The sequence below is a fragment of the Stenotrophomonas sp. STEN018 genome (assembly GCF_056760235.1).
This window is the reverse complement of sequence record NZ_JBRREK010000002.1, coordinates 1-165081: the sequence shown is the minus strand read 5'-3', so window position 1 is coordinate 165081 and position 165081 is coordinate 1. Positions and strand designations below refer to the sequence as shown.

The 165081-nt window shown below is 61.8% G+C and carries 119 protein-coding genes, 1 tRNA gene and 2 pseudogenes; 38 read left to right on the top strand and 84 right to left on the bottom strand.

The genetic code is table 11. The annotated features are described in order from the left end of the window. The first annotated feature begins 267 nt into the window (after nt 1–267). Entirely contained in the window at nt 268–1293 is a 1026-nt protein-coding gene (locus ACVOMB_RS01710) for an integron integrase (protein ID WP_481529662.1), read from the top strand. Nucleotides 1294–1302: 9 nt separating this feature from the next. Here ACVOMB_RS01710 and ilvD read toward each other — a convergent pair whose 3' ends face one another. Then, complete coding sequence (ilvD, locus tag ACVOMB_RS01705; protein ID WP_481529661.1) at nt 1303–3141, bottom strand: dihydroxy-acid dehydratase; 1839 nt, start codon at nt 3139–3141, stop codon at nt 1303–1305. A gap of 549 nt (nt 3142–3690) precedes the next feature. Between ilvD and ACVOMB_RS01700 the strand changes: the two genes are divergently transcribed. Beyond that, the gene (locus ACVOMB_RS01700) at nt 3691–4257 is read left to right on the top strand and encodes a DUF1190 domain-containing protein (RefSeq protein WP_481529660.1); all 567 of its coding nucleotides are present in this window, start codon (nt 3691–3693) and stop codon (nt 4255–4257) included. 4 nt (nt 4258–4261) lie between these two features. Then, nucleotides 4262–5449 carry a glutathionylspermidine synthase family protein gene (locus ACVOMB_RS01695; RefSeq protein WP_481529659.1) on the top strand — a complete coding sequence of 396 codons (1188 nt, stop codon included), beginning with the start codon at nt 4262–4264 and terminating at the stop codon, nt 5447–5449. Nucleotides 5450–5666: 217 nt separating this feature from the next. Here the strand turns inward: ACVOMB_RS01695 and ACVOMB_RS01690 are convergent, their stop codons facing one another. The 11 genes from ACVOMB_RS01690 to ACVOMB_RS01640 all read right to left on the bottom strand — a co-directional run bounded on the left by ACVOMB_RS01690 (nt 5667) and on the right by ACVOMB_RS01640 (nt 18515). After that, nucleotides 5667–6965 (bottom strand): DUF58 domain-containing protein, encoded by a 1299-nt coding sequence (locus ACVOMB_RS01690; protein ID WP_481529658.1) that lies wholly within the window; start codon nt 6963–6965, stop codon nt 5667–5669. A 280-nt stretch (nt 6966–7245) separates the two neighbouring features. Further along, on the bottom strand, nt 7246–8271 hold the full coding sequence (locus ACVOMB_RS01685; protein WP_481529657.1) for an AAA family ATPase: 1026 nt from the start codon (nt 8269–8271) through the stop codon (nt 7246–7248). Then, the gene (locus ACVOMB_RS01680; protein ID WP_481529656.1) at nt 8268–9416 is read right to left on the bottom strand and encodes a DUF4350 domain-containing protein; all 1149 of its coding nucleotides are present in this window, start codon (nt 9414–9416) and stop codon (nt 8268–8270) included. The genes ACVOMB_RS01685 and ACVOMB_RS01680 overlap by 4 nt, the downstream gene beginning before the upstream one ends. Beyond that, on the bottom strand, nt 9413–11005 hold the full coding sequence (locus ACVOMB_RS01675; protein WP_481529655.1) for a DUF4129 domain-containing protein: 1593 nt from the start codon (nt 11003–11005) through the stop codon (nt 9413–9415). Before ACVOMB_RS01675 ends, ACVOMB_RS01680 begins: the two co-directional genes overlap by 4 nt. Then, entirely contained in the window at nt 10995–11987 is a 993-nt protein-coding gene (locus tag ACVOMB_RS01670) for a stage II sporulation protein M (protein ID WP_481529654.1), read from the bottom strand. The genes ACVOMB_RS01675 and ACVOMB_RS01670 overlap by 11 nt, the downstream gene beginning before the upstream one ends. Then, nucleotides 11984–12679 carry an RDD family protein gene (locus ACVOMB_RS01665; protein WP_481529653.1) on the bottom strand — a complete coding sequence of 232 codons (696 nt, stop codon included), beginning with the start codon at nt 12677–12679 and terminating at the stop codon, nt 11984–11986. Before ACVOMB_RS01665 ends, ACVOMB_RS01670 begins: the two co-directional genes overlap by 4 nt. 183 nt (nt 12680–12862) lie before the next feature. Next, a complete protein-coding gene (locus ACVOMB_RS01660) occupies nt 12863–13783 on the bottom strand; it encodes a DUF2167 domain-containing protein (protein ID WP_481529652.1) in 921 nt (306 codons plus the stop codon). 77 nt (nt 13784–13860) lie between these two features. Continuing rightward, nucleotides 13861–14400: a gamma carbonic anhydrase family protein gene (locus tag ACVOMB_RS01655; protein WP_481529651.1), complete on the bottom strand. Its 540-nt coding sequence runs from the start codon at nt 14398–14400 to the stop codon at nt 13861–13863. Between the two features lie 65 nt (nt 14401–14465). Beyond that, nucleotides 14466–15284 carry a nucleotidyltransferase domain-containing protein gene (locus tag ACVOMB_RS01650; RefSeq protein ID WP_481529650.1) on the bottom strand — a complete coding sequence of 273 codons (819 nt, stop codon included), beginning with the start codon at nt 15282–15284 and terminating at the stop codon, nt 14466–14468. A gap of 224 nt (nt 15285–15508) precedes the next feature. Further along, nucleotides 15509–17398: a tRNA uridine-5-carboxymethylaminomethyl(34) synthesis enzyme MnmG gene (gene mnmG / locus ACVOMB_RS01645; RefSeq protein WP_481529649.1), complete on the bottom strand. Its 1890-nt coding sequence runs from the start codon at nt 17396–17398 to the stop codon at nt 15509–15511. Nucleotides 17399–17888: 490 nt separating this feature from the next. Further along, on the bottom strand, nt 17889–18515 hold the full coding sequence (locus ACVOMB_RS01640) for a hypothetical protein (RefSeq protein WP_481529648.1): 627 nt from the start codon (nt 18513–18515) through the stop codon (nt 17889–17891). A 144-nt stretch (nt 18516–18659) separates the two neighbouring features. On the opposite strand from ACVOMB_RS01640, the gene ACVOMB_RS01635 reads away from it, so the two are divergent. Beyond that, entirely contained in the window at nt 18660–19622 is a 963-nt protein-coding gene (locus ACVOMB_RS01635) for a pyridoxal-phosphate dependent enzyme (RefSeq protein ID WP_481529647.1), read from the top strand. Next, the gene (locus ACVOMB_RS01630; protein WP_481529646.1) at nt 19619–20227 is read left to right on the top strand and encodes a YdcF family protein; all 609 of its coding nucleotides are present in this window, start codon (nt 19619–19621) and stop codon (nt 20225–20227) included. Before ACVOMB_RS01635 ends, ACVOMB_RS01630 begins: the two co-directional genes overlap by 4 nt. Before the next feature lie 645 nt (nt 20228–20872). Here ACVOMB_RS01630 and bioC read toward each other — a convergent pair. From bioC to bioB, 4 genes are all read right to left on the bottom strand, one after another. Next, nucleotides 20873–21760: a malonyl-ACP O-methyltransferase BioC gene (gene bioC, locus ACVOMB_RS01625; RefSeq protein WP_481529645.1), complete on the bottom strand. Its 888-nt coding sequence runs from the start codon at nt 21758–21760 to the stop codon at nt 20873–20875. A gap of 98 nt (nt 21761–21858) precedes the next feature. Then, nucleotides 21859–22626 (bottom strand): pimeloyl-ACP methyl ester esterase BioH, encoded by a 768-nt coding sequence (gene bioH, locus ACVOMB_RS01620; RefSeq protein ID WP_481529644.1) that lies wholly within the window; start codon nt 22624–22626, stop codon nt 21859–21861. Between the two features lie 17 nt (nt 22627–22643). Next, nucleotides 22644–23852 carry an 8-amino-7-oxononanoate synthase gene (bioF, locus tag ACVOMB_RS01615; RefSeq protein WP_481529643.1) on the bottom strand — a complete coding sequence of 403 codons (1209 nt, stop codon included), beginning with the start codon at nt 23850–23852 and terminating at the stop codon, nt 22644–22646. Between the two features lie 90 nt (nt 23853–23942). Beyond that, entirely contained in the window at nt 23943–24971 is a 1029-nt protein-coding gene (gene bioB / locus ACVOMB_RS01610; protein WP_481529642.1) for a biotin synthase BioB, read from the bottom strand. A gap of 73 nt (nt 24972–25044) precedes the next feature. On the opposite strand from bioB, the gene ACVOMB_RS01605 reads away from it, so the two are divergent. Further along, on the top strand, nt 25045–25746 hold the full coding sequence (locus ACVOMB_RS01605; protein WP_481529641.1) for a ComF family protein: 702 nt from the start codon (nt 25045–25047) through the stop codon (nt 25744–25746). Between the two features lie 144 nt (nt 25747–25890). Then, nucleotides 25891–26472, top strand: coding sequence for an HdeD family acid-resistance protein (locus ACVOMB_RS01600; RefSeq protein ID WP_481529640.1), 582 nt, complete (start codon nt 25891–25893; stop codon nt 26470–26472). 163 nt (nt 26473–26635) lie between these two features. On the opposite strand, the gene ubiA is transcribed toward ACVOMB_RS01600, so the two are convergent. Beyond that, entirely contained in the window at nt 26636–27529 is an 894-nt protein-coding gene (gene ubiA, locus ACVOMB_RS01595) for a 4-hydroxybenzoate octaprenyltransferase (RefSeq protein ID WP_481529639.1), read from the bottom strand. Between the two features lie 127 nt (nt 27530–27656). Between ubiA and ACVOMB_RS01590 the strand changes: the two genes are divergently transcribed. The 5 genes from ACVOMB_RS01590 (at nt 27657) to ACVOMB_RS01570 (ending at nt 32885) form a co-directional block, all read left to right on the top strand. Next, nucleotides 27657–27733, top strand: a tRNA-Arg gene (locus ACVOMB_RS01590). 162 nt (nt 27734–27895) lie between these two features. Further along, nucleotides 27896–29074 carry a tyrosine-type recombinase/integrase gene (locus ACVOMB_RS01585; RefSeq protein ID WP_481529638.1) on the top strand — a complete coding sequence of 393 codons (1179 nt, stop codon included), beginning with the start codon at nt 27896–27898 and terminating at the stop codon, nt 29072–29074. A 71-nt stretch (nt 29075–29145) separates the two neighbouring features. Beyond that, nucleotides 29146–29373, top strand: a complete 228-nt coding sequence (locus tag ACVOMB_RS01580) for a hypothetical protein (RefSeq protein ID WP_481529637.1) — start codon at nt 29146–29148, stop codon at nt 29371–29373. Between the two features lie 373 nt (nt 29374–29746). Then, nucleotides 29747–31453, top strand: coding sequence for an ATP-dependent nuclease (locus ACVOMB_RS01575; protein WP_449368399.1), 1707 nt, complete (start codon nt 29747–29749; stop codon nt 31451–31453). Next, a complete protein-coding gene (locus ACVOMB_RS01570; protein WP_481529636.1) occupies nt 31446–32885 on the top strand; it encodes a UvrD-helicase domain-containing protein in 1440 nt (479 codons plus the stop codon). Before ACVOMB_RS01575 ends, ACVOMB_RS01570 begins: the two co-directional genes overlap by 8 nt. A 150-nt stretch (nt 32886–33035) precedes the next feature. On the opposite strand, the gene ACVOMB_RS01565 is transcribed toward ACVOMB_RS01570, so the two are convergent. The 6 genes from ACVOMB_RS01565 to ACVOMB_RS01540 all read right to left on the bottom strand — a co-directional run bounded on the left by ACVOMB_RS01565 (nt 33036) and on the right by ACVOMB_RS01540 (nt 40719). Beyond that, the gene (locus tag ACVOMB_RS01565) at nt 33036–34523 is read right to left on the bottom strand and encodes a hypothetical protein (RefSeq protein WP_481529635.1); all 1488 of its coding nucleotides are present in this window, start codon (nt 34521–34523) and stop codon (nt 33036–33038) included. After that, nucleotides 34520–34858 (bottom strand): hypothetical protein, encoded by a 339-nt coding sequence (locus tag ACVOMB_RS01560; protein ID WP_481529634.1) that lies wholly within the window; start codon nt 34856–34858, stop codon nt 34520–34522. Before ACVOMB_RS01560 ends, ACVOMB_RS01565 begins: the two co-directional genes overlap by 4 nt. Nucleotides 34859–35445: 587 nt before the next feature. After that, the gene (locus ACVOMB_RS01555) at nt 35446–36996 is read right to left on the bottom strand and encodes a hypothetical protein (protein WP_481529633.1); all 1551 of its coding nucleotides are present in this window, start codon (nt 36994–36996) and stop codon (nt 35446–35448) included. Between the two features lie 17 nt (nt 36997–37013). Continuing rightward, nucleotides 37014–38978 (bottom strand): DUF3732 domain-containing protein, encoded by a 1965-nt coding sequence (locus ACVOMB_RS01550; RefSeq protein ID WP_481529632.1) that lies wholly within the window; start codon nt 38976–38978, stop codon nt 37014–37016. Then, the gene (locus ACVOMB_RS01545; RefSeq protein WP_481529631.1) at nt 38975–39499 is read right to left on the bottom strand and encodes a three component ABC system middle component; all 525 of its coding nucleotides are present in this window, start codon (nt 39497–39499) and stop codon (nt 38975–38977) included. Before ACVOMB_RS01545 ends, ACVOMB_RS01550 begins: the two co-directional genes overlap by 4 nt. Further along, nucleotides 39496–40719, bottom strand: a complete 1224-nt coding sequence (locus tag ACVOMB_RS01540; protein ID WP_481529630.1) for an ABC-three component system protein — start codon at nt 40717–40719, stop codon at nt 39496–39498. The genes ACVOMB_RS01545 and ACVOMB_RS01540 overlap by 4 nt, the downstream gene beginning before the upstream one ends. A gap of 807 nt (nt 40720–41526) precedes the next feature. Between ACVOMB_RS01540 and ACVOMB_RS01535 the strand changes: the two genes are divergently transcribed. Beyond that, nucleotides 41527–42483 carry a DUF932 domain-containing protein gene (locus ACVOMB_RS01535; RefSeq protein WP_481529629.1) on the top strand — a complete coding sequence of 319 codons (957 nt, stop codon included), beginning with the start codon at nt 41527–41529 and terminating at the stop codon, nt 42481–42483. Then, nucleotides 42480–42974: a JAB domain-containing protein gene (locus ACVOMB_RS01530; RefSeq protein ID WP_303748448.1), complete on the top strand. Its 495-nt coding sequence runs from the start codon at nt 42480–42482 to the stop codon at nt 42972–42974. Before ACVOMB_RS01535 ends, ACVOMB_RS01530 begins: the two co-directional genes overlap by 4 nt. 248 nt (nt 42975–43222) lie before the next feature. On the opposite strand, the gene ACVOMB_RS01525 is transcribed toward ACVOMB_RS01530, so the two are convergent. Continuing rightward, nucleotides 43223–43570 carry a helix-turn-helix domain-containing protein gene (locus ACVOMB_RS01525; protein ID WP_082746590.1) on the bottom strand — a complete coding sequence of 116 codons (348 nt, stop codon included), beginning with the start codon at nt 43568–43570 and terminating at the stop codon, nt 43223–43225. A 165-nt stretch (nt 43571–43735) separates the two neighbouring features. Between ACVOMB_RS01525 and ACVOMB_RS01520 the strand changes: the two genes are divergently transcribed. The 5 genes from ACVOMB_RS01520 to ACVOMB_RS01500 all read left to right on the top strand — a co-directional run bounded on the left by ACVOMB_RS01520 (nt 43736) and on the right by ACVOMB_RS01500 (nt 46682). Further along, nucleotides 43736–44422 carry a J domain-containing protein gene (locus ACVOMB_RS01520; protein ID WP_481529628.1) on the top strand — a complete coding sequence of 229 codons (687 nt, stop codon included), beginning with the start codon at nt 43736–43738 and terminating at the stop codon, nt 44420–44422. A 21-nt stretch (nt 44423–44443) separates the two neighbouring features. After that, a complete protein-coding gene (locus tag ACVOMB_RS01515) occupies nt 44444–44659 on the top strand; it encodes a hypothetical protein (protein ID WP_481529627.1) in 216 nt (71 codons plus the stop codon). Between the two features lie 2 nt (nt 44660–44661). Beyond that, nucleotides 44662–44916, top strand: a complete 255-nt coding sequence (locus tag ACVOMB_RS01510; RefSeq protein ID WP_481529626.1) for a hypothetical protein — start codon at nt 44662–44664, stop codon at nt 44914–44916. A 155-nt stretch (nt 44917–45071) separates the two neighbouring features. Then, nucleotides 45072–45707 carry a hypothetical protein gene (locus ACVOMB_RS01505; RefSeq protein ID WP_481529625.1) on the top strand — a complete coding sequence of 212 codons (636 nt, stop codon included), beginning with the start codon at nt 45072–45074 and terminating at the stop codon, nt 45705–45707. Between the two features lie 249 nt (nt 45708–45956). Further along, nucleotides 45957–46682: a MobA/MobL family protein gene (locus tag ACVOMB_RS01500; RefSeq protein WP_481529624.1), complete on the top strand. Its 726-nt coding sequence runs from the start codon at nt 45957–45959 to the stop codon at nt 46680–46682. Nucleotides 46683–46887: 205 nt separating this feature from the next. Here ACVOMB_RS01500 and ACVOMB_RS01495 read toward each other — a convergent pair whose 3' ends face one another. The 19 genes and pseudogenes from ACVOMB_RS01495 to ACVOMB_RS01405 form a co-directional block, all read right to left on the bottom strand. Beyond that, the gene (locus tag ACVOMB_RS01495; protein ID WP_481529623.1) at nt 46888–48348 is read right to left on the bottom strand and encodes a YfjI family protein; all 1461 of its coding nucleotides are present in this window, start codon (nt 48346–48348) and stop codon (nt 46888–46890) included. Continuing rightward, nucleotides 48345–48641 carry a hypothetical protein gene (locus tag ACVOMB_RS01490; RefSeq protein ID WP_481529622.1) on the bottom strand — a complete coding sequence of 99 codons (297 nt, stop codon included), beginning with the start codon at nt 48639–48641 and terminating at the stop codon, nt 48345–48347. The genes ACVOMB_RS01495 and ACVOMB_RS01490 overlap by 4 nt, the downstream gene beginning before the upstream one ends. A gap of 11 nt (nt 48642–48652) precedes the next feature. Further along, the gene (locus tag ACVOMB_RS01485; protein ID WP_481529621.1) at nt 48653–49036 is read right to left on the bottom strand and encodes a helix-turn-helix transcriptional regulator; all 384 of its coding nucleotides are present in this window, start codon (nt 49034–49036) and stop codon (nt 48653–48655) included. A gap of 97 nt (nt 49037–49133) precedes the next feature. Continuing rightward, complete coding sequence (locus ACVOMB_RS01480; protein WP_481529620.1) at nt 49134–50258, bottom strand: hypothetical protein; 1125 nt, start codon at nt 50256–50258, stop codon at nt 49134–49136. Between the two features lie 244 nt (nt 50259–50502). Next, entirely contained in the window at nt 50503–53139 is a 2637-nt protein-coding gene (locus ACVOMB_RS01475) for a helicase-related protein (protein ID WP_481529619.1), read from the bottom strand. Next, nucleotides 53136–55157, bottom strand: coding sequence for a hypothetical protein (locus tag ACVOMB_RS01470; protein ID WP_481529618.1), 2022 nt, complete (start codon nt 55155–55157; stop codon nt 53136–53138). The genes ACVOMB_RS01475 and ACVOMB_RS01470 overlap by 4 nt, the downstream gene beginning before the upstream one ends. Next, the gene (locus ACVOMB_RS01465; RefSeq protein WP_481529617.1) at nt 55154–56464 is read right to left on the bottom strand and encodes a serine/threonine-protein kinase; all 1311 of its coding nucleotides are present in this window, start codon (nt 56462–56464) and stop codon (nt 55154–55156) included. Before ACVOMB_RS01465 ends, ACVOMB_RS01470 begins: the two co-directional genes overlap by 4 nt. A 460-nt stretch (nt 56465–56924) precedes the next feature. Beyond that, on the bottom strand, nt 56925–57353 hold the full coding sequence (locus ACVOMB_RS01460) for an SMI1/KNR4 family protein (protein WP_481529616.1): 429 nt from the start codon (nt 57351–57353) through the stop codon (nt 56925–56927). Between the two features lie 2 nt (nt 57354–57355). Further along, nucleotides 57356–57946, bottom strand: a complete 591-nt coding sequence (locus ACVOMB_RS01455; protein ID WP_481529615.1) for an HNH/ENDO VII family nuclease — start codon at nt 57944–57946, stop codon at nt 57356–57358. Continuing rightward, entirely contained in the window at nt 57943–61131 is a 3189-nt protein-coding gene (locus ACVOMB_RS01450) for an ATP-binding protein (protein WP_481529614.1), read from the bottom strand. Before ACVOMB_RS01450 ends, ACVOMB_RS01455 begins: the two co-directional genes overlap by 4 nt. Nucleotides 61132–61211: 80 nt before the next feature. After that, on the bottom strand, nt 61212–62105 hold the full coding sequence (locus ACVOMB_RS01445) for a hypothetical protein (protein WP_481529613.1): 894 nt from the start codon (nt 62103–62105) through the stop codon (nt 61212–61214). Further along, on the bottom strand, nt 62102–64369 hold the full coding sequence (locus ACVOMB_RS01440) for a dynamin family protein (protein ID WP_481529664.1): 2268 nt from the start codon (nt 64367–64369) through the stop codon (nt 62102–62104). Before ACVOMB_RS01440 ends, ACVOMB_RS01445 begins: the two co-directional genes overlap by 4 nt. 5 nt (nt 64370–64374) lie before the next feature. Beyond that, nucleotides 64375–65352 carry a dynamin family protein gene (locus ACVOMB_RS01435; protein ID WP_481529612.1) on the bottom strand — a complete coding sequence of 326 codons (978 nt, stop codon included), beginning with the start codon at nt 65350–65352 and terminating at the stop codon, nt 64375–64377. Between the two features lie 538 nt (nt 65353–65890). Further along, the gene (locus tag ACVOMB_RS01430; protein WP_481529611.1) at nt 65891–67045 is read right to left on the bottom strand and encodes a hypothetical protein; all 1155 of its coding nucleotides are present in this window, start codon (nt 67043–67045) and stop codon (nt 65891–65893) included. Between the two features lie 713 nt (nt 67046–67758). Beyond that, on the bottom strand, nt 67759–68934 hold the full coding sequence (locus ACVOMB_RS01425) for a Wadjet anti-phage system protein JetD domain-containing protein (RefSeq protein WP_481529610.1): 1176 nt from the start codon (nt 68932–68934) through the stop codon (nt 67759–67761). After that, entirely contained in the window at nt 68931–72335 is a 3405-nt protein-coding gene (locus tag ACVOMB_RS01420; RefSeq protein ID WP_481529609.1) for an ATP-binding protein, read from the bottom strand. Before ACVOMB_RS01420 ends, ACVOMB_RS01425 begins: the two co-directional genes overlap by 4 nt. Further along, nucleotides 72322–72963: a DUF4194 domain-containing protein gene (locus ACVOMB_RS01415; protein ID WP_481529608.1), complete on the bottom strand. Its 642-nt coding sequence runs from the start codon at nt 72961–72963 to the stop codon at nt 72322–72324. The genes ACVOMB_RS01420 and ACVOMB_RS01415 overlap by 14 nt, the downstream gene beginning before the upstream one ends. Then, entirely contained in the window at nt 72963–74423 is a 1461-nt protein-coding gene (locus ACVOMB_RS01410) for a DUF3375 domain-containing protein (RefSeq protein WP_481529607.1), read from the bottom strand. The genes ACVOMB_RS01415 and ACVOMB_RS01410 overlap by 1 nt, the downstream gene beginning before the upstream one ends. 432 nt (nt 74424–74855) lie before the next feature. Then, nucleotides 74856–75533, bottom strand: a pseudogene (locus ACVOMB_RS01405) (IS5 family transposase); the annotation flags it as partial. Between the two features lie 68 nt (nt 75534–75601). On the opposite strand from ACVOMB_RS01405, the gene ACVOMB_RS01400 reads away from it, so the two are divergent. Then, nucleotides 75602–76828, top strand: a complete 1227-nt coding sequence (locus ACVOMB_RS01400; RefSeq protein ID WP_481529606.1) for an IS256 family transposase — start codon at nt 75602–75604, stop codon at nt 76826–76828. Between the two features lie 494 nt (nt 76829–77322). Here ACVOMB_RS01400 and ACVOMB_RS01395 read toward each other — a convergent pair whose 3' ends face one another. The 7 genes from ACVOMB_RS01395 to ACVOMB_RS01365 form a co-directional block, all read right to left on the bottom strand. Then, a complete protein-coding gene (locus ACVOMB_RS01395) occupies nt 77323–78846 on the bottom strand; it encodes an SAVED domain-containing protein (protein ID WP_481529605.1) in 1524 nt (507 codons plus the stop codon). A 9-nt stretch (nt 78847–78855) separates the two neighbouring features. Beyond that, a complete protein-coding gene (locus tag ACVOMB_RS01390) occupies nt 78856–79788 on the bottom strand; it encodes an AAA family ATPase (RefSeq protein ID WP_481529604.1) in 933 nt (310 codons plus the stop codon). Continuing rightward, nucleotides 79788–80300, bottom strand: a complete 513-nt coding sequence (locus tag ACVOMB_RS01385) for an HORMA-1 domain-containing protein (protein ID WP_481529603.1) — start codon at nt 80298–80300, stop codon at nt 79788–79790. The genes ACVOMB_RS01390 and ACVOMB_RS01385 overlap by 1 nt, the downstream gene beginning before the upstream one ends. 7 nt (nt 80301–80307) lie before the next feature. Continuing rightward, nucleotides 80308–81273, bottom strand: a complete 966-nt coding sequence (locus ACVOMB_RS01380) for a CBASS oligonucleotide cyclase (protein WP_481529602.1) — start codon at nt 81271–81273, stop codon at nt 80308–80310. A 1358-nt stretch (nt 81274–82631) separates the two neighbouring features. After that, nucleotides 82632–85361, bottom strand: coding sequence for a fimbria/pilus outer membrane usher protein (locus ACVOMB_RS01375; protein WP_481529601.1), 2730 nt, complete (start codon nt 85359–85361; stop codon nt 82632–82634). Nucleotides 85362–85474: 113 nt separating this feature from the next. Then, on the bottom strand, nt 85475–86230 hold the full coding sequence (locus ACVOMB_RS01370; protein WP_481529600.1) for a fimbrial biogenesis chaperone: 756 nt from the start codon (nt 86228–86230) through the stop codon (nt 85475–85477). A gap of 62 nt (nt 86231–86292) precedes the next feature. Then, nucleotides 86293–86850 carry a fimbrial protein gene (locus ACVOMB_RS01365; protein WP_481529599.1) on the bottom strand — a complete coding sequence of 186 codons (558 nt, stop codon included), beginning with the start codon at nt 86848–86850 and terminating at the stop codon, nt 86293–86295. Between the two features lie 224 nt (nt 86851–87074). On the opposite strand from ACVOMB_RS01365, the gene ACVOMB_RS01360 reads away from it, so the two are divergent. From ACVOMB_RS01360 to ACVOMB_RS01345, 4 genes are read left to right on the top strand one after another with little or no spacing between them, the layout of a single operon-like run. After that, nucleotides 87075–89879, top strand: a complete 2805-nt coding sequence (locus ACVOMB_RS01360; RefSeq protein ID WP_481529598.1) for an ATP-binding protein — start codon at nt 87075–87077, stop codon at nt 89877–89879. Between the two features lie 4 nt (nt 89880–89883). Further along, nucleotides 89884–91059 (top strand): EAL domain-containing response regulator, encoded by a 1176-nt coding sequence (locus ACVOMB_RS01355; protein WP_481529597.1) that lies wholly within the window; start codon nt 89884–89886, stop codon nt 91057–91059. A 54-nt stretch (nt 91060–91113) separates the two neighbouring features. Then, the gene (locus tag ACVOMB_RS01350; protein WP_481529596.1) at nt 91114–94284 is read left to right on the top strand and encodes a hybrid sensor histidine kinase/response regulator; all 3171 of its coding nucleotides are present in this window, start codon (nt 91114–91116) and stop codon (nt 94282–94284) included. 49 nt (nt 94285–94333) lie between these two features. Further along, nucleotides 94334–94984 carry a response regulator gene (locus tag ACVOMB_RS01345; protein WP_481529595.1) on the top strand — a complete coding sequence of 217 codons (651 nt, stop codon included), beginning with the start codon at nt 94334–94336 and terminating at the stop codon, nt 94982–94984. Nucleotides 94985–95055: 71 nt separating this feature from the next. Here ACVOMB_RS01345 and ACVOMB_RS01340 read toward each other — a convergent pair whose 3' ends face one another. Together ACVOMB_RS01340 and ACVOMB_RS01335 are read right to left on the bottom strand one after the other, a co-directional pair. Then, nucleotides 95056–96165, bottom strand: coding sequence for a hypothetical protein (locus tag ACVOMB_RS01340; protein ID WP_481529594.1), 1110 nt, complete (start codon nt 96163–96165; stop codon nt 95056–95058). Between the two features lie 475 nt (nt 96166–96640). Then, entirely contained in the window at nt 96641–98971 is a 2331-nt protein-coding gene (locus tag ACVOMB_RS01335) for a TonB-dependent receptor (protein WP_481529593.1), read from the bottom strand. Between the two features lie 427 nt (nt 98972–99398). Here ACVOMB_RS01335 and ACVOMB_RS01330 point away from each other — a divergent pair, with 427 nt between their 5' ends. The 3 genes from ACVOMB_RS01330 (at nt 99399) to ACVOMB_RS01320 (ending at nt 104124) form a co-directional block, all read left to right on the top strand. Continuing rightward, complete coding sequence (locus ACVOMB_RS01330; protein ID WP_481529592.1) at nt 99399–99908, top strand: sigma-70 family RNA polymerase sigma factor; 510 nt, start codon at nt 99399–99401, stop codon at nt 99906–99908. Nucleotides 99909–99913: 5 nt separating this feature from the next. Next, a complete protein-coding gene (locus tag ACVOMB_RS01325) occupies nt 99914–100897 on the top strand; it encodes a FecR domain-containing protein (protein WP_481529591.1) in 984 nt (327 codons plus the stop codon). A 77-nt stretch (nt 100898–100974) separates the two neighbouring features. Beyond that, on the top strand, nt 100975–104124 hold the full coding sequence (locus tag ACVOMB_RS01320; RefSeq protein WP_481529590.1) for a TonB-dependent receptor: 3150 nt from the start codon (nt 100975–100977) through the stop codon (nt 104122–104124). Nucleotides 104125–104286: 162 nt separating this feature from the next. Here the strand turns inward: ACVOMB_RS01320 and ACVOMB_RS01315 are convergent, their stop codons facing one another. The 13 genes from ACVOMB_RS01315 to ACVOMB_RS01255 all read right to left on the bottom strand — a co-directional run bounded on the left by ACVOMB_RS01315 (nt 104287) and on the right by ACVOMB_RS01255 (nt 117521). After that, the gene (locus ACVOMB_RS01315; protein ID WP_481529589.1) at nt 104287–105042 is read right to left on the bottom strand and encodes an energy transducer TonB family protein; all 756 of its coding nucleotides are present in this window, start codon (nt 105040–105042) and stop codon (nt 104287–104289) included. Beyond that, nucleotides 105039–105461, bottom strand: a complete 423-nt coding sequence (exbD, locus tag ACVOMB_RS01310) for a TonB system transport protein ExbD (RefSeq protein WP_481529588.1) — start codon at nt 105459–105461, stop codon at nt 105039–105041. Before exbD ends, ACVOMB_RS01315 begins: the two co-directional genes overlap by 4 nt. 1 nt (nt 105462) lies before the next feature. Then, complete coding sequence (gene exbB, locus ACVOMB_RS01305) at nt 105463–106161, bottom strand: tonB-system energizer ExbB (protein ID WP_481529587.1); 699 nt, start codon at nt 106159–106161, stop codon at nt 105463–105465. Then, nucleotides 106158–106475, bottom strand: a complete 318-nt coding sequence (locus tag ACVOMB_RS01300; RefSeq protein ID WP_481529586.1) for a hypothetical protein — start codon at nt 106473–106475, stop codon at nt 106158–106160. Before ACVOMB_RS01300 ends, exbB begins: the two co-directional genes overlap by 4 nt. A gap of 11 nt (nt 106476–106486) precedes the next feature. Beyond that, nucleotides 106487–106858, bottom strand: coding sequence for a YbaN family protein (locus tag ACVOMB_RS01295; protein ID WP_481529585.1), 372 nt, complete (start codon nt 106856–106858; stop codon nt 106487–106489). Further along, nucleotides 106858–107466: a biliverdin-producing heme oxygenase gene (locus ACVOMB_RS01290; protein ID WP_481529584.1), complete on the bottom strand. Its 609-nt coding sequence runs from the start codon at nt 107464–107466 to the stop codon at nt 106858–106860. Before ACVOMB_RS01290 ends, ACVOMB_RS01295 begins: the two co-directional genes overlap by 1 nt. 34 nt (nt 107467–107500) lie before the next feature. Next, entirely contained in the window at nt 107501–109012 is a 1512-nt protein-coding gene (locus tag ACVOMB_RS01285) for a surface lipoprotein assembly modifier (RefSeq protein WP_481529583.1), read from the bottom strand. Between the two features lie 94 nt (nt 109013–109106). Then, a complete protein-coding gene (locus tag ACVOMB_RS01280) occupies nt 109107–109934 on the bottom strand; it encodes a HupA family protein (protein ID WP_481529582.1) in 828 nt (275 codons plus the stop codon). 90 nt (nt 109935–110024) lie between these two features. After that, a complete protein-coding gene (locus tag ACVOMB_RS01275) occupies nt 110025–113111 on the bottom strand; it encodes a TonB-dependent receptor (protein ID WP_481529581.1) in 3087 nt (1028 codons plus the stop codon). Between the two features lie 210 nt (nt 113112–113321). Next, nucleotides 113322–114278, bottom strand: coding sequence for a FecR family protein (locus ACVOMB_RS01270; RefSeq protein ID WP_481529580.1), 957 nt, complete (start codon nt 114276–114278; stop codon nt 113322–113324). 108 nt (nt 114279–114386) lie between these two features. Next, nucleotides 114387–114893 (bottom strand): RNA polymerase sigma factor, encoded by a 507-nt coding sequence (locus ACVOMB_RS01265; protein WP_481529579.1) that lies wholly within the window; start codon nt 114891–114893, stop codon nt 114387–114389. 379 nt (nt 114894–115272) lie between these two features. Then, nucleotides 115273–116229 carry a hydroxymethylglutaryl-CoA lyase gene (locus ACVOMB_RS01260; RefSeq protein ID WP_481529578.1) on the bottom strand — a complete coding sequence of 319 codons (957 nt, stop codon included), beginning with the start codon at nt 116227–116229 and terminating at the stop codon, nt 115273–115275. Next, nucleotides 116229–117521: a hypothetical protein gene (locus ACVOMB_RS01255; protein WP_481529577.1), complete on the bottom strand. Its 1293-nt coding sequence runs from the start codon at nt 117519–117521 to the stop codon at nt 116229–116231. The genes ACVOMB_RS01260 and ACVOMB_RS01255 overlap by 1 nt, the downstream gene beginning before the upstream one ends. Before the next feature lie 217 nt (nt 117522–117738). Here ACVOMB_RS01255 and ACVOMB_RS01250 point away from each other — a divergent pair, with 217 nt between their 5' ends. Continuing rightward, nucleotides 117739–119154, top strand: coding sequence for an aminotransferase-like domain-containing protein (locus tag ACVOMB_RS01250; RefSeq protein WP_481529576.1), 1416 nt, complete (start codon nt 117739–117741; stop codon nt 119152–119154). A gap of 66 nt (nt 119155–119220) precedes the next feature. On the opposite strand, the gene ACVOMB_RS01245 is transcribed toward ACVOMB_RS01250, so the two are convergent. Next, complete coding sequence (locus ACVOMB_RS01245) at nt 119221–120747, bottom strand: esterase/lipase family protein (protein ID WP_481529575.1); 1527 nt, start codon at nt 120745–120747, stop codon at nt 119221–119223. 791 nt (nt 120748–121538) lie between these two features. Between ACVOMB_RS01245 and ACVOMB_RS01240 the strand changes: the two are divergent. Next, nucleotides 121539–131654 (top strand): annotated as a pseudogene (locus ACVOMB_RS01240) (autotransporter-associated beta strand repeat-containing protein); the annotation flags it as partial. A gap of 296 nt (nt 131655–131950) precedes the next feature. On the opposite strand, the gene ACVOMB_RS01235 reads toward ACVOMB_RS01240, so the two are convergent. Both ACVOMB_RS01235 and ubiK read right to left on the bottom strand, forming a co-directional pair. After that, a complete protein-coding gene (locus ACVOMB_RS01235; protein WP_481529574.1) occupies nt 131951–133462 on the bottom strand; it encodes a YifB family Mg chelatase-like AAA ATPase in 1512 nt (503 codons plus the stop codon). Nucleotides 133463–133472: 10 nt separating this feature from the next. Further along, a complete protein-coding gene (gene ubiK / locus ACVOMB_RS01230) occupies nt 133473–133730 on the bottom strand; it encodes a ubiquinone biosynthesis accessory factor UbiK (RefSeq protein WP_481529573.1) in 258 nt (85 codons plus the stop codon). Between the two features lie 155 nt (nt 133731–133885). Between ubiK and ACVOMB_RS01225 the strand changes: the two genes are divergently transcribed. After that, nucleotides 133886–134224, top strand: a complete 339-nt coding sequence (locus tag ACVOMB_RS01225; RefSeq protein ID WP_057628415.1) for a P-II family nitrogen regulator — start codon at nt 133886–133888, stop codon at nt 134222–134224. A gap of 150 nt (nt 134225–134374) precedes the next feature. Here the strand turns inward: ACVOMB_RS01225 and ACVOMB_RS01220 are convergent, their stop codons facing one another. Continuing rightward, a complete protein-coding gene (locus tag ACVOMB_RS01220; RefSeq protein ID WP_481529572.1) occupies nt 134375–135031 on the bottom strand; it encodes an RIO1 family regulatory kinase/ATPase domain-containing protein in 657 nt (218 codons plus the stop codon). A gap of 270 nt (nt 135032–135301) precedes the next feature. After that, nucleotides 135302–136159 carry a polyamine aminopropyltransferase gene (gene speE, locus ACVOMB_RS01215; protein WP_481529571.1) on the bottom strand — a complete coding sequence of 286 codons (858 nt, stop codon included), beginning with the start codon at nt 136157–136159 and terminating at the stop codon, nt 135302–135304. A 251-nt stretch (nt 136160–136410) separates the two neighbouring features. Between speE and speA the strand changes: the two genes are divergently transcribed. After that, nucleotides 136411–138300, top strand: coding sequence for an arginine decarboxylase (speA, locus tag ACVOMB_RS01210; RefSeq protein WP_481529570.1), 1890 nt, complete (start codon nt 136411–136413; stop codon nt 138298–138300). 82 nt (nt 138301–138382) lie between these two features. Here the strand turns inward: speA and ACVOMB_RS01205 are convergent, their stop codons facing one another. The 4 genes from ACVOMB_RS01205 to radC all read right to left on the bottom strand — a co-directional run bounded on the left by ACVOMB_RS01205 (nt 138383) and on the right by radC (nt 143232). After that, nucleotides 138383–139132: an SDR family NAD(P)-dependent oxidoreductase gene (locus ACVOMB_RS01205; RefSeq protein ID WP_481529569.1), complete on the bottom strand. Its 750-nt coding sequence runs from the start codon at nt 139130–139132 to the stop codon at nt 138383–138385. Between the two features lie 638 nt (nt 139133–139770). Beyond that, entirely contained in the window at nt 139771–140652 is an 882-nt protein-coding gene (locus ACVOMB_RS01200) for an SPOR domain-containing protein (RefSeq protein ID WP_481529568.1), read from the bottom strand. Nucleotides 140653–140673: 21 nt separating this feature from the next. Further along, a complete protein-coding gene (gene argS, locus ACVOMB_RS01195) occupies nt 140674–142362 on the bottom strand; it encodes an arginine--tRNA ligase (RefSeq protein ID WP_481529567.1) in 1689 nt (562 codons plus the stop codon). Nucleotides 142363–142557: 195 nt separating this feature from the next. Continuing rightward, complete coding sequence (gene radC, locus ACVOMB_RS01190) at nt 142558–143232, bottom strand: RadC family protein (protein ID WP_481529663.1); 675 nt, start codon at nt 143230–143232, stop codon at nt 142558–142560. A gap of 97 nt (nt 143233–143329) precedes the next feature. On the opposite strand from radC, the gene coaBC reads away from it, so the two are divergent. The 3 genes from coaBC to ACVOMB_RS01175 are packed head-to-tail and all read left to right on the top strand — an operon-like array spanning nt 143330 to nt 147403. Beyond that, complete coding sequence (gene coaBC / locus ACVOMB_RS01185) at nt 143330–144571, top strand: bifunctional phosphopantothenoylcysteine decarboxylase/phosphopantothenate--cysteine ligase CoaBC (RefSeq protein ID WP_481529566.1); 1242 nt, start codon at nt 143330–143332, stop codon at nt 144569–144571. Next, nucleotides 144568–145035, top strand: a complete 468-nt coding sequence (dut, locus tag ACVOMB_RS01180; protein WP_296253083.1) for a dUTP diphosphatase — start codon at nt 144568–144570, stop codon at nt 145033–145035. The genes coaBC and dut overlap by 4 nt, the downstream gene beginning before the upstream one ends. Before the next feature lie 16 nt (nt 145036–145051). Then, nucleotides 145052–147403 (top strand): phosphomannomutase/phosphoglucomutase, encoded by a 2352-nt coding sequence (locus ACVOMB_RS01175; protein ID WP_481529565.1) that lies wholly within the window; start codon nt 145052–145054, stop codon nt 147401–147403. 203 nt (nt 147404–147606) lie between these two features. Here the strand turns inward: ACVOMB_RS01175 and ACVOMB_RS01170 are convergent, their stop codons facing one another. The 8 genes from ACVOMB_RS01170 to pyrE all read right to left on the bottom strand — a co-directional run bounded on the left by ACVOMB_RS01170 (nt 147607) and on the right by pyrE (nt 157706). Beyond that, entirely contained in the window at nt 147607–148317 is a 711-nt protein-coding gene (locus tag ACVOMB_RS01170; protein ID WP_481529564.1) for a response regulator transcription factor, read from the bottom strand. Beyond that, on the bottom strand, nt 148307–150967 hold the full coding sequence (locus ACVOMB_RS01165; RefSeq protein WP_481529563.1) for an ATP-binding protein: 2661 nt from the start codon (nt 150965–150967) through the stop codon (nt 148307–148309). The genes ACVOMB_RS01170 and ACVOMB_RS01165 overlap by 11 nt, the downstream gene beginning before the upstream one ends. Nucleotides 150968–151003: 36 nt before the next feature. Further along, nucleotides 151004–151600, bottom strand: a complete 597-nt coding sequence (kdpC, locus tag ACVOMB_RS01160) for a potassium-transporting ATPase subunit KdpC (protein ID WP_481529562.1) — start codon at nt 151598–151600, stop codon at nt 151004–151006. An 8-nt stretch (nt 151601–151608) separates the two neighbouring features. After that, a complete protein-coding gene (gene kdpB / locus ACVOMB_RS01155) occupies nt 151609–153705 on the bottom strand; it encodes a potassium-transporting ATPase subunit KdpB (RefSeq protein WP_481529561.1) in 2097 nt (698 codons plus the stop codon). Between the two features lie 8 nt (nt 153706–153713). Next, a complete protein-coding gene (gene kdpA / locus ACVOMB_RS01150) occupies nt 153714–155432 on the bottom strand; it encodes a potassium-transporting ATPase subunit KdpA (RefSeq protein WP_481529560.1) in 1719 nt (572 codons plus the stop codon). An 11-nt stretch (nt 155433–155443) separates the two neighbouring features. Beyond that, a complete protein-coding gene (locus tag ACVOMB_RS01145) occupies nt 155444–155536 on the bottom strand; it encodes a potassium-transporting ATPase subunit F (RefSeq protein ID WP_054660392.1) in 93 nt (30 codons plus the stop codon). Between the two features lie 796 nt (nt 155537–156332). Beyond that, a complete protein-coding gene (locus tag ACVOMB_RS01140; protein ID WP_481529559.1) occupies nt 156333–157031 on the bottom strand; it encodes a hypothetical protein in 699 nt (232 codons plus the stop codon). A gap of 15 nt (nt 157032–157046) precedes the next feature. Beyond that, nucleotides 157047–157706 carry an orotate phosphoribosyltransferase gene (gene pyrE, locus ACVOMB_RS01135; RefSeq protein WP_481529558.1) on the bottom strand — a complete coding sequence of 220 codons (660 nt, stop codon included), beginning with the start codon at nt 157704–157706 and terminating at the stop codon, nt 157047–157049. A gap of 197 nt (nt 157707–157903) precedes the next feature. On the opposite strand from pyrE, the gene ACVOMB_RS01130 reads away from it, so the two are divergent. From ACVOMB_RS01130 to ACVOMB_RS01120, 3 genes are all read left to right on the top strand, one after another. Then, entirely contained in the window at nt 157904–158704 is an 801-nt protein-coding gene (locus ACVOMB_RS01130) for an exodeoxyribonuclease III (RefSeq protein ID WP_481529557.1), read from the top strand. After that, on the top strand, nt 158701–160068 hold the full coding sequence (locus ACVOMB_RS01125) for an AmpG family muropeptide MFS transporter (RefSeq protein ID WP_481529556.1): 1368 nt from the start codon (nt 158701–158703) through the stop codon (nt 160066–160068). Before ACVOMB_RS01130 ends, ACVOMB_RS01125 begins: the two co-directional genes overlap by 4 nt. Nucleotides 160069–160149: 81 nt before the next feature. Beyond that, nucleotides 160150–160377 (top strand): hypothetical protein, encoded by a 228-nt coding sequence (locus ACVOMB_RS01120; protein ID WP_481529555.1) that lies wholly within the window; start codon nt 160150–160152, stop codon nt 160375–160377. A gap of 173 nt (nt 160378–160550) precedes the next feature. On the opposite strand, the gene ACVOMB_RS01115 is transcribed toward ACVOMB_RS01120, so the two are convergent. Both ACVOMB_RS01115 and ACVOMB_RS01110 read right to left on the bottom strand, forming a co-directional pair. After that, nucleotides 160551–161675, bottom strand: a complete 1125-nt coding sequence (locus ACVOMB_RS01115) for an anhydro-N-acetylmuramic acid kinase (protein WP_481529554.1) — start codon at nt 161673–161675, stop codon at nt 160551–160553. A gap of 73 nt (nt 161676–161748) precedes the next feature. After that, on the bottom strand, nt 161749–163206 hold the full coding sequence (locus ACVOMB_RS01110) for a peptidoglycan DD-metalloendopeptidase family protein (RefSeq protein ID WP_481529553.1): 1458 nt from the start codon (nt 163204–163206) through the stop codon (nt 161749–161751). Nucleotides 163207–163373: 167 nt separating this feature from the next. Here ACVOMB_RS01110 and tyrS point away from each other — a divergent pair, with 167 nt between their 5' ends. Then, the gene (gene tyrS / locus ACVOMB_RS01105; RefSeq protein ID WP_481529552.1) at nt 163374–164588 is read left to right on the top strand and encodes a tyrosine--tRNA ligase; all 1215 of its coding nucleotides are present in this window, start codon (nt 163374–163376) and stop codon (nt 164586–164588) included. Nucleotides 164589–165081 lie beyond the last annotated feature (493 nt).

Here is a 165081-nt window from a genome sequence, read left to right as displayed (position 1 = left end):
TAGCCGATGCCAGGAACAGTTGGAACTGCTACCCGGAGCCGACCGGTGAATTGCTGATGTTGCTGCCGACAGAAGAATGGCCAGCCAACCCGCACACTGCCGCCTAACTCTTAGTAGACCGCCTAAAAGCGGTGTAAAACCGAGTATGCCGACTTCCGCTTCGGTTTTAAACCGGAAAATTCTCACAGAGAAACAACGACTTACGAGATTCTCCAGCCCGTATCGCCATATCAAACTCCAAGCTTATTGCCGTTTGGAAGCAGTGATATGGAATACACCCCTGTCTCAGCAGGCGTAAAAGCAGCTAAACCGCAACGATTGCTGGATCGGGTCAGGGAACATATCCGGGTCCGGCACTACAGCTTGCGAACCGAGCAGGCGTATGTGGGCTGGATCCGACGCTTCATCCTTGCCAACGGCAAGCGCCATCCGCAGGAGCTTGGTGCTGCTGAAGTGGGAGACTTCCTTACCCGACTCGCGACGGTGAAAAACGTGTCGGCTTCTACCCAGAACCAGGCGTTGTCGGCGTTGCTGTTTCTCTATCGCGTGGTGCTGGGCATGGAACTGCCGCGCCTGGATCAGGTGGTGCGTGCCAAGCGGCCGCGTGGTCTTCCGGTTGTTTTGTCACAGGAGGAGGTTGCGCGATTGCTGCAGGCCATTCCTGAGGGTCAGACGGCCATGATGGCCCAACTGCTGTACGGCACCGGAATGCGCGTGATGGAGTGTGTTCGGCTTCGTATCAAGGACGTGGATTTCGGGCGCAACGAGATCTGTGTGCGTAGTGGCAAGGGCAACAAGGATCGACGTGTGCCGCTGCCCATCTCGCTCTGTGAGCGACTGCTGCGGCAGCGCGAGCGGGCGCTGCTGACACACCGCGCGGATCTCGACGAAGGAAGGGGCCGGGTACAGTTGCCCTATGCGTTGGCACGCAAGTATCCGAATGCAAACGCAGAGCCGGGTTGGCAGTACCTGTTCCCTTCTGCGCGGCTGTCCACCGATCCGCGAACCAGGGCAATCGGGCGGCATCACGTCAGCGAAGAGCCGCTGCAGCATGCGGTGAAATCTGCGCGGGCCCTTGCAGGCATCGCAAAGCCCGCAACCTGCCACTCCTTGCGTCACTCCTTTGCGACGCACCTATTGGAAACCGGTCACGACATCCGCACTGTGCAGGAGCTACTGGGGCACAAGGATGTCGCTACCACCCAGATCTATACGCACGTGCTTGGGCGGGGCGCAGGAGGTCTGCTCAGCCCTTTGGACCGGCTACCGGGAGTGTTGCCACTCCCGGTGTGATGGCAGAAATCAGCCGTCCAGCAGCGCCTTGTCGCGCACGGCACCCTTGTCGGCGCTGGTGGCGAGCAGGGCGTATGCCTTCAACGCCGTGGTGACCTTGCGTGGGCGTGCTTCGGCCGGCTTCCAGCCCTTGCCATCCTGTTCGCTGCGACGACGTGCGAGTTCCGCATCGTCCACCAGCAGGTTGATGCCACGCTGCGGGATGTCGATCAGGATGCGGTCGCCGTCGCGGACCAGGCCGATGGTGCCGCCTGCGGCGGCTTCCGGGGAGCAGTGGCCGATGCTCAGGCCAGACGTGCCACCGGAGAAGCGGCCGTCGGTGAGCAGGGCGCAGGCCTTGCCCATGCCCTTGGATTTCAGGTAGCTGGTTGGGTACAGCATTTCCTGCATGCCCGGGCCGCCCTTGGGGCCTTCGTAGCGGATGACCACCACGTCGCCGGCCTGCACTTCATTGCCGAGAATGCCCTTTACTGCGGCGTCCTGGCTTTCGTAGACGCGGGCGTTACCTTCGAATACGTGGATGGATTCGTCCACACCGGCGGTCTTCACCACGCAGCCATCGGCGGCGAGGTTGCCGTACAGCACGGCCAAGCCGCCTTCGCTGGAGAATGCATGGGCCACGTCGCGGATGCAGCCTTCGGCACGGTCAACGTCCAGCGAGGGCCAACGCGTGGACTGGCTGAAAGCCACCTGCGTCGGAATACCGGCGGGGCCTGCCTTGTAGAACTGGTGAACGGCCTGATCCAGCGTCTGGGTGACATCCCACTTTGCGATTGCGTCACCCAAGCTGCGACTGTGCACGGTGGAGGCATCGGTATGCAGCAGGCCGCCGCGTGCCAACTCGCCGAGGATGGCCATGATGCCGCCAGCGCGGTGCACGTCTTCGATGTGGTACTTCTGCGTGTTCGGTGCCACTTTGCACAGCTGCGGCACGCGCCGTGACAGGCGGTCGATATCGCGCTGGTCGAAGGCCACTTCGGCCTCCTGTGCGGCGGCCAGCAGATGCAGGATGGTGTTGGTGGAACCGCCCATGGCGATATCCAGCGTCATCGCGTTCTCGAAGGCTTCGAAGGTGGCGATGCCGCGTGGCAACACGCTGGCTTCTTCGCCGCCGTACCAGCGATGGCAGAGCTCGACGATCAAACGGCCAGCGCGCTTGAACAGGGCTTCGCGGTCGCTGTGTGTGGCCACTACGGTGCCGTTGCCCGGCAGCGACAGGCCCAGGGCTTCGGTCAGGCAGTTCATCGAGTTGGCGGTGAACATGCCTGAGCACGAGCCGCAGGTGGGGCAGGCGCTACGCTCGATCACCGCGACCTCTTCGTCGCTGATCTTGTCATCGCCAGCGGCAACCATCGCATCGATCAGGTCGAGCTTGTGGTCGGCCAGCTTGGTCTTGCCGGCTTCCATCGGGCCGCCGGAGACGAATACGGCGGGGATGTTCAGGCGCAACGCAGCCATCAACATGCCCGGAGTGATCTTGTCGCAGTTGGAAATGCACACCAGCGCATCAGCGCAGTGGGCATTGGCCATGTACTCGACCGAGTCGGCGATGATCTCGCGGCTGGGCAACGAGTACAGCATGCCGTCGTGGCCCATCGCGATGCCGTCATCGACGGCGATGGTGTTGAATTCCTTGGCCACGCCGCCGGCTGCTTCAATCTCGCGCGCCACGAGCTGGCCAAGGTCCTTCAGGTGCACGTGGCCGGGCACGAACTGGGTGAAGGAGTTGACCACTGCGACGATCGGCTTGTGGAAGTCACCATCGGTCATGCCGGTGGCACGCCACAGGGCGCGGGCGCCAGCCATGTTGCGGCCGGCGGTGGAGGTTTTAGAGCGGTAATCAGGCATGGCGAGCGAGCGGGGCGGTCGTGCAGAAGTGCAGTGCGATTGATTCTGCATGAAGTTCCCGGTTGCAGCTGCAACCATTGGTTTGCGGTGGTTTGAGGGTGGAATGGGGCGGTTGGTTGGGGCTGGAGGTTGCTCGGTCTGGTTGGTGGAAGGGCCGGAGCGAAGCGAAGCCAAAAGTCAAAGCCAAAGCCAAAGCCAAAGCCAAAGCCAAAGCCAAAAGCACCCCTCCCCAACCCTCCCCTGCGCTGCGCGCAAGGGAGGGGGCGGTTTGCTGCGCTCGTTCAGACCGCGCGGGAGCCGCCTTTACCCCCTCCCTTGCGCGCAGCGCAGGGGAGGGTTGGGGAGGGGTGCTCTGGATTTTGATCTTCCAACGCACCAACAGCGCCCACGCGCTGAATAGCAACGCAAGCACAGAAATACCGAAACCCCAGCCACCCCAAGCCTTTACAAGCACCAGCTGAAATCCGATTCAGTTTCAAGAGTTTTCCGGTTTCCGTCTTGCAGGCTTCATCGGGCATTATTGGGAATCAAATTGACGGGGAACCGACCATGAAGCGATCCAAGGCCACCGCGCTGGTGCTGATGAGCGCCGTGCCGCTGCTGCTCACCGCCTGCCAGAAGGAAGAGTCCGTGCAGACGAAGGAGGGGCTGTACACCTCGGTGGAAGCCTGCAGCGAAGCGACCGGCGATCCGTCCAGCTGCCGCGAGGCGTTTGCCACCGCGCAGAAGCAATCCGCCGATGCCGCGCCCAAGTACGCCAGCAAGGAAGAGTGCGCCAAGGAATACCCGGCCGAGCAATGCGTGCAGCAGCAGACCAGCGCCGGCACTTCGTTCATCGGCCCGATGATGATGGGCTTCTTCATGTCGCAGATGCTCAACGGCAGCCGCGGTGCCGTGGCCGCACCACCAGCATCGCAGCCAGCGTTCAAGGACAATGCCAACGGTTGGGCAAAGCCGGCCGCACCGGGCGGTAGCGGTGGTTTGAACACTGGCAGCGGTATTGGTGCAGGCAAGGCCGGCCTGGCCCCGGTCAACGCCACTCCCAATCGCGCCGTAACTGCCAGTCGTGGTGGTTTCGGTTCGAGTAGCGGCGGCCGCAGCAGCGTCGGCGGTTGATGCAGTGAAGCGCGTTGCAATCGCCGAACGCGGCAACTGGAAGGCCCGTGCCGCAGAAGCGGGCTTCCGATTCCACACCATTGACGGTGCGCCGTATTGGGATGAAAGCGCGTACTACGCTTTCACTCTGCGCCAGATCGAAAACGATATCGAAGATCCCAGCGCCGAGCTGCATGCGATGGCGATGGATCTGGTTGGCGAGGTGGTGGGTAGCGATGCGCTGATGGCGCAGCTGGCCATCCCTGAGCCGTTCCGCGATTGGATCGCCGAGAGCTGGCGCCGGCGTGATCCGCATCTGTACGGTCGTCTGGATTTCGCCTACGACGGCAATGGCCCGGCCAAACTATACGAACTGAATTACGACACGCCGACGTCGTTGTACGAGGCGTCGTTCTTCCAATGGCAGTGGTTGGAAGACCAGCGCAACCGTGGCGCATTGCCGCAGCAGGCCGATCAGTTCAACTCCATCCACGAGACCTTGGTCGAGCGCTTTGCCGAGTTGACCTCACGCCTGCCGCCGCCGCTGTATTTCAGTGCGGTTGGGGAGTCCGAGGAAGATCAGGGCACAGTGGCCTATCTGCGTGATTGCGCGGCACAGGCCGGGCTGCACGCGGCGGCGATTGCCATCGAAGATATTGGTTTGTCGGCCGATGGTCGCTTCACCGATCTGGATGACGTGGTAATCGGCAGCCTGTTCAAGCTGTACCCGCTGGAAGACCTGATGCGCGAAGAGTTCGGTGCAGCCTTGCCGCGTTCGGGCGTGCAGCTGCTGGAGCCAGCGTGGAAGGCGGTGCTGAGCAACAAGGGCATCCTGCCGTTGTTGTGGGATCGCCATCGTGGCCACCCGAATCTGCTGGAGTCCTATTTCGACGATGGCAGTGCCTTGCCGGCCGGCTGGGTGCGCAAGCCACTGCATTCACGCGAAGGTGCCAATGTTGCCATGCACATGAGCGACGGTAGCTGGCAGGAGAGCGAGGGGCCGTACAACGGGCCGAGCATCCGCCAGGCGTTCCATGCCTTGCCGGTGTTTGATGGCAACTATCCGTTGGTTGGCAGTTGGGTGGTGGGTGACCGCGCCTGTGGTATTGGCATCCGCGAAGACAATAGCCGCATCACCCGTGACAGCGCCCGATTCCTGCCGCACGCCATCATCGATGATGCACCGCAGGGCACGACGCGGATCTATCTGTAAGCGGTTGTGTTTTTGTAGGAGCGGCGTAAGCCGCGAAGCTGGTGATGTCTGAAGTCCAATTGTAGGGCCGAACCATGCTCGGCTGGGACTTTACCGGTAAGGCCCCTGCCGAGCATGGCTCGGCACTACATCGGCCTTGTCGGTAAGGCCTCTGCCGAGCATGGCTCGGCACTACAGGACCCGGCTTTTGTAGGAGCGGCGTGAGCCGCGAAGCCGGTTACAGCAGCCCGTCGCGCTTCACTGCCAGGTAGCGTTCAACCAACGCTGCCGGCAACTCTTCTGCAGTGACATCCAACACCATCACCCGATGGCTGCGTAGCGCTTCATGCGCATCGCTTCGCTGCTGCAGGTAAGCGGCAATGGCACCAGCCTGTATCGCCTCGGGCACGGTTTCCACGTCGCGTGCCAAAGCCTGGTCCAGCTCGCGCTCGCGCAGGCTGGCCACGCACACCAGGTGCCGCTTCTGCAGCAGGCGCACGGCGGCGAGCAGGTCCTCGATATCTTCGTCACGCACGTTGGTAACCAACATCACCAGGCTGCGTCGCGATTGCCGCAGCGTCAACTCGGTGGCCGCAGCAAGATAGTCGGTAGCCACCGGCTTGGGCTGCAGGTCGTAACTGGCACGCAGCAGGCTGTCGATCGCGCCCATGCCACGCTTCGGTGCCACCCAGCGATTGTCACCACCACTGGCGAACAGGCCGACGCCGTCACCTTGGCGCAATGCGAGGTACGACACCACCAGCGAAGCATTGAGCACGTGGTCGAAATGCGACAGACCGCCTTCGTCGGCCATCATCCGCCGGCCGGTATCGATCATCATTACCAGCTGCTGGTTCTTTTCGTCCTGGTATTCGCGTGAGATCAGCTTGCGCGCGCGCGAGGTTGCCTTCCAGTCGATCTGACGCAGGCTGTCGCCGACGCGGTATTCGCGCATCTGATGGAAATCAGTGCCTTCACCACGGCGACGCTTCAGATGTGCGCCCACCAGTCGTGATGCCATCTCGGCGCTGAGCAGGGCGAAGCGGGTGAGTGGGGCGAAGTTGGGATAAACGCGCACGGTTTGCAGCGTGCCGACCGTGCGTTGTTGCCGCCACAGGCGTAGCGGTGAGTGCAGGCGCAGGTGCACACCATCAAATACGAAGGTGCCGCGGTTGGCCGGGGTGAAGCGGTAGCTGAAACGGGTTTCGCTGGCTTTGCCCAGTTTCAACCGGCGCGGCAGGCCGTCGCTGTTCCAGCCATCGGGCAGCAGGTCGAATACGTCGACGCGTTGCTTGCCGTAGGAATCCAGCTGCAGCCAGGTTTCGCGCTCGACGCCCAATGCAAGCGAGTCGGGCAGTTCGCGCCGCACCTGCGGGCTGGGCTTGCGCCACAGCATTACGAGGTCGATCAGCGCTAGCAGGGCGATTGCCGCAGCGGTGATGGTCCATGCCTGCATGGGCAGGTAGTGCAGGGCCACTGGCAGGCCGAGCAGGCTCCACAAAACCAGCAGGGTGATCAGAAGGGGGGCGGGTCTCACTGCGTGGCCCTGGTTGTTTGGTTTGTTGGTGCTGATGAAGAAATAGCTGCAGCAAAAGCAGAAGCACCCCTCCCCAACCCTCCCCTCCGCGCTGCTCGCGCAAGGGAGGGGGCAGGAGCAGCAGCACCCCTCCCCAACCCTCCCCTCCGCGCTGCGCACGCAAGGGAGGGGGCAGGAGCTACGGCACCCATCCCCAACCCTCCCCTCCGCACTGCGCGCGCAAGGGAGGGGGCTGAGGCAAGGGCCTCGTTTGAGATGCTGGCGCTTCTTGCCGCTTTGCTCACTTGCGCGGTGCCTCCACCTTGGCGAGCAGGGCGGTCAGGGCATCGTCGGCGGATTGGCCTTCTATCTGCAGTTCCGGGGCCAGCGCGATGCGGTGACGCAGCGCTGGCTTGGCGATCTCGCGCACGTCATCCGGGGTAACGAAGTCGCGGCCGGATAGCACCGCCTGTGCGCGGGCGGCGCGCACCAGCGCGATGCTGCCGCGTGGGCCAGCGCCGAGCGCGATACCCGGCCACTTGCGGGTCGCCGCGACAATGCGCACGGCGTAATCAATCACCTGCGGGTCAACGGTGATTGCGGCCACTGCTTTCTGCAGCTCCACCACATCGGCGCCGCTGAGTACGCGCGGTACCTGGGTGAGGTTGAAGTCGCTGGCGGTGCGGCCAGTGGTGATGGCCTGCACCATCTGCTTCTCGTCTTCCAGTTGCGGGTAGTCGATCAATACCTTCAGCAGGAAACGATCCAGCTGGGCTTCCGGCAGCGGGTAGGTGCCTTCCTGCTCGACCGGGTTCTGCGTGGCCATGGTCAGGAAGGGCGGCGTCAGTGCGAAGGCCTTGCCTTCAATGGTGACCTGGCCTTCCTGCATCACTTCCAGCAGCGCGGACTGGGTCTTGGCCGGGGCGCGGTTGATTTCGTCGGCCAGCAGCAGGTTGGTGAACACCGGGCCGCGACGGATCTTGAAGCTTTCGGTCTTGGGGTCGTAGACGGCGTGGCCGCTGACGTCGCTGGGCATCAGGTCCGGGGTGAACTGCACGCGTGCGTAGTCCAGTTCCAGCGCCTGTGCCAGGGCGCGGACCAACAGCGTCTTGCCCAGCCCCGGTACGCCTTCAATCAGTACGTGGCCGCCGGCCAGCAGGGCGATCAGGATCTGGTCGAGCACATCGCTCTGGCCGATGAAGGCATGGCCCACCGCTTCGCGGATGCGCTCGACGCGTTCAATCAGGTCCGTGTTGACCGGCGCGGGAGCAGGCGTCGGCGCGGGTGCATCGCCGGGGAGGGCAGGCGGAGTGAACTCGTCGGTCATAGCTGGTTTCTCATCTGGATGAGCAAGCGGATGCGGTCACGCAGGGCGATGTCGTCCTGCGACGGGGGAATCTGCAATGCGGTCTGCACGCGGCTGATCGGCCACTGCAGGTGATCGGCAATGGCTTGCGCCTGGGCATCACCGCTCAACGCGGCAGCCACCGGCGCACGGCGGCGCAGTCGGGCGAGGAAGGCCTGGCGTACCGCGTCATACAACAGCGGTGACTTGCGGTAGCGATGCAGGTGCTCGCCGCTGGCGCGCACGTGTTCCAGTAGCGAGCGACGGTCTTCGCGCGGCGAGGGCAGTAGCGCGCCGAAGCGCTGGCAGCGCATCCACAGCCACGCCAGCAGCGCGAGCAACAACGGCACCCACACCGGCCAGCCGCGTTGGAACAGCGTCTTCCATAGCGATGGCAGTTCCATCGCGTAGATCAGGTGGGTGGTGCCCTTGCCGTAATTGGGTGCCAGCACCAGCCGGGTCAGGTCACGGTGGGGGATGTCGCGCAGGCCGGTATCGCGCTCGCCGCCGCCATTGAGCAGGAAGTCCATGCTGCCGAGCACATCGACCCGCCCCAGGCCGTAACGCAGGCGGGCATAGGCCAGCGTTTCGTCGCCACCGGTATCGGCCCAGCGACGCTCGGCACGGGCTTTTTCGGTGAGACTGAAGCGGTTGCCGCTGCAGAACTCATCATGCGATTCCTGGCCTTGCACCTGCCAGACCTGGCAGCGCGCCGGTACCTCGCTGGTGACTACGCCCAAGCGCTCCAGCAAGCCCTGTTCGTCGCTGTCCAGGTCTTCGTCGGCATCGGGTGCGCGCAGCAGCAGATGGCCGCCGAACTGCACCCAGTCCAACAGGCTCTCGACCTGTGCCGGAGTGAGCAGGCGCGGGTCGTCGAGCATCAGCACGGTATCGCCGGGCTGCAGCTGCATGGCGGGCAGGTCGAGCTGGCGCCGGGTTTCGGCCTTGCTGCCGTCGCGGATCAGGGTTTCGCGCAGCGCATACAGCGCGTTATAGGTGGGCTCGCCATAAGCGGGCAGGGTGATCTCTTCGCTGGTTTTCTCGAAGTTGCGCACGAACCAGAACGCGATCAGGCCGATCAGCAACAGCAGTACGATGACCAGCGAATTGCGCAGGGCGGTGTTCATGCCGGCCACCCGTACTGCTGGTGCAGCTCCTTGGTCAACGCGTCGAACTCTTCATCGCTGGGCAGGCGGCCGGCATAGGCGGCGTACTGCCAGGTGCGCACCATGCGTGCGAACAGGCTGCGATCGGCTTCCTGCGGCATCTTGCGCGAGGCACGCAGGCACTGTGCTTCGGTGGCGCCGGGCGGCAGCACGACGTTGCCGCGTTCGACCAGCACTTCCACCGAAGCACGGTATAGCAGCGCCAGTGCATGCCGTGGCTTTCCCTCGCGCCACAGCCGACGCGCGCTACCGAGGATGTCCGGCGGCAGCACTTCCGGCAATTGCAGGGCTTCCTGCAGCGCGGGTGCCTGCGCGTCGCGGCTGCGACGGCCGTCGCCACGGAACCACGGCAGCCACCAGCGTGCGGTCAGGGCGAGCACCACCAACAGCACGCCAAGCAGAATCCACAGGATGCTTTCGCCGATCAGCGCGGCGAACTTGGCGATGGCAGCGAAGATCGGGCCGGCATCGGGATGGTTGCTGTCGTCGGTATCGGGCTTCTTGTCCGATGCCTTCTTCACCCAGCGGGTGACGCTGCGCTTGGCACCGAGTTGTGGGTCTTCATACGCGCGTGCAGCGGCCTGACGGAAGCCGGCGGTGTCGGCCGGTACAGCGCCAAACAGCTGCTGGGGCGTGGTCGCAGTAGCTGCAGCCGAGTCTGTTCCTGCTTCTGCAACGTCTTTGTGATTGCTGTGGCTGCTGGCGCTGTGGGTATCCGCGCTGTCCTGTGCCCGCGCCTGCAGCGACGGCAACGCGAACACCGCCAGCAGCAACACCAGCATCGGCGCCAGCCCAGTCAGTCGCTCGCGCAGGCGACGGAAGGCGATTTCCACATCCCAGGCTTCCAGTTGGGTGCGGCGGTTGAGGTAGAGGCCAAAGCCAGCACCGCTATAGAACGGGCTGATCAAGCTCATCGCCAGCCACGCCAACAGGTTGAAGCCTATCCACGCCCACGCGGGGGTGTCTTCACCGATCAGCTCCCAGGTGGCGCGTAGCGATTCGGACAGCAGTTCCACCGGCACGAACATGAAGACCAGGGCGACGCCGGCAAGCTGCAGCATGACCTCGAAATGCCAGCACACCCAGGTGAGCAGGGTGGCGTGACCATAGGCTGCACCGCCAAGCGCATGCCGGCGCCCGCGCCGCTGGCTGGCGTCGCCACCTTCCAGTAGATCGACGGGCATCAACAGCGAGCGGGCAGGGCTGAGGCGGCGCCAGCCGAGGTAGGCGCCGAGGCCGCGCCAGCCCCAGTTCCACTGCGCGCGCAGGGTTTGGCCGGTAGTGGGCTCGGCACCAAACGCGCCGCGCGAAATCACATACAGCGGGATGCGTTCGAACGCGGGCTTGAGCCACCACAGGATCAAGCTGGACAGCCAGAAGTTGTCCAGCCACCAGCCCAGCAGATTGAGCAGCGCAAATACCGGCAACGTCAGCAATACCCATGGCTTCCAGATCGCAGCGGCATGACGGCGGACCAAGGCGGTGCCCAGCTCCATCGCTTCCCATTGCGAACGCGCACGCAACGCGACATCGAGCTGATCAATCCGCATGATCACCTCCACGCCCACCGCGCCACAGCCACAGCAGCACTACCGTCCATAGCACGGCAGACACACTGAGCTTGCCCCACATCGGCACCCACGCGATCGAGGACCAGAACGCCTCGATGAAGGCCGCGACCAGTAGCATGAAGGCCACGCCCAGGCACAGCCGTGCACCAATCACGCCGCCCTCTATGAGCGCATCAATGCGGCGCTTGCGGCCCGGCGCCAGCAGCCGCAGACCAAGCTGCAGGCCCGCACCGCCGGCAATCACAATCGCAGTCAATTCGAATGGCGCGTGGCCGACTACAAAGCGCCAGAACGGATCACCCGAGCCTATCTGCTGCAGATGACCGGCTACCGCACCAATGGTGATGCCGTTGAACAGCAATACCAAGATCGTGCCGATGCCCGCCAGCAATCCGCTGGCAAAGGTGCGCAGGCCGATGCTGATGTTGTTCATGATGTAGTGGCCGAACATCGCCCAGTCGGTGCCGCTGTCGCGGCCCAGGTTGTCGGCGGCCGGGTCGTACATCTTTTCCATCTGTGCCAGCTCGCGTGGATCCATCAGCATGTGGATCAGCTCAGGCTTGTACTGCAGCAGCACGAAGATGCCGACCAGCGGAATCACGAACAGCGCACAGGCCACCCACATCGCCCCGGCCTGGCTGCGCACCGTGGTGGGGAAATCGGCGAACAGGAATTCAAGCGCACGCTGCCAGCGCGGTGCCGGTGTGCGGTACAGCAGGTTGTGGCCGCGCTGCATCAGCTGCTGCAGTTGTTCCACCAGCTGCGGGCTGTAACCCCGGCGACGTGCCAGGGCCAGTTGCTGGCACAGGCGGCGGTAGCGCTGCGGGATGGTTTCATCGCCGAGAAGATCGGGGTCGGTGCTGCGCCGATCTTTGCGCGAGCGCTCGCCACGGCGTTGCAGCCAGTCCTCGAACTGCTGCCATTCATGCTGATAGCGGGTGACGAACTGTTCCTGTCTCATCGCCGCCCCAGCAACCAGTTGGCCATTGCATACAGGCGTACTACGCCAGCCTGGCCATGCTCCTGGCTCAGCCCGCTGACGATGTCGGCCAGCTCACGCTGGCGCCCGGGCGACAGCGCCGGTGCGCGGTCGGCGAAGGCGATCAAGGCCGCCTGTTCGTTGGGTTGCAGGGGTAGCGGCGGTGCCAGCGCGGTATCGATGCGCGCTGGCGGCATTGCCGGGCGCGGTGCGGTATGAATTACCAGGGAACCGGCAACCAGATCGCCCAGGCGACGGCCATGCGTATCAAACAGGCAGGTGACCAGGCCCAGCGCGTAACCAAACGGCAGCGCGTCGACGGTGCGCAGCAGGTTGCGCACGATCGCCGCCATCCAGCCCAGCGGTGCGCCATCGCGTGCAACCACGCGCAGGCCCAATACCTTCTTGCCCAAGGTGCGACCGAACCAGACCTCCAGTACGATCGGGTAGGCCCAGAACATCAGGAACATCAGTCCCAGATAGAGGCCTTGGCCCAGCTCGCCCAGTGCGACCAGCAATGGGCTCATCAGCGCCAGCACGCCAAAGCGTACGCACAGGTCGATCAGCCAGGCCAGGGCACGCGGCACCGGCCCGGCGGCGGGCAGTTGCAGTGGCACGCCTTCGGGTGTGATGACCTCGCGATAGGTGTCCAGCATCGGCCGCGCTGTGTTCATTGCAGTGGCTCCAGCAGCAAGTGCCGGCGCTGCATGCGGCGGATGGAAGCCCGGAGTCCGGCCCGGACGGATGCCTGTGGCATTCGTGTCTCTGCTACGTCCCTATCAGAACGCTGACTTTAGCTGGCGGCAGCCTGAAAACCCAGCCCACCGCAGACAGCGGTGGGCTGGGCGAGGCGAGTTTCAGCGCACGGTGCGGTTGTCGTCACCGCGCACGAACAGCTTCTTGATCGCGCCGCCGAGGAACAGTACGCCGATCAACAGCAGCTTCCAGAACTTGGCCAACAACAGCCCGAGCTTGGCAAAAAGGCCGGCTTTGGCCGCTAAACCACCGCCAATCAGGGTTGCCACGCCATAGGCAGCGACCTTGTCGGTGTTGGGGTTGTGGTCGGCGTAGCGTGCGCCTTGGTCGAATTCGGCCATAGGCAGCAGCTTGTCCATGCCCTCGCGTACCAGCGTCAATTCAGACATTCCTGAAACTGCATTCAAGCTCAGGTAGCCATGCCGTCCAAGCACGCGGATGTCGTAGTTGAGGGTGTGATCGGGCTGGTCGTTGAAGGCCAGCTCGCGTGCCCAATAGAGCTTCTTGCTGCCGGCCTCATAGCGTGGCGGCACCGCCCAGCCCACCAGATCCAGCGAGCCATAGCCGGCCTTTTCACGTTCCGGGTTGCTCTGGCGGGTATCGGCCTGCATGGTCTTGAGTAGATCGTCGTAGTCGATCTTGCTGGCATCTTCGTCGGACACGTAGCCATCGTCGGACCAGGTAACCACCACCGCCCAGCTACCCTGTTCGCTCAGGCCGGGGCTGCGCGGCACGATCATGCCCAGCACGCTGTCATCGGGTGGGTTGCCCCACATGTCTTCCAGCACCCGCCGCGCGTCGGCCTTGTCCAGATAGCGGAACTCGCCATCCAGATTGAAGTGGGCCTTGGCCTCGGGCACCTCGATCTGCCCTGTACGGAAATGCAGTGACTGCTCGAACTGCTCCGCGCTCATACCCTGTTCTTCCTGGGCAGCCTCCTGGGCGGAGGCGGTAAAGCAAACCACACACAGCAGTGCCACCGCCGCCAACAGGCGCTGCGCCACGATTCGCATCGACTTCATGTCAAACCCTCAAAGGCGTCCCCACGCCAGGGCCGGCAGTGTGCACCGGCAAGGCGGGTGCCGACAATGCCCGCAGCTCAGCCTTGCATGCCGCGGTACTGGTCCTTGACCTTGACGTAGTGGTCGGCCGAATAGCGCAGGCCTTCGATGTCCTTCTCGCTGAGCTGGCGCATCAATCGCGCCGGATTACCGGCCCACAACTCGCCGCTGCGCACCACCTTGCCCGGCCCAACCACGGCGCCGGCGGCGATGAAGGCATTGGCCTCGATCACCGCGCCATCGAGGATGCAGGCACCCATGCCGATCAGGCAGTAATCGCCGATGGTGCAGGCGTGGAGGATGCAGCCATGGCCGACGGTAACGCCTTCGCCGATCAGGGTCGGGTAGCCGCCCTTGTTGTAGGGGCTGTCGTGGCTGACATGGATGATGGTGCCATCCTGCACATTGGTACGTGCACCAATGCGTACGTAGTTCACATCACCACGAATCACCGTACCCGGCCACACCGACGCATCATCGCCAATCTGCACATCGCCAATGATGGTGCAGGCCTCGTCGATATAGACACGCTCGCCGATGGTGGGGGTTTTATCGAGGAAGGGGCGCAGTGCGGGCATGGTGGGGGCCTTGAGGGACGAATTTGGCGGGCAACATCATAGTCGCAGTTGTACTTCTGGCGATCTCAACGCGGTGCGTGCGCAGTGAGCATTTGTCTGAAAAGTTCGTCCAACGCGTTGGCATCGCCTACGCCTGCAGCGAGCAGAGGTGGGGCGCTGCTACGCCGCTCAAGTTCGACATCGATGTAGTCGCTGATGGTGGTGATGCGTGGGCCGTCATCGACCTCCGCGCTGCGCCGCTTTACTGCCAGCAATTGATCGATGGCAACGCGTACATCGCCTTCGGGAAGCAGGCGATCAAGCAGGTTTTCGAAGGCCATGGGCGGCGGCGTGGGCTCATTTTCGATCCACTGACAGGCTAGCAAGGGGCGTAGCACGTACAGGTACTTCTTGGTGCGGACGCGTTCGCTCTTTAGATAGCCACGGTGATTGGCGCTGGCCATGTTGTAGTAGTGCCACCAGCTGCCCAGCGGTGAGTGGAACTGCTGCACTGCTGTTTGAAGTCCGGAAATGGCCTGCGCATCGCCGCGATAGTGGATGGGCGAGCGCAGCCATTCGGACAAAGTGGGGTTGGACTTTGAGACCAGGCGTAGTGCCTTGCGCAGGTCCCAGCCGCTGATGTCCAACTCGTCGTCGATGGGGAGCTCGATCACATCGCGTTGCGCTTCACTGGGGCCGGTGCGTTCGTTGACGCTCAGGTACCACGGCTGGCGATGGACGTAGATGAAGCGGGCGTCGTAGTCGCTATCCGGTGAGGAAAAGCCCCAGCCGCGGCTGCCAGACTCGCAGGCCATCAGCACGCGGACATCGTGTTGGCGTTCGATCTGTTCCAGTGCGGCAAGTACGGCCTGGCGTTTTTCCGGTTCGATTGGATGGATGTCCATATCCTGCGCTCTTTTTAGTGGGAGACGCAGTCTAGTCAGGGTGCGCGCAAAAGGCACCCCTCCCCAACCCTCCCCTGCGCTATGCGCAAGGGAGGGGGTAGAAGCAGCGCTTCGCCATCTGAAAGAACATGCGAAACAGCTCCCTCCCTTGCGCGCAGCGCAGGGGAGGGTTGGGGAGGGGTAACGCTCTCAAGCTTCCGCCACCAACAACTGCAATCAGAACCTCAAGCCACCTTGCCGCGTCGCGCCCGCTCCAGATGCACCAGCAGCAGGGAAATCGCTGCCGGCGTCATGCCGGGAATGCGCTGTGCCTGACCGATGGTCTGCGGGCGTACGCGCTCCAGCTTCTGCAGTGCTTCGGCAGACAATCCACGCACCGAGCCGAAGTCGAAACCTTCGGCAATCGCGGTGTTCTCATGCCGCTGCTGGCGCTCGATCTCGTCGCGCTGGCGGTCCAGATAGCCGGCGTACTTGACGCTGATTTCCACCTGCTCGGCCACGCGAGCATCATCAACGCCCGGTCCGAGTGAGGGCACCTGCATCAACTTGGCGTAGTCCAGTTCCGGGCGCTTGATCAGGTCCAGCACATTGGTTTCGCGGCTGACTGCCACGCCGGTGGCTTCGGCGACTTCGCGGCCCAGTGCATTGCCTGGTGTTGCCCAGATGCCACGCAGGCGGGCGCTTTCGTTGGCGACGGCGGTCTGCTTGGTTTCAAACGCTGACCAACGGCGATCATCGACCAAGCCCAGCTTGCGACCGGTCGGGGTCAGACGGGTATCGGCATTGTCTTCGCGTAGCTGCAGCCGGTATTCGGCGCGGCTGGTGAACATGCGGTATGGCTCGGTGGTGCCATGAGTGATCAGGTCGTCGACCAGCACGCCGATGTAGGCTTCATCGCGACGCGGGCACCAACCGTCCTTGCCCTGCACGAACAGTGCGGCATTGATGCCAGCCAACAGGCCCTGCGCGCCAGCCTCTTCATAACCGGTGGTACCGTTGATCTGGCCGGCGAAGAACAGGCCGTTGACCTGGCGGGTTTCCAACGTGTTTTTCAAACCGCGCGGATCGAAGAAGTCGTATTCGATCGCGTAGCCGGGGCGGGTGATGTGCGCCTGCTCGAACCCACGGATGCTGCGCACCAGTTCCAGCTGCACGTCGAACGGCAGCGAGGTGGAAATACCGTTGGGGTAGATCTCAACCACGTCCAGGCCTTCCGGCTCGACGAAGATCTGGTGGCTGTTCTTCTCGGCGAAGCGCACCACCTTGTCTTCGATTGACGGGCAGTAACGCGGGCCGATGCCTTCGATCTGCCCGCTGTACAGCGGCGAGCGGTGCAGGGCGCCACGGATGATGTCGTGGGTGCGCTCGCTGGTATGGGTGATCCAGCAACTTACCTGTTGCGGATGCTCGTTGACGTCGCCCAGGTAGGACATCACCGGCAGCGGATCGTCGCCGGGCTGTTCGTCCATCACGCTGTAGTCCAACGAGCGGCCATCGATGCGCGGTGGCGTGCCGGTCTTCAAACGGTCGATGACGAACGGGCGCTCGCGCAGGCGTGCGGCCAGCGTGGTGGCCGGTGGGTCGCCCATGCGGCCAGCGGTGTATTGGGTTTCGCCGATGTGGATCTTGCCGGCCAGGAAAGTGCCTGCGGTCAACACCACGGCAGCGGCGTGGAAGGTCAGGCCGGTCTGGGTGATGGCGCCACGCACGGCGTCGCCTTCAATCACCAGGTCATCGACGGCTGCCTGGAACACGGTCAGGTTCGGCTGCGACTCGACAATGCCACGGATCGCCATGCGGTACAGGTTGCGGTCGGCCTGGCAGCGGGTGGCGCGAACGGCCGGGCCCTTGGAGGCATTGAGCGTGCGCCACTGGATGCCGGCGCGGTCGGCGGCATGCGCCATGGCGCCGCCGAGCGCATCGATCTCCTTGACCAGATGGCCCTTGCCGATGCCGCCGATGGCCGGGTTGCAGCTCATCGCGCCGACGGTTTCGACGTTGTGGGTCAGCAGCAGGGTGCGGGCACCGCCACGCGCTGCAGCCAGGGCAGCTTCGGTGCCAGCGTGGCCGCCGCCAATGACGATGACGTCGTAACGGTAGAAGGAGTCGCTCATGGGCGTGAGATCGGTAAGGAAGTGTGAAGTCCGTCGGAGGGGTATTCCCACGATGTGACGGCGTGTGTGGTCATTTTACTGCCAAGCGCAATCAGGTACGCATTAACCCTAAAGTTGGCACGCAACCTGCAGTTAATACATTGCACCCAACGTGGCATGCGACATAGGCGCAACAAGGTCGGAATTGGAACAGGGGCCGACCGAAGCGTACGTTGGGGAAGCCGGGGGCCGGTAGTCGGGGGACTACCGGCCTTGCTATGAAGCAGGGCCCGCCTTGGCGGGAAAGCGTTAAAAGACAAAGCCCCGGCCTAGGCCGGGGCTTTGTCTTTTTAGGCGCCGATGTCCGACAGGGCCGGAACAGGGGGGATCCAGATTTCCTGACGGACATCGACATTGAACTGTCTGGGCGAGACCGGTTTAGGTCACTATGCGACGTAAGCGGTCACCCTTGGGACCAAGAATGCCTGCATTTACGGCAAATGCAACCTTTTTATGGTTCCTGGGTCTGGACTCCACGCGGCTGCCGGGATTGTGACGCCTGTCGGGCCTGCATCGGCCTTGCCTGAATAGATGGCCGGTCTGCCGCCTGCGGCCGCTGCATCGCCTGCTGCATGGGCTGTGCGCGTTGCATCGGCTGGTTGCTGGCGCGCGGCTGTGGGCGGGTCAGATTGTCCAGGTTACGCCACGGCGATTTGTTGCCGCCACCATTCACCGGCGGTGGCGGCCGGGTCGGGCGACCGTCGTTGCCACCATTGCCGTTGCCCGGCGGACGCGGACGGTTGCCGCCGTGGTTGTGATCGCCGTCACCGCCCGGATGCGGCCGATTGCCATTGCCATGCCCAGGCGGACGCTGGCCGTTGCCGTAATAAGGCGGGCGCGGGCGGTTGTAGTTGGGTCGGTAGACCGGATAGCCATAGTTGCCGTAGCCGTAATAGCCGCTGCCATAGCCATAACCGCCGTAGCCGTAGCCACTGTTCGGGTAGCCATAGGGATAGCTGTACTGCACCGAGGGGGAGCCGTGGTAATAGCCGCCCGAGCCGCCGCCTACGTAGTCATACGTGGCACAGCCAGACAGGCCCAGCAGCAGGCCGGTGGAAATAAGCAGGCGCTTGATCATAAAAAATCCCCCCCTCGTGGGTATGGCATCCAGCTTCGGGCCACAGCGTTGAATCGGCCCTTAATTCGCGTCTACATGGCTGAACATACAACGTGTGCGCAGATGAGATGGTCGCAGGCCCGGGGCCTGGGCTAACCTTTCACCATGAATGAACTCCCTTTGCCCGGATTTGCCGAGGTTCTGGCAGCAGCGGCGCGGATTGCCGCCCATGCAACGGTCACCCCGGTGCTGCGCTCACGTGCGCTGGATGCGCTGGCCGGCGCCAGTCTGCATTTCAAGGCTGAACACCTGCAGCGCAGTGGTGCATTCAAGTTCCGCGGGGCCTGCAATGCGGTGTGGTCGCTGGATGTGGAGCACGCCAGCCACGGGGTGGTGACGCATTCTTCCGGCAACCATGGCGCCGCGCTGGCGTTGGCGGCGCGCTCGCGCGGCATTCCCTGTCACGTGGTGGTGCCCGAGGGCGCGGTGGCGGCCAAGCTGGCCAATATCGAGCGCAACCAGGCCACCCTCTGGCGCTGTGCGCCCACCCAGGCCGCGCGCGAAGCTGAATGCCTGCGTGTGCAGCGTGAAACCGGGGCAACGCTGGTTCATCCCTACACCGACCCGCGGGTAATCGCTGGGCAAGGCACCGCCGCGCTGGAACTGATCCGTCAGGCTGGGGCCCAGTTGGATGTGCTGGTAGTACCGGTTGGCGGCGGTGGCCTAGCGGCCGGCAGCCTGCTGGCGATGCAGCAGCTACTGCCGAACTGCGAGCTGGTGCTGGCCGAACCGGCTGGTGCTGCCGATACCGCGCGTTCGCTGGCTGCGGGTGAACGGCTGATCGATTTCGTGCCCGACACGCTGTGCGACGGCCTGCGTGGTGCGCTGGGTGCGCCCAACTTCGCGTTGCTGCACGGCGCGGCACAGGTAATCAGCGTGGACGATGCCGATAGCGTGGCCGCGATGCGACTGATCTGGCAGGTAATGAAGCAGACCGTCGAGCCGTCCTCGGCGATCACCTTGGCGGCGGTGCTGGCCCAGCCACAGCGCTTTGCCGGACGCACGGTGGGTCTGGTGTTGTCTGGTGGCAACGTGGATCTGGATGCCTTGCCCTGGGTGCAGGCATGAAGTCAGCTGTTCGGCGCACGGGGTTGATGGGCTGGGTGTGGCGCTTATGTGTGTTGCTGCTGTTGTGGCTGCTGGGCGTGGCGGCGTGGATCATCTGGGTCGGTGACCGCGACCAGGCTGCGCCTGCTGACGCCATCATCGTGCTAGGCGCTGCGGCCTATGACGCCAAGCCTTCGCCGGTATTTGAAGAGCGCATTCGCCATGGGCTGGATCTGTACCGGCAGGGCTATGCACCGAAATTGATTTTTACCGGTGGCTTTGGTGGCACCGGCGCGCGCTTTTCCGAATCGCAGGTGGCACGGCGTTATGCGCTGAAGCAGAAGATTCCGAGCAACGACATCCTGATCGAAACCCGCTCGCGCACCACCCGGCAGAATCTGGTTGAAGCCAAGCAGGTCATGGCCAAGCACGACATGCACAAGGTGATCGTGGTCAGTGATCCTTTGCACATGGCGCGCGCGCTGCGTTTATCCAATGAGTTGGGTATTGATGCGTTGGCATCGTCCACACCGAGCACGCGCTTCCGCAGTTTCCACACCAGCTGGCGTTTTCTGCTGCAGGAAGTGTATTTCTTCCACCGCGACCTGTTTGTAAAAGGGGCTTGAGCGGTTGGGCATCCGCTCCCCCGTTCTTGTGGGAGCGGCGTGAGCCGCGAAGCTGATGCACTGTCCGCTGGATCGTCTGCAAGGCCCCTGCCGAGCATGGCTCGGCACTACGGCTTTGCATTTGCCCTTGTAGGAGCGGCGTGAGCCGCGAAGCTGATGCGCTGTCCGCTGGATCGTCTGCAAGGCCCCTGCCGAGCATGGCTCGGCACTACGGATTTGCATTTGCCCTTGTGGGAGCGGCGTGAGCCGCGAAGCTGATGCGCTGTCCGCTGGATCGTCTGCAAGGCCCCTGCCGAGCATGGCTCGGCACTACGGATTTGCATTTGCCCTTGTAGGAGCGGCGTAAGCCGCGAAGCTGACGCGCTGTCCGCTGGATTGTCTGCAAGGCTCCTGCCGAGCATGGCTCGGCACTACGGCTTTGCATTTGCCCTTGTAGGAGCGGCGTAAGCCGCGAAGCTGATGCACTGTCCGCTGGATTGTCTGCAAGGCCCCTGCCGAGCATGGCTCGGCACTACGGATTTGCATTTGCCCTTGTGGGAGCGGCGTGAGCCGCGAAGCTGATGCACTGTCCGCTGGATCGTCTGCAAGGCCCCTGCCGAGCATGGCTCGGCACTACGGAGCAGCATCTGCCCCTGTCACTAATCCCTATTCCTGCGTCTTCCGTCGAATAGGAATCGCCGACAGCGGCACGCTCGCCACATCCTGGCCCTGCTCACGAATCGGTGCGCCCGGTGCTGGTGCCCAGGCATGCGCGTACACAACTTCCCAGCTGCTCGGCAGTTTGCCGTCAGCGCGTCGCATTGGCTCGTAGGCATCGCGTGCTGCCGCAAAACGGCTGCGGCCCGTCAGCGTATGACGGCGGTTGTGCATGGCGTTGGTAGCGCCAATCGCCTTGAGCTCGCGCATCAGCGTCGGCAGGTCGTCATAGGTCAGGGTGAACATGTCGCGGTCCAGTACCGGATCGCGGAAGCCGGCCATCATCAAGGCATCGCCGAACTGGGCGATCTGTACGAAGTGGCTCACATGCGAGGTGTCATCGGCCTGCGCAAAGGCCTGGCGCAGTTCCACCAGCGTGTCGTGGGCAAAGGTCGAACAGACCAGCAGGCCGTTGGGCTTGAGCACGCGGCGGAAGCCGGCAAATACTGCTGGCAGGTCTTCCAGCCACTGCAGGCACAGGTTGCTGTAGATCACGTCCACGCTGTTGTCGGCCAGCGGCAGTGCGCGGGCGTCGGCGCAGACGCGCGAGAACGGGCGCCACCAGCCGGCTTGCTTCTTGGCTTCGGCCAGCATCGGCAGGGCCAGGTCCAGCGCGATCACCTGCGCCTTGGGCCAGCGCTTCTTCATCGCCGCGGTGGCATGGGCCGGGCCGCTGCCTACGTCCAACACCACCTGTGGTTGCCGGTCTTCCAGATAGTCCAGTGACTCCAGCAGGCGCTTGGCGACTTCCTGCTGCAGCACGGCGGCGGCGCGGTAGCTGCTGGCGGCGCGCGAGAAGGCGCGGCGGACGTGTTTGGGATCGAACAGAGAAGACATGGCGGTGATTCGGTTTCGTAATTCAGGATGGGGAGCGTGCGGTGCTCAGGCGGCCAGCGACATCATCGGCCAGCCAGCGCGAATGGCCGCGTAACCGCTCACGCGCAGCCAGCAACAAACTGTTGCAGCAGCCCGGCAACGTGATCGGCATGGCCAAGGAACGGCGCGTGGCCGCCGCCTTCAATCGTGTGGGCGCTGTGCAGGCCTGCGGGCGCCAGTGCTGCGGCCTGATGCAGGGCCTTGGACGGCACCAGCCGGTCGCGCTGCCCGCCTATCCACAGGCCGGGCTTGTGCAGGCTGGGCAGGCTGCCGCGCAGGTCGCTGCGCTCCAGCAGGGCCAGACCTTCGTGCAGGGCGCGTGGGGCCGGTTCGCCGCGCTCCACCAGCGCATCGCGCAGGGTGCGCAGTTCGCTGCGGGCGTGCTGCGAGCCCATCACGTCCAGGGCCAGGAAACGCTCCAGGGTGCCGCGGTAATCCTGTTCCAGATCGCGGCCGAACTGCTCGAACACCGCCGGCTCCACCGCATCGGGCCAATCCGCATCGCGGACGAAGCGCGGGGTGGCCGCCAGCATTGCCAGCCCGCGTACCTGCGGCAGCGTGGCCGCGCCGTGCAAGGCAACCAGCCCGCCCAGCGACCAGCCGCACCACACCGCCGCCGGGGTGGCATTGGCGATGGCGTTGACCAGATACGGCAGGCGCAAGGGCGTGGCGTCATCGCGGCTGTGGCCATGCCCGGGCAGGTCGACCACATGCAGTTCGAAGTGCGGCGCCAGCCGTTCCACCAGTGGCGCGAAGATGCCGCCATGCAGTGCCCAGCCGTGGATCAGGACCAATGCCGGTCCGCTGCCGGTGACGTGGATATGCATGGCGTTACAACCGGTTCTCAGGCAACAGTGTTCAGGGACTTCTGGTATAGCACCACATCGCGGGCCTTGGCGATGGCGTCGACCAATGCTTTGACCTGCTCCACCGTATGCAGCGCCGACATGGTCACGCGCAGGCGCGCCTTGCCCTCGGGCACGGTCGGCGGACGGATCGCGCTGACCAGGAAGCCGGATTGCTCCAGCGTCGCCGACAAGGCCATCACCGTGGCTTCGTCGCCGCACAGCAGCGGCTGGATCGGGGTTTCCGAGGCCATCAGTTCCAGCCCATTGCGGCGTGCGCCCTCACGGAAGCTGGCGATCAGTTCGGTGAGCTTGTCGCGGCGCCAATGGTCCCGGCGCGCCAGCTTCACCGCGGCCAGCGAGGCGGCAGCTTGCGCCGGCGGCAGGGCGGTGGTGTAGATGTAAGGACGTGCGGTTTCGGCCAGATGCTGGATCAGCGCATCCTCGCCAACCACCACCGCGCCGTGGCCGCCGAGTGCCTTGCTCAGTGTCAGCAGCTGCAGCGGAACTTCATTCACGCCCAGCCCGGCATCGGCCACGCAGCCACGGCCGTGTTCGCCGATCACGCCGATGCCGTGGGCGTCGTCCACATAGAAAAGCGCCTCCTGCATGCGTGCCACCAGTGCCAGCGAGCGCAGCGGGGCGATATCGCCATCCATGCTGAAGATACCGTCGGTGACCAGCATGGCGGCGCCGTCGCCGGCGTTTTTGAGCTGGCGCATGGCGCCTTCGCTGTCCAGATGCGGATAGCGGCGCAGGCGGCAGCCGGCCAGGCGGCTGGCATCGAGCAGGCTGGCGTGGTTGAGCCGGTCCTGCACGCAGATATCGGTTTCTTCGCTTAGCAAGGCCTGCTGCACGGCCAGGTTGGCCATGAAGCCGCTGTCGAACAGCAGGGCGCGTGGATAGCCGAGCCAGTCGGCCATTTCGCGTTCCAGCTGCTCGTGCAGGCTGTGGTGGCCACAGACCAGGTGCGAGGCGGTGCTGCCGGCGCCTTCGCGGCCAGCGGCGTCCTGCAGTGCGGCGATCACCTCGAACTGTTGCGACAGGCCGAGGTAGTCGTTGCTGCAGAAGCCGGTCAACCAGCGGCCGTCCAGCTCCAGTCGCACGCCATCGCGACGGCTGATGCTGCGTCGGGTGCGGATGCGGCCTTGGGCAAGCCGCAGCTTGCGCTGGGCGTTGATGCGGTCGTGGATATCAGGACGTGCCATGGCAAGGTTCATGGTCAAGCGGGCGGCTAGCGTACCCGGTTGCCTGTAAGAATGCCCAAGCGGCGCCCCGGGGGCGGGGCGCCACCCGGATCAGGCGCTGCGGGCGCAGACCGGGGCGATATCCAGGTGCACCGTGCCGGGGTGGTCGTGGTCGTCGGCGTCCACATTCACCTGCATCGGGCTGATGCCGAGGCGGGCGAACAGGGCCTGGTCGCGCTCGGTGTCCGGGTTGCCGGTGGTCAGCAGCTTTTCGCCGTAGAAGATGGAGTTGGCGCCGGCCAGGAAGCACAGTGCCTGCAGCTCGTCGCTCATGCTCTCGCGGCCAGCCGACAGCCGCACCATCGAACGCGGCATCACGATGCGGGCCACCGCGATCATGCGTACGAACTCGAACGGGTCCAGCTCGGCGCTGCCATGCAGGGGAGTACCGGCGACCTGCACCAGGCGGTTGATCGGCACCGAGTCCGGGTGCGCCGGCAGGTTGGCCAGCGCCTGCAGCAGGCCGGCGCGGTGTTCGCGGGTCTCGCCCATGCCGACGATGCCGCCGCAGCAGGTCTTCATGCCGGCGTTGCGCACGTGTTCCAACGTATCCAGACGGTCCTGGTACTGGCGGGTGTGGATGATGGAGTCGTAATAATCCGGCGCGGTGTCCAGATTGTGGTTGTAGTAGTCCAGCCCGGCGTCCTTCAGCGCCTGCGCCTGGTGGCCTTCGAGCATGCCCAGGGTGGCGCAGGTCTCCAGACCCAGCGACTTCACCTCGCGGATCATCGCCGCGACCTTGGGGATGTCACGGTCCTTGGGCGAGCGCCAGGCCGCACCCATGCAGAAGCGCGAGGCGCCGGCCTGCTTGGCGGCGCGGGCACGGGCCACCACGCTGTCGGTGTCCATCAGCTTCTGCGCGTCCACGCCGGTGTCGTAGCGCTGTGCCTGCGGGCAGTAGGCGCAGTCTTCCGGGCAACCGCCGGTCTTGACCGAGAGCAGGGTGGAAACCTGTACCTGCGCCGGGTCGAAGTGCTGGCGATGCACGCTGGCTGCGCGATGCAGCAGCTCGGGGAAGGGCAGTTCGAGCAGGGACAGCAGCTCTTCGCGCTTCCAGTCGTGGCGGATGACGGTGGACATCGGTGTTACCTGACAGATGGGGCGATGGAAGCGGCGCAGTCTGGTCAGCATACACATTGCTGTCAACTATCTAATGAAAGGTCTGGTTTACAGGATAGGGGGCCAGCTGTCGGCGCTGCTGTTCCCGCCGCGCTGCCTGGTATGCGGCGAGGATGGCTTGCCGGGGCGGGATCTGTGCCTGGCCTGCAGTGCTGGATTGCCGTGGCAGCAGGCCGCTTGTTGGCGCTGCGCCTTGCCCTTGCCGGGTGCTGATGCGAATGGGTTGTGCGGTGCCTGCCAGCGCTCGAGCTCGCCCCTGCAGTCGACGCTGGCGGCCTTTACGTATAGCGCGCCGGTTGACGGCTTGCTACTGCGGTTCAAATTTCACCATGACCTCAGCGCCGGGCGGCTGTTGTCGGCCCTGTTGCTGGATGCGGTGCGCGACGCCGAGCGCCCGCAGGCGATCGTGCCGGTGCCGCTGCATCTGTCGCGGCTGCGTCAGCGCGGCTATGACCAGGCCTGGGAGCTGGCCAAGCCGGTGGCGCGCGCGCTGCAGCTGCCACTGTGCCGGGGCTTGCACCGGCGGCGTTCAACCCAGCCGCAATCGGAGCTGGATGCGGTAGAACGCAAACGCAATCTGCGAGGGGCTTTCATCGCAGTGGGGCAGTTGCCGGCGCATGTGGTGCTGCTCGATGACGTGATGACCACCGGCGCCACCTTGCATGCGGCGGCGCTCACCCTGCACCGCGCCGGTGTGCAACGGGTGGATGCCTGGGTATGCGCGCGGGTGCCGTGATTGCCGCCTGTGTGATTGCAAGCTTGGGCTTGCGCCGCAGCTGGCTTGAAATCTCGGGTGTCATCTCTACATGTCATTACTACAGCTATGGGCCTAGACTGGCTTGGAGAGGCCTTTACACCTGTTCAACATGAGGAGACAGACATGGGTGCTTCCCCGGGATTTCCTGCTGGATCGCTGTTTGGCACATTGACGCGCAACTGGTGGGTGCTGCTGCTGTTCGGCCTGTTTGCAGTGATATTCGGCGTGCTGGCGGTGATGGCACCGGTGCGTACCGCCGCCGTTCTGGCGTGGTGGCTGGGCATCATGGCCATTGTTGAAGGCGTGGTGGTGCTGATTTCGGCCTTCAATGGCTCGGCACCGGTATCGCGTGGCTGGGCGCTGTTCTATGCGCTGGCATCGATTGCCTTTGGCGTGTTGGCGGTGATCAATCCGCTGGCAACGGCGAGCGTGCTGCTGCTGTTCCTGGCTGCATGGCTGGTGGTTGGCGGCATCTACCGCATCGTGTTCGCCATCCGCGTGCGCAAGCAGATCAGCGGCGAGTGGATGCTGATTGTCAGCGGCCTGTTGGCAGTGGCATTGGGCGTGATGTTCGCACTCAACCCGATTGCCGGCCTGGCGGTGACTTCGCTGTGGATCGGCGTGCTGGCCTTGATCTACGGCGTGCTGCAGATAGTTGCAGCGTTCCGCCTGCGTTCGCTGGGCAAGTCCATCGGCGCGATGTGACGTCGCATTTTGTAGGAGCGGCGTAAGCCGCGAAGCAGATAGCCCATCAGATCTAGAGAGGGCTGTGCCATCCGACATTGTGGGCTTCGCGGCTTACGCCGCTCCTACAAAGGGATAACGGCACGGCAACAACGAAACGGCCCGCATTGCGGGCCGTTTCGTTTCAATCCAGATACTGGCTGGCGACAATGCCGGCAAACAACACCGCACCAACCCAATTGTTGTGCAGAAAGGCCTTGAAGCAAGGCTCTCGCTCGCGATCACGGCACAGCCAGAACTCATACACCACCAAAGCCATCGCCACGCCGATGCCGGCCCAATATGCCCAGCCCAACCCCGCGCGCTGCCCGACCAGCGCCATCGCGGCGAAGAACAGCGCATACAGGATGCCCTGGATGACCAGGTCCAGATCGCCGAACAGGATGGCGGTGGAATGCGAGCCGACCTTCAGGTCATCGTCGCGGTCGACCATGGCGTACCAGGTGTCATAGGCGGTGGACCAGAGAATGTTGGCGGCGTACAGCACCCAGCCCAGCGGCGGGACCTCGCCCTGGATGGCGGCGAAGGCCATCGGGATGCCCCAGCCAAAGGCCATGCCCAGATACACCTGCGGCAGATGTGTGTAGCGCTTCAGGTAGGGATAGCTGGCGGCCAGGAACACGCCGATGAAGCTCAGCCCGATGGTCAAAGCGTTCAGGGTCAACACCAGCGCGAACGCGACCAGCATCAAGCCGGCGAACAGCATCAGCGCCGCGCGGCCGGAGATTGCGCCGGTGGCCAGCGGACGGTCCTTGGTGCGCTTGACGTGCGGGTCCAGCCAGCGGTCGGCGTAGTCATTGATGACGCAGCCGGCCGAGCGGGTCAGCCAGACGCCGGCGCTGAACACGAACAGTATCCACAGCGGCGGCAGGCCATCGGCAGCCAGCCACAGTGCCCACCAGGTGGGCCACAGCAGCAGCAAGGTACCGATCGGGCGGTCGGCGCGCATCAATTTCCAGTAGTGCCCGAACCGCGAAGTGCCAGCTGCGGTGGACGGTGTAGTTGGGAGACGGCTCATGCGTAAAGGTTACCAGCTGGGCCGGTTTTTCCAGCCCAACTGCAGCGATCCATGGGTGGGGGCAGACCTGCGGCCACTTTTGCCGTTAGAATGCGCGTCCGCCCGGCTCAGCCGGTCGGAGCACAATGCGCCCGTAGCTCAGCCGGATAGAGTAGTGGCTTCCGAAGCCATTGGTCGGGGGTTCGAATCCCTCCGGGCGCGCCAGATTGAAGTCCGAGCATGTTTCAGGATGTCCAAAACCCCGGAGAAATCTGGGGTTTTTCTTTGTCCGTGGTCCAGTCAGGTCCGGGGGCATCTATTGCAATCCGGGGCATCCGGGGGCAAGTTCGGGGGCATCCAGACCCCCGAAATGCGGACATGCCCCCAATGGCCCTGACTGACATCCAAGTACGTAAAGCCAAGCCTGTTGAGAAACCCCAGCGACTCTTCGATGGGGGAGGGCTCTACCTTGAGGTCACCCCAGCGGGTGGCAAGCTTTGGCGGTGGAAGTATCGCGTTGCTGGAAAGGAAAAGCGGCTGGCCTTAGGTTCATACCCGGAGGTGAGCTTGGCTGAAGCCCGTGAGAAGCACATGGCGGCGCGAAAGACTTTGGCTAACGGCATTGACCCTGGTGAGCAGCGGAAGCTCGAAAAGCTGGTTCGCAGCGGAGGCTCTGAGAACAGCTTTGGGGCGATCGCGTTGGAGCTTCTTGCTATGCGAGCCAAGAAGAACGCTAAATCCACGGCTGTAAGGAACGGAAGGATCATTGAGAAGGATCTCAATCCTTACATTGGTGATAGGCCGATCAATGAGATTTCCGCTGTCGAACTGCTTGCAGTGCTGCGAAAGATGGAGAAGAGGGGGGCGGTGGAGACGGCGCATCGAGCGCGTGGTATTGCAGGAATGGTTTTCCGGTACGCCATCGCTACAGGCAGGGCAGAGCGAAATCCTGCTGTTGACCTGATCGGCGCGTTGGAAGCGCCTCAAACGAAGCACTTCGCCAGCTTGACGGAGCCATCCGCGGTTGCGCCGCTTCTACGTGCCATTTGGGGTTACGAAGGTAGTGCCATAGTAACCGCCGCGTTGAAGCTCTCGCCGTTGCTATTTCCCCGCCCAGGCGAGCTGCGTAGCGCACGCTGGGCTGATATTGACCTTGATGCGGCGGAGTGGCGCTATGTCGCTACCAAGACCGACACACCGCACATTGTTCCGTTGTCCAAGCAAGCAATTGAAGTTCTCACTGAGCTGCGCCCTCTCTCCGGCCGGGGCCAGTACGTTTTCCCGAGCCTTCATGGGAAAGGACGTCCGATGAGCGAGAACACGATAAATGCGGCCATACGCCGGATGGGGTTTGACTCAAAAACCATGACGGGGCATGGGTTCCGTGCAATGGCGCGGACTATTCTTGATGAGGTATTAGGGTTCCGTCCCGACTACATCGAGCATCAGCTTGCTCATGCGGTTCGTGACCCCAATGGACGCGCCTACAACCGCACTGCTCACTTGGGTGAGCGTCGCAAGATGATGCAGGAATGGGCAGACTATTTGGACAAGCTGCGAGCTTAAAAGATTGCCTTGTGCCCAATGTCGCGTTGCCGCGTGGCGCAATTCGAACAGCGGTCTGCCGGAGTTTTTAGATGATTGTTTTTGTTCGGTTAGTCAATGAAGGCGTCGAAGTGTTCCGCCCGGTGGATGCTAAGCGAGTTTCCGATCACGTGTTTGAAATCATTGATGAGTGGCAGGGTCTGGACGAGGTTTGGGAATTCAATCATGGTGATAGTGTGCTCTGTGTTGAACATACCTTCCAGGATGGCTCGCAAGGTCTCCTTGCGGTTTCAGCTGTTCCATCTGGCATCACCAATTGATGTGTCTGTTTCTCGATACGCCCTGTTGAAGCGCTGTGAGCATCTTCTCCTGCTCCTACGACTTCATGCGACCCGTTGCGGCCATTCGTGGCTCGGTGGCCAATGTCTGCTGCGCAGAGATTGCAGTCAGCCTGTAGTCTTGCGTCAGCGCCCGCTATCGGTCGCACTTCGGTCATTCCGCTAGCACCAAAGATTTTGCCGCTCGCTCTTCAAAAATCAGTAGAATTCGCTTGCATTCCCCCTGCGGATACTCGGCGTGACGAGATGTATCTATGATGGGGCATAGGGCGAAGAGACGTTCCGTGCTGTGCTTGGGGAAGCATTGATCGGGAGTAGCCCAGTTCATAGGTGATGTTCTGGAGGACCTTGCTCGGTGAAGATCAGAAAAGTAAAAATCCAGAACTTTCGAGGAGTGAAAGAACTTGACTGGAGCCTCCCCAATGCCGACATCTTCTGCCTGATTGGTAAAGGTGATTCTTCCAAGTCCACGATCTTGGAGGCCATCAGATATGCCTTCCATCCCCAGTGGAACCTGACCCTCAGCGACTCTGATTTTCACCAGTGCAAGGTCGCCGACTCAATCGTCATTGAAGTCACCATCGGGGCCTTAACCGAAGCGTTCTGCTCGTTGGACAAGTACGGTCTGTACCTCCGTGGCTGGGATTCAGCGACGCTCAAACTCACTGACGAGCCTGAAGATCACTTGGAGGGTGTCTTGACCGTGCGGCTGACGGTCGACAAGGATCTTGAGCCCAAGTGGGTGGTTGTCTGTGATCGACACCCTGACGGTGTTCCGTTCAAGCAGGGCGACAGGAACAAGGTTAGCGTTGGTCTCATCGGTGCCTACAGCGAGAAGCAGCTTTCGTGGGCTACAGGCACGGCGTTGGCAAAGCTCACTGAGGCACAGAGTCTGAACGAGCTGCTGGCAACTGCCTCTCGCACGGCCAGAGCCTCCTTGGATGCCAATCGGCCTGTCACCCTCAAGAACTTCGATACTGCGGCTGAGAAATCGCAGGAGATTGCGAAGCTGTTGGGGGTGCCGGTGTCAGACGCCTACAAGGCTCACCTCGATCTGGCTTCTATCAACCTGAAAGTTGGTGGGTTAGCGCTCCATGACGGTGACATCCCTCTTCGTCAACTAGGTCTGGGGTCTCGGCGAATGCTGCTGTGCGGTATTCAAAAGATGGGTTTGGAAGAGGGCCACATCACGTTGTTTGACGAGGTGGAGTTTGGCTTGGAGCCGCACAGAATCACCCGTCTTATCAAGCACGTCCGAGAGGACAAGCGAGGTCAATACTTCCTCACCACGCACTCGCCCACGGTCCTGCGAGAACTGACTGTCAAAGAGCTATACGTAGTGCATAGCAAGGGTGGGGTAGTGCAGATCACTTCCGCAGCGAAGGACGGTCTGGAACAGCTTGAAGTGCAAGGAAAGATTCGGTCCAGCACTGAAGCGTTCTTGGCGAAAAAGGTGGTGGTCTGTGAGGGCGCTACCGAAGTTGGATTCGTGCGAGGATTTGACGATCACCAAGTCGGCAAGGGCAAGGACCCTCTGTCCTATCACGGCGTTGCCCTTCTGGACGCGAAGGGTGCCAGCAAGATCAAGGGCTTAGCAAAGGCGTTCAAGTCGCTCGGCTATGATGTTTCAGTGCTTGCAGATGCAGACGCTGAAGATCAGTTCTCTATGGCGGACGCTGCCGCGCTTGTGAAATTGGGTGTCTCGGTCCACATGTGGAGCGACAAGCTCTCCTTGGAAGAACGAGCACTCCAAGATTTGCCTTGGGACAGCGTACTGTTCAGCTTGAGGCTTGCTCAAGATGAGTTGGGCTTTGCTGTCTATGATCAGGTGCGCTCCAAGTTTCAAGAGGCGCTTGACCAGGACATCGCTAAGTGGGCTGATGGTGCGAAGCTGCGGACCGTGATTGGGGTTGCAGCTAAGAAGGGCGGCTGGTTCAAAGACACCACGCGGGGCGATCAGTGGTTCAAAGTCGTGAGCCCTGCGTTCAACGACGCCGCATTCTCAAGGAGGGACTTGGCAGTCAAACTGGGGGCGCTTTGGACTTGGGCAGAGCATGTCTGAGGAATTGGCCCTCAAGCTCAACGACTTCACTACCAAGGGGTATGTGATCGCGCCGGCCGGCTACGGCAAGACGCACCTCATTGCCATGGCAGTGAAAGCTGCCAGCAAGAAGCAACTGATCTTGACCCACACCTTCGCGGGTGTGAACTCCATCAAGGCCAAGATGACGGCTCTTGGCGTGCCGTCTTCCAAGTACCAGATTGACACGATTGCGAGCTGGTCGCTGCGGCTCTGTTTGGCCTATCCGAAGAATTCCGGTTGGAAGGTAGAGCACCCCACAAGCAAGCAGTGGAAGAAGCTCTACGAGTGCTGTTCTGGGCTACTGGGGAAGCAGTTCCTTCGCCGCGTCGTCGCTGCCACCTACGCCGGCGTCTACGTGGATGAGTACCAGGACTGCTCGGATATGCAGCATGGCCTTGTCTGTGTCTTTGCTGAGTTCATGCCCTGCCGAATCTTGGGCGATCCGATGCAGGCCATCTTCGACTTTGGTGGTGACGAAGGCAAACCCGTTGATTGGACGGTAAGTGTCTATCCGACGTTTACCTGCCTCGGTCAGCTAGATACTCCGTGGCGCTGGAAGACAACAGGTGACCCGAAGCTTGGGGATTGGCTCAAGAAGGCGAGAGAGGCCCTGGAAAAGGGTCAAAAGATCGATCTTTCAAATGGCCTGCCTGCATGTGTGAAACGTGCCCATACGCCCCCAGAATTCCTGGCGTCAAAGCAGTACTCCTCTCTCATGGACTTACTTGGGAATCACGATAGTGTGATTGCTCTGCATGGTGGCGATCAGCAGTCCAAGAACAAGACCCATCTGTTAGCAAGAACCATGGGTGGAAAGTTTTCTTCCATTGAAGAGGTTGAGGGCAAGGATCTTCACTCGTTCATCAAGAAGCTTGTTGCAGCCCAAACAACCCAGCAGGGCTTCCTCCTAGCTTTGGCTTTTTCCAAGAAGTGCTTCACTGGTATAGGGGACATTTTGACGGCCGGGACGAAGAAAGGTGAGGTCGCAAAGCAGAGCAAAGTCACCAAGTACCCGTTGGTCCTTCATGCTGCCAATGCCTATCTGAACAGCCCAACAAGTGCTCACCTTAGAGCATTCTTCTTGGCGTTAAAGGACAACCCTAAAACGTCAGCCTACCGTCGTGACCTGCTGTATCGCTTTCTCAACGTTCTGAAGATTCACATTGACGGTGGCGGTGCGACACTGGTTGACGCGGCAAACCTGTACCAACGTGAAATGAGGCGCACGGGAAGGCCCATCAGCCACCGTAAGCTCATCGGTACAACGTTACTGGTGAAAGGGCTTGAGTATGACCATGCAGTCATTCTCGATGCAGACACTCTGGACGCGAAGGATCTGTATGTTGCAATAACCCGTGGCGCCAAGACCCTGACGATAATTGGCGAGAAGCGGTACCTGCCGGTATGGTGAATCGGCTAAGTTTTCCTAGATAACCCAAGGTAGCGTTAGGTCATGCTCAGAATTCTGCAGAAGCCTCAGCGCAATGACTGCTCTGGGTATATCTCAGCAGTCATTGGTTTTTGCTGATTTGAACGACAGCATCCGGCCAAAAGCGGTCTTTCAACAACTTGGTGGCAGGTATAGAGGCAGGGGCACGGCGGCTAGCTCTTGCCGATTTACTGTGTCCTTGGTGGTAAGCCCGAGCCACTGTGCCGGAAGAGCGCTACGATCCGGCCCGAATCGCACGATCACGATCTCGGCATGCAATGTCATGCCATTCGAAAAAGTCAGCGTCTGCATGGCACTGTTATTCTGCGCGGAAGTGAGCGTCACGTTCCGGGTTACCTCCAGAAAAGGGGATACGCCCGCACCGACTGCCTTCTTCGTGCATTGCTCTAGCAGGTGCACCAGGAAGCGGTTGAGCGCATAAGCCTTGGAAAAGCACGCATCCTTGATGCACAGGTGCACGCTGCTCACGTCCTTGCGCAAGCTGGAAAGCACAGCCAGCTTGACGTACTGATCTCCCGCGAGCGATGTGGCCAGTTTTTGATAGGCGGCGTCGAGGATGGGTAGCTCCTGGTTACGGAAAGGATCCGTCGCCGTCCAGATAGCGTTGAGCCCATGCTGTGCCTCCATGGCTTGGATATCAGCCAGCGCCTCGGGCAATACCTTGTTCGTGTCCTTGGCCAAGAGCCGATCCCAAGTGGCGAGAGGATGGTCGTCAATCGTCGCCGCTCGAAGCGCATCTTGCAGGCCACCATCGCCACCGCCGATCACTACCACTCGCGGCGGTGAGGACAGGCCACAATAAGGTTTTCGAATGTCGTCATTCGCCCAGAAGGCGTTTCCCTGCAGCAAGACGTTACCGCTGCTGTCAGTGACGATGTTGTTCTCCGCTCCCATGCCCGCAGCCAGTAGCACGAAACGTGGTATCAGCGGGGTGTATGGCTTATGGCTTCCACCCCAAGGAGTGCCGCCATAAATGGTGACCGCACGCGTGTGCTTGCGTGGATGTCGCTTTTCCGCGATACACCGTTCGGTTTCGAGCCAATGCTTGACGTCTCGATTGGTTGCGAGGCTGTTGATCCCTACCTGTAGCCTAAGTCGGCCGCCCGAATTGGCGATGGCCTGCTTGAGGATCGGCTCCCAATCCTTGACAAGATCATCTGGATTGGCCGGGAAGCTGGTGCTGAATGGCAACGCCGTCGGTTTGCCAGCAGCCCAAGGAAACAGCGCCTCATTCACTGGCGGAGGCATTTCTTGGCAGCCATGTACTGCCAGTGGCCATTCGTACATGTACGGACCCACGTATCGCGTGGCAACACCGCGCTGCAACCGGAAAGGCGCATCTACCGAAGCATCGACGATTTGGACCTCCACACGGTGGCGCGCAAGCACCATGCCCGCCACGACGCCAGCAACCCCGGCACCGACGATCAGCGCCTGTTGGCCGGGCTGGAATTGGTTGCCCGCCACAAGTGCTTCCGCAAGCGCCACGGCGCGATGGATCTGATCGCGCATGCTGACGTGATGCAAATTGCTCGACAGGTCAAAGAGGTTCGGTCCGACCTTGTAGGCCAACAGCGGTAGCGCTGAGACACTGATCATCCGTGAGCTCCTTCTTCCGGAAGTCCGGCGCTGAATGCAGCGTCAAGTAAGGCATCCTGCGCGTCATCGGATAGGCAGAACAGTACGCTGTGCCCAAGGATCTCGGACAATCCCGCCCCGCCGCCGTCACCGGACTGCGGTCCGGTGGGTCCTCCAGGTGTACCACCTTCATCGCCACCACCGTCAAAGCTTGGCGAGGGCAAATCGTTGTCAGGCAAGATGCGACCGTCGCTCCCAATTGACAGCACGCCGATTTCCGCGAGGCCGGCGAGCACTTCTTCCATTTGCTCAAGTCTCTCTGGGCCTACTAAGTTCTTCCCTTCCTTCGACCGCATGTTCTCGCGCTCCACCTCAAGCAGTCGGAGCAGGTCGCGAGCCGTTCGGGCCTGTCCGTTCCTGACGAATTTCAGGACGTGGTAGACGTAGCTGTGTCGAAGAGCCAATGCGTTCCCCTGGGTCGTAGGTTGCCCCCTGACGGGGGCCGTAAATCAAATACTAGTCGGAAAGACGCCATAGCGCTTTCAATGGCCGATGCATGCTTCGTCCCGCCCAGTACTAATTTGGCGCCTATGAGCTAACCATGATCCGTGGGGGTGCATCGCAAATATGCAAGCGGGGCAACATAAGCGAAGCCCTTCGAGCATGTCTCATCTCGAATGGCTGTTACGGGTCGCATGACGCCCTGCGGCCAGGATGAGTCGCTCGTGATCGACGTGCTGGACCTCCGCTTCGGGTCGGCAGCTGCCGTCAGCACCTATCAATGCCAAATGACTTCACGTGCTGGAGCGGGTTCAAGGTCATGGCACCGAAGGTTCCGGTCCCGATAGCCTTGTCCCGCTGCGGCTGGGGCTTCTCCTTGTATAGGGGGTTTCAGCCACCATCTCGCTGGGCGGCTTACAGGCATGAAGCCCACTGCGCGCAACTAGGCAAATCGCGCACCGAACTCATTGATCTCGCGATATGCCATGACGCGAGGGTTCTTGGTTGCCAAGGGGAACTTGCTGACCACGACGTGCTTCACGGAGCTTAGGCCAAACTTGTCCAAGAGGAGATGTTGACGGGCCTCATCCTTCTCTAGGGCTTTGGCGTAGGATCTATCCAAGCTCCTGTTGTAGCGTAGGAACAGCTTCTGATTCTGCTCCATGCGAGCCAGATCTAGAAGATTGTTCTTGCATTGTACGTTGTAGATGATGCCATCCTTGAGTGCGATCACATCGAACTCCTGGCACTGAATCCGCTTGACCTGCTGAATATTGAAGTCCTGATCGGCCAATGCATTCCTCACCAGCGTCTCGAAGTTGAAGCCAGCGCGTATCTGAAAGCGCTTGACTCGGTTGAGGCAGACGGTCGCCCACTTCAACGCAAACCTCGAAAGCAAGGTCACCGTGGTTACTGCATTTCCGCCCACGATAATGAAGGGAGCGAACGAGTTTACGGCCTCTTCGAAGCTGTCACCTGCGTACACGAGCTCTCGCCGCGCGGTTGTCGAAAGCGCACAAAGACTCATGAGGGAGTTGAGCTCAGACTGGCTGATCCGGATGTGATAGTTGTCCTGAGCACGCTCGCTGCACGCGACGATGAACCTGGCCATTGGGCTGAACTCCGTCGTTCCTAACGCAAACTCGGCGTACATGGCCTCCATTGTCATGAGGTCATTACATAACTCCGCTGCGGAGAAGATCTGACCCTTGGGAACGGAAAGGCGACCCTGAAGTTTGCCAGAGTCGATCTTGTCGCGTTGCACCTCGGTCATGGACAGCCTGTCGGGCTCCAGGTAAATCTCATCGAGCGTGTCGAAGGAGTAGTTTCCATGACACATGGTGGGTCCTGCCGTCAGCACAAAGTCATCGTGCATCTTCGCGAGAAGTAGTTTGCGATACAGAGTGGTCAGCCCGACACAACTCATCTCGACGATGGGGAGAAACTGATTCAACGCATCTAACGGCTGCACCCTCTGCGCACCCTTGCAGTAGCTGGGCATGCAATACAGGAACGCTAACATCTGACGGCGACGGGATTGAAGATAATCAAGCGCCCCATCGACACTGCGGAGTTTCTCTCCGCACGGAAATCCCCGCTTGCGAATGCCATCGCCAACGACGGCAATCATGGTCAACGTACGGAGGTATCGATCAACAACAGGCGGAGCAAGTTCCGTTAGCAGCATTGTCCTAATCTGGAGGCGATGCGCCAAAAGCCAGTTGGGGTCATCGAGCCTAATCGCTCCCAGCTGGTAGACGAGGTTTTCAACTTCGAGCCCGAACATCGGGATGTTGATGAACTCCTCAATGCCACGCCAAGTCTCTATCCACGCAGATGTTGCGCTGCCGACCTCAAAAGAAGCCAAGACGCGTCGGATTCCACCCGCATGCTGGTCGATCTGACTTACAAGGAGTTCCTCGGCGTCAGCGCCGGACAGTTCCTGAAATGTAGTATCCATACCTTCCTCAATCCCCAGCTCAACTTCCTTCATCGTCCCCGAACTACGGCTTATGAGGAACTCAGCCTTCTCTGCTGCGGCCAATCCTCTGGGACCAGTGCCGGTGGTTTGACCCAAGGATTCTCCACGAGCGCATCCTGGAACCACTGGTCTCGTAGATTCGCGTGCTCAGTAACGATCAGCTGGAACCCTGGTGCATCCTCTCGCGTGAATTTATAGAGCAGATCGAACAGGCGCCGCACCGCCACCATGTCGGCGTCAGCTTCCGTCCTCTGGATAGAACCGTCCGCCTGCTCGTAGACCTGTTCGGAAGGAAAGTAGACTTGCGTCGGCTGGTCGATCAACAAGAAGCGCGGGATGGGTCGATTGTTCTTGGCCGCAAACAGATGCAAGGCAAGTAGCGCCGACAGGTGATATGCCAGATGATTCTCACCGCCGCCGGTCCTACTCATCGGCACCGGCCGCTCTGGCCGATCAATCACGACAGTGAGGTTCATCAGGTCAAACCGGGCCGGAAACTCGCAGAACTCCGCGTCGAACTTGCGGATGTACTGCGAAACTTGGCTTGAGATGATGTTGAGGATCGAGCTAAGTCGATCACTACTATCATCGGCACCAATGCTCTCTTGCAGGGCCTCAATCGTCGACCTGAGGCGGCGCTGCTCAGCTTGGAGCCTCGCGAGTTCATCGTCCGGAGTGAGGTTCTCCAGAAACAGGCTTACGCGACCCACTACCCGTGCCGCTGCCGCGTTACGCGTGCCCATCGTCGCTATCATTTCATTTGCCGCGATGGCTCCGGCAAGCTCGGCTTCCTTCTCCCTGATCGAACCTGCAACCCCTCTCAGCTCCTCGTCCAGCCCCTTTTGGTAGGCATCGAGCTTGGGACGCTGACCAGTAGCGATCAAAAGTTCAGCATCGAGGGACTCAAGCTCCTTGAGGAGCACCTTCGCAACCGGTGATTCAAGCGCCAGATTCCGCTCGCTGAAGGGCCACTGCCACTCTCCAGTCGCGGGATTCCTCGGCAATGCCTTGATGGAGGACAGACGATCGCGCTGTTCGGCAGCTTCAGTCTCGTAACCACTCGCACGCTTCGCGAAACGACGGGCCGCATCGATTCGGCTCTGAACGTCATCCCGATCCTTCCGGAGCGCCTCGATTTCTTGTTCCAGTGCAGAAGTTCTGCTTCCGTCATCCTCGGAAGCCTGCTCAGGCTTCCACCGGAGCGCGCTCTTGAGGATTTCGATCAGCCGATCAGCGTCGGCTCCCTCGATGTTGTCACTGAGCACCCCCACCGCCTTAGCTTCTGAGTAGAGGCTGATGGCTCGCTCGTGAGAGGTGTTGATAGCCTCTCTTGCCTGCTCCAGCAGTTTCGCATTGAGCCTTAGCTCGCGCTGCACGACACGCAACTTCGCTTCGAGTTCATAACGATCGTTGGATGAGATACCCAAGAGTATTGGAAGAGTGTCGCGGATCGCTTGGGGCTGGAACTGCTCGTTCTGTCGGTAGAAGAGCTGATCCTTGTTAGCTACCAATCCTTGCTTCTGGAATAGGTAGTAGAACGTATGTTTTACGTTCGCCTCAAAGCTGTCACGACTTTGATCAATCGGGACATCGGTCTGGTTGGTCGGAATACCCAGTAGGCGAGACAGGAGGTCTACAACTGCCTCATCATCGGTGTTTTCGCTCAGCTCCTCAAATGCGGGAGCCTTAAGGTCGCTCCCCAGGCGCACCATTGCCGTACTGCAGCTCGCACCGCCACCGCGCGGCGTGGGCTTGGCTACAAGCACCTGCTCTCGATCAAAATGGTAGATCACGGCGAACCACGCAACCTTGTCTCGGATGATGCCTTCCGGAACATTGAAGGTCGACCTTCCCATGCAGTACTCCACGATCTCCGACAGGGCGGACTTGCCGGTGGAGGACCTGCCGGTGATGACATTGAGGCCATTTACCTTGAATTCCAGGTCGCGGCGCTGCCCGTCGTGGCTGTAGATATGGATGGACTTGATCTTCATGGACGGATTCCGAAAGTCGTGTAGATGGTTACGCGGTCGGCGATGGTTGCGAACTCCTTGCCCACGAACCGTGCTACGCGCTGAGAGGCAATGGTCTCCGCGGTTCCCTTGGTGTCGACAGTCTTTCGCAGTGTCTTGTCCACAGTGCGGATCCTGCCGTCATCGGAGACAGTGATGCAGCCTCGCTCCATCATTAGGCCGAATGCTTCCAAGGCATAAGGAAGCATGGCGGTCGCCCTCTCCGCGAAGCCGACGTGTACCTGGGGATTCTTTTCAGCCACCTTGAGCAAGTAGCCACGTGCCCCTGCGGCCAAGGATTCGCGCGAGTATTTGTGTAGGCACAGGGGAAGGATAAGCAGCGTCAACGAATAGGGCATGCCCCGGTCATCATTCTCTTCAAAGCCCTGAAGAGCGCGGAAAAGAATCAGACCGCAGAACGCTGGATTGAAGAGGTTCCTGATCTCGAAGGGACGCTCGTCCCAGGGCTTGATCTGAATGGTACCTTGTACTTGGGCATTCATGCGGTCACCTCCAGTGCCTTACCTACGCGGCTAAGGAATCGCGGGTGCCAATAGACTCTTGGTTCAGGCGCATTGGCCAGGATGTGGTAGTTGCCACGCGTGACGTAGGGTTCGGTGACGCGCTCTCGGATACGCAGTGATTGAATCTTTCCGCTCTCAAGGTCCGCCCATTTGTACAGCTCTTTCCCCGCACGCTTCAGCGCGTCTTCCGCACTGTGCTCGTCCAGCTCCTCGAAGACCACGTCCTTGAAACGCCTCCACTCATCGACAAGCCTATCCTCGTAGCCTTCGATCTCACCGGACACAAGAAGGTGTTCACGTGCCCATTCGGAGCGCTGCGCGAATGCGCGATAGAAGTCGAGGATGGCGCTGTAGATTCGGTCTCGCGAGATGCCAATCTCCTTCAGCTGCCGCACGAATTGTCGCGAGTCGCCATCGATGTCTATGTCCTCCTCGGGCATCTTGCCCGCGAAGGTGATGGGGAGATTGTCGGATCTGTACTCCTCGGACAGGGAAAACAGCTTTTCTGAGATCTCGGCACCGACTACAGCCTCCGTCCTTGCGCCGGTCAGCAGCAGGATGACCTGTTCATTCCACCACCCTTCCAGCCGCTCAAACACGGCGCTCCTATGCGGGGGACGGATGATTCGCATGGACGGCCCTTCCTTGATCAACGTTGGAATGTCATCAATTCGTGGACTGCGGTCGAGGATCAGGATGCGCGCAAGAAAGTCATTCTTTTCGACATCGCTAAGCTCGTTGAACTCCTTTTCGATCTTCCCGATAAGTTCTGACTTCGACTTGGCAAGAGCTTCTTCAGCTTGCTCTCGCGGCGTCTTCAAGGTGGCCACACCTGGAGTCTTGCAAGCCAGGAAGCTTGTAAGGAACGAACCTGCAGCGACCTCATCGGTCGTGAACAGGAAGAACTTCAAATTTGACTTGGCGCGTCCATCTCGCTTGTACCTAGCAAGCCAGATACGCACGGACTTCCAGAAGTCCGTGGATAGATCAGTCAGGCGTTCGCCGATAGCCTTGTGCTTGAGCGAGGCGAGCGACTTTCCGCCATCGCCGTCTTCGAAGTCTACGTCGTCGTCCTTTTCAAAGAGGACGGTGGTGGCTTCCGGCAGCAGGAGCATCTGATGCAGGGCCAGTCGTCCTTGATAGATGTATCCCAACCCCTGCTCACCGGCAGCGTACTTGTCGCTAGATGACTCAACCATGCCCAAGTCCTTTCCTTGATTCTCGGCTTGCAGGTATGACGGAATAGCAGGGGCGGATGCTTCTTCCTTCGCATCGTGTCCTGTTGTGGCTTCATTGCCCCTGTGACTATGGCCGCAGTCACCTCCCCACTCGGCTGTCGCCAGCGATGGTAGCAAATCGCAGGGAGACAATGTCTCTCCCCGCATTCCATAGATATGATGGGTCGTCTGGCCTGCTTCTATAATGCGGGGCATGGCTTGCAACTATGATGGCACCGGCTCAGGCGTGGGGCTTCTAGTTCCATGCCTGTTAGAGTCACGCAAGCGCTGGCCATGCTCATCCAAAGGGCGGCGAAGCGCAGTACTGCTAGTCATACCTGATGACACAATTTGGATGAGTTTGGAGTCCGACTGGAATCCGAAAAAGAGTTGCTCGGGAAATTCGACCGACCGAACTGATGCCCGCTTCAGGCCGGTAGCCGTCGGTTGCCATGTCAGGCATAACTGTCGAGCGGTTGCGTTGCACCCTTTGATTAGAACTGATTTCAGACCCTTAGTACTACGCTGAAGCAGGATCCCCCTGCTTTGCGTGTGCGCCGCGCATCGGCGTATCGCTTCGAGTACTAAGCATGAAAGATAAATCCGAGTTCCTCTACTGCGTCTTCATCGTGGCTGCGGCCATCTTGTCGGCCGTAGCCCGTTGTTCGTTTACCCGCCCCGACCAGTTCGGTCGGGACTCTTACGACTAACCCCCCAATCCAGATAGACCCACAAGGCCCGGCATCGTCCGGGCCTTGTGCGTTATGCCGTCTATGAAAGGAGACCGAGATGCATCACGTTGAAACCATGGCCTATGCAGGCCAAGTCCCATGGCATGGCATCGGAAGCCAGCTGGCTCCAGGGCAGTCCATTGAAGTATGGCGCGAGCGCGCCGGCATGAATTGGTCCTTGGAGGAAGCCGAAGTGCGATTCGCCGCCGAGGCTGAAGATCAGTATCCGGTGCGGGCGTTCCCCGGGCAGAAGGTGCTTTATCGCTCTGACACCAAGCGACCGTTGGCCGTGGTGTCCAAGCGCTATCAAGTCGTCCAGCCGCGGGAGATCCTCGAGTTCTACCGCGACCTGACGCGGTACAGCGGCTTTGAGCTGGAAACGGCAGGCGTTCTTCGCGGCGGGCGGAAGTTCTGGGCATTGGCCCGTACGGGGCAGGGTGTGGCCCTAAAGGGACAGGATCAGGTCAATGGCTATCTTCTTCTGGCTACGGCCTGTGATGGAACGCTGGCTACCACCGCCCAGTTCACCTCAGTTCGCGTGGTGTGTAACAACACCCTGCAGATCGCTGTTGGGGATCGAACCGGAGCCATCAAGGTCCCGCACCGCAGTGCCTTCGATGCTGACAGGGTCAAAAGCCAGTTGGGTATTGCTATTGAGGGCTGGCATGGCTTCGTGGAGCGGATGCGCATCCTCTGTGAGACACCAGTGGACCCTGATTCGGTTGATGGCGTGCTGCGAAATTTGCTCACGTATTCAGCGGCTCAGAATGGAAAAGTCATCGTGAACGAGCAGGCTGTAGCCAAGGTGCGGGCGCTGTATGACGGACAGGGTAGGGGGGCTAGATTGAAGACCAGCAAGGGCACGGCGTTTGGCTTGCTCAACAGCATTACCGAATTCGTGGACCATCATCGGCGGGCGCAGAGTACGGAGAACCGCTTGGATGCGGCCTGGTTCGGCCAAGGGGCATTGCTCAAGCAGAAGGCTTGGAGGGAACTGCTAGGGGAAGCCGCATGAATGTCTCGCTGCAGAAGCAGCGCCTGGAAGAGCTACCTGGCGGCTTGAACGAACGTGACAGCTTCGTCCTCTCCCAGGCATTGGAAATCCTAGAGAGAAGAGCAATGGTCAGTGGCCTCCTATTGGGAGATCCGGATGTTGCCGGCAGGTTCTTCCGCCTGCGTCTAGGGCATGAGATCCGCGAGCACTTCGAGGTGGCGTTCCTCGATGCCCGCAACCGCCTGATCGCCGTAGAAAGGTTGTTCTCAGGCTCGATAGATGGTGCTGAGATCCATCCCCGGATTGTCGTCCAACGTGCCTTGGCCCTGAACGCAGCAGCGGTCCTACTGGCTCACAACCACCCGAGCGGGCATTGCGAGCCATCAGAAGCGGATCGAGCCATCACCAGGCGATTGAAGGAAGTACTGGCGATGGTGGAGGTGAGGGTCGTCGACCATCTTGTGGTGTCGGCGAGCCAAGGCACCTCAATGGCTCAGCTCGGGCAGATCTAAGGCCCGGATACCTAGGAGAGCAGCATGAAGGAAACGGAGACGTCCTGGTCATCGACCAGGGCGGCAATGGCTCGCGCCAAAGCAGCTGATTTAGACCGGCAGGCCCGGGAGGTAGAGCGCTCAGCTGCCGATGGAAACTGGCGCATGAAGGCTCGGGCTAGAGAGGCGGCCAGCCGGCTTCGATTGCGAGCTGGGAGGTACCTGGTGGAGGCTCAAGGTCACGAAGAACATGATCTCCCACTCTTCCCCTAGCCCGCAGGAGGGGACTTGCCTTCTGCGTAGCCCTTGATCAAGTTCAGAACGGCTTGTTGTCTTGATGCTGGAAGACGCGCGACCAGAAGGATGACTTCTGCCAAGACGTCAGATGTGGCGTGGAAGTAAGCAACAGGAACGCCGAGCGCCTTGGCCAATGCTTCAGCGGTTTCGGGATCAGGATCTCGTAACCCCAACTCGTAGCGCGAGATACGTGGTGCGGCGCTATTGGAATCTTCCAAGCCCAAGACGGCCCCCAAGTCAGCTTGACTCAACCCAGCTTCCAGTCGGGCCGCGCGTAGGCGACGACCAAAGACGGATTTTGGAATGGACGGAGCAGGCATGGAAACGGCACAAGGCAAGCGGTGTCCAAGTCTGCCTGTTTCATCATCGCATCACATTTGCCATTATGGCAAATGATGGAAGTCGTGATCTTGCCCAACTGATCCCGTACCAACCAATCAGACCTTTCAAGAGGCGCGTGCGCTTAAGGATTGACGGATATCCAAATGTCACAAGAGGACTACTACGAAGTCCTCGGGGTACGCCCCGAGGCACCCCTCTGGGAAATAGAACTGGCCTACAAAGGCCGGCGGAGCCAGTACCACCCTGACCGCTACGCCGCGGGGGACGAGGCTGCGGTGGCATGGGCGACGGCCAAGATGCAAGCCATCAACAAGGCCTATGCCGTCCTCAAGGACCCGGACCAGCGCGAGCACTTCGACCGTACCCAGGCATCGGCCGGGCCCGCTGACCCAGGTCCCCGAAGGGAGCGAGCCAGGGCCTCAGAGCCCCCGCCGCTCCGCTCACTTCGAGAAGCACTGGAAGGGCTCGAGTTCAGCAATGAGCCCTTCGAGCGCGTGTTCGTGGCTCCCCATATCCCCAGGAAGAAGCTCCTGGGCGCTCTGGACAGCTACGGGGAAGGACTGCGAGCCCAAGACATAGTCGTGCTCATCGACGACACGGTGTTCGGCGGTGCCAGGGAAGGCGTGCTGATCACCGAGGCCCAGATCCGGGCCAAGGCCAAGTTCGAAGCGGTGGATACCCGCCTGCTGGGATGCCTAACCCAGATCACCGCCCACGGCGCCCACGTACGGATCCAGGGCGAGCCGTTCATCAGCTTGAGCATCCCCAACCCAGATGACCTGCGCCTGTTGTTCGAGGCCGTCAGTGAGCATCTGAAACAAACGCACTAACTCCAACCAACGAGGAAACACATGAGGTACTTGATAGGCATGTACGGCGTAACCGTACTCATCGCTGCGGTCTGTTTCGATATCTGGGGGCGCTACGCGTACAAGGGATTCTTTTACAACCTGGGCCAAGCCCTGGTGTGGCCAGCTGTCATGTTTCCGTCGATCGGTAAGCTGATCAGTGGCGTTATCTGGGTCCTCGTGATCATCGCCGTGCTGGCGCTTGTGAGGAGGCGGTAAGCATGCTGATCAGAATCTCTCTGCTAGCAATGCTTCTGGTGTCACTCGGAGGCTGCAAAAGCCAGCTGGACAAAGTCCGGGGCGAGTTCATCGATAGCTGCATGAGCAGTGGTGCCTCGAAAGCACAGTGCTCCTGCACGATGGACAAGCTGCAGGAGCACTACGGAGAGAAGGGATTGGTCGCCATAGAAGAGCGTGGCTATCCACCAATGGGCTTTGCCGAGCAAGTACAGGTAGCTGCTGGCCAGTGCCGGTGAGCCTAACTGCGGGTCCAGCGCAGGGCGGTCCCTAGTTCCGACACGCGCCCGCTGAGCTAGGGAACTTTCAGAGTCGTTTCAATGATGCGTGTAGATGCCCTAGTGCATTCCACACCATATCAACCAATGCCCTTAAGGGCTTCGAAGGAGTATAAATGAACATCAAAGGATTTCTTGTAGCCACTGCGTTGTCAGCCGTAGCGCTGTCAGCTTGCACCAAGGCAGAGACGCTTTCGCGCGAAGGCGATATCAACCTGGCGGGATGCAAGGTTCCTGCAGGACTGACAACGGAACAGGTTCAGGCGGTGCGTTGTACACCTGTCTCCGCGACCCCTCACGTAGAAGCTCCCATGGCGTCAGAGGCGGAGAATGAGGTTGTAATCAATGAGGCGCTTGCTCCGCAGGCAGCGATGAACGGGCACGACGAAGAGAATATTGGTGCGCGCAAGATCGTGAAGGGTGATCTGAACGGTGATGGTGTCGAGGACCGCGCTGTGCTTTTCGTACTGGAGGGAGGAGGCGGAAGCAATGCCTACTCCACGCACCTGGCTGCATTCCTCAGTGAGAGCGGAAAGTTGAAGTTCATCTATTCCACGCCGGTGTCGGGCTACGGAGAGGAGGTGCAGGGCATATCCTACGGGGATGGAATGGTGAAGATGAAGAAGCTAGGGCAGGGGGAAGGCGATGCCATGTGCTGCCCGACAGCTGAGTACGAAGTGGACTACCTGCTCAAAGATGGGAAGTGGCTGGAGATATATCCCGAGGATGAGGGCACCGCTCAAGCGCTTTGATGGCAGAACATGATGCTTGCTGTGAATTTCTACACAAACATGCATAAGGTATGAGAGATGCCGGATAGACGTGAGAAGCCAATCAATCCTCCTTCAGATGCCTAACGTGCAACAGAAGGAGTGGTAAAGAAGGGACTGCGCACTTACCGTTTCTCCCTAACAACCTGATGCGGCGCTGTTTGAGCCGTTCCAAAGAGGTCACCTACTAGCGTGGGTGGCCTTTTCTTTTTTTCAAGACAGGGGCTCCATATGGCGACGTTCCATTTCGAAGTGAAGACCGGTGGCAAAGGCAGGGCAGCACCGCACAGCCTATACATAGCCAGGCAGGGTAAGTTTCGAGGACGAGACGATTTGGTTCTGACCGGTAGCGGGAACTTACCTTTCTGGGCAGATGGTGATCCAGTAGAGCTATGGAAAGCTGCTGATGCGCACGAGCGGGAGAACGGAAGCGCGTATCGGGAAATGATCATCGCGCTGCCCAATGAAATCGGTATATCGGGGCTGCGCAATCTAGTGGAGGACCTTGTCACACTGCTGGCAGCCTCCAAGCCCTATCAGTTCGCGGTGCATGAGCCACAAGCTTCACTCGATGGCAGGGTTAACACGCACCTGCATCTGATGGTTTCGGATCGGTTGCCTGACGCTATCGAACGGGATGAGCGTCAGATGTTCCGGCGATACAACGGTGTACGGCCTGATGCAGGTGGGTGTAGGAAAGATGGCGGCGGAATGACCCGTGTGCAGTTGCGTGACAGGTTGATTGCATTGCGGTGCAATGTGGCTGCTGTGCTCAATGGCCATCTGGAACGGCACGGCTTTGAGGGAGTGCTCGACCACAGGACGTTAGAGCAGCAGGGTGTCGCACGTCGCCCTGAGCGTCACTTGGGGCCCGCGCGGATCAGGTCAATGTCAGTAACGGAGAGGCTGGCGTACGTCGATGGAAGGCGGGCATTTCAGGGCCAAGGCATTCTTTGATCTTCTTGCCGGTGCGGTCCGAAAGACTCGGACCATTCCCCCAAAGCATCTCGCACTCGATGCTACTTTGTCCTAATTAGGGCAAAGTAGCATTCCGTGCACTATTGTCGGCCCCCAAAAGACGTTGAACGCGCTCGGACGTTTTACTTGGCTTCAAAAAGAAAGGCCGCCCCGAAGGGCGGCCATAGTGAAAACCTTGGAAGGCTTAAAGATGACCCCTGGCACCGAAGACGACCGGGTTAAGTATGATCAAGTGCCTGCCTGAGCGTCGGAGGTAGTTCTCCCGCTCCACTCGAATCACCCCGTCTGCCTCCAGCAAATCCAGGGCAGAGCAAAACCGACCCTGATGGCGGATTGGCCCATTCTTCCGGACATCGTTGCGAGGTGCGTGATTGTAGTCGCGTTCCCAATAGCGCGTGCACAAGTAATCCTTCAATGCCAACGCGTCCTTCTCGTCTTCAGGAAGTTCATTGTGGCTACCAAACTTCTCCTTGAACTCCCTGAAATAGAATTCGACGATGGAAAGCGCACGTTCCAGCGTCGCTCGCTCGACTACATCGCCCTCAAGCCCCTCGAAATGATGGAGGATGCCAGCCACCCTGCTGGCAATCTCTACGGACTTGGAGGCAAAGTCGCGTATTTCCTCATAGGCACCGCCCTTCCCGATCTGCAGCTCAATCAGGTTCTGAGCCTCGACCCACCTTGCCCTTGCATCGGGGGAGAAGCGAAGAATCTTCTTGCTGCGATCACCGGTAGCATGGCGAGTATCGCGTTCGTGAAGGAGCTCGGTGATCCTGCTGTGAAAAACGTCCAGCGCAGGGTGGCGCGAGCTGCCGTCTTCGCGACGGTTCTTGGTCACCCGGTGACCCTGCGTTGACTCGGGATGACACAGCAAGAAGCGGGCCAGAAAGCCGGAAGCTCGTGCCATGTTGTTCGGCTTGTCCAAAAATGCGTTGAAAGGCTCTTCCTGGATCATGAAACTGAGCGTCAGTCGAGGGGCGTAGACCTCGATGATCTCTTTCGCAACATCAAGCGTCGCGATAGCGGGGCCGTCCCATACCTTGTTGAGCGTGCCAAGACCGCGGGCCGCACCGCTTTTCACGAAGGTTTCACCCTCATCTGAAAGAAGTGCTATGGACCTGCTCTGACCTCGCATCGCATTGATCAAAGCGCGCTCCGTTGTGTTCTTCAGCACGATGCGATTGAGTGCGGGCTTGGAGGGTTCCGCCGCCATGCACGCATTGTAGCGTTCGCGCAGCTCACGCGGCTCATCGAGAACAGATTTGGCAATCATTCGATCCAGTGCTTTCTGAGTAGCGTTCCAGTACCGACGCTCCGCCTTGTACTTCTCCGAGGCAGTTTCGTAGGTTTCAGCCTGTGCAAGCTCGTACTCATAGATCGGCTTCAAAACAAGGTTGTCGGTTGACGTTTTGCGCTCACCCGAGTCCCCAATGGTGGCCAGGAAGAGTGCGCATGGGGTCGTTTGGCCGATGGGTAACATCATGTCGATGTCAGCCTGGCAGGCAACGGACATGGCAGTCAGGAACGAGCTGGCAATCATGGCATCCGGCGATTGGACGGCATCCATTACCTCGTCGAAGGCCCGCTCGACGGTTTCGTAGAACTGATTCGCCGGGAATGGGAAGGTAGGGATGTGCTTGTTCATTTGCTGTCCTTGCTGGTAGCGGTCTTGCCCATGGCTTTAGCCTGGAGATCCATCAGTTCCTTGAAGCGCGCCGGATGCAACTTCAGGCCTTGTGCCTGAAGGACCTCCAAGATGGCCTTCTGGGTCACTTGCCTATCCAACAGCTCCAAGATGGTTGGGTACAGCATGGCGAACAGTTGGGTGTTCCGATGCTGTTGCTTGGGCTGCAACGCCTTCAGCGCATCGGCACAGCGGTTTGCCTGGTCCTGCAAGCTGTCGTCGTGTCCAATGGACGGGGGAGTGCTGTTATTCATGGCCGCCCTCCTTAGTACGCCGCGTGCGCATTGGCGCAGGCGTGGACATAGGCCATCACTTCCGACCGCCACCACACTGAAGGGGAGCGGTCAGACGTGCCCAACTTGAAAGGCTTGGGGACTCGGGGGTCATGGGACGGCAGTCGCGGATTAAGGCGGGCATACCAGGTGCTCTTGCTGATACCAACAATGGAAAGCACCTCAGGCAGGCGGATTGCTTGGTCCTGGACTGGGGCACGTTGCAGCGAATGAAGGATGGCTTCCAGGCGCTCAAGGGTGCGCGAGTCGATCTCGTGCGGAGTGGCGCTGAGAGAACTTGCAGCGCCTGCCGAGTTGGTCAAGGCGCGGCGATCGGGTGCGTGGCTGGAATATGCCGATGATGTGTTGTGGGACACGAGTATCTCCTTGTCTGCGCGGGGCCGGCGGCCCTGCTGCGGAGGAGATCATCGCTGACGCCTATATGCCGGTCTGCGCAATAGCTAGCTAACGGCTTTACATATTCAAATTTTTGTGCTTGGCGACTCCTTGTTTCTCTTCGAACTCTTCCCGTACCCGGTCATAGACAGGCTTCATTCGCTTATAGGGCTTCCCGGACTTCCCCCACTTTGTTAACGCATCGGCGACGCGATTATCAATGTGCTCATCAGTTGGCTTTCGCTTTTGCACGTGCTCGTCGTAGGCCTGCAGTGCCTCAGCGCCACCGGGATGGACTCGGATCTGCTTCACGATCGCTTCGATGACCAAATGCATGCTCTCTAACTTGTTGGGAACGATGAAGTCTCGCATCACCTCAAACGCGATTTCTTCAAGCGCATCCCTGCAGGAAAGAGGCGCCTTTGAGGCGCTTTCGCGCTTTGACTCGGACTCGGTCTTCGGGGAGTAGGTCATTCCTAGGTAGAAATTGCACTCCAGCAGCGCGTGGAGAGCTCGGAGAGAGTCTTTTTCATTGAACGCATTCCGTGCCTCGATCCAGTAGGCGATTGCGACTTCCAGCATGTCGTCAATCTTGATCTTCGCGCGTGGCTTCAGTTCTTCGTGTTGACGTTTCAGTTCTTCGAAACGTTCAGGAAACGAGAAGATGCATGTCTGATGACCATCTTCGTCCTGTGTGACCGTAGTGTCCGCCCACGTCTGGGCGAGTTCATTGCTAAGTGCGTCGTAGTCGCTTGCATTCTTGATGATTGACTGCTGCTTCCACTGTGCATACGCAGTTGCATTCTTTCGCTCTCTAAGCTCTGCGCATGTCTTCTTCCATAAGACTTCGAAGGGGCGTGGATCATTCTGTCGATTGATGTGCTTGCTATGGATCTGGTTGAGCAATCGGTCGAACATGCAGTTGAGATCGGGCAGGTCTTGGCTGCTGTTGTATCTGCTGCTGGGGCGCCGGCGCGGCGCAACGACCGTTGTAACCAGAGGACGCTTTGATGAGCGCAGTTGTGAGGATGGAAGCGTGGCGGGCACTTTGGCGGGACTCAACTTAACAGCTCCTTCTGTGGTTGTACTTCCTTGCATTCTGAACAAGTGGGCATGGTGTTTCCAGCGGATTACGACCTGAAATCCCGCAGCTAACGGCTGCATGGATTCGGGGGGGCGGTTCGTGGCGTCGTAAGCCTTCATGGGGACGGAATTGAAAGCGCTGGCTTATGGCTTGTCTTCAATCGCTGCTACTCATACTCCGGCCAGAAGCGACAGCCATTTTGTCTGCGCCACATGGATAGTATCGTCGGCCGGCTGCAGGTCAGTTGAATGGCTCAATGTCTACTTTTGAGTTGAACCCTGATGTAAGGAGTGATCTGAGCCTGTGGCGGCGCTCTGTCGACAATGGGTATCCGCGTCGCAGAGAGCCAGTGCCAAAAGGCTCTTAGTTCTCTGTAGGCACCTCTGAATCTGACGCCATAGGCGAAAATCGCGGCGCAGCTATGAGTATCCGATCACGCAGTGCTTGGTGATCAGATTCGGTGTTTTCATGCATCGGTAGAATGTCACCATGAAGCTGTGCGCGGAGCATATCCCATCGCTTCTCCAGAACACGCCAATGCCCTTCATCGTATGTACCTTCGAAGACAACTTGGCGTACACGAATTCGAGGCACTTCGCTCGCCTGAACGCCTTCCCTAATAGCTATTTCCAACTTCTGTTCCCACAGGCTGCCGAGTCGATCTACGCGGCCGATCTGCTGCTCCACCACGGCTGGATTCCATTCCAAGTGCAACAGGACGACGGTACGGCATGATTCATGAAGATTCAGCCCTTCGCGTCCGACCATGGACTGAGCGATTAAGATGCGCGGGAAGGCGTTGGGTCGGTTAAATGCAAGTTGGAGCAGTCGACGGGTGCCTGGCTCGATGCCGCCGTGCAGCTGACGCGCAAAGGGTCCGCTGGCGTGTGAGTAGTCGTTGTCGAGCTGCTTCAGGATCGCAGCCCAACCCCGGGGCGACCGGGCATCACCCTGGGCAATGTCGTCCGCTGCATCGGTGGCTGTGTCGAGGTTGGCCGCCGCCAGTGCGAGCTCTAGCAATGTCCCTGTCAGTTCTGCTGGCGTCGCAGAGTCCGCTCTATCACCTAGATGATCGGATAGCGCGCGCGCCACGATTGCCAAACTGCTGTGCCCGGTCGTCGCATTCGCTGCCGGTAATGAGGACTCCAGCAGCAGTGCAAGCAACTGGCCATAGTTGGTCTGTAGCTTGGCATCCAGTGAGGTAAGCCCCTGCTGCAGCTTCGCCACTAGTCCATTACGGGACCGCTGGCGGCTGCTCTCCAACTCCCGGTAGGCCCTTCGGAATTGATCATCTAGTGCGGCAAGATCAGCCTCGCGACCATACAGCTGCCGATGTGCGACCCGCACTGCATATACTTCATCCTCTGGTATGGCTCTCTGCGGCCATACAGTGCCATGTTCTAGTGAGCGCAGCATTGCGCGTGCATTGAGCAACTTCATCAGGGCCTGCATCGGCTCGCGATAGCGTGCGAACACAAGCACCTTCTCGTCAGTCGCAACTGTTTCGATGAAGGCCATTGCCTCGATGAGCGCTGGGTGCGAGTACAGCACGTCTTCGCCCGGCACATCTGGCTGGAGGGCACGCTTCATCTGTTCCCTCCACCAGTCTGCGCGGCATTTCCGCTTCTCTTCGTGGTTGTTGCGCGGTGAGTCCACAGGCTCAGGCGTGTCTTGATCTTCCTTGTCCAGAACCTCGTCAATCAGCCGGGCGACACCATGGCCGTTGCCCATAGTCAAACGCTGGAGCTTGCCGTCGCTGTCATGGCGCATATCACTGACAAATGAAAGGGCCTCAGCCGCACAAACCGCCTGCTTCCAGCACGTCGACATCGATTCCAAGCGCACAGGTAGCTTTGCGACATCGCGATAGGCGTTGGTGGGTAGGTGCGTATGTTTAACGAACGAGCGAACGGCCGTATCCTCACGCTTGTCGCGGCGGAGCACATAAGGATCTAGGGCGCCCTTGTAGTTGGCCGCAGCTGCCACATAGGCGGCCTCCACCTTCGGGTCGTGCGGCGAGCGACGCAATGCCTCCACGCAGCTCACATATGCGTCGATGGTTGCAGGCACGCTCTCCTGCTCGACGTGAATCCGTTTCAAGCTTTGCTGCCATTGCACGGCATCAAGCTCTACCGGAGTTGCACTCATTGCGAGCCGCCGCGAGCCAGCGTTCTCCACCAGCACGTTAGCCAGCAAGGAACTCAATAGGCTGTCATCTCCTCGACTTTTGTGCGCTTCGTCGATGACGACCAGATCGAAAATGCCCAGGCCAAGTCCCGTGATGCGGTCCAGCTGTTTGCGCAGCGTGCCTTGGCTTCCATGATGTTCTGGTTCTGCTGACCGCTTCCAGACAGGAATGGATTCGCTCACGTTATCGATGATGTGCCGAGCCGACGAGCGACGCGGCAGTTCGCGCAGATAGCCAGCGATGGACGCCCCCGCAGCGCGCGTCTCCAAGTCGTCGAGCACTGTGCACCCATGGTATCCATAGGGCAGATCGTTACCCAGCACGTCCTTTTGGTAGCGTGCCAGCACTTCCGGCAGCAGCGACCAGCGCCAATTTGGCAGGCGTCCCTGGGGCCAGCGGTTGAAACCATGCGAGAGCAGTACGACAGGCTCCCTGAACCATGGCTTGGCAGTGGTGCCGGGTGTCCAAGCATCGAGGTACTGCAGATAGGTGCGGAGTAGGTCCGGCGTGTGCAATTTTGCCGGCGACAACTCTCGCTGCCATTGTCCACCCAGCCCCGATGGAGCGACGATTGCAACACGTCCGCCTGCGCGAACCACGCAAAGCGCCAAGGCCACCGCAATGCGTGTCTTTCCCATGCCGACTTCATCGGCCAAGATGACGCCGTTCCTCGTGAGCCGCTTGCAGAGCCCGATCAGGCTGGCGCGCTGCCCATCGTTTAGTGGCAGAGCCCCCTTTTCTTGCACCAGCTGACTTTTCAGCAGCACCTTCGCATGCTGAACCACATCATTCCAATCCAACGCCGCAGTCATGCCCCGCCATCCAATGCAGTAAGTCCTTGGGTCTTCCATGCCCGTTCCACCCGGTCAAGCGCGGCTTCGTAAATCGCACCTGCCTCACTGGCGGGGTCTTCTGCGAATTGAGGGCGGAAGGGCACCGCGCGCAGTGCCGAGAGCGGGTTGAGCCCCATTGTCACGAACTGTGCCACAGCCGCGCTATCACGTGTCTGGCATAGGGTCTGCTCCAGACGCACGCACCATCGTGGCCAATCCAAGGTAGATATCTCAATCTGTCGCGAAGCAATGCGTTCGAGCAAGCCCATCATTTGGCGAATCGCCGTACCCTGCGATACCACGCGACGGACGGTGCGCTTGCGCTTGGATGAGTTACCCGGTCCGATGTCTGCGGCGTCCTCGTCGACTTCGAACTCCTCCATCTCGGGTTCCGGTATGGTCGGGAAAGCGAGCAGCTGCTGTTCTGCGTCGACAACCTCAATGCCCTCTAGCGGCGTTGCGCAGACGCGACCATACTCGTCGATCACTGGCACCCAAGCCTCTCGGATTGTGCCCGCATCGCTCCAGCGCTGCCGTACCATTCTGGGGGGGGAGCCGGTCCAGGCATAGCCTTCGGGAATCCGGAGACATGCCACTCCGGACTCGTCCAATACCTCAAAATCTTCAGGTAGTGTTTGCAGCCGTTCGACATCCGGGCCTACAGCAAGAATGCCTTCTACCCGCCAGTGCAGGAGCGCGAGGGGGCCAGAGAAATTCTCAGCCTCGGGGGGCTGCCATGCCTCACCGGGAGATAGAGCCGGCGCGTTAGCATCCAGTTGTGGTCCGCCAATTGGCAAGCGGTCTTGAATCATTGCCTGGTCCTTGCGACGGCCGCTCCAGTAGAGGTCATCCGGGAAAAGGACCACGCCTGCTTCCAGATTGCCGCCCCGTCGCGACATTCGCTGCGTCATCCCAGCGGGGGTGAAATTGCCTGAACCCAGGTAGAGCCACGCGTTAATGCAGGCCTTGGTTCTTTCGTTTAAGCGAGCCGCAAACAAGAACTTGGCATGCAACGTGCGTCGGCTGCTTTCTCCATAGAGTGCTTTGGGGGGTACAGCCGCATGCACCGCGATCGCGTGGTCGGTCTGCTCGAGTAGATAGGCCACGGAGCCCGCGATGGACTGGCAGGCCGATGGATTTACGTACAGCTCCACCTGACCGTTCCGCTTTAGCAGATTGGCAGACTTCAGGCGGTTCACTACGGCCACTGGAACTGCTGGTCGGGTAGTGGCACATGTTTCCGTACCGCCGGGCTGACCTTCGTAGAAGCCAGACCCCATCGCCACATAGCTATTGGGTCCGCGTATCTGTGCCAGCCCGAGGATCTGGTTGAATAGTGGTTGTCTGCGGCTGTCGATGAATCGCGGTGACAACTTGTCTGGATTGTTGCGCGACTTCCCGCACGCTTGCAGCCACGCAGCCAAAGCCAGAGACGCGTCGCCGCCAGATAGCGGAATGCCGGTATCCAGCAGGCGGGTATCGTGCAGGTCTCGTAGTGCATCAAAGAGATTCGTGGCGGCTTTGATATCAGCACACTCTTGAGCGCAGTTCGGACCAAGCTGCTCGCTGAAAACCTGCACTTCGCAAGCCAGGTCCAGGCTATCTTCCACCGTCTGTTGCGTCCAGTTACCGGTAGAAACCACGAGCCGAACACACCATCGGCTCGCATTCTGTTCATGACGGAAGCCCAGTAAAGCGACTTTGGCATGTAATAAGCGGAACGGGCGTTTGGCCGCATTGCGCAACGGCAAGTGGGTCAAGCCCGGAACAGCCGTGGGCAATAGTGCGGGCTGGCCTGGGTCGAGCATGAGTGCCAGCCGAATTTCCCCAGCGCGCATACGCTGATAGACACTCTGGCCCATGAATCGATCCGTTGCCTCGTTGAGGAATCGGACATCGGCCGAGAAACCACAGATCCAGCCGAACATCCCTGCAAAGCCCTCTGGCGGTGCAAAGTGGCCCAGCAATGACTTAGGCGTGTGTTTCACGCCGCTCATACGGCTTTCCTCTCCGAGTCTTCAGCCGTTTGGCGTTCCGATGTGTCGTCCAAATCCATCTGTAGCAAGTAGAGATTTCTGACGCGGTAGGACACACCCACCGGTACGGCCACTGTTCGGTCGTCGGCTTCAGCTTCCCCATCGGCTTCTTTCTCGGCACTCAAAAGAGCGACGGGTGGATGACCGGTATAGGCGGGACCCGGCCGGGCACAGTCGTCCACCAAACGGAGTACTTGATCGTCGCGCTGCAGCAGCGCGCGTAGGGCGTTAACGTCGCCAGCCTGGCATTCGCTGCAAAACAGGTTGGCATCCTCATCGTGGTGACGCAGCGTCAGGAATGTTCGAGCCTGCGCTCCGAGTGCTTTGAGGGCTACAGTCACAGGGTTCGGGAGCTTCTGAGTAAGTGACAGTGAGCGAACCTTACGAGCTTCAAGTACCTGCTCTACGGAGTTCAACACCTCTATCGCCGCTTCACGTACAGCCACCAACTGTGCACCCGCGCGCAGATCATGCCAGTGCTGCTGATCCAGTTCTGCTGGCGCCTTCGCGTCCGCCAGCGACTCCACAGTATCTGGCTGACTTCGCAGGCGGGTGATCCATTGCCATGCGTTTTGGCGGCGTTGGCGCAGGACTGGGTTGAGTGCTAGACCTTGCAACAATGAATTTTTCAGCCACGCACTTGCAGAGGGGGGCAAAGGCCTTAGCGGATTAAGCGCTTCTGTTAAGCCGGTGCTTCCCCATTTTAGCTGGCTGCCACACACCCAATAGCTCAGATGATCTAGCACATTGTTGTTGCCTACGGTCAGGCCTTCCAAAGAGAGAGAGAGGAATACGTCGACGTTGTCATTGCATTCGAATGCATTGAAGCGAACGCTCTGCGTATCAGCCAGTCCCAGTGATGGTAGGGCCTGGGCAGTGGACATGCGCATTGGCTGCGCCACATGGAAGTTGCGCTTGCATGCGCTCCTGAAGCTGGGCGATGTAGCGTCGTCTGGCAACTTATTCCGTCCTCGCAGACGTGGGTTTGCAGTCCACCCGTTTTCTCTGTAGCCAATGATGCAAGCTACCGCTTCGATCGCGTTGGCTATTTCAATGTGGGTAACCAGAACGTTCCAATGTTCTACCCGTTTGGCCACCGCCATGCTGAGTGCGGTGAATAGCACTTGTCGTCCGTACCGCACGCCGCCTATGCCCGGAACGGCTAGTTCGTTGAACTGACGCACGGATGCCCCCAAGCCCAAGGTGCGTGTGCGGCGTGTGCTGGATAGCTTTTCCGGAGCCAGCAGGCCCCATTGACTTCCTGTCATGTATGCTCCTAGAGAATTTTTGCTTGTATGTAGGAGGTGATGGGTACATCCCGCTAAGTTGCAACACGTAAATCCGCTACAAATGATCGACTGTGAACCTACAAATTTAGTGATTGAGGACCGACTGTCGCATCGACTCGCTTGGACTTCCCGTAGGTGTTAGTAGAGACGAGCCAACCGCTGCGGCTTCGCATCCTAGAGATGGATTGTTGATTCCATGTAATTCGAAGCTAGGCTGCATTTAACGCTTCCGGTTCGAGGTACTGACGGAACTCTTCGAAGGGATTTAGCCGCATCTTCCGGGTATCAGAGCTTACTGCCGTTGGCTTTCGGGACGAATTCTCTGGAGGGAACCAACAGCAAGATCAAGTCATCAAGCGTGTCGCCTATGGATACCGAGACGACACGCATTTTTTTATAAAGATTCAGAGAGGCCTTCTCCGGAGTTGGGTGAAGCGCCCTATATGTCCTGGTCTTGAATTAGACGTTTCAGTAGAAATGCATCTAGGCCTTCTGAGATACGCCGCACAATGCCGCCTTTAGGCATCGCCCAAAGCACGATGTCCTTGGCGGTGGTGTCGTAAAGGTAGTAATAGCCATCTCCTTCATCCACCAACGGCAACGCGCCCAGTGGGTAGCTCGCATCCTGGGCCAGTTCATCGTAGGCCGCCAAGATACTGAGGTAGTAGTCGTCAGGTACACCGAGGCCATAGACCTCGGTGCTGCCGTAAACAATCACGCCAAAACGACGCAGGTATTCACGGTACGTGGTGCCAAAGTCAAGCCCAAATTGCTGTTCGGCCCGGTCAATCACTTCGGTCGGCGCCGGGCGGGTAGTGGCCTGGCTTGCGTTGAGCGCGGCCTCAAGCTGGTCGAAAGTATGGGTCATGTTTATTTTCCTGCGTTGAAGTCGGCTGCGCGCGCTTTCCAGTGCTCAGCGCGTTCCTTCGCAAATCCATCACGATTGATCATGGATTCCTGCCGTTTGTTGTGGAGCACGTTGTCGTTCCCGCTGCCACAGTGCTCGGCCCTGGTCAGTTCCGCCAAACAGGAATCCTGCCTTTGACCGATATGATGCAGATCGATGGGCCTGCCGTTCTTGTCAAGTGGCGCAAGCCCGGCCTCCATGCGCTCCAGGTTCGTGGTGCCGAAGAAGTCCTTCTGCTCCAGGTCGATATCCGTGCGCACAAGCGCTGGCTTTCCGCTGATTTCCTTCGCCTCAAGGCCGGCATCCTTGTAGATGTTGGCTTCAGCCTCGCTCCCAATGTCATTCACCAACGATTCCGGCCAGCCGCTGTCTATCAGCTCAGTCCGGGTGTCCTCAGAAACGGGTGGGAGGTCCCCACGGGTTTCCTGGGTGACATGCATTGGCGTGTCCAAGCTGCGAGTGTCGATCTGCACCTCGGTGCGTTCCATCTGGCCCTTGCCCCAAGGAATCTCGTTCATACCGCCACCGCGGTCTATCACGCTCTGGTCGATCATGCTGTCTCTTCCATCATGTAGCTGTGCCATTCGGCGTAGAGTGCTTTTTTTGACTGGTCGGTGGAATATATCTCTCGCATCATGCACTGCTCCACCGCCAGTCGTATCTGCAGCCCCGCTTCCGGCGCCAACTCGGTGACCACACGTTGCAGGTGACTGCGCATAGCCTGCAGATCCACTGCGTTGCGCCCTATGGCCACTACCTCGCGGCGGCAGCCCCAAGCGTCCACCAGCAGCGCTGCTAACTGATCAAATCCCTCTGCCGCATCGCCAGGCATTGGGGCGCCTTCCATACGTGCCCGCAGCATGGCTTCCAGTGCTAACCGTACCCGGCTGGAAAGTGGCATGTCCGTCAATCCTCGCCGCAGAAGACGCACGTCCACCCGCGGCGCTCGTGGAACGCGCCGGGCGAGCAGAAGATTGGCCAACTGGGTGCGCCATTGCCCGGCATCGACTCTCGTGCCGTTAGCTCTGGTCGGGACGAATGGCGCCGATTCTGTTGCCAGATAGTCCATCTGGCACAGCACAGGCTCTAGCCAATCATTCTGGTGGATCACCGCTGCCCCGCAGGGAAGGCGTGCGATCTCAGCCATCTGGCCCTCGCTCAGACCAATGGAACCACCTATCAGGCGGCGGTCGGTCTCCTCTGGGAGGCGCAGCACCACCTTGATGTTGGTATTGCGAATGGCGGCCATGTCCACTGCATGTGGGGACTGGTCGGCAATAATGAAGCCCTCGCCATAGGTGCGCATTTCGGCAATGGCGGCGGCCAGCATCTCGACCGACTTACCCGCCATGCTGCTGCCTTCCGGTCCGCTGGCCACACTGCAGGGCAGCAGGTTGTGGGCCTCTTCCAACACCGTGACATGGCGCAACGCCTGGTTCATGCCTCCGGTGGCCATACGGTATTCGCTGAGCCGCATGACCAGCATGCCCATGACTAGGGCGCGGGTTTCACTGGACCCAACTCTGCTCAGGTCCACCACCACGGAGCTATCAAACAGCGCGCTGTCGTCCAGCTCATCCGTGCAGAACAGCCGCGCGTTCAAACCATTGCACAGCGAGTGAACACGAGTACCCAGGGCGCCCTTGTAGTTGGACTTGGCTTCTTCTGCATAGTCCGACGAAGCAATCACCCGCTGCAGCGATTCCATCAGATCGGAAAAACCTGGGAAAACCCTTGGTGCAAGCGTGTTGCATGAGGCATCCAGGTCCCACCCGCAATGCGAGTAGGCCTGCAGTATGGCGTCCTTCAATACGGCCGGCATGGCCGCATACATGGGCCAACATACGCTAAATATCTCCACCATCCGATCCACATGCTCCAGCACGTGGATCTGATCAGGGAATGCAAATGGGTTGATCCGCAGCAACTCCGCCTGCATGGGGTTGGTGCCCAGTACACGTACCCCCGGCCAATGGCCAAGCACATGCTTGTACTCGCCCTTTGCAGGCTCAATTACCAGAAATGGCACACCGGCGGAGTGGGTCTGCTTGAGCAGGTTGTAGATCGCGTTGCTTTTGCCGGAGCCTGTGGAGCCACAGATGAACATATGGCGGGACAATTGGTCTATGTCCAGTGCCACCGGCTGCGCTAGGTTCTCCCATAGGTGGCGCATTCTCCCCAAGGCCACGGTGCAAGCCTGCGGTGCACGCACGGTGCCGTTCACATGCTGGATGCGGCGGCCGAAGGCTTGGGTTTCCACCACGCTGACCGTTGATGTGGAACGGCGCGGCAGGCTCAGTTGCAGTGCCACCTCACGCCCGGACAACAACGTTGCAGGCGTGGTCAGGTGCGCGGCGCCGTGGCCAGGCAGCTGCCTCCGCAGCATGGGGTGGGTGAGCTGGCCAAGCCAAGCTAGCACCCGTGTGCGCGCATCATCGCACCACGTGGTGACAGCGAAGTCCTCCTGGCTGCTGTTTTTGCCGCGTACCAGGCTGAGGAAAATGCTGGACAGCGCTTCGGTACCAGCCTTGCTATCAGCAATGAAATACGCCGATGCACTCCATCCCCCATAGGTGCGTGCTTCCTCCACCCGAGCAAGATGCTGGTTGATGCGGAGCAGCAGCTGCTCAATGCCCTTATCGTTGAACTCCAAGGTCAACTGGCGGGAAGAGCCTTCGGTGGTGGTGTCCGACCGGCCATCGGTAACGGTATCGCTGGACGTGCGGGAGGTGGTGCTGGATTTTGACTTCCCGCTGGACAAACTGACGCTGTTACTCGTGCCGGTGGAATCAGACGTGCTGGTTCCCTGCGATTCGCTGCCAGAGAATGCCTCCCGCACCACCGATCCCAGCATCATAGTAGCGGGCACAGAAATGCCTCCCGTAGGAGCAGCCAGCGCTATACCAGCCGCGCTGATGCCAGTGACTACACCGGCAACCTTCGAACTAGTGGTTGCTGTTTGAGTGCCACTGCTTGTGCCGGTGGTGTGAGTGGTGCTGCTGCTGACGGTATCGCTTCGCCCAGTCGTCTCCGTCAGGCCCATGCTCTGGCCCAGCGTTTCGCCCACGCTGCGGCTCAGCGTGTTGCCAACGCTGTGGCTGTCCTGATCACCAATGCTCCAGCTCATTTTCTGCAGTGGCGCCAGCTGGGTGGCTACCTGTTCGAAACCTGCGCGGATGTTCTCCAACTGGCGGCTTTCCAGGGGCTCGGCGAGAATCAGGGCGCGGTAGCGGCGGCGCTCGGCGGCGTCCAGAAAGCGCTCCAGACCCTGCGCAAAGCGCTCCACGTCTTCGGTCGCCAGCGAAGGTACACCGGTCACCGCTGAAACATAGCCACTGCTGCTGGTGCGTGACGACACGAGGTCCTGCAGCGTCTGCTCCACCTCACCGGCGCCCAGTGATTCCATGGCGCTGCCTGCGAAATGCCCCCGAAATGCCTCCTGCAGTAGCGCACCGGCACTGTCGCCTTCAAAACGGGTTGGCTCCCCACGCGTGCCGATGAACACATCAGTCTTTTCACCGTCAGAATCCAAGTACAGCATAACCGTGTAGCCTGATGCTCCCAGCGCAGTGTAGGCCGCTGTTAAGCTCTCGAGCACCGATTGGCGATTTTCATGCACCAGCCGGCACAATCGGTATAGACGCACATCGGTGGCAGCACTGAGCTGCTTCTGGTCATGCGGCAGCAGCAGCACCTCATATTGATCAAGCTCTGAAAGGTAGGTGCGGTTGATCTGCATGCGCGCACTTTCAAGCGCCGCCACTGCGCGCTCGCGCAAGGCTACGTCGGTGTATGCAACCGAGGCGGTAGAATGCAGGTTCATCGGCGCTCCCCACGGAAATATGCCGCAAGTGCCGCAACCCCTGCCGCCAGGAGTCTGGCAATGCGCTCTGCCCAGCTAGGCCTAGTGTCCTTGGGAGCTTCTCCCCGGAGTGCGTCGCTAAGCCGCGGGGACGGCGCTCTGTCCATACTGCCCACCCACACAGGCAAGGTTGTCGCCAGCGGGGCCGTGACCACCGGCACAAACCCCGCCGCTCCCTGCTGACGCAAGTGCTCGCGAACATCCACCACATGCAGGAAGCGCTCGATGCTGAAATTGGCGTCCAGGAAAACCACTTGGTCATCGTGGTACTCGGCACACCAGGTACCTCGATTGCTATTCAACGACGCCTTGAACCGCCCTTCCTCGAACGGTACAAATACGGCTGCATTCTGATCTGCTGCACAAGCCATGGCGGTCTGCAGGTACGCGCCACTCAGCCTGGCATCTGCCAGCTCCAGCACCAGCGCTGACCGGATGATGCCTGCATCATTCGCAGCCAGCGCCCTCGCCAAGCTGGGCGAGGGCGAAAATGCTGCTGCCGCAGTGGCCGCGTTGGCTTCGTCTTTCGCCAGCGGCGTAATACCCACCTGCTTCACAAAGCCAGCGGCTCCCAATTGCTCCAGGTGGGAACGCACCCGCAGCAGGTGCTTGGCGCGCTCTGCGCTGAAGTTTCGTCTGGCGTGGCTGACCTGGAGGAAGAAGTACTTCGCCGTCCAGTGAGCCTTTTCAGGCTTGGGTGCCGGGATCATCTCAGTTACGGCATACGGCACCAGTACAGCTCCTTCGGCCTGCCATGCCTGCAGTGTCGCTTCCAGCTCTTCCAAGGGCGTGGCAACGTCGGCCATTAGGTTCAACCAGCCTTCGCCCGTGCGCAGATCCGTGGTGTTCATGCATGCGCCTCATGTACAGCCAGGGTTTTGGCAAGCCGCTGGCGGATGGCCTCGCTCCAGCCACGAAGTTCGGTGGCCTCGGCCAGCGCGGCTGCGCGCAGGTCGCGGTCTTCAATGCGGGCTTGGGCTTGGTGAAACAGCTCGGCCACGCGTGGCTGGAGCTCAGTACGCACATGTTCAACAAATACATCGCGCAGCTTCTGCCCTTCCCTGACCATGGCGGCTCGGGCCTTCTCCTGCAGGCCTTTGAAGTGTGCCTGCGGCTCCTGCTGCTCGCTCTTGTAGAATTCTGCTAAGTCCACAAACTCCTCTTCGCCGTACACGTCCACGGTCTTGGCCTTGAACCAGCTAACCGGATTGAACAGCTTGCGGTCCATCACTTCGCGTGTGCCCATCTTCACTGGGCGTGTTTTCACATAGTCGCGAGTCACCTTGGGAGCGAACGATAGGTTGCCTGCACTGCGAATCAGTCGCGCCAATGCCGGGAATTGCACCTCATCGACATCTCCCACGCTATCCGAAACTAGCGCTTGGTAACGCTCCTGGAGGTCCTTCTTAAGCGCATCTTGCTCGGCCTCAAACGCAAGCTGGTACGCGCCAAGGATTTCTTTAAAGCGAAAGCTCATGAGCTCCCCCCATTCCTTGGCCAACTGCCGCGCCTGCGCAGGGCTGACTTTGCCTTGGAACCTTTCGATGTCCTCGCGGTTGTAAGCGTTCAGCTTGCCAGAAATGCGCACCAGCGCTTTCTCCGCGTCTATCGTCAGCTCGTGGTGGTCACGGCCTAGCTGTTCTGCCAGCGCCTGACCATCCACGCTCTGCTCGTAGCGTGTCCGTAGCTTTTCAACTTCAGCGGCCAAGGCTTGCACGTTGCCGGCTTCCAGCTCCTCAATGCCCTTGTGCCGGTTGATGACCTCGTCCACTAGACGCGCCATAGCATCATGGCTTCGCTTGAACCGTTCCGGCAGGTGGTACTTCTCGACGTAGGCACCCACCGTTCCCTCCAGCGCGGGCAGCCCGCTGCGGCGTTCCAGCGCTGTGGCATTGGAGGTGTCGGCCGGACCGTGCTCACGCACGCGCAGCGGGGCGTACTGTGCCAGGTCCATGCTGGGCTCGCTCTGGAACCAATCTAAGAACGATGCTTTGGCGATGCGTTCCTTGCTGGACAACACTGCTTCCGGGAAGCGTATCAACCGGGATGCATAGGCAGATAGAGGGAATATCTGTGGGTTGTGGATGCCATGTTCCTGCAGATATAGGCGCGTACGCGCCAGCATTCCGTCCACGTCGTCACCGGCTTCCACATCCAGAGCGTCCATCTTGTTGAGCACGAAAATGAAGCGATCACTGGCCTGACGGCCGCCTTCCGCAATAGTCTGGGCAACTAGCTTCAACAGCCGGGAGTCATCGGTAATGCCACGCTGGGTTGCGTTCAGGACGTAAAGAATCAAAGGGTTGCGGGTGGTGTCCTGGATGTAGCGCATGGTGGTGACGCCATGGGCCTCGTCGCTGCCATTGTTCGGCCCTGGCGTGTCGGTAAGTACAAGCCGTGCGTGGCCTTGGCGATGGGCGGTCTGAATGGGCCCGTGCACTTCCACCAGGCTGGTTTCCGGGTCCTTGTTCCAAGCACGCATGGTGGCCAGATCCAGATCCTCGCACTCGTCCAGTAACTCGTTGGAGGCGTCAAAGCGCCTGCCATGGAACTGCCCGGCGGCGATGTTCTCGTCGTGGTAAATGCGCGTAATTGTGGCGGTGGTGGCCTCATTGCCTGCCGGCAGCAGGTCGCGCCCGAGCATGGCGTTAATCAGTGTGGACTTGCCAGAGGACATAGTGGCAACGACGTACACGTCAAAGTCGTTGTTGCCCAAGTCGTGCAACGCCGCCCGGGACGCGGCGTCGTCTTTCAGCACCGACACATACCCCGGGTGTTCCAATACCTGCGCGCGAAGGTTCTCAACCTCGGCCTGCCTTGCCTCTGCGGGCGCTGCCGGCACCCATCTAAGGTTGACCTTCATGTTGGCATCGCGCGCGGACTGCGCGGCTGCTTCCAAGTCGCGGAAGTCCGGCTCTACGCCGGTGAAGCTCACATTGAAGGTGTCGTATCCGTTGAACATGGTCTTCAGGTCTTGGAACAGCTGGTCCACCCAAAGCTGCATGCGCAGCCTAGTGCAGCGGTGTAGGCGCGCACCGTCTGTCAGCTCCACCCCATCAATCAGGAAGGTGGTTTCAACAGTGAAAGGATTGTGGATGATGTCTACTTGGGTCATGGCGCTCACGGGTGGGCAAGGCAGTGGTGAATGATGTCTTCCGTCGCGCTGATACCGCTGGCAATGACCGAAGCGGCAAGCAGGGAATGGGGAAGTTGCCGAAGTGGCGGGCTTTCATGAAAGGCGTTCCAGTGCGGAGCCTGCACCTGCTGCAGCAGACGCGCGCGCGCGCGCTCCGGCACGTGGGCAGCGGCCGCCAGGGCCTGTGCGCTCGCCGGCAGTAGCGGCACCATGGTCTGGTAATGCATGGACTGGCGCGCAGACACGGCAGCGCCAGCCATCTTCATCCGTGCCACTAGCCCAACCCGCGCCATGGTGGGCACTACCCAGGGGGCATCAAACCCCAACCGTGACAGCCGCTGTCGGGCATTGTGAACTACGGTTTCCAGCGGCCCATCACTGTTGGGGTCCACTTCATCAACCTTGTTAAGGAGGAACAACAACCTGCCCTGGGGACGTAAAGCGGAAATGGCGTGGACGTGCTGTAGAAGCGCATGCTCGTCGGTAGTACCCGGTGCGGTGGCGTCCAGCACGAAGCAGAGCAGTTGCCATGGCACGGTGGCCAGGGCTCCAGTCGCAAGGTGCCAGTGCTCGCTGTCCAGGCTGTTATTGGCCCCGGGAAGGTCGTGCAGATCCAGCTTGCCGCGAGCACCGGCTACATACCCAAGATTGCCGGATACATGGATGCGTGCCACCTGGGCGTGCGCATTCCATCGCCGGTAAAGCGCGGCATTCATGCCACGGTGGAAGTCGACCAGTGCGCCATTGCGGCTGTAACTACCGCAGACCACGCGAGGTGCGTGGGGCCGGTGACGAAGAACGGTGTGGCTGGCCGTAGCCGGCTCATTGCTTGAGTGCAGTAGCTCACGCCCAAGTAGTGCATTGAGCACCGTTGTCTTGCCTGCACTGACCGTACCGGCTACCGCTAGCGTGAACACATTCCCCGCTGGTACCCCAGCGTTTCCAGCTGTTTTGTTACGCATGCGCACAATACATCCTTGTTGATTGTCCGACCCAGCGGCACAATACGGGCCTTAGCTCGGTTCCCGCCGGTCGTATTATCGGCCAAAAAAGTGGAAACCTTTAGAAGGTCGCCCGGGCATTTGCTGCATCCTTGCAGCCCTCTGTCTCTCTGGAAGAGATTGCGGAGCGGCTCCGCCTTAGAAGTTGAAGCCGTCAAATGCCTCCAGTCACGTCAATTCGGCCCAGTGCTTCAGCTTTATCAGTCGCAACAACCACCAGCGTGATAACAGTTCTTACGAGTTCAAGGTAGTGCACAGCTGTCGCCGAAGGTTGATCAAGGAAGCGCGGGTTTGATCTTCGTGGGCTTTCCGGAGGCATTGCTCCGGATCAGGTCTTGACGTGAAGATGGCGCTGGACCGCTTCACAGCAGAACAGAGGTGCCCTGCGCTGATTGGCGGTCTCAATACTTCTCTTTGGCAAGGCCTTCGCATAGCGAACCTCTATGCGAAGGGTTGGACGAGCCCCCTTTTGATGGAGCCCGCCCATAAACCCATTTGATCAGGTTAGTTCGTAGCGCTCTTCGATTACCGCGAACAGTTGAGCAGCCTCTTCTTCAGCGCGCCTATTTTCCGTTCCTGAGATGGGTACCAATCTGATTCTGTCAAAACCCCCGACATACATTGGTCCGCCGACATCATCGTCATAAGGTGTTCCGTCATCGTTGATCGCTTCATGTCTGTCTTGGCTCAGGTCCTGATCCAGCATCCGCGATAGGTGCATCCAGACCCAAGCTCGGAAGGGGGACTCTTCCCGGTCTTCGATAAGCGTGCGCATGGCAGATACATTGCCGTCGCGTGCGAGCACAGTTAGCCATTGATAGGCCAGTTCGGGTCGACCGTGCGTATCGGCCAAGTCAACCATGGCGTACGGATCCATTTCATCCGATGGCTCAAGTTCAAGCGCACCAGGATCGCCGTAACGTTCTGCGGTGAGCAGCAACGCATGCCTAACCCCGCCCCTTGCCGCAGCCAGAAGGTGGTATCGATGTTTGGCCACAACCTGAACAAATCTGTCTGTACCTGCGGCGATTTCGGCGAAGCGCACTGGCTCGACCGACCACTGACCATGCCTACGCAGTTCGCGACCGAAGCGGCGGTCATCCTTCTCTGGCAGCCGTCCATATGCCTCAAGTATGTAGGCGGTCGCTAGATGTGCAGCACCTATGCCGCGTGAGGTGGCCGCCTCCAATCCCCTTAGCAGCAAGGGAAGCTCGCTTAGCAATGCACCAAAGCCTTGCGACATGCGATGGACTAAGTCGGTAGACACCCATCTGGCGACGACCGCCGAGCCTGGCTTGTCAGTATCCAGCCAGTCGTCTTCTTCGCTCGCAAGCGCATCAATCAGCTCCTCGAAGCGAATCGGCGCATAGCCGGATGTATCGAGGAAACTAGTCAGGCCTTGGGCTGTGCGCTCCGCCTCATCGGGTGACATGCCAAAGTCCAGACATCGCTGGATGATCCGGTCCTTATGCGGCGTGAGACCGGTGTCGCGCCAGTCCACATCGCACCAGACGGCTTGGTGAAGGAAGGCTGCATGGGTAGCAAATCCGGCGGCTGCCGCCAACAGTTCATGGACCTGGCTGCGGGTGAGCGAGGCGAAAGCCTGCGCCCGAAGGTGTCCATGGAGGTGAAACGCATATTGCTTTATGGTCATGACTCGTCCTCGATGGCCAAGCCGATCCGGGTCAGGCGCACACGTTTAAGTTCCCGGCAGCTGGCCAGAAGAAGAATCGATCAGGGGATACGGCCGGTTTTTGCTCGTGTGCAAGCAAGGCGGGCGCCGTGGGTAGTGTATGCCCTCTGCTACCAGGATTCCAAGTGCGCTGAAACTGCGTGCAATAGTTCACAGCGTCATCGTTCCTGCGCGGCCAGGAGCGGACACTGGTACGGCCGCCGAGCCCATCGCTGGGCATGTGCAGATTTTTGTGGCAACGGGTTTAGAGTTACACAAAAACCTGCACATGCCCGATACCGGGCGAAGATGTAATACGGCAGGTCGCCAGCGACGTGGGCGTATCGATTTTACGAATCGAACCAGATAGGCCCGAGTAGATTTACTCTGGGCCGGATAGAGCCCTTCAGCAAAAGTGGACTTCGACTAACGCCTGCCTAGTGCGTTCCTAGCCAGATCGACCTTTAAATAGAACATTTCGACCAACGCGGCGGTTCGTACACATTTCAGCCCGCATCGAATCTAATCAATGAAGAATTGGAACGCTCCTTCACATCTAGGCGACGACGAAACGCTATTCCCGCACTCCAGCCTTAGCGAAAACAGCATCTGAATCGACGACTAAAAGCACCAATGCCCCTCAAGGCGACAGGCTTACTCAAGCTCACAACAGGGGAAATAGGCCTTGTGTCGCCTCAACATAGCGCCTCCAGTGCGTTATGCAAATGTTCGAAACCGATGAACTCCTGTTCCAATCGTAGATTTTCGCGAATTCGTTGGTCACGCAGATCGTCGTACAAGCTGCGCTCCTCATTGCGCAGCCTAAGTAGGTCGCGTGTCACTTGATCTTTTTCGCGCCCCCATACCGCTTTGAATTCCTTCAGTGTGACCCGATCCATCAGAAATGCCTGTACATCGGGAAAGCGGGCGCGCAGCTGATCAAGAATTGCAAAGCCATGTGTATCAATGTCGCCCCAGTAGTACAGCTGGCACTGCCGAAGCCAAGTGTTTCCGTCCAGCCCATCAAACCCATACCCGGCGCCGAACAAGACTATGCTCCCGTTGACCGGAGGAAAGGCTAGAAAATTGGTTTCGTTCTCGGTGATGAACACCTGCGTAGCACCGCAGCGCAGGGCCCGAAAACTGTCAGCATCTAAGGTGATATCGCCTCCGATCACGCCCGGCAACAGCGAAAGCGCCGGGTCGAGCAACCGGAAGCGCACTCGCTCTGGTTTGGCAACGAAGCCGTAGCGCCGATGAAAGCCAGCGACGCCGCTAACCGATGCATCGATGGCACTCTCTGGAAGGGCGATATCGAACAGCTCGACTAGAACGCTACGATGATTCTCGATGAACTTGCTATGGACGCCGGGAATATCCACCTGGCGCAGATAGATGCCTGGACGCGGATGCTTCAGCATCCAAGCGACGACATCCAGCAAGCGCGACCAATCACTGCCCAAGGCCAACGCGCGCAACGGCCATTTGTATAACCAACCGAGCAAACTCGGCTGGCGGTCCCGGGCCTGTTGAACCTGCACCTCGAACGCGGCAGCTTCATCCTGGCGATCGATCAGCAGGAGCGCATCGCTCAACGTATCGACCCAAGCTTCAACCGGAAGAACGGCTTTTCCGCGTACGCGGTGGCTGAACTGGCGCGTCTCGATGCGGATGTTCCGCAGAGCGTGCAGTTCGGCCACCCAGACCCGCACGTCTTCAAAGCGATCGACCAAGTCCACCGAAGTCGGGCCGCGCAGCCTCAGCCGCAATGGAAACGGCGACTCACCACCAGCCAAGGGAGCCAGCAATGCGCCGCGATCCCACGCCTTGCCAACCTGTGCGACCAAGTCCGTCGCTGATGTCCAGCTCATCCGGCTATCCGCGCTTTCTCAGCGCGGTACTCGGCAATTGAAAGATTGCGCAACTTCGATGCACGGCCGGCCTCGTTGTGGACAAAACCAACACTAGACACGAATGGCTCGATCACGTGAATTTTTTGCAGCGGAGTAACGATCAGTAACTGCAGGTTGAGCTTGGCAAACAAGGCCAGCCCGTACTGTGCCGATTCATCGGAGCCGCGCCCGAACGCCTCATCGATCACCACAAAACGGAAGGAGCGCGAGCGTTCTTCACCCCATTCCAGCCCGAACTGATAGGCCAGGCTGGCGGCAAGGATAGTGTAAGCCAGCTTCTCCTTCTGCCCGCCGGACTTTCCGCCTGAGTCGGAGTAGTGTTCGTGCTCTGCATCGTCCTCGTGCCAGCGCTCGCTGGCACCGAACAGGAACCAGTTGCGCACGTCGGTGACTTTTGCTGTCCAGCGCCGATCCTGCTCTGATAGGCCCTCGCGCCCACGGAAGCGGTCGATGATGGCCTTCACTTGCAGAAACTTGGTCTCCGAGTACTGGTCGTCTTGGCCGGTACTCAACACGTCATCGGTGCAGCCGCGCAGATTAGACTGGAAATCACGGATGTCAGCGTCCAAGCTGGTCTGCGGCTCCAACAAGATGTACCGCCCCGGGTTGTAGTCGATTTGGACCAGTGAGCCATTTATACGATTGATGCGGTCCTTGATCGTCTCACGCTCGCGAAACAGCTGCGACTGAAAGTTGGCGATCTCACGGATAGTATTCTCATTGAGCAGTTCTTTAAATCGGGCTTCGAAACGTGGCAAATCGTCAGCCTGTAGCGCCTGAAGCATCTTTCCGTACTCATCGAGGGCTTGGATACTTGCGTCGAACTCCGCCGTGTCCAACGGATACTCACGTCGGAAGTCGCCCATCACGTTGACAATCTTCTCCCGCAACCGGGCGATCCGTTTGTCTTCGGCATCTAGCTTGTCCTGCAACCACCGGCGGAATTCGCTCTCGCGGTTATCACAAGACTCCACGCTGAGTTGGTGCTCACCTAGCGCTGTGTCCCGCAGCTCGGCCAGCGCTTGGAAACGTTCGGCATGCAGTGAACCGTCGGGGGCACCCAGAACTTGCCTACTCTGCTGCTGTAGGTCCCGGGCATCGGTCTGCTTCTGCTCCACACCGCCCAACTTTCCTTCATGATCCTTCCGTTCATGTTCGTCGCGTGCGATTTGCGCCAGCACTTCCTCGAGTTGTTCGCTAAGCCGTTGCAGCTGGTCTGACGAGTTTGCCAGCGCTTGCTTCTCGTCCTCAAGGTTGGCCAGATCCGTGGCCAGTCCGCGCCAGTCGATTTCCCGCCACTCATCGTATACCTCCAGCTTTCCGAGCGTCGTCTGGCGCGCCTTTAGCTCATCTTGCCTTTTCTGCTGATTGGACAAATTACTAGCGGTCTCTGCCACTGTACGCTCGACCACTCCGCGCTCCTCCTCCAACGTTCGGACCTTGGAGGCATTGCTCCAACCCAACACGTAGCGACTCCGATCATCTAGTCGATGCCGGTCATCTTTCTCGTGTCGTTCGCCCGCCATCTTCACCTGCCCGGTACGGGTGATAGCACGAACTTCTCGACGGAACTGCTCGGGTGTTTCGCAGCACGCAATGTCGAACCGACGGTGCAACTCCTGTTCCAGCCAGTCGTAAAAGCTTGTCTCCTGATGAATCTCCAGCTTACGAACCAGTGCGTGTGGGTGTGGCGAAGGCAGGCCACCTTGTCTGCGATCCCGTACTCGGTAGTACACGAGCCGACCGCGCAGATGGGTGCGGTCAACCCAATCGGCGACGCGCGAATAGTGTGCGTCTGGTACCAGCAACGACAGGCCAAAACCACGCAGCAGGCGCTCGGCCGCGCCCTCCCATGCTTGTTCGTCCTCTCGCACTCGGATCAGCTCGCCCGCGAAGGGCAAAGCCTCCTCCCCCAACTCCAAGGCCGAACACAAACTGCGACGCAGTGTGATCTGATCGGAGGGCAAATTGGAGCGGCGAGCCTTGAGGCTTTCGATCTCTTCAACCAAACGGGCATGGGCTTCGCGACCATCACGCAACTGTACCGCCAGTTCGGTGCGTCTGTTATCCAGATCCGCTTCCTGGCTACGAGCCGCCTCAATCCAGCCACCAAGCTGCTGACGCTGGGCCTGAAACTCACCGGCATCAGTCGCTGGCGGCTGTTCGATCTCTCGCAGAAGGTTGGTGTATTGTTCGGCCCGCTGACGACGGCGGCTGAGCTCATTGGTGGTTTTCTGGATCTGCACATCCAGTTGTTCAAGGCGGTCGCCGCCGTTGTCATGGATAGCCCGTCGGAGTTCCACCTCGTCCGTACGGCAGCGGATGAGGCCTTCCTCCAATCGTTGCAACTGATCTGTATGCCTTGCATGCTCTTGCCCCAGCAAGACCAGACGGCGTTCGAGAAGATCGTGTTTGAGCCCTGCGAAGTACGCATGAAGCGCATCACGATTGGCACGCAGGCCTTCGGTTTCCGCCAACAGGCCACTAAGGCGCTCACCATCACTTACCAACGGCACCAGCAGCTCTACCTGGCGCTTCGCTTTAAGCACTGCCTCATGAGCGCGGTTAAGATCATCGAAATGGCCGATCAATGCTTGGATACGCGCCGCGACGTCAGAGGGTTCGAGCATGTGCCCGCGCACGAAATCGGTGAGGTTCCCGACGGATTTCATCGACACGGTCTGATGAAACAATTCCAACGCCTGTTCGCTGTCGATACCGAAACGACGCTTGAACCACGCACCGTAGGGCGGAAAACTTTCCTCGACCTCGGCACCCAGCCCTCGCAACTTCCGCCGCAGTTTTGAGATCTCGCTGCCGAAGCCGGAGAAGTGGTTGACGATCGACAAATCCTGTTCGGCGCCTACGAAGAGCCGCGCCGGTTGTCCCACGCCATCTTTCATCCAGAAGACCTGTGCCAAAGTGATCGTCTGGTTGTAGCCGACATTGTGAAACACGCCGAGGATGACTGAGTAGCAGTTGAGATCGCGCAGCGCTACGGGCTTGGCCGTACCGGTGATTTCGTTCCGCTCGGACTTGTAGTGACCAAGCACGTACGAGCGCAGTGAGCGCTCCTTGTTATCAGCACCCGCGGCCTTGTTGTAGGCGATGCGGTGGGCCGGTACCAGCAGGGTGGTAACGGCATCGACCAGCGTGGATTTGCCAGAACCGATGTCGCCAGTCAACAGCGTGTTACTCCCGTCCAGGGCCAGCGTCCACACCCGCTGATCGAAGGTTCCCCAATTGAACACCTCAAGACGCTGGAGTCGGAAGCCAGCTAAGGGCCCCTGGGTGTGCTCCGCCTCAACTGGCACGGGACGCGCAACATCGTCGTAAACAAGCTCTTCAACTTGGTTCATCTGCGCCACCTCCAATTTGCACCCGATACGCGGCCAAGCGCGCATCGAAGTCCGCCAACCACTGCGCATCCACGAATGCCTTTAGGATACGACGTACCTCATACAACGCAGGTTGCGAGCCAACATGCCCGGCCGCTGGCTTCATACGACGCAGAAAGCCAAGCTCCACGATCTTCCCAAGATGGGCCTCGAGCTGGTCGAACAACCGTGCTTCGTTGCTTGATGAAGGCAGGAACACCCGCATCATCTCGACGATGTCCTCGAGTGTGAGCACAAGTCGGGTATCCCCACCTCTGGCATCGGCTTCGGCCAGCTTACGGCGCAGCAATGCGAGCAGGAGACTAACGGGAAACGACAACTGTCGGCGTGCCACGAGTCTTGGGATCGCGTCGGCGGCACCATCGTCGGCGTCAGCTAGACGTCGAGAACGCAAAAAAGCGTAACCCTCGGCTTCGTCCAGGATCAGCTCCAATCCCAGCACGGAAAGATAGTCACGTACCTGTGATTGTAATGCGAGCAGACTACCCCATAGCGGAGGATCGGACTCCTGATAGAGCACTCCCTTAAGCAGCTTCACCGCGAGCACGGGAAGGCCGTCACCGGCATGCGAAGCGGAGAGATTTTCCATCATGTGGCTCCCAGAAAGATCACGCGTAGCAGACCCGCCTGGCGATGATAGGGGCGTCCCTCAGCATCCACCCCCACCCAGTCCACTGGGTCACGCACGTTTTCGTCGACGACGCTCTTAAAGTCATCGTCGGCGAGTTGCAGATAAGCGATCAGCTCGGCCAGTCCCTGTTGCATCGGCTGCATTCGAACGAGTTCGGCCAGCGTGATCTGGCTCCGTCCATGCAACGCGTGGCGGACATGGCGGACCAGTCTCGCTTTGTCCACGAAAACCTGCGCGTAGAGCGCGGCATCGTCAACGTCAGCGCCGTCCGCTTCTAGCACGACGTCAACGATCTTAGGTTGTAGAGCGGCTGTGTACAGCGGGCGCTCCATTGGCAGTTCAACCGAGACAGAAGTTCCATCAACATGCATGACTATGTCAGCATTTGGCGCATCTCGCAGTGCCAAGGAATGGGCTTCGATCGAATGCAACAGATCCATGATACGACGATTCTCCAACCATGCTTGGTCGTCGAGAAAGCGGCGTAGCTGACGACTGAGTTCAGCTACGGTACGCTGCGTATGCTCACCAGCCTCAAGCCAGTCGTAGTGCACGCGTCGCACCCGTGCATCTGGCTGCTGCTCATTCACTGCGGGCAGCGTCAGCACCCGGTCCAACAGCCCAGACAGTTCTTCCTGCCGGCGACTGGACATGAGGAAGTCCCAGAACGCCCGAAAGCTGCGCCCCTGGTCGGACTCGGCGATAACGTCGCGTTCGCCCATAACCTCTTCAAGCAATGCCCCTTTGCCTCCCTCCCAAAGCGCGATGCGCTCGCGCACTCTTCGATCTAGCTGACGGAAGTTGTGCTCGACTTCGCGAAAATCACCGAGTAGCTCCCGCGCAAGCTGCAGAAACTGCTGGAAGCGATCGCGCACCGCTGTGTCGTCCAGCAAGGGCGGGGATCCGTCAAGCACCTGATTGATCTCGGCGTCGATCTCGGCCCGACGCCGCTGAAGTTCTGCCACCCTTGCCACCGGGTCTGTCTGGGTACCCTCGCTGATCTGCCGCAGCAGTTCGAAAAGGGTGAGCAGGCGCGACTCGGTACCGACAAAACCACGCTCGCCCAACGAGCCCAGCCACAGGATCGCCTTTTCCGCAGCGGGGGTCAGATCGAACAGCGGTTCATCCGAATCTGGTCCATAGAACTTGCGCAGCCAGCCCTTGTCATTGGCCGCCCAGTCATCGAGATAGTGCAGAGCTTCCCTTGGAAAAGCGTCATTGCCCAGCTGTTGACGCAGACCAAACAGCTGATCCTCTAGGGCCTCCACTAGGTCAGCCTGAGCGACGTTACGCACGTTTGGCGCTACGAAAACTCGATGCAGGAAACTGGCCAACAGCGCCGCATGATCAGCACGCAATAACCGCCAGGCCGGGTGGTGCTGGCGCAGCAATTCCAAGGAGGCATAGTCCAAACGCATCGTACTGATCATAGTCAATCAAAGTGCACGGGATGAGACTGAGAGTCCATGGTCGACCAGAGGCTCCAATTTTCATGGTACCTCTGCAATCAAACATATTCGAACTCGGGCTCACTAGCCAGCAACAGTTTCCCTTTGATCGAAACTGCCGAACAGGGTCAAATCGCCCCTCCTCTGAGGTGGCTATTCAGTTCGCCCCACAAAAGTCGATCGAGAAAGAGAAATAGATCACTGCCGCTGCGGACTCTTACGAATACTCACGCCCCAAGTCTCTCGGCCACCCGGATCACTAGCAGGCTGCTGAAATACCGATCGCAAAACGGCGCATTGCGGGCGATTGAAGCCTCACTGGCCAAGCGCCCGGTCAGCACACCGGAAGCCGGCGTATTCGAGGCCCGGCACGGGGCGAAAAACGGGCTTGAATCTACATTTTCACGCCGTTGCCCCGGACTGCGGGCGCACCTGTCCCAAGCTCCGCATTCGCACCAGGTTGTAACCGACCATGTTCAACACGAACATCTGGTCCACCTTCTCCAACCCGCGCACCATCGCCTGTCGGATACGGCCAATTGATTTGGCCCAGCCAAAGCCTTGCTCGATCAGCTTGCGTTTGCGCTGGGACAGCACATAGCCATCGCTGGCCGCAATCTCATCGGGCACCGCCGAGCGGCGACCGGACGTGTTCTGCGCCACATGCGGCACCACCTTCATCGCCTTCAGCGCCTCGATGAACTCAGCCGCGTCATAACCCTTGTCCGCGCCCGCCGTCACCTCTGCGTCCTCGGCCGCTGCCTGGCGCGCATCGCCCAGCATCGCCTTGGCCGCCTCGCGCTCGGCATATCCATCGGCCCGCGTCACCCGCGCATTGGCAATCAACCCATGCCGGTTGTCGCTTAGGGTGTGCCCGATATAGCGCAGTTCGCTGGCCGTGTTGCCGTTGCGATACAGCCGCGCATCCGGATCGGTGGTGGAGGCGTGCGTCTCATTGCTACGCGTGCGGCCCCTGAAATAACCGCCGTCCTCCTCATCCCTATCCTTGCGCACGAAACTCTTGTGCCCGGCCCAGGCCTGGATCAACGTCCCGTCCACACTGAAGTGCTCACCCGACAGCCGGGCCTGTCCTAGATTTTGTGTAAACGAGTCACCGGCAGGAAACTGCCATCTGACCTGGAGATACCATGAGTTCACGCAAACATGAAGTACCCAATGAGTTGCTGAGCAGCTTGTTGGCTAACTACAAGAGACCTGAGGACCTGATCGGCGAGAACGGCTTGCTAAAGCAGTTGACCAAGCTGCTGGTAGAGAAGGCGCTCGATGCAGAGATGACCGAGCACTTGGGGCATGAGAAACACGACCCGGTGGCCAACGGTGCTGACAACACTCGCAACGGCCGCAGTCGCAAGACGCTCAAGGGTGAGTTTGGCGAGCTGCCTATCGAGGTGCCACGCGATCGCCAAGGCACCTTCGAGCCCAGGCTAATTCCGAAGCACCAGACCCGTTGGAGTGGGTTCGACGACAAGATCCTGTCACTGTACGCACGAGGGATGACCGTGCGCGAGATCCAGGCACACCTGGAGGAGATGTACGGGGCCGAGGTGTCGCCGAGCTTAATCTCATCGGTCACAGACGCAGTGGTGGATGAGGTCAAGGCGTGGCAGGCGCGCCCGCTCGATCAGGTCTATCCGATCGTGTACTTGGACTGCATCCACGTCAAAGTTCGAGACGGTGCAGTTCGAGTCAAGGCGGTCTACCTGGCCATCGGCATAACGATGAGCGGTGAAAAGGAAGTTCTGGGCCTGTGGCTGGCCCAAACAGAGGGTGCGAAGTTCTGGTTGCAAGTGGTGACGGAGCTACGTAATCGCGGCGTGCCAGACATCTTCATCGCCTGTGTCGACGGCCTGAAGGGCTTCCCTGAGGCTATCGAGGCAGTGTTTCCGTACACCACGGTGCAACTATGCATCGTGCATATGGTCAGGCACAGCTTGAACTATGTGTCGTGGAAGCGGCGACTAGAAGTGGCGGCCGACCTCAAGCGTATCTACACCTGCGCCACCGCCGAGGAAGCTGAGCAACGGCTCACCGAGTTCGAGGCACGCTGGGACAAGGAGTACCTGCCGATTGGCCAGTCTTGGCGGCGTAACTGGACACGGTTAACCCCATTTTTCGACTATCCACCCGAGATCCGTAAGGTCATCTATACAACCAACGCAATCGAGTTGGTGAACATGGGGCTACGAAAACTAACCAAGCACCGCGGCGCGTTTCCGAGCGACGAAGCTCTCGTCAAACTGCTCTACCTCGCGTTGCGCAACATCAGCAAACGATGGACCTTACCCATCCGTGATTGGAAGGCAGCCCTGAACCGATTTACCATCCAGTTTGAGGGGCGGCTCCCTCAGCTGTAATCCGAATCCCGTTTACACAAAAATCTGCACACGCTCGTGCGATTGGAGCCCAGCTGGCAATATATATTCCCCCCTTGCTGGCCATCTTCGGCTGATGCCTAAAATTCATTAAGCCGAAGCCGCTTCGCGGCTCGGCCTGCGTGTGTGCTGTGAGCGATTTATTCTTGCCAATCCTCGACCTTTTCAGGCGCCGAGCAGCACCATATGTTCGAGACATTTTTCCTGGCGAAGTAGTGCTGTGGCCAGCTGATTCTTAGATGTCGGGAGGCGAGCGCGGACAACGGTTTGACGATTTGCTTCACGAGGTCATCGCTCGGCCTTTGAAGAACGAGAATCCCCAAAAGTCGAGAAGTAGATTGATTCGTGAGCAGCCACTCTTATCCTCAAGACGTCATGCGAACTGAGTCGGACACTTTGCGACCGGATGTAAATAGACATGTGTCAGTGCTCGATTGGCAAATTCAGCTGCGCCCCCCTATCGACGCAGCCAACGTTCAAACCACTGGCAGGGTCAGGGAGGGCTTGTAGGACCGCCCCCGGGCTCCGTCGAAGTCGAACTCGTAGAAACGCACAGGACCCATTAGCAGTTGATGTTGTCCGAGGTAGAAGGTGAGTGCGTTGGGTGCGGCAATAAATAAGTGCGTGGTCTTCCCGGATGCAGCGCTTCCGTTGGCTTTGACCTGCGCGGCCAATGAGCGCGCCAGCTCGAAGGCGTGCCGCCCATTGAGCACTGAAGCCGGTCCTGAGCCTCCGGAAGGCCTGAGTACTAACAGTCGGCCGACGAGGGGAAGGGAGCGCTCGATGTAGGACTTCGCATCCGCGGCGATGTCGTGCGTCGCGGCGACGGCAATCGCGATTTCAGGTGCCGTTGCATCGATGACGATTTCGGTCAGTTCAAGCTTCGGCCAGGCGTGATCCCAATCGGCATCATCCGCCGCCCAGATCTGGCGCGCCGGCGAGCGTTGTTCCATCTCAATGACCCGGCCGATTTTCGTATTGAGCACGGAGCCGGCCGCAAACGCCAAGGTCGCGTGCACATCCAGTGCCAGACGCGGCCTATCGCTTTCCTGGGCGGCTTGTAGCAGGAATCTTTTGAGCTCGGGATAAAGTGTGTTCGACCACTCTGCCTCGTCGCGGATGTATCGCTCATCGAAGTCAGGCACGAAATCCAATACGCGGGTGCACCGATCTTCAAGGCGATCTACCGGATGGCTGAAGGATTTGACGCCGTAGACGATAGGGCGAGGTGTCCCTCCATGGGCAAACAGGCCCTCCTCTTCGCATACGCGCCGGAAACTGGCGCGGTCAAACTCCAATCGACCTTGGCCAAGCCACTTGTAGACGACGTCGTCATATGGGAATGCACTTTCGTGCGCAGGAATGCGACGCAGGCCGACGAGACCGAACAATGTGTCCAACTGGTCACGACAATCATCCAGCGAATCATTGGCCGCGCGGAACGCCAGCACCCCGGCGAACTGTCGCAAGGCCTCATCATCAAGCGACAGATGCTCCCGCCACTCCTTGCGGACGGTCCCTGTCTTGCTGTTGTCCGTCTTGGTGTCGAACAATCGCTCCACCCGAATAGCGCCGGACCGGGTGCCCATGATGGCTCGTAACGGATCGTTCCGGTCCGGCTGCCAGTTCGTTAACAGCGTGAACTGAACGGGGTCTTCGGAAGTGCCGTGCGTGAGATGAGCACTGTGTGCGCGCTGCAATAATGACCTCTTTTCAGCGTTGATGAAAAGAGGATCGATGAGCTGTTGGTAGCCGTAGCTTCCGGGCGTTGTATGCCACTTGCACTGGATGTGCTCGCGCAGCAGCGTCTTCCCATTGAGCGTGCGCGGACCGCGACCGCGGTCATACTCGATCCAGATATCGTCGTAGCTTCGAGGGCCGGACTCGAACCCTACGCGGACGATTGGGCTCTCGCTATCGAGTAGACGACCGGCTCGCAGCCAGAACTGCCTTGCCTGGAAGTCGTCGCCCTCGCGCCGTGCCGTGTTTGCCTGGGTCATGTTATGCCCTCAGGCATGATCGCGAAATGCAGGCGTCGGCGCCATCTGTTGCGCAATCTCGATCGCCTGTTTGCCATCGACGGCTCGCTCGGGATAGGCATCGAGCACGATCGACGGGATCAGACGCTGTGTGAGATCAGAGAAGGTGAACCCGACATCGTGGCCGTTGCCTGCACCAGTGGCAGCGACGAGGCCATCCATCTGTGCCTTCGAAAGGCCGAGCGGTTCAAGCCGCTCATACAGCACGTGGCGGCGCTGCGCTTCGTCGGGACGTGCGAAGGTGAGAATATCCGCCGCACGGCGTCGCACAGCGGGATCCAGCGCGTTCAACCGGTTAGTACAAATGATGACGGCGGCAGGCACCTTCGCTTGTGCCAGACGATCGATGCCGCGGATGAAGGCGTTGACTCCGGCGCGATCTTCATGGTGCATCTGTGAGGACTCGCGCGACTGGGCGAGCGCATCTGCTTCGTCGACGAACAGGATTATGCCGCCATTGCTTTTAGCGCCGCGAACGGTTTGCAGTTTTTTGGCTTCGGCGAGCGTGTAATCGATTGCTGCCGTCAGCAACTGCGTCATTTCGCCCACCTGACCCTTGCCACGGGTGGCCAGGCTGAGCGGAAACAGAGTGATATCGATCTTTTCCTGGCGCGCCACGGAATCACCGATCGTTTCCGCCAACTCGGTCTTCCCCGAGCCCACGTCGCCGGCAAGGATGACCAGCGGCGGACGGCGCAGGACGGTGTCGAGCAAGGCAGTCGCACCCGGGTGATGTTTTTTCGACCAAGCTTCTAATCCTGCTGGATGGACCAAAAGACCGAGGATCTTCGCCAGGCGAGACTTTTGTTCTTCCAGCCCGATCAGGCGATTAAGCCGCGTCCGAGCATCGGTGTCAGGATAGGTCTGGCGCTGATCGAATAGTTCATCGAGAGTGGGTTTCATCAGTAGCTCCGGACGCTAGAACGGTCGAGTGCCTTGCCACCGGCGGTGTAGGTCAAATCAGGTGCCAAGAAGCCATTAACGGTGGGCTCGGGCGCGCCCCCGCGCTGGAACGGAAGGGACTTCTTGAAAGCGTCCTGCTGTGTCGAGTTGAGGCTGGACCAGGTCGACGAGTAGGTCAGGTAGCTATAAAACGTCGCGTTCGCCACGTTCTTGCCGGGCCGAACCTTGCCAGGGTCGTCGCCATATCCATCGGTGCCGGCTAGATCCTTGGCCGAGTATCGCAGCGTAGGTTCGATCCATTGGCCGTCGCGCTTGTAGCCGTAAGTCACCGTGCCGAGATAGCCCGCTTTCAAGAGCTCCACGACCTCGGTTTCGTAGGTCGTGATGTCGACATCGCTGGGCTCGCCATACAAGCGTTGCATGCGCTTCAAGTCAGCGGCTACCTTGGCTGCCATATGGCGAGCATGGGTGACGGTGAAGGTGTTGGTTTGCGAGACCGTATAGCTGTTCATGGGATCCTCAGACCTGGAACGAGGGACCGAAGACCTTCTGCCAGTAGCGGACGGTCTCCTGCTTGTTGGGGGCAGCGAGTGCGGCATCGATCGCATCGCCTGCATCCAGCGCAGCATCCACGATCGCGTCGGCCTGCTGTCGGGAATAAAGCTTCGCTACGTTGTTGGCTTGGTTGACAGGATCAATAATTCTCACTGGCTCGGCGAAGGTGCCGATGCTCGACAGCGGGTAGTAGTCGTTGAAGGCAATCTGCTCGCGAAGATCGCTACGCGCCAGGTAGGTGAAGAAGTGTTGCATTGCTTCGGGATAGTCTGAGAAGTCCAGACCGTCGTCGCAAAGCTTCGCCATCACCATCTCTATCATGAAGGACTTGAATCGGAATCCGGAGTTCTCCGTCTTCTGGCGCTTCGCCCAAAATTTGGCGAGTCGGACCACCTGGACGAAATGCGTCTGTTGGGCGATTTTGCGCTTCTTCGCGAATTCCAAATGCCTAGGGATGCTGGTGCGTAGGAAGGAGCCGTCTTCTTGGCTGACTAGGTTGCCATACCAATCCGGATCGCCGTTGTAGAGGATCGGGACGACGTCGACATCCAGTCCCGTTCCTGCGAAAGAGACCGTGACCGAGTAGGTTTGCGGCTTCACCTGTTCTGGCTTGAAGTTGGGAAACGCCTTGCGCAGCCGCTCGGCCAGATAGTCCAACAATTTGCTGACATCTTGCGGCGCGTCGGCACCGCTGATGTAGCAGGCGACATCGATGTCGTTGAGCGAGCGTAGCGCGGTGCCCTTGGCGAGGCTGCCGGACAGCATCATTCTTTTTAGAGTGAAATCGGGGTGCTCGGCAAGATACGTTTCCAAGCGCTCGCGTAGCCTACGCGCCTGCGCGCGAAACTCATTCGCACTGTCGCGCGGCAGGTTCACGCGGTCCTCGGCGAAGTTGACGATATCCTTATGCCCTACGTGTTCCCGTGCCATGCGTGTCCCTTTACCCGATCGACCCAGTCGACGTGGATGTATTTGTGTTTTCCGGTGCCCATGCGGAATAGCCTCCCGCTTGTCTGTCGCAGATATTGCGACCGAAACAAGCTCGAACCGGTTGCGGCACGCCATCCCAAACTCAAGCTTGGGGATGTATATCTGGCTTTCAAGGGTGGGTAGGGGCGCGTAGTGTAGGGGCGTCGAGTCGTTCCCGAGGGGCGGGACTCATCCAATGCATTTTGGCAACGAGAGTACGCTCTGCGCCTGGTTCCGGCCGGTAGCTGCAGGTCGGGTGAGGCTGGGCATGGCAGTTTGCTTCGTTGATAGTGCGTGGCCAGATTGTTATGGCAATAGGTTTCGAACTACACAAGAATTTGCGCGTGCTCTTAGTATTGTGTTGTTCGAGTTAGCGTCGACAGGGAGAAGGAGCTACTAAGTTGGCCCGCTAGTCAAAGAGGCGCGCATATCGGCGCTGTGCAGCTTATTCACCGGCCAATGCGGTTTAGGGAATGCTGGTTGCTTATGGCCGGTTCAGCAAGAATTGTGCGTTACGGATTGCAATCGTTGACACGAGATTGCGCGGGGGCATATATGGGGGCATTGTGATTCTAGTTGGCGATGAAAACGCAAAATAATCATATGGATGGGTTGTTTTTGTGAATCCCTCCGGGCGCGCCAGATTGAGGTCCGGGCTGGTCCCAGGACGCACGGAAACCCCGGAGAAATCCGGGGTTTCTGTTTTTCAGGTAGTCAATACCGCCTGCAGGAGAGTTTGCCAGTCAGGCCGTTGACGACAGCTTGGGGCAGCCCACGCTGCTGGACCATAGGTTGCCCCGCAACGGCGGCGGACCACCTTCAGCTACGCGCCGCCCTGCCTGCCGACAGACGTCGGCGCCTGTTCAATGGCGTCGTCTTGTATCTGGAAATCAGCCGCGCGGGATAGGGCGGGCCATGCGCTTGGAAGCGAAGCGTTGCTGGAAATGGGAGGCGGCCTGCGTTCGATGGCTTTTCCTTTGGACCACCGCAAAGGCCGGCACCGCGCGTAGCCGCAGTGCTGGAAGCACTGGGTCTTGCCGGTTGGGATTGGCACGCAATGAGTACATCGAGGTCGACTCAATCCCGTCGCGTCTCTATCTGGCCAGCAGGATGCTGGTCGAATTGGGGAAGCGCGCCGCGCATTGAGCGCTCAGTGCTGTGAACGGCATCATCGTCTGGACCGGTGGAGTCCAGGCAGTTGGCGCATCCGCGGGCAGTCCTGTGGGAAACGGGGCTGCTTGCGGAGCAGGAAGCACTCCAGGCTGGCCGTACGACGAGTGCAATGAGGGGTATCGCAGCTGCGTCGTGCTGACGGCCAGTTACATGCCCGTTGCATCGCATTGCACGGGAAGGCGCTGGTAGTTCTGGCCAGCGTTCCGTTCCGGCATCACATAGGTGGCACTGCAGCTGTAGCCGTCCCATTGAACCTTCACTTCGCCCTGCTGTTGTTCGGCAGCGAGCATCAGTAGCAGGCGGCCACGCGGATCGGTGATGCCCAGGCGTTCGCCGGAACTGCTGTCGACTACCGCGCCGAACGGCATGGGGTTGCCGTCGGGCTGGCGCAGCTCCAGCTGCACGCGGCGGCCGGTGTCGGCCTTGAATGTGGCCAGTACCGCAGCACCACGCGTGGGCACCAACTGCTGCATGGCGGTATCCACATCCACATCTGCGCCAGCGGCACGCGCATCCAGCCCAACCCAGTTGCCGCGATAGGGTGTTGCGCTGGGGATCACCGCATAGCCATTGCGGCCCGTTCTGACTCCGGCATAGCTGGCGATACCGATGCCGGCCACGGAGGGTTCCACATGGGCGAGCATGAAGGTCTCGCTCAACGACTGCCCCAGATTGACGCCGCCAGCATGGGCGACCACCGAGCCGGAAGCGGACAGGCTCATCGAATCAGAATTGCCGGCGTGGTTGTAGGTGGCATTGAGCCGCGCAACCGGCGTTGTCGCGCCGACGGACAGCATGGCGTTGCTCTGGCCTTGATTGTCACGGCCGGCCGAGGCGCTATAGCTGATGTCCTGCTCGGTGCCAGGCAGCATGCCGGACACGCCGGCTTGCATGCTGTTGCCGCCGTGGCGGCCAGCCGAGGCATGGACCTGCGGCGCACGTGGCTGCTTGCCCAGTGGCAGGCTGACGTTGAGCATCAGCGTGTCATCGCGGCGCGAGGTTGCCTCCGTCGTCGAGAACAGGTTGCGGGCGTGTGTGTAGGAGATGTTGTAGGTGCCGCGGCCGATGCGGTTGCCATGCCCCAGCGAGACGCTGCGCGAGGACGATCCGTCCCAGTTGCGGCCAAGTGAACCGCTCAGGTAGAAGCTGGCGTCACCGATCGGCTGAGTCAGGTACGCATCCAGCCGTTGGCGGCTGGATGCGCTGGCGGCGAGGAAACCGTCCAACACCGGTTCGCGTTCCAGCGCGTGACCAGCGAGGGTCCGGTAGCCTTGGCTAAGATCATGTTGCATGTTGAGCGAAACACTGGTGTTGGTGCTTTCGATGAAACCGGCATAGCGAAGCTCCACGCGCTGGCCGTCCAGGTGCGCGCGGTCGGGACGGCTGCTGGAATGAATGCCGTTGAGTGACAGTGCGCCCACACGCGTGTTCAAACCCATGCCCACCGAATAGGCCTGAAAATCGTTGGCTACCTGTATGCCTGTGGCCAGGGTGGCGTTGGTGCCGATACCGTACAGCAAGGATGCGTTGGCAAAAGCCGGGGCGTTGCGTGAGTGATCATGCAGGCGCACCTGGCCTGCCGCCGCGTCGTACTTGATACGACCTTGACGCACCATCAGCGGTGGCGCCGAAAATGCCTGGCGGGTAATACGGCGACTTCCGTCGGCTTCAATCACACTGATTTCAAGATCACCGTTGGCTCCCGACGGGGCCAGGTCGCGGATCTCGAACTGGCCAGGGGCTACGCTGCTGGTGTGGATGAGGTAGCCGTTCTGACGAATCTCCAGCGTGGCGTGTGTTTCGGCACTGCCACGGATGACAGGTGCATAACCCTGCTCGTCATCCGGCCGCATGGCCTCATCAGATGCGACGCGTGCGCCGAGGAACCGCACGCTGTCGAACAGCGGCGAGTAGCTATAGGTCTGCCCAATCACCAATTGGCTGCGCATCGGCGCCAGCTCGCGTTGCAGATAGGTGTTCTGGCTGTTGAACTCGGTTTCTCGCCGGTTTCCGGCGGCGATGAAGGAATCATTGCGCAGCCGCCAAGGGCCGGCATTCAGACCCATGCGCAGACTGGCATTGGCATCGCGAACAGCGCCCAGCCCGGGCACCTGGTCCTGACGCCCATGAATGCTGTAGTCCAGGAACGCGGCATTGATGCCGCTGTCCCAAAGTGCGGGGGCGACATAACCGCGGCGTGCTGGTGCCAGGTAGAGCTGCGGTATGCCGATGTCCAGGCGCAGCTGGGAGGTGTCATAGCGCGCCGTGGCTTGCGGTACCACATCGCCAAGGCGCAGGCAGTCTGCGGCTGCATCGGGCACCTGCGGCAGGCGTGCTGCATCCACGCCTAGCTGCACGAGCATGTCCGCGCTGAAGCATGGCTCAGCCTCTCCACTGCGCGGGTCGATCGAGAACACCATATCGATCCGCCCAACAAGGGAGCGATTGACGTACACATCCACGCGGTGGCGGCCTTCGGCCACGCCACTGGCACCCAGCAGCGCGTGCAGGTTCATGGCCGATTCCGCGCCATGCAGGAAGGCCATGTTGAAGCCACCGGCCGCATCGGCGTTGGCCGAAGCCGAGGCCAACGCGAGTCGTTGCGGGTTCTGCATGCTGTCGGCATAGAGATCTTCCAGCTCGGCGCCGATCTCATCGATCCCCAGCTCTGCGTTGGCCGCGTTGGACGCGGTCTCATGCGGCGCACGCTGCACCGCATGTTCGGGCGCCTTGTTGGACTGTTCGGTGGCCGCCACCGGCGGGCTGCAGCACAGTGCCACGCACGGCAGCAGGCAGGCGCACAACGCCCTCAGCAGGTGTTGCAACTCGCGCATTGCAGGGGTGGCGTTGGCTTTCGCAGGGCTGTGTTGGTACATGGTTCTGCAACCGTTCGGCGGTGACGATGCTGATGACGGGCACGTGCTTGCCTGCCATGGATCGGCACACTGGGAAAGGAGAGAAAAGCTGGCGCCGCCGATGGCGGCAGTGTTCAGCGTGCGTTGCTGGCAGCTGCGCCGTTGACCTGGGTGGCTCCGGACAGGCGGACGCGGTAGGCATCGGCGCCGCCGTAGTCATTGATGGTGCGGAAACCAAGCGTGGTATCGACTGCGATGTTGCTCAACTGCAGCTCAAGGACCTGCCCTGGGGCAAGCATGCCTGGGCTGGGAAGTTCGCCGCCGGCGCCATCGCTGAGTTCACTGAAGGAGACGTGGTACGCACTGGGATTGGACAGCGTCAACAACGCGCCCTGGGTGTTGTGCACGGCCGACCAGCGCACCATCAGCGGTGCCTCGGCCGCGCTGCCGCTGAGTCCGGAAGGGCGGAAGAAGACCTTGATGCGCTGGCGTACCGCGATCTGCAGCTGGTTTTCACCATGTGCGGTCTGCGGTACTTCCTGCACATTGAGCCACAGCACCGACTCGCGTTCGCGCGGCAGCTCACTGCCGCTGCCGGCGTACATGACCCGCAGCAACTGCTGGCCATTGGCGGCCATCTTCGCCACCGGTGGCGTCACCGCAAAAGGCAGGTCGTCGGCATCATTTTCCGAATTGGTTTCCAGCCACGATTGGATCAGTACCGGCGCGTCGCCATTGCGCACGACGATGTTCGCCTCCTGCTGCTTTTCCTGCAGGACCATGCGTGTGCCGCTCAAAGCGATGGACGCTTGTGCCTGCCCAGCACTTGCCACGCTGATTGCGGCCATGCCGGCGAGACAGGCATTCCTGAGTATCGAATGGGTGTTCATGCGGGCTCCTGGATCGGCTGGAGGTGCCCTGGCAGGGGGAGCTGCCAGGGCGGGACTGGTGGTCAGTTGTAGGACAGCTCGTAGGCCACGGTGGCGTTGGCTTCACCCGGCACCACGTCGGCGACGGCCTTGCCCTGCTGCAGGGTGTAATAGGCCTTCAAGGGAATGACCACGCTGTTGCCGTCAAACGGCGATTCCAGGGTGGCGCTGCCGGCAGTGAAGTCCAATGCCTCGTTGTTGCTGACCAACATGATCTGCACGTTGGATGCACCACCGGTTACCGCAATGCCCTTGCCCGAGCGGGCCTGCGGGGTCAGCTTCAGTTCCACCTTGGTGCCGGACAGGCATTCGACCTTCAGGTCAATGGTCTTCTCGATGGCGGTCATGCCGGTGCTGCCGGTGATCGGGTTGGCTTCGGTGCCCAGCGTGTTGGCCGACACCGTGCCCATGTCCACCAGCAGGTTCTTGCCTGCGTTGGTCGCACCGGCACCGGTCACCACGCAGCTGTCGTTGTTGACGGCACCGCTGAAGGTGATGTTGCCCTGTGCGCCAACAGCAGCTTGTGAGGTGCCGGCGGCGAATGCGGAGAGCGCTACCAGGCCAATAAACAACTTCTTCATGATCAATTCCTCTTGGATGGAAGGGATGCGGATACACGTCAGCGGAGAGCCGCGTTTGCCGTGCTGTTGCCGCGGAGTGCCGTTCTTCAAGCACGGGGAGAAGTCTAGGAATCGGCCTATCTGAAGTGCTTAGGACGATTCCTAAAGTGCGGACCTGGGCGGCAATCCGGCGATTTAGGATTCGTCCTAAACATCGAGCGGTGGGGCACTTCTAGGCTGCACGCATGAAAGACGCTCACTCATTCAATCTGTTGCAGGTGGAGGAACCACGCCGCGTGTCGGGCATCCTGCTGTGGGTATCCACAGCGGCGTTGATCGCCTGCTCGCTGCTGGCTACAGCCGCGTATCTCTATTCGGAGCTCACGGTTGGCGTGTCCGAGTATCGGCGCCACCTCAATGACGGCGCCTACAAGGCACAATTGTTCCTCGACCAGCGGGAAGCGCTGCTGCGTGCGCTGGCTGCCACCGCGGTAGCCGATGACACGCTACCTGTGCAGGCAGCCAGAACGTCCGGACACATTCCACAGCTGCAGGCCATCGATCTGCCGGAGGTGGCTGGCGATGTCTCGTGGCAGCTCGCGGTGACGCCGCGCATGCTCGGCGGGCTGGCGCTGGCTGATGCACGTTTGATCCACACGACGGCCAACCCGCTGCGCAGTCATGTGCTCCAAAGCAATGGCGATGGCAGCTACACTTGGACGCTATTGCCTGTCGAACGCATTCCCGCGGCGATGGCCACGCTGCCGTTGCCAGATCATGATCGCCGACCAGTGACCTGGTTGCGCCAAGCCGGCGCCGAAGCATCCTTGCTGGCGGTGTACGCGCCGGTTGATCGACACGATGCGGGCAATGGCTGGATCGGCCTGGAGTTGGACAACCTGCGGCAGGCATTGCAGCTTGCGGACATGCCAGGCTGCAGCTACACGCTGCTTGATAGCAATGGCAGCGTAGTGCTGCGCAGCAGCGATGCACCGGCCTATCTTGCCGGCCTGCAGGATGATTACTTCGGTCTGCGCAACGCAGGTTACGTGCCGCATGACATCGTACTCAGCAAGTCCATCGGTTCCGGCGGCTTGCGCGTGGTGTACTCGGTGCCGGTGCAGCGGTTGCTGGCCGATGCACGCGGCGTGGTGCTGCGTACGCTGGCAATGGAGTTACTGTTCATCGCGCTCATGCTGGCTGCTGCGCATGCAGCGCGGCGCATGTACCTTGTGCCGGCCCAACGTCAGTATCAGGCACTGTTGGACAGTGTTGAACTGAACCGGACCCTGATTGCGACTGCGCCGGTTGGTTTGGCGGTGGTCTGCAATGAGGATGGCGCGGTGCTGCGCGAGAACGCGTTGGCACGGCGCTGGATGGGCCACGATGCGCAATGGCGCGAGCGCCTTGCCCAGTACGAAGGTCACAGCTGCCATGCCGGCATCGAACTGGATGACAAGGGCCACGTCGATGTCACCGCGGTACCGCTGCTGTATCGTGGGCAGGCGGTTTCGCTGTTCGTGGTGAGTGACGTCAGCTTGCAGAAGCAGACCGAGGCTTCGCTGGTCGCGGCGCGCACCATGGCTGAGCGCGCCAGTCAGGCCAAGACCCAGTTCCTGGCCATGATGAGCCATGAAATCCGCACGCCTTTGTTCGGCATTACCGGTACGCTTGAGTTGTTGGCGGCTGCCACTCATGACCCGCACCAGCATCGTTACATCGATCTGCTGCATCGCTCCGCGGCGGCCTTGGTTGGTACGGTCAATGACTCACTGGACATGTCGCGGATCGAATCGGGCCACACGGTGCTGCGGAGCAATGCCTTCTGTTTGATTACGCTGATTGACGAGACCATCACCTCATTCGTGGCCCGGGCTGAGAGCAAGGGCTTGCGGCTCTACGCGGTAGCCGATCTTCCGCCCATCGATGATGTGGTGGGCGATGCGCAGCAGATCCGGCAGATTCTGGCCAATCTGATCAGCAACGCGATCAAGTTCACCGACGCCGGCCAGGTGGTGTTGCGGGTCAAGGCGTTCACGCGCCCCGATGGCCGCCTGCAGATCATCTTCCAGGTCAGTGACACTGGCGCTGGTGTTGCGCCGGAGGCAATCAAGCACCTGTTCGAGCCCTACTACCGTGCCAACGATGTGCTGTCACGCAATGTTCCGGGCACCGGGCTGGGCTTGGCCATCAGCAACCGGCTTGCGCTGCTGATGGGAGGATCGCTGCAGGTGGTCAGCCAGCAGGGGCTGGGTACGCGGATTTCGCTGGAGCTGGCATTGGCCAAGGCAGACGCTGGCGGCGCTGATATGCAGCGGTACCCGCAATTGCAGAGCAAGCCGGTCTATGTCGCCGGGCAGTTGCCGGAGGTTGTGTCCAACCTGTGCCGGTGGCTGTCCCGTTGGGGGGCGGTTGCGGTTCCCTGTACGGGAGCCATGCAGCAGATGAGTGCTGATTCGATCCTGCTGCATGCCTGGCCTGCGGCCACCGAGGTGCCTGCGTGGCAGGGCCGTGAAGTGTTTCTTCGCCCGGCGGCGGCCACGCTGGGCGCGGCGACGAGCGATGGTGTGGTGTCCGCAGCGGCACATGCACTGCTTGATATCGGCAGGGCAGTACAGCAGGCGCAGCTGGGGCATGTTGACGATTCCGCGCACATCGCGGGCGTAGATTCCGCCGCACCGTTGGCGTTGCGGGTGCTGGTCGTAGACGATAGCCCCATCAACCAGTTGATCGTAAAGGCACAGTTGGACATGCTCGGTTGCCAGGTGGTCCTTGCCGACGGCGGCCAGCGCGCCCTGCAGTGTGCGGAGCTGGATGATTTCGATGCCATCCTGACCGATCTGAACATGCCGTCCATGTCCGGCTACGCGCTGGCCGAGGCGCTGCGCCATCGGGGTTATCCAGGGCTGATCCTTGGCACCAGTGCTGATGCCTTGCCCGACACCCATGGCAAATGGTGGTCGGCGGGAATGGATGCCATGCTGGTCAAGCCATTGTTCCTGTCCACTTTGCGCGAACACCTGCGCGCTGTGCGCCGCACCGAGGTATAGATCGATGCTCTCCGATGTCCGCATCCTGGTTGTTGATGATCATCCGCTGCAATGCCTGCACGTGGAAACCCTGCTGCGGGCGACCGGCCTGCACGATGTGCAGTGCGCCGGCTCTGCGACTGAGGCGATGGCGCTGCTGTGCCAACGACGCTACCCGTTGGTCATCCTGGACCTGGACATGCCCGGCAGCGATGGTGTGCAGTTCATCGATCGACTCGCCGACACCCCGTTCGAACCCTGGCTGGCGATCTGCAGCTCCTGCGATGACAGCATTCTCAAGAGCGTGGAGCAGATGGCGCTGGTAAAAGGATTGTCCGTGATCGGTGCGTTTCCCAAACCTTTCACCGCCGCCCATGCTTTGCAGCTGCGGCAGCGACTGCTGCAGGCATCTCCCCGGCAATCAACCAAAGCAGAGGTGCAGGTGCTGCCCCGCGTTGATGCAGGCACGCTGCTGCGGGCGATGGACCAGAGGGCCATCCATGGTCGTTTCCAGCCCAAACTCGATGTGGGCAGCCGGCGGATTGTGGGGGCCGAGGTTCTTGCCCGTTGGCAGCATCCGGTGTCGGGGCTGGTTGCTCCGGCCGCCTTCCTGCCAGCCATCCAGCGCCACAACCTGCAGCAGGAACTGCTGATGTGCATGCTCCGTGAGGGGCTCGACGCGCATCTCAAATGGCGGACACATGGCCACGTTCTGCCCTTTTCCGTCAATCTTCCGGTTCCTCTGCTGGAGATCGCGGACTTGCCCGATCAGTTGGCTGACACGGTGGCAAGCGCCGGGGTGTCGACGGCCAACGTGGTGTTCGAGCTGCTCGAGGATGAGCCCATCCATGCGGTCGATCTCTTCCATCGCGGGGTCAGTCGATTGCGCCTGAAGGGCTTTGGCTTGTCGCAGGACGACTTCGGCCGTGGCTATAGTTCGATGTACAACCTGCTGTCGACGCCTTTCACCGAGATGAAGATTGATCGTGCCTTCGTCAGCGGCGCACGGAACGACGCAGCCCGTCACGCGGTATTGGCTTCGGCGATCGAACTGGGCCACGAACTTGGCTTGACCGTAACCGCCGAAGGCGTGGAGACCGAAGACGATCTGGCCTGTCTGCGGCAGCTTGGTTGTGATCGCGCGCAGGGTTTTTTGTTCTCGCCGGCAGTGGATGCGACCCACTTTGGGCAGCTTCTGTAGGACAAAACGCATAACATCCACGGCAGACAGGTTTCCCGTTGCCTGAGTGCCTTCATGCCTGATTCCTCTTTTGCCAATGTCACTGTGCGCCTCCATCGGCAGACCATCGCCACCTTCGGCAGTCTCGTGCTGGCGCTGTTGTTTGCCGGCCTGCTGGCGCTGGGTACGCAGCAGGCGCTGGAGCAGACCAGGGCCAAGCTCACCGCCGATTTCGGCCAGCGTGTGGAGTACCTGCTTGAACAGGAGCAGTTCCTGCAACAACTGCACGCACAGAATACGCAGCAGGCGCGGCTGCCTGAGCAGGTGGCGTCTGACGTCAAGCAACCATTTGCTTTCGTGCCGGGGCCGCAGGCTGCAGCGATCAGTCCGGCCTACGCGGCCGTCGGTACGTACCTGAGTCGTCAATACTCCGCGTTCTGGGCGTTCTCGTATTTTCCGGCAGCACCGTTGCTGGTCGTCAACGGCAATGATGGTAGCGCCGTGCTGGTCCCGGGCGAGCTGGCAGGGCAGGGGGCGCAGGGTGCATCGGGCTGGTTGCGTGAGGCCAGTTCGATTGTGCTGCGTGAAGGTTCGCGGCTGCCTGCGGCGGTGGCCGCCAACGCCATCGATGGCCCGCCGGTTACGCCAGTACGCTGGTTTGCGATGCCGGGCGAACCGGACAAGATGCTGGGGCTGGCGCATACGGGTTTCCGCAGCGGGCGCGTGGCCGCCGTCACTGATGACGCATCGAAGGCTTACATGGCCATGGTGTTCAGCGAAGCGCGGCTGTTCGCCAGCGCCGACACTGCTGCGTCGCCGCCCGCTGCGTTCTGGTTGCAGCACACCGGGCAGGGGCTGCTGCTGGGCCGGGGCGCGCCGCCACCCATGCAGGCAGATGGTTTCCATCCGCGGCTGCAGGGCCTGGGTTTGCGTCTGCAGGATCGTTCTGGCAACTGGGTTGGCTATTACCAGGTTGGCTACGCCAGCTTGTTCGCGGGGAGCCCGTGGTTGCTGCTGGCTGCCTTGGCGCTGGTCGTACTGGCGGCGCTGGCAAGCGTCGGTTATGTGCGCTGGTATCGCCTGCACGTGATCGACCCCGCGCGCAAAGCGCAGGAGCAGATCATCGACAGCGAAGCATTCAACCGTACCTTGATCGAGACCGCGCCGGTCGCGCTGTGCCTGTTGACGCGCGGCCAGGGCCAGGTCGTATTCGCCACCGCTTTGGCGCAGCAATGGCTGGACGTGAATCTGACCCAGCCGCTGTTGGGCCTGTCAGCAGACCCGGTGGCGTGGAGCCGGATGTTGCAGGCAACCTCGGCGGGCGCGATCGAATCGATAGAGCGCGACAACGGGCGTTCTCTGCACATGACCTACGCGCCTACCCGTTACCAGGGCCAGGATGTTGTGCTGTGCGCGTTCACCGACGTCACCGTGCATGCCGAAGAGCAGCGCGCATTGGCACGTGCGCGGGTGGCCGCGGACGCGGCCAGCGCCGCCAAGAGCACCTTCCTGGCGACGATGAGTCACGAAATCCGGACTCCCCTCTATGGCTTGCTGGGCACATTGGAGTTGCTGGCGTTGACGCAACTGGACGGACGACAATCGCAGCACGTGGCGCGTTTGCAGGATGCATCGCAGCAGCTGCTGCAGCAGATCAGCGACATTCTCGATATCAGCAAGATCGAGGCCGGGCAGATGCAGGTGGAGTCCAGTCCCTTCAATCCGCGTGAGCTGGTCCAGCAAAGTACCGCGGCATTTGCGGTGATGGCCAGGCAGAAGGGATTGCTGCTGTTCTGCACGATCGACCGACAGGTGCCCAACCTGGTCTGCGGTGACGCGCTGCGTGTGCGTCAGGTGCTCTCCAATCTGATCAGCAACGCCGTCAAGTTCACCGCGGCTGGGCATGTCATCGTACGCCTGCGCGCCGAACGCACCCAGGATGGGAAGGCCGCGCTGCGGTTCCAGGTTGCCGATACCGGCATCGGCATCCCCGACGACAAGCGCGACCAGCTTTTCACCCCTTTCAGTGACATCAATCAGAGCCAGAACACCGTACGAGGTAGCGGATTGGGCTTGTCGATCTGCGCGCGGTTGGCGCAGCTCATGGGAGGTACGCTGACGGTCGTCAGCGCCGCAGGGCTGGGCAGCAGCTTCACACTGGAGTTGGCGCTTACCCCCGCAGTAGCGGAGGCGGCAACGGCAACGGAGTCCGCACCGCAGCTTTCGGGCCTGCGTCTAGTGCTGCGCTCACCGCATCCGGAGCTGTCCCTGCACCTGCATGACTGGCTGTGCGGTTGGGGTGCTGAAGTCGAGCTGCTGACCAGTACCGATGCGTTGCCAGTCGAGGATGAGAGGCTGCTGCTGGATGTGCAGATGCCAGCCCTGGCTACCACGTGGAAGGGACGCCACCTGCGTGTGGCGGCGCTGGGTGACGGTGCGCAGTCATCGGACATCAACGACGACAGCGTCGACAGCATTGCGCTCGAGCTGCAGCGTGTGTTGCTCCAGCTGCCATCGCCACACCGACTGGCGAAGCCGTCCGGATTCCCCCCGCTTGCATTGGATGTACTGGTCGCCGAGGACAATCCTATCAACCAGGCCACGCTCTACGACCAGCTGCAGCAACTGGGTTGCAGGGTGACGGTGGCAGCTGATGGCGAGCAGGCATTGGCGCAATGGCAGGCACAGGCCTACGACGTGGTCTTGACTGACATCAACATGCCACGCATGAATGGCTACGCGTTGACCAAGGCGCTGCGTGGACAGGGCGTGCGCTGCGCGATCGTGGGCGTGACCGCCAATGCCATGCGCGACGAGGAGCAGCGCTGCCTGGACAGTGGCATGGACGCCTGGTTGGTCAAGCCCATCGACCTGCAGCACCTGCACCGTTTGTTGCGCCAGTGGCAGGTAAGTCCGGCACAGCTGCCGACGGAACCGCCACCGCCGTCATTGACGGACGCTGCGCCACAGCCGCTCATTCCGGAAAGGTACCGGCAGGTGTTCCGCACCACCATGCGGGTGGATATTGATCGATGCAGGGAAGGGGTCATCGACGCCGATGGGGTTGTGGTGAGGCAGAAACTGCATCGCATGCGCGGCGCCTTGGTCACCGTTGGCATCGACCCCATGGCACTGACTTTGGAACAGGCGGAGCAACGCGTAGCGCGCGAGGAATGGAGTGGGGCATTACGCGAAGACCTGCTGGGCCTTTGCCGGGCACTGGACAATCTGGTCGCCAGCGCCTGACACTTGCTGCTCGCGCGGGCCGGCATTGATACACACGAAAGGACTGGTAATGCAGAAGCTGCGCATTGTAATTGCCGATGATCACCCGCTGTTGTTGATGGGCATCCGCGAGGTGCTGGAACGCGACCCCAACGTCATCGTCGAGGCCGCGGCGCAATCGCCCTCTGAGCTGGTGGAGCAGCTGGAGCGCTTGTTGCCTGATGTCGTCATCACCGATTACCACATGCCGGATGACGAACGCCACGGTGATGGCATTCAGTTCATTGGTTTTCTGCTGCGGCGGTTCCCCGATATCAAGTTGCTGGTGCTGACCATGCTGTCCAACCCCATGATCGTGGCCTCACTGTATGACGCCGGGGTCACCGGCGTGATCCTGAAGCAACACGATATGTCGGAGGTCAGCCAGGCCTTGCATACCTTGCGTCGCGGCATGCGCTACTACCCGCCAGGATTCAAGAAGGTGCGGCGTGGTGACAGCGAAAACCCGGTCGAGCAGCGGATTGCCTCGCTTACTCTGCGTGAGTTCGAAGTGATGCGGCTGTTCGTCGAGGGACAGACTGTAGGTGAGATCGGTGAGCACCTCAGCCGCAGCGTCAAGACTGTAAGTACCCAGAAGATCTCGGCGATGCGCAAGCTGGGCGTTGAGTCCAACCAGGACCTCGTCAGCTTCTGCACCGAACATGATCTGTTCCGGAGTTGAGCAGGCGCGGGGTGGTGCATCTGTTTGATGCACCACCCCGTCGATCGACGTCGTCAGCTCCGCCAGATCACTTAGGGATAGACGATTGTCACGATGGCCTCGGAGGCCATCAATCCCGGGCGCAGGTCTTCCGTGGCAACACCGGGCATGCGCACATGCTGCACGGTGAAGGGCAGATTGAGTGCCTGGTTGGCAGTGGTGGGCCCTGCTTGCACCGCGATGTTTGCAGGTACCGCGTTGCCGCTGGGCGCAGGCCCATAGCGCACTGGACTGGTGTCGGAGCCTGCATACAGTCGCATGCCTATGGGACTGCGCAGGTTGCCCGCCCTGCTCAGGTAATTGGCGGTGGAACCGATGTTGTTGGCATCTGTAAAGTAGACATTGAACCGGGTTCCCGCTTCACATTGCGTTGCCCGCAGGTAAAAGGTCATTTCACCCGCGCTGCCTGCTGAGCGTGTAGCACTGGCCGCTGCAACCTTATCTGTCGTTACATCGTTCAGCACCACTTGTTGGTTGAGCGTACTGGTGTTGAAGCGGCATGTTGGCAGATGGGGCTTGGGTAACTCAGGTTTGCTGGAGCCAGTTCGAAGCAGATCCATCGCGTCGAAGAAACCGTCGCCGCATGCGTATCGGGTAGAGCCTCCGTAATACGTTGAATTTTCGATGAGAATGCGAGTTCCGCCGTTGTAGACCAGCGTTCCGCCCTTGTACGTATTTGCGTCGATTACCACCAGTTCGATGGAGTAGCGTGCGATGACGCTGTATCTCGTCAATGTGCTTGATTGCACTGTCAGCAAGGTGCCGTAGTCAGTGGTGTTGGAGAACGGCGCTGCATAAGGCTGTTGGAAGGTCGGTTTCACGCCGTCGGTGGCGGCATATGACATCCACTTCACCCGCGCTCCAAGTCCGGGCATATCGGCCAGTGGCACAGCGTAGTACGGGTTCGAATCGACCTTGCCGCTACCGAAGTGCATTATTTGGTAGCTGCCGCCCCCGTTTGGGCTGACCACATAGGTTGTGGTCGCATTCAAGGTGGCGACGATTGAGCCATTGTTCAGCGCGGCAGTGTCCGAAGCGACGGCCCAGGTTCCCTGCACCGTTGGAATCTTGCCTGACGCGGTGCAGGTTGACTGGGCCAGCACTGGTGAGGCGGCGGCAAGGGTAGCGAGTAGCAGTGACATGCCGATGAGTCGCCTTGCCACGGCTGTACGCCACGAAGCTTTCTGGCGATGACTGAGGTATTTCAAAGTCCACCTTCCCGGCCGGTGAGGCCATTTGTCGTAGGCAGGGAGCGCGCCGATGGCAGCTTGGGTACAGCGCCTGCGGTGCCCTGCGGGGATTGGAAAACACAGGTTTCCGGTCAACGGGGAGGATTCTAGAAATCGACAGCTGCAGCGGATATAGGACGATTCCTATACCGAGGAAGGGCATCAGTCACAGATACGCGATCGCCGTGCGCCGGCGCTGTCCTGTGGCGTGGGAGAGGACGGTTGTTGCTGGCCCGTTGCGACTGCACACTGCGTGCCGGCGTGTGCTCAGGCGACATCCGGACGCACAGGGCCAGGCCTTGCAGCAGGCCTGGCCCTGTGCGTCATTGGTTATGAGGTGGCTGAAGTTGTCCTTCGTGCTTTTGAGCTACTCGGATGTAGTGGGCACTCAGAGGGAGATGCGCACGCCAAGCTGGAATGCACGGCCCGGCAAGGGCGCGATGTACTTCAACGGTGAGTTGTGCGGGCGGGCCTCGGCGTCGAGCAGGTTTGAGCCATTGAGGAACACCTCGATCGCGCTGATGTAGCCACCACGGGGCTGGAAGCGCCGGCTTACCTGCATGTCGAGCATATTGAAGCCATCCAGCGGGATTTCCTCGCTGACATTCTTTCCCAGGTACTTCTGCTTGTCGTAGTAAGTGCTGGAGACGCCGGCCTTCCAGTTGCCCTTCTGCCAGGCAATGTTCGCGCCATAGCGATTGGTTGGCATGTTGGGCAGGTATTGCCCGTCGTTGTGCGCGCGCAGCGAATCCGGGTGGTCCGCCTGGTTCTTCACCAGATCGGAGAAGGCGGAAAGGTTCAGCGTGCCGTAGCGGCCGAGCTCCACCACTTGGGAAACATCGATCTCAAAGCCCTTCACCGTGGTGTCGGTCTGCTTCCAGTATTTCAAGGGCAGGCGGTTGGCAGTCTGCAAGCCGGAGTGGCCTTGGTAGAGGAAGTTCTCGTACTTCATGACATAGCCGGTCACGGACATGTCGAAGCCACGGTTGTTGAACAGCAGGGCGAATTCGGCATTCCTGGCCCGCTCGGGTTTCAGGTTCTGGTTGCCTTCTTCCTGGGTCATGATCGAGTAGTGGGCGTTGCTGGCGTACAGCTCATTGACCTCAGGCGCCCGTTGCGAAGACGAGTAGCGGGCCTTGGCACTGAGTCGGCTGCCGAGCTCGACAAGCGCTCCGAGGTTGTAGCTGTTGAGCGTGAACGATCTGTCCTCCAGCTTTGAGTTGGCCGAGTTGCGTGAGGTCTTGAAGGCGCTGCTGCGGATGTCATGATCCACGCGCTCGTGGCGAAACCCGGCATCGACCGACGCACCATCAAAGTCGAGGCTCTGTTTCAGGAACACCGCATTGGTCACGCTCTGCACATCGGGCAGGTAGCGCAACGCGCCGCTGCCGCTGATATCGCGCGTGCGCTGGCTGAGCCCGAGCAGGCCACTGAGCGGACCGGCGCGGCGCTGTGCCAGCAGCACTTCGGCCTGGTAGCTATCGAACTGGTACTCGTTGGCCTTGCTAGTCCCCAGTTGTTCTGCCGAGGTATTGCTCAGCTGCGACACGCGCAGATCCGCGCTCTCAAACAGCGGAAGCGGATCCAACACATTGGCCTGCAGCGCGTACTTGGTCTGTTTGAGCACGACGCCAACCGGGCGGCCCTGGCTATGGTCGGAGCCGAAGGACAGGTTCTCCATCGAGAATCCCGGCACCCCGTAGTCGCTGTCCTTGGCGTCGATGCTGATGCCGACGTAGCCGCGGTCGAAGAAGTAGGTGCTGCCGGCGGCAAGGTGTGAGTTGCGGAAGTAGCTGTTGCCCAAGGTGCCGCGGTAGTTCGGGGTGACGTCGCGGTTGATCTTGTTCTGCACATACGAAGGCGTGCCGGCCACATAGTCCGGGTTTGCCGGATTCACGTAGGTCTTGCCCTGCCAGACCGATGAAGGGTTGTTGGTATAGAAGGAGAAGCTGCCGTCCGCCCAGTCCGGGTTTTCGGTCATGAACTGGTCGATGTAGGGCTGCGATGCCTTGTTGTAGACCTGCTGGATTCGGGCTTCTTTCTGGCAGCTGTCAGCCAGGCCGCTGTTGACCCCACCGCCGGCCGGAAACAACCGGCTGTCGCAGACACTGGCCTTGCTGTTGCCGGGGATGTCGTAGTGCGAGATGCGCTGGTGTGACATCTGCAGGTTGGTCGAGAGATTGCGCTGGTTGTTGAAATTCATCCGGAAGCCCTGCGCGTCGGCAGCATTGAAGCCCTGCCGGAGCACCAGCTCCATCTCCTGATCCTTCTCCTCCATCTTGGTGGAGATGATGCCGGAGTCGACATCGACGCTGCCGCCGATCGCATTGCCGCCATGGCGGACGCTGTCCGAAGACTTGTTGACGCTGATGCTGCGTACGAACAACGGATCGAACGGAATGGCGATGTCGCCGCTGAGTGCGTTCATGCCGAGGATGGACTGGCCATCTTCCAGCACCTGCACGCGGTTGCCGCTCAGGCTGCGGATGACGGGCGCGCCGGCGTTCGGGCCGAACGCGCTGTTCTGCACGCCCGGCACGTGCTCCAGCATGCCGCCCAGGGTGCGGTTCTGCGTCTGTGAGTTCTCGACGACAACGATGCTGTCGATCTTTGAAGTCTTGTCTGCGCGGACCTTGATGGTGGGCAGGGTGGTGTCGTCCGCGGCATAGGCGCTCTGGACAACGAGCAGCACGGCGGCCGCAAGTACGTGTTGACGCATGGATCATCCCCGTAGAAATTGGAATGTTATAATATATCATTTAAGGAAAAGCGAGAGCCAATCCACTGCCCGGCCGGGTGCGGCGTACTCCGTAGGTGCGGTGTTTGCCGGGGAGATCGTTGGCGCGGTGTTGCCGTGCACTCAGGGGTAGCAAGCCTGATTCGAGACGATAGGAAACCTGCTCGCCCGTTCCGCCACCATTGCCGCGAAGCGCCCGAAGCGCCCGAAGCGCCCGAAGCGCCCGAAGCGCCCGAAGCTCCCGAAGCGCCCGAAGCTCCCGAAGCTCCCGAGGGAGCCAGGCATGGCCGGTACGTCGGGTCACTTCGCTGGATGGGACCCGTTGTTGCCGCTGCCGGACAGCAAGCCGGGTTTGCGCGCAACCCCCAACTTATCGGATGATATTGATTCCTATTCGCAATATTTACCCATGGCCAACGCTTCGCCGGCACCGGCGCCTGATTCCCTGCAGGGCCTGTATGTCGCGCACCATGGGTGGTTGCTGCAGTGGCTGCGGCGACGCATGTCCGCGGACGAGGCGGCGGCGGATCTGGCGCAGGATACCTTCGTGCGCCTGCTGCAGAAGCCGCAGCTGCCAGCGCTGGAGCAGCCGCGCGCCTACCTGACCCGCATTGCCAATGGGCTGGTCATCAACCTGTGGCAACGCCGCGCGCTGGAGCGGGCATGGCTGGAGGTGCTGGCAAGCCTGCCTGAGTGCTTGGTGCCTGATGAGGAACAGCGACAGATCGCGCTGGAGGCGCTGCTGCGCATCGACCGCATGCTGGATGCATTGCCGGCGCGGGCACGTGAGGCCTTCTTGTTGTCGCAGTTGGATGGGCTTACCTATGCGGTGATCGCCGAGCGCATGGGCGTCACCGAGCGCACCATCAAGCGCGACATCGTGCTGGCGCTTGCGGCCTGCCTCGAGGCGATGGACTGATCCGTATGCGGGAACCCTTGGCCAGGACCGACACGCCCATTCCCGCACCCGTGCTGCACGCAGCGGCCGAATGGCTGCTGCGTTTCCGCGAAGGCGAGCTCGATGCCAAGGAGCACGCGGCCTGGCAGCGCTGGCTGTCCAGCAACGATATGCATGCGCGTGCCTGGCAACGCGCGGAGCGCTTGACTGGCCTGCTCGACGATGTGCCTGGTGCGGTAGGCAGTGCGCCCTTGCAGCAAGCTCGCCGTACTCTGCAGGGCCGCCGCGCAGCGTTGGCGGCAATCGTGGGAATGATGCTTGGTGCGCCCTTGGCGCGCCTGGCCTGGCAGCGCGAGCCTTGGCAGCATCTTGTTGCGGACAGCAGCACCGCCATCGGCGAGCGCAGCGCGTTGCGGCTTGAAGACGGCAGCGAACTGCAGCTCAACACCGATACGCGGATCGCTGTCACCTTCAATGAGACTGTGCGGCAAGTGCAACTGCTGCGTGGCGAACTGCTGCTACAAACGGCATCCGATGATCGCCTTCCAGCGCGGCCGTTGCTGCTGCAGCTGCGTAACGCGCAATTGCTCGCCATGGGCGCGCGCTTCGCCGTGCGGATGTGGGATGACCATGCGCGCGTGGCGGTGGAGCAGGGCGCGGTGCGGATCCGCCTCGGCGATCGTGGCGATGTCACGCAAGTGGTGAGCGCAGGCCAACAGGCGATCTTCAACGCAGCAGGCATTGGCCCAGCCACTGCGCTACAGCGCAACAGTCTGGCCTGGGTACAAGGCGTGCTGCACGCCGATGCCATGCCGCTGGGCGAACTGCTGTCCGAGCTGGCGCGTTACCGCACCGGTGTAGTGCGCTGTGATCCGGATATCGCCAATCTGCTGGTATCCGGTGTATTCCAGCTGGACGACACCGATACGGTGCTCGCCCTGCTGCAGGCGGGGTTTCCGCTGCGCGTGCGCTACCGCAGTCGCTTGTGGGTGATGGTCGAACCCGCCTGAGACCGGGATGTCCCTTTTTGCCGGTTGGCCGGGCAAGGAAGTGAACCCTTTCAATTCCTTCTGTCACGGACCCTGCCATGTCTTCGCGTCCCCCTGTTGTCCGCACCTCGCTGGCGCTTGCCTGCCTGGTCGCGCTTTCGCTGCCATTGCCACAGCTGGCCCATGCCCAGAACGGCGCAACCGCTGTTGGCGAAAGCAATGTGAGCTTCAATCTTCCGGCCGCGCCATTGGCGCGGGCATTGAATGACACTGCGACCGCCGCCGGTGTTTCGTTGAGCTATGACCCGGCGTTGGCCGCGGGCCGCTCCGCGCCCGCTTTGCAGGGCCGCTATACGGTGCGCGCAGCGCTTGCGCGCCTGCTGCAGGGCACGGACCTGACGGCACGCGAAGTCAGCCCGGGCGCGTGGAGCATCCAGCGCGTGGCCGGTGCCGACAGCGACGCCGTAGTGATCGGCACGCTGCGTGTCGGTGGTGAGCGCTCGGCCGATCCCACCGGCATCGAGCGCGACCAGCGCGGCTACGACGATGTCTATGATCTCGACCTGTCCACCGTGTACGCCGGGCGCGAGCAGATCGAGCGCTATAAAGGCGCTGCACCTGCCGACATCTTCAAAGGCATGGTCAACGTCTACAGCGGCGACGCCCGCAACAGCGGCGCGCTGGACCCGAACATCCGCGGTATCCAGGGTCCGGGCCGGGTGCCGCTGACCATCGATGGCACCGAGCAGGCGCTGACGGTCTGGCGCGGCTACATGGGCGCCAACAATCGCAACTACATCGATCCCAGCCTGATCGGCGGCATGCAGGTCATCAAGGGTCCGGCGATGCTGCGTGGTGCCAACACTTCGGTGGGCGGCGCGGTGCAGATCAAGACGCTGGATGTGGACGACATCCTGCTGGAAGGCGAGAGCTTCGGCGGCGAGCTGAAGATGGAGGCCAGCGACAACGCCATCGATCCGAAGTTGCCGACTTTGTTGACCGGTAAGCCGGTGGGCAGCGTGCCTGGCTTCCCGACCAGTCCGGTCAATTTCTATGACCCGACCCTGTACCAGCATCCACGCACCAGTGGCAGCGGCAGCTTCGGCAATGATCAGGCATGGCGCCTGGCCTTGGGTCTGCGCAAGGACAACTTCGACCTGATGGCGGCCTACGCCTTCCGCGAGAAGGGCAACCACTTCGCCGGCAAGCATGGCAGCTCGTTCTATGACAACGCGCCCACCAATAGCTGGGACTATGTTCCTTACCTGGCCAAGGTCTATGTGCCGGGCTCGGAGATCCTGAACTCATCCAGCCGCATGGAGTCGTGGTTGGTCAAGGGCACCTGGCGCTTGAGCGACAGCCAGGTGCTGCAGCTCAACGTACGTGACACGCAGTCGCGTTACGGCGAGATCATGCCCTCGCGCATCCAGTGGGCCAGCACCGTCATCGACGGCATCCCGCAGTGGCCGCTGAGCCAGGTGGATGCGCGCTCGGTGAACCTGGAATACAAGTGGCGCCCGGGCCTGGACTGGGTAGACCTGCGCGCTAACCTCTGGCGTACCGATACGGACAGCGCGACCTACAGCAGCGGCGGTCTGCCCAACGATCGCATGAATTGGTACAACGACGTCGACAAGGTCTATGTCACCCCGGACCACTTCCGCAATACCGCGGTAGCCAACGGCAAAAATGCGCGTACGGGTTTCTCGTTCGACAACAAAATGCAGCTGAGCGACGAACTGGACCTGACGGTCGGGGGCAACCTGCAGAAGGAAACCCTCAGCTCCAAGGACGCCTACAACGATCCGGAGATCACCGGCTATTGGCGTGGCAAGCCGCGGGCTGGCTGGCGTCGTGAGTACGATCTGAGTGCGTTGTTCGAGTGGCGGCCGATCGACAAGCTGCTGCTCAGCGCCGGCGTGCGCTACCAGAACTGGCAGTCGTTCGACGAATTCCTCGCCCGCCAGCAGCGTGCCGGCGTGCTGCCGACCAGCAGCCAGGAGTCCTCGGGCCGGGTGATGAAGTGGAGCACGCTGGAGCATTACACCCAGGCCGAGATCGATACCTCGATCGAGCAGATGACCAGCCTGGTGGAAAGCCAGTGGTCCTTCTACCAGGATTTCCTTGGCTTTACGCGCGAGCAGTTTGTCGCCGAAGTACTCAACCCCAGCCTCGACGATATCCGCAATCGCACCACCTACACCGCCAACAACGAAATGCTGTGGAAGCACGATGGCCAGGGCCGCTACAACCGCGCCGACAACCCGTGCATCAATGGCAGCATCGATTTTTCCAATGTGGTGCTGAGCGGCAGCAGCAAGTGCTGGTCCGATGGGCCCTATCCGGGCCAGAGCGTCAATGGCGAGCTGATTCCCTTTGCCACCGTCGACAACACCGCCCGCAGGCAGCGCGGTGCCGGCTGGGTGCCTTCGTTCGCTGCGACCTATGAGTTCAGCGAGCACAGCCGCGTCTATCTGCGTCACAGCCAGGTGCGCCGCTTCCCGGCCTTGTTTGAAAGCACCATTGGCTTCTCCAGCATCCAGGACAGCTACGGCCTGAAGCCGGAACATGCTTTCAATACCGAGTTGTCGTGGGTGCAGGACTTCGGCCAGATGCTGGATGGCAATCCGCTGGCGGACCTGAAGATCGCCTACTACCACCACCGCACCCGCGACGTGATCGAGCGCAGCCCGCAGCTGACTTTCTCCAATATCGACGAGCAGACCATTCGCGGCGTCGAGGTGCAGGGTCGCTTCGACAACGGTCGCTTCTTCACCGACATCAGCGGTGCCTGGAACCTGGAAAACCGTGTCTGCGATGAGCACACCGCGATGTTGCTGGACAACACCGGCGGCGTCTCCAACTGCGTGGAAACCGGCTTCGTCGGTGGCTACCTGGTAACCATGGCGATCCCGCGCTACACCTTCAACTGGACGGTAGGCACGCGTCTGTTCGACGGCAAGCTGGAGCTGGGCAGCCGCATCGTTCACCACGCGCCGCAGGAAAGTGTGTTCAAGGACAACTACGGCAACCAGTCGGCAACGATCTCCTATTACCTCAACACGCCGCTGCAATGGGGTCGGATCACCACCTACGATGCCTATGCGACGCTGCGCCTGAATGACCGCGCGACGGTCGAAGTGGTCGGTACCAATCTGGGCAACCTCTACTACATCGATCCCTTGACCCGGTCCTCCATGCTGGCACCGGGCCGCACGCTGAAGGCGAGCTTCAACTATCGGTTCTGATCCAATGCGGCATGCTTGAGCGCGCCGCGTGCAACGAAGAAGCCCGCTCGGAAGTGACTCCGAGCGGGCTTCTTCACTTCCGCTGCGAACAATTGCCAACAAGGACGCGGCGATGTGCACGCAGCAAGCCGGAGAGCGGGCTGGCGTGGAGCATCCACGCAGCTATTGTCTGCGAATGAAGAATTCCACTGGCGTGGTGATCTGCACGGGGTCGCCTTGGACTTCATCCGGTGGAGACGGCAACGGGCTGGCGCGCTGTACGGCGGCAAGTGCTTCGCCGTCCAGCAAGGCATTGCCGCTGCTACGGGCCAGCCGCGCCCACTGCACGCCGCCCATGCGGTCTACCGCGTACTCGACCAGGCTCACGCCTTCGCTGCGACGGCGCTGTGCGGCGCGCGGGTATCGCTTATGGCGCTCCAGATGCGCCAATACACGCGCCTGCCAGTTTGCCTGCGACGGGTTTACCACCCCGGACGATGATTGCCGGGCGCTGTACTGGTTGCTGCTGGGCGCCTGCACGCTGGGTGGCGCACTTGCTTGCTGTACTTCGGCGCTTGCGGCTGACGTTTGCGTCTGTTCGAGCTGGTCGGGCGCCGGCGGTGGCAGCGCCGTGTCCTCTGCCTGGACGGGCGAAGGCGGAACCTCAGCGGCAGTCGTTGCTGCATTCGCCTGCGCTGGCTGCGCTTCGTGCTGCTGTTGCGGCGGGCCCGGCGCCAGATCGGTCGGTGGCGCAGGTGGTGCGCTCGCCAGTGGTGCCATGTCCACCATCACCGCTTCTGGTGGCGATGGCGGGGCCAGCGGTGGAGATCGCGATGACCAGAAAACTGCGCCGCCCACAGCCAGTGCATGCACGCCAAGCACGATGCACAGGCTGCGGCCCCAGCGTGGGCCACCGGGCATGCGCGATGGCGGCTTCATGGTGCGGATTGCTCCAGGCCGACTAGTGCGACTTTGAGATAGCCGGCAGCACGCAGGCTGTTCAAGGTGTCCATCAGGTCGCCGTAGGCGACGCCCTTGTCGGCGCGCACGAAGATGCGTTGGTCGTGGTTGCCGGCGGTGAGCGTGTCGAGCGCTGCTGGCAGCACGGTCGCGCTGACCGCGTCCTGATTCAGTCGCAGCGACAGATCCTGCTGTACGGTCAGGTATACCGGTTCATCGGGATGCGGCTGCGGTTGCGCGGTTGACGCCGGCAGGTCGACCGCGACATCAACGGTCGCCAATGGTGCGGCGACCATGAAGATGATCAACAGCACCAGCATCACGTCGATGAAGGGGGTGACATTGATCTCGTGGTTTTCGTCGGGGAGTTCATCCTGCTCGTCGATCCTTATCGCCATCTCAGCGCGCTCCGCGCGCAACGGCGGCGCGGTGGTCGAGGTCGCGCGAGACCAGCTGCTGCACGCTGGCCGATAGGTCGCCGCTGTCACCACGCAGCGCCGCCAGTTGCCGGCTCAGGTGGTTGTAGATAACCACGGCGGGAATTGCCGCGACCAGCCCAAGGGCCGTGGCCAGCAAGGCCTCGGCGATACCCGGCGCGACTACGGCCAGATTGGTGGTGTTGGCCTGGGCAATGCCGACAAAGCTGTTCATGATGCCCCACACCGTGCCGAACAGCCCGACGAAGGGCGCAGTGGCACCGATGGTCGCCAACAACCCGGTGCCGCTGCGCAGCCGGCGAGCATGCGCGAGCTCGATGCGCTGCAGGCGCGAGCCGACGCGCTCCTTGATGCCATCGGTATTGCCAGCGTTCGGCGAGCGTTGCAACTCGTCCTGTGCCTCGGCTAGCAAGGCTGAAGCGATGCTGCTTTCCTGTGCCGGCGTCGCCAATGCCGCAGGCAGGTTCTCCGCCAACGCGAGCGCGCTGCGTGCGTTCTGCATGCTGCGCGCCTCGTGCTGCAGCTGCCGGCGCTTGGCCACCAGCACCGTCCACGTTGCCAGTGAGGCAATCGCCAAGCCGATCATCACCGTCTGTACCACCCAGTCGGCATGCAGAAACATTTGCCACGGGCTGAGATTGCTGGGCAAATTGGTCGTCATGCGTGCTCCTGGATAGTCGCGCGGTCGGCTGCCGACGGCATGTCTGTTTGCTGGAGCGATGGCAGCAAACCAGCTGCACCCAGCGCCGACAAGGTGTTGTAGAAGGCGCTGGTGGAGACATGCATGCCGCCTTGTTCCAAGGACGCGGCATGCAACAGCTGCGGGCTGAGACGGCCGTGTGCGGCCAGTACCAGCGGTGCCAGACGCAGGGTGGCAATCCGTGCCGAGGTCACCCGGATGCCGGCGCCGCGCAGTATCGCCGAGTGGATGTTGCGGACTGGCAGCGGAAAATTGCTCGGAGTTGTCAGGGGCATGATCGGTATCCTCAGTGGATGAGCGCACGCGGTGCGGGACGCGACAGCACGTAGCAGGCGCTGACGATGAAGAACAGACCGATGCCCAGCGCCAGCTTCCAGCCGGGATGCGCCGTGCAGAAGAAAATCAGGTAACCCACAGCCATACCAGCGCCGGCAAAGGCTTTGCCTTTGGCGCTGACTGCCCCCTGTTCTCGCCATAGGCGCAGACTGTGGCCGTAGCGTGGGTGTTGCAGCAGGTAGCGCTCCAGCCGTGGCGAGGAACGCGCGAAGCAGGCCAGCGCCAGGATCAGGAAGATGGTGGTGGGCATCACCGGCAGCAGTGCGCCGATAATCCCAAGTGCCAGCATCCAGCAGCCCGCGCAGAACCATAGCCAACGCATCAGGGCACCGGCACCGGGTCGGTATGAAGCTCGTCTTCGACGTAGCCGCGCACGCTCTGGAACGCCTCGCGTGCACCTTCCACCACCAAGGCTTCCTGTTCGGCCGCCAGTGGCGCCGCATCCAGCGCGGCGGTGAAGCTGCGCCAGTGGCGCGCGGCGCCGTCGGCATGCGCGGCCAGGTGGCGTGCACCGAAGTCAGCGTGCAGCTGCAGTCGGTCGCGCGCCAATTTGAAAAGCACGGTGCCACCGAGGTTGGAGCCTTCGGCAACGTACAGCCAACCCAAGGCATTGGACAGGGCGATGTCAGTGTCCACCAGTGGCGTGCTGTGCGCTGGAATATCGCTGCCCAGATCCTGCAGATCGCGCGCGATCTTCGGCAGGCGTCGGCGCTCGGCAAGGTCAGGAATCAATGCCAGCAGCCCTTGATGGGCGTAGAGCGCATCAATATCGCGGTGGAAGCGGTACTGCACGCGCAGGAAGCGCGCGAAGCTGTCGCGGCTTGCAAAGATGTCCGCTGCCATGACCCGCTTGTCCAGGCTGTCGTGGGTGTTATGGGTGGCGGCCTTGAGCTGCTGGCTGCGTGAAATGACGGTGCTGTTCTCTTTCATATGCAATTCCCGGTAGTGCAGGAAGTGGTGGGGGTCAGAAACTGCGTTCCAGCTTCAGGCTGGCGGTGCTGCGGTCATAGCTGTAGAGCCAGTCGACATTGCTGGACACCACGTTGTAACGAAGGCTCAGCAAGGGCGTGAAGCCGGCGAAGGCCAGACGATTGGCCTTGATGATCAGCGTGTAGTTGCGTTCGTCGTCATCGCGGCGGACGCCGAGCATTGGGCTGTAGAGGTCGTAACTACGGCGGCGATAGGAGGCGAACAAGGTGTGGCTGAAGCCTTCCGGCCACTGCAGTGACGCGCCAATACGCGCACCTGTCGAGCGATAGCTGTTGCTGCGGTCGCGCGAATCGCTGTCCAGTGCATCGATGCCGCCAAAGGCCATCCAATGGCTGCCGAGGCTGCGGAAGTAGGTGGCCGAGGCGGTGCGCTGCACGCCGTCGAGATTGAGCGCGTAATCGCGCTGTCGATAGCGAAGGTCCTTCCAGTCGGCTTCCAGCTTCAGCATCGATAGCCGACCCGGCGTCCAGCTCCATTCGGCATGCACGCCCGGTGCGCCAAACAAGGCGCTAATGCCCAGCGCGTAGTAATCGAACGAAGGTGCCAGCGCCACCGTGTGGCGCGCACTGCGGAAGCTGTAGCCAGCTTGCAGCGCGGCATTGAGCTCGTTGTAGGCGCTGTTGTCGCGGTAGTTCTGTCCAAAAGCGATTGCGCGCAGGTAGACGCCATGGTGGCCGCGCAGTGCGTGGCGTTTGTTGAGGGTGGCGTCGTAGTCAATGCCGGTGGCAGTGATGGCGTCGGGCAATTTGCGCTCGATCAGGCAGTCGCCGGTGATCAGCAGCAACAGGCAGGTACGACTGGCCGAGGTGCGGTTGGCGTTGTCGGTCCAGCTGGGGCCGGCCGCGTAGGAGCCGCTCCAGCGCTCGCGCTGGGCCAGGGCCTGGCGGAAGCTGGCGATGGTGGTGCGCACGCCCTCGGTTTTCGGGTCGTTGGCGTCAATGCTGGTGCCGACGTCGGCGAACAGCGCATCGGCTTCGCGATCCTGCTGGTCTTCAAACAAGGTGCGGGCCAGTTCCAGCTGTGCCGGCATGAAGTCCGGCTGCAGGGCGAGCAGGGCGCGGTACTCGGCGATCGCCTGCGCGTGCTTGCCCTGCATGCGCAGCAAGCCGCCCTGTGCGTAGTGCACCAGTAGTTTGTCGTGGTCGGGCAGGGTCAGGTATTCGTTGAGGAAATGCGCCGCCAGGTTCCACTGCCGCTGTTGCAGCGCCAGGTACAGGGCGCGGCCGACGTCGTCGATGTTGTGGCCGATCACGTGGCGCTGGCCGTCAATGGTCAACGCCGGGCGCTCGGCATCCAGTTCGTCCTTGAGTAGCTCGCGCTCGCGGGCCTGCGCCTGTTGGTCGATGTGCTGGTCAAGCAGGCGGCGGGTATCAGCCTGCTCCTGTGCGGAACTCGCGACGGGCAGCAACAATCCGGCCAGCAGCAGTGCGGCGGGAAGCGCGAAGGCGGGTCGGCGTCGGCGACCGGTTGAAGAACGAGAATGCATGCAATGGCCATCGAGGGAGGCAAGGATTGGCGGACGCTGGCTGGTCCTTGCCGGTAGCAGTCGAATTACAGCGTTTGACGGACAGGCTTATCCGTCAGTTCTTGGTGCCGCCCCAGGCGATCTTCATGGCGGGATTGTCGAAATCGACAATGCCGGCGACGGCTGCCGCGCCCGCACCGAAGAAGTCGCCCTTCACCGCACCGGTGGCGAACACGACGTTGCCTGGGATCACCCATTGGCCGGCGTTGGCTGCATCAAAATGACCGTTGGTGTCGAACGCGATCTGGCTGCCACTGCTGCCCAGACGGATCTGCGTTGCGCCGATCGACAGGTCACCGTGGAAGGTGCGGCTGCTGAAGTTGGCGGTCAGGCTGCCGGTCAGGTGGGTGTTGGCACCGTACTGATGCAGACCGGTCAGCGTGTAGCCAACCGCGGTACCGGTGGCGGCGGTATAGCCGGTCTTGTCACCGACGTAATAGACCTGACGGTTCTGGTAGGTGGGGCTGCCGGTATTGCCATTGGTCGACCATTCGCCGAACCAGACATCGCCACTGCCAACTTTGACGAAGCTGAAACTACCCAGGCCAAAGTGTGCCGGGTCGTTCGGGTTGCCCGGGGTGCCGGGAGTGATCGGGTCGTGCAGGCGGTAGACGGTCATGCTCGGAGTCAGCGCGGTGGCGGCGCTGGAAGGCGTCAGGCCCTGGAAGTCGACCTTGGCGCCGCCGGCATAGCTGGAAATGCCGACGCCGGAGATGCCGGCGGTATGCGGGCCGAACGGTACCTGTGACGCGCCGACCGTGATGTACGACGCACCGGTCCCCGTGGACTGGGTGCCGACGATATTGGCAGCCGCGGCGGTGCCCGCCACGGAAACCACGGTCAGCGCGAGGGCGAGCTGGGAGATGCGCTTGTGCATTTTCATGATCATGTTTCTCTTGATGTAATGAGGGGAAAAAAGCTGAACTGCAGTGATGGTTCGGGTTGCGGTGGACTCCTTGTTGCTACGGGAAAATCAGAACCGCGCGGTCACGCTCAGCTTCAGCGTGCGACCAGGCGCGGGTAGCAGCGAGCGGGTGGCCGGGTCGGCGTAGTAGCGGTTGGTGAGGTTGGTGCCGATCAGCTCCAACTGCACGGTGTCGTTGAGGCGGTAGCTGGCATAGGCGTCGAACAGCCAGGTGGTGTCCCAGGAGAACGGCACGTTGAACACGGCAAGGTTCTGGTTGGTGACGGCGGCAAATGCCTCAAGGTCGCGGTTGGATTTGCGGCGCTGGTAATAGACGACGCGCCCGCCAAGTTCCAGCCGCTTGTCCAGGAAGCGCCCGCCCAGCGACCAATTGGCCGAGGTCTCCGGCGAGGCCTGGGTCAGCAGCCAACTGCCGATGAAGCCCTGATCGACGCAGGTGGGTGTGCCGGCGACATTGGGGTCGATGGTGATGGCGGTGTGCTCATCGCAGACCTCGTTCTTCAGCGTGTGCGCCACGGCGAGGTCAGTGAAGAAGCGGCCATTGTCGTAGCGGCCCTGGAACTCAACGCCCTGCACGAGCTGTTTGTCGATGTTGCGGAACAGGAAGTTGTTGTCGCGCTCGACCAGGTCGTCGGTGCGGCGGTGGTAGTAGCTGAGCTTGACGTCGGCGATCGTGTCATCGCCCAGCAGATGCCCAAGTTCCTGAATATAGCCCAGCTCGTAGCTGTAGGTGTGCTCGGGCTTCAGGTCGCGGAACGGGCTGACGCTGGCACCGAAGGCGATCACGCTCTCGAACATGTTCGGGTAGCGCAGTGCCTCGTTGTAGCTGAGATAGGCGCGGCTGTAGTCCGAGAACAAGCCGGTAACGGTAAGCGACGGTGCCCAGCCGCCATCACGTCGCTTCTTTGCCACTGCGTAGCTGGAAGCGATCGGGTTGGCGGTGTTGCCGATCCTGCAGTTTCCGCCCTCGAATAGATCGGCTACGCCGGCCAGCGCGCCGTTGCTGCAGGGGTTGTCTGCGCGGTGGAATCTACCTTGGGCGTCAGGGAGCCATTCGATGGTGTTCTGTTTGGCAGCATGTTTGATGTTGGCGGCGACGAAGTCCGCTTCGCTTATCCCCACCGGAATGTTGAAGATCTGGCAGTAAAACGGCATCGCCGTGCACAGTTGGTAGATATTGCGGTTCTGTGCCTCGGCATTGCTGCGCTCCTCCGCAGACATGGTCTGGTAGGTGGCCTGATAGCCGGATACCGAGCCCAGGAACTTGTTTGGGTGGTCAGCGAGGAAATCGTCGTACGCCCAGTACGAGGAGTAGCGGGCGCCAGCATTGATCTTGAGGAAATCTGCCGGACGCCATTCAAAGTTGAAGTTGGCGTTCCATTCTTCGCGGCGGCCGGCGCGCGGGAACATGCGCCAGGCCGCCGAGGGACCGATGTAGGCATCATGCGAGCGCAGCTTCTCATGCTGGAAATCGCCGCCGACGGTCAGGTCCAGCGTATCGCTGAGCCGGAACAGATTGCTCAGGGTCAGGCCGTTGCGGGTATTGGTGGAATCATCCAGCGCGCCGTTCATGACGATCGGCTGGGTCACCGCATTCCAGTAGTTCGGGTAGCTGCCTGCGGTGTTGGCGTTGCTGTCGGTATCGGTGCGCCACAGGTTGGCGTACAGGTCGATCCAGCGGCTGCCCTGCGGCTGCCACTTGTATTCCAGGTTGTAGGCGGTGGAATCGACCCGGCTCAGTGACCACTGCGGCAGGCCGAGCGCGGTACGGTTGATGCGCGACGGCATGATCTCGCCGTAGTGCGACAGCGTGTCGCGGTAGCCGAAGCGCAGCACCTGGTCGGGCGTAGGGTTCCAGGTGGCTTTGAACAGCCATGATTCCATCTGGCTGGAGGTATTGGTGACCTCGTCGCCCGGACGCAGGCGGCTAGCCATGGTGATGATGTAGTCGCCGGCGCCGATGTTCTCCACCGGCTGTGAGTAGTAGCCGGCGCCGCGCTTGCCGGCGAAGTAGTTGCCACGGTCGCGGTAGGCGTAGGCGCCGAACAGGCTCAGCGTGTCCGACTTCCAGCCCAGGGCCAGCCGATAGGCGTGGTCCTCGCCATCGAAGACGTTGTAACCGCCGCCACCGGTGTGCGGTTGCACGCGCAGGGTCGGGTCGTTGGCCGGGCTGCCGGTGGCCAGTTCCGGCACGTCGCGGTGGTTCATGCCGGTGTACAGCTTGCCCGGCAGGCGCGGAGCGACCGCGTTGCTGCTGCCTTCGATCTTGAACTCGCCGCCGAACGATTCGCCTTCCGGCACCACGTCGTCAACGTCCAGTGTCTTGATCACCACGCCGCCGCCGATGCCGGTGGTGACGTTGCGGGTCAGCGACGGGCCCTTGAAGATCTGCATGCCGCCGATCAGGTTGGGATCGACGTAGTTGCGGTTGCCGATGCCGTTGTAGCCGCGCCAGGCGGTAACCGCCTGTTCGGTACCATCGATGGTGACCGGCACTCGCCCCGGTCCCTGCACACCACGGATGTTCACATCGAGCGCGCCGCTGTTGCGCGCATCGCCACTGAACACGCCGGCGACGCCATTGAGCAGGTCTGAGGGCGTTGCGCCCTTGTAGCGCTCGATTTCGGTGCGGCCGAGATACGCCGTCGACAAGTCCAGATCGTAGACGTCGTCCTGGCCACGCAGATCGCGTTGCGCGCCGGTGGCCTCGATGCCTTGCTGGCCGGTCACACTCAGGGTGCCGGTGACGATGGGGGTGCTCGCGCCGGTGGCAGCGGCGCTGCTGCGTGTCACCACGGCGGTGCCGGGTTCGCGCCATTGCCAGGCCAGTCCGCTGCCGGCCAGCAGTTGATCCAGCGCTTGTGCGGCGCTGAGTTGGCCTTTGATGGCCGCACCCTGCAGCCCGCCGACGTCGCTGGAGACAAACAGGATGCGCACGCCGCCTTGGTCGGCCAGGCGCGTCAGCGCGCTGTCCAAGGGCTGAGCGGGGAGATCGAATGCGACGCTTTGGGTGGGGCCATTGGCGCTGCTGCTCTGCGCGGCGGCATGTAGCGGTGCGTTGAGTGCCAGGGCGATGCTGACGGCGAGCAGGGCGGGCAGTCGCGAAGAACGACGAGGAGGGCTGGAAGGGCTCATGGATCCGACGGGGAAATAGGAAGAGGACGCGCGGATGTACCGGCGTTGACTTTATGAGAATAAGTCTCATTCCTATAGACGGCCGTCGCGGGCGAAACTTGCAGCGTCAGCAGCAAATTTTTTTCCCTGGCCCTTTGTGTACCTGCCTGTTGCGGCTGATGCAGGGTTACAGCGCTTGCCGTTGGCTCAGTGGCTCAGTGGCTCAGTGGCTCAGCGGATCAAGGTCAGCAGCGGCAGACGGATCAGTTCCGCCCTGGCCAGTGCAGCGATGTTGCGCAGCAATGCATTGATGTCGTCCAGCTCGAACACGCCGGTGAGCTGTAGTTGCTGTAATGGCTCGCCAATGACGACGATACGTCCCGGCACATAGCGCTGCAGCTCGCCTGCAATGGCGGCAACGCTCTGCTGGTTGAAGATCAGCTTGCCGCGCACCCAGGCAGTCAACGCACCCGCATCGACGTTCTCGGCTTTGCCAAGTACATCAGCGCTGAAGGCAACGCGCTGGTTGGGGATCATTTCGATACTGGCGCCGGTTCGGTTGCGCAGTTCGGCCAGGCCGGAGACCACGGTCAGCGTGCTGCGGTGTGGCTCGCGGTGCAAGGCAAAGCGACCGACACCGCAATGGACGCTGCCATCGCGGCTCTCGATCACGAAGGGCCGCTGCGGGTCGGGCGCGACATCGAACAACAGTTCACCGGCGGCCACCGAGACGGTGCGGCGGACGTTGGAAAATGTCTGCGAGAACGCGCTCTCGCTGTTGAGCCAGGCCGTCGATCCGTCGCCAAGCGACGCCTGCCGCCGCTGGCCGATGCGGGTGCTGTGGTCGGCGAGCACGCCGCTGACCGGTCCCAGCAGACCGGTGCCGACCACGCCGGCCAGCGCTGCCGCCGACAGCCCGCCAGCCAACACAGCACGGCGGCTGACCCGACGTGGCGCGGGTGTCAGTGCCTGCACCCAATGACGGTGCTCGCCCGCAAGCGCGGTGTTGCCGACCTCGTCGAGCAGCGCGAACGCCTGCCGCGCCGCCTCGGCATGGGCCGGGGAGCGTTGGCACCAACGCTCGAATGCCTTGCGATCGGCTGCGGACGGTCGTGCGCCAAGACGGATCACCCACTGGAGGGATTCATCATTGAGCGCGTTGTTCCGGGATCGGAAGCGGTCGAACATCGTGGCGTGGCTATCGGGCTGCGCTGAGAGAGGGGATTACCTACCCATAAGACGTTTCGCCAAGGCCAAAGTTGCAGTGGCTGCAACGATCACCTCTCATCTTCGCTCTCAGGACGGACCCAGGCGGTCCCGGCAATGCCGTAGTGCCTGCGCCAGGTATTTGGCCACCATGCTCTCCGATACGCCAAGGCGGCGCGCGATCAGTGCATGTGACAGGCCGTCGACGCGGAACAGCAGCAGGGCCAAGCGCGCATTGGGCGGCAGCTCGCGCAAGGCAGTATCGAGTTGTTGCAGGCGGTCCTGGGCGATTGCATTGCGTTCCGGGTTGGCAAAGGGGTCGGCGTGCTGCGGGTCGGGTTCACCGCTACCGCCAGCGCGCTGTTCGCGCCGCGCCACGTCGATGGCGAGGTTGCCGGCGACGCGGAAAATGAAGGCGCGCTGGTCGCGGATCTGCTCCTGCTGCTGACGGTTGTCGGTCTCAAGCAGGCGCAGATAGGTTTCCTGCATGACCTCATCGGCACGGGTGTTGTCGCCAGTACGCCGCCGCAGGTGCCGCTTCAACTCGCTGTACAGGCCGAGGAAGGCATCAATCAGGCGCGAGCTGGGCGCAGTCATCAGTGCCGGCAGCCGGTTGCGGCATGCAGCCGTGACATGCAGGCAGGCGTGGTGCGGAGGAGTGCAGGCGCATGGCGTTGCCGCTTCGGCCAGCATGACCAGGGATTCGACGGCAGCGGCATGGGGATCTCTCCACGGCGCTCAGCGCCGGCACGGGGTGGTCGGCTGGCCGCTATGCTCGCTGACCGGCACATCTTACTTTCAATGGGAGTGGCGTGTCAGTCACGCGCTTGATCCGACACTGTTCCAAGCAGCACCGGCGGCGGCTGAAGCCAGAGCCACGGCTATCCCGCCGTCGTGGGAATTAGGGCGTCAAGCTAGGCCGCGGCCAGCGCCAAGTTGCATGGCAGTGCGTTGCCGTGAACACGTGCGGCAGGGTTCAACCCTTCCAGGCCACAGCGGTGTCCTTCCACTGGCCGTTTCTGGCGCGCAACGCACGCCCCGCGCGCGACTCGGTCCTGCGTTCAAGCACGCAGTCGATGTAGTCTGCAGCCAGCAGCAGGCCATCGATATCGACATTGCAGTTGATTCCAAGCTTGGAGAACAGATAGACCAGATCTTCGGTGGCAAGGCTGCCGGCTGCACCCGGTGCATGGCTGTCACCGCCAAGCCCGGAAATGGCGCCGTCGAACGCACGCACGCCGTGCTCCAATGCTTCGATGACATTGGCGATGGCCAGGCCAAAGGTGTCATGGAAATGTGCGGCCAAGCGGTGCATTGGCACTTCGCTGGCACAGGCGCGTAGCAGAACGCCGATCGAGGCTGGGGTGCCGGTGCCGGTGGTATCGCACAGGCTGATTTCGCGGCAACCCATATCGCTGAACGCGCGGACGATACGAGTGACCTCCGTAGTCGCCACCGCGCCACTGAACGGGCAATGGATGATCGTCGCCAGTATGGCTCGGACCTGGACGCCGACAGCCAGCGCGTGCCCGGTGATTTCATCGGCACGGCGCAGGCTCTCAGTGAGGTTGCAGTTGATGCTGGCACGGCAATAAGCATCCGATGCAGCCGACGCGATGGTGATATCACGGCAGCCGTTGGCGATTGCCAGCTCCAGCCCCTTCATATCAGGGACCAGCACCGAGCGGATGCGATCACGCGGCGGTGGCCCCAGTAGTGCGCATACTGCTGCGGTATCGGCCATCTGCGGCACCCAGCGAGGTGAGGTGAAAGAGCCCAGTTCAACTTCCCTGATGCCCGCCGATTCCAGCAATTCGATCAGGTTCATGCGGACAACGGCTGGCAATACTTTGGCCTGGCTTTCAAGGCCTCTACGCGCGCCAATTTCGATGATGCGGACACGGTCTTCCTGTACTTCATCCTGGCTGTCCATCAGCGCCCTCGCAGCTTGTCGAGCGTAGCGATCGCCAGATCACCACGGATGCTCCGCGCGGATATCAGAGCCCTCACTACGTGAACGACTTCGCTGCCGCGAGCACCGGCCAGCAATGCAAGATCGTGTGCATGTTGACCGGGATTTCCTTGCGCGATCGCCTCGCCTGCGTGTGCATGCAGGTTGGCCAGACTCTGTGCCAAACCGATAGCGGCGATGGCAGGGCTGAGTAGTGCTGTGCACTGGACAGTGGTTGTAGCGGACGTTTGTGCCGAGGCGCTTGCCGCCAAAGCACCAGGCTGACCTACCCGTTCAGTCAGTACTGGCAGGGAGATCCTGCCAGCAAGATGTCCCTGATGGTCGCGGTACCAGGTGGCCAACGGTACAGCATGATCGTCGTGTGCCGTCCACGTGTTTCGCCCACTGTCAGTGCTGCCGCTTGCAGAACCAGTAGTGCCAAGCATGGAATTCGCCGTTGCCAGAACATCTGCATTGCGTTCGCTGATGCGCTCCCTGGCCATGCAGGTGAAATCGTGTAGTTCAACGATGCGCCCAGCCAAGGCCTGGCCTGACGCGGCTGCAAGCGAGAAGCCGTTCGGGTCGAGCGTCACCTGTGCGCACAGCAACTGGCGATAGGCAATATCGATGCTGGTGGTGCTGCTCTTTGCACCATCGGTCAGCTGCTCCATCAGCGGCGCCAGTTCCGCAAGCAAGACGTCAAAGGTAAAGCCATCGGATTGGTCAGTGATTTCGGCAATCACTGTGATCTCCAGATACGCACTCGTGTCACTGGCTGTGCGCACCCGCGCCTCAATGTCCTTGCAGCCGCCGCCCCGTGAAACGAGCGTCGGGTTCATTGTATTGACGAGGCCTATCAGCTGCTTGCGTAGTTGCAGTACATGCAGGCGAGCGTTGTAGACATCGCGGATCGAACCTAACTGGATGCATACACGCACCAACGGACTGGTGCCAAAGACACGGAACCCGCCAGTGAAGTGCGCAAGTTCGGCGATGCTCTGGAGGATGCGAGCTTGTCCAGGATGAAGCTCCGCCACGGGTGCGCGAAGATTGGTGCCGTTGATCAGTAGTTTGTCGATGAAGGTGATTGGGGGGTAAAAGGCGCGATGGTGACTATCACACGCGGACGTGTAGCTACCAACAGGGCCAACCGGCCACGCTCCCGCAGCTTCGTTCAGTCCGATGCCATCGCTTGAGTCGCGCGGAATGTGTGCTTCAGCTGACGCGAACTGGGACGACGTTGCGCGTATTGAATGTGCATGAGTTGCGTTCAACGATGGGTGCCCCGGTCGACTGACTGCTGTCGAGCATTGCGCAAAGTGCGCGACACAATGTGCTCTGAAGAGCGCGGGCGAAAGGTACAGTTTTTTTGGACAGCAGCTGCACTGAATCGTATCCGCCAGTTCATATCAAAATGTCTATTTATGCTCTTTACAGGGTGCCGTGACGCGTAGATACAGTGAGCGCCCGAAGAATTTTGTATGGATTTTTATGCGCTCTGAACCACGGAAGATTTCATTAGCGGAAAAAGTTGCCATGGACATCGGCCGCCAGATTCTGGCCGGTGTGCTGAAGCCCGGAGACAAGCTGCCTTCGTTGCGCGAGTACGCACGCTTGAATGGCTACTCGAAGAACACGGTGATATCGGCGTTTGACTTGCTTGGTGAGCGAGCGCTGGTCGAGGCGCAGCACGGCAAGGGGTTCTTTGTACGAGGCGTAGAAACGCCACCGGAGCGTGACGTCGATGAGGAGCCGGTTGGCTACAGCAGGGTCATCGATACCTTGTGGATGATGCGTCAGCAGGCCATTCGTGAGCCGGGGCGGTCACATCTTGCCGAAGGCTTCCCGCCTGTTGATTGGTTGACCTATATGCGCCTTGATCGCTTCCATCGGCAGGTCGCACGCAGTGGCATCGGTAGCTTGTTCCGGTACGGCAATCGCTACGGCTATCTGCCGTTGCGGCAGCAGTTGATCCGGCGCATGGCCATGCATGGCATGGAACTTGGGTCGCGCCAGCTGGTGACAACCTTCGGTGCAAACCATGCACTGGACCTGATCATCCGACGCTATGTTGCTCCCGGCGATACAGTGCTGGTTGAGCAGCCGGGCTACTACCCGTTGTTCGGCAAGCTACAGCTGCAGGGCGCAAAAACGGTTGCAATCACACGCCGTATAGATGGTCCCGATCTGGCTGAGTTCGAGGCGGCGTTGCAGACCAGCAAGGCACGCGTTTTCTTCATGCAGACCACCGCGCACAATCCGACCGGTACTGATGTATCGCCAGAAGTCGGTAAGCGCCTGCTGGAGTTGGCGGCTGCACACAACGTGCTGATTGTCGAGAACGACGCAATGGCGGATTTCAAGCCGAACTCCGCATTTCGCCTGTCTTCGTTGTCGCAGTTCAGGAATACGCTATACGTCGGTAGCTTTTCGAAGTCGGTTTCAGCGGCATTGCGCAGTGGCTTCATCGCAGGTGAGAACGCGCACATTGAAGAGTTGGCGGACCTGAAGATGCTGCTGCATATCGGCAGCAGCGAGTACGGCGAGCGCGTGCTCGAGGCGATCTTGCGCGAAGGCAATTTCCTGCGCCATGTCGGGCGCTTGCAGGACCGGGTACGCGCTGCCACCGCGGAAGGGCTGGAGGTGCTGAATCGGTTGGATGCAACCGTCTATGCCACGCCGGAGCAAAGCCTGTACCTATGGGCACGTTTCGATGGCATCGACGATACCCGCTCGCTGACCGCGCGCTTGCTGGCACGCGGCGTTGTACTGGCACCAGGCGCGTTCTTCAACGTCGATTCTGAGCAGGTATCGCCGTGGACACGCTTGAACGTCGCGTATTTGAACGACAGCGTATTCATTGACAGCATACGTGAGGAGTTGGATCAGGCCGCGGCGTTGGCTTGATGATGGGGCGAGGAACTGGGAGCTGCCGCTAGCGGAGCGCCCAGCACAGTGAGACATGGCGGAAACTCAGCGCCAGTCAGATAGCGAAAGCTTCAACTCGGCGTTGAAGCCTTTGGCTGACTGCAGTGGTATCGCGAAGATGTTCGGTGTCTGCTGGTTGATGCCGATGGCCTTGGTGCGGGCAGTATCCAGTTCGGCCTCATTCTTGGGGCCTCCCGCCCATTGGTCATCACTCCAGACATAACGCAGGCGCCAGCCGCCTGCATCGTCGGGTTTGGCGAACACCACCAAGGTGTTGCGGAACAGGTACTCGCCGGGAATATGGTTTTTCAGGAACAACGCCCCATCCACCTGGTAGCCGGCGTTGCTGACCGCCAGGTCGATCGAGAAGGCGATCTCGCTGCCGGCCAGGATCTTGCTGCTGTCCAGGAATACCGAGAACAGCACGGTCGAGCGCTTGTCCTTCAGCAGGTTGCCCTGCGCATCGAATATGTCGCCGTACTCGCGGCGGATGGCGCATTGGTTGGCCTGGGTGCGCGAGGTCAGTTCGTAGGTATAAGCGCCGCGCGGGGCAACGGTGGCCTCGATGTAATACGAGGATTCAATCTTCTTGCCACGCTTGCGTGCGGCCTCGATCTCCGGTGGGAAGGGCAGGGCACTGATATCCAGTTGCGCGGTCGCGCAGGTGTCGCCGAACAGGAAGCGCACCAGGTTCTGGTAACCCTCCTCGGAATTGACGATGCCAAAGTAGCCGCTATGACTGCGGTTGACGAAGGCCCGCGGTGAGCCTTCCACATAGGCGTTGGCGATGCGTACCAGTCCATCGCTGAGCGCACCGACGGCAAAGGACGAAAGCCCGTGCGCGGCGGCGTAGTCGCGGGCGTTGGTGCCGATCAGGCAGAACAGCCGCTCTGGCGGGAAGCCGGAGTTGCCAAGCGTGTTGACCTTGTCGCTGGGCACCTTCAGGTACTTGCCCATGTTGCTGCGGTTGAAATTGTTCATATCGTTGATCGACAGCAGGTTCGGCAGGTTGATGCCGCCGACCTCGATGCCGTTGTGCGGCGTGGCATAGGTGAAGGCCTTGTCGACCATCGCCCGCACTTCGGCGCTGGCCACGTCCGGGTTCTGCAGCAGGCAGCGGCAGATCAGCCCGCCCATCGAATGGGCGACCAGATACACGCGGAACTCCTTGCGCATGGCCGCGTTGTTGCCGCAGATGCTGTCGCGCAGTTGTTCGATGCGTTTGCCCAGCGCGGCGGCGGCATCAGGGATGGATGGCGTCTTGCCATCGCCGAAGGCCGGGTCGGCCGGATCGTAGTAACGGTGGATGACGATGCAGCGTGGTGAGATGCGGTCGCGGCGTTCGGCGCCGAACTCGTAGACATCGCGGTAGTTGTAGTCCTTCATCAAGCGCACCAATGGCGACTCGAACACGAACTTGACGATGCTGCCGTCCTGCGCCTGACGCATCTTGGTGGAGCCGGCCTCGAAGCCCATGAATGGCGTGGAGGTGGTTTCGACGATCTCATCGCGGGTCATCGCGTAGCCGCGCACGTAGATGATCGGGAAGTAAGGGCGTTCGATACGTTCCATGGCCTGTCTCTGCGAGGTCTGGGGGCGATGGTGAACGGATATTTGGGATTTGTCTTGAATCGGGAGGCGGCGCGTGCATGTCCAGGCGTCTTGACGTGGAATTAGCGGTGGCCATGGCGTGCAGGCCATTTGCATGTCTGCTGTGCCAGCACGCACTGATTGCCAAGCGTCATTGCACCGCGGATGGCGCGGATCAGTTGATCGAGGTAGGCAGTTGCCACAACGTTGGCTTGCGCTGCGGATGAATTGCGGTTGAGGGCTGTTTCGCCGGTGTTGCTTTCAACCTGCGGCAAGGTGGTTTTGGCGGGCTGGGTATCTCTTACGATCGATACTCTGCCGGGAATGTGGAACTGCAGTTTCGGTTCTGCAGTGGCTGCCTCAGTTTCTTGTTGGCAGCTCGTCTGATCATGTGCCCGTATTGGGGTTTCCTGTTTTCAGGGAAGGCCAGAGCGTCTCGCCCAGGGGGCAGGAAGGTGAGCGCCAGGTCACTCCGGGCTTCTTGTAAGTACTTGGTTTTGTACCGGGAGTTTCCCGCCCGGCGCGCGGGCGAGGTTGGCCCTGCGTTCCGCGGCGGCGGGTAGCGGGAAAAGGATTAAAGGAGTCTTTAAACCATTTTTTCGAAGATGTGTTGTTCTTCTGGTTTCAATGGGAGGGCGAATCGTAAGAGTTGAAGTTAATGGCGCGGTGGTCTGGTGGGGATATCTATCTGTAAGAATTTTGCGAAATTCATTTAATATTTGAATACATTTTATTCACAGCCATTAGGGGGCTGCGCCGTGAACCATATCTATCGGTCCATCTGGAATGTTGCACTGGGTACCTGCGTGGCGGCACCTGAAACGGCGCGCACCGGCAAGAGTTCCGCGAAAAGAAGGGCGGCGGCTTCGCTGGATGCTGCTGCGGGAACTGGCGGCAAGCTCGGAAGGGTCAGGGATCTTTCGGCCGCCGTAGCCGTCTTTTGCCTGGCAGGTATCAGCCCCGCCGCATGGGCGACCTGCACCACCGTCGGTACGACGGTGACCTGCTCAGGCGAGCCTACTCTGCCTACGATGGTCAATGGTTTCGCCAGCGCCAGTGATGACCTGACGGTCAACATCACCGCTGATGCGAAGATGAACGCGGACCCCGGTGGCCGGGTGATCGATCTGACCGGCACCAAGATCAGTCTGACCAACAGCGGTCTCATCGATCCGTCGCTGTTCGGTTCGCCCCCGAAATTGACCGGCGGTGTATTCATAGGCAGCGGCACGAGCAGTGCGGTCACCGTGCTCAACAACTTCAATAGCAGCATGTTCGGCACCGGGACGCTGCTCGGGCTGAACCTGGCCAGCATCGATGGCTTGGCACTTGCGGTGAACAACGCTGGCGGCGGCACCACCAGCATCGACAACGACGGCACCATCTCCTCGAAACCGCTGTCCGGCTTGACCATGAAGGACGCCGACACGCCTGTGGTGGGGGTTTGGGGTGGCTCGAAGGTCAACATGACCAACAGCGGCTCGATCATCGGACGCGTCGCGTTCGAGTCCTCGGCGGACGGCAATACCTTCACCAACGCCGGCACCATTTCCGGCAGCGTGTCCTTGGGCGCGGGTAGTACAAACACCTTCATCGCCATGACCGGGTCGAGCGTCAACGACGGTGACGGAGTGGGCGGCGAGCTCGGCGGGCTGCCCGGCGTCAACCTGAGCTTCGCCGCCACCGGCAAGATCGACGGCGGCGCGGGCGGGACCAACCAGCTGGTCCTGCAGAACCAGGCTGGTATCGGTACCACGGGCAACGGCACTGCCTCCAGCGCTACCTATGTCAACTTCAACAACCTGATCATCAGCAGCGGCACCTGGACATTGCAGGGACCACTGGTCAGCGGCTCGACCACACTCAATGGCGGTGTCGCGCAGTTCAACGACAACGGCGCATTCGGCAATGGTGTGCTGACGTCCAACGGCGGGATCCTGCAAGCCAGCAATGCCGGATTGTCACTGGCCAACCAGATCAATCTGGGGACTGGCGGCCTGACCCTGCAGGGCATCAGCGGCATGACCCTGAACGGTGTGATCTCCGGCAGCGGTGGCCTGAACAAGATCGGCAGCGGTCAGATCAACCTCAACGGCATCAACAGTTACTCCGGCAACACCACGATCAACGGCGGCGTGGTGCTGGTGGGCAACAACCAGGCGTTCAGCACCGGCGGCATCACCGTTGCCGGTTCTTCGAGCATCTCGGCGACGGCGCCGATTTCGCTGGCCAACGCGATCACGCTCAACAGCACCCTGACCGCGACCGGCACCGGTGCACTGACCTTGGGCGGAGTGATCAGCGGCGCCGCCAACCTGACCAAGACCGGCAGCGGCAGCCTGACCCTCAACGGCATCAACACCTACACCGGGATCACCAGCCTCGCCGCCGGCACCTTGCGCGTCGGCAACAACAACGCCCTGGGCACCGGGGTGCTCAACACCAACAACGGCACCAGCCTCGACAACACCGGCAACGTGACCCTGGCCAACAACGTCGGCATCACCGGTGCGTTGTACATGCTCGGCAACAATGCGCTGACCCTGGCCGGCATCGTCTCCGGCACCGGCGCAATCACCAAAAGCGGCAGCGCCAGCCTCACCCTGACCGGCAACAACACCAACAGCGGCACCACCGCGCTCAACGGCGGCACCTTGTTCGTCAGCAGCAACACTGCCCTCGGCACGGGCGCATTGAACGCTGCGGCCGGCACCACGCTGGATACAACAACGGCGGTGACGCTGGCCAACGCGGTTGCGCTGGCGGGCGGGCTGGCCATCGGTGGCACGCAGGCGCTGGGCCTGAGTGGCGTCGTCAGCGGCGCTGGCAACCTGATCAAGAACGGCACCGCGAACCTGACCCTCAGTGGCAACAACACCTTCTCCGGCGGCACCGCGCTGAACAACGGGACGCTGATCGTCGGCTCCAACACCGCGCTGGGTACCGGCGCACTGACCACGGCGGCGGGCACTACCCTCGATGCCAGCACCGGCGTGGCGCTGAACAACAGCGTTGCCCTCGCCGGCAACCTGAATATCGCCGGCAATGCCAACCTGACACTCGGCGGTGTTGTCAGCGGCAACGGCGGGCTGACCAAAAATGGTGCGGCCAACCTGGCGCTCAACGGGTCCAACACCTTCAGCGGCGGTACCACCCTCAACGCCGGGACCCTGATCGTCGGCAACACCGCCGCACTGGGCAGCGGCGCCCTGACTGTCGCCAATGCCGCGACTCTCGACAGCAACACCTCGGTCATCCTGAACAACAACGTCGCGCTCAACGGCAACCTGGCCATTGGCGGCAGCAACGGCATGACCCTGGGCGGCGTGCTCAGCGGCGCCAGCCAATTGATCAAAAACGGCGCGGCCAACCTGACCCTCAACGGCGCCAACACCTTCACCGGTGGCACTGCGCTCAATGCTGGCAGCCTGACTGTCGGCAACGGTGCGGCAATCGGCACCGGCACGCTGACCGTGGGCGGGGCGGGCATAACGCTCAACAGCAGCGCCAACGTGACGCTGAACAACGCGATTGCGCTGAACGCCAACCTCACCGCTGGTGGCGCCAACCCGCTGACCCTCGGCGGGGTCATCAGCGGTGGCAGCAACCTGACCAAGATCGGCACCTCGACCCTGACCCTGACCGGCAACAACACCTACACCGGTGCTACATCGCTGAATGCCGGGACCCTGGTCGTCGGCTCCAACACCGCCCTCGGCACCGGCGTGCTCAACGCCAGCAACACCACCACGCTGGACGCGAGCACCGCGACCAGCCTGGCCAACAACGTCAACCTCAGTGGCAACGTGACCATCGGCGGCAGCAACGCGCTGACCCTCGCGGGCGTGGTCTCCGGTGTCGGCGGCCTGACCAAAAGCGGCCCGGCCGACCTTGTTCTCAACGGCGCCAACACCTACTTCGGCAACACGGCGCTGAACGTCGGCAAGCTGATTGTCGGCAGCAATACCGCGATCGGTAGCGGCGCATTGAACGCAGCGGCGGGCACCATGCTGGATACCAGCACCGCCGTCACGCTGGGCAACCAGGTCAACCTGGCCGGTGCGATGTACATCGGCGGCAGTGCAGACCTGACCCTCTCCGGTACCGTCGCCGGAGCCGGCAGCCTGGTGAAAAACGGAGCGGCCAATCTAAACCTCAATGGCACCAATACCTACGCCGGCGGCACCATGCTGAACGCTGGTACGGTGACCGTCGGCAACAGCGGGGCACTGGGTACCGGCGCCTTGACGGTCGGTGGCACAGCAACCCTCGACAGCAGTTCGCCGCTGGCCAGCCTGGCCAACGCGGTCGTGCTCAATGCAGCGCTGAGCGCCGGCGGCATGCAGGACCTGACCCTTCGCGGCGTGATCAGCGGTGCCGGCCAGTTGATCAAGAACGGCGCAGCCAACCTGATCGTCAACGGCACCAATACGTTCAGCGGTGGCAGCACGCTCAACGCCGGTACGCTGACACTGGGCTCGGCCGCTGCATTGGGCAGTGGCGGCCTGACCGTCGGTGGTGCTTCGACGCTGGACACCAGCACCGGCATGAGCATCGGCAACAACATCACCCTCGATGCCGGCCTGACCCTGGCCGGCAGCAACACCCTGAACCTCAGCGGCGTGATCGGTGGCGCCGGCAGCCTGAACAAGGACGGCTTTGGCGACCTGACGCTCAGCGGCAACAACACCTTCACCGGCGCGCTGAACATCGCCTCCGGCAGCGTCACCACCGTGAGCAACGGGGCGCTGGGCAACACCTCCGGGGCCAACATCAGCGCCGGTGCGAATCTCTATCTCAACAGCAGCGCCAGCCTCAACGGGCTGAGCGGCAGCGGCAGCGTGCAGATCGCAGGCGGCAACACCCTGACCGTGGGCGGCGCGGGCACTGCCATCACCTTCGACGGCGACTTCGGTGGCAGCGGTGCGCTGACCAAGGTCGGTACCGGGACGCTGAATCTGACCGGCAGCAACGGCCTCACCGGCACCACCAATGTCAACGCCGGTACGCTGAATCTCACCGGTTCGCTGGCCAGCAACCAGCTCAACGTCAACAGCGGCGCCACGCTCACGGGTACCGGTTCGGCGCTTGGCTTCGTCACCATCAACAACGGCGGTCATCTGGCGTTGTCTTCGGGCAATACCTTTTCCACCTCGTCGCTGATCCTCACTGCCAACAGTAATGTCGACGCGAGCCTCGCCACGCCATCGACCAGCTCGCTGATGAACATCGGCGGCAACCTGACCCTCGACGGCAATCTCAACGTCACCGATGCCGGTGGTTTCGGTGTCGGTGTCTATCGCCTGTTCAACTACATCGGCGCGCTGACCGACAACGGCCTGACCGTGGCCGGTGTGCCGGTGGGTTATGGTCTTGGTGACATCCTGGTGCAGACTCTCGGCAACCAGATCAACCTGGTGGTGTCGGCGCCGAACACCAACCTGCGTTTCTGGGACGGTAGCCAGACGTCCCCCAACGGCACGGTGAATGGCGGCACTGGCACATGGAATGCCAGCGATACCAACTGGACCAACTCCAACGGCACGCTGAACCAGACCTGGGCTGGCGACTTCGCGGTGTTCCAGGGCACGGCCGGCACCGTTTCGGTCAACGGCACGCAGCTGTTCACCGGCATGCAATTCTTCACTGATGGCTACAACGTGGTGAACGGCACGTCGGGGCTGCTGACCGCGGTCAACGGCAGCGGTGGCACCACCGCGATGCGGGTTGATCCGGGCGTGACCGCGACCATCGGCGCCAGCATCAACGGCAGCGGCATCCTCAACAAACTCGACGCCGGCACCCTGGTGCTCAACGGCGCCAACAGCTACACCGGCGGCACGCAACTGGACGGCGGCACTGTGGTCGTCGGCAGCAATACCGCACTGGGCACTGGCGCGTTGATCGCTAACGCCGGCACGAAACTGGATAGCAACACCGCCGTGACCCTGGCCAACGCTGCCACGCTGAATGGCAATCTTACCGTGCTGGGCAGCAATGCGCTGACACTCAATGGTGTCATTTCCGGCACCGGCGGCTTGATCAAGAACGGTTCGGCCAGCCTGACCCTCGGCGGCAACAACGCCTTCCTCGCGCCGGTGGCACTGAATGTGGGCGGATTGATCCTGGCGTCGAACAGCGCACTGGGCTCGGCCACCTTGAACGCGGCCAACGGCACTACCCTGGATGCCAGCGGTGCCTATACGGCTGGCAACGCGATCAACCTGGCGGGCAACCTTGGTATCGCCGGCAGCAACGATCTGACACTGAGCGGAACCATCAACGGCGCCGGCAGCCTGACCAAGAACGGCGCGGCCAACCTGATCCTGAGCGGGGCCAACAACATCCTCGGTGGAATCACTCTCAATGCAGGCACCCTGACCGCCGGCAGCAACGGCGCCCTCGGTCTGGGCAACCTGACCGTGGCCGGTGCCTCGGCGCTGGACAGCAACACCTCGGTGTCGCTCGGCAACAACGTGGTGCTCAACGCCAACCTGAGCAACACCGGCAACAACGACGTGGCCCTTGGCGGCGTAGTCAGCGGCAGCGGTGCACTGAGCAAGAACGGCGCGTCCAACCTGACCCTCAACGGCATCAATACGTATTCGGGCGGCACCACGCTGAATGCCGGCACTGTGACCCTCGGCACCTCGGCGGGCCTGGGCTCCGGCGCGTTGACCGTGGCGGGCGCTTCCACCCTGGACAACAGTTCGCCGCTGGTGCTGGCCAACAACCTCAACGTCAATGCCAACCTGAGCGTGGCCGGCAACAACAACCTGACCCTCGGTGGCGTGATCGCCGGGGCAGGCAGCTTGACCAAGAACGGTCTGGCCGACCTGACGTTGTCCGGCAACAACACCTTCAGCGGCACCTTCGATGTGCGGTCCGGCAGCCTGACCACGCTGGGCAACTCGGCACTGGGCAGCAACGCCGGGGTCAATCTCGCCGCTGCGGCGACCCTCAATCTCGGCGGCTCAGGCAGCCTCGCCAGCCTGACCGGCAGCGGCACCGCACTGATCGGCACTGGCAATACGCTGAGCCTCGGTGGCAACAACGTCAGCAGCACGTTTGCGGGCATTCTCAGCGGTGACGGCGGGCTGACCAAACTTGGTAGCGGCACCCTGACCCTGACCGGCGTCAGCGACCTGACTGGCGCCACCAACGTCAACGCCGGCACCCTGCAGGTCAACGGTTCACTGGCCAGCGGCAATGTGCTGGTCAACAACGGCGCCACCCTCGGTGGCAGCGGCAGCTTGACGGGCGCAGTGACGGTGGCTGATGGCGGTCATCTGGCGGGTGTCGCCGGCAATACCTTGTGGGTGGACTCGCTGGTGTTCAACAGCAACTCCAACTTCGACGTCGGCCTCGGCGCACCGGTCGCAGGCGGTGGCAGTGGGCTGCTGAGTGTCGGTGGCAACCTGACCCTCGACGGCACCCTCAACGTCAGCGACATCGGTGGCTTTGGCAGCGGTGTCTACCGCCTGATCAATTACACCGGCGGCCTGACCGACAACGGCATGCTGATTGGTAGCGTTCCGGGCAACGTCACGCCGGGCGATCTGCAACTGCAAACCAATATCGGCAACCAGATCAACCTGCTGGTCACTGCACCGGGCGTCACCGTACAGTTCTGGGACGGCAACCAAATCGCCCCCAATGGTTCGGTGGATGGCGGCAGCGGCAGCTGGGGCACCGGCACCACCAACTGGACTGGCGTCGACGGCACCTACAACCAGACCTGGGCCAGCAGCTTCGCGGTATTCCAGGGTACGGCCGGTACGGTTACCGTCAACGGCACCCAGAACACCACTGGTCTACAGTTCGTCAGCGATGGCTACAGCCTGCAGAACGGCACGGCGGGCTCGCTGAATCTGGTCAACGGTTCGCTGGACAATGCCACCGTGCGGGTCGACCCGAACGCTACGGCGACCATTGGTGTCGCACTCAACGGCGCCGGCACGCTGGGCAAGTACGACACCGGTACGTTGGTGCTCAATGCCGCCAACGGCTATACCGGCGGCACCGCGCTCAACGGCGGCACGCTCGTGGTTGGCAATGACGCGGCGCTGGGTTCCGGCACGCTGACCGCAGCGGCGGGCACCACGCTGGACGCCAATACCACCGTCAGTCTCGCCAACAGCGTAGTGCTCAACGGCGGCTTGAATATCGCGGGTTCCAATGCGCTGAGCCTTGACGGTGAGGTGAGTGGTGTCGGTGGTTTGATCAAAACGGGCGCGTCCAGCTTGGCGCTCAATGGAAGCAATACCTATAGCGGCGGCACCGCACTCAACGGCGGCACGCTAGTGGTCGGTAACAGTGCGGCCCTTGGCTCCGGCACACTGGCAGTGAACGCTGCCGCTACGCTGGACTCGAGCCAGGCGATTACGCTGGCCAACCAGGTGCTGCTCAATGCCGCGCTTACCGTGGCAGGGAGCAAAGACCTGACGCTGGACGGCAACATCGCCGGCTCCGGTAGCTTGAGCAAGGATGGGAGCAGCACGCTGACGTTGAACGGTAGCAACACCTACACCGGTGGCACCACGGTCAATGCGGGCGTGCTGGCCTTGGGCGCCGGCGCAAGCCTGGCGAGCAATGGCACCGTCAGTTTGGCAACGGGTGCGACCTTTGACTTGTCCGCCGGCAATGGTTTGCAGGTTTTCGGCAACCTGGTAGGCAATGGCACGGTGGTGCTGGGGGCGAATTCGCTCGCCGTGGGTGGTTCTGCGGACGGCGTTTTCAGCGGCTCGATGGCTGGCACCGGCGGCTTCATCAAACAGGGCTCAGGTACGGAAACACTGACCGGCACCAATACCTATACCGGTCTGACTCAGGTGCTGGCAGGCACGCTGCAGGCGGGCTCGGTGGGTGCTTTGGTGCAGAACGCTGGTTACCAGGTGCAAACGGGTGCCACCCTGGATTTGAACGGCTATGCCTTGCAGGCCAGTAGCCTGAGCGGTAGCGGCGTGATTGCGCTTGGCTCGGCGGATTTGACGGTCACTACGGCAGCGGCTGCGGTTTCCAGCTTTGCCGGCCAGATTCAAGGTACCGGCAACCTGATCAAACAAGGTGCAGGCACCTTGGTACTTGATGGCGCAAGCACCTTCAGCGGGGATGTGGAGCTCAAACAAGGCCGCATTGATCTGGGCAACGCCAATGGCCTGGGTCGCGGCGCGCTGCTGATGGACGACGGCACCGCGATTGGCCTGACCGCCAACGGCATGCAGATTGCCAACAACCTGCACATGACTGGCAGCAACGATCCCATCATCGACACTGGCGCCAATACTGCGACCTGGACGGGAGCGATCACCGGGGCTGGCTTCCTGACCAAACAAGGCACGGGTACCTTGACCCTGACCAGCACCGGCAATACCTATACCGGTGCTACCGAGGTGGCGCAGGGTACGTTGCAGGCTGGCGCGGTCAACAGTTTCAGCAGCACCTCGGCGCATAGCGTTGCCAGCGGTGCCGTGCTGGACCTGGCGGGCTACAGCCAGACCCTGGCCAGCGTGAGCAACAGCGGCACCGTCAAGCTGAGCAGCAACAACGGCGCAGCCCCGGGCACTGTGCTCAAGGTCACCGGTGCCTATGTAGGCAACAACGGCAAACTGGGTCTGTCCACCGTGCTGGGCGCCGACGGCAGTGCCACCGACAAGCTGCTGTTCAGCGGCGCCTCGGCGGTGGCCAGCGGCAACACCACCGTGCACATCACCAATGCAGGTGGCCTGGGTGCGCAGACCACGGCCAACGGTATCCAGGTCATCGGCACGGAAAACGGCGCCAGCCTGCAGTCCGGCAGCTTCACCCTGGCCGGCGGCCATATCGATGCCGGTGCCTTCGAGTACCGCTTGACCCAGACCGCCCAGGGAGCCTCGCTGCATTCAACCAATACGCAGGTTGATCCCACAACACCGACCACGGCCTATCGCTCGGAGGTGCCGCTGTTGTCGGCGCTGCCAGCACAGCTGCGCCAGGCGGATATCGCGATGCTCGGCGATCTGCGCAAGCGTATGGGTGACGATGGCGCGGGGACGGCCAGCAGCTCCGACGCTGGTGGCAACCGACATGTATGGGGCCGCTTCCTGCGCACCGACCCGAAGATCAGCCAGCAAGGCACGGTCAGCCCAGAAAGCAGTGGTTATCTGACCGGCTTCCAGGCGGGCGTTGATCTGTATGCCGACGATGGTTTGAATGCCGGCGTCTACCTGGGGCAGCTTGACGGCGACATGCGCGTCAACGGCTTCGCCAGTGGCGTGCAGCGTAAACACGTAGGCGTCAACGACCTGACCAGCCGCTACCTGGGCGTGTATGGCGGCTGGCAGGACGCAGCCGGCCGCTATGTCAGTGCGGTGCTGCAAGGTGCTGACTACCGCAGTGATCTGCGTGTTGCAGGCAATGCAACACAGGCACGCACCAAGGGCAGCGGCTTGCTGGCCTCGCTTGAAGTAGGTCAGTCCCTTGCACTTGGCAACAACTGGCAGATCGAACCCCAGGCGCAGGTCACTTACCGCACGCTGGACGTCGATGACACGGCGCTGAGCCTGGCCACGGTGAAGAGCCAAGCCGACAACGACTGGACCCTGCGCCTGGGTGCCCGTTTGAAGGGCAGCTTCGCCACCGCGGCAGGCGTGGTCCAGCCATATGGACGTATCAACGTCTACAAGGCCAGTGGCACCGATGATGTAGCCAGCTTTGCTGCACCGGCGGGTGTTACCGACATCACTGCCAAGGGCGGCTACACCAGCAGCGAATTCGCGGCCGGTGCCAGCCTGCAGATCAGCCCGCGTACCGGTATCTATGGCGAGCTGGGCAAGCTCTGGGCCAACACTGGTGACAGCCGTGTCGGCAGCGGCGTCCAGGCCTCGCTTGGTGTACAGGTGCAGTGGTAAGCGCAACCATGTAGCCGGCAGGTAAAGCGGCTACGCATCCGATGCAAGGCCCGCGGCCACCACAGCCGCGGGCCTTGCTGCTTGTAAAAGGCTGGAGAGGAAAGTGGCGTGTTGGCGTAGGCAACTGATCGCGTGTGAAGCCCGTGGTCGTGGGCTGCATTGCGCTGCGAGACTGGCACCTGCAGCTGCGCCAGTTTTGTCGATCGGAGTGGTGTGACGCAGCAGCAACAAGCCGCGCTGCGCTGGCAGTGCCTGTTGTATTTCCGGCTACACCCAAGGGCTGGTGCCAGGTAGCTTCATTGACCATTGGGCTCATTTCGGTCCAACTGCCGATAGCCGATAGCCTCGCTCAGATGATCGCGCTGGATCGCATCGCGCCCAGCAAGATCGGCAATCGTCCGTGCAACCCGCAGAATCCGGTGCATCGACCGCGCGGACAGCTGCAAGCGCTCCATCGCCTGCTCAAGCAGATCACCATCAGCAGTGGACAGCGCGCAGTCGCGCAGCGTCTGCGCCTGCCCAAGATGTGCATTGGCCTTGCCCGCGCGCTGCAGCTGCCGCGCACGCGCTTGCATCACCCGTTCGCGAACAGCGCTGCTGCTTTCGCCGGCGTTGGCATCGCCTCGCAGCTCACTCGGTGGCAGGCGCGGCACCTGCAGGTGTAGATCGATGCGGTCCAGCAGCGGCCCGGAGATGCGTGCGCGATACCGGCGGATGATTTCGGCCGAACAGCGGCAACGACCGCTGCTATCACCTGCCCAGCCGCAAGGGCAGGGGTTCATCGCGGCAACCAACTGGAAGCGTGCAGGGAACTCCATGCTGCGTGCTGCCCGCGAGACGGTGACCGTGCCGGATTCCAAAGGCTCGCGCAGCACTTCCAACGCATGTCTGCTCCACTCGGGTAACTCATCGAGAAACAAAACGCCGTTGTGCGCGAGGGAGATTTCTCCAGGGCGTGGATGCGAGCCGCCGCCAACCAAGGCAACTGCGCTGGCGGTGTGATGCGGGGCGCGATATGGGCGTTGCCGCCAGCGACTTGGATCAACACCGCGCCCGCTGACCGAGGCGATGGCTGCGGACTCCAGCGCTTCTTCCTCGCTGGCTTCGGGCAGGATGCCGGGTAGGCGCGAGGCCAACAGGGTCTTGCCGCAGCCGGGCGAGCCCAGCAGCAGAAGATGATGGCTACCTGCCGCAGCAATCTCCAAGGCACGCCGCGCGTGTTGCTGACCACGCACATCGCTGAGGTCGGCGAGCGCGGCGGGTTCGATTGGCGGCACCTGCGCATCTGGCAGCTGTTTGCTGCCACCCAGTGCGGCGCAGACTTCCAGCAAGGTGCGCGCGACTTTGACTTCGGCATGCTGGGCCAGTGCCGCTTCGTCAGCGTTGCCCGGTGGCACGATCAGGCAGCGTTGGGCATTGGCGGAAGCAATGGCTGCCGGCAATGCGCCATCGACTGCGCGCAGTTCGCCAGTCAACGCCAGTTCGCCGATGAACTCGTAATTGGCCAGCGCGTTGCGGTCGATCTGACCGCTGGCGGCAAGGATGCCGAGCGCGATCGGTAGATCAAAACGGCCGCCTTCCTTGGGCAGATCAGCCGGCGCCAGATTGATGGTGATGCGGCGCGCCGGGTAGTCGAACTGTGCGCACAGGATGGCTGCACGCACCCGGTCGCGCGATTCGAGCACGGCGGCTTCGGGCAGGCCGACGATCTGGGTGAAAGGCAGGCCGCCGGACAGGTGCACTTCCACCTGCACCAGCGGTGCATGCACACCCGCGCGGGCGCGGCTGTGCACCAGCGCCAGGCTCACCGCCCAGCGCTCAGGCGTTCTTGTCGGTGATGCGGTTTTCCAGCGCGACGACGGCCTGTTCCAGTGCCTCGAGCTTTTCACGGGTGCGAAGCAATACGGCACGCTGCACTTCAAATTCTTCGCGGGTGACCAGGTCCAGCTTGCTCAGCCCGGCCTGCAGCGCGGTCTTGAAGGTGGCCTGTAGTTCTTCGCGCGATTCGCGCAGACCCGGCGGCACCAGGCTGCTCAGGCGGCGGGCCAGTTCGTCGATGTGGTTGAGGTCGATCATGGGGTTTCTCCGCAGGGTTGAGCCGAGCCTAGGCGGCGGCTGTTGGTTGCGGGCATCGGTATCCGTTATTGCCAATGGTAAGGATAGTCCGGAACCTTGCTAGTGGCACGTCAGCCTGCACGGTATGCTGCAGGCATCACCCAAGGAGCCGACCAATGAAGATGATCATGGCCATCGTCAAGCCGTTCAAGCTGGACGACGTGCGCGAGGCGCTTGCCGAACGCGGCGTGGCCGGTATCACCGTCACCGAGGTCAAGGGCTTTGGCCGGCAGAAGGGGCACACCGAGCTGTATCGCGGTGCCGAGTACGTGGTCGATTTTCTGCCGAAGGTGAAGATCGAGGTCGCGGTGACCGATGCGCAGGCTGATGAAGTGGTGGAAGCCATCGTCAAGGCTGCCGGCACCGGCAAGATCGGCGACGGCAAGGTATTCGTGTACGACCTGGGCAGCGTGGTGCGGATCCGCACCGGCGAACTGGATGGGGATGCGCTTTGAGGTTTGTGGGTTTGGGGTTTTGAAGCTTTAAAGCTTTAGAGCACCCCTCCCCAACCCTCCCCTGCGCTACGCGCAAGGGAGGGGGCCAAGCGCTCTGCCCCCTCGCTTTGGCGCAGCCAAAGGGAGGGCTGGGGAGGGGTAGCTTTGGCCTTAGCCCTTGATCCACCGATAAAGGCGCTTCCAAGCATTGCGCACGGCCTGCACCCAGCCCGGCTCGGCCAGTGCTGCGGCCTGTTCGGCGGAAGGCTTCTGCCCAGTCAAACGCTGGCGCATCTTCACCAGGTTCTTCATGTCACTGCGGCGCAGTTGCCGCGAGATCGGCCAGTTGCGCAGCCAGCGTGGTGAGCGCAGCGCCGAGGTGAAATCCAGCAGCACCGGCACGCCGGCGCTGACCACCACATTGGTGCCATGCAGGTCGTTGTGGGTGATGCCGGCCGCGTGCAGGCGCGCCAAGGCGTTCTGCAGCTGGTCGAAGACCTCTTGGCTGACGCCTTGTACGCCGGCGCTCAAGGTGTCGCCGGGGATGTATTCCATGCCCAGCGCCAGACCACCCAGGCTGCCCAGCAGGGCCGGGGCATGCTTCCAGCCCTGCAGGCGCTTGAGCACCTTGGCTTCTCTGCGCACCAGCAGGCGCGCCACCGGCGACAGCGGCGTGCCACGGTAGCGGCGGTAGTCCTTGACCACGGCCGGGCGGCCATTGAGCTCAGTGCGGTAGACGTCCGGCTCCAGCAGGCGTTCGCCGCGCTTGAGCAACTGGTTATCGGGAACAACGACGTGTTCGCCGTCGAAATTGGGCAATGTGTTCATACAAACCTTCCTGACGCGGGCAACGGCGCGGAAAGCGTCTTGCAAAGCCGGTCTAACGTGCCCTGGGCGGGCGGGGATGTGCGGCAATTATAAAACTGCACAGTCCATGAATTGCTGAATGTAAAAAAAATGTAGGAATCTTGTGACGGAAATGATTGTTGCGATCACGCGGTTGTCACCGCCGGGGGCGTGTGCGCCGCGCCGCGCCCTGAACGAAAAACCCCGCGCCGTTGCGGGCGCGGGGTTCGATTCACAGCGCTGGCAGCGGGCTTACTCGCCCAGTGCCTTGGCCACGAACGGCGGGCTGATCAGCGCGCCGGTATGCAGCGGGGCGGTGTAGTACAAGGTGTCGAACGGCTTGGCGGCCGAGTCGGCCTCGCGGAAGCCGAAGCCGAAACCGGCCTGCTTGCTGGCCACGGTCACCGACCACCAGCCGGTCGGGTAGCACGGCTGCGGGAACGGCAGGGTCTTGAACGACTGGAAGCCAGCCTTGCCCATTTCCGAACGCATGTCCTTGATCAGCTCCAGCAGGGCCAGCGGCGACTCGCTCTGCTGCACCAGCAGGCCGTCGTCCTTCAGGGCGCGGAAGCAGCTCTCGAAGAAGGACTTGTTGAACAGGCCTTCGGCCGGGCCAACCGGGTCGGTGGAGTCCACGATCACCACGTCCACGCTGCCCGGGGCGCAATTGGCCATGTAGGCCACGCCGTCGTCGAACAGCAGTTCGGCGCGCACGTCGCCGTTGGATTCGCACAGTTCCGGGAAGTACTTCTCGGCCATGCGGGTGACCTGCTCGTCGATATCGCACTGGGTGGCGCTTTCCACGCCCGGGTGCTTGAGCACCTCGCGCAGGGTGCCGCAATCGCCGCCGCCGATGATCACCACGCGCTTGGGCGCCGGGTGGGTGAACAGCACCGGGTGGCTGATCATCTCGTGGTAGAAGAAGTTGTCCTTGCTGGTCAGCATCATGGCGCCGTCGATGACCATCAACTTGCCCCAGTCGGTGCTGTCGTAGATCTCGATCTTCTGGAACGGCGACTGCACCTCCTCCAGCTTGCCGGTGATGCGGAAACCAATAGCCGAACCGGTCGGCTGGAAGTGTTCGATGAACCAGTTTTCGTTGGAGGTCATGATGATTCCTGGGTGCAATGGACTTGTCCCTTCTCCCGCGGGCGGGAGAAGGTGCCCCAAAGGGGCGGATGAGGGCAGCGGTGAGCCTGCCACAGCAGGGTTTCACCCGTAGTCTGGCCCTGAACCCCGATTCAGTCAGGCTGGTCAGTCAGGCTGGGGGAAAGGCGCGGGCGCGGATTGTAACGGACCCTTGCCCCGCTAGCGTTAGAATGCGCGTCCTTATTTATCCACAGCTGAGAGTTGCTACGCCGATGAGCGATTGGTCCCTCGAACAGGCCCGCAAGACCTATTCGATTCCGCACTGGTCCGACGGGTATTTCGACGTCGATACCGCAGGCCACCTGGTGGTCCGTCCCGTTGGCGCCGAAGGCGCGGCGGTGTCGTTGCCGCAGATTGTCGATTCGGCGCGCGCCGCCGGCGCCAAACTGCCGTTGCTGGTGCGCTTCCCGGACATCCTCGGCCAGCGCCTGGGCAAGCTGCAGGCGGCGTTCGCCCAGGCCCAGTCCGACTGGGACTACGCCGGCGGCTATACCGCGGTCTACCCGATCAAGGTCAACCAGCACCGTGGCGTGGCCGGCACCCTGGCCAGTCACCACGGCGAGGGCTTCGGCCTGGAAGCCGGTTCCAAGCCTGAGCTGATGGCGGTGCTGGCGTTGAGCCGGCCGGGCGGGCTGATCGTCTGCAATGGCTACAAGGACCGCGAGTACATCCGCCTGGCCCTGATCGGCCGTAAGCTCGGCCTGCAGACCTACATCGTCATCGAGAAGCCGTCCGAGCTGAAGCTGGTGTTGGAGGAATCCAAGGCGCTGGACGTGATGCCGGGCCTCGGCGTGCGCATGCGTCTGGCCTCGCTGGGCGCCGGCAAGTGGCAGAACAGCGGCGGCGACAAGGCCAAGTTCGGTCTGTCCCCGCGCCAGCTGTTGGACCTGTGGAAGGCCCTGCGTGACACCGAGTACGCCGATTGCCTGAACCTGCTGCATTTCCACATGGGCAGCCAGATCAGCAATGTGCGCGACATCGCCAACGGCATGCGCGAGGCCACCCGTTACTTCGTCGAGCTCTCGCAGCTGGGCGCCAAGATCAGCCACGTCGATGTCGGCGGCGGTCTGGGCATCGATTACGAAGGCACCCGTTCGCGCAGCTACTGCTCGATCAACTACGGCCTCAACGCCTACGCCAGCAACATCGTGCAGCCGCTGGCCGAAGCCTGCGAAGCACATGGCCTGACCCCGCCGCGCATCATCACCGAGTGTGGTCGCGCGATGACCGCGCACCACGCCGTGTTGATTGCCAACGTCTCCGAAGTCGAGCAGGCCGCCGAAGGCCGCGTGCCGGAAGCGCATGACGACGAGCCGGCGGCGATCCGCCACCTGCGCGAGATCCACGAGGAACTCGACCAGCGCCCGGCGGTGGAACTGTTCCAGGAAGCCCAGCACTTCCATGCCGAAGGCCTGAGCGCCTATGCGTTGGGGCAGATCGATCTGCCACAGCGTGCGCGCATCGACGACCTGTTTTACGCCATCGCCAATGGCGTGCGTGCGCGTCTGAGCTATGACGAAAAGAGCCATCGCTCGGCGTTGGACGAATTGAACGACCGCCTGGTCGACAAGTACTTCGTCAACTTCAGCGTGTTCGAATCGATTCCCGATGCCTGGGCAATCGACCAGGTGTTCCCGATCGTGCCGATCGAGCGCTTGAACGAGCGCCCCGAGCGTCGCGGCGTGATCGCTGACATGACCTGCGATTCCGATGGCATGGTCAAGACCTACGTCGAGAACGAAAGCCTGGACAGCTCGCTGCCATTGCACGCCGTGCGTCATGGCGAGAGCTACCGCATCGGCTTCTTCCTGGTCGGTGCCTACCAGGAAATCCTCGGCGACATCCACAACCTGTTCGGCGATACCGATGCGGTGGAAGTGGTGGTGGACGACGATGGCTACGTGATCACCCAGCAGCGCCGCGGTGACACCACCGACGTGATGCTGGATTACGTGGGTTACAGCCTGGATGACCTGCGTGCTTCGTACCGCAAGCGCGTGGCCGATGCACAGCTCTCGGCCGAACGCGCCGCAGAGTTGGACGCAGCGTTGGAAGCCGGTTTGACCGGCTACACCTATCTGTCAGACGAACCGCTGGGCTAACAAAGCAAGCGAAACCAAAAGCCCCTCTCCCATCGGGAGAGGGGTTGGGGTGAGGGGAAGCTTCTAAGCAAGCAAACCCGACTTACCCCCGAAACACCTGAAACCCAGCAAACGACTGACTCACCGGCATCAACTCGATGCGGTTGACGTTCAAGTGCGCGGGTAGCGTTGCCACCCAGAAAATCTGCTCGGCGATATCTTCGGCGGTCATCGGGCTGGCGCCGCCGTACAGCTGATCCGACGCGGCCTGGTTGCCATGCGTACGCACCAGGGTGAACTCGGTTTCGGCCATGCCCGGCTCGATCGCGGTCACGCGTACGCCGGTGCCATGCAGGTCCGAGCGCAGGCCCAGCGAGAACTGGCTGACGAAGGCCTTGGTACCGCCATAGGCGTTGCCACCCGGGTACGGGTAGAGCGCGGCGGTGGAGCTGATGTTGATGATCGCGCCACGGCGCTCCACGAGCTTCGGCAGCAGGTGATGGGTCAGCGTGACCAGTGCGGTGATGTTGGTGTCGATCATCGTGCGCCAGTCTTCCAGGCTGGCGTGCTGGGCGGCGGCGGTGCCTTGGGCGAGGCCCGCGTTGTTGACCAGCAGGTCGATGTCGCGGAAAGCGGGCGGCAACGCGGCAAGTGCGGCTTCCATTGCAGCGGCATCGCGGATGTCGAAGGCGGCGGCGTGGATCTTGTCGGCGCCGAACTCTTCCACCAGCGGCTGCAGACGCTCGGCACGACGACCGGTGGCGATCACTTTCCAGCCCGCAGCAGCGAAGCGACGGACAGCGGCGGCGCCGAAGCCGGAAGTGGCGCCGGTGATCAGAGCGGTCTTGGACATTGCGGAATCCTTGGGGCAGGGGATTTGGATTTTCGCACTGTGCGGCCGGAAGCGGGAGAAGGAGTGGAGGCAAAGGCCAAGGCCAAGCACCATCTGTAGTGCCGAGCCATGCTCGGCAGGGGCTCTACCGCAAAACCCAAAGCTCCCTCATCCGCCCCTTCGGGGCACCTTCTCCCGTGAACGGGAGAAGGGAAAAAGCCGAAGCCGAAGCCGAAGCACCCCTCCCCAACCCTCCGCTTGGCTGCGCCAAAGGGAGGGGGTTGATCGCGTGATCTGTCAGGTCGCAATGCAGCTGCACTTCGCTCCCTCCCTTGCGCCCAGGCGCAGGGGAGGGTTGGGGAGGGGTGCTCTTGCTCTTCGCAAGAGTGCAAATGGTGCAGAAAATCCACGCGCCCCGGCACTCGCAGGTAAAGCCCCGGGTACGCGGTTCTTACCCGGGCGACAGCAGAAAAACAAAAAAGCCCCAACATCAATCGATGTCAGGGCTCGAATGCCAAAAGCTTTCCGGGTGATCTGTCAGTCGCAACAGCCCCCTTGAGTAAAGGGGGCGCGCCGACAGGCGCAGGGTTGTGGAGAAGACGGGCAAGGGGCCCAAAGTTTGCAAAGCAAACTTTGGGGTAACACCGCCTTCAGCGGTGTTACTGCGCCTTGATCGCCATAGCCTGCAAGCCGGTGCCGTTGAGCTTGGCCTTGGCTTCGGCCAGTTCGCTGGCGGTGCCGTACGGGCCCATGCGCACGCGGTACACGGTGTTGCCGTTGATCTGCGCCGATTCCACCCGCGCTGCCAAACCCATCATCGCCAGCTTGGCCTTGGTCGACTCGGCATCCCCCGAAGCACCAAACGCACCTGCCTGCAGGATGTAGCGAACGTTCTCGGTCGCTGCTGCCGGTGCGGCAGTTGCAACAGTCGCAGCCGGAGCAGGAGTTGCCGCGGCAGGCGCCGGCTTGGGAGCCGTGGCCGTAGCTGCCGGAGTAACGCTGGCAACCTGTGCCGGGCGGGCGGCGGTTTCGCTGATCGGTGCCGGCTGGCGAGCGGGCTCGCTCACCGGTGCCGGCAACGGGCGCCCTTCCAGTGCAGCCTGCGCGCGCTGGGCATCGGTCGGCGGGGTGGCCGGCGTTGCTGCCGCAGTCGCGCGCGCTGCAGCAGCACGGCGCTGTTCCTCGGCCTTGGCACTGGCGGCCAACTCGGCATCTGACATCTGTACTTCGGTGCCTGGCAGCAGGGTGTAGAAGTCGTACTGGGTGGCTGGCTTCTCCTCCGGCTTGGCACCGGCAGGCGTGGCTGGCTTGTTCGATTCCACACCGGCGTCGACGTCGGCATCAGCAACCGGTGCCGGCTGGGCGTCGGGGTTGGGCTGCGGGCCTACGCGCAGAAAACCGTCGCCGTCCTTCTTGAACAGGTTCGGCGCCGCCAGGAACACCACCGCCGCAATCGCCACGCCGGCAACCAGCCACACCCAGCCGGGCGTGCCATTGTCGTTGTTGCGCCGGGCTTGGGTTTTGCCGCGTCGTGCTGCCATGTCTACTGCGTCTCCAGGTGTTTACATCTTTTCCGGGGCACTGACGCCCAGGATGTTCAGGCCATTGGCCAGGGTCTGCCGTGCAGCGCTGGCCAAGGTGAGTTTGGCGTTGCGCTCAGCGGCATCATCCACCAGCACGGGGGTGCCGTGATACCACGTGTGGAAAGCGTGTGCCAATTCACGCAGGTACTGCGCGACCTGATGCGGTTCCAGCGCGATGCCGGCCGCTTCCACCACTTCCGGGTAGCGCGAGATTTCGTTCATCAGTTCCAGCGAGGCGTCGTCGCCCAGACGCGACAGCGCGGCCAGACCTTCGGCCTGCTTGTAGTCCAGGCCCTTTTCCTGCGCCTGGCGCAGCAGCGAGCAGACGCGGGCATGCGCGTACTGCACGTAGAACACCGGGTTGTCGCTGCTCTGCTGGCGGGCCAGGTCGATGTCGAAGGTCAGCTGCGAATCGGGCTTGCGCGCGATCAGGAACCAACGCACCGCATCGCTGCCCACTTCCTCGATCAGGTCGCGCAGGGTCAGGTAGCTGCCGGCACGCTTGGACAGCTTCACTTCCTCGCCGCCGCGCATCACCGTCACCATCTGGTGCAGCACGTATTCCGGCCAGCCCTTGGGAATGCCCAGGTCCAGCGCCTGCAGGCCAGCGCGCACGCGCGCCAGCGAGCCGTGGTGGTCGGCGCCCAGTTCGGTGATGGCGCGTTCGTAACCGCGCTGCCACTTGCTCAGGTGATAGGCCACGTCCGGCAGGAAGTAGGTGTAGGTGCCGTCGGACTTGCGCATCACGCGGTCCTTGTCGTCACCAAAGTCGGTGGAGCGCAGCCACAGCGCGCCGCCTTCCTCATAGGTGTGGCCGGAGCTGATCAGCTGCTGCACGGTCTCGGCAACCTTGCCGTCCTTGTACAGCGAGCTTTCCAGGAAGTAGATGTCGAAATCCACGCCGAATGCAGCCAGGTCCAGGTTCTGCTCGTTGCGCAGATAGGCCACCGCAAAGCGGCGCACTTCTTCCAGGTTCTCGGCATCCTTGGCGCCGACGATCTGGCTGCCTTCCAGGTCCACGGTTTCACCCAGCAGGTAGGCCTTGGCCACGTCGCCGATGTAGTCGCCGTTATAGGCTTCGGCCGGCCACTGCTCGTCGCCCGGCTTGAAGCCGCGCGCACGTGCCTGCACCGACTTGGCCAGGTTTTCGATCTGCACGCCGGCGTCGTTGTAATAGAACTCGCGCTTGGCGTTCCAACCGTTGACTTCCAGCACGCGGGCGATGCAATCGCCGATCACACCAGCGCGGCCGTGGCCGACATGCAGCGGACCGGTCGGGTTGGCCGACACGTATTCGACGCCGACGCTGCGGCCGTTGCCGCTCAGGTTGCGGCCGTAGTCTTCGGCTTCCTTGAGCACGCTGACCACTTCGCGCTGGTAAGCCACCGGCGAGAGTTTGAAATTGATGAAGCCAGGGCCGGCGATCTCGACACTGACGATGTCGTCGCTGGCCGGCAACGCGGCAAGCAGCGCCTGCGCAACGGCGCGCGGATTGCTGCGCGCGGCCTTGGCCAGCAGCATCGCGGCGTTGGTGGCGAAATCACCGTGTTCGCGGGTCTTGGGTCGTTCGACCACGAAATCCGGCGGCAGGGTGTCGGCAGGCAAAGTGCCGTTGGCGCGCAAGGCTTCGATGCCTTGGCCGATGAGGGCGCGGAGTTGGGCTTTCACGTGACTATTCTGCTTGGAGCGCGGAACTGACCATTTTACCTGACCTGCGTCACCGCCGCCCGCGAGCTGCCCGCTGGGGTCAGCAATGTCAAAAAAACGGAAAGACCGCGGCGGCCAGCAGGCATGGGGCATTCCGTCCTGGGCCGGGCGGTATCGGGGAGTCGGGGGCGGGTGGAGTGATTCAGGCTGAGGCGTTCAGACCCAGCCACGCGCGGCCAGCGACACCGGTGCGCCGTCGCCGATCACGAAATGGTCGAGCAGGCGGATGTCCACCAGCGCCAAAGCCTGCTGCAGGCGCGTGGTGATGGCGCGGTCGGCCGCCGACGGTTCAGGATTCCCGGACGGGTGATTGTGGCCGACGATCACCGCCGCAGCGTTGTGTGCCAAGGCCTGGCGCACGACTTCACGCGGATGTACCTCGGCGCTGTCTACCGTCCCTGTGGATAACTCTTCAAAGGCCAAAGCCCGATGCCGGTTGTCCAGAAACAGCGCCGCGAATACTTCCTGCGGCCGGTGGCGCAGGCGCTGGGCGAAGTAGCGGCCGGCGGCGGCCGGGTCGGTCAGTGCATCGCCGCGTTCCAGCTCGGCGGCCAGATGGCGCCGGCCCAGTTCCAGCGAGGCGCTGAGCTGGCAGGCACGGGCCGGGCCCAGCCCGGGCAGCTTGGCCAGTTGCGGAGCGCTGCGGTCCAGCAGTGCCCGCAAGGGGCCGTGCGCCTGCAGCAGTTCGCGCGCGGTCTGCACCGCATCACGCCCGCGCAGGCCCGAACCGAGGAAGATCGCCAGCAGTTCAGCATCGGAAAGTGCGGCCGCGCCGCGCGCCAATAATCTTTCGCGCGGGCGTTCAGCGCTGGGCCAATCACGGATATGCATGAGTGGCAGATTCACCGCCATTTGCCAAAAACTGGATCAGGCGTAACAAAGCCTTCGGTTAAGCTAACCCTTCTTCTGTACCTAGGAATCCCCATCCGTGACCAGCGTTTCCCCCACTTCCCGCCCCTTGGAAGGACAGAAGCTGCTGCTATGCGTAGGCGGCGGCATCGCTGCGTACAAGTCGCTGGAGCTGGTGCGTCGCCTGCGTGATGCCGGCGCCACCGTGCAGGTGGCGATGACGGCTGGTGCGCAGCAGTTCGTCACTCCCCTGAGCTTCCAGGCGCTGTCCGGCCATCCCACCCGCACCACGCTGTGGGACAGTGCCGCCGAGCAGGCCATGGGCCATATCGAACTGGCGCGCTGGGCCGACCGCATCGTCATCGCCCCGGCCACTGCCGATCTGCTCGCGCGACTGGCGCATGGCAATGCCGACGATCTGGTGACCACGCTGTGTCTGGCCAGTACTGCGCCGTTGACCGTGTGCCCGGCAATGAACCACCGCATGTGGCTGCACCCGGCCACCCAGGCCAACATGACAGTGCTGCGCGAGCGCGGCGTGCAGGTGATCGGGCCGGAAGACGGCCCGCTGGCCGAGGGCGAATCCGGCCCGGGCCGGGTCAGTGAAGCACCGACCATCATTGCTGCGCTCGCCGGCAACCAGGCACCGCAGGCACCGGTCAAGCCGGGCCGTTTGAATGGCATGCGTGTGCTGATCAGTGCTGGTCCCACCTACGAAGATCTGGACCCGGTGCGTTACGTCGGCAACCGCAGCAGCGGCAAGATGGGCTATGCCCTGGCCGCCGCCGCCGCCCGTCAGGGCGCGCAGGTGGTGCTGGTCAGCGGCCCGGTGCAGCTGGCCACCCCGGTTGGCGTGCAGCGCATCGATGTGCGCTCGGCTGCGCAGATGCGCGATGCCGTGCTCGGCGCTTTGCCGGCGGATATCTACATCGGTGCCGCCGCGGTGGCCGATTACACCCCGCGCCAGGTCTCACCGCAGAAGCTGAAGAAGACCGCCGGCACCCAGACCCTGACCCTGGAACTGGTGCGTACCGCCGACATCCTCGCCGAAGTGGCGGTGCACGAGCAGGCTCTGAAGCTGGTGGTGGGCTTTGCCGCTGAAACCCACGATGTGGAGAAGTACGCGCGCGGCAAGCTGGCCGACAAGCATCTGGATCTGATCATCGCCAACCAGGTCGGCATTGCCGGCAACGGCTTTGAGAGTGATCAGAACGCGGCCGTGGCCTACTGGGACGGCGGCCTGCGCGAGTTCCCGGGCACCGCCAAGACCCAGCTGGCCGAACAATTACTGGATTTGATTGCCGAGAGGTTGGACGCATGAGTAATGGACTGCAGCCCTTGCAGGTGAAGTTGCTGGACCCGCGCTTCGGTGACAGCTGGCCGTTGCCGGCTTACGCCACCGAGGCCAGCGCCGGCATGGACCTGCGCGCGGCGACCGAAGCGCCGTTGACGCTGGAACCGGGTGATGCGGCGCTGCTGCCCAGCGGCATCGCGATCCATATCGCCGATCCTGGCCTGTGCGCGGTGGTTCTGCCACGCTCCGGGCTGGGCCATCGGCACGGTATCGTGTTGGGAAATGGCACGGGCTTGATCGATGCCGATTATCAGGGGCCGTTGCTGATCAGCGTATGGAACCGCGGCCGTGACGCATTCACCATCGAACCGGGCGACCGGATCGCGCAGTTGGTGGTAATGCCGATTGCACGCGTGACGTTGCAGGTAGTAGATACTTTCATCGACAGTGCACGTGGAACGGGTGGATTCGGCCACACCGGGGTGCGCTGACAGGGGGAAACGCACGATGAGCCAAGGCAATGAGAACGGGCGACCAGGTCCCGCGCTGGGTCGATCAACGCCACTGCTGGCGGTACTGCTGCTGTTGTTGGCCGGCTGGTTCGGCTGGGGCGCGGTAGATCAATGGATGCAGTCCGGTACCAGTGCCGGGCTTGAGCAATCCCGCGATCAGGCCGTTGCCGGTGTGCAACAGGCATTGACCGCGCAGACCACGCAGTTTGGCAAGCAGCTGGCGCTTGAGCCGGTCAAAGCCGCCCTGGCCAGTGGCGATGCAGCCGCCGTCGCCTTGGCGGTACGTGACAAGTGGACCGGCGTGGAAGACGCGCAGGTACTCGACGCCGGTCTGGCCGAGGCCTATGTCGATCCGGCGACGTTCGGCTACTCGCGGCTGGCACTGCTGGAACAGGCCATGGCCACCGGCCAGCCGGTGGCACTGGTGGTTCGCGATGGCGGCAGCCCGCGACTGGGCCTGGCCGCACCGGTGCTGCTGCAAGGCAAGCCGGCGGTGATCTACATCCGCCAGCCGTTGACCCGGCTGACCTCCGTGTTTGATGGCGTTGATTCGCCGAGCAGTGCCTTCCTCGGGCTGCGTCAGGGCGGTTTTACCATCGTCCAGAAAGGCGCAACCAACCTGGGCAACAGCGCCGATGCACTGGCGCGTCCGGTCGGCGACACCGGTCTGCGCGTTGTGGCCGAGCTGCCCGATGCCAACACAGGTTTGATGGGCCTTGGGGTGATTGCCAGTGCCATCGTGGCGCTGTTACTGCTGGCCATCGCTTTGCTGTTGCTGTTGGGACGCAAGCGTTTGGCGAATCTTTCGGTCCTGCGCAAGAACACCGTTCAAGCCGAAGATGGTGGCCTGACCTTGCAGGAAGCGCTGGAGCAGGACCCGCAGCCGTTGCCGGTTTCGGCCAATGCGCGCGCTGATGATGTGCCGCAGGCGCGGGTTGAACCGGGAGCCGACGCGGTATTGCCGGTCATCTTCCGCGCTTACGACATCCGTGGCGTGCTTGGCACCGAGTTGAACGCCAGTGTCGCCACTCTGATTGGCCAGGCCATCGGCAGCGAAATGCAGGCCCAGGGCCTGCGCGATGTGGTGGTGGGCCGCGACGGCCGGCTGTCCGGGCCGGAGCTGGTCGATGCCTTGATCACCGGCCTGCGCCGCGCCGGCTGCGACGTGATCGACATCGGCATGGCGCCGACTCCGGTGGTGTATTTCGCCAGCTACCACCTGCGTGCCGGCAGCTGCGTTGCGGTCACTGGCAGCCACAATCCGCCGGACTACAACGGCTTCAAGATCGTCATCGGTGGCGAGACGCTGTCTGGTGATGCCATCACCGATCTGTACAAGCGCATCCAGGAAGGCCGCCTGCAGCATGCCGACAACGAAGGCAGCCTGCAGCAGCGCGAAGTCATCGATGACTACGTGCAGCGCATTGCCGATGACGTGCAGCTGGACCGCCCACTCAAGATAGTTGCCGATGCCGGCAACGGCGTTGCTGGTGCGGTGGCACCGCAGTTGCTGGAAGCCATTGGTGCCGAGGTGATTCCGCTGTACTGCGAGGTGGACGGCAACTTCCCCAACCACCATCCAGACCCCAGCGACCCGCACAACCTCGAAGACCTGGTGCAGATGGTCAAGCGCTTCGACGCGGACCTCGGTGTGGCCTTCGACGGCGATGGCGACCGCTTGGGTGTGGTTACCAAGGACGGCAAGATCATCTTTGCCGACCGCCTGCTGATGTTGTTCGCCGCCGACGTGCTGGCCCGCAACCCCGGCGCGATGGTCATCTACGACGTCAAGTGCACGGGCAAGTTGTCGGACTACATCCTGCGCAACGGCGGCAGCCCGATGATGTGGAAGACCGGGCATTCGCTGGTCAAGGCCAAGATGCGCGAGACCGATGCCGAGCTGGCCGGCGAGATGAGCGGCCACTTCTTCTTCAAGGAACGCTGGTACGGCTTTGATGATGGCCTGTATGCGGCGGCACGCCTGCTGGAGATCCTGGCGCAGCGTGATGAAGAACCGTCCGAGGTATTGAACGAGTTGCCGGATGCGATCTCCACGCCGGAGTTGAAGGTAGCGGTGGAAGAGGGCACCCAGCATGCGCAGGTGGCCTTGATCGTGGCGGCAGCGCAGGTTGAGGACTCGCCGTTTGCGGGCGCGCGCATTTCCACGATTGATGGCCTGCGTGCCGACTTCAGCGATGGCTGGGGTCTGGTGCGTGCCTCCAACACTACACCGGTGCTGGTGCTGCGCTTCGAGGCCAATGATGAAGCGGCGCTGGAGCGGATCAAGGCTGTGTTCCGCGAGCAGTTGCTGCAGGTGTTGCCGGCGGGGACCGAACTGGGTTTCTGATTGGTTGATGCTGTTGAACGAAGGGCCGTCCACGAATTACGCGGGCGGCCTTTTTGTTTTTGGTTTTGTGAGAGCGGCGTCAGCCGCGAAGCCACTGCTGCCTCAGTTCTAGACGGGCTGCAATTCGAGATTAGCTGGCGGCGGTTGTTTCGGTAGCTTCGCGGCTGACGCCGCTCCCACAACCACAACCGGCCCGCATCACTTCACGCCCCACCAAACCGCAAACCAACCCCCGGCTCGGTAAACAGATAGCGCGATTCCAGCGCCGAATCGCCCAGCTTGTGCCGCAGCCGCCCCACCAGGATGCGCAGGTAATGCGTGTCATGCCGATGCGTTGGCCCCCAGATTTCCTGCAGGATCTGCGGCTGGGTCACCACTCGCCCGGCATTGCGCAGCAACAAGGCCAGCAGCGCGTATTCCTTGCGGGTCAGTGCAATCGCTTCGCCATCCACGCGTACATCGCGGCGCGACAGATCGATATGCAGACGGCCGTCATCAAACACCGGCACCTGACCTTCGCTGTCGGTGCTGCGACTGCGCAGCAAGGCACGTACCCGCGCCATCAATTCCTGGGTGCCGAACGGCTTGGTCACATAGTCGTTGGCGCCGTTGTCCAAGGCGCGCACTTTCTCGGCTTCGCCGGCGCGCACGCTGAGCATGATCACCGGCACCTGGCTCCATTGCCGCAGTTCGGCCAGCACGTCGTGGCCTTCCATGTCGGGCAGGCCGATATCCAGCACCACCAGATCGGCACCGTCCTCGGCCAGCCGCTGCAGGCCTTCGGCGCCGTTGGCGGCTTGGCTGACCGCATAGCCTTGCGCGCGCAAAGAGATATCCAGAAAGCGCCGGATCTGTACTTCGTCATCAACCACCAGCACGCGCGGCGGCGGAATGGCCGGCGCGTCAGCCATCATCGTGCGGGCTCTCGGGGTGCGGCTGGAGCAGGGGCAGGGTCATGCGGATCAGGGTACCGCGTCCGTCACGTCCCGGCAGCGCTTCAACGCTGCCACCGTGTGCGCCGATCATGCCCTGGCAGATGGTCAGGCCCAGACCGGTGCCTTGGCGGCCGCGGTCGCCGCGCTCCACGCTGTAGAACATGTCGAAGATGCGCGAACGCTCGGCATCGGGAATGCCCGGGCCGGCGTCGATCACCTCGATGCGCAGCTCGTTGGCCTGCTGGCGCGCGCGCACCTCCACCGGCACCCCGGGTGGCGAGAACTTGGCGGCGTTTTCCATCACGTTGAACACCGCCTGCTCGACCAGCGCCGGGTGCACCCAGATCGGTGCCATGTCGGCCGGAATATCCAGCTGCAGGCGTACGCCCGGTTGGTAGCGCTGCAGGCGCCGTGCGGCCGAGCCGATCAGCTCGTCCACGCCTATCCAGTCGCGGTTGAGCTTGAGTCCGTCGTGGCCGAGTCGGGTCATGTCCAGCAGGTTCTGGATGTAGCGGTCCAGCCGCTCGCCCTCGACCACGATGGTATCGAGCAGGGCACGGCGGTCGCCGGCATCCATCGCATCGGCGTAATTGGACAGGCTGTCGGCTGAGCCGATCATCGCCGCCAGCGGTGAGCGCAGGTCGTGTGAGACCGAGGACAACAGGGCGGATCTAAGCCGCTCGGTTTCGTTGTGTAGATGTGCGGTTTCCAGATCGGCCACCAGACGCGTGCGCAATGCCGCCTGGGCGATGTCGTCGGCCATCGCTTCCACCAGCTGGCGTTGCTCCGGGGCCAGCCGTGGATGTTGGTGATCGAAGCGCAGGCCGGCAACGCCGATTGCGTGTGCCTCGCCGTCGAGCAACGGCAGGAACCACCAGCCGGCACCGGCCAGCGTATCGGTGAAGCGGCCGGCCGGTTGCCCATGACGCAGCGCCCAATCGGCCGCTGCCAGATCGGTGTCGCCCGGTGCAGCGGTGCCGCTGGTGCTGGTGTCATTGCCCAGCCGCACCCACGCCGGTGCATCCAGCGCCTGCTCCAAGGCAACGCGGCCGGCGTGGCCGACCTGGGCGTTGTCGGTGGCACCGACCAGTTGCCGGCCCAGGGTCTGGCGCACATTGGCATGGCGATTGGCCGCGCGCAGCGCCACCACCTGCATGCGCAGGCGCGATGCCAGGCGGCCTGCAACCAATGCGGCGGCGAGGAACAGGAAGACGGTGATCACGCCTTGCCGTGCGCTGATCGCAAAGGTGAAGCGAGGTGCGATGAAGAAGAAGTTGTACGCCAGGAAGCACAGCGTCGCTGCCAGTACCGCCGCACTCATGCGGGTTCTTGCGGCCACCAGTACCACTGCGACGATGAACACCATCGCCAGATCGCTCAAGCCTATCCATTGCTCGCCCAGCCATGCCGCCAGGCAGGCACCGGCGGTGGCGAGTACCGCCGTCGTTGCATCCTTGCCCCAGCTGTCCGGTGCCAGCGACAGACCGAAACGACGCGCGTTGGCGCGCGCCTGCGGGGTGCTGATGATGGTGATTTCGTAATGCGCGCCGCGCTGGATCAGCTGCTGGGTCAGGGTCTGGTTGAACAAGCGTGCCAATGGTCGTTCGCGGGTACGGCCCAGCAGCAGTGATGACACTGCGTTGTGCGCGGCGTAATCGAGCAGCGCATCGGCGATGCCCGGCCCGTGCAGCAGTTCGGCATCGCCGCCCAGTCGCCGTGCCAATGCGAACGCATCGTCGATCTCGCGGCGGGTAGCCTCGTCGTGGCGACGGTGCTGCACGGTCACCACCGTCCACGGTGCATCGCGGCGCTCGGCGATGCGCCGCGCCACCCGCACCAGGTATTCGCTCTGGCCACCGCCATCGATGGCGACCACCACCCGACGGCGCAGTGGTAGATTGCCTTCGCCGCGTGCGGCGCGGGTCTCGCGCAGGCTGCTGTCGACGCGATCGGCAGCTTCCTGCATCGCCAGTTCGCGCAAGGCAGTGAGGTTGGCCGGCGAGAAGAACGCCTGCAATGCCTGCGCTGCCTGCTCCGGTACGTAGACCTTGCCTTGCTGCAGGCGTTCGATCAGCTCGCGCGGTGGCAGGTCGACCAGCACGATGTCGTGCAGGCGGTCGAACACCACATCGGGCACGGTCTCGCTGACGCGCACGCCGGTGATGCGCATCACCACATCGTTGAGGCTTTCCAGATGCTGGATGTTGATCGTGGTCCACACGTCGATACCGGCATCGAGCAGTTCCATCACGTCCTGCCAGCGCCGTTCGTGACGGCTGCCGGGGGCATTGCGATGGGCTAGCTCATCCACCAGTACCAGCGCCGGCTTGCGTGCCAGCACAGCGTCCAGATCCATCTCCTGCAGCTGATGGCCGTGGTACTCCAGTGCGCACATTGCAATGCGCGGCAGGCCTTCGAGCAGGGCGGCGGTATCGCTGCGGCCGTGGGTTTCAACCACGGCCGCCATCACATCCACACCACGCCGTAGTTGTTCCTGGGCGCGGGTGAGCATGCTGAAGGTCTTGCCCACGCCCGGCGCAGCGCCAAGGAATACGGTCAGTTTGCCGCCGGCGTCGCGTTGCAGGGCCTCGGCCAAGGCATCGGCCTGGCGGCTACGGGAGTCGTTCATGGCCACGATTGTGCGCTGTTGCAGGCGCGTCCCGCATCAGGGCGCATGCGCGGCCTGATCCAAGGCCCGGTTGAGGGCAATCACGTTGATGCGTGGCTGCCCGAACACGCCCCATTGGCGGTCCTGCAACTGTGCATCAACCAGCGACTGCACGCGCGCTTCCGACCAGCCGCGTGCAGCGGCTACGCGTGCCACCTGCACCTGCACCGCAGCCGGTGACAGCTCCGGGTCCAGGCCGCTGGCCGACTGCGTGACCAGATCGCCCGGCACCTTGGCCGGATCGATCTTTTCGCGCGCTGCAACAGCAGCCGTAGCTTCGCTCACGCGCTTGATCAGGTCCGGATTGCTGCGCGCCATGTTGCTGCCGGCTGCGGCCATCGGATCGTAGTTGGCGGCCGAAGGACGGGTCTGGAAGTAGCCATCGCCAGTGAACGGCTGCGCCAGATACAGCGAGCCACGCACTTGGCCGTCGGCATCGCGGATCAGGCTGCCGTCGGCCTGCGCCGGAAACAGTGAGCCGGAGATGCCGGTCGCCAACACCGCATAGACCAGACCGGTGCCGAGAAGGCCGAACAGTGACAGACCTATGGCCGGCCGCCACAGCGGGTTACCGGAACGACGGGAAGAGTTCATTGAGGTGTTCATGCGCCAAATACCAGAGCAAGCAGAAGGTCGATGGCCTTGATGGCCGCAAATGGCAGCAGCACGCCGCCCAAGCCGTACACCAGCATGTTCCTGCGCAGCAATGTGGTGGCAGTGGCCGGACGGAAGCGCACGCCACGCAAAGCGAGCGGAATCAAGGCCGGGATCACCAGCGCATTGAAGATCAGCGCTGCCAGCACCGCATTACGCGGGCTCGACAGCTGCATCACGTTCAAGGCCGCCATCGACGGGATGCTGGCGGCGAACAGCGCCGGCAGGATCGCGAAGTACTTGGAGACGTCATTGGCCAGTGAGAAGGTGGTCAGTGCGCCGCGGGTGATCAACTGCTGCTTGCCCACTTCCACCACCGCCAGCAACTTGGCCGGATCCGAGTCCAGATCGACCATGTTGCCGGCCTCTTTGGCGGCCTGTGTACCGGAGTTCATCGCCAGGCCAATATCGGCCTGGGCCAGTGCCGGCGCATCGTTGGTACCGTCGCCGACCATTGCCACCAGCCGACCACCGGCCTGCTCGGCACGGATACGTGCCAGCTTGTCTTCCGGCCGTGCTTGGGCGATGTAGTCATCGACACCGGCTTCGGCGGCGATGGCGGCGGCGGTAAGCGGGTTGTCGCCGGTGATCATCACCGTGCGGATACCCATCGCCCGCAGCTGCGCGAACTTCTCGCGCATGCCGTGCTTGACCACGTCGGCCAGCTCCACCACACCGAGCACATGCCGGCCTTCGCTGACCACCAGCGGCGTGGCGCCGCCACGGGCGACCTGGTCCACGCGTGCCTGCAGCTCGTTCGGCACCGTGCCGCCCAGCGCCAGTACATGCGCGGTGATGGCATCGCCAGCGCCCTTGCGGATGCTGCGGCCATTGTCGAGGTCGACACCGGACATGCGGGTTTGCGCGGTGAAGGCTAGATAATTTAGAACCCCGCACATGGATGTGCGGGCTTTTGCGGAGGGATCCGCATGAACGTGGTCCGGCTCGGCGGTGGTGCATCCCTGCTCGCGGGCCAGACGCACGATGGATTTGCCTTCCGGTGTAGGGTCGGCCAGCGAGGACAGCAGCGATGCTTCACGCAGCTGTGCAGCGTCGATGCCGGCCAGCGGATGGAAGTGCGTGGCCTGACGGTCGCCGTAGGTGATGGTGCCGGTCTTGTCCAGCAGCAGCACATCCACGTCGCCGGCTACTTCCACTGCCTTGCCGGATTTGGCCAGCACATTGGCCGACAGCGCACGGTTCATGCCGGCGATGCCGATGGCCGGCAGCAGGCCGCCGATGGTGGTCGGGATCAGGCACACCAGCAGCGCGATCAGCAGCAGTGGATCGACTTTGACGCCGACAAAGCCTGCAATCGCCGGCAGCGTTGCCACCACCACCAGGAAGGTCAGCGACATCGCCGCCAGCAACAGGGTCAGCGCGATCTCGTTCGGCGTCTTCTGCCGGTTCGCGCCTTCCACCAGCGCGATCATGCGATCGAGGAAGCTGTGGCCCGGCTCGGCGCTGACCCGCACCACGATCTCATCGGACAGCACCTTGGTGCCGCCGATCACGCCGGAGCGGTCGGTGTCGGCCTCGCGCAGTACCGGTGCTGATTCGCCGGTAACCGCAGCCTCATTGATGGTGGCCAGGCCGCGCACGATCTCGCCATCAGCCGGCACGAACTCGCCGGCACTGACGATCACGTACTCACCCGGGCGCAGCTCGGCAGCAGGCACGCGGCTTTCGGCAGCACCCTGCAGCGGCGTGGCGACACGCCGTGCGACCAGGTCCTGACGTGCACGTCGCAGCGACGCGGCCTGGCCACGGCCACGCGCCTCGGCCACGGCTTCGGCGAAATTGCCGAACAGCACCGTCACCAGCAGGATCGCGGTGACGGCCAGGCCGAAGCCCATCGGCGCATTGCCGCTGAGGGTGACGATCAGCGCCAGCACGGTGCCGACCATCACCACCGCCATCACCGGGTTGTGCAGCAGGTGCAACGGCGACAGCTTGCGTACTGAATCGAGCAGGGCACGGCGCAGGCCAGCCGCATCGAGCAGGGCGGGGCGGCGCGATGCCGCAGGAGAAGCGGAGCGGTTCATGGGGGCGTTCACGGTGAGGGGGCTCCCTGCAGGGCCAGCAGGCTGAGGTGTTCGGCCACCGGGCCAAGCACCAGCGCTGGCAGGAACTGCAGCACGGTAAGGACAATGACCACGCAGATAAGCGTCAATGCGAAGGTCGGGGTTTCAATCTGCAGGCTGCCGGCGCTTTGCGGCACCTGCCGTTTAGCGGCCAGCTGCGTGGCGATGATCAGCGGGATGATCAGGATCGGGAAGCGACCCAAGACCAACACCAGCGCACAGCTCAGGTTCCACCACAAGGTGCTGTCAGCCAGCCCCTCAAAGCCCGAGCCGTTGTTGGCATAGGCCGACGTGAACTCGTAGAACACCTGGCTGATGCCATGGAAACCGGGGTTGGAGGTGCCAGCCAGGCCGGGGATGGCCAGGGTCAGCGCGGTCAGGCCGAGCAGGGTGATCGGTTGCAGCAACACCAGTACTGCGAGCAGGCGCACCTGCGGCGTTTCCAGCTTGCGACCGAGCAGTTCGGGCGTGCGTCCGGTCATCAAGCCGGCCAGGAACACCGCCATCATCAGATAGACCAGGAACTGCTGGATGCCGCAGCCGATGCCGCCCCAGATGGCGCTGATCAACATGTTGACCATGGGCATCATGCCGCCGAGCGGGCTCAGTGAATCATGCATGCCGTTGACCGAGCCGTTCTGCACCTGGGTGGTGATGGACGACCACAGTGCGGTGCCATCGGCACCGAACCGGGCTTCCTTGCCCTCCATCAGCAAGGGGCTGGCAGCGCTGGCGCTATGACCTTCCAACCACAGGCTGGCGCTGGTGGACAGCACCGACATGGTCAGCATGCAGCCGAATACCAAGGCACCAAAGCGACGCCGGCCAGTGAAGGCGCCAAGCATGCAGATGATGGACATCGGGATCAGCAGGATGCCGATCAGCTCCAAGGCATTGGACAGTGGGGTCGGGTTTTCCAGCGGGAAGGCGCTGTTCGGGCCGTACCAGCCGCCGCCATTGGCGCCGAGCTGCTTGGCCGCGACCATCGCCGCGACCGGGCCGAGCGGGATCTTCTGCGTTTCCATGCCGGCACTGGCATCGATCGGCGTCGCCTGCGGGCCACCAGCCAGCGTGGAAGGCACGCCCTGCCAACTCAGCAGCAGCGTCCATACCAGGCACAGCGGCAGCAGGAAGCGCAGGCACAGGCGCACCACGTCGGCGTAGTAGTTGCCTACGGTGACGCGCACCGGGGCATTGCCGGTGTCACTTGTCGCCGGTTTCATGAACAAGGCGCGCAGGGTTGCCACCGCAAGTGCCAGGCCCATCATCGGGGTGATCACCTGCAGGCCGGTGATGCCGGTCATCTGCGAGAAGTAGGACAGCTGCGTCTGGCCGCTGTAATGCTGTTGGTTGGTGTTGGTCAGGAACGACACCATGGTGTGGAACGCGGTATCCCAACGCATGTTGGGGATGTTGTCCGGGTTCAACGGCAACCAGGCCTGGGTCATGAACACCGCCAGGGTCAGCACCGCCAACACCAGGTTGCTGATCAGGAACGCGACCACATAGCCACGCCAGGACATGGAGTGGTTGGGATCAACGCCGAGCACGCGGTAAAGCGGCTTTTCGATCCAGTTGAAGAGGATGTCGATACGCATCGGCGTACCGCGCATCAGCCGCGCCAGGTACAGGCCGAGCGGCCAGGCCAGCGCCAGGCTGGCCAGAATGAGGATGATGGCTTCAGTCACGACGGCACTCCTCAGAACGATTCGGGTCGAAGGACCGCGTACAACAGGTAGGCAGCGGCGATCAGCACCACTACGCCACACAACAGAGCAAGCCAGCCGGGCATGGGAAACCTCGAATTACGATCAGGACGCGGCCGGGGCTGCCGGAACGCGCGTCAGTGGACGGGTAGGGCGGCAGGCAGGCGCGAACGACAAGTCTGATCACCCCGATCAGGCCGCTATCGTCCTCCCGAGGGGCGTAAACGATCGACGCCAGTGAAGCGGGGTAGGCGTAAAAGGCGCGTAAAAAGTGAGTTTGGGTGGGGGATTTGGAAGCAATGCCAAAGCCAAAGCCAAAGCCAAAGCCAAAGCAGAAGGCAGAAGGCAGAAGGCAGAAGGCCCCTCATCCGCCCTCCGGGCACCTTCTCCCGCGGGCGGGAGAAGGGACGGCGTTCGTGGCTTGCGGTTAGCTCTGCTTCGGCTCGCGGACTTTCAGCCGGCCGTGGACTTCCAGCAACTCGCGGACATGCAGCCGCAGGGAGCCAATCCATTCTCCCGTGGGCGGGAGAAGAAGGGACGGCGTTCGTGGCTTGCGGTTAGCTCTGCTTCGGCTCGCGGACTTTCAGCCGCCCGTGGACTTCCAGCAACTCGCGGACATGCAGCCGCAGTGAGCCAATTCCTTCTCCCGCCTGCGGGAGAAGGTGCCCGGAGGGCGGATGAGGGGAAGCTTTTAAACAAAAAAGCGGCCCGAAGGCCGCTTTTTTTCAATCCGACAATTTGCTGGGAAAGCTCCTGCCGAGCATGGCTCGGCACTACAGCCGACAATTTATCGGGAAAGCCCTGCCGAGCATGGCTCGGCACTACAGCCGACAATTTATCGGGAAAGCCTTGCCGAGCATGGCTCGGCACTACCTACCGCCTTCAGCTCTTGGCAGGCTCTGTGCTGGCAGCAGGTGCGGTCGCTGCTGGCGCAGCAATCCCCTTCAGCTCGCGATACCGCGCCAGGCTCTCGGCAATCTCAACTTCCAGCGCCCGCCGCTGCTGCTCAAACGCGGTCTGCAGACGCAGCTGCGCCAGCAGTTCGTTGTGACGCTGGCGGATTTCGCCGGCCTGCTTGTCGGGCACCTTCTGCCCGGCCAGCTCTTTGTTGCCGGCTGCTGTGAGCTGTGCGGCCAAGGCGCCACGCAGGCTGGTCACGTTGAAGACCGCAGTCTTGACGTTGTTGTCGACAATTGCCGTGCGCTCATTGAACACACGGCGCAGATCATCTTCAGTGGCATACGTAGACAGCATCGCCTGCTCGGTACGCTTGCGCGTATCAACCGCCGCTGCGTCCACTTCCTGCTGGGCTTGGGCCAAGGCCGCGTCGGCACGCTCTTCGGCCGTGAGCGCGCGCTGCACTTCCGCACCACGCAGGCCGCTGCGTGCGTTGAATTCCTCGCGCGCCTTGTTCACCGCTTCAGGTGGCAAGGTGTCCGAGCAGATGCGCTTGCCGCCCTCATCCCAGCAATACAATTTCTTGCCGGGATCGGACGGCTTGTTCTGGGCCAGCGCCGGCATTGCCAGCGCTGCCAGCATCAGCGCCAGCGTCGTGGCGGTTTTGGACGGATTCGGCACCATGGCAGCCCCCTGCTATCAGCCTGTCGGATTGCTCCCGTAGCGGCCACGGTAGGCCAGCAACGGTTCGCGATAACCGACAAGTTCCGGGTTCCCGGACGCGAATGCAAGCAGATCGGCCAGATTGGCCACGGCGATCACCGGGATGCCGGTTTCAGCGGACACGGCCTGCGCTGCAGAACGGCGGTCATCTTCCGAGGCGATTTCCTGGCGGTCCAATGCCACCACGATGCCGGCCGGGATGCCCTTGGCTTCGCGGATGATGGCCAGGGCCTCGCGGATGGCGGTGCCGGCGGTGATCACGTCGTCGACGATCAGGATGCGCTTGCCGGCCATGTCGGCGCCGATCAGGGTGCCGCCTTCGCCGTGGTCCTTGGCTTCCTTGCGGTTGAAGGTCAACGGCAGGTTGCGGCCGCGGTGCGAGAACTCGCAGGCAATGGCGGTGGCCAGCGGGATGCCCTTGTAGGCCGGGCCGAACAGCTGGTCGTAGGCAATACCGGCGGCATCGATGGCGTCGGCGTAGCAGTTGCCCAGCTGTGCCAGCGCCAGACCGGTGTCAAAACGGCCGGCGTTGAAGAAATACGGGCTGACCCGGCCAGACTTCAGGGTGAACTGGCCAAAACGCAGCGCGTCGGCATTCAACGCCAGCTGCAGGAAACGGGAACGGTGGTCACTCATGTAAATACGCTGTCTTATCGTCTATTGAGGTTCCTAGGGTAAAGCATGGCCCTTGCAATTGCTGCGCTGCGGGTCCGGGCGCTGGCTGGTCCCCGAGCCGAGCCGCTGTCAGGAGAAAGCCAAGGCCCGGTTTGTCGGCCGCCCCGGTCCGGGCGGTATGCTGTGCCGGTCTTGAGCTTTCCCAATAGCGGTCCTTCATGCGCATCATCAGTTTCAACGCCAACGGCATCCGTTCGGCCACCACCAAGGGCTTCAACGAGTGGTTTCTGGCCCAGCAGGCCGACGTGCTCTGTATCCAGGAGACCAAGGCGCAGGAGTCGCAGCTGACCGATGCGCTGTTCCGCCCGGATGGCCATCACTGCTTCTACCGTGATGCCATCACCAAGAAGGGCTATAGCGGCGTGGCGATCTGGAGCCGACGCGAGCCCGATGAAGTGCGTACCTCGCTGGGCTGGGCGCCGTTCGATGACGAAGGCCGTTACATCGAGGCACGCTTCGGCAACCTCAGCGTGGTTTCGTTCTATATCCCGTCCGGGTCCTCGGGCGAGCTGCGCCAGGGCTTCAAGTTCGAAGTGATGGAGTGGCTCAAGCCGATCCTGGACGAATGGCTGGCCAGCGGCCGCGACTACGTGCTGTGCGGCGACTGGAACATCGTGCGCAGCGCGCTGGACATCAAGAACTGGAAATCCAACCAGAAGAACTCCGGCTGCCTGCCGGAAGAGCGCGACTGGATGAACGGCTTCTGCGCCGACCAGGCCGAGCTGACCGACGCGGCCAACGGCCGCGGCTGGGTCGATGCCTACCGCGCGCTGCATCCGGAAGGCCAGGACTACACCTGGTGGAGCAACCGCGGCGCGGCCCGCGCCAACGACGTCGGTTGGCGCATCGACTACCAGTTCGTCACCCCGGGCCTGCGTGATCGCCTGCGTAGCTGTTCGATCTATACCGGCCAGCGCTTCTCCGACCACGCCCCGTTCACTGTGGACTACGACCTGTGAGTGAAGCTGCCAAGCCCCAACGTCCCTGGCAGCGGGTATTGTCCAATCTGAGCCAGCGCAAGGTGCTGGCGATGCTGCTGCTGGGTTTCAGCTCGGGCTTGCCGCTGTACCTGGTGGGCAACACGCTGGGCTTCTGGATGCGCAAGGAAGGCATCCAGTTGGATGCCATCGGCTTCCTGTCCTGGGTCGGCCTGGCATATTCGCTGAAGTTCCTGTGGGCACCCATCGTTGATAAGACCAATGCGCCGCTGTTTGGCTGGTTGGGGCGCAGGCGCGGTTGGATGCTGCTGTCGCAGCTGATCGTTGTTGTCGGGCTGGTTGGCATGGGGCTGATCCAGCCCAAGGGTGGCCAGATCACCTTCCTCGGCGTCGCCTGGGAGCACATTGTGGTGTTCGGGGTGATGGCGGTGATCGTCGCCTTTGCTTCGGCGACCCAGGACATCGTCATCGATGCCTGGCGCATCGAGTCGGCTGACAACGGCGAACAGCTTGGCCTGCTGACATCTTCATCCGCACTGGGTTATCGCTCGGCCTTGCTGGTGACCGATGCGCTGATTCTGCTGATTGCAGCCAAGGTGGGCTGGCAGGTTTCCTACGAAATCATGGCCGGTTTGATGGCGGTAGGTGTCGTTGCGGTGTTCATGGCCCGTGAGCCGTTGCCCGCACAGTTGGCGGTGGCAACACAGTCCGCACCGTTGTGGACGCCGCGCGGCTTGTTCGACGCGGTGATCGGGCCGTTCGTTGCCTTCGTACGTGAGCATCGCAGTGGCGCGCTGCTGATTCTGGCGGCGATCAGCTTCTACCGTCTGGCCGATTTCGTGATGGGGCCGATGGCCAATCCGTTCTATGTCGATCTCGGCTTGAGCGAGGAGACCGTTGGTGCCGTGCGTGGCTCGATCGGTCTGGTCGCGACCTTTGTGGGCATCGCCGTCGCGGGTGTGGTGGCGCTGCGCTGGGGCATGCTGGTGGCCTTGGTGGTTGGCGCGGTGTTGGGCCCGTGTTCGAACCTGGCATTTGCCTGGTTGGCCTATTCAGGCCCGGACATCACCCACTTCGCGATCGCCATGGCGATCGATAATTTCGCCAGCGGCTTTGCCGGTACGGCGCTGATCGCCTACATGTCCAGCCTGACCAGCATTGGCTATACCGCGACCCAGTACGCCTTGTTGAGCTCGTTCTATGCCATGCCCGGTAAAGCCTTGAAAGGATTCTCCGGCTGGTCGGTGCAGACTCTGGCGCAGGGCCGCACCTTGTTGGAAGGCTACGCGCTGTTCTTCATCGGCACTGCGCTGGTAGCGATTCCTGTCGTCATCCTGTGCGGATTGTTGATCGTGCACCAGCGCCGGCTTGCCCGCGAGGGGTAGGGCAGTTGCCTGCATCTTCCTGCTGCGGGATGATCGCCCCCGACGCGCCGAGGGGGCGGCCTTGCTACTGAGGAAGTGAGCATGGCAGATGTTGTGTTGCGGGATATCGATCCGCTGCTGATGGAGCGCATTCGTCGCCTGTCGGTGGCGCGCGGCTGGACCCGCGAGGAAACCTGTCTGGCGCTGCTGGAACAAGGGTTGTTCACCAGCGAGCAACATGTGCGCGGTGGCTTCGAGGATCCCGAAGTGGACGTCCTCTCCGAAGCCATCAAGGCCCTGCAGGCCCTACCGACCGGCAGCGATATCTGAAACCACGGTAGAGCCGAGCCATGCTCGGCTGGAGCGGTTTGTAGGAGCGGTGTAAGCCGCGAAGCCACTGAAGGATCCGGGGCCGCTGTGCCCAGGAATCCAGGCATTGGGTATGCACGTCGCGTGGAAGCAGGGTCGGCTTCGCGGCTTATACCGCTCCTACAAACGGGGGCTCAGGCCAAATGAATCGCGCCCAGAATCCTCGGTCCACGCGCACCGCTGACACTGGGCAGATTGCCGGGACGACCGGCCAGGGTTTCCTGCGCCAACCACGCAAAACCCATCGCCTCCATGTAATCCGGGTCCAGCCCATGTTCGGCACTGGAGCCGATCTGCATGCCTGGCAACCGCGCCTGCAACCTCAACAACAGCTGTGGATTGCGCACCCCGCCGCCGCAGACCAGCACCCGTCGCGCAGCCGGCAGCTGTGCCAGCAGTGCATCAGCCACCGTGGCTGCGGTCAGCTCCAGCAACGTGGCCTGCACACCTGCAGGCGTCAACGCAGAAGCACCCAACTGCGCCTCCACCCATTCCAGATGGAACTGCTCACGGCCCGTGCTCTTCGGCGGCGGCAACGCGAACCATGGCTCAGCCAACAATCGCGCCAACAAACCTTCATCCACCCGACCACTGGCAGCAAACGCCCCACCAGCATCGAATGCATGACCAAGATGGCGCTGGCACCAACCGTCCAACAAGGCATTGGCCGGGCCGGTATCAAAACCGCGGATGGTGCCATCGCGGGCAATCAGGCTCAGGTTGGCGATGCCGCCGAGATTGAGCACCGCACGGTCTTCGTCGGCGCTGCCCAACATCGCCAGATGGAAAGCCGGCATCAGTGGCGCGCCGTGTCCGCCTGCGGCCACATCGCGGCGGCGGAAATCGGCCACGGTGGTGATGCCGGTCAGTTCGGCAATACGGTTGGCATCGCCAATCTGCCAGGTGAACGCCGGGGTGCTCAGCGGCCGGTGACGGATGGTCTGCCCATGCGAGCCGATCGCCTGCACCTGCGCGCGCTGTACCCCGGCTTCCGCCAACAGCTGGTTGGCGGCGCTGGCGAAGGCGATACCAACGCTGGCATCCAGCTGTCCCAGCGCATCCATCGACGCCGGCTCGCCACCTTGGCCGAGTGCGATCAATGCGTCACGGGTAGCGCTATCCCAGGCATGGGTGTAGCCGTGGACGAAGTGGCATCCACCGCTCAGCGGAAACTGCACCAGCGCCGCATCGATGCCATCGGCGCTGGTGCCGGACATCAGGCCAAGAAACAACGGCAGCTGCGGATCAACAGAGGTCATGGCGGTCGCTAAAAAGAAACGGGCAGGGAAGCTTCAAGCTCCCTGCCCGTGTCGTCAACGGTGTTGCGCCGGCTCAGCCGCGCTTGCCACCGGCTGCTGGCGTTGCCGCTGCAGTCTGCGTGGCCGCCGGCTTCTTGCTGTCGCCAGCATCGGCGTAGATCAGTTCTTCCATGCCCTGGATGCGCGCCATCGCCGGTGCGGTCTGTGCCCGGAATGCGGCCAAGTCCGCCCCCTGCAGCGGCTGCGGCGGCGGCATCGTCACCGACAGCGGATTGCGGTGCACGCCGTTGACGCGGAATTCGTAGTGCAGATGCGGCCCGGTCGACATGCCGGTGGAGCCCACATAGCCGATCACCTGGCCCTGCATCACGCGCTGGCCGGCACGGTAGGTGCCCAGTCGCGACATATGCCCGTACAGCGTGGTGTGGCCGCTGCCGTGGTCGAGGATCACCACGTTGCCGTAACCACGTTGGGTGCCGGCAAACTGCACGCGGGCGTCGCCGGCGGCCATGATCGGGGTGCCGGTGCGCGCGGCGTAATCCACGCCCTTGTGGGTGCGCATCGTGCCCAGGATCGGGTGGCGGCGGGTGCCGAAGTTCGAGCTGAGGCGGGCGAACTGGATCGGCGAGCGGATGAAGCTCTTCTTCAGCGAACGACCATTGAGGTCGAAGTATTCCTCTTTGCCGCCGCGATCAAAACGGAAGCCGGTATAGGTCTTGCCGCCGGTCTGGAAGGTCGCCGCCAGGATCTTGCTGGTGTCGATGCGCTCGCCTTCGCGCCAGGTCTCGTCCATCACCACGCTGAAGCGGTCGCCCGGCTGCAGGTCCTTGGAGAAGTCGATGTCGTACTTGAAGATTTCATCGGTCATCGTGGCGATGGCCGAGGGCGACAGGCCGGCCTTGCGCGCGGCGTTGTACAGCGAGCTGGTGATTTCACCGCTGGCCACCACGGTGCGGGTGCTGGTGGCACGCTCGCTGACCTTTTCGCGGATCTGGTCGCCCAGCAGGGTCAGTTCCACACGGTGATTGGCATCGCGGTCGAAGCGGATCGTGCGCAGCGCGCCATTGACCGGCAGATCGAAGGCGATTTCCGCGCCGGGGCGTAGCTTGGTCAGCACCTCGCGGGTGCCGGGATGGTCAAGCACCTTCTGCATGGTGGTGGCCGGCACGCCAGCGGCCTCGAACAGGTCGCTCAAGGTCTGGCCGCGTGCAACCCGCTGGATCTGCCAGCTGTCGCCCGGGGTTTCACCGCGCCGCGCCAAAGACAACGGCGGCAAGGGCAGGGCAAGCGTGGAATGCGATGACGGCAGGTTGCTGTCGATGGCGTTGGAAAAGCCGGGAACAATCGTCGCCGCCAACGCACCGATGGTCAGGAACAGGCTGGCGTGGATCCAATGCCGGCGGTTCCAGCGTTCATTGAACGCGGCGGGCAGATGTTCCTTCAACTTCCGATGCAGGGCGTTGTCGTGCAGGACGTGGAGTCTTTCCTGGAAGCGCTGTTTGCGCGCGGAGCCATGATCGGGTTGGGACATCGGTCGGTTCTCTGGTCGACCCGGATCGCGGGCCCAAACGCAGGTAACATAGACACCTATCAATACCGCGTCAAACCATTGAGCCGCATGGCTTTTCAATCGGGTAACGTGGTTAACTTGTACTTAACACCATTCATGTTTTTGACTGCGAAGTCGGGAGTTTTAGCGTGTCCTCGATTGATGAAGCCCTTGCCCTGATCGGTCGCGGAGCCGACGAAATCCTCAAAGTGGAAGAGCTGCGCCAGCGTCTGGAAAGCGGCCGCCCACTGCGTGTGAAGGCCGGCTTCGACCCCACCGCACCGGACCTGCACCTGGGCCACACCGTATTGCTGAACAAGCTGCGTCAGTTCCAGGACCTCGGCCACCAGGTCATTTTCCTGATCGGCGACTTCACCGGCATGATCGGCGACCCGTCCGGCAAGAGCCTGACCCGCAAGCCGCTCAGCAAGGAAGACGTGCTGGCCAATGCGCGCACCTACGAAGAGCAGGTGTTCAAGGTGCTGGACCGGGAAAAGACCGAGGTCCGCTTCAATTCCGAGTGGTTCGGCAAGATGACTGCGGCCGACATGATCCGTCTGGCCGGCCAGCACACCGTCGCCCGCATGCTCGAGCGCGACGATTTCGCCAAGCGCTACGCCGCCCAGCAGTCCATCGCCATCCACGAATTCCTCTACCCGCTGGTGCAGGGCTACGACTCGGTGGCACTGGAAGCGGACGTCGAGCTCGGCGGCACCGACCAGAAGTTCAACCTGCTGATGGGCCGCGGCCTGCAGGAGCACCACGGCCAGAAAGCGCAGATCGTGCTGACCATGCCCTTGCTGGAAGGTCTGGACGGCGTCAACAAGATGTCCAAGTCGCTGAACAACTACATTGGCATCAGCGAGCCGGCCATCGACATGGTCACCAAGACCATGAAGGTGGATGACACCTTGATGTGGCGCTGGATCGACCTGCTCAGCTTCGATATCTCCATCGACGAGACCAAGCAGCTGCGCGTCGACGTCGAGGCCGGCACCATCAACCCGCGTGAGATCAAGCTGCGCCTGGCGCGCGAGCTGACCACCCGTTTCCACGACGCCGCTGCCGCCGAACAGGCCATTGCTGGCTGGAATGCCGCAGTGACCGGGCAGGGCGATATCACCCAGCTGCCGCTGCAGGAAGTAGCTATTCCGGCCGAAGGCCTGCGGATCGGCGCCTTGCTGACCGCTGCCGGCCTGACCCCGAGCAACTCCGAAGCCTCACGCAAGCTCAAGGAGCGTGCGGTAAAGGTGGACGGCGAAGTGGTCGAAGATGCCCAGACCGTACTGCAGCCCGGCTTCGAAGGCCTGCTGCAGGTAGGCAAGCGCACCTTCGCCCGCGTCCTGCTGGTAGCAAGTGCCTAAGTGCTCAAGGCTCCAAATGACCAAAGCCCCTCTCCCGCGTGCGGGAGAGGGGTTGGGGTGAGGGCAGAGCGAAGCGGAGTTGTTTCAGCGCCACCGCAAACCCAATCAGCCCTTCTGGAAAGCCTTGGTTCCGCACACTAATAAGGTGTAAGCAAAGCAATCCAGGCTTCTCCAGCGGCCCAATGAACGAAAGTTGGAAAAAACCTCCAACACCCCCTTCACAAACCTCGCAAAGAAGCACATACTTCACCTCCCCCGACGCAGGGGCCTCGCAAGAGGCGCAAGCGGAAGGAAAGCTTGAAGTCACCGTCTCGAAATGAGGTGTTGACGAAGCAGAAAAGCCCCCATATAATGGGCGGCTCGCTACGACGGAAACGTCGCAGCCTACGAAGAAGGCGCTGAGGCCTGATTCGAAGTTCTTTGACAGTATGCGCAGGTATCTTGTGAGGACGCCTGCAGGAATGGATGACTGTCCATCTTGCAGACGTTTAAT

Excerpts from the sequence above, each read along its gene's own strand:
- ACVOMB_RS01710 (WP_481529662.1), top strand. The coding sequence starts at position 268 with ATGGAATACACCCCTGTCTCAGCAGGCGTAAAAGCAGCTAAACCGCAA.
- ilvD (WP_481529661.1), bottom strand. The coding sequence starts at position 3,141 with ATGCCTGATTACCGCTCTAAAACCTCCACCGCCGGCCGCAACATGGCT.
- ACVOMB_RS01700 (WP_481529660.1), top strand. The coding sequence starts at position 3,691 with ATGAAGCGATCCAAGGCCACCGCGCTGGTGCTGATGAGCGCCGTGCCG.
- ACVOMB_RS01685 (WP_481529657.1), bottom strand. The coding sequence starts at position 8,271 with ATGACCGACGAGTTCACTCCGCCTGCCCTCCCCGGCGATGCACCCGCG.
- ACVOMB_RS01680 (WP_481529656.1), bottom strand. The coding sequence starts at position 9,416 with ATGAACACCGCCCTGCGCAATTCGCTGGTCATCGTACTGCTGTTGCTG.
- ACVOMB_RS01675 (WP_481529655.1), bottom strand. The coding sequence starts at position 11,005 with ATGCGGATTGATCAGCTCGATGTCGCGTTGCGTGCGCGTTCGCAATGG.
- ACVOMB_RS01670 (WP_481529654.1), bottom strand. The coding sequence starts at position 11,987 with ATGAGACAGGAACAGTTCGTCACCCGCTATCAGCATGAATGGCAGCAG.
- ACVOMB_RS01665 (WP_481529653.1), bottom strand. The coding sequence starts at position 12,679 with ATGAACACAGCGCGGCCGATGCTGGACACCTATCGCGAGGTCATCACA.
- ACVOMB_RS01660 (WP_481529652.1), bottom strand. The coding sequence starts at position 13,783 with ATGAAGTCGATGCGAATCGTGGCGCAGCGCCTGTTGGCGGCGGTGGCA.
- ACVOMB_RS01655 (WP_481529651.1), bottom strand. The coding sequence starts at position 14,400 with ATGCCCGCACTGCGCCCCTTCCTCGATAAAACCCCCACCATCGGCGAG.
- ACVOMB_RS01650 (WP_481529650.1), bottom strand. The coding sequence starts at position 15,284 with ATGGACATCCATCCAATCGAACCGGAAAAACGCCAGGCCGTACTTGCC.
- mnmG (WP_481529649.1), bottom strand. The coding sequence starts at position 17,398 with ATGAGCGACTCCTTCTACCGTTACGACGTCATCGTCATTGGCGGCGGC.
- ACVOMB_RS01640 (WP_481529648.1), bottom strand. The coding sequence starts at position 18,515 with ATGATCAAGCGCCTGCTTATTTCCACCGGCCTGCTGCTGGGCCTGTCT.
- ACVOMB_RS01635 (WP_481529647.1), top strand. The coding sequence starts at position 18,660 with ATGAATGAACTCCCTTTGCCCGGATTTGCCGAGGTTCTGGCAGCAGCG.
- ACVOMB_RS01630 (WP_481529646.1), top strand. The coding sequence starts at position 19,619 with ATGAAGTCAGCTGTTCGGCGCACGGGGTTGATGGGCTGGGTGTGGCGC.
- bioC (WP_481529645.1), bottom strand. The coding sequence starts at position 21,760 with ATGTCTTCTCTGTTCGATCCCAAACACGTCCGCCGCGCCTTCTCGCGC.
- bioH (WP_481529644.1), bottom strand. The coding sequence starts at position 22,626 with ATGCATATCCACGTCACCGGCAGCGGACCGGCATTGGTCCTGATCCAC.
- bioF (WP_481529643.1), bottom strand. The coding sequence starts at position 23,852 with ATGGCACGTCCTGATATCCACGACCGCATCAACGCCCAGCGCAAGCTG.
- bioB (WP_481529642.1), bottom strand. The coding sequence starts at position 24,971 with ATGTCCACCGTCATCCGCCACGACTGGAAGCGCGAAGAGCTGCTGTCC.
- ACVOMB_RS01605 (WP_481529641.1), top strand. The coding sequence starts at position 25,045 with ATGAAAGGTCTGGTTTACAGGATAGGGGGCCAGCTGTCGGCGCTGCTG.
- ACVOMB_RS01600 (WP_481529640.1), top strand. The coding sequence starts at position 25,891 with ATGGGTGCTTCCCCGGGATTTCCTGCTGGATCGCTGTTTGGCACATTG.
- ubiA (WP_481529639.1), bottom strand. The coding sequence starts at position 27,529 with ATGAGCCGTCTCCCAACTACACCGTCCACCGCAGCTGGCACTTCGCGG.
- ACVOMB_RS01585 (WP_481529638.1), top strand. The coding sequence starts at position 27,896 with ATGGCCCTGACTGACATCCAAGTACGTAAAGCCAAGCCTGTTGAGAAA.
- ACVOMB_RS01580 (WP_481529637.1), top strand. The coding sequence starts at position 29,146 with ATGATTGTTTTTGTTCGGTTAGTCAATGAAGGCGTCGAAGTGTTCCGC.
- ACVOMB_RS01570 (WP_481529636.1), top strand. The coding sequence starts at position 31,446 with ATGTCTGAGGAATTGGCCCTCAAGCTCAACGACTTCACTACCAAGGGG.
- ACVOMB_RS01565 (WP_481529635.1), bottom strand. The coding sequence starts at position 34,523 with ATGATCAGTGTCTCAGCGCTACCGCTGTTGGCCTACAAGGTCGGACCG.
- ACVOMB_RS01560 (WP_481529634.1), bottom strand. The coding sequence starts at position 34,858 with ATGCGGTCGAAGGAAGGGAAGAACTTAGTAGGCCCAGAGAGACTTGAG.
- ACVOMB_RS01555 (WP_481529633.1), bottom strand. The coding sequence starts at position 36,996 with ATGAAGGAAGTTGAGCTGGGGATTGAGGAAGGTATGGATACTACATTT.
- ACVOMB_RS01550 (WP_481529632.1), bottom strand. The coding sequence starts at position 38,978 with ATGAAGATCAAGTCCATCCATATCTACAGCCACGACGGGCAGCGCCGC.
- ACVOMB_RS01545 (WP_481529631.1), bottom strand. The coding sequence starts at position 39,499 with ATGAATGCCCAAGTACAAGGTACCATTCAGATCAAGCCCTGGGACGAG.
- ACVOMB_RS01540 (WP_481529630.1), bottom strand. The coding sequence starts at position 40,719 with ATGGTTGAGTCATCTAGCGACAAGTACGCTGCCGGTGAGCAGGGGTTG.
- ACVOMB_RS01535 (WP_481529629.1), top strand. The coding sequence starts at position 41,527 with ATGCATCACGTTGAAACCATGGCCTATGCAGGCCAAGTCCCATGGCAT.
- ACVOMB_RS01530 (WP_303748448.1), top strand. The coding sequence starts at position 42,480 with ATGAATGTCTCGCTGCAGAAGCAGCGCCTGGAAGAGCTACCTGGCGGC.
- ACVOMB_RS01525 (WP_082746590.1), bottom strand. The coding sequence starts at position 43,570 with ATGCCTGCTCCGTCCATTCCAAAATCCGTCTTTGGTCGTCGCCTACGC.
- ACVOMB_RS01520 (WP_481529628.1), top strand. The coding sequence starts at position 43,736 with ATGTCACAAGAGGACTACTACGAAGTCCTCGGGGTACGCCCCGAGGCA.
- ACVOMB_RS01515 (WP_481529627.1), top strand. The coding sequence starts at position 44,444 with ATGAGGTACTTGATAGGCATGTACGGCGTAACCGTACTCATCGCTGCG.
- ACVOMB_RS01510 (WP_481529626.1), top strand. The coding sequence starts at position 44,662 with ATGCTGATCAGAATCTCTCTGCTAGCAATGCTTCTGGTGTCACTCGGA.
- ACVOMB_RS01505 (WP_481529625.1), top strand. The coding sequence starts at position 45,072 with ATGAACATCAAAGGATTTCTTGTAGCCACTGCGTTGTCAGCCGTAGCG.
- ACVOMB_RS01500 (WP_481529624.1), top strand. The coding sequence starts at position 45,957 with ATGGCGACGTTCCATTTCGAAGTGAAGACCGGTGGCAAAGGCAGGGCA.
- ACVOMB_RS01495 (WP_481529623.1), bottom strand. The coding sequence starts at position 48,348 with ATGAACAAGCACATCCCTACCTTCCCATTCCCGGCGAATCAGTTCTAC.
- ACVOMB_RS01490 (WP_481529622.1), bottom strand. The coding sequence starts at position 48,641 with ATGAATAACAGCACTCCCCCGTCCATTGGACACGACGACAGCTTGCAG.
- ACVOMB_RS01480 (WP_481529620.1), bottom strand. The coding sequence starts at position 50,258 with ATGAAGGCTTACGACGCCACGAACCGCCCCCCCGAATCCATGCAGCCG.
- ACVOMB_RS01475 (WP_481529619.1), bottom strand. The coding sequence starts at position 53,139 with ATGACTGCGGCGTTGGATTGGAATGATGTGGTTCAGCATGCGAAGGTG.
- ACVOMB_RS01470 (WP_481529618.1), bottom strand. The coding sequence starts at position 55,157 with ATGAGCGGCGTGAAACACACGCCTAAGTCATTGCTGGGCCACTTTGCA.
- ACVOMB_RS01465 (WP_481529617.1), bottom strand. The coding sequence starts at position 56,464 with ATGACAGGAAGTCAATGGGGCCTGCTGGCTCCGGAAAAGCTATCCAGC.
- ACVOMB_RS01460 (WP_481529616.1), bottom strand. The coding sequence starts at position 57,353 with ATGACCCATACTTTCGACCAGCTTGAGGCCGCGCTCAACGCAAGCCAG.
- ACVOMB_RS01455 (WP_481529615.1), bottom strand. The coding sequence starts at position 57,946 with ATGATCGACCAGAGCGTGATAGACCGCGGTGGCGGTATGAACGAGATT.
- ACVOMB_RS01450 (WP_481529614.1), bottom strand. The coding sequence starts at position 61,131 with ATGCAGATCAACCGCACCTACCTTTCAGAGCTTGATCAATATGAGGTG.
- ACVOMB_RS01445 (WP_481529613.1), bottom strand. The coding sequence starts at position 62,105 with ATGAACACCACGGATCTGCGCACGGGCGAAGGCTGGTTGAACCTAATG.
- ACVOMB_RS01440 (WP_481529664.1), bottom strand. The coding sequence starts at position 64,369 with ATGACCCAAGTAGACATCATCCACAATCCTTTCACTGTTGAAACCACC.
- ACVOMB_RS01435 (WP_481529612.1), bottom strand. The coding sequence starts at position 65,352 with ATGCGTAACAAAACAGCTGGAAACGCTGGGGTACCAGCGGGGAATGTG.
- ACVOMB_RS01430 (WP_481529611.1), bottom strand. The coding sequence starts at position 67,045 with ATGACCATAAAGCAATATGCGTTTCACCTCCATGGACACCTTCGGGCG.
- ACVOMB_RS01425 (WP_481529610.1), bottom strand. The coding sequence starts at position 68,934 with ATGAGCTGGACATCAGCGACGGACTTGGTCGCACAGGTTGGCAAGGCG.
- ACVOMB_RS01420 (WP_481529609.1), bottom strand. The coding sequence starts at position 72,335 with ATGAACCAAGTTGAAGAGCTTGTTTACGACGATGTTGCGCGTCCCGTG.
- ACVOMB_RS01415 (WP_481529608.1), bottom strand. The coding sequence starts at position 72,963 with ATGGAAAATCTCTCCGCTTCGCATGCCGGTGACGGCCTTCCCGTGCTC.
- ACVOMB_RS01410 (WP_481529607.1), bottom strand. The coding sequence starts at position 74,423 with ATGCGTTTGGACTATGCCTCCTTGGAATTGCTGCGCCAGCACCACCCG.
- ACVOMB_RS01400 (WP_481529606.1), top strand. The coding sequence starts at position 75,602 with ATGAGTTCACGCAAACATGAAGTACCCAATGAGTTGCTGAGCAGCTTG.
- ACVOMB_RS01395 (WP_481529605.1), bottom strand. The coding sequence starts at position 78,846 with ATGACCCAGGCAAACACGGCACGGCGCGAGGGCGACGACTTCCAGGCA.
- ACVOMB_RS01390 (WP_481529604.1), bottom strand. The coding sequence starts at position 79,788 with ATGAAACCCACTCTCGATGAACTATTCGATCAGCGCCAGACCTATCCT.
- ACVOMB_RS01385 (WP_481529603.1), bottom strand. The coding sequence starts at position 80,300 with ATGAACAGCTATACGGTCTCGCAAACCAACACCTTCACCGTCACCCAT.
- ACVOMB_RS01380 (WP_481529602.1), bottom strand. The coding sequence starts at position 81,273 with ATGGCACGGGAACACGTAGGGCATAAGGATATCGTCAACTTCGCCGAG.
- ACVOMB_RS01375 (WP_481529601.1), bottom strand. The coding sequence starts at position 85,361 with ATGTACCAACACAGCCCTGCGAAAGCCAACGCCACCCCTGCAATGCGC.
- ACVOMB_RS01370 (WP_481529600.1), bottom strand. The coding sequence starts at position 86,230 with ATGAACACCCATTCGATACTCAGGAATGCCTGTCTCGCCGGCATGGCC.
- ACVOMB_RS01365 (WP_481529599.1), bottom strand. The coding sequence starts at position 86,850 with ATGAAGAAGTTGTTTATTGGCCTGGTAGCGCTCTCCGCATTCGCCGCC.
- ACVOMB_RS01360 (WP_481529598.1), top strand. The coding sequence starts at position 87,075 with ATGAAAGACGCTCACTCATTCAATCTGTTGCAGGTGGAGGAACCACGC.
- ACVOMB_RS01355 (WP_481529597.1), top strand. The coding sequence starts at position 89,884 with ATGCTCTCCGATGTCCGCATCCTGGTTGTTGATGATCATCCGCTGCAA.
- ACVOMB_RS01350 (WP_481529596.1), top strand. The coding sequence starts at position 91,114 with ATGCCTGATTCCTCTTTTGCCAATGTCACTGTGCGCCTCCATCGGCAG.
- ACVOMB_RS01345 (WP_481529595.1), top strand. The coding sequence starts at position 94,334 with ATGCAGAAGCTGCGCATTGTAATTGCCGATGATCACCCGCTGTTGTTG.
- ACVOMB_RS01340 (WP_481529594.1), bottom strand. The coding sequence starts at position 96,165 with ATGTCACTGCTACTCGCTACCCTTGCCGCCGCCTCACCAGTGCTGGCC.
- ACVOMB_RS01335 (WP_481529593.1), bottom strand. The coding sequence starts at position 98,971 with ATGCGTCAACACGTACTTGCGGCCGCCGTGCTGCTCGTTGTCCAGAGC.
- ACVOMB_RS01330 (WP_481529592.1), top strand. The coding sequence starts at position 99,399 with ATGGCCAACGCTTCGCCGGCACCGGCGCCTGATTCCCTGCAGGGCCTG.
- ACVOMB_RS01325 (WP_481529591.1), top strand. The coding sequence starts at position 99,914 with ATGCGGGAACCCTTGGCCAGGACCGACACGCCCATTCCCGCACCCGTG.
- ACVOMB_RS01320 (WP_481529590.1), top strand. The coding sequence starts at position 100,975 with ATGTCTTCGCGTCCCCCTGTTGTCCGCACCTCGCTGGCGCTTGCCTGC.
- ACVOMB_RS01315 (WP_481529589.1), bottom strand. The coding sequence starts at position 105,042 with ATGAAGCCGCCATCGCGCATGCCCGGTGGCCCACGCTGGGGCCGCAGC.
- exbD (WP_481529588.1), bottom strand. The coding sequence starts at position 105,461 with ATGGCGATAAGGATCGACGAGCAGGATGAACTCCCCGACGAAAACCAC.
- exbB (WP_481529587.1), bottom strand. The coding sequence starts at position 106,161 with ATGACGACCAATTTGCCCAGCAATCTCAGCCCGTGGCAAATGTTTCTG.
- ACVOMB_RS01300 (WP_481529586.1), bottom strand. The coding sequence starts at position 106,475 with ATGCCCCTGACAACTCCGAGCAATTTTCCGCTGCCAGTCCGCAACATC.
- ACVOMB_RS01295 (WP_481529585.1), bottom strand. The coding sequence starts at position 106,858 with ATGCGTTGGCTATGGTTCTGCGCGGGCTGCTGGATGCTGGCACTTGGG.
- ACVOMB_RS01290 (WP_481529584.1), bottom strand. The coding sequence starts at position 107,466 with ATGAAAGAGAACAGCACCGTCATTTCACGCAGCCAGCAGCTCAAGGCC.
- ACVOMB_RS01285 (WP_481529583.1), bottom strand. The coding sequence starts at position 109,012 with ATGCATTCTCGTTCTTCAACCGGTCGCCGACGCCGACCCGCCTTCGCG.
- ACVOMB_RS01280 (WP_481529582.1), bottom strand. The coding sequence starts at position 109,934 with ATGAAAATGCACAAGCGCATCTCCCAGCTCGCCCTCGCGCTGACCGTG.
- ACVOMB_RS01275 (WP_481529581.1), bottom strand. The coding sequence starts at position 113,111 with ATGAGCCCTTCCAGCCCTCCTCGTCGTTCTTCGCGACTGCCCGCCCTG.
- ACVOMB_RS01270 (WP_481529580.1), bottom strand. The coding sequence starts at position 114,278 with ATGTTCGACCGCTTCCGATCCCGGAACAACGCGCTCAATGATGAATCC.
- ACVOMB_RS01265 (WP_481529579.1), bottom strand. The coding sequence starts at position 114,893 with ATGACTGCGCCCAGCTCGCGCCTGATTGATGCCTTCCTCGGCCTGTAC.
- ACVOMB_RS01260 (WP_481529578.1), bottom strand. The coding sequence starts at position 116,229 with ATGGACAGCCAGGATGAAGTACAGGAAGACCGTGTCCGCATCATCGAA.
- ACVOMB_RS01250 (WP_481529576.1), top strand. The coding sequence starts at position 117,739 with ATGCGCTCTGAACCACGGAAGATTTCATTAGCGGAAAAAGTTGCCATG.
- ACVOMB_RS01245 (WP_481529575.1), bottom strand. The coding sequence starts at position 120,747 with ATGGAACGTATCGAACGCCCTTACTTCCCGATCATCTACGTGCGCGGC.
- ubiK (WP_481529573.1), bottom strand. The coding sequence starts at position 133,730 with ATGATCGACCTCAACCACATCGACGAACTGGCCCGCCGCCTGAGCAGC.
- ACVOMB_RS01225 (WP_057628415.1), top strand. The coding sequence starts at position 133,886 with ATGAAGATGATCATGGCCATCGTCAAGCCGTTCAAGCTGGACGACGTG.
- ACVOMB_RS01220 (WP_481529572.1), bottom strand. The coding sequence starts at position 135,031 with ATGAACACATTGCCCAATTTCGACGGCGAACACGTCGTTGTTCCCGAT.
- speE (WP_481529571.1), bottom strand. The coding sequence starts at position 136,159 with ATGACCTCCAACGAAAACTGGTTCATCGAACACTTCCAGCCGACCGGT.
- speA (WP_481529570.1), top strand. The coding sequence starts at position 136,411 with ATGAGCGATTGGTCCCTCGAACAGGCCCGCAAGACCTATTCGATTCCG.
- ACVOMB_RS01205 (WP_481529569.1), bottom strand. The coding sequence starts at position 139,132 with ATGTCCAAGACCGCTCTGATCACCGGCGCCACTTCCGGCTTCGGCGCC.
- ACVOMB_RS01200 (WP_481529568.1), bottom strand. The coding sequence starts at position 140,652 with ATGGCAGCACGACGCGGCAAAACCCAAGCCCGGCGCAACAACGACAAT.
- radC (WP_481529663.1), bottom strand. The coding sequence starts at position 143,232 with ATGCATATCCGTGATTGGCCCAGCGCTGAACGCCCGCGCGAAAGATTA.
- dut (WP_296253083.1), top strand. The coding sequence starts at position 144,568 with ATGAGTAATGGACTGCAGCCCTTGCAGGTGAAGTTGCTGGACCCGCGC.
- ACVOMB_RS01175 (WP_481529565.1), top strand. The coding sequence starts at position 145,052 with ATGAGCCAAGGCAATGAGAACGGGCGACCAGGTCCCGCGCTGGGTCGA.
- ACVOMB_RS01170 (WP_481529564.1), bottom strand. The coding sequence starts at position 148,317 with ATGATGGCTGACGCGCCGGCCATTCCGCCGCCGCGCGTGCTGGTGGTT.
- ACVOMB_RS01165 (WP_481529563.1), bottom strand. The coding sequence starts at position 150,967 with ATGAACGACTCCCGTAGCCGCCAGGCCGATGCCTTGGCCGAGGCCCTG.
- kdpC (WP_481529562.1), bottom strand. The coding sequence starts at position 151,600 with ATGAACTCTTCCCGTCGTTCCGGTAACCCGCTGTGGCGGCCGGCCATA.
- kdpB (WP_481529561.1), bottom strand. The coding sequence starts at position 153,705 with ATGAACCGCTCCGCTTCTCCTGCGGCATCGCGCCGCCCCGCCCTGCTC.
- ACVOMB_RS01145 (WP_054660392.1), bottom strand. The coding sequence starts at position 155,536 with ATGCCCGGCTGGCTTGCTCTGTTGTGTGGCGTAGTGGTGCTGATCGCC.
- ACVOMB_RS01140 (WP_481529559.1), bottom strand. The coding sequence starts at position 157,031 with ATGGTGCCGAATCCGTCCAAAACCGCCACGACGCTGGCGCTGATGCTG.
- pyrE (WP_481529558.1), bottom strand. The coding sequence starts at position 157,706 with ATGAGTGACCACCGTTCCCGTTTCCTGCAGCTGGCGTTGAATGCCGAC.
- ACVOMB_RS01130 (WP_481529557.1), top strand. The coding sequence starts at position 157,904 with ATGCGCATCATCAGTTTCAACGCCAACGGCATCCGTTCGGCCACCACC.
- ACVOMB_RS01120 (WP_481529555.1), top strand. The coding sequence starts at position 160,150 with ATGGCAGATGTTGTGTTGCGGGATATCGATCCGCTGCTGATGGAGCGC.
- ACVOMB_RS01115 (WP_481529554.1), bottom strand. The coding sequence starts at position 161,675 with ATGACCTCTGTTGATCCGCAGCTGCCGTTGTTTCTTGGCCTGATGTCC.
- ACVOMB_RS01110 (WP_481529553.1), bottom strand. The coding sequence starts at position 163,206 with ATGTCCCAACCCGATCATGGCTCCGCGCGCAAACAGCGCTTCCAGGAA.